Origin of the sequence: Paenibacillus sp. FSL P2-0121, assembly GCF_037975345.1 — a bacterium.
Classification (GTDB): domain Bacteria; phylum Bacillota; class Bacilli; order Paenibacillales; family Paenibacillaceae; genus Paenibacillus_AQ; species Paenibacillus_AQ odorifer.
Window position 1 is genome coordinate 3,227,151 of the sequence record NZ_CP150245.1, and the last position, 230,686, is coordinate 3,457,836.

Genomic DNA, 230,686 nt, shown 5'->3' on the forward strand with positions numbered 1-230,686 from the left:
AGTGATTTAAAGGAGGGGTATGATGTCTACACAAGATTATCTATCAAAAGAAGAATTGAAAGATGCGATTCATATTGCCTATCAGTCTCTTGATCATGAATTTGATGGCATTGAGAACTCCCAAAGAGACAATCGTATGGAAGGGGTTGATCGTACCCCAGCAGAAATCATTGCTTATCAATTGGGCTGGTTGAATCTTGTTATGAAATGGGATAAGGATGAAAAATCAGGGTTAACCGTTATTACACCTTCACCGGATTATAAATGGAATCAACTTGGCGGATTATATCAATCGTTTTATCATACATATGCTGCCTACTCATTAGATGAGTTAAGATCTTTATTTCAAGAGACAGAACATCAGTGGCAGAACTGGATTGATTCTTTAAGTGATGAAGAACTTTTTACGCAAGGCGTGCGGAAATGGACAGGAAACAATCCAAGATGGCCAATGGTCAAATGGATTCATATTAATTCAGTAGCACCGTTTAAGACTTTTCGTTCTAAGATTCGCAAATGGAAAAAGCTTAATGTAACTAAGGAAGTATAAAAGGACGGATGATTTTTGAAGAAGATATCTATTATTGTAAGTACATTTATATTTTTGATTGCATTAAGCTCGATTATATTTGTCGTAGTAAACAACTCTTCTAAACCCATTAAGAGTCCTGAGAACATTGAACTAAAAGAGTTGGCGAATGGAAACAAAATTCAAGTGGACTTTTCGGAGAAACCGACTGTATTCGTATTTTTCACCTCATGGTGTCCATATTGTAATGACGACGCTCCTAAGATTGTCTCATTGTATGAGAAATATAAAAATAGAGTGAACATATACGGAATCAATTTGCTTTATCAAGATGATCTTTCTGAAGTAAAACAATACGTGGCGGATTACAACATTAAGTATCCCGTTCTCCTAGATGAAACAGGTGATCTCCATAAACAATTTGGTGAACAAGCTTTTCCAGCGTTGTTTTTTATAAACTCTGATGGCAAGGTTATGGATCAAATTATTGGCTCGACTGATTTTGACGCAATTGAGAGTTCGTTTAAGATTTTCATTAAAAACTATGATTAAGGAGGTTGAAATGAATACGATCCATTTAGAGGTTTTTGCAGCAAAAGATCAATCGGATGTAGATATATTTTGGGGACTTTTTAATAGTTACATTAATGAATTATCTCTCCACGTATCTATGGGCGATGATTTTGACCTGGATTACTTTTATTCAGACGAGTATAGAGAGATCATTGAAGAGCTAAGAACAAGAGATATAAATCCTTTAAATTTGTTTCTTATACATAAGGACGGTACTGTGCTTGGATTTTTAATGTATGTTACTTATTTTGATGAGGGTGGAAAGTGTTTTTTAATGGAGTATTATATTGAACCTACGTATCGGAATTTAGGGTATGGCGAATTTGCCTATTCAATGGTCGAAAAACATGTTTATGCAGACGGTGCAAAGTATATCGAGTTAACCCCGACTAATGATGCAAATGAAAGGTTTTGGCGCAGTGTGGGGTATATGAAATCATCGGATATGGATGAGGATCATAAATACATTTATCGGAAATCACTTTGTATCTAAACCGTAAGGAGTTAATCCCTATGATCAAAAAAAGAAAGAAACTCATAATCATTACCGCATTTCTTTCATTTTTGCTTCTGATGCTGATTGTAGTCTATATAATAAATCCTCAACCTTTTATGTAGAACCAGATTTTTCAGAGGTCACAACAACGATGCTTTTGAACGATATTGATCCAGACGGATTTAACTTCGATGTGATCGCCCATTCAGAAATTAATAGATGGTTTGGAATCTTTGTCGGGTTTAGTGGAGCTTATTGATGGATTAAATAATGTAAAAGAGTTCAAAACAATCTATAAATCAATCGAATCCCAAAGCTAGGAGGTTGAGATGAAGAAATTCATTATTGTAATTCTAGCCATAATTGCTTTATTGCCATTACATGCGGTCTACGCGGATTGGGCCGGTTCGTTTGTTGTTTATTCAGGTGACATCTACGAAATATCAGACGATGAACTCATCCCCTCCGAAGAAATCGATAAGAAGATAGGGCATGTAACTAAATATTCCGATGAGGAAGGCACGTACAGGGGAAATTTCTCGAATATTTATCCTAAAGGTACGCCCTACTACTCAATTATCAATACCGATCCAAAAGATTACATTGCTATTAAGACCCAAGAGGATATCTTTGTAAAAGCTTATAATAAAGGCCATTATCCCAATGATGAATTGGTTAAAAAAACGATTTGGATATATTTCTTATTGGGGACATCGGTTATCGTCTTATTAATAATTTGGATAATGAAGCGGAAGAAAGCAGTGTTGTAACTAGAACGGCGTGGGGGAAAATTCAAGTTAGAAGGTGAATATAGTGGATGAAGTATCAAATTTAATCAAAAAGTTATCATGGCACACACGCGAAGAGGAAAAGGAAGATGCAATTAATAAGCTACAATATATAAAGGATGAAGCTTTGCATTTATTAGTACAACCTATATCAAAAGACTATTGGGATGGAGCGGCTGAAACAGTCATACGTTTAGGATATCCACGTGTGAAAAGCATATTGCCGGGTTTGCTTGAATGGATACAAGATTTAAATTGGCCAGGTGCGGGGGAAATAGCTGGTTTTTTACTTGAAATAGGGGATCCGATGATTCCATATGTTAAAGATGTACTAAATCAACACAGCGATGATCAAGAATGGGTGTATTGGATTTTCGAAAAATTAATTGATCATTGGAACACGAAACAAGTCCAACAGATACAAGCAGAATTAATTAAGATTTCACAGGAAAAAGCCAATGACCTATCGGCATTAAGAATCTTATTAACTCACGGTATATACGCAAAAGATGTGGTCTGTGAAATAATCCAGCACAAAAAAGATGTCCTTGTATTTGAACTCAAGGAACTTCATGATACTCATCTTGAAATTGATTGTGAAGCTCTTCATAAAGAATTCTTAAATCAGCAGCCTAATGTAATTAAACAGTTTCATGAGCACAATAAAGACCGTTTTTATATATGTAATGCGATATCTAACCGCCAAGAAGTTTTAAGAGAAATAGAAATTTTTACTGCTGAGTTTCTCACTTCGTGAAGTTATCAAGCTTTACTGAAATAAATTGAAAGGAGACTAACCAATGAACAACATAAAAGTACTTCATTATGATGCTTTTTCTCCTTATCCCAACAAAGGAAATCCAGCTGGTGTAGTATTAGATGCGGCTCATTTGAGCGAAAGTGACATGCAAGCGATAGCTCATAAGGTCGGTTTTAACGAAACAGTTTTTGTAGTCTCATCAGATGTAGCTGATTTAAGGCTTAAGTATTTTACGCCAGGCCATGAGATCAATCTTTGTGGACATGCTACAATGGCATCTTTATTTGCTTTAAAAACAAAGGGGATCCTTGGTGAGGCTGGCTCGATAAAGATCGAAACAAACGTGGGGGTGCTACCCATTCAATTCAGTATGGTAACTTCATGATTGAAATTGATTGTCTGGGAGAAATCTGTCCAGTACCAGTAATGATGTTAAAAAAACATCAAAAAGCCATTCAAAATGGCGAACAGGTGATTCTGGTTACTGATCATAGCTGCGCAAAAGTTTCCATCACGGATTACTGTCGTGGTTCAAATTTGAAATGTACCATCCAAGAAGTTATTAATGGGGTATGGGAGATTACGATTGAGATATAAGTTCAACACAATGTATCAATCAATGTCTTTTCTATATAACGAATTAATTGTTTCGTATCATTGTCACAACGCTGATTATGTTTTTTTACCATGTAGACATCGTTATTTACTTGGAACTGATCAATATGAATAATCTTGAGTTGTTTACTATACAACTCTTTTTTTATGGACATATAAGGCAGAAAGGCAACACCATGTCCTCTAATTGCAGCAAGCTTTACCGCCTCAAGGGAGTCCAGATTAAACAGTATGTTTAATTTAAGCTCACCCGCAGATATGTTATTTAAAGCCCTTTGCACACAATGAAGCTGTGAGGACCAGATTAACGGATATTTAGGGAGCTCATTCAGTGTGATTTTATCAGGACAAACGGTCGTACTGCTTGCCACTAGCATAACTTGATCAGAAAACACCATATTGGAGCTTAATTCAGATTTCGGGGAAGGCCCGGAAATAAAGCCAACATCACCTTCTTCAAGAAGCAAACGTTCTTCTACCAGTGACGATGCCCCTTCGTTTAGAGTGATATGGCAATTGGGAAAATGCTTTTTTACCTCATATAAAGTACATGGCAGGGCATAATTACAGACTTCTGGAATCGCATAAATAGACAGCTCATGTTGTGTTGGCTGTAAATGATTGATCTCTGTGACCATATCATCATACAATTTACAGATTTGCTCCGCATACTTCTCTGCTATAATCCCTGCTTCTGTTAGGCTGGCCCCTTTATTACTTCTCACAAAAAGCTCAGAACCCAAGGTATTCTCCCAGGATTTCAACTGCTGACTCAGTGCGGATTGGGTGATATGAGATTTCTGAGCGGCTTTAGATATACTTTTTAACGAAGCAATATCTAAAAATAATTTAAGCGTTTCCATATTCATACTTATTCCTCCTGTTGCCCGCTGTTAGTGCAAACTATAGCATACTTGATTACGCTCCATCTGTGCCATTAGTAACACTTATACAGCATAAAGAAAGCAGATAACCACAGCGCAAATAAGTATGTTACTATTTTCACATAGTCAATTACATAAAACGATGGAGGTGTTAGACTATGGGGCAAACCGTAAGTCCCGAAACGAAATCAACTCGAACCAGAGCTCCTAGAAAACCTAAAAAGAGTCAGTTGCCCATCGCGTTGCTGGTCACAGTTCTCATTATTGGGTTTGGTTTTTTCCTAGACCATTCCCACGATAAAATGGTTGTCTACCTGCTTTTCGGTATTTCGTTTGGCGTTATTTTGCAAAGATCACGTTTCTGTTTTACTGCATCACTTAGAGATCCATGTATTACAGGCAGCACATCGGTAACAAGAGCTGTACTGATAGCATTTTCTCTCGCTACGATCGGATTTACAGCCATAAAGTATCCAGCATTCCTGGAAGGTAAACCGATTCCTGGGATGGATAATGTGGGTCAAATCAGTTTTGCTTTGATAATTGGCGCAGTATTATTCGGAATAGGCATGGTTATTGCAGGGGGTTGCGCTTCGGGTACATTGATGCGTGTAGGTGAAGGATTCACGATGCAGATGTTGTCACTTGTGTTTTTTGTCATTGGGTCACTTTGGGGATCACATGATATGGGTTGGTGGAGAGCTAACGTTATAAAGGATGCACCCACTGTATTTTTACCAGACGTCTTTGGTTGGCTTGGAGCGCTAGTTGTTCAGTTCCTGATCATTCTTCTGTTGTACATCGCTGCAGTTAAATGGCAAGAGAAAAAGATGGGAAGCGCAGATTAGTTTAAGTTATTACGTGAATATTTTCACTATTAGGAATTTTAAAAAATATAAAAGGTGGTTTTTAAGATGGCTGAATTTACACTTGATTGCCTGGGAGAAGCTTGTCCGGTACCGTTAATGAGAACAGAAAAGAAAATGACTGAACTAAATGTTGGAGACGTTCTAGTTGTTGCTATTGATCATAGCTGCGCAATGAAAAACGTACCAGAATGGGCGAGAAAACAGGGACATAATGTGGAAATCGAAGAGGTCGATGATGGCGAGTGGGAAGTTGTTATTGAGAAGGTAAAATAGGATCGCTAAGTAGGAAAGGACGGTGAATGAAACGGTGAACGAATTCTGGTTGAAGATATCGTCTAACCGCTTTTACAAGCAATTGCTCAAAGAACCGTTTACTTATGTAACTGGAGCTGTACTTCTCGCTGTGTTCGCTACAGCACATCTGGCTGTTTTCTCAAAAGGATGGGGAGTAACCAGCGCCTTCGCGGACTGGGGAGCTTGGGCGTATCGACTGGTAGGAGGAAATGTAGATAACTGGGCTTACTTTAGTACGGAGAAAGCTCAAAAAACATTATCTTCCGGATTTTTGAATGATGGTGGGTCCATTCGAAATGTAGGGATTATCTTAGGTGCATTAGCAGCGACATTGTTTGCTTCCGAGTTCAAGCTTAAGAAAATTAAGTCCAAAAAGCAGGTAGTGGCGGCTGTACTTGGTGGGTTGCTCATGGGGTACGGAGCTAGACTGGCTAATGGATGTAATATAGGTGCATTATTTACGGCTATAGCTTCTTTATCGCTTTCAGGCTGGATTTTTGGATTGTTCCTGCTGGTTGGTGCATTTATAGGCAGTAAATTATTAGCCAAATTCTTTATGTAAAAGTGAAATAGGCTGAGCTTATAGTGCTGACGAGAGTCAGCCTATTTTATTGAAATCATAGTCTACACAGGAGGGTCAATTGAAATGGAAAAGAAGACAGAACAGTATGATGTCGTCATTATCGGTGGCGGGGCTGCTGGATTAACAGCAGGGATCTATTGTGGACGAGCAAAATTGAAGACACTTCTTTTGGAAAAATCGCTGGTAGGCGGTCTTGCGACTTATACTAATGAAATAGAAAATTATCCTGGTTTTCCTGAAGGAACGACCGGAACAGATCTTATGGGATTATTTCATAAACAAGCCAAAAAATTTGGTGTGGATTTCAAAATGACAGATGTCAAATCTGTCTCGGCAGCGGAAGGGATTAAAGTAGTGGAAACCTTTCGGGTTCGATATGAATGTAAAGTCATTATCATAGCCAGTGGAGGAAAACCAAGAATTACAGGTGCAGCTAATGAAGATATGTTCTTATATGATAAAGGGATTTCCTTCTGTGCAACCTGTGACGCTGCGGCAAATACGGGGAAAACAGTTATGGTCGTTGGCAGTGGTGATGCAGCTATTGAGGAAGGGATGTTTCTGACTAAGTTTGCAGATAAAGTGATCGTATCTGTCATGCATGATCATGGGAAAATGGATTGTAATGAAATTGCCAAAACGCAGGCACTAGAAAACCCTAAAATGGAATTCATGTGGAATACGGTGGTAAGTTCTTTCGAAGGTGAGGAACGTTTGAATTCCGTCGTCCTGAAAAATTTAAAATCTAATGAACTGCAAAACGTAAAGGTCGATTCATGTTTCTTATTTATTGGATACACCCCTAACACAGAAATTTTATCAGGGGTAGTAGATCTAAATCGTAATGGATATGTACTTATTAATGAGAAAATGGAAACGAATATACCTGGGGTCTTTGCAGCAGGAGATGTGTGCGATAAGTTTCTTAAACAAGTTGCTACCGCTGTTGGCGATGGTGCCATTGCAGGGTATGGTGCAGAGAAGTATATATCTGAATGTGAGGTGTATGAGCATCAAATTCTGAATCAAGGCAAAGCATCTGTTGTTTATTTATGGAATGCCACAGATCCTTCCTGTCGGGAGTTATTGCCTCTAATTGAGGGATTTGAGCAATCCCATTCGGATGTCAGGGTCACAAAGGTAGATGTATATAAGTCACCCGGACTTGCTGCCAAGCTAGGGATAGATTCAGTTCCTTCTATTGTTTATCTGGATAATGGGAAGGTCCAAAAAGTAATTACTGAAAAGATAAATGAAGAAATACTGAGGACTCTTGCTAATTAAGGAGAAAGTCAAAGACACATACAGATGTTATCTCTGTATGTGTCTTTTTTTATTCAAGCTTAAGGAATATGAGACGAGCTAATGCAAGAGAGTGTCAAAGTATCAATAATAGTTGTTTTGTCATATATTTTTGAAAGCGCTTAAACCTTATGATTATTTTATAAATGTTGCAACTATAGCGGAGGGAGAAAGGACATCAATTATCTGTACATATCTTCAAAATCATCACAAGGAGGATTCACCTATGGCGAACGCAAGCGTCGCACCAGACAAGAGATCCGGACCGAATCTCAACAAGCAACGAACTAGCGGGATCAGACGCTTTTTTAAGCAAATAGATCTACAGCTTATGGTATTACCAGCACTTGTTCTAGTTTTTATTTTTGCCTATATCCCCATGTACGGGATTCTAATTGCATTCCAGGATTACAAGTTAGGAAATAGCTTTATTAGCAGTGACTGGGTTGGCTTAAAGCACTTTATTTACTTCTTTAATGCTCCTGAATTTGAAGTGGTTATGAAAAATACAATCATTATCAGCTTACTGAAGTTTTGTTTTGGATTTCCTGCACCGATTATTTTGGCGTTAATGCTGAACGAAGTCCGTAAGATGTTCTTTAAACGGGTGATTCAGACCGTTACTTACTTGCCACACTTCTTATCTTGGGTAGTTATCGGCTCAATGGTTACCTCGATGTTATCCGTAGATAACGGCAGTATAAATATGCTGCTTGAGAAATTGAAATTCATTGATGAACCGATCAACTTCCTTTCCATGACAGAATATTTCTGGGGCATTTTAGTTACAACCAATGTATGGAAAGAAATTGGATTTGCTTCAATCGTGTACTTAGCTGCCATTGCTGGTATTGACCCGCATTTATACGAAGCGGCTTCGATGGATGGTGCAAGTCGGTTTAAACAGATATATTTGATAACGTTGCCTTCAATTATGCCAGTTGTAATCATCTTTATGATTTTGGCAATCGGTAATCTGGTGAATGCAGGATTCGAAGATATTTTGATCCTAGCTTCCAATCCAGCTCTACGAGAAGTGTCAGATTCAGTTGATGTATATGTTGTACGTGTCGGTATAGACAATTTCAGGTACTCCTATGCGACTGCTATCGGATTGTTCAAGGCCGTGATCAGCGTGACATTACTTACCTTTGCCAACTTCATTGCCAGAAGAGCAGGGAACAGCTTGTGGTAATGAATTACTCAATATAGGGGGACCAAACTATGAAACGTATTAATATAGGAGATCGAATATTTATAGGATTCATATATGTATTTTTGACCTTACTGGCATTTTCCGCTTTTTATCCATTTTGGAACTCACTTGTTATTTCCTTTAATGAGGGGATGGATACTTCGAAAGGTGGAGTTACTTTCTGGGTCCGTGAGTTCACGCTTGAGAATTATAAGATCGTTTTTGAAGATTCTCGTCTAATGGGTGGATTCGTCATTGCTACATTGCGGACAGTAATCGGTACAGTAACAGCGATACTGGCCACTTCGATATTCGCTTATGGAATGTCGAAGCGTGAACTGATGGGTCGCAAATACTACATGATTATGTGTATCATTACTATGTATTTCGGTGGGGGACTCATTCCGTCATACATGCTTATCAGAAGTTTAGGTCTCTTCAACTCATTTTGGGTGTTTATAATTCCTGCACTGGTCAGCGTATGGAATATGATCATATTCCGGACCTTCTTTCAAGGTCTTCCACAAGGTTTAGAGGAGTCAGCAAAGATTGACGGTTGCGGATATTGGGGGACTTTTGTCCGCATCGTGCTTCCTTTGTCGGGACCAGTTATAGCAACATTATCTTTGTTCACAGCAGTAAATCACTGGAATGAGTGGTTCGTAGCGAGTATTTACATTACGAAAGAGGAGTTAATGCCGATTCAGACCATCTTAAGACAGATATTGTTCTCTAATATTGCTTCAGAACAGCTGTCTAATGTAGATGCAAGCTCCATTGCTCATATTAACTCGGCAAAGAAAATAACCTCGAAGTCATTAACGATGGCTACGATCATGGTTGCAACCATTCCGATTGTATGTGTGTATCCATTCCTACAAAGATTCTTCGTTAAAGGGGTCTTGGTCGGATCATTGAAAGAGTAGGATGATAGAATGAGATTGGGTTTAGAGCGTATTGCTTTGAACATAGATTACAAATTGAAAGGGGAAAATACATTGAAGACTAAGAGAAAGATGCTTCTCGGTATGATGTCTACCTTGCTATTAACGACTTTGGTGGCGGGTTGTGGTGGCAACAATTCAAGCGCTCCGGCGGCAACTGCTGAACCAGAGAAAGAAGGAGGAACAGCGGTCAACACAGCAACTGAAGCTCCTGCGGCTGATTTGTATGAATTAGGGAAAGAACCGCTTGAAGTCTCATTCTACGGAAATTACGGCTGGTATCAAATGCCGAAATGGGGCAAAGATGCTGCTTCTAAATGGATTTTAGATAATCTGAAGATCAATGTCACAGGAATTAGCTCTGGTGGTAATAACGCTCAAAAGCTGCAAACGATGATCGTTGGTAACGAGCTGCCGGATATTGTGTGGACCGAGAAAGGTGCTGACGTAGAACGTCTTCGCCAAGCGGATATGCTAGTTCCTTTGGATGAATATATTGATAAATATCCAAACTTTAAGAAATACTTAACAGCTGGACATTTGGAATTGCTTCGTTCCCCTGATGGGAAGATCTATCAGCTGCCGAATTATTATACAACTCAACCAAACGGAAACGCCGGTTATGCTATTAATAAAAAGATTTACAAAGAGCTTGGTTCTCCTAAGCTAGAAACGACAGATGATTTGTATGCTTATTTAAATGCTGTTAAGGCAAAGTTCCCTGACGTTATTCCGTTCGAGACGGGTTTAGCGAGAGATGGTAACGGAATTGACCAGTTATTCTCCTCTTTTAAAGAGAGTAATCTGTCGTATACTAGAATATACGCCGTACCTGATGGCGATAAAATGGGTTCGATATACAAGGATGAAGGATTCCGTGAGTCAGTTGTATTTGCTGCTAAATTAATGCGTGAGAAGCTAATGACGCAGGATGCGAATACTCAAACAGAAGATCAAATTAGAGAGAAAGCGATGAATGGCAAGTTTGCTGTTATTGCGACTTTTGATCCAATGAAATTGCTCGCCACTGCTGATGAAGAGATGAAGAAGACGGATCCGGAAGCTGGATATATGTTTATTAAACCGATTTACAAAGCTGGTTTGGATCAAAGTAAGATTACTCCAGGAACGTATAATCAGTTAGGTTGGAACGTTGCTACAATCACTAAAAACGCTAAAAATCCAGAGGCTGTATTCGCTATGCTTGACTGGATGACAGGACCAGAAGGTTCTATGGTTCTTAACTGGGGTCCTCCAGGACCAGAAGGGTATTGGGATGGATTTGAAGCAGATGGACTTACTCCTAAGTTTAATAAAGATAAATATCTGAATGAGCCAGAAGCTCTGTCCGAAATTAACGGAAAAGCCGGTGACTTGGTATGGGTAGGTAATACTGTTTTCTTGGATAATACAAAGAAAATGATGTTGCAAACCCTTCCAGCTGACAAGATTGACTTTAGTAACCGTTGGCAGATGGAAGTAACTTGGGCTTCGCAAGGTGACTTTACGGAGTTCCTGAATTGGGATCCGGCTCCAGACAGTGAAGAAGGGATTATCAGACAAAGTGTCAGAGATATCTGGTTAACAGCAAGAGCAAAATCGATGTATGCGAAGACTGATGCAGAAGCATTAGCAATTCTTGATAAAGCACATGAAGATTCTATCAAGGTTGGCTATGAGAAATTCCTTGATTATGTAACAAAAGTATGGACAGAAAATAAGAAAGCTTTAGGTAAATAATAATTTGTAATACGAAGGTTTGCTATTTAGCAAGCCTTCGTTTTTACGTCCCATTTCTTGTACTCATTGCTTTATAAGCTGTTAGGGAAGAGAATGAATGGTATACTGAAAAAGATTGGTTAGTAGAATTCAGCTGTTTGGATTAAAACATTTCAAAGGGGGATTGTGTTGATGTACAACGTATTATTAGTAGACGATGAGATGCTTGATCTTGAAGGCATGAGACAATTCATTCCTTGGAATGAACTGGGTATGCAGGTCGTGGAGGCAGCGAATAACGCGTTTACGGCATGCGATATTTTAGAACAGCATGTTATTGATATTATTGTTAGTGATGTGAATATGCCGAATATGTCGGGTCTAGAGCTGGCTCGGATTGCCATAGAGAAAAAAAACGATATACGTGTGATTTTTGTAAGCGGTTACCAGGATTTCAGCTATGTGAAACAGGCGCTTTCACTAAAAGCATATAGCTATGTCCTTAAGCCAATGGATGACAAGGAACTTATTGCTGCACTACAGAAAGTAAAGCAGGATTTAGATGATGAAAGTAAACGGCGTGACGTTGAAGAAGCTTATCAGCATATGATTCCTATGGCCAAAAATGATTTGTTGATCCGCTTATTTGAAGGGGAATGGGAGGGGGACACTCAAGCTGGAATGTTAAAGCTTATGAAGTCCTACGGTCTGGATAAGCTGGAATGGCCTATACGTGTGGCGGTTTTGGAGCTGGATTATTTCAACTGGTTGCAAGAACAGGATAATCTAACTAAACATCTAATGTCCAAGGACTTTCTGTATGAAGTGAATACTATTGCTCAGAAGCACGGTATGCCACATTGCTATAAGGTATCTTCTTATCGAATCGCGTTGTTGATTAACGAACAGGAGATGGAGAAGTTTATTGAAGAAATTTATGAGTCAATTCGCACAAAATTTCCTGTCACTATGACCGTAGGGGTAGGGAAGCCTACATTTGCTATGGACCAGGTCCACACCTCCTATCGGCAAGCTATGGAAGCCGTTGACGGAAAGATGTTTCTCGGCAAGGGCAAACTAATTATGTATGAAACGGTTAGCAGCGAACCTGGAATGATTGATGCCCGTACGTTGGATGCCCGTATGGATACACTTTTTAAAGCGATGAAAGAATATGAGTTAGTCCTTATTTATGACGAGATCGATAAGCTGTTTAAATCCGTGAGTAGTTTAAGATCTAAATTCACGATTCATAATCTAGCCATGTATATTATATGGAAGCTGGATCAGCAGTTGAAAGAGGTTAGTGAGGATTTATTTGAAATCTTAGGTATGGAGTTACATAGTTTAGATATTTTGCTTCAATTCGATACGATCAGTGATATACGCTCTTGGCTTGTACTCAAAACGTTTGAAATATCCGAGTATCTACGCAGTAAAACAGAGTCAGTGAACAATAAACTGATTAGAGAAATTATGCAAATGATGAAGGATAAGATGAGCGAGAATTTTACGTTAAAGGATATTGCACAGCAGTTCTCTTTCTCACCCAACTATTTGGGATATCTATTTAAAGAGGAAACTGGGAAAACGTTCAGCGAAGTACTCATTCAGCTGCGAATGGAACAAGCCGGCAAGCTTTTGAAAGATCCGAAGTGTAAAATCTATGAAATCGCGAGCCAGGTAGGTTACCGTTATCTTCCTTACTTCAGCAGACAATTCAAAGAAGCCTATGGTATGACACCTATGGAGTATCGTAAGCGGGAGAAGTGATGGGGGATGATGTTGCATGAAACAACCAAGAAGTAAACATAAGTATGTGCCGATAGGGTATAAATTAATGCTGACGTATATTTTTTTCATTATTATCCCAGTATCTGTGATAGGTTTTGTCTCTCACTCTATGTACAATGATTCATTACGCGAGCATACAAGTTCGAATATTAAAGGTACGTTGTTGCAAATTCGCGATAATATTGATTATAAAATGGGGGAAGTTACCCGGATATCAACGCAATTATATAGTGATTATGATTTCTATCGGAATCTGCGAAGCTATGAAGAAGGCTGGGAGAATTATGACCGGATGTCTATGAAGGTACTTCCAAAGCTGGACGTAGCTATTCAATCAACGGGTATGAGGATTGGGATGTCGCTATTTTTAAAGAATGAATCCATTCCTGAGATCTATTCGAATTCACTAGAGGGCTATCTGGATAATAGTAGCTTCTATCATCTTTACCATATGAACCGGATTGAAGGGAAATCCTGGTATTATGATTTTCCAACCGAGAAATATGCGGAGACTATGAAATGGTGGCAGATTGAGCGCGATGTAGAAAATAATCGTATCTCGTTGCTACGTAGATTAATAGATACATATGATCCTCTCGTACCTAAGGAGATTGGCTTCCTGCGGATTAATGTAGGCATTCCAGATCTGTTCAATAGTGTGAATTATACGAAGATAGGAAAAGGAAGTATTCTAATTTTAAAAAACGAGTTCGGAAGAACGATGTACCAATCGGGAGAACTACCAGAGCACTATTCCAACGAAGCCGAACTTAATAAGGATTACCTGACGATTAGTGAAACAGTTACAGTTTCTAACCAAGCTTGGCAATTAAACGCGCTAGTTCCAATTACGATTCTTGAACAGGATGCAGTGAAGGTACGACTGTTTATTATTTTGATGTGTCTCATCTGTTGTGTAGTTTTTAGTTTTGTCGGCATATTTATATCCCGATATTTTTCAATTCGGATTAATAAGTTCGTGTACGTGCTGAATGCCTATCGGGAAGGTGATCTTCACAAGCGTATTTCCTATCGAGGCAAGGATGAATTCTCTCAGATTGCTACCGCATTAAATGATATGGGCGAAAATATCGATATGTTGATTAAAGAGGTATATTTGACGCAGCTCCAGAAGAAGGAAGCAGAGCTTGAAATTCTGCAATCACAAATCAATCCTCATTTTCTATATAATACGTTGTCATCTATTATTCAATTAGCCAAGTTTGGTCAAAATGAGAAGCTGCAGCAGATGGTGCTGGAATTAGCGAAGTTTTATCGCCTGACGCTTAATGAAGGGCGTACCATGATTCCGGTCCCCACTGAAATTGAGCAGGCAAACGCTTATTTAGAAATTCAGAAAATTAAATACGGTGATCGTCTGGAAGTTATGTTTGATTTTGATACAGAAATCTGGCCTTATGAGACTATAAAGCTCATTCTTCAACCATTTATCGAGAACGTGCTGAAGCACGCCTGGTGTGGTGATCACATTCATTTACGCATTGTTGGGCGTAAAGAGGGGAATAATATTCTGTTCCGCATCATTGATGATGGAATCGGCATGAGACAGGAACGTATTGATCAAATTTTTGATCCAAAGGGTCACACGAATACAGGTTATGGGGTCCGTAATGTGGATCAGCGGATTAAACTGCAATATGGATCTGAGTACGGCGTAACCATTTTTAGCCGTGTTGGAATTGGCACTTCTGTTCAGATACTAATTCCTGCTAATAAGGGCAAGCGTGGCATTCGTTCGAATGTTGTACATGATGAAAAGGGGTCTTAAAGCTAGTTTTTCTAGCCTAAGACCCCTTTAATTTTAATTAGAATCCTTTATATTGAGGCTCTTCGGACTCCAATTCGGTTACCCGGTTCTCTACTTGAGTTACGATTTGTTGTGTTTGCTCGGCTGCGTTCGTGAACAAGGTTTTTGCACTCTCGTTTTGTGTTTCTAGTGCAAATTGTTCAAGACTGGCTTGAGCACCTTTTAAAGAAGATAAACATGTTTTAACTTGTGAGGCTACTGTCATTGAGTTTCTCTCCTCTGTGTTGGATTATTAGCATGACGAATGCTATTGTCCTCAAATGCTTCTAGCGTTATGCAGGAAAAAAATTCATACTTCTAGTAATAGATGATTTTCCATAAATAAGTAGTGAAATTCCGGATTGAATGCGCCTTTATTGACAAATAATGAGTGTTAGTAAACAAGTTTTGATTCAAAAGGAGGGTAATTGTAATGCCGGAGTGGTTAGAGGTTGTAGTTCGAACGCTCTTTGCTGTGGTTGTACTTTTCTTTTTAACAAAATTACTGGGAAAGAGACAAGTATCGCAGCTCTCGTTCTTCGAGTATATTACGGGGATAACCGTCGGCAGCTTAGCCGCTTACATTTCTTTGGATACGGATAAGTTATGGCATTTAGGGCTCATTGCACTGATTGTATGGGTGGCTTGTTCTTTAGGGATCGAATACCTTCAGATGAAGAGTAAAAAAGCAAGAGACTTTATTGATTTCAAGTCCACCGTACTAATTAAGGACGGAAAAATACTCGAAGATCATATGAAAAAAGAACGTTTAACCACAGATGAACTGCTGGAGGAATTACGCAAAAAAGACGTTTTCAATATATCGGAAGTGGAATTTGCGATTATGGAATCTGATGGAGCCATAAATGTTTTACTCAAGAGTGAATATCAGCCGGTAACCCCTAAGCAATTGGGTATAAAGGTTGCCCCGGAGAAAGAGTCGCAAGTTGTCATTATGGATGGTAAAGTGCTCGACAAACCATTAGACACCCTAAACCTGACGCGAAGCTGGCTGGATGGAGCCCTTGAGAAAATGGGTTTTACGGTTGAGAATGTTTTTCTTGGACAAGTTGATTCTTATGGTGAGCTGACTGTCGATTTGTATGCAGATAACTTTAAAGTCCCACAGCCGCAGGATAAGCCTCAATTATATGCTTTGCTGAAAAAGTGTGAAGCTGATTTAGAGATGTTCAGTTTATCAACAGATAACGAAAAAGCTAAAAAAATGTATGAACAATGTTCGGAGCAATTGCAGGCTTCACTGAAGGTTTTGAAACCGTTAATTCAAAGCTAAGGGTAAAGATAAAGGCACTCTCGAGTAAGATCGAGGGTGTTTTTTATATTAATTTAAATAAATGTAATAATATGGGCATAAAGTAGCTGTACAACTTCGAAATATTAATTATAGTTGAGATTAGGCTGGAGTTATAGATGACACAAGATTGGAGGAATGCCTTCGCTTTTTATTTACATCAGAAAACAAGGAGGAAGATGTTCACGTGAAACTAAAAGGAAGATTTTCATTCGGAATTATGGTTGCGCTTACAACTTCGCTGGTTCTAGGTAATTTGGCATGGAGTAACCCTACCGCTCAGGCAGCAAATATCTTCAGTAATGATTTTGAGAATGGAAGTGCCGACAATTGGACGAGTACAACAGGAACTTGGTCTGTAGTTGAAGAAGGTGGCAATCATGTGTATTACCAATCCAGTCAAAACGAAGGACGTTCGTTCTCCGGTAGCAACACGTGGACAGATTACAGCGTTCAAGCTGATGTGAAGATTGATGATTTCAATGGGACTAATCGAACTTATGTGTGCGGGCGCTATGTTGACGGAAATAACTATTATGCTGCATCTCTGTCTAACAGTAATGGTGGGACGCTTGAAATACGAAAAAAAGTGAATGGTTCAAGTTCAACACTGGCTAGTAAAACTGATTTTCCTATAACTACAGGGACTGCCTATACAGTTAGGCTAGAGCTTAGTGGAGATTCGCTTAAAATGTATGTTAATGATGTTTTACAGCTAAATGCACACGATAACATTTTGACAGCAGGAGGTATAGGACTTGTAGCTTATAAGACAGCAGCGAAGTTCGACAATATCAATGTCTCCGATATCACCACGGGCACTCCGACACCAACGCCTACTATAGCTCCAACAATTGCACCAACGGTAGCTCCTACGGCTACTCCAACAGCAAGCGCAACCCCCACTGCGACAGTAGCTCCAACCGTCACACCAACAGCAACACCAGTTGCAGGCTCTATTTATGTAGCTCCAAATGGTCTGGACAGCAACGCAGGAACAATTGGTAGTCCAACCACACTGGCCTCAGCGATTACGAAGGTAGCCCCCGGGGAAACCATCTATATGCGTGGAGGGGTTTACACGTATTCTTCAACAATAATTGTTGGACAAGATAATAGCGGAAGCTCTAACTTACGAAAGAACATCACTGCATATGGGACTGAGAAGCCTATATTGGATTTTTACGCTCAGCCATTTGACCCAGCTCAACGTGGTTTGCAGATATACGGTAACTACTGGAAGGTAAAAGGATTAGAGATAAGAGGCTCAGGAGACAATGGGATCTTTATTGGCGGAAACTATAACATTATTGAGAATGTTGAAACCCACCATAATCGGGATTCGGGACTGCAAATCAGCCGTTATGCTTCATCACTGACCAGCATGAGTCAATGGCCGAGCTATAATCAGATCATTGGAGTGTATTCTCATGATAATTATGATCCGGATAACGGGGAAGACGCTGATGGTTTTGCTGCTAAGCTGACCATAGGTCCTGGTAACGTATTCGATAAATGTATAGCTGCATGGAATACAGATGACGGCTGGGATCTTTACAGTAAATCAGAAACAGGCCCCATCGGAGTGGTGACGATCAAGAATAGTATCTCCTATAAGAACGGACAGACCTCAGATGGAAATTCAACGGCAAACAGTGATGGGAATGGATTTAAACTAGGTGGTGAAAAAATTGCAGTAAACCACATTGTGCTGAATAGCATAGCGTTTCAAAATAAAAAACACGGATTCACTTACAATAGTAATCTAGGTTCCATTCAGTTAACAAATAATACTTCTTGGAGTAACGGACAGAGTAACTTTGCTTTTGATGCCGGTACTCACCAATTTACGAACAACTTGTCTTTTGCTGGAGGATCGAGTGACAAAACAAGTGGAACCGATATTCTAAGTACTAATGTGTGGTGGAAAAGTAATGCAAGTACCAATGCCAAGGGTTTGGTGGCCAGTGCCGCTGATTTTGTAAGTCTTACACCTTCAGTGGTGCGAAATGCAGATGGTTCTTTTAGTCTGGGCAGTTTCCTCAAATTAACTGGGGGTAGCGATCTAATCGGAACTGGAACACCTAGCGGAACTAATATTGGTACAACTTTTCCTTGATTTGAAAGCTAGGGGTTTGAGCTCCTTATTTAATTGACTCTGTAGGATTAGATAGGTCATTTTATTCGATATTTTGATGGGCATGAGTCCGGTACTATACCGGATTTGTGCCTATTTGGTTTGTTTTAAGTATAAACCTTCCATCACGTTGGCAAACTAAGCCAGATTAACAAGTCACAATTTTGGAGGTAGTCTGCAGATGTCTGGAATTATTGAAACAATAAAAGAACAACTGGAAGGATCTAGTGATGCAGTTTTTCAAAACATTCGCCTTCATGGGCATTCCTGTGACTTGATCTATATCCCATTCATCGTAAATTCCCTGAGTCTTCATAAAGATATTGCATTGCCGCTAAAAAATGAAGCAAATTCAGAGCACAAATGGCCGGATTTTTTAGAACGACTGGATCGAGGAGCTGTTTTTCCCATCCCGTATCTTAAGGAGTTTGACATAAACAAGGCTGTGGATTTGATTGTCGCTGGAAAAGTAGTGCTTTATTTTGAAGAGCTTCCTTATGTTTATTATTTTGAGATCACGCAATATCAGAAAAGATCGGTTACGGAATCACAAAATGAACTTGTGGTGATTGGACCACAAGAAGCATTTATTGAAGATATTGAAACAAATCTGTCCCTGCTCCGACACAAAATTAAACATCCGGATCTAAAGACTATTCATTATACGATTGGTAAATATACAAAAACTGATGTGTATGTTGTATATATTGAAGGACTTTATAAAAAAGAAGTTCTTGCTGAAATTGAAAAGCAACTAAATGAAATAGATATTGATGGCATATTGGGCATTAGTTATATATCGGAACAATTACGGAAGGGGAACTTGACACCATTTCCGGTATTTCAATATACAGAACGCCCCGACTCGGTGGCAGCTTCTTTAATGGAAGGCCGGATCGGAATATTACAGGATGGCACACCCACTGCAATGATTGCACCTACCTCTTTTTTTACAATGCTACAATCCTCTGAGGATTATTATCAAAGCTTCTATGCCGCAAGCTGGATTCGAATGGTTCGATTTGTGTTCTCCATCCTATCGATGATTCTTCCATCGCTTTATGTTGCGATTACAACCTTTCATCCTCAGATCATTCCCTCAAACCTGTTAATTACGATAGCATCTGCCAGAGAGAACATTCCTTTCTCAGCATTGACTGAGGCTTTGATTATGGAGCTTACCTTCGAAGCCCTTAGAGAAGCTGGAACCCGAATACCAAAGCCTGTGGGCCAGACCGTTTCTATTATTGGGGGGATAGTCATCGGTCAGGCTGCGGTACAAGCGGGAATTGTATCCGCTCCAATGGTTATTGTTGTTTCCATTACCGGAATTGCCACCTACATTATTCCCCATTATGAGCTCGGTCTGACTTTTCGCTTACTTCGTTTCCCTTTATTGATTATGGGGGGAACAATGGGATTGCTCGGGGTATATATTACAGCTTTTTTGATTTACGGACATTTAGCTAATCTTAGACCGTTAGGCTCACCGTATTTACAACCCGTTGCCCCTTTGGTGTTAGAAGATTGGAAGGACACATTATCTCGCTTTCCCTCTAACTATATGAAGAAACGCAGCAAACTTTATAGCAACAGGAATCTAAGGAGACAGAATCAAAAATGAGAACTCTAAAGATAGGAGTTGTTATACTTCTACTCCTAAATTTAACAGGCTGTTGGTCGTCCAAGGTGGAACTGGACGAATTAACCTTTGTGTACGGCTTATTTATAGATGTAGGCAAAGAAGCAGGCACCGTTGAAATTACGATTAATTCTCCTTTGCCTAATCGTCTCAACTCGGGAAGCCAGCCCTCAAGTGGTGGCGGTGATGGGAATAGTTATTCTACAGTTTCTAAGACCGCAGATACGATCGCAGACGCCATGTTACTAGTTCAAAAAGATCTGACACGTCAACTTAGTCTTTCTCAATTGAAAATAATTGTCTTAGGGAAAGCTTATGCAGAACAAGGGATCGGTGAACTCCTATTATGGATTAGAAGAGAGCCAAGTCTCCCCCTTGGAACCTATGTCATGGCTAGTCCCGGCAGTGCAAAAGAGATGAATACATTAACACCTATCTATGAACAATTGCCTTCTGATGTACTGAGGAGCTTTGGAACAGAAAAATACATGTTTTCGACTACAATTAAGGACTGCATATTCGCTGAGGCTTCGGGCGTTGGATTTGCTATAAATAATCTTTCATTTGGCAAAAAAGAAGAAACTACAAAAGAAGGTAAACCACAATATTGGGCAGGCATTCAAGGAGCTATGTTGTTTCAGAATGAGAAAATGAAGGGAATACTAAAGCTTAAAGAGGGGAGGGCATTGGCATGGGCCGCAGGCAAGCTTAAGCTGTCGGTTTATTCTGTTACCTGGGATGGTGGAGAAAGTGCAGCAAGTGTTGTATTTGTTAGCACCAAATCTTCGAAAAAAGTAAAAATAACGGATAAGGGTCCAGTTTTTACAGTGAAATTAAAGGGAAAAGCTAGTGTGATTTATTTAAGGGATCCTAAGAAAAGAAATCTAGAGGAGATCAGTAATATCATTACAGAGAAACTAAGCGATAAAGTAACTGCTAATCTGACCGAAGCTATACGTTTATCCCAACAAGCAGGTGCGGATGTTCTTCAGCTCGGCATGTTGCTGGAATGGAATGATCCGAAACTTTGGAAGCAATTAAGAGAACGTTGGGATAATTACTACGCTCATGAGGCAGATATTAAGGTGAAGACGGACTTTCGGATTGTGGATTTTGGGACAGCAAAATAAAGAACTGAGGAAGGAGAAGTTATGCGTACAACAAAGTGGCAGCTGTTCCGGTTTATCACCATTTTTTTTAGCTCACAAACCACCATTTTTTTGATACCAGCTATTATTGCTACTTCCTCTTATCAAGGCTGGATTGCATTAATCGTTGGCTCCTTATTAGGATTGATATTATTGTGGTTTACAATCTATGTTGGTAAGCTGCGACCTAATCAAGCTTGGGTTCACTTTGGAAAAGAGATCATTGGCAAATGGCCACATAAATTTATGATTCTGCTCCTACTATGCTGGTGTGTTTATTATGTTTCTTTCGATATAGAGAATTTCGTACTATTTTTCGGCTCGAATTATTTAAGAGGAACTCCACCTCTATTTATCCAGTGTGTCGTTGGTCTCGTAATCATGTACACGGCAAGTCTAGGATTTGCAACAATTACATATATGGCCGATGGATTATTTATTATTTTCTTTATTACCGTGATCATATTATTTAATTTATTCCTTCCAAACGCGGACTTTAATATGGTACCTGCTTTCTTTCATTATCATGATCCTGGAATCGCCCTGAAAGATTCTATTGTGGTCATGTCATGGTTTGGAGAATGGATTGTGCTTTTGTTCATTGCACCTGATTTAAAAATTGAAGCGAAAATGATGAAAAGATTAGTATTTGCGCAGTTCTATGTTTCAATTACGGTCTTAATAGGATGGTTATTGACAATGATGAGTTTTGGTCCACATTTAGGCCAGCAACTCCAATATCCTTTTCTTGAGATGGTGCGTAGTTCAAAAGAAGATAATTTATTAGGTAATACTGACCCGCTTTTGATTGGAATATGGTCGTCTTCGATGTTTATTCACAGCGCTTTCCTTATCTATGTAGCTTCAAAATGTGTAGCAAGTTTGTTTAATACTAATAGTAAAAAATTTTACGTTCCCCTTTTAACACTGGCTTCAGTGACAATAGCATACTTATATTCACGCGACGTCGGCAGATATTACGAACACTACAAAAGCTTTGCCATTGTGATCATTTGGCTAATCGTTGAAAGCATACCCATCTATTATGGAATTGTAGCCTTCTTTCGATATCGGCATAAGACTGCGAAATGAAAATCGAATGGAAGACGGGTGCTGTCTAATTATGGACAGTGCTTTTTTTGTGAATTATAAATCGGGTACGCTTTCTGTTATGATTAAAGCACTTATTACATAATTATCCTCAGATTGGATGGTGTATTCACATGAATCTTCAAGAAGTAACTGAACTTATCAAATCTATTAGGGCCAATCTTGCCAAAGTCATTGTAGGAAAAGAGGAGGGAGTAGACCTGCTGCTGACCGCATTACTTGCGAATGGACATGTCTTGCTGGAAGATGTACCTGGTACGGGTAAAACCTTGCTGGCAAAGGTTCTTGCCAAATCATTGGATTGTTCATTTAAGCGCATACAATTTACGCCAGATTTATTGCCTTCCGATTTAAGCGGGATCAACTATTACAATCAGAAGACGGGAGAGTTTCAGTTCAGACCAGGTCCGGTATTTGCTAATATACTGCTGGCTGACGAAATTAATCGTGCAACACCTAGAACCCAATCCAGCCTACTGGAGTGTATGGAGGAACGGCAAATTACTATCGATGGGGTAACGCACGGATTAGAAGCACCGTTTCTTGTCATTGCTACTCAGAATCCGATAGACAACCAAGGGACCTTCCCACTGCCTGAGGCTCAATTAGATCGATTTTTGATGCGGATTACTACGGGTTATCCTACCTTTGATGAAGGGATACATATTTTGCAGCGTTTTCGTGAGAATAATCCGCTCGAAGAGTCTTTTCCTGTAGCAACGGCACAAGATATTCAAGCCGCACAGCGTTTAGCCGCATCTGTAAGTATCAGTGATGATTTATTAGGTTATATCGTACGGATAACGGAAGCTACCCGCAAATCTACGGCAGTAAAACTGGGTGCGAGTCCACGTGCCAGTGGCGCGTTGCTTAGATCAGCTCAGGGATATGCACTTATTCAAGGCAGATCCTATGTAACACCGGATGATATCAAAGCCGTGGCTGTTTCCGTGCTTGCACATCGTCTGCTGCTTCATCGGGGATTAGGCTCAAGAGAGGGACAAGCCGCGGATATTGTATTGCAAGTGCTTCGTGAAGTTGAGGTGCCTGCTGAACCCGTGACGTCCTTAAGAGGCGGAAAGGTGGAATGACCTATGGCTTTGCCTTGGTTCATTTTCATTACAGTGGCGTTGGTGTTACTTCTTGCTGACATTTATAAACGGAATGGTCTGAAAGCGCTTAGTTATTCTCGCTATTTTTCACATAAAACTGCTTATGAAGGAGAACGTATTGAGATGATCGAGGAGATCATTAATGCGAAGCTTCTTCCTTTGCCGTGGCTCCGATTGGAGTCTAGTATTGCGAGAGGTCTGGAATTTGGAAGTCAGGATAATCTTGGGATTAGTACAGGAGAAATCTCTCAGAATCATATTAGTTTATTCTATTTAAAATCTTATCGTCATATTAAAAGACGGCATCAAGTGACATGTGAACGTCGTGGTTTATATCGTTTAGAATCCGTGACTATGACAACGGGAGATCCATTTGGTTTGACTCGAAAAAACAAAACATATCCACTCGAGTTAGAGTTGTTGATCTATCCCGTTCTGCTGAATCTAGACGAGCTTCCATTGCCCATTCATAGCTGGCTGGGTGAGCTTCCTGTGAAAAGATGGATCGTTGAAGACCCTTTTCTGACTGCTGGCATTCGTGAATATAGCTCAGGAGATTCTATGGGATTGGTAAACTGGAAGGCTACAGCACGTACTGGTGTTATGCAGGTTCATAAAAAAGATTACACGGCTGATTCCCGGCTCGTCATCTGTCTGAATATAGAGGACAGTGATTCCATGTGGAGAACGGTGACTGATGTGGAACGAATCGAGCAAGGAATAAGATATGCAGCGACTATAGCTGAATACGCAATGCAGCATGGAATTGAGACCGGATTAATCTGTAATGGCAGATTGGACGATGCTGGCGAAAGAGATCCAATTGAAGCAGAGCCGATGGCTCAGCTCGAAGATATGTTAGAGCTCCTGGCAAGGCTGAAGCTGGATAGAACACTTCCTATGAGTCGACTATTGGAATTGCAGGTTGAGAGTGGAATTAGTGACACAGACTTTCTAATCATAAGCTGCCATAGGGGAGCAGAATTGCAAAAGGCGACGGATCTCCTAATGCAGCAAGGCAATGGTGTGGAATGGCTGGATATTCCGGAACAAGGGAGAGAGAGCGCATGAAGCTTACGTTGTCTGGCTATGTAAGGGAAACAGTGAAACTCTGGTTGTGGTCTATTATTGAATTGTTGCTATTTCTACCGGTTTGGGTTCTATTTCAGATTTATTTGTTGCCCCAACAAGATGAACAAATATGGTTGATTGCGCTGCCTATACTAGCTTTAGCAGGCATTCTTTTGCGCAATTTTTGCAATGTAAGATGGAAGCAATTACTTGCCGCCTTAATCCTCGGGGCATTATTAGGTGTGGCTTCAGGGAGTTTATCCATCGAAAGCCTTCCCTTAGGTGTGGCTGGAATTATATGTACATTCTTAGGGATGACGGTAGACTCTAGAAATAATAGATTCAGAATGTTTTGGATAGGTATAATAATCTATTTTGTGGCAACTATAGCGTTTCATAGAGTTCCTGAATTGGAGCTAAGTGTGCCGTTATTGACCTGGTGTGGCAGTCTGTATTTAATACTGACTTTACTTATTTCTAATAGCAGCTATATACGATACAGCGCACTTACTGAAGAGAATGAAACGCTGCCCAAAGGGATACAACGGAATAATCGTATATATGTCATTGTAATTGGAGTTATTGCAGCTGTACTAGCGGCAGGTGTCGGTAAAGCTATAGGATCATTGGTATGGAGACTCTTACGCTCATTTTTCAATTTTATTAATCAGTTATTTTCTGGCACAAAAGAACCAGAGCCTCCGCCAGCAGAATTGCCGCCAGCAACTCCGATGTTACCACCAGTTGGCGAGCAAAAGCGTGGCTGGCTAGCTATTATACTAGAATACGGGTTTTATATTTTGGCGGCGGTATTATTGGGATTTGTAGCCTATTATGCACTTCGCTGGTTGTACAGAAATGCTGGAGAAAAGTGGCGGAAAGTCATAGATGCATTGTTATCGATGTTACGTAGGGAACATACCCCTAAGAATAATACAGCATATCTTGACGAGGAGAAAAGCGTCTTTACTTGGGAACAAACCGTTCGAGGGTTAAAAAATTTCTGGAGCTCTCGTCTTCCTTCAAAACATCGTAAGGATCGCTGGGATCAGATGAATGGCGAGCAGGAACGTGTCCGTTGGCTTTATCGGCGGTGGCTTAATATAAAGCGCGATAACGGTTATGAAATGAAAAGTTATCTTACGCCGCAGGAAACAAAAAGGGATGTTTTGCTATGGGGAGATCGTAGCAAGCATAAACGTAAGGGTGATGATGATTCTTTAGCAGCAGATCAATTGATTGAAATATATGAAAAAGTTAGATACGGAGAAGACGAGCCTGCTGCTTCTGATATTGCAGCTTTGAAAAATCAACTGAAATTATAGAATCATTTTCAGAATATATGCAAATTGGAACAAATAGGTTACAAAAGACCTGTAAGAGTTACAACATGGATACAATTGGATCTGTGCTAACCACTATAATAATTCTAGTAAAATACTCGTGGAGGGAAGTCAATGAGAAAGCATAGCAGTACATATGTTGTTTTACTCTTAAGCACCTTTGTCATAAGCCAGTTGACAGGGCATACCGCTTCGGCTGCTGCAGTTAGTTCTGTTCAGCCAAAATCGGCGGTAGCTGCTGCAACTGTAACAGCTCCTAGTAATCTGGGTTCCGTTTCTTTAGGAGCTAATATCAAAGCTACACTGGAAGATGTGAATATTTGGTCACAGCCTGGAGGCAATATTTTAACTTATACAATTAACTATTCGAATGGAAGCAGCAAAAGTGCTAGCCTACTGTATTATTTTTCGAGAGTTATGACCTCTGGCGGCTCTGTTATTCCAGGGAATCCACTAAGTGCGGACGCTACTAAGAAAAAAGTGGGTTCTAACGAAAGCTTGCGCGTTACATATTATGTTAATGTCGGCCAGGTAAATTCGTTAAAAGGTATCAAGATTCCAATGTACGTTTGGGATTCCAAAACCAAGGGGTATCTCAAGCAAGTAGGAACTTTTAATATACCCGCCAACTATTCGCCAACCGCTGTAAACGGAAAAAATGTAAGCACTACAATGAATGACATTCCGGTTATTGCTAAAAGTGAATCCTTGGAGCTCTACAAATACAGCGGAAAGGTTTATGCCAAGGTGGGCATAAGCTTGACCAATAAAGGCAGCAAAGTATTAAGTGATCCTGGTTACGCAGCATATTTGGTCTCGGCAGGGGGAAGCTCGTATGAATTAGCCCTTGACCGTTCTCAGCTTAGTTATAAAATTCAGCCCCAAGAGAAAAAAACCATTTATTATCTTACAGAAATTCCTTCGTATATGAAGACGGAGAATATGAAACTGCAATTCACCCAAAAGGATGAGGCGCTGAAGCTGGAGATTGCCAAATCCTCGTACAAGCTGCCTGCGGCTACTACACCAAATCTGGTAGTTGGCAAAGGTGTAATCAAGAAAATTACCATCAATAACAATACGGTTGAAACCCAATTAAATAACGCAACCGTATACGCAGAGAACAATAAGGGATTCTGGACTTTTCAGCTGCGAGTGAAGAATACAGGAAAGACAGCCGTTACGTTACCTTCTTATGAGCTTGCTGTCAAATCCTCAACGGGGACAACCTTTCCGATCAATTCTAAGGGCTTGAGCGGATTAACCATAAAACCGCTGGAGGAAAAAATCATCCCGCTTACCGCACAGGTACCCCTTGAGGTAGAACAGAATTCACTGCAATTGCAGATGATTGAGGCTGTTTCTGCTCCAGATAATAGTGAAACGGGAACTACTGGAGAAGGTGCAGCAACTGGAAGCACTGGTGGAACCAATGTCGCTACGAGTAACACAGCTAAACTAACGGTTCCGGTTGCTTACTTTACGATCTCCTATACCTTGCGTCCTGAGATACAGAAAGGTATGGAATATAGAGCAACAAATGAATATGGGACGTTTACTTATAGTTTAGTTTCCTTGCAGCGTTTTCCATGGAAAGACGATGATATCGTTGTTGCCAGATTAAATATTACGAATACCCAATCGGTTGCCTTGTCTCTGCCGGAATTAAAGGGAGCTGTTCAGGTAGACAATGAGGACATGTCATCTTCAACGGAATTGTTTATGGATAAGGAAACTTCAACGATTGGGCCCGGTAAAAACGCTGAAATCTATGTGTTTGCCAAAATTCCTTATACACAAGAGTTCGATAAATTAAAATTAAATCTTTATTCTATGGTAAAAGAAGAGAAAAGCTCGTTCCTGTCAGTTACTACGAACAGCATGATGAACGCTGTAGCTTCTATTGAAACTGGAGGAAGTTATGTTATCTCTGGTAAAGGCAAGAACGCAAAAGTGCAAGAGAACAAAACCATTATTTATGAAGGACTTAACTCCAATCTCGTATACACAGAGCTGCTTCTGAGCAGTGAAGAGAAAAGACAAAGCAAAATGGCTCGCCTCCAAGCTTATTACAAAACGGGAGATGGTCAGCTATTCGAAGCTACAGCCAATCAGCCGGATACGTCTGCTACTCCAGGCGGTAAGCAATTAATCACCTTCTGGGCGAAGGTTCCCAAGGCTGTTAATGCTTCTGATGTAAGTCTGTTCCTTGGGCCAGGGATTACTGGGAATAAACTGACGGAACCCGGTCAGGAATCCACTGGATTTATTAATATGGCTTCACTGTCATTAAATCCGGTCACTACACCACCTGAGAAGAACTTGACGAAGGTGGCCATTTATCCGTATACCATGTCCGTTCTAAGTTCGGAAGGGCGCTCACTACAAGGCAGTGACTCTATAAATATAGTTATGAATTACAATCTTCTTCGTGACAGCAGCTATGATATGGGAACCTTCACGCATAAGCTGGTCCTCAAAATGACGGATCCATATGGTCTATCTCAGGAACGAAGCTTGAACATTGGCACCGATATTCTTGAAGGGACCAACAACTCGTATACAGCAAGCTTTAGCAATAATATGTATAAGAATTTGTCAGGAGGAACCTACCGGATCACGCTGTACGATGAATTCCAAGGCGAACGGATCGAGCTGGCTAGTCAAGCTTATAACATCAAGATTGATAGAGCAGTTGTAACTGAGAAATAGCATTTCATATCTATTATTGTACGAAGAGGAGCAGCTCCAATGTTGCGAGTGGAAAATGTAACGCATTCTTATAAAAACGGTAATGAAACTACAGCAGTGCTTCATCAAATTGACTTTTCTGTGAAAGAGGGGGAGATGGTAGCACTGCTGGGGAGCTCGGGTTCCGGTAAGTCAACGATGCTCAATCTGATGGCAGGACTAATGAAACCTACGGAAGGCCATATTTATATTGCCGATCAAGATATCGTGAAGATGAGTGAGAATAAGCTATCGGAATTTCGCAGAAAAAATATCGGGTTTATCTTTCAAGCTTATGAGCTGATTACTAGCATGACAGTCCGTGAAAATGTAGAGCTGCCGCTGGTTTTTCAATCCGTTGCACCCTCTATACGTAAACAAAAAGCTTTAGAATTGTTGGAAGGAGTCGGCATTCCTGATAAAGCCGACTTGTTCCCTTCCCAGCTGTCTGGCGGACAGCAGCAGCGTGTTAGTATTGCACGCTCCTTGATTACGGAACCATCTGTTATCTTTGCAGATGAACCAACCGGAAACCTAGATTCGAAGACAGAAGAAGAAATTATCAATATCCTGCTTAACCTGAACAAGAAGATGAAGACCACCTTCATAGTTGTAACTCACGAGCTAAAAGTCGCGGAGCAAATGCAGCGGATATTCACGCTTCGGGACGGATATATGATTACTGAAAACCAAACTTCTTCGAATACTGAACTCGAAGGGGGTATACTCATTGAGGATTAGTGATATTTCCCGCTTGGCTTGGGAACAGGTCAAACGGCGGAAAGTTGTCACAGGTCTTTGTATGGCTGGCATATCCATTGGATGTGCTGCAATCATAGTTGCATTAAGTATAGGAGACTCCGCACAGAGCTACACGGAGCGGGAAATCAACCGCAATTTCAAAATGGATGAAATTACGGTGTCTCCCAACGGAGGAATACCCTCCCAAGGAGGAGGCAGCGGATCGTCTGCGGCCAATGAAAAGCTTGATCCCGGCAGGCTGACGGCGCAAAAGCTGGAGATTATTAAAGGCTTGCGGCATGTAACTGCAGCAGCTCCCTTTCAAGAGCTAGGGTACATACAGATGTTGACTATCGATAATAAAATAACAGATGTACAGCTTATTGGAACGGACCTACGCTTGTTAACGAAATATGATAAGAAATTCAAACAAGGCGGAGCTTCTGATTTGGTAGGAATGGCTGTACTGAACTATGGTGCAACCGTTGGACTGATTGATAACGAAACTCGGCAGCGTCTTTTTGAACAACTGAGTACAGATCCATATAACAATAAGTTGATGGAACAGTACAACAGCTTAAGCATGCTTCCAACAGATATGTACAAGCAGCAGGTTCAATTACAGTCTTTTGATCCCGCCTCTCAAACCGGAGGGATGTTAGTTAGCTCACCGATTCAAGTGGTGGGAATCCTCGACAACCCGAGTGGAACGAACGAGAATATGGCTATGTACGACAAGAAGATCTATGTGTCACTAGAGACTGGCGAGCGGCTTGTAGAACAAATGAAGCTATCGAGTGGAACCGCTGGGCAAAAGGGTGTCTATAACTCAGCGATTGTAAAGGTAGACAGCACTGAGAATATCGTGGAACTAGAGAAGCTTATTCAGAAACTCACCTTAACAACAAGCACGAATTTGTATCAAAAAGAGGCACTCGCTGATACCTTCAGCATGGTCAAGAAAGCAGCTCTCGGTATAGGTGTGTTTATTCTGATTATTGCTTCGATCTCCATTATCGTTGCGATGACTATGTCCACTCATCAACGACGACGGCAGATCGGTATTATGAAAGTGTTAGGTGCCAATATGGGTCAGATCCGCAATATGTTCATTACAGAAGCGGCATTGCTCGGGATGTTGGGCGGATTGCTCGGCATAGCCTTTTCATACTTGATTGTATTAGGAATTAATAAGCTCATCGGTAACTCTTCAGGAATGGGTGGAGGCGAGCCTTTGGTGATTTATATTCCTCTGATGACTCTTCCGGTAGGGATCGCATTTGCGGTAATGACAGGGGTATTATCGGGTATTTATCCGGCGATCAGTGCATCCAGAACGAATGCACTCACGGCGATTAAACGGGATTAGCTATTTTTAAGTTGAAAGGAAGCCAAAGTGATGAAGAGGAGAATCAAGTGGATTGTATTGGTACTGATTATAATTGCAGCAGGTTATTTTCTATATAGTAAGATGTATAAGCCTGAAGCGCAGTTAGAGCCTGTTGAACCCCCACAAGCCATAACTTTTGAGGTCACACAGGAGACCATTACCAATTCCATACAAGTTAAAGGTAATTCTAATTATGAGAAAGAAACGCTTGTTTATGCTCCATATGCTTCAAAGGTGACAAAGTGGAAGGTTGAGAACGGTGGACAGGTCAAAAAAGGTGATTTACTGTTTACTCTCGATCAGGAAGCCTTGAAGAATGAGATTGCTACACAAGAGGCGACCATCCGTAAAGCAAAGCTGGAAGCAGAGCTGAATGCATTTGTGAGCCAGCAAGACGAGGAGAATGCAGCCCTTGGTGCGACTGAAGCAGAACGCATTAAAGCACTCACAGCCCAAGAAGCAACACGGCTAGGGGACGAGCTTAATCAGGTCAATGCCGAAATACAAGCACGCGAATTAACAGAGAAAAAAGCCAAACTCAAAACAGCACTTTATTATGCTCCGGCAACCGGCATTTTCTTATTTGACAGTGCAAGCGAAATTCCGCAAACAGTGACAGATAATCAATATATCGGAAAAATAGTAGATATGAACAAGCTAGAATTCATTGCTCTTGTAGGTGAACAAGACGTCTTCCGTATAAAGACAGGCATGAAGGTCGACGTAAAAATGACAGCTATAAAAGATTTGAAGTTATCTGGAGAAGTTACGAAGGTAGCGAAATTTGCAAAGACAGCTTCAGGTCAGAATGCTACTGCCAGTTCGGTTCCTCAATTCGAAGTGGTTATCACGCTGCAGCCTGACGAGCATTTGATCGGTGGCTTAAGCTTAAACGGAGAAATTGAAACAGTTCGCAAAGAAAATGCCACCGTTGTATCCAGCATAGCTGTAATGCATGAAGGAGACCTCTCCTACGTTATGCTGGATAAAGGGGACGGGCAATATGAACGAAAAGACATCGAAGTGGGTCTGGAAACTACGGACAAAACAGAGGTTCTCTCTGGGTTGAAGGTTGGAGATGTTGTTGTTCTTCAGTAACAATGACTAACGCTTAGATTTACTTCTCAATCGTTTGACGCCAAACGTTAATCTCTTTATTAAGATCGGTAAGATCAGGAACCGGAATTTGCTCATCGGAAAGGTTATATTTGGCTTTTAAGGCTAAGATCCGATAGACGCTTTCATCAATCCGTGTTTCTTGAATCTTACCGTTTTTTACGTTTTGCAAGAGGGAGTCCATGACCCGTTTTTCATTATCATAGCCGTGAGCGACAAGGAGAATATCACTACCTGCATTCACAGTATCTACTGCTGCTGTAGTCAGATCGTAGTTCTTCATAATGGCTCCCATGGTTAGATCGTCTGTAATTACGATTCCTTGGTAGCCCATTTCATCTCGAAGCTGTTCACCAATAATGGTACGCGATAAGGATGCGGGTTTGTCTGGATCTAATTTTGGAAACAAAATATGAGCGACCATTACGGCGTCCGTCCCCTCTTTAATAGCTGCTTGGAAGGGGAGCCATTCTAAGTCAGCTAGCTGACCGGCTGTTTTGTTCACAATCGGCAGATCCAGATGGGAGTCGACAGAAGTATCTCCGTGTCCTGGGAAATGCTTGACAACAGGAACGACGCCTTCGCTCTCAATTCCCTTCATTTCGGCAATCCCTAGTTGAATGACTTGGTCAGCAGCATTGCCGAACGACCGGTCTCCGATGACTGGATTGTCTGGATTGCTATTGATATCGAGAACGGGAGCAAAGTTCATATTAAATCCGGCTGAACGTACTTCTCTTGCGAGCAGCTTTCCCATTTTCTCGGCAGCAGCAGCGTCATTACTTGCACCCACTGTTCCGTTAGAAGGGAATGTAGCATATTCTTTAGGCATCCTGCTGACTTTTCCACCCTCCTGATCAACACTCATGAATAGTGGGGCAGGGTTGCCAGTGTTACTCTTTTTCATAGAATTGATAAGACTGATCATCCCTTTCAGGCTTTTAATATTGTCCTTATAGAGGATGATTCCACCTATTTTGTCTTCGGTAATCATCTTTTTAGCTTGCTCATCAAGGACAGTTCCATCAATTCCAACTAGGAGCATTTGTCCGATTTTTTCTTCCAAAGTCATCTCAGCAACCTGAAGAGCAATTGGATCGCTGACTGCTGAGGGGGTGGGAGCCAAGCTGGTGGTTGGTGCAGGTGTGGATTGGGAGGTCGGTGAATCGGTAGCTTCGGACGGTGAATTACTGCTGCTATTAGAACAGCCAGCAATGAGGAACAGTGACACCATAGCTGCAATAATGAAGAGTGTACCGGAAGTCTTAGGCTTTAGGCTGTGACGGGTGAATCTAATCATCTGAATAGTCGTCCTTTCGTTAGCTAAATTAGATATTGGGAGAGGAATCCTTGCTGACTTAGAAGCACGGTGATAAGATAAACTTAAATATTTACATATTAAATTTGAATAATGAGGTGACGGTCCAATGAAAGATGGATTAGTACAAGCACTTAATGAACAGATGAATTTCGAGTTTTATTCCGCTCATGTTTATCTAGCGATGGCTGCTTATTGTTCCGGCGAAAGTCTGGATGGATTTGCAAACTTTTTTCTAATTCAAGCCGAAGAAGAACGGTTCCATGCCATGAAGATTTATAAATTCCTTAACGACCGGGATAACCGTGCTACGCTAGAAGCACTGCCAGAGCCGAAGAACGAATATAACTCGATGTTAGATGCTTTTGAACATGCCTTCGCGCATGAACAGCAGAACACTAAACGGTTCTATCATTTGGCTGACCTTGCTCTGGATGAGCGTGAACATGCGACGATTTATTTCTTGAAATGGTTTATAGACGAGCAAGTAGAAGAAGAAGCACTCTTTAGCAACATCATCAGTAAACTGAAACGAATTGAAAAAGATAGCAACGCCTTCTACATGCTGGATGCCGAGTTTGCTGCACGTACTTTTACAGCTCCGGCTGAATAAGTTATTGAAGCCCAAAAGCCTGAGAAATCAGGCTTTTTTATTTTATAGAGGTAGGAAGTTTAATCGCGAGCAGCTTATTATCCGTCCGAATCATCAGCATCCCTCCAGTTTTAAGGGAAGGGGCAAAGTTACGAGAGCCTGTGTTCACAGTGAAAATAGGCTTTAGAGTTAACATGTCATAAGCGTGAAATAGGCCATCAGATTGTCCACTATAAACCACGTTTCCGAACAGATCCGTCTGTACCACTGGATTCTCTCCAATATTGAGGTCGACAAGCTGGCCGGTTCCTAGCTTAAGTGCGGATAAAGTACCTTTATCTTGATTTTGAAATAACATTCTTTGTTGATAAACTTGGTTCAATGGAGAGTCTTTTTCTTTAACCATCGAGGCCCAGGTTTGCACCGGTTTACCCTCTGCAGAATAATTCCAGAAATCATATTTCACAAACTTACTGCCCTGAAAGATGTAAAAGTCCTTTCCATCCAAAAACGCGTTTCCATTCATCCCATTATAACTGTACACACCATCTTTATTCTCGGTATCTGTCCATTTATATAAACGTTCTCCTTTTAATTCACCTGTCTTTATGTTGAACACGGATACTTTGACTTTTCGATTTACCGGGTCATCATCCATCATAAATGTATTCGTGATAGAGTAGAGGAGCCCATCCTTCACTGCTAACGGCATCCACTGCCGGGTCTGGTCCCATAGTTTTTTTCCTGTCAGACTGTCATAAGCGGCGAGTCCAGCAGTTGTTAAGGCCCCTTGAGACAGATAGCTGCGAATAACGACCCCATCTGATTCCATGACCTCTGATAAGCCTGTAAAGTTATTGCTTTTCTCTACAGCCTTCCATTTGATCTTTCCGGTTACGGCGTCAACTGCTGCTAATTGTTCCTCTTGAGTAACATAAATAGTAGATCCTAAACGCTGTATATTTGTAGCTTTGGGGAGTGTTATGGAAGCCGACCATGCTTTTTTACCTGCCTCATTAACGGCATATAGGGAGCCGCTTTGGGTCAGACCGTAGATAAATCCATTGCTGTACGTGAATAGCGGCGCTAATCCACTTCCGAACTCCCATATTTTTTTGCCTGTTGCCGCATTCATTGCGGTTAATTTTTCATTGCGCTGCAACGCAAAGATCTTTCCGTTTTCCGCGAGTGCTGTAATGTCCTGTCCGGTGATTCTGTCTTTTTTTAAAATGGCGAGTTGTGCTGACCAAACAGGTTTTAGGATCGGGGCTGTGACTTCACTGTAATAAGTGTTACTTAGGCTTACAATTGCTTTTTCTGCAGAAATGACTGACATTGATCCACTGTTTGTTATTGGAATTAAAATACTCCCTATAGCTAAACATGTAACAATTTTCTTCGGCAAAGACTGAATCATCACTCCACGCTCCTTTGAATTAGTCATTACTATAATTAGACAATAAAAATAGCAAAAAGTTACTATTCCAGAAGAATGGAAGCAAAGTTGAACGGGGGCAAACTATGTTGCGTCCTGCAAAACAGTTACGACCTTGCAACTCTATTTGACAGAGGGAACTATTGCGCCCCGTAGCAACACTGTTTCTCTAGACCCACCCGATTCTCAAAGTGTAGTATAGAACAATACTATTCTTTGGGGGTTCTTTTTTTGGAAACTTATAACGACATTAAACAAGGCGAAAAAGGAGCTTGGCTAAGCATCGTTGCTTATATCTTTTTATCAGCTATCAAGCTGTTCATAGGTACGGTCTCAGGATCTCAAGCGTTGCTTGCAGATGGATTGAATAACAGTACAGATATTATTGCTTCTATCGCGGTACTAATTGGCCTGAAGATTTCCAGAAGACCGCCGGATTCGAACCACAGCTACGGGCATTTTAGAGCGGAGACCGTGGCTTCATTAATTGCTTCATTCATTATGATTGCGGTAGGGCTTCAAGTTTTGTACCAAGCTGTGAACAAATTTATTCAACCAGCACTGGAAAGTCCTGATCTCATAGCGGCGTGGACGGCAGTGGGCTGTGCTGTAGTTATGATGGCTGTCTATATGTATAATATTAGGCTGGCCCGTGCCATTAACAGTAACGCAATGCGGGCAGTAGCACTGGATAATCGATCAGATGCTATAGTTAGCGTGGGCGCTTTTATCGGAATTGTGGCTTCCTCCTTGGGCGTTCCTTGGCTTGACCCGCTTACAGCCATCATTGTCGGACTAATCATCTGTAAGACGGCATGGGATATCTTTAGCAAAGCTACGCATGATCTGACGGACGGATTTGATGCGGAAGAGCTTGAACATATGAAAGAAACTGTGGCAGAAATTGATGGTGTACAATCCATAAAAGATATCAAAGCCCGTATCCATGGGAATAACGTATTAGTAGACACAACTGTGCTAGTGGATTCTCAGCTAAGTGTAGTGCAGAGTCATGATATTACGGAAGAAATTGAAGAACAGTTAAAAGACCGGCACCAAGTTTCCAATGTACTTGTACATATCGAACCCGTGATGAAGTAGAGATTTATCAGTAGGTGCCATATGTACAGCTAATGGTTGAATATAAGCACCTGTGATGTTGTTAATAGTTCTTTTGTGGAGAAAGGTGGAAAATAAAATTAAAATGTAATTTTCAAGAAACGGAATGGTGATTTCATGATCGCTTGGAAAGATTCATATGATATCGGTGTAGAAAAAATTGACTGCCAGCACAGACAGTTGTTAGCGAAATTGAACGAATTCTTTGAAGCATGCAGTAATCAGCAAGGGAAAGAAAAGATTGAGGAAACACTGAAATTCTTAAAAGAATACACGATTGAACATTTCAGTAATGAAGAGCAGCTGATGGAGGAGATCAACTTCCCTGAACTAGCTGAACATCGTCAGACGCATGCTGATTTCGTGAAGGCAGTTCTCGAATTGGAAGAAACGGTCAAAACAAAGGGAGTATCCGTACTCTCAACCATCAAGCTTAATCGAACGTTAACAGACTGGCTGATAAATCACATCAATAAATGCGATAAGCTGATTGGTCAATGTATGGCCACACGTGATAAAGCGATATAAGATAAACCTCCAAAGAAGATGCCGATGGGCATTTTCTTTTTTTAGTTCCGATGTTTTCCGAACACCGCATTGCAGTTTATACTGGGTTAACGGTTTGTGTTATGATTTGAGATAAGAAGTAGAGAAGTAGTTAGGTAAAGGGGAGAGAAACGATGAAAACATTACGAATGTTAGCTTCAGGATTTGCTATGCTGCTCATTCTGGGTCTTGTTAATTTCTACATTGGCTATCACGGCTGGTTACTTATTCATGAATGGTTTTCAGGTGTTTCGTCAGCAGTATTCTGGACATTATTTATGCTGATCGCTTTTGCGTATGTCATTGGAATGATCCCATGGCCAAAATCGGTTAAACCGATCGCCAGATTCTTTAAAGTGATTGGATCGTATTATTTAGCGTGTATGGAATTTGCAATCATTATGTTACCTTTGGCAGACCTATTATATGTGATACTGGGATGGTCAGGAATCAATCGTACCTATTACATTGCAGAAGCGGGCGGGACAATTCTGATATTACTGGCAGTCTTTCTGGTCTGGGGTTCAATCAACGCCTGGAGTACCGTGATCCGCACACATTCCATACCTATTGATAAATCTATTGGCACCAGCACGCCATTAACGATCGCGGTTGCTTCAGACCTGCACTTAGGGAATATCGTGGGCAATCGTCATCTCAAAAAAATGGTGGCACAAATGAACGCGATGCAACCCGATGTGATTTTGCTGGCTGGAGATGTCTTGGATGACAGCATTGAACCTTTTATCCGCAATAGTATGAGTGAACAGATTAAACAGTTAAAAGCTCGTTATGGTGTCTACGCAGTACTGGGCAATCACGAATATTATGGCGGATCAATTAAGGAATATACCGATTTGATGAGTAGTATTGGGATCAAGGTCCTGCAAGATGAGGTTGAAGAAGTCGCAGGAACGTATATTGTAGGCCGAAAAGACAAGACAGCCGAGACGATGGAAGCTGGTGGCAGACAAAGTGTAAGCACCTTGCTCGAAGGACTTGATCTTACACGTCCTGTGATTATGATGGATCATCAGCCTACAGGCTTCGACGTAGCCGCTCAAGCTGGGGTAGACGTTCTACTCTCGGGTCATACACACCGAGGACAGATTGCTCCTAATCACTGGATCACTAAACGTTTGTTCGAGCTGGACTGGGGATATCTTCGTAAGGACAATTTGCATGTAGTCGTGTCGTCAGGTTATGGAACATGGGGCCCCCCAATTCGTTTAGCAAGCCGGTCGGAGATCATTAAGCTGGAGGTTATGCTGGAGGGTTCTAAAAAATACAGTGAAGAGCCTGTTTCCACAAAAACGGTGTTAATCTAAAGTGAGTTTATTTAGAGGCTGTTTCATCAGCAGATTTATTCTGCTAGGTGAGGCAGCTTCTTTTTTTGACAACTCATGGGGAGTGTAGTATGTTAAAAATAGTTAAGGACTTAACTATATTGGAGCTGAATTATAGAAAATGGATCATTTACAACAGTTTGTGCTGAATCAGCCATTGCATACCAAAGCATTTTTTACATTAGTTGAAGCTACTGCAAATTTAGTTTCTATTTCTGAGAAATATTGGCAGTCGAAAGGATTGAACGGAGCAAGAATTCGTATCTTGGTGGAGATCTCTAAACAGGGAGGTGCGATTCTGCCTTCTACATTGGCTCACATTATTGGAGTTACCAAAGCTAATATAAGCATGCTGTTAACACCATTGGAGCGAGATGGATTAATAACCCGTTCGAATGATACCAAGGATGGCAGAAAAAGCGTCATTTCGATTACGACTGAAGGCCAGCAATTACTTCTGGAGCATCTTCCAGAGAATCGTCAGGCTGTCGCAGAGAGAATGAAGAATCTGAATGATCAGGAGCTTCATCAACTTATCTTTTTATTACAAAAACTGAGTACATTCGAATAACAGAAAGGGTGTTATGTATGTCGATTATGGTTACAGGAGCCACAGGTCAATTAGGCAGCTTAATTATGGAGAAGCTTGAGAAGTACGTTCCGGCTAGTCAAGTTATTGCTTGTGTTCGTCAGCCAGAGAAAGCTGTTAATTTTTTAGAAAAAGGGTTCGAAGTCCGTTTTGGCGATTATGACCAGTTAGATACGCTGATTGAAGCTTTTACTGGGGTCACAACGTTACTTTTAATCTCCAGCTCTCATACCGATGATAAGATCAGATTATATCAGCATGCTCAGGTCATTCATGCAGCAAAAAAGGCCAATGTGAAGCATCTGCTTTATACTGGATTTGCCTTTCCACCCAAAGGTCCGATTCCTTCTTATCATGTTCATTTACTAACTGAGCAGATGATTCTTGAATCAGGGATAGATTATACGTTTCTACGTAACGCTTTGTATATAGATTTTGTGGGTGTGCTTGGGTTGAAGGAAGCGATGGAAAGCGGTGAGCTACCCACTTATCCAGGGAACTGGCAGTTTAATTCAGTCACTCGTGAGGACCTCGCTTTAGCTACGGCAAAGGTTCTTACAACGAATGGACATATGAACCAAGTCTACGAACTAGCTGCACCAAACGTTTGGGACTTCAACGAATTAGTTGATGTATTATCAGAGTTATCAGGGAAAAAAATTACGTTTCGCCAGGATTCAAGTATTCAGCATTGGATTTATTCGTTTCTAGCGAAGATAGATACTGCTTCTACATCAAAAGATCTGGAGAGACTGATGGAGCGGCCGGTTACCACACTTAGAGAGAGTATTAAGCCTTTTGTTTGATCTGACTTTAGTTGTTCTATCGTTATAAAGTTGTTACTATGAGTTCATCCATTATTCAGGGAGTGTAAATGATGAAGAAGATTTTAGTAGCAGATGACGATGTGAATATTCGAACATTATTAAAACATGTACTAACAAGGGAAGGATATCAGGTGATGGAGGCCAGTGATGGCCGAGATGCGATACATAAATTGCAGGACAGTATTGCGGATTTAGCGGTCGTAGATGTAATGATGCCACATGTAGATGGGTTAGAGCTATGTCAGCATATTAGAGAAACGTATGATATTCCGATCATTTTATTGACAGCACGTCAGCAGCTGAGTGATAAAGAGCAAGGTTATTTGCGGGGGACGGATGATTATCTAACGAAACCTTTTGAGCCTGAAGAGTTGCTATTTCGGATCAAAGCGTTATTTCGCCGCTATTCCATTGCTTCAGATGATCGGATTCGATTAAATTCTCTAGTTATTGACCGCAAAAATTATGAAATAACCGATGGTGATGAGGTTCTGCTGCTACCGGTAAAAGAGTTTGAGCTTCTGGCTCAACTCGCACAATATCCAGGCAGGTTATATACACGAAGTGAGTTAATTGAACTGGTATGGGGCATGGATTATGAAGGGGATGAGCGAACAGTCGATGTACATATCAAACGTTTGCGTCAGCGCTTTGTAGATTATCAGGAAGATTTTGTGATCCGAACCGTTCGAGGCATTGGCTATAAATTGGAGATGGTTAACGTATGAGATCCTTGTATGTCCGGATGTGTATTGTCTTCTGTTCAGTAATTGTGGTGAGTAGCCTTCTTGGATTTTTGGTGTCTAATATTTACTATCAAGCCCAGATTAAATCTCAGAACGATGCCAAACTTACCGGAATGGCTATCGAGGTTCAACAATTCGCAGAATCACATCCGGAGACAATGGAGGATTATTTGCGGAGTATAGCCAAGCTGGGTTATAAAATCTATTTAACAGATGCTGAAGGGGAATCAAGATTCTACGGGAAGCCCTTTAGAAAAGAAGATTTGGATGAGCAGCAACTAGAGAAGGTTCTGAATGGGCAAATTTATCATGGGGTTGCGGATTTCCCGGACAGTGCATTTATTACCGGATTTTTTGATAATCAACTGCGTAATTCAATTGGTGTTCCTGTAAAAGTAAACAATGAGACGTATGCTTTGTTTATGCGTCCGGATGCTGAAGTACAATTCGGTGAGCTGCGCGTCTTTTTTGCTGTGATCATTGGGTTCACCGTGTTGTTTAGCTTAGGCTTTGTAATGATTAGCGTACTGCATGTAGTTAGACCTATTACACGTTTGACGACGGCCACTAAACGGATCTCAAAAGGCAGATACGATATCAAATTGAATACGTGGCGGCGTGATGAGATTGGTCAGTTAGCTTCCCATTTTATGATTATGAGCCGGGAGCTGGAACGAACAAATCGGGCACGTCAGGAATTTGTCGCTAATGTATCACATGAAATTGAGTCGCCATTAACATCTATTCAGGGATTTGCCCAAGCGTTACAAGATTCAACCTTACCTGAGGATGAACGGTTACAGTATCTCAATATCATTGACCAAGAAAGCCATCGTCTTTCATTGCTAAGCAAACAGCTGCTTACCTTGTCTTCGCTTGATTATGATCCTAATTCCATACAGAAAAAGTCGACAGACTTACGTGCACAACTAAGACAGGTCGTACAAATCATGGAATGGAGATTAACAGAGAAACAACTGGCCGTGCGTTTGAATCTTGCAGACATCAGCGTTCTAGGTGATCCAAATCTATTGTTCCAGGTATGGATGAACCTGCTCTCCAACGCCATAAAATACACACCTGCTGAGGGTTCCATTATGATTTCCGCGAAGCTTGTGGAACAGAACTGTATTGTTTCTGTGTCTGATACGGGTGAAGGCATTTCAGCTGAGGAGTTGCCGTTAATCTTTGATCGTTTCTATAAAGTAGATCGAGCACGTACGCATGAAACACATAGCAGCGGACTTGGACTTGCGATTTCTCAAAAAATCGTAGAAGCGCATAACGGAACCATTGAAGTAACCAGTACTTTGGGTGAAGGGACTACCTTTACAGTTACACTTCCGCTTTTGTAATTCATTATTCATACTCCGTTCATTTTCATCTTCTAAACTGTGACTATACAGATTAGAAGGAGTGGTAATATGTTTTTAGCCTTAAGGGAAATGCGACATTCTAAAGCCAGATACCTATTAATTATGGTTATCATGTTATTGGTTTCCTTTCTTGTACTTTTCGTCACGGGACTAGCCAGAGGATTAGCTTATGCAAATATCTCTGCAGTAGAGAACATGCCGGCGAATTATTTTGTAGTGCAAGGTGATGCGGATCAGACCTTTAGACGTTCTCAGTTAACAGATACGGAGCTCCAGAATGTACGTGCAGTAGTTGGAGACAATAATGCATCTTCACTTGCAATGCAGATGAGCACTGTCACTGCTAACGAGGCAGACGTAAAAGCAGATATTACTTTTTTTGCAGTAGATATGAATGGGTTATTAGCTCCTAAAGTAGTTGAAGGTGACAAGATTACGAATGAGACAAACGGTAAAGTCCTTGTTGATCGTGACCTGGAACAGTCAGGAATCAAACTTGGCAGTATCATTCGTGATCAGGCAACCGGGATGGAATTTACTGTCGCAGGTTTTGTTGAGGATAGCTCTTACAGCCATACCCCAGTAGTTTATATCAACAATCAGGATTGGCAAGCTATGAAGCAGGGGGTTAACCAAGGAGAAGAAACCTTTTCGTCGGTACCGTTTAATGTGATTGCCCTTAATGCGAATGCTGATCAAGTAAATAAGATTTCAACGAATGTAAAAGATGTAGAGGTCATTACGCAAAAAGTAGCTATTTCCAATATTCCGGGCTACTCGGCAGAGCAGGGTTCACTGCTAATGATGATTGTTTTCCTGTTTGTGATCGCAGCGTTTGTTCTGGCAGTATTCTTCTATGTCATTACGATTCAGAAAACTAGTCAGTTTGGTATTCTGAAGGCGATGGGTACCAAAATGTCTTACTTGGCTTGGAGTGTGGTAGGGCAGGTTATGATTTTAGCTATTTCAAGTCTTTGCATTAGCTTACTGCTTACCTTTGGGATGAATAAGGTTCTGCCTGATTCGATGCCATTCCAACTGGAGCCTTCCACCATTCTTTTAACCAGCTGTTTATTCGTTGGGATGTCTCTTTTAGGATCACTAATTTCTGTCGCTAAAGTGGCAAAAGTAGATGCATTAGAAGCTATTGGGAGGGCTGGAGCATGAGTGCAAAACTAATCATGAAGCAAGTAACCAAAAACTACGGTGATGGCGATACAACGGTGTCTGTGCTGAACAATTTGAATCTGATCGTTAATGAAGGGGAATTCGTTGCTGTCCTTGGACCTTCGGGAACAGGGAAAAGTACATTCCTTTCAGCGGCTGGTGCACTTCTAACACCTACTAGTGGTGAAATTTTTATAGATGGGGAATCACTTACAGATAAAAGTAAAAGTGAGCTGACGGAGCTCCGTTTAGAGAAGATAGGTTTTATGTTCCAAAGCGCTCAGTTGTTGCCTTATTTGAAGGTGGAGGAGCAACTCCTTTTTGTAGCCAAGCAGGCGAAAATGAGTGCTAAGGAAGCGAAGGAACGGGCTGCTGATTTGATGAAGCGGCTGGATATCTGGAAACGGCGTAATCATTATCCGGAACAGCTCTCCGGTGGGGAGAAGCAGCGTGTAGCTATCGCTAGAGCGTGGATGAATAAACCAGCGATTCTCTTTGCAGACGAGCCGACAGCCAGTCTGGACTTCAAACGCGGAAGAGAAGTTGTACGCATGATCGCTGATGAGGTGAAGAGTGAAGGTAAAGCAGCGGTAATGGTCACTCATGATGAACGGATGCTCGAATGGTGTGACCGGGTTCTGCATCTGGAAGACGGGCATTTGGTTGAACATCAAGTATAATTTCATAGTGTGGAAGAAAAAAAGCTACTTGTCTTTTCTAAAGACAAGTAGCTTTTTTATAAAGACATCGGTAGCTAAGGAAGAAGAACATTCTTGATGTCGGATGATTGAGAATTGCCTTTCCAGATGATGTTGCCTGATTGGCAGCTCTTTGATCTCACCGCTTTCTAGTTCCTTCCGTACAATCCATCTGGAGAGCATGGCGATTCCGAGGCCAGAGGCTACAGCTTCTTTAACACCTTGAGAGCTGTTGAAGACATAGGATCTTTTAACAGATATATCTTCCTCCTGTAGGAAATGATCACTGAAAGCTCGTGTACCCGAGCCGTGCTCCCGAAGCACCCAAACCTGATCCTGCAACATGCTCTGCTCCACAGAAATCGCTTTTGACAGAGGGTGGGTAGCAGGAGCGACCATAATCATCTCGTCTTTCATATAAGGAGTGACATTCAGATCATTCTCATGGACCTCACCTTCAATAAACCCTATGTCCAGTTCGTTGGATTTAACGCCTCCAATAATCTCCTCAGTATTGCCTATCGTCACTTGCAGCTTGACCTGCGGATATTGATTGGCAAAATCAGCAAGTCTTGCCGGCAAAATATATTCACCTATAGTAAAACTAGCGCCGATATGTATACTCCCAGTGACTTCGTCCTGAAGCATATGGATTTCCTGACTTGCTTCATCGAAATGAGCCAATATTTGTTTGGCGTGTTTATAAAGAATACTGCCGGCTTCTGTTAATCTAACCTGTTTAGAAGAACGATGCAGGAGTTTAGCACCGAGCTCATTCTCAAGATTCCGGATATGCAGACTGACACCGGGTTGAGATAAATTCAGCGCTTCTCCTGCTTTGGAAAAATGACTCAGTTCAGCTACAGTAACGAATACGCGTAATGGATCTACAATCATTGTAATCCCTCATTAGATTAGTCTATACTCCCGAATAAGCCAAGAATCCACCGTCAACGGGGACGGTAACTCCGGTCACAAAGCTTGACATTGCTTCATCTGCTAACCAGAGTAGTGTGCCAAGCAGATCCTCCGGCTGTCCAAAGCGGCGCATTGGAGTATGAGAGATGATTTTTTGGGAACGGTCTGTAAGCTCGCCATCTTCACGAACCAACAGCTTCTCATTTTGTTTAGTAAGGAAAAAGCCAGGGGCAATGGCATTCACACGTATACCAGACTCAGCGAAATGAACGGAGAGCCACTGGGTGAGATTATTAATTCCTGCTTTGGCAGCGCTGTAGGCAGGTACTTTGGTCATTGGAGAAGGTGCGCTCATGGATGAAATATTAATAACAGATGTGCCCGTTCTGCCGAGCATCTGCTTGGCAAAAACTTGGGTTGGGATCAATGTTCCAATCAGATTAAGGTCCATCACATTGCGAAATCCATCTACACTAAGGTCAAAAAAAGTAAATATGTCCGGGTTCTCCAGATCATCATTTTTGAAAATCTCTTGGGTCGTATTTGCTGAGGAATCATTTCCGCCAGCACCGTTAATTAATAGATCGCAAGGACCCCAGTGATTCTTAACAGCTTCTGCGGCTTTCATAACACTCTGTTGATCTGTAACATCACAGGAAAGTGAAATCGCTTGACCGCCTGCGGCTGTAATTTCAGCGGCAACCAAATCTCCCTTAGCTGCGGTGCGATTTAGAATCGCGACTTTAGCTCCTTGCCGACCTAACTCTAGCGCCATAACCCGGCATAATACACCGGCTCCTCCGGTAATCACAGCGATTTTTCCTTCTAATGCTGGATGCAAAGTTAATTCTATCATAACCATTGAACCTCCCTAAAAGTCCTGAGTGTGATTAAAGTTCCTTATCAAGTACATGCTGTGATTTTTTTGGCGAAAATCCTATATGATTATAGAACCGTACAGCATCTTCTCTGGTTTGATTGGTACGTACTCTAATTTTGCTAAACCCTGTTTGGATTGCCCATCGTTCACAGGTTTCTACAAGCTGTCTGCCAATTCCTTCTCCGCGGCAAGTCTGATCAACAACAAGACCTCCTATTTCAATAAATGAAGGAGATTCAAGTAAGATTCGAACGGTCGCATGTATCCATCCTACCAATTGGTGATCTGATTCAGCTACATATACAGTATGATCTTTGTGTGTTCCGATTTCTTGTAGTCTTTCTCCTAATTGATCGATATTCAAAGGATATCCAAGCTGGCTTGAGAGTCTTGCTATCTCTTGAATGTCGCTTATAGATGCTGTTCTGATAAGAATATCGTTCACCACCTCAAAATTGAAGGTTAGAGCCTTTTTATTATAGTTCATCACATAGATTAAGACATTCCCTAATAAATTTACTTAGTGCTGTTACGATAGGCAGAAGGGGAGATTCCTATTGTCTTTTTGAAATATTTAGAGAAATGGGCTAATTCCATACTGACTTGCTCCGCGATATCTGAAATGCTGAAATTGCTATAAGAAAGCTGTCTTTTAGCATGCTCCATTCTTTTCAATTGTACATAATGCATGGGGGGAACCCCTATAAATTTCTTGAAGTAGGGGATGAAATAGTTCGGATGTAAGTGGACAATTTCTGCTAACTCTTCTATTTCTATGGGTTTATCCAGCCGCTCATCAATATATTGAAGCACATAGGCGAGCTTTCCTTGATCCCCCGTATGTATAAATTCTTGCATAAAGTCTGTTTTGATATTCTCGTTCGATTCAAGACAAGTAGCAATTAGATTGAGGACGTTCGCCTGAGTACGCAGAATGGACAATACATCATCTTTTTGAAACTGTTCGATCATTTCTGTGAAAATAACCCGTACGGAATCTGGGTTGGGCGCATCACAGATAAACAGTTTGTTTGCCGAATGGAATAAGGGCCACTCCCCAATATCAGCATCAAAATGGCAGAAATAGCGTGTATAGGGATCATTCATTGACGTCTCTGTAGTTTGAGTGCTTCCTGCGGGCATGATCATTAGCTGACCTGCTCTCGGATAATAAGTAACACCGTTAATGATAACTTTTCCCTCACCGCGGTCAATAAAATACAGCCGATTAAAGGTTGGAGTTTCCAACGTACGATTCCACCCGCTATATCCGCTTCTAAGTTGGGCATGGGTCACTTTTACGGTAAGATTCTGGAGGAATCTGCCGGTAAGGTTACCTGGATTATTCATCATCTAGCTCCTCTATGACTTGATTATCCTTATTATAACGAATTAATTTAACTAAATCATCTTATTATTGTGCAAATAATGCTTAGTTTCGCTCATGTTCATGTCTATTAATTAAGTATATTCTCATAACATAACCTCAAATAGGGAAGTGATCTGATTGAATAAAGTACGGTATGGCATTATTGGAATTGGGAATATGGGGAGTGCACATGCACAAAGTCTGTTGAATCATATTAAAGATGCTGAGCTTGCAGCTGTATGTGATGTAAGGGAAGAACGTTTGAAATGGGCAGAAGAGCATTTACCGGAAAGTGTACAGAAATTTGCAACACCCCAAGAGTTATATGAGTCTCATCTCATAGATGCAGTATTAATCTGTACTCCACATTATGATCATCCAACTTTAGCTATCGAGGCTTTTCAATATGGATATCATGTATTGGTAGAGAAACCGGCTGGGGTTTATACCAAAGCTGTTAAGCAGATGAACGAAGCTGCAGCAAAGTCTGATCGTAAATTCGGAATCATGTATAACCAGCGGACGAATCCTTTGTATCAAAAGCTTAGAGATCTCATACAGTCTGGTGAACTAGGCGAAATCCGCCGCACAAATTGGATTATCACCAACTGGTACAGATCACAAAGCTACTATAACTCTGGTGGTTGGCGGGCTACATGGGCAGGCGAAGGTGGCGGGGTGCTGCTGAATCAAGATCCTCATCAACTAGATTTATGGCAGTGGACGACAGGTATGATGCCTAAGCGGATCAGAGCATTTTGTCATTTTGGTAAATACCGCAATATTGAGGTTGAAGACGATGTAACCGCTTATGTGGAATATGAAAATGGTGCGACAGGGCTTTTTATCACCACAACAGGTGAAGCACCGGGAACTAACCGTTTCGAAATTACTGGTGATCATGGAAAAATCGTAGTGGAAGACGGGAAATTAACCTTTTGGCGTCTACGCACGGCGGAGCCGCAATTCAATGCAGAGTTTACGGGAGGATTCGGCAGTCCAGAATGTTGGAAATGTGAGATTCCTGTAGAAGAGGGTGGCGGGGAACAGCATAAAGGAATTTTGCGGAACTTTACGAATGCCATTCTACACGATGAGAAATTGTTAGCTCCGGGTGAGGAAGGCATTCACGGTCTAACGCTATCTAATGGGATGTATTTATCGGCTTGGACCGACGATTGGGTGGAGTTACCGATTGATGAAGATTTATTTTATGAGAAGCTCATGGAAAAGGTGGAGAATTCTAACTTCAACAAAGAAACCACAGCCGCCCAAACCTTTGATGTTAAGGGAACTCATTAAATTTTAATCAGAGAGGAAAGATCCTATGAATCGTTCAACCATTGCTGCTCAAATGTACACATTACGTGATTTTACTAAAACTGCGGAGGATTTAAGATCTACTTTTCAAAAGGTCTCTGCTATGGGTTATGAAGCTATTCAGATTTCAGGCATCGGGCCAATCGATCCGAAGCTCGTAAAAGAGTATGCGGATGAAGCAGGTCTGGCAATATGTGCAACCCATGTGTCTTGGGATCGGCTAGTGAGCGATTTGGATGCTTTAGCCGCTGAACATAAGCTGTGGAACTGCAAAAATATTGGACTAGGAAGTTTACCGGAAAAATTCCGTACGGGGCAAGAAGGTTACCGTGAATTCGCCAAGCTGATGTCGGGCATTGCAGTTACACTAAAAGAACAACATGATCTGCAATTTGTTTATCATAATCACGATTTTGAATTTGAACGGTTTGATGGATTGACTGGCATGGAAATTCTGCTCACTGAGTCTGATCCTGCTGTTGGTTTTGAGCTGGATTTATATTGGGTTCAAGCGGGCGGAGGGAGTCCAGCCGAATGGATACGCAAAGTTGCAGGTCGAATGCAGGTAGTGCATTTAAAAGATATGGCGATTGTTAATAGAAAACAGATCTTTGCTGAAATCGGTGAAGGGAATATGGACTATAAAGAAATTATCAATGTCTGTCGCGAAACGGGTGTTGAATGGTTCGTAGTGGAGCAGGATGTTTGCCGCCGTGATCCTTTTGAAAGCTTGGAGATCAGTCTGCGGTATCTTCTTGATACCTTATAGAATGGAGTAATACTAATAGAAGGAGGGTTTCTATGAATCGAAAAAATGGGATGACCTATGCACCAACGTATGAATCCAAACCCGTAGTGAAGCCGGGGGAATTCATCATTGCCGCTATTGCCCTAGATCACGGTCATATTTACGGGATGTGTAACGGACTGGTTGAGGCAGGGGCAGAGCTGAAATGGGTATATGATCCGGACGAGGAAAAGGTCAGAAGTTTTATTAGTAAATATCCCGGTGTCAAAGCTGCCGGATCAATGGAAGAAGTTCTGGAAGATCCCGAAGTACAATTAATTGCAGCGGCCGCAATTCCATCTGAACGAGGACCTTTAGGCAATAGAGTAATGGCTCACGGTAAGGACTATTTTACGGATAAAGCCCCCTTTACGACCCTGGAACAGCTTGAAACCGCTAGAGCAATGGCAGCTGCAACCAATAAGAAATATATGGTCTACTATAGTGAACGCCTTCACGTTGAAAGCGCTATCTATGCGGGGCAGCTGATTCAACAAGGCGCTATTGGCCGTGTCCTGCAAGTCATTGGATTAGGGCCACATCGTCTAAATGCTCCTAACCGGCCGGAATGGTTTTTCCAAAGGGAGAAATATGGTGGGATTCTATGTGACATAGGCAGTCATCAAATAGAACAATTTTTGTATTATGCAGATTGTCAGGATGCTTCGGTTATTCATAGTAAAGTGGCCAATTACAATCATCCGACTTATCCCGAATTAGAGGATTTTGGTGATGCTACTCTTGTAGGGGACAATGGGGCAACACAATATTTTCGCGTGGATTGGTTTACCCCTGATGGGCTGGGCACTTGGGGAGACGGGCGCACGATGATTATGGGGACTGAAGGATACATTGAACTGCGTAAATATACTGATATAAGTCGTTCAAATACACCGGATCATGTGTACTGGGTCAATGGGGAAGGGGAACATTATGAGCATGTAGCAGGAAAGGTTGGTTTTCCTTTCTTTGGTGAGCTAATCCTTGACTGTCTGAATCGGACAGAGCTGGCGATGACACAGACCCATGTGTTCAAAGCTGCCGAGCTATGTCTGAAGGCTCAAGAGCAAGCGATCAATCTAACCCCAGCAATACTCAGATAACGATGGAATGATGAACGGAGGGTAATATAGATGAAAGAACTTGGAGCAGCCATTATTGGATGCGGAGCCATTTTCCCTCTTCATGCAAAAACATTAACAGGCATCGATGGTGTGAGACTACTTGCGGTTGCAGATATTGATGCTGACAAAGCATTGCAGACATCTAATGAATATGACTGCCAAGCCACTAATAATTATAGAGAAATTTTGAAGGATGACCGTATTCATGTTGTACATCTCTGTACGCCTCATTATTTACATGCAGAAATGGCTACGGAGTTGTTACAAGCAGGAAAACATGTCCTCACCGAAAAGCCTATGGCGACAGATCTTCCTTCAGCCAGACGAATACTTGAAGCCGCACAGCAAAGCACAGGTCAGCTTGGTGTGGTGTTTCAGAACCGTTATAATGATGCCTCGATGTATATTAAGCAGGTGATTGACTCAGGAATATATGGGAAGCTGCTCTGTATGAAAGGAATCGTGACCTGGCACCGTAGCGAAAGTTATTATAGCGATAGTAACTGGAGAGGACGCTGGTCTACGGAAGGTGGAGGTCTGCTAATTAACCAAACCATTCATACACTGGATTTACTTCAGTGGTTTGGTGGAGAGGTGGCATCGGTGAAAGGGAGTATTACCACGGATGTGCTAAATGGGGTCATAGAGGTAGAAGATACCGCCCATGCCTGCATCGATTTCACTAGTAATGTCAGAGGGCTTTTTTATGGTACAAATACCTATCTGGAGAATTCTCCAGTGGAGCTGGAGCTAGTTTTTGAAAAGGGTACTATCAACCTCCGCAGAGATCATTTGTATCTTTGGAAGGATGGAAAGGAAACCTTGCTGTGCGAGCCTAGTTTCAGTGCCACGGAAGGTAAATCCTATTGGGGCACCGGGCATAAGAGACTGATTGAGGACTTCTATGAGCATGTCGCCAGGGGCCAAAAGTTTTGGTTGGATGGTGCTGAAGGGATAAAAGCGCTGGAGTTGGTGGCGGGGATTTATAGTTCATCGCAGAAGGCTGAATAATGATAAATAAGCTGTATCAAAAGTAGAGTAATCTACGAATGATACAGCTTATTGTATTTTAATGTAAAACACTTGTACTCAATCCTCCTAAATCAACGAAACTCTAAATAACCTGTAACCTTCCTTGGTAGCTTGTCCATGGGGTTGATTTATGTAATTATGTTCTTGGGTAAGTAATTCGTAGATTTACAATAAATATACACTGATGATTAACGGCAAGTAGGAGGGATTAGAAATGAGTGTTACATGGAAAAGAAGGATTCTGATCAATGATCCCATTTCACTAGATCCAGTTCAGATTCAGCAAGACTTGTACAGCGGCAACCAAGTTATTGTCCAGTTCTCTGATCCATCGACCTATGGTTCGATTCTGGATGAAGTAAATGAGCTTTGCGCGCGTTTTGATGAAAATTTTGGAGTGCGTTTTTATGGCCACTATTCTGTATCCTTTGATTGTGAGACACTCCTGCAGATTCCAAATGTTAAAATGCTGCTGCTGAATTGTCTTCACCAGGCACATAACACGAACGTATTGGCTAAGCTGAATAACCTGTATAGTCTGAGCGTGGGGATATATGAACTTGAAAATCCGGAAATTCTGAGTATAGATACGTTACGGTCTCTAAGTATTTTAAATATTAGCTCGGAGAAAAAGATGCTTAATCTGGAATACCTAAAAGAATTCTCTCGTTTAGAACAGTTGCATGTTATAGGTAAGGTTAAAAACCTTGATGCTATTGGAGATCTGGAGGATCTTACCTATCTCGCGCTGCACTCCATCAGCAACAAACCCTTACATTTTATTAATCGGCTAAAGAAATTGAAAGACCTACGTATTTTACTTGGAGGCAGAGAACATATTCAGGACATCGAAGAAAATGAAATCGAGAGCCTGGAAATTTGTAGAGTCCGTGGCTTTCATGACCTGAGTAATATTTCGGTTTTTCGTGCGTTAAAAAAGCTTGTGATTGAAGATCAAATCCAGTTACGTGAGATTAACTTTGATCAGCAGATGAAGGCACTGGAAGAGCTAACGATTATGAATTGCAAAACATTGGCTCATTTGACGGGAATGGAGCAATTACCTTTTCTGCACAAGCTTCGTATTTTCAAAACGGCGATCGATTTTGATTCATTTATAGAACAAGAGCTTCCAATCGGCTTAACCACAATAGAGTTTGCAACTTTTAAAAGAAAAGTAGATCAGGAAATTCAAAAAACAATAGTGGGGTTGGGCTATCAAAACGGAATTGTCTACAATGAGAACAGGGCATGATAAAGCCTTTTTTTGTTCCATAAATCTTGAGGACTTATTTCTATCTTTTTTACAAGCTTTTAAATATTTTATTTTTTTCATATAATAGTAGATATTAAATTTATAAATAATTGTAATACACCATGATAAGGTTATAATTGATACAGAAAAGGTGTGACGCCTAAGAAGGAGCGCCCACATCCTTTCTGCAAAATTCAGGGGATAAGGATGGTAATAATGGGCAAAAGTGCAACTGATACAGACGTCATTTTAATTGGTGCCGGAATCATGAGTGCGACTTTAGGAACACTTTTGAAGGAATTAGTACCGGAATGGAAAATTAAAGTATTTGAAAAGCTTGAAAAAGCAGGGGAAGAAAGCTCTAATGAATGGAATAATGCAGGAACCGGGCATGCGGCGCTCTGTGAGCTTAATTATACTGTTGAAAAGCCAGACGGATCTATAGACATTAGCAAAGCTATTCAGATTAATGAACAGTTTCAGCTTTCGATGCAGTTTTGGTCTTATCTTGTAAATCGCAAGCTGATACATACTCCCCAGGACTTTATTATGCCGTTACCTCATATGAGTTTGGTGCAAGGGGAGAAGGATATAGCTTTTTTAAAGAAAAGATTTGAAGCGCTCTCAAAAAATCCATTATTCCAAGGGATGGAATTTTCCGCTGACTCTAAAAAACTGATGGAATGGATTCCACTTATTATACAAAATCGTCCTGCGAATGAATCCATTGCGGCTACAAAAATTGACTCTGGAACGGATGTTAACTTTGGTGCTTTAACGCGTATCTTATTTGAGCATTTAAAGAGTAAAAACGTCGATCTTCACTACAAACATAGTGTCAATAGTATGAAACGCAATAGTGCTGGCTTATGGGATCTAAAAATCAGAAATGCCAGCGGTAACATTGAACAACATACAGCGAAATTTGTGTTTATTGGTGGCGGGGGAGGAAGCCTGCACTTACTGCAGAAATCCGGTATTCCTGAAGGAAAACATATTGGAGGATTCCCAGTAAGTGGTATTTTTATGGTGTGTAATAATCCGGAAGTTATTGCGCAGCATCATGCCAAAGTATACGGCAAAGCTAAAGTTGGAGCCCCTCCAATGTCCGTACCGCACTTAGACACAAGATTTATCGACAATAAAAAATCGCTTCTATTTGGGCCATTTGCCGGCTTCTCACCTAAATTCTTAAAAACGGGCTCAATGTTTGATTTAATAACTTCTGTAAAACCGGATAACCTCATAACAATGCTGTCGGCAGGTGCTAAAAACATGTCATTAACAAAATACCTGATCGAACAAGTGCTGTTATCGAAAGAAAAACGTCTGGAAGAACTGAAAGAGTTTATCCCCAATGCCAAAATTGAAGATTGGGATCTTGTTGTAGCTGGTCAGCGTGTGCAAGTTATCAAAGATACAGAAGCTGGCAAAGGCACACTTCAATTTGGTACGGAGGTTATTAGTGCCGCTGATGGTTCGGTCGCAGCATTGTTAGGGGCTTCCCCTGGAGCTTCTACGGCTGTTCACGTGATGCTTGAAGTGCTTAACAAATGTTTCCCTCAATATATAAAAGAATGGGAACCCAAAATAAAAGAAATGATTCCTTCTTATGGCTTGTCACTAATGGATAATCCCGTGCTTCTGCAGAAAATTCACACTACAACAGCAGATACACTGGGTTTAGGTGGAAAAGAACATGTTTTTAATCAAAAGGTGTTTTAGTAATAAAAGAGCTGCCGAGAGGCAGTTTTTTTTTTGCTCAAATCTGAACTATTGACACAAAAGTGTATTACACGTATAGTACATAAATGAGATGTATGAACCACTTAGTACACACACTTAGTATATGGAGTTGGTTGTATGACAGAAGAACAGAAATCAGGCGTCAGCTTTAATATTCGTGAGCCGGTATATATTCAAGTTGTGCGTCATTTCAAGGAACAGATCGCCACAGGGCAAATCGGAGCGGGAGACAAAATTCCTTCACGGCGTGAACTGGCATCAGTAATGAAGATTAATGCGAACACGGCGCAGAAGGCATATAAGGAAATGGAGGAACAGGGTTTGATCGTAACAGAAGGGAATTCCCCGAGCCGAATTACACAGGATCAGCAAATCCTAAACTCGATTCGAGCTGAATTAATCGAAAGTGCAGTGGATATATTCATCAGCTCCATTCAGAATATTCAAATTCCAGTTGAAGAACTGGTAGAGATCATAAAGACAAAATATACATCCGAGCGCAAGTTATCTCCAGAGGGTGGTGACACAAGATGATCCAAGTGAATCAGATGGTAAAGAATTATGGATTCAAGAAGGTACTAAATGGCGTTAGCTTCACTGCTGCCAAGGGAGAGATTACCTGCCTGATCGGAATCAATGGTGCCGGGAAGTCAACAGTGCTGAAGTCCATCATGGGACTGACACCATTCAAAGGGGAAGTCTTAATCGATAACGCATCACTAACGCCTGCGATGTATGAGAAAATCACTTTCATTCCAGATTCGTTAACGATGCCCTCTAATATGCGAATTGCTGATTGCTTGAGCTTTATGGCTGACTTTTATCGGAATTGGAACGCTGAACGTGCAAAGGAAATGCTTAAGTTCTTCCGACTGAGCTCTTCAGATCGCGTATCCTCATTGTCGAAAGGGATGGCTGCGAAGGTGAATTTGTTGCTGGGACTTGCCTTGGATTGTGATTACATCCTAATGGACGAGCCGTTCTCGGGAATTGATATGTTCAGCCGCGAGCAAATTACTGATGTGTTCACGAGTGAATTGATCGAGGATCGTGGTGTGATTATTACAACTCATGAAATTAACGATATTGAGCATTTAATTGATAAAGCGGTCTTGCTACAGCACGGGAAGGTAGAACGTGAATTCTACTGTGAAGAAGTTCGCGAGCAGGAAGGTAAGTCCATTACGGACGTAATGAGAGAGGTGTACTTGAAATGAGAGCTTTTGTGAAGCTATTGAATTTTGAAATGAACCGATTTGCCAAAATATATATTGGACTCATGGTGCTGACAGTTGCCTTGCAGCTTGCAGCAGTCACCATCGGTGCTAATCATTGGCTGGATTCTGCGAATGAGGCAATGAGAGTGAATCAATGGACGCTTGAGCAATATCACAATGTGACTGGATATATTCAGCTAAACAGTATGATGTATGCTCGCTATAATGGACTTCTATATTTCGGACCCATATTTTTGAGCATAACAGTGTTGCTAATATATAGCTGCTTCATCTGGTACCGTGACTGGAGAGGTAAAAATACGATAGTATATCGCCTGCTCACCTTGCCATCCAATCGGGCGAATTTGTATTTTGCCAAGCTGGTTACGATCTTGCTATTCGCATTTGGACTTGTTGCCCTGCAAATTGTGCTTGTGCCACTGGAGCGTTTGATAGCACAGTCGATTCTTCCTGCTGAACTATATCGGAACATCTCGGTATTTGATTATTTGAAGTATCCTACTGTGCTTAAAGTTCTGGTTCCGCCCTACTTTTCTGAGTTTGTTCTATATTATGGACTGGGCATTACGGGCTTGATCGTCTTGTTCACAGCGATTCTAATGGAGCGGAGCTACAGACTGAAAGGGATCGGCTTTATCATATTATACTTAGCGGTTCTGGCTGGATTAGCCTCAATACCCTATCTTATGGGTTATAGCAGATATGATAGCTACTTCTATCCCGGAGAGATCATAGGTGCTTGTCTCGGATTAATAGTGATTATTGCTGGAGGTTCGCTTTGGTACAGCTTATATCTATTGCGTAAGAAAATATCGGTATAATTGAAGGGGTATGGAGGTTAAGGAATGAGAAAATATATGGTTACCGCCGTTCTTGTAGTGTTCTCGGTTGTTACAATCGGGACGTATTATGTACAGGCCTCACAAGAGACACTACCTAATTATAAGCTGACGATGGTTCAAGGGGATGCTTCCCTCGTTGAAGGTATAGCCTTATACGGAAATTATCTGACTAAGGATAGTGTTTTTGGCATCAAACGAGCTAATATCACTACAAATGGTACAGATTATCCAGATGAAAAGTTAACGATCAGCCAAAGCTTAAACCGAAGACCAGTGAACACACAATTGGATAAATGGAGGGATCAGCATCGTCAGTTCATGCGTGGGAAGAAGAACTTAGCTGGGTTCTATGAAAATCAGGATATGCTTGCTTACGTGAATTGGACCGTAGATAAGCAGCAATCAAATGATCCATCAGCGAAGAAAAATGCTAGACTCAGTATTTCTGTGCTTAATAAGCAAAAGGATAATACGCAGGAAATCAGATCCGATATCAATGTGGATCATGATATTTCAGATATCTATGTACAAAATGTACAGCTTGTTGATCAAGAGCTTGTTGCAATGGTGTTTTTGAATCACGGCGCCAAAGGTTATGTAACTGAACCGCAGATTATCCGTGTTAATCTAACAACAAAGGAGATTACGAATGAGCCGCTCGTATTACCAGGAGCTAAATCTGAAGCAGCAAATGGGGATAATCAATTCGTTAGGTTAGCCAATCAAAATCTGGATCACTCGGATCAATGGATTTTAACGGTTAGTAAAGATAATCATAAAAAGGCATATCAAGTAGATGTTGCAACAGGACAAATCTCGCCGCTCGCGTTCCAAGGGCATGAAATGTTATTGAATAATATTATGAATGCGTATGGACAGAAAATTTATTTCCTGCAAAAAGCTGTATCGGGTAAGGAGAATATAGGATTTACTGTGATTTCTTACGATCTCGTGAGTAAAGAATATGAGACTACTCTGAAGAATACAAATATAGATTTAAGTGAAAACATTACCTATGATTTTAAACAAGACTATCTCTATATTGTGGGTTATAAGAATATGGATAATAAGTACTTCAAAGGTAATCGTCTGTATGTATTCAATTTGACAAGCGGTAACCTTGAATACGAAGGAAAAGCAGTATCTACAGAGGCTGCAAATCAGGCTGAAGATGAAGCTAACATGGATTTGAATTTTATCGATCTTGGTCAGTATTAGAATTACTTGTAGAATAGAAAAATAGAGATAAAGAGATATGAAAAGGTGAAATAAGCCGAGCTAGTGACTTCAAAAGTCAATTAGCTCGGCTTTTTAGTCGAAAGTTATAAAACAACCAATAATAACTGTATATCGATTAAAATATATTGTAAAACGATAAATAATATGATAAATTCAATTCACAATAAATCTGTGAGGTGTGTTTATTATGGAAAGAGGATCAACACTTTTTTTAAGGGCAGCGGTTATTCTTATTGGTATCCCGGTGCTTGCCTTGTGCATATTTGTGGTGCCGGAAATAGCGAGTTTCGCAGCAGAACTGTATCCGGATTATAGTTTATTGAAATATCTCATTGCCATTGATTTGTATGCCTCGGCGATACCTTTTTACTTTGCACTGTATCAAGCTTTTAAACTGTTAGGCTATATTGACAAGAACAATGCTTTCTCGGAAATGTCTGTACAGGTTTTAAAGAAAATAAAATATTGTGCAATCATCATCAGTTGCTTGTATGTAGTTGGTATGCCACTCTTTTACCTCATGGCGGAGAAAGATGATGCCCCAGGGATTATAGTCATCGGCTTGATTATCATTTTTGCCTCCATGGTGATTGCCGTTTTTGCTGCAGTTCTACAAAAGCTTTTAAAAGAAGCTATTGATATAAAATCAGAAAATGACTTAACTGTCTGAGGTGAAAACAATGGCGATTATAATTAATATCGACGTGATGCTGGCCAAAAGAAAAATGAGTGTTACTGAGCTTTCGGAGAGAGTTGGAATAACAATGGCTAATCTTTCTATATTGAAAAATGGAAAAGCAAAAGCGGTGCGATTATCAACGTTAGAGGCAATTTGTAAGGCTTTGGAATGTCAGCCTGGAGATCTATTAGAATACAAAAATGATGAGGAAACATAAGAATGAAGTCAATAACACAATTGCTGCATTTCGGATATCATCAGGCGATGAGTTGCATATTTCCAGTTGCGATTTTTGGGACTTTAGCTCTTTCTAACATAATAGAAATGCCTTTTCTTTACCGTTATGATGCCATTCTTCTAATACTGCTTACAGTGCAGTACCTCATGTACCGTACTGGATTAGAGACGCTGGATGAAATAAAAGTAATCTGTGTGTTCCACGTTATTGGTTTATTGCTGGAAATCTATAAGGTAAAGATGGGTTCATGGGCATACCCTGAGCCAGGGTTTACGAAGGTGTTTGGTGTACCCCTCTATAGTGGATTTATGTATGCAAGTGTCGCAAGCTTTATGTGCCAGATATGGCGAAGATTGAAAATGGATATGACCGGTTGGCCGGGGCTTGCTTCAGCGGGATTGTTGGGAGGAGCCATCTATTTAAATTTTTTCACACATCATTTCATTCCTGATTTTCGTTGGTGGCTGACAGCGCTTGTGGTTGTTGTCTTCTGGAAAACATGGATCATTTATAGGGTACGGACGGTTACCTATCGAATGCCCTTGACACTGGCCTTTTTTATTGTAGGATTTTTTATCTGGTTAGCTGAAAATATCGCTACATTTTTTAATGCATGGAAATATCCTGATCAATATCAAACGTGGCAACTGGTTAGTTTCAGTAAGATCAGTTCGTGGTTCCTTCTAGTGATCATTAGCGTCATTATAGTTGCCCAGCTTAAACATGTTAAGGCTAGCCGTAATCCGATAAATTCATAATTGAGCTGAGTTCGGACAATACGGTTGATTTGACGAATAAATCATTCGTTTGTTACAATGACGGCATCAATTAGGAAAAGGATGAGGACGATGGTTCGTCGTTTGAAAAGGTTTAAGAATGTCGCTACTGCATCAAGCTTCTAAGTATAAATGAATTACATTACTTAGAAGCGAGGGAAAGAAAATGAAACAACATCAGTTCAGCCACTGGTCTGAAACTAAGTATTTAAAGGATATTGTCACCAACCCAATGATAGAGGTAGGAGAGTACTCTTACTACTCTGGTTATTACGATAATCTTGATTTTGAAGATGGGTGTGTCAGATACCTTTGGGGTGATGAACAATCAAGAAAGTTGTTTAATCCCAGTGAAGATTATGGTTGGCATTTAGATAAATTGATTATAGGAAATTATGTTTGTATTGCTAGTGGTGTAATTATTCTCATGGGTGGGAATCACAATCATCATCCTGAATGGATTACCGTGTATCCTTTTGTAGACCAGATTGCAAACTCTTACGAATCCAAAGGGGATACAAACATTGCTAGTGATGCCTGGATTGGGATGAATGCAATGGTTATGCCCGGTGTGAAAATAGGCGAAGGTGCTATTGTTGCGGCAGGATCAGTTGTTGTAAAGGATGTCCCACCGTATACGATAGTGGGCGGCAATCCTGCTAAAGTGATCAAGCAACGGTTTACAGATCAAGAAATCGAAAAGTTAAAGGAAATGCGCTGGTTCGATTGGAAACGTGAGAAAATTGAACAAGCCACTTCTATCTTTTCAAGTTCATCTATTGATCAATTATATGACTTTTACCTTAAAGAAATAAAAAAATAACAAAATCAGAACAGGCTGCCGGTATATTCTGCAGCCTGTTCTTTTATCTGACAGGGTAGTTTAACAATAATTGTTTTTTACCAGATTAATCCTAATTAGTATGTTAATATAGGAATGGACTCATTTAATAAGTTAGGAGGAAATTATATTATGGCCTTACCTTTACAAATCCGTCGAATGACACAAAACGATATTGATATTATACATACGGGGTTATCTGAGCATGACGTAAGCCAACCTCTTGATTATGTCCAACGTTGTTGGCAAGAAAATCAAAATGAAAAGCGAGTTACACTTTTAGCCTTTTGTGAAAATGAGTTTGTTGGATGGGGACATGTGGTATACAGGTCGGAATATCCTTATTTTGCAGAGAATAATATACCTGAAATTCAAAACTTTGACGTCATCCCGCCATTTAGGAAACGTGGGGTAGGAAGTGTATTAATTGAAGCTCTTGAAAAAGATGCTTTTACTATATCTAATACTATTGGTATTGGATTTGGATTATACGCTGACTATGGAACCGCACAACGGATGTATATAAAGCGTGGTTTTATCCCTGATGGGCGGGGAATCATGTACGATAATAAGCCTATTGAGCCTGGGGCACATGTTTGTGTCGACGATGATCTCTGCCTTTATCTTATAAAAACTATTGAGCAATAAAAGCAGGCTAATTAGAACTGAAACGGAGTTAGAGGATGGAACGGAATATGAAGAAAAAGGCATAGTGACACCGGTAAAGTTCCGCTCGTTATATTTTAGGATTTGGATTGGCAAAACTGTAATCATTCTAGACTTAAAACAAGGCTTGAAAATATGTAAGAAGAGTCGTAAAACGTTGAAGATTATTTTTGGTATAACAAGTCTTTAGGTTAAGTATGACAAGGTTGCCGTCTAAATGAACAAATGGAGGAGACCTGACACGAGACTTAGTGCTCTACCTGAGAATTATTAAAAACTCAAAATATAACGACAAGCGAGGTTTAAATGGATAATCCAGAGAATTTGACCCAAGCGCTGTCTAAGTTTTATGAAGAACTTGAACGATCTGATTTACCGGTTAATACTTTTATGCTATTGCGTAAGGGAGAAGTTATTACCGAGTTTTATCGTCAACCGTACCGCAAAAACGTTCCCCAGGTTTTATTTTCTCTAAGTAAGAGCTTTACATCTATTGCAGCAGGCATAGCATGGGATAACGGTTATTTTGAATTAACGGATAAAGTGGTTTCTTTTTTCCCGGATCAGCTTCCTAGCTCAATTTCACCTAATTTAGAGAAGATGACGATACATCATCTTCTTTCCATGAATACAGGACATAACAATAGTATCTATGGTGCGATAGCCAAGCAAAATGATTGGGTTCGTGCCTTTTTAGCTTTGGACGTAGAAGATGAATCGGGAAGTTATTACAATTACAATACACACGCCACTTATATGGTTTCGGCTATTATCGAAAAGACGACTGGAGAGAATCTTGTTGATTTTTTAATGCCAAGATTATTTACGCCATTGGACATAGAAAGACCGGATTGGGAGACTTGCCCGTTAGGAATTGTTGCTGGTGGAATGGGACTAAGCATACCAACAGATGCAATTGCGAAATTTGGCCAGATGCTCCTCAATCAAGGGGTTTACAATAGCCGTAGAATTGTTTCTGAAGATTATTTAAAGCTGGCGCTAAATGAACAAAGCGATAATCGCTGGGGACAAAATAAGGCTGACTGGTCAAACGGATATGGTTATCAGTTCTTTATGTGCAGGAATGGATGTAAGATGGGGAATGGAGCTTTTGGTCAATTGTGTTTCATTGATCCGAGTCAAGAGATTGTGATTGCTGCAACTTCAAGTTTTACCGAGATGAAGAAGTTACAGGATTTTTTAGATATCATATATGCAAATTTACTGAACCTTGATTGGCCAAGTGCATCTAACATTATTAAACCTCCTACCTTTAGCTCCTTAGTAGACAGGATAGTTAAAGTAGATTATAGATCGTATAGTGGAACCTATATCTTTGAAGACAATAAGCATAAAATCAAAGAATTAACATTGAAGTTTGAAGATGAGCACCTTAGTTTTTCTTTACTTTACGACGATCATTTAGATGAATTTCCGTTCGATATTTCAAGGCCTACCCATGCAAAAAGTTTATTTATTAAAGACTTATCCCTTAGTGAGCAGGAAGTTTGTACATCTGCAAGCTGGCAATATGATGATTCCAAATTAATCCTCACGGTATATTACATTGAAACCCCTTACGTAGTTGATTACACTTTGAGTTTTAGCGGTAAAAAAATTGAACTGCATATGCATAGGAATCTTTCCTTAGAGGATAGAGAAGACATAACTGTTATTGGTTGGGAGGGATGAAATGACCAAGGGTAAAGGTTGGATAGCTGTTTTATTTTTGCTGTTTTCTTTAGTTTTTGTGGGAATCACACATCAGGGTACTATGTTTGGGGATTACCTCTTCAGAACCATTGGAATTCCGCCTTGGAGCGAACCTGCGACAAACCATGGTTTACATTATTCAGCAATATTCGGGATCATTTTGTTAATTTTCAGTGGGAATTTAACTATAAAGCACTTTAGACAGCGTTATAAAAAATATGTAGGCAGAACCGTTTTGCTTGCTATCATCATCTTCATTACATTGTATCCATTTCTAACAGAACGATTGTATTATCTTGTGAATATGAACAATGATGGAATTGGAGTTGTGGATTTTCTGGAAAAAGATTCGCACTGTATGTACGGTACTCAAGAGGATATTGTGCAGGTTCAATGTACAATCAGGCTAATCAACTATGGCGGGCAAAATGAAACCGTTATGATCCGTCCAATCTTTCGAGAGTACGGTAATCCTCAAGGGATCTGGTCATTCGCAGAGGTTCAGCCGCAAGAGATTACCTTGTTACCAAGATCTAATATTAAACATAACATTCACTTTGAGAGTAAGCCTGACGCTCGGATTGCTGAATTCGGGGCGAACGGTAATACCGATTATTTTGGTGTGGAGTTCGTCAAGGATGGACAGAAAAAGGTAGTCTTTAGGGAATGAATTGATAAAAATAAATATGTGAGTTATTTGCTTTAGTATTATTACAGCTGAGTAGTAACGGAAGGGAAGGTTTCCAGTGACTCAACGCCTGATAACAAAAGTAAATCAGCGCCTCGATAGTGTGCGTGTGCTGGTTCAAGAAATGATCATGTCTATAGGTAGCGAACAACGGAAACAGGAAGCGTGTGTTCACCTGTACGGAGTGTCTAGTTTCGCTTCATTGCTTGCCATGAAAAGAGAACAAAATCAGGAATTGGCAGCCATTATAGGACTGCTTCATAATTATTATTTCTTCAAAACCGGAGTCAAGGAATTTCCAGGTCCCAACAGTGCAGATACCATAAGGCCTTTATTAAGAGACTTGAATATGTTTACCAAAGAAGAGCTGACTCAAATTCTAAAGGCGATCTTCCATCAAGGGGACAGGAATAAAGTTCAGGGTCCCTATGAAGAGATTCTAAAGGATGCTCAAGTTCTACAATCATATTTTCAGAATAGGAATTGTATCTTAATGCCTCAGGACAATACTAGACTTCGGAATGTACTTCGTGAAATGACGATTCCAGAGGATTTTTTGGAAGAGATAGATTACAGTAGCGGGGCTGAAGTTCTCCAGCCTACGGATAAACGAGGTAAGTTAGCTAATATTGCTGAAGCATTTGGAAAAGAAAACATTGTTGGAATACCAGGAAACGAACGATATCGAGAAATCTGTAAATATTGGCCTGACCAAGCGATTTATAAAGTATTACAAAACAATTGGTGCGCAGCATTTGTATATTACTGCTGTATGCTAGCTGGATTTCTGCTGCCGATTCGATATCCGAATGCTGATTTTCGATTAGCTGGCGTAGGGGCATGGTTAGAGTGGGCGCAACTACCTGAGACCGCATTTTTTTATTTTGACGGGCAAGAGGGGTTTACTCCTCAACGTGGTGATATTGTGATTTATGAAAAATTGCTAACTAATGACCCTCACGATCATACAGGTATTGTTTTAGCATGCGATGACAAGGAGATCTTAGTTGCTGAAGGAAATAGGGATAATCAGAATTATTCCAGTGTTTTCTACAGAGATCGCTGGCATTGCGTATATGGCTATATCCGTATCGCTAATGACTATGAATTTGAGTTTAATGGTGAGTATACTCCAATTAGTTGAGGGGAGTTCATTCGGATGATCACAGTTAAGAATATTATGGCTGAGTATTTATTAATGTCTAACCCTAATTTTGAATTGTTTTCAGAACAAGCTCTGGAAAAAAATACGCTGCAACAGCAAAAACATCTATATAAAACTCCGGTTTTTATCGTTACTTTTGAAGCAAAAAATGAGCCAGCTTGGGACAAAGATTCTTGAGCTTCTTCTCTTTTAAAAAGCAAACATACTTGCCTTTTAGCAATGTTAGAGTTATCATAGATTTCTAAAGTCGTTAATGGAGGTACTGAATGAAATATTCCCAAGCGACAGATTATGCACTTCATGCAATGCTCTATATGGTGACGGTGGCGTCTGATAAGCCGGTGGGTGTTCAATTGCTTGCTGAGAAGCTAGGTGTTTCCCAAACCTATCTGTCCAAAATGATGACTAAGCTAGTGAAGGCTGGATTGATTCAATCTGCACCTGGTGCTAATGGTGGTTATCGTCTCAGACGCAAGTCGGAAGAAATCTCTTTTTTGGATATTATCCATGCAATCGAAGGAACGGCTTCCTTTTTTGAATGCAGTCTAGATCACGGAAGTGAATGTCTGATTCAACAGGTTGTGATTGACGCTGAGCGACAGATGGAGCAGTACTTAGAGAACACGAAAATTGCAGATTTGGCAAAAACGATGAAGACGGAGTAAAGATCCGTTCTTTTTTCGGGGTTATTAGAGACAATATAAATCCGTAATGACTTTAATGTGGGTTTTGATACTAAAATATGAAGTTTAAAACAATGGAGGATGATTACAATGACTGAAGAGCAAAAATTAAATGCCAAGAGGGCAACCTATGAAAAAACCACTCATATTTCGATTCCCTCTTATGATTCATTATTTTCGATGATCCAATCTTATTTTCGCTTCGAATTAGGTGACATCCCTGTATCTATGCTCGTGGTCGGTGCGGGGGGAGGAAATGAATTTTCGACATGGGGGCCATCTAACCCAAACTGGACATTTACTGGAGTGGATCCTTCGGAAGATATGCTTAAGATTGCGAGATTAAAGATAGATGAACTGGGCCTAGAGAGCCGTGTCAGTCTGATTCCTGGGACAATCGATGATCTTCCTCAGCAGGACTCAAAGTTCGATGTGGCAAGTTGTATTTTGGTCCTTCATTTCATCCATGATGTTCAAGAAAAATTGAAATTGCTTCGCTCCATAAAGGATAATCTGAAACCGGGTGCTCCATTTGTTCTCGTAAGTGCATATGGAGATTTGGATGATCCTGAACTCCACGACAGAATAAACGTATGGAAAAGCTTTTGGGTTGCAGGGTATGAATCTCCCGAAGCGTTTGATAATGTAAGTAGCAATATTACAAAAATTTCTTTCCTTCCTGAAAAACAAATTGAAGAGTTATTGAAAGAATCAGGCTTCACAAGAATCACTCGATTTTATTCTACTGGAATTATGGCAGGCTGGATGTGTCACGCGGAGTGACTTGAATACTTTCGGACCCAGATGACGTTATTTGTATATATTTAGGCGTTGGAGCATGATTTCGGACTCCAGTGCTGCTATTCCTTAAATAGAGGGTGATATATGGTGATTATCATGCTCATAGCGGCTATGGAGTCCGCGAGCACCCTTAATATAGGAAAAAGTAGCGTATAAGGTCAACTGTGTCCTATAGTGCGATTCAAAAGTGTGATTAGTACTTAATTAAACCAAGTTTAAGGATTAGATCAGCGATCAGGTAGCTTCAAAAGTAGGGGGTGCCCAACAGCCATTGTATGGCTATGGACACCCCATTGTTTTTAACGAAAGTGACTAATCTATACATGAAGCTTGTAACGATTTGCTTTGCTTATCCGCTGAATGTCTGCAAGTTCCTCCGAAGTGAGTGGAGCTACATCAGCAGCCATTACATTGCTTTTTAATTGCTCCAGACTGCTCGCCCCAGGAATAATAACGGCTACAGATGGATTGGCTAGTGGATAATGAAGCGCTGTTTGTGCAAGATTGCGCGAGTCACTAGTTTCCTGCGAAAGCTGATCATGTAAATTCAGAAGTTCCTCACTACTGTAATTTAAGTAATTCTTCTCCGCCTTGCTGCGACCACGCTCTGTCAGTATGCCCCCTGCTAAAGGTCCGCGTGCGATCATGCTAATTCCATGCTTAGCTAGCAGAGGAAGGATTTCTTCCTCAGGACGTCGATCTAAAATGCTATATTGGCTCATAACACTTACAATATTTGATTTTTTCACATATTCTCTAATTACATTAGGACGAATAGAAGAGATCCCATAATAGCGGATAAGACCCTCTTGCTTAAGTTCTTCAAAAGCTTCAATCGTTTCGTCAATTGGATCTTCAATAGTGCCGCCATGCAGCTGGTATAGATCGATGTAATCGGTTTGCAGCCGTTTGAGACTATCTTTGACTGCATTTTTAATATAGGCTTTTGAAGGATCCCAGCTCCAGCCATCTTGGCCGGGAATTCTGCGATTGCCAACTTTTGTGGTCAGGATTACATCCTGTCGACGTTGACGAATGGCTTGGCCAATAATCTCTTCATTACGGCCCTCATCATAAAGATCTGCTGTATCAACAAAATTGATTCCTTGATCGAGTGCTTCATGAACAATGGAAATGGCTTTCGCCTCATCCGTACCCAAAGACATACAGCCAAGTCCTATTTCACTTACATACAAATCGGATTGTCCTAAACGATTTTTTCTCATAGCGCATTCCTTTCTACTTCTGTTGTTGTTATATTATAACGTTTTGGAGAATTGAATTCTAATGGTGCTTCGGACTTCCATTGACTTTATGATCTTTTGGCTTTATCGTCATAGCATATATTATTTATTAGATGAAGATAGATAGGGAGAGATTGGATCATATGGAACAAGCGATGTTTGCAGGCGGATGTTTTTGGTGCATGGTGACACCGTTTGAGGAATTACCAGGCATTCATGGAATTGTATCGGGATATGCGGGAGGGTTAACTGAGAATCCAACCTACGAAGAAGTCAAAACCGGAACAACGGGGCATTACGAGGTTGTGCAGATTACGTTTGATCCAGCGCTTTTTTCATACGAGAAGCTGCTTGAATTATATTGGCCTCAGATTGACCCTACCGATGATGGTGGGCAATTCCAGGATCGAGGAACTCAGTACCGGACAGCGATCTTCTATTATAATGAAGAACAGCGTTTAGCAGCTCTTGCCTCGAAGGAACAGGTTGCGGTCAGTGGCAGATTCTCCGGTCCAGTCGTTACGGAAATTCTTCCGGCGCCAACTTTTTATCGTGCAGAAGAGTATCATCAGGATTATCATCATAAGAATCCCAAGCACTACAAAGAAGATCGGGAGCAATCCGGTCGGGATACTTTTATCGCTAAACACTGGTAAGTGTTGAAAAAACTTTAAACCAAGAGCATCCTGAGTCATTCATGGCTTACGGGATGCTCTTTTTGCATTATATACAAATTTTATTTATTTTAAATTCTACATACTTTCCACACATTTGTAGACTAAACTACTCTAAATCAAGCGAGAACATCACACAGGAGGGTTTAGGATGAAAAAAATCATACCATTTGTTGCCGTTAGTTTGCTTTTGAGTACAGTGTTAACAAGCTGCCAATCAGGCAATAATGTTCCATCTAAGGTTAATTCGCAAGCTAGTTCTGCAACGGTGGAGCAACCATGGATAGCTACGAAGAATACTACTCGTATTAACACTTCAGATCCGATTCAAGCCGCAGTGTTAGTTTCTCAGACTTTATGGACTGCGCAAACAAAGAATAATAGACCTTCAAGTGTAGTTTTGACGGATGTGAGTAATTGGCAGATCGCCGCAGTTAGTGCAGATTTGATTCATCATCCCAGTAATGGGCCTGTACTGTATACCACAAAAGAAGGGGTTCCTGAGGTTACTCTCGCTGAACTTAAGCGACTGAATCCAATAGGTGCTGAAGGCAATAAAGGGGTTCAGGTAGTGCTTGTTGGGCCTATGGCATCCAATGTCGAACAACAATTTAAGGCCATTGATTTAAAAGTAGACCGGATAGAAGGGGATGAGCCAGCGGCAGTAGCTCAGGCTATAGATACTTATTACGCCAAAGTAGCGGATGAACTTCCAAAGTCGGTCATTATTGGTTCTATGGATAGCCCTGAGTACACGTTGCCAGCAGTGAATTGGATCGCACATATGCCTGAACCTCTTCTCTTTGTAACCAAAGACGAAATTCCTAACTCAACGGTCGAGGCTTTAAAAGAACGTGGAGGTAGCGCAACCATTTACATCCTAGGACCAGAAGACATTGTCTCAGCAGATGTAGAAAAGCAATTAAAAGAATACGGAACAGTTCTCCGTATAGCTGGAGAAGATGTTTTTAAGAACGCTATAGCTTTTGCAAGTTTTAAGGATGCCAATAACGGATTCGGCTGGGGAATCAATGCACCCGGTCATAACCTGTCTTTGTTAACCACGGATTCAACGATGCTCGCTATCGCCGCTGCGCCTTTTTCTCATTTGGGGAAACATGCGCCGCTTATTTTTACGGAAAAAGACGGGCTGCCAGATTCAGTAATGGAGTATATGATGGAGCTTCAACCTAAATTTCAAGATTCACCAGCAGAAGGTCCTTACAATCATGCTTGGATAAGTGGGGATAACCTTACAATAAATGAGCGAGCACAAAGTGAAATCGATGACATGCTAGAAATCTCACCTGCTGCAGGAGGCAATCCGCATTCCGGTCACTAACCATCATCAGAGGCTGGCATCATTTAGGGATGATGTCGGCTTGTTCTGTGTTTTTTTTGTATAATGAGAAGAACTAGGTCATAAAGAGGGTGAACGGCTTGAATAAGCTACAGATACTGATCGTAGATGATGAATGGAACATGCGGAATTTATTGCGGATTTATTTAAGTAAAGAAGGGATGTCTACAAAAGAGGCGTCAACGGGTCATGAGGCACTCCAACTGTTGAAACAACACAGCTTTGACCTAATCTTGCTGGATGTGATGATGCCGGATATGGATGGCTGGCAGGTCTGCAAGCTGGTGAGGGAGTCAAGCTCTATCCCAATTCTAATGCTAACCGCACGTTCTGAAACCAAGGATAAGGTACGTGGTCTCGGTATAGGCGCAGATGATTATCTTACTAAACCGTTTGAGCCGGAAGAATTAGTGGCTAGGATTTATTCTCTGCTGCGGCGTTCAACACTTACTTTTGTTCAACAACCTCAGGAAAAGGTGCTCACATACCCTGATTTTAAAATATACCCAGAAGCTAGGGAGGTACATATTCAGGATACATCCATTGAATTCACGCTCAAGGAGTTTGATCTACTGGCCACTTTGGCGCAAAACACTACCCGGGTTTTTACGAGAGAAGAACTGGTGGAGCGATTATGGGGGAATAATTATGAGGGGGAGAATCGTGTTATTGACACTCATATTAAGAATATCCGCGAGAAACTACATAAAGCAGGCCTAGCCTATAATCCGGTTCAGACGGTGTGGGGATTAGGTTATAAATTTCATGCTCCCGGTAATCAGGTATGAAAAATAACATCATCGGACTTAAGCTCGGTTTTGTTATTATGTCTGTTTTTGTGGTTGTTTTGCTTGTTCTTGGAATTACTATAGAGCGGATGTTTACAAGCTTCTATTACAACGAGATGCAAAAAGAGACGGAGGAACTCACCTCACATTTTATTGGAATGGCGGAATCGCAGGATAGTTCAAACGAGCAGATGATGAGTACCTTTGCAGAATTTTCGGATGTCAGTATCTTTAATATCTCAAAGGATGGCAATGTGATACTCCACTCGGGTGTACATGATCGTTTGGATCGTTCATTCATCCATGCTTCGGATGTTAGTAGGATTTTCGCTGGGAAAAGTGTTGATTTTGAGTATAAAGATCCTGCTGGATATTCTTATTTTATCATTGGAAAACCAATAATGGAGGGGGATACAACTCAGTCTGCACTTTATGTAATGTCCTCTACAGAGAGTATGAAGCAATCTTTGGCTTCCATCCGGAACCTCCTGCTGATTGCAGGAATGGGGGCTTTTATATTGGCTTTAGGGATCACTGGTGTGATCGCCATGATTTTGTCTAGACCTCTGATCAAGATGCAAAAGGCAACCCGGAAAATCGCGGCTGGCGAGCTGGAAACGAGACTTTCTATACGTAGTACCGATGAGATTGGTTTTTTGGCTGCGGCCATAAATGATCTGGCTGTCGATCTACAACGATACAGGGATACAAGGCAGGAATTTCTGGCAAATATCTCACATGAGCTGAGAACGCCCATTACATATTTGGAGGGGTACACCAAGGTTATAAAAGATGGGCTTTACGAGACCGAGGGGGAAAGGGATCTATACTTGGATATCATTCATCAGGAAGCACATCGGCTCCAGCATCTGGTGGATGATTTATTTGAACTGGCAAAGATGGAGGAAGGAAAGGTTACACTTACCCAAGAGTGGATCGATCTCAGTCAGCTAACGGAACAAGCCGTGCGCAGAGTTGAACTGAAAGCAAAAGAGAAGGGGTTACAGCTGAAGCTTCAGCTTAGCGGAGATGCGTATATGATCCGTGGAGATCAAAAACGTATGGAACAGATTATAATGAACCTTCTGGAAAATGCAATTCGTTATACGGATGAAGGCGAGATTATTGTTCATGTGGAATTTACAGCGGATGCTGCAACTCTAATAGTTGAAGATACAGGAATAGGTATTCCTGAGGAAGAGCTTCCCTATATCTTCGAACGTTTCTACCGGGTAGAGAAATCACGTTCAAGACAATACGGAGGTTCAGGTCTGGGACTTTCCATTGTTAAAAAGCTGGTGGAATTGCATGGAGGCAAGATTCGAATGATGAGTCAGCCTGGAGCGGGTATTCGTTGCGAGGTGCAACTATTGAATTTATCTAAATCCGAATAAATGTAAGTAAAAAGAGACTTCCGATACAAAATGAGGTCTCTTTTTTGCTTGTTTATAATGTTATTGATTCGACTCAAGCTCTTCAAGTGCCCATTCGCAGAATTGTATAGAGCTCTCCATATCAAGCACACGTTTGCGGATCAGTAAATAACGTCCAAAAGTGGTGGCTTTTAACTCACGAGTCTCACCGCGTTCATCACGCAAGACTTCGTTTGCTTTGAGCAAAACCTTGTATCGCTCCAGCTCACTTTTACAAAACTCTGCACGTTTTAGCAATAGGTCCTTGGCTTCTTCCGGGTTGGATAGCCATAAGCTATACAGCTTAAAATGCAGCTCATCCCGTAGCACCGGAGGCTCTGCAGTAGTTTCCACCCATTGCCGCAATTGCTCCAGTCCTGCTTTCGTAATGGAGTATTCTTTTTTATCCGGTTTATCGGTCTGTTCAATGAGCTTAAAGGTGATATAACCTTGCTGCTCCATGCTCATTAATAGAGGGTAGATTTGACTATGTCCAGCACGCCAGAGCGGCTTGATATTCTGAGTTAATTCATATCCAGACAATGAGTTAGCGCTAAGTAAAGCTAGAAGTCCATAAGACAGTGTATTCATTACTATAAAGCCCTCCAGTTATTATAAATCCGTTTTCATTGAATTTTTCGGGGATATGTCATCATTGACATATTGATCATACGATTATAACATTATTCAAGTCACCTTATATATGTAAAAGTAGACATATAAAAAAAATGAGGAGGGGAAGCATGGAAGAAAATCAAGCAAGCAAAATACATTTTTGGCCGATCATGATTGCCATATTCTTCGGAAATTTCGTCTCTGTCTTAAGTACAACGACGATCAACATTGCTGTTCCTCTTTTAATGGATCATTTCAATACGAGTCTGAACACCATGCAATGGATGGTCACCGGTTTTATGCTGGCGACAGGAGTAACCGCACCACTCGCCGGATATCTCGGAGGAAGATTCAGCTACAAAAGGCTTTATCTTTTCGCCTTGATGGGATTCACCATGTTCTCTTTGCTTTGTGCTTTAGCATGGGATCCAACATCATTAATTGTATTTCGGATGCTACAGGGTTCGTGTAGCGGTCTCATCATGGCTTGTACAATGACCATCATATTTCAAGTAATACCGGGAGAACGCAGACCTTTTGCAGTAAGCCTCTGGTCGTTATCCGCGATGGTCGCGCCAGCCATAGGACCAACGTTTAGCGGGTGGCTGCTCCAATATGCCAGCTGGCATTGGTTATTCTTAATTAACATCCCTATTGGAATCATAGCTGTTATTCTAACCCTAACGTTAATTCCATATTATCGAATGAATATTCCGAAGTCATTTGATATTCCTGGTTTCCTTACCGTTGTCCTCGGTAGTTTATCATTATTAACTGCATTTAGCCAAGGCAATAGCTGGGGATGGACTTCGTGGAAAACCTTATCGTTAATCCTTTTGGGAGTTGTATTGTTAGTTTTGTTTGTTTTGCGCGAGCTGAAGGCGGAGGTACCTCTGCTGAATTTGCGTGTATTCCGTAATCGCCGTTTTACCGCCATGCTTAGTATCTATAGTTTAGTTACGATTGCGATGTATGCCGGAACCTATTTAACCCCTTTGTTCTTACAAACGGTAGAAGGGGCTACAACGCTTAAAACAGGGCTGATTTTATTGCCGTCCTCGATCCTCCTTGCCTTACTGAGTCCAATCGTAGGTAAGCTGTATCCAAAGTTCGGACCTGTGAAGTTGATTTCTGCGGGAATTTTATTTATATTCATCGGTTTATTCATGCTTAGTCGGCTGCAAACGAACATATCTTATAGCTTTATTATGTGGGCGATGGTCGTTCGTAATCTCGGCATTGGACTAGCCAATGTTCCAAGCAGTACAGCCTCAATGGAGGAAATTCCTGTCGAATGGTCTGGGCATGCTACGTCGATCAACAACTGGGTTCGCAATGTGTTAAGCTCACTTGGGATTGCAGTATTCACCTCACTGCTGTCGAGTAGATCCTTACTCCACTCTAAAGAGTTGATCAGCTCCGGTGCAAGTAATACAGATTCGATACGTTTGCTATCGTTCACGATGGGTGTGAATGATGTTTTTGTGGTAGGTTCCATTATTGTGTTGTTTGGATTTCCACTGATGTTTTTATTACGCAAGAAGCGTACTGTGGTAACTGTACAAAACGCAGGATAACCGGTACGATCCAAAAAGCAGATCGAGGTTTTATCCTTGATCTGCTTTTTGTCTTAGATTACGTTTTGTTAATAAACTTTAATGCATCATATCGCCCATTCCACCCATACTCCCTACAATTTCCGGATTAATCATCCCGAATATCATCGCGATATGCGCCACGACCAAGAATCCACTAATAAGCAGAAAATGCAGCTTCATCTTGTGCTCTTCCGATCGTTTACGGGCAATCAGACCAAGATCTAACAAAGCCAGTGGCAATAAGAAGAGTACTCCGCTTAAATAGAAGCCCACGGCTACGATATCAACCCATGTGTGCCATTCCCCATTCACAGACAAAGGAATAAACGCAGTTGGGAACAAGTAGAGGAATACACCTGTGAAATATATCCCTGCGAGTATGCTGCAGACTTTGTTGAAGGATCGTAGTGGGCCTGTTAGATTCTTGGTGAACAAAATAATAAACTCTGTAATGGTAATCGTCTCAGCAAAAATCACGGGGATGGCCATGAATATAATCAAATTCCAAGGCTGGTTGTCCGCTAGCAAAGACATGTAATGCGTCATGTTCATAAGATACTCCTCCGATAATATGTAATAGCTTCAGTTACTTATCGTATTCGAGAAGTATGTGGAAAGTATGTGGAAACGAAGGTATGATAAATATATGCAATAATAACAGTCGAGGGGAGCAAGACAACCGTGGGAAGAGGATTACAAAACATTTTATTTGATTTAGATGGTACTTTAACAGACCCCAAAGAAGGCATCACCAAAAGCGTAGAATACGCTTTGAACAAATTTGATATACAGATCGAGCATTTGGATGAGCTTCTTCCTTACATAGGTCCTCCGTTATATGATTCATTTATCGAGCTGCACCATTTCACTGAGGAACAAGCGCTTCAAGCGGTTGCTTTTTACCGGGAGCGTTACAGTGCCACGGGATTATTTGAGAATAAGGTGATTGAAGGTATACCCCAATTGCTGGAGGGACTTAAGACGAATGGATACTCATTGTATGTAGCAACCTCCAAACCGACTGTTTTTGCAGCACAGATTCTTGAGCATTATAAGCTCGATCATTATTTCAAACATATCGGAGGAAGTAATCTGGACGGTACCCGTTCTAAGAAGCAAGAGGTTATTCAGTACGTGCTTGATGAGAATGACATACATCCAGAGGAAGCGGTAATGATAGGAGATCGTAAGCATGATATCATCGGTGCTATTGGCTGTAGTGTTGCATCCATTGGAGTGACTTTTGGTTATGGTTCCAAGGAAGAGCTTGAACAAGCCGGAGCAGACCATATCGCCTTTCGTGTGGAAGAAATTGCAGATATCATTCAGCATATTTCATTGAGAGAACGGTGTACCAAATGAGTGTTATGAATACTCAAATACTTGACGGGAAATCGATTAAGCTGGTTCCAATAGATGAAAGTCATGCAGAAGGATTGGCGAGAGTGTTAAGAAATCCAGACATCTGGGAATTTACCTGGCGAAAAATAACGTCGGACGAGCAGGTGCAAGGATTAATCTCAACAGCTTTAGCGAATCAAAAGAACGGTTCACAAATTACCTTTACTATCATTGATAAAGCAACGGAGCGAATTATCGGAACCACTCGTATTATGCATCCGGATTTGGTTCATCGTAACGCTGAAATTGGATGTACCTGGATCTCACCAGACTATTGGAGAACTAGTGTGAACACAGAAGGCAAGTCGCTGCTGCTACACTATTGTTTTGAAGAACTAAAGCTGATCCGCGTAGAATTTACAGTGGTCGCGAACAACTTGAGGTCACAAAGAGCAGTAGAACGAATAGGGGCGGTTAAAGAAGGGGTTCTGCGTAAGCATAGAATCAAGTCTGACGGATCGATTCATGATAATGTGGTCTTTAGCATATTGGATACCGAATGGCCTGCTGTAAAAGAGAATCTGCATTATTTGATAAATGATAAATACGCATAAGTATAGATGAATCAGAGTGGCGACGGAAGCAATTTGTTAAAGCAGAGTGAGTGTTTAATTGTATTTTGTACAACTATAATTCCTTAATTGGTCGGGGTATAGATATAACTGTATTTAGTACATCTATATTCCTCATTTAATTCCTTATAGGTGGATTTTCAGGGTTTTAATTGTACAGAATACAATTAAAACAAGAATAGTTACTTTTGCATACGGAATAAGTGTACAGAATGCAGTTATTTCACATTTACCCTATATCACTCTCCATTATCTCATTCGAATCCTTTAATTTCGGTACCAGAAGTGTATACCAAGAGGGAATGCACCGGAAGCTACGTTCTGTCTGAAAGGATTTCTTCAAGGCATCAGACTTGCAACTCCTGCTTAGTGAGGATGAATATACTTGGTGGATCAGCGGATGATTAAGCGAGTTAAGCCAGAGCGTATAAGGATTTGCCCATAAATTTGCTTAAACACCCCCCACAGATCAAAAACACCAGGCAGTGATACTCCAATCCCGGAGAATCGCTGCCTGGTTTTTTTTAATAACAGAGACCGCTACAAATTCTAGAAAGAGCTGCTTGGAGCAGCGCCTTCTTTTATGATTCAGCCAATAGGCTGCTTATGGTTATTGTTTAGGACTTACAAGGATTTTCACTTGATTTTTTTCTTTCAAAAGAGCCTCAAACCCGTGATCAATCACTTCATTCAGTTTAATTCTCTTAGTAACAAGTTTTTCAGCAGGGAAGTACCCTTGTTCCATCAAGCTAATTACAGCTGGGAAAACATCACGGTAACCAATGATACCAGTTAAGTTGCGTTCTTTAAGTACGATATTGTTTGGAGTAATCGTAGCATCTTTTTCGAAAATACTAACGATCATGATTTGTCCACTCAATTTAGTGGAATTAATGGCTTGGGTTAGAACGGGAGGTACACCTGTCACTTCAAACGCAACATCTACGCCACCATCGGTACGTTTTTGAATTTCTTCGACCACATCATATTGTTTAGGATCGATTACAATACCACCAAGCTCTTCAGCTTTACTCTTACGTTCCTCGGAAAGTTCTACTACATAGATTTCAGCTGCGCCGGATGCTTTCAAAGCTTCAATGACCAGCAAACCGATTGGGCCAGCACCGAATACTACAGCTTTATCTCCAACCTTCAGTTGACTGGAACGAACAGCGTGTAGAGCAACGGCAGAAGGTTCCACGAGAGCACCTTGTTCATAGGATAAGCTGTCTGGAATTTTGTGCACCATATGTTGGTCTGCTGCGACGTATTCTGAGAATCCACCGCCACCACCAGCCAAACCTAGGAAGCCCATTTTTTCACAAAGATTATATTTACCTTGTCGACAAGCCACACATTCACCACATGCAAAAACAGGCTCTACGACGACGCGATCACCAACATTAAACTTGCTAACGCCTTGACCTACTTCTACGATTTGTCCAGAGAATTCATGTCCCATTACGACTGGAGCTTTTTCACCAGTAAGGGGATGATCTGTTCCTTGGGGAATGAAAATAGGACCGGCTACATATTCGTGAAGATCGCTGCCACAAATTCCGCACCATTCGATTTTGATTTTCACTTTTCCTTCAAGGGCTGCTGGTTCTTCAATCTTTTCTAACCGTAGATCTTTGACGTTATGCCATCTTAATGCTTGCATATCATTCATCTCCTAGATTAATAATTAAATAATAAATAGTATTTTATTTCTGGAAAAGAGGAAACGTTTCCGAGAACAAATATGTCACATAATTTTCATATTGTCAAATTTAAATATTGAAAATATTAATATTGAAAATTAGTGAAATTTTTCACTAAAATAGAGTTATATCAAGCCTTTAGGCTCACAGTGGCAGCTGAGATAAGTATTCTTCTATGTACTATTATGTTATAATCTATACATTGGAATTTTGATTTTAGATGAGTGGAATAGAGATAAATACGAAAACGATTCCGGAAATAAGGGGACTATCAGAGTGGCTAATAAAAACAAAGTAACCATAGAGGATGTAGCGAAACGGGCGGGGGTAGGTATTGCTACTGTCTCAAGAGCCATTAATAATTCAGAGGGAATTAGTTCCAAGACCAAGGCGCTGGTACTGCAAGTGATTGAGGAGATGGGTTTCACTCCAAATACCTCTGCGCAAAGCCTCAAAATCCGCCAAACGAAGCAAATTGCTCTGGCCGTTCCTGACATTCGCAACGCAATTATTCCGGATATCGCCTGGTCCGTAGAGCAAGCCGCCAAACAACATAGCTATCGGGTAATTCAAATTAATACTTCTGGCAACCCGCGCACTGAGCTCGAAACGATTCGTGAGGTCAAAAAATTACATGTAGATGGACTCATTATCATGCCTCTTGCTTATCCAAAGACCATGGTAGAGTTAATTAATAAATCGAGTGTTCCGGTCTCCATCATTAACTACGGGAAAAGAATCACAGAAAATGTGAAAGCTGACGTCGTTAGTTTGTCACGTTTTGAAGGACAATTAGTGATGGAGCATTTAATTAATATCGGTCGTTCTAGAATTGCATATGCAGGGGCACAAAAAGATCTTATTGAAGATCGTTATCTTGCTTATCAGCAAGCTTTAAATCAAGTGGATATTTCGCTTGTTTATTTTGGCGAAGACTTTTCCTTGCAAACTGGACTACAAGCCGCTGACTATTTCTACAGCCTGACGCATATGCCAGACGCTATTTATGCAGTGAATGACATGGTGGCCATAGGTATTGTGAATCGGTTTAAAGAATTAGGCGTACGTGTTCCTGAAGATGTGGCGGTGGTTGGGGTAGATAATAACGCATGGACAACTATCACAACGCCTCAGATTAGTTCAGTTTCCATCATGGGGAATGAAGTGGCACGATTAGCCACACAGCTTCTTTTGCAACGTATTCAGGATAATATTACCGGGGAGTATCAAAGGGTGCAGCTTGATCCGCGATTAATCGTGCGAGAGTCAAGTGTTTCGGTTAGACGTAGTACGAATTAAAGGCCTCAAGTTTGCGACTACTAAGAATGAATAGGTTGTAAATCCTTTAAATCCTGCTAGACTTAATACAGAGTAATTTGATTGGAAATTAAGAAATGAGGTGCGGATCATTATGGCTAATATTTATAAGAGCTTAACCGATCTGATCGGAAATACACCGTTATTAGAGATTTCAAAGTATAGTAAAACCCAAAACGTAGAAGCAAGGGTTCTTGCCAAGCTGGAATCTTTTAATCCTGCAGGTAGTGTTAAAGATCGTATTGGATATGCAATGATCAAAGATGCGGAAGAGAGAGGTCTCATTAATAAAGATTCTGTCATTATTGAGCCTACTAGTGGAAACACTGGGATAGGACTTGCTTTTGCAGCTGCTAGCTTAGGGTATTCACTGATCATCGTCCTACCAGATACATTTAGTATTGAACGCCGTAAATTAATGCTGGCATTAGGTGCTGAGCTTGTGTTAACACCGGGAACTGAAGGAATGAGCGGAGCTGTAAGAAAGGCAGAACAATTAGCTGCGGAAATTCCAAATTCATTTATTCCCCAACAATTCAGCAATCCTGCGAACCCGGAAATACACAGAACGACTACAGCAGAGGAGATTTGGCGGGATACCGATGGAGATGTTGATATTTTCATAGCGGGTGTTGGTTCTGGAGGCACTATCTCGGGTGTTGGGAAAGCGTTGAAAGAAAAGAACCCCGCAGTCCAAATTGTCGCCATCGAGCCGTTTGACTCTCCTGTTTTATCAGGAGGCCGTCCTAAGGGACATGGGATTCAGGGCATTGGAGCAAACTTTATTCCTGAGAATTACGATAATGAAGTAGTGGATGAGATTTTTCAGGTGAAAAATGATGATGCCTATAGCGTATCACGTGCACTTGCGCGAACAGAAGGATTGCTGGTGGGTATCTCCTCCGGAGCAGCTGTTTACGCAGCTACACAAATCGCTAAGCGTCCTGAGAATAAGGACAAGACCATCGTGGTGATTCTGCCGGATACCGGTGAACGTTACTTAACCACTACGCTGTTTGATTTTTAACGGAACATGAGCGCTAGATCCAAGGAATCGGCTTTAAAAAGCAAGTAAAAGGTTCAGCTATAGGCTGAGCCTTTTTGTTGTTGGAGTATTGGCTGTATATCTCCAGATAACGGGTACCTCAAGTAACTAAGAAGTTTAAGAGGGATTCAAAAACTCCCATTATTTCAAGTAGCTAAGAAGTTTAAGGGGGATTCCAAAACCCCATTTTTCTCAGTAGCTAAGGAAGTTCAGTGTGTTACGGACCGTATTGCAGCTATTTCGCCATTTAATCTCATTTTGCTGCGTTATCGGACTGAATAGCACTTATTGGCCAACATTTGCGGATAAGTGGTGTGGTTTTGAGCAAATAGCTGCAACTGAGTCCGATAGCCTGCCGCAAACGCTCAAATAAACAGAATAACGTCTCCTGAGTCCGATGAATCGGCGAAAAGTGTGTTATCCAGTAGCAGGATTCCAAAACTCCAATGTACCTCAAGTAACTAAGAAGTTTAAGAAGGATCCAAAACTCCCATTATTTCAAGTAACTAAGAGAGTTCAGTGTGTTACGGACCGTATTGCAGCTATTTCAGCATTTCAGCTCATTTTGCCGAGGTATCGGACTGTATAGCACTTATTGGCCAACATTTGCGGATAAGTGGTGTGGTTTTAAGTAAATAGCTGCAACTGAGTCCGATAGCCTGCCGCAAACCCGCAAATGAACAAAATAACGACTCCTGAGTCCGATCCATCGGCGAAAAGTGTGTTATCCAGCAGGGGATTCCAAAACTCCCATTATCTCAAGTAGCTAAGAGAGTTCAGTGTGTTACGGACCGTATTGCAGCTATTTCGCCATTTAATCTCATTTTGCTGCGTTATCGGACTGTATAGCACTTATTGGCCAACATTTGTGGATAAACAGTGTGGTTTTGAGTAAATAGCTGCAACTGAGTCCGATAGTCTGCCGCAAACGCTCAAATAAACAGAATAACGTCTCCTGAGTCCGATGAATCGGCGAAAAGTATGTTATCTCAGTAGGGAATTCCAAATCTCCAATGATCTTGAGTGTGATCCATCAACACAACACGATGATTGCCCCTAAAGCGACTTGCACGCCTCAAATCACCCGCCTCACAAACTCTAAGCGTTTTTTCCTGTTGTGTAATTTCCAGTTTAGAATAAAATGGAACTATTCCGCTAACCGCGCGTAACCGATAAATAAGAGAGATAATGATAGATCAGGAGGTACATATGAACACGAGAACTCTAAAAATACTGCTACATACCACACTTGCTGCCTTATTGTTAAGTGTATTGCTTTTGCCGGCTGTAAGTTTAGCCAAAACTGCTGTACCTAAGCATACAGGGTCATTTTATGTGAATGATTTTGCGAATGTGATTGACGAGAAAGCAGAGAATTACATGGTGAACTACGGCATTCGATTACATCAGGCTACTGGAGCTCAAGTTGTGCTTGTAACTGTGGATTCAACTGAAGGGGTTTCGATGGAAGAGTATGCAAAATCGCTTTTCAATAGCTGGGGTGTGGGGGCTGCGGATAAAAATAATGGTCTCCTGCTGCTGCTCTCTATAAAAGATGATGATTATTGGGCGGTACAAGGTAAAGGTATAGAGGAATCATTGCCTAACAGTAAGATTAAAGAGATTCTTTCACAATATCTTGAGCCGGATTTCGCAGCTAAAACATACAGTAATGGTGCTAGGAAGACGTATGGAGCTTTTATTCAAGCTATGGGTGGCACTTGGGCAGAAAATGTTGGCACCAAAAATTACGTATCCGATAATGCGGGTGTGCTCAAAAAAGTAACTAAAGACTATCTGAACGATTCCAGCAACAGATATAAAACAACAACCGGAAGTGGAATTTATGTGGTCACCGTAAAAAATGCTGGAGATAAAACATTGCAGGACTATACTTATATGAAGTTTGCTTCGGTAGGTGCGGGTCCTAAGGATGTTATGCTGGTATTGGACATAGGCGGAGACAACTATCATGTTCTACAAGGCAAGGATATCGACAAGGTTTTAACCAATGAGGCTATTAGTAATATTTTAAATACCGTGCTTGAACCCCAATTTGTGAAAAAAGATTACGGTACGGGAGCTACAACGACAGTTAATTCGTTCTACAGTTTCTTGTTAGCGAGAGCGGATCATCCGCAAGGAGTTACTGGAAACAACGGAAACAATGTTAATCCTGGAACTACAACGAACTCTGGTTCTTCCTCTACTACAGCTACAAGTGGAGGTGAGGCGGTTAGTAAAAGCAAGGCTTTTCTAATTTTCTCAGCGATTTTTGGTTCGCTTATCTTATTTGGATTTACTGCTTCACGACGCAATAGATATATAGAAATGTATGGTTTGCCATTTAATCCATATAGCCAAAGGAATATACGCCGTTATGGTCCTTGGCATGGTCAAGCGGATTACGGTTATGGCAGACGCTGGCACAGACGTTATTATCATCACCACCATAGGAATACAAACAATTCGCAATCAAGTTTCTGGGGAAACAGTGGTGGCGGAGGCTCTACTAACGGTGGCGGTGCAGGACGGTATTCCTCAAGCAACGAGAACCATGGTGGTGGAGGTTCCAGCAGTGGTGGAGGAGCAGGAAGACATTCTTCAAGCTCATCCAGCCGCAGCTACTCAGATGATGATAGAGGCTCATCAGGTGGTGGCGGTTATTCCGGCGGTGGTGGCTCATCAGGCGGCGGCGGTAGCGCTAGCAGCGGCGGTGGAGTAGGAAGACATTAGATTTTGTTTAGCTTTAGATGAGCAGGTAGCCAAGATATTGGAAACCTGCTCGTTTTTTTGTTTTTGAATGCTGACTATTACTCAAACAGAAACTTTTAACGAAAATCATCGTCTATGATAAGGACGAGTTGTACATATTATCAAATTAGTAATATTTAGGGAGGAATACTCAGAAGTGAGCACTTCATCATTACCTCAACGTTCCAATGCACGCAATAAGAAACCTGTAAAGAAACCAATAAAAAAGCGGAAGAAACGGAGTTTTTTTCGCACCTTATCCAAAGTTTTTTTATTCTGCTTATTCTTAATGATCGCTGCTGGTGGATGGCTTTATTTTGCACCCTCGGCTCAGAACTTACGTTATACAATCGCAGATACGTTAATTACAACACAACATCGCTATATGGCTAAATATATTATAGGTGAAGATCAACTGAAGGACCGGGTAACCGAATATACCGCCCGCTTTGAAGAGATGGGGGACGAAATAGATACACATACGATCGCTCCCGAACCTGAGGTGGTAGAGAAGCCGCTTGTCGAGATTGAGAATGTCTCAGGCAGTGGCTATACCGGATATGTAATGATTGTTAATGATCCAACCAAAGTCCGACTAGGAATACCTAATAAGATTGGTTCAGGTGAAAAAGTAACCAGTATGGTGAAGCGTACAGGCGCTATCGCTGGAGTTAACGGTGGTGGGTTCGCTGATCCGAACTGGAAAGGTAACGGGTTTAAACCCATAGGAATTGTAGTCTCACAAGGTAAGTTATATTACAACGGTCTTGGCGGTAAAAAATCTACACAGATTGTTGGTCTTGATAAACAAGGAAAAATGGTTGCCGGGAATTATACGCTAGATGAGATTAGTAAAATGGGGGTTCAGGAGGCAGTTACTTTTAGCCCGCGGCTAATCGTCAATGGCAAAGGATTGATTAAGAATGCAGCAGAAGGTTGGGGGATTGCACCTAGAACAGCAATGGGTCAGCGGGCAGATGGCGCTATTATTTTTGTGGTAATTGACGGACGACAGCCTACTTATAGTATTGGAGCGAATCTCTATGATGTGCAGCAAATTTTGCTTAAGCATGGAGCTGTGATAGCGGCTAATCTGGATGGTGGATCTTCTACGGTACTAGTAAAAGATAATGAGATTATGAATAAACCCTCATCCCAATATGGTGAGCGGTATTTGCCTACAGCTTTTTTAGTTTTTGAGCATCCAGAACAGGTTGATATGCCAAATATCTGGAAAGGACTAGATCCTGCCAAGATTGATGCTGGGAAAAAGAGAACACAATAAGTACGCGTTATTGGGCACATAATAAGGATTATCTTGGAATGAGATGTGTATTTATGCTACGATATCAGCTAGTATGAAACAGAATGTAGTACGAATAGGTCTGGAACAGGGGGAATAGGAGTGACGTTGCAGCAGCTCCGCTACGCTATCGAAATTGCAAATAGTGGCTCCATGAATGAGGCGGCAAAGAAACTCTTTGTTTCTCAACCGAGCCTGTCCAACGCTATTAAAGAGCTTGAAAATGAACTTGGGATTACCATCTTTGAAAGGACGAACCGTGGAATCAGCATTTCTGTAGAAGGAATGGAATTTCTCGGATATGCCCGTCAAATCATTGAACAAACAGAGCTTATGGAGAATCGTTATACTGGGAAAAAGCGTAGCCCAATCTATTTTTCCATTTCGACTCAGCATTATGCTTTTGTGGTAGATGCTTTTGTGAGTCTCATGAAGCAAAGTGATGTCTCAGAGTACAACTTCAGCTTGAGAGAGACGCAAACCTACGACATCATCGAAGATGTGCGTACTCTCCGTAGCGATTTGGGGATTCTTTATATTAACGAGAGCAACTATAAGCATATGAATAAGCTGTTCAGTGACGGTAATCTGAAATTCACGCCACTCTTTAATACTGACCCACATCTTTATGTTAGAACTGGACATCCGCTTGCCCAGAAGGAAAGGATCTCGCAGGACGATATTTTACCTTTTCCGTATATTACTTTTGAACAGGGTGAGAACAATTCACTTCACTTCTCGGAGGAAATGTTAAGTTTTTCTCAGATTGAGAAGAATATTAAAGTGAATGACCGGGCAACCTTGACCAATTTATTAATGGGCACGGACGGTTATACAGTGGGTACAGGAATCATGGCATCCGATCTGAACGGTAATGGACTGAAGACGATTCCATTTGAGAGTAATGAAGTATTCACGGTTGGTTGGATTGCGCATAAAGATCGTAGACCTAGTGTGATGGCATCCAAGTATATAGAAATCTTAAATGACTTGGTTTCCGGAAGTTATTTTGATCTAAATCATTTTTTACTATAGCTGTAGGAGGATCGGTATGATTAGACCCGTAACTGGCACCCAGAGAAATGCTCCACCCTTTCGCTATGATATCGTCGGCAGCTTCTTGCGTACGGAAGAGATTAAAGCAGCCCGCCTCCAATATGAGAATGGTGAAATTACAGGTAGTGAGCTTTATGAAATAGAGAATATTGAGATTGCTAAACTACTGGAATTAGAAAAGGAAGTAGGATTATTAGCAGTAACAGATGGTGAGTTTCGCCGTTCCTGGTGGCATCTTGATTTCTTTGTCGGAATTAAAGGAACTGAAAAGATTAACTTAAATCAAGGGAATGGAAGAGCGGAAACGGTTCAGCGTGCAGAATCATTCCGAATTGTTGACCGGATTTCCTTTGAAGATCATCCCATGCTACAGCAATTTATAAAGCTCAAGGAAATGGCGGGAGACCGGTTACCCAAAATGACGATCCCTTCACCTGCCCTATTTCACTTTGTGGAGGAGTTTAATGGAAATGAAGTTTACCCTGATAAGGAAACTCTATTTCAAGATATCATCGCGGTTTACCAAACTGCGATTCAAGCCTTTTACGATGCAGGCTGCCGTTATCTTCAGTTAGACGACACAACTTGGGGAACGCTGAGCAGTGGCCGACATCGCGCCCATTTACGAAGTAGAGGTACAGATCCCGATCAGTTAGCAAAGGATTACGTTAGGCTGATCAATGAGAGTATTGCGAATCGTCCGCATGATATGACCATTGCGCTGCACGTTTGCCGAGGTAATTTTCGCTCCACTTGGTTCGCTGCTGGCGGTTATGAGCCTGTTGCCGAGGTGCTTTTTTCCAATACAAAAGTTGATGCCTTTTTCTTGGAATATGATAATGAACGAGCTGGCGATTTCGAGCCCTTACGATTTATTAAAGACCAATTTGTAGTGTTGGGATTAGTGACAACTAAACATGGGGGTCTGGAGAGTAAAGAGCAGCTTAAGGCAAGAATCGAAGAAGCCGCGCAATATGTAGATATTGAGAAGCTGTGCCTAAGCCCTCAGTGTGGATTTGCTTCTACGGAGGAAGGAAATATTCTAACTGAAGAAGAGCAGTGGGATAAAATACGCCTTGTGATCGAAACCGCCCGAGAGGTCTGGTTATAATTAAATAAGCTAATTTGGTGGCCTGCTATAGCGTAAGCTTATGGTAGGCCATAGTTTTTAGGAGTTACCCTGTCCTGATTGTACAGTGCTATAGTGAATTCAACAGAAAAGCACAGACAATAAAGGAGGACGAACCCCTATGAGTACCATCCAAAAAGGAAAACAAAGAACTGAAGTGCCATTCAGAGTAGATATCGTTGGCAGCTTCTTACGTCCGGAAACGATTAAGAGAGCTCGTGTCCAATATCAAAATAATGAAATCTCCGCTGATGAATTGCGCAAGGTAGAAGATACAGAGATTGCCAGAGTTGTGAAAAAACAAAAAGCGATTGGATTAAAAGGTGTAACGGATGGAGAGTTCCGCCGCTCCTGGTGGCATTTAGATTTTATGTGGGGCCTTGAAGGGGTAACAAAGAAAGTCAGCCCAGTGGGCTACCTGTTTAATGGTGTAGAGACCAGAGCGGAAACTGCAGAATTATCCGGTAAAATCCGTGGGACTAACCATCCAATGATCGCTGACTACAAACAATTGGTTAGCATAGCGGGAAATGATGTAGTAGCGCGCCAAACGATTCCTTCGCCAGCGCAGTTCCTTGCTGAACTTCAGCGCAATCAAAAGACTACTGTAGCTGTTTACGACAAGCAGGATGAACTTGTGGCTGATATTGCTGCAGCTTATCGTGAAGTTATTCGCGATTTCTATGAGGCAGGTTGCCGTAATCTGCAATTGGACGACTGCACATGGGGTATGCTCTGTGATAAAGGATATTGGGAAGCCCGTCAAAAAGAGGGTGTAGATGTTAACGAAATCGCTAAGCTATACGCATTTGTAAATAACGAAGCGATTAAAGATCATCCAGCAGATATGGTTATCACGATGCATGTATGCCGTGGGAACTACGCGTCCACTTGGGCAGCATCCGGCGGATACGAGCCTATCGCAGAAGTGTTATTTGGAACGGTAGATGTAGATGGTTTCTATCTGGAGTTCGATACGGATCGGGCCGGAGACTTTGCACCCCTTAGATTTATTAAAGATCAGCAAGTGGTTTTAGGTTTGTTCAGTTCGAAGTCAGGTGAGCTTGAGAATAAAGAAGAAATCATTGGACGGATTAAAGAAGCTTCGCAATATGTGGATATCAATCAGTTGTGCCTGAGCCCACAATGTGGTTTTGCCTCTACGGAAGAAGGAAACCATCTGACAGATCAACAGCAATGGGATAAACTGCAGTTTATTAAAGAGATTGCAGATGAAATTTGGCAGTAATCTATAAAAAATTAGCAGGCTCCTGATTGAATCAGGGGCCTTTTTCTATCTGTATTGTGACAGCTTAGAGGATTAACCTACTACTGCACTTTACTAGAGCTATCGAAGAAGGGTATAATAAGTAACAATTGTTTTTAATTCATGTTGAAAGAGAGCGGGAACAATATGGGTCGTAAGTGGAATAATATTAAAGAAAAGAAAGCTTCCAAAGACGCAAACACTAGTCGTGTTTATGCAAAGTTTGGTGTTGAGATTTATGTAGCAGCAAAGAAGGGTGAACCCGATCCAGAAGCGAACCGGGCCCTGAAAGTTGTATTAGAACGTGCAAAAACTTACAATGTACCAAAAGCGATCATTGACCGTGCGCTTGATAAGGCTAAAGGTAGCGCTGAAGAAAATTATGAAGAGCTTCGTTATGAAGGATTTGGACCTAGCGGTTCAATGATCATCGTTGATGCGCTCACAAATAACGTTAATCGGACAGCTCCATTGATCCGTTCAACCTTCAGTAAGAATGGCGGAAATATGGGTGTCAGCGGATCAGTAGCTTACATGTTTGACTCTACGGCCGTTATAGGTGTGGAAGGTAAAACTGCTGATGAAGTAATTGAAATGATGTTTGATGCAGAACTTGATGTACGCGATGTGCTGGAAGAGGATGATGCAGTTATTGTTTATGCAGAGCCTGATCAGTTCAATGCAGTGCAAGAAGTATTCAAGAATGCAGGCATCACTGAATTTACTGTTGCTGAGTTAAACATGCTTCCACAAAACTATGTGGCACTCCCAGAAGATGCTCAAGCTCAATTCGAGAAATTGATTGATGCTTTGGAAGACCTGGAAGATGTTCAACAAGTGTATCATAACGTAGATTCAGAAGAAGAATAATTTAAGTTTTATAAAGGGCGATGGAGTTCGCCGTAACTGTCTCTCTGAGACTAATGACTCCTACCAGTGCGAGCTTCCCTGGTAGGAGTCTGTTTTATTGTTGAGACTAATTTATTTTGTCCTTAGGAGCTGTCGAGATGAATCCATGGTCTACCCGATGGTTTGAAATCACTAAGAAGCGAAGTTATTTTGCTCTTTGGAGTACATTTATCAAATGGATTGTGCTCGGCAGTGTAGTTGGTATTTTATCCGGCACCGCCTCTGCTTTTTTTCTAAAAAGCTTGGATTACGTAACAGATGTACGTTTAGAGCATCCAGGGCTACTTTATTTGTTGCCTCTTGGGGGAGTATTTGTTAGTTTCCTATATATGCGTTACGGAAAAAACAGCGCTAAAGGAAATAACCTTATTATAGAACAAATTCAGGATGGTAACGAGACCATTCCATTACGGATGGCACCCTTAGTATTGTTCGGGACACTGGTAACCCACTTATTTGGTGGATCCGCTGGGCGTGAAGGGACAGCTGTTCAAATGGGCGGAAGCCTTGCGGAATGGTTCGGAAAGCTGATTAAAATCAGTCCTCTGGATCGTAAGATACTGTTAATGTGCGGGATCAGTGCAGGCTTTGGTTCTATTTTCGGAACACCGCTGGCTGGAACCTTATTTGGTCTAGAGGTAGTAACCATTGGACTTATTAGCCAACAGGCATTACTTCCATGTTTTGTGGCTAGCTTTGTTGGTGATCTGGTCACCACTCGATTGTGGGGTGTTCATCATACACACTATGTAGTGAATGAATTTCCAGCTTTAAGTTTAATGATTATTCTAAAAGTGGTATTGGCCTCTGTAATTTTTGGTCTCGTGAGTATGCTTTTCAGTGAACTGACTCATTTTCTAAAAAGAATCTTCACCGCCAGGATAAGCAATCCAATGATAAAAGGTGCCGTAGGTGGATTAATTATCATTGCCTTAGTATTCCTTGTAGGGTCTCGTGATTACTTAGGCCTCGGAATTCCATTAATCAAGGATTCTTTTGAGGGAGATGTCTCGCCGTTCGCTTTTTTATGGAAGCTGATCTTTACCGCCTTTACCTTAGGAACAGGATTTCAGGGTGGTGAGGTTACTCCGTTATTTACGATTGGTGCCACACTAGGCAATGCTTTGGCTGGAATATTACATTTGTATGGACCCTTTTTAGCTGCCCTCGGTTTTATTGCTGTCTTCTGTGGAGCTACTAGCACGCCTATCGCTTGCTTCTTAATGGGGATCGAGCTGTTTGGTTCGGAAGGAGCCATATACATGTTTATCGCTTGTGTGGTGAGTTATTTATTCTCCGGACATAGTAGTATTTATACTTCACAGCTTATTGGTGTATCGAAGAGCCAGTTCATTACTATTCCTCAAGGGACTAGGATCGGTACGGTCAAACGCGCCCGCAAAAAATAACAGCACCTCTCGGATGGTGGTTGACAAGTGCGGATACACGATTTAAAATGTAGCCAAACGAAGGGATGGTTCAACATGATTCATGTGGAAACTGAAAAATTATATACCAGAAGCTGCTCCGAACAATCGGATACAAACGATGAAACGTTGTCCGGAGCTTAATCAAAAAGCGAATCGCTTTTTATATCATCGAAAGATAGCTAGGTCATTTTAGTGTGATTATTCATGCTTATTTGATTACGCCATCTTCCGATGTTAATGATTAAGAGGCTGTAGACAATTTTCGTCTACAGCCTTTTGTGTTTATAATGTTCAGTTTCCAAACTGACAATTATCTATTTGTGCCGTCTATTTGTGCACTAATAAGCAGAAGGCTTGCGCCCAAGGGCGCGGTGTCTTCTGCTTTTTTTGTGCTTAAAAACAATTATAGAAAAGAGGAAAGCAATTGAGTTTACTCGAGGTTTCTAATGTATCACATGCTTTTGGAGATAAAGTGCTGTATAAACAGGTTTTTTTGGAAGTCTACAAAGGGGAGCATGTAGGTGTAGTGGGTCAGAATGGAACAGGGAAAAGCACATTGATTGGTATTCTGACGGGCGAGGTGATTCCTGATGGTGGAACGATTAAATGGCAGCCCAATATCAAAATAGGTCATCTTGATCAATACGCGGTTATTGATGGGTCAAGTACCGTTCAAAGTTATTTAAGGAGAGCGTTCACTGAATTATACGAAATGGAAGAAAAGATGAATGCACTTTATGCGGAATGTGCTGTTACTGGCAATGAAGTGCTTTTGCAGAAGGCAGCAGACCTTCAGGAACGACTTGAGGCGCTCGACTATTATTCTATCGAGAGCAATATCAGTAAAGTGGTTACGGGGCTAGGATTAAATGCAATGGGGATGGACCGTCCTATTGATCAGCTTAGTGGGGGGCAGCGAACCAAAGTTATATTGGCAAAGCTGTTGCTTGAACAACCTGATGTGTTATTGCTCGACGAGCCCACCAATTATCTCGACACCACGCATATTAACTGGCTTGCTGAATATCTGATAGCGTTCGATCAAGCCTTCATTGTGGTCTCTCATAACTACACTTTTCTCGATAAAATATCAACAAGCATTTGCGATATTGAAGGGGAAACGATTAAAAAATATCATGGCAAATATGCTGATTTTTTGAGACAGAAGGAGCATTTTCGCGAAAGCCATATCCGGCAGTACCATGCACAGCAGAAAAAAATTGAAGCCACTGAGCAATATATCCGGAAAAATGGTGCTGGTGTTAATTCTAGAATTGCCCGTGGCCGTCAGAAGCAGCTGGATCGTATGGAGAGAATCGCTGCACCGACGTTTGTCACTAAAGCATCTATCCGTTTTCAAGAGCTTCCTGTTAATGCACAAGTTGCGCTTAGAGTAGACCATCTTGTGGTTGGTTACGATAAGCCGCTGCTGCCAAAATTAACATTTTCCATTCGAGGAGGACAAAAGATAGTCATAGCAGGCTTTAACGGCATAGGAAAATCAACATTGCTGAAAACATTAGTTGGTCAAATCCCCAGTGTTGACGGGGCATTCCGCTTTGCCGAACAAGTCTCTATTGGTTACTACGAGCAAGATTTAATTTGGGAAAACGATAACATGACACCTATAGAAATCGTCGCATCGTTTTATCCAAAATTGACTATTAAGGAAATACGTCGTCATCTAGCATTATGTGTTGTAAAAGATAGTCACGTTACACAGCCTATCCGTACACTCAGCGGTGGCGAACAATCCAAAGTTAAGCTGTGTCTTTTATTGCTTACAGCATGTAATTTCTTAATCTTAGATGAGCCCACTAATCACTTAGATGCCGAAACAAAAGATGCTTTACAGAATGCTTTAATCCAATTTAAAGGTACAGTGATTCTAGTTTCTCATGAGGAGCAATTTTATCAAGGGTGGGTGGATCGTGTAATCAATATTGTGGATGAAAATAGAAATAGAGAACTAAAGTATAGCCATAGATAAGGTTAACTAGTAACATAAAGTTGTTCCAAATTAATACAATCGTCTTCAAATGGCTTCCTGGTTTAAGTGAATATTAAGGAGGGCTCCAATCAGACATGTACATTAATAAATCTTCGTTAGCTCAGTTTGCTCAGGGCAATAAGACCTCAGATGTGACCATGGATAGATATCTTACACAATATTTAGATCTTTACGATAAGGTAGAACCACACGTGCGTGCTTTTGTGCCAGAGGAGAACCGAGCAGATAGAATAAAAAATGAAGTGGCTAGGGTAAAAGAGAAGTATTCGGAATTTCCTAAACCATCGCTATATGGAATACCTGTTGGAATCAAAGATTTAATTCACTTAGACGGGTTGCCTACCTGTGCAGGGTCGAACCTTCCCCCACAAGCTTTGACGAAGTCTGAGGGCAGTTTTATTCAAAAGCTTCGGCAAAAAGGGGTTTGGTTCACCGGCAAAACAGTGACGGAGGAATTTGCTTATGCCGGACCTATCACAACCCGCAATCCTCATCAGCTGGATCATACGCCTGGCGGCTCTAGTGCAGGCTCTGCTGCTGCGGTTGCCGCGGGTATCTGTCCATTTGCGATAGGTACACAAACCTTGCGTTCTGTTATGGCACCTGCTTCATTTTGCGGAGTGGTCGGCTTTAAACCTAGTTATGCGCGTATCCCTATAGATGGTGTCCAATTGATGTCGCCATCTTTTGATACGTTTGGATTTTTCACTCAGGATATGGAGGGTATGGACTTTCTCGCCGCGGAGCTAGTAACAGAATGGAAACCATTTAATGAAGCTCGTAAACCTGTGCTAGGGATACCCGAAGGTGTATACATGACATTATTGGAGGATGACACCAAGATAACCTTTCAGAAGCAGCTTAAGAAGCTTGAGGAAGCAGGGTTCAGCATAAAAACAGTTGCGATGCCGTGGGAAGATAGCTTTATCTACGGAGATGCCATGGTGCGGTTTGTTCACGGAGAAATGGCGCAAGTCCATCATTCACTATTTGATATTTATAAAGATCTTTATGAGGATACCGTACGGCAGGCTATTTTATCTGGACGAACCATCACTGAGGAAGAACTGGAAGGATATCGTAGCGGACAAATCAAGCTCAGAAATGATCTATTAGATGTGCAGAAGTCACAGGGGATTGATCTGTGGGTTTCGCCGGCTCAGGCAGGAACAGCTCCGCTGTGGGGTTCACGAACCGGATGGACCGGAATGACGGCCATTTGGTCATATGCTGGAGCGCCTGCGGTGAGTATTCCAGCTGCCTCTATAAACAACATGCCATTAGGATTTCAATGTATCGGGGCATATGGTAGGGATGAAGAGTTAATTTATTGGAGTAAAGTGGTTTCTTTAGCGCTTCAGTGATTCTATGGCTTTAGAAATGGATCAATTGTTGTATTTTGTTCTAAAACGTAATCGGTAGATTACACAGTAGGTCTTCGTTTTATTTGAAGATCTACTTTTTTTTGTATAAAGTGAGAGTTTTTTTAATAGGGATCGTCTATATAGTATCGTGCTTCAAGGAGGCTTCAGGGTGAAGGGACATGTACCGAAAGTTGAAAAAGAGGATGAGAGGCTATGGATCCAAAATGTTCTCGATGGACATAAAGAAGACTATTCGTATCTTGTAAATCGATATAAGAATAAAATTTATGGGCTTTTGCGAGGAATGGGAGCCAATCATCAAGATGCACAAGACATAACGCAGGAGACGTTTATTAAAGCTTACCGCAAGTTGGCCTCACATGATTTGGATAAGAATTTTGCGGCGTGGCTATATGCTATCGCGACTAATTTACTGAAGGATTTGTGGAAAAAAGACCGACCGACAGCGAGTTTGCCGGACGACAATGCCGAACATTCTCTTTCGGATAATCCAGAAGAAGAATTAATGCGATCGGAGCATCGCACAGAGCTGCTTCACCTGATGCAGAAGCTCCCGTCTAATTATCGTACGGCTTTACTGCTTCGTTATACCAATGATTTAAGCTATGAAGAAATGTGTATGGTTCTAGATGTTCCATTAAGCAAGATTCAAAATGATTTATACCGGGCTAAACAGCGTTTGAAGCAGCTAATTACACTCCAGGAGGTGAAGACCGATGAGGTGCTTAAATTCCTATGAGATCGAAGAATATATTTTAAGCAAATCTATCTTACGAGATCAATCCGTAGCTGAACATATGGCAACTTGTACGCATTGTAATATGATCTACGAAGCAGAGCTTGAAGAACAAGCTGAATGGTCGCAGGCTATGTATGAAGAGCGCTTACCAGATTCATTTACTGCTCAAGTAATGGCTTCTTTGGAACAAGTAGAGCTTGAGGAATTTACTCCAACACAAAGGAATCGTAAGCATCCGAAGCGCAATAAGTTGCTGAGATTATTTATGGGTGCGGCGTTGTTACTGGTTGTGCTAAGTGCCGTGATCTTATATTCCGTTCCTACACTGGCAGAGACTTTACGTTCTCTTTTTGTAAAAAACAACATGGACATTGGCCTTCTACGAGCACAAGAATTTGGGTTGGTAGAGCATCCTAATATTAAGGTGAAGGATAAGGGCTACACAATCAAAATAGATGAAGCAGTGGCAGATCCTACACGGGTAATTGTTGCGTTACAGTTGTTTGGACCAGATGGAAAGCATGATAAAAAGCGGTTGGCCCTTAATGATGGGAACAGTATTGCGATTAAGGATGATCAAGGGAAGGTTGTTGGGGAGTTATACGATATAGGATTTACCAGTGACTTTTACTATTTGATCGCTAATTTCACTGAACCTCTGCAAACTGATCGAATTACGGTCGAAGGTCATATTACTGAATTGGGAAGTGAACGCAAGAACATCCCTACTCTTAAAGGCGATTGGAATTTCAATTTTTCTATGGATATGACAGAAGCGAATAAACAAACAACCTCCATGCCACTAACGGGTAGCTACACCTCCCCGGACGGTTTAACTGTGACCTTGAAAAAATTAACTCATATGGTGCAAGGTGTTCGTTTTGAGTTTGATACGCAATTGAGTGAACAGGCATTGACCCGTTCTCCTGGCGAACTATGGAAGCAACAGGGCTTGAAATTCCATTTTGAGGATACAGCAGGAGAAGAGATTCACAGTGTTAATGCTAGAAAGTTTCCTAATAAGAATAGCGTTATGTCCTACTCTAACCTTCCCGGGGCAACAAAGGGACTTATGCACTGGAGCTATACGTTTAAATATTTACCTCAGGATACGCCTTATACTTTCGTATTGGATGGATATTTCATCCCAGAGAAGGATGGTTCTAGTGTACGATTTGAGCCTGCCAAGTTGAAAGAACAGCCGATTCCCTTTGTATTTGACGGGGATGAACTGATGTTAAATGATTTTACAGTGGAGTCATCTCCCGATAACAATGTATCAGCGAAGGAAGGTGTATTACATTTTAGAGGAAGATTAAGAAATGAGTTTTTAAATAGTGAATGGATATTTAAGACACTAGATGGCAAGGAGTACAAACTCACTGAACAAGGAGCTTTTACTACTAAAGGGGTAGGATGGAAAGATGGTTATATTGAATTTATCGAGTCTCAGTCAAATAATCAAAAGATATATTTCCAATTCCGTGCCGATGGCCTTACACAAATTCCCGAGCAGCTTCAATTAGTGCGCACGATAAACAATCGAATGTATACTAATGTAGACTGGTCCGTTCCTATCATGGAAGCTAGCAAAAAAGAGTAAATATAGTTATTTGGTTTCCGGATTGTACAAGCAAATAAGGGGGAATAAGCATCTCATATACTATCACAATCGAAAAGAGGTGGTAGTTTATGACTGCTGCAGAGAAGAGAAAAATTCAAAGAGCTTTGAACGCATTGCGTAAGCAAAGAGTGATTCTGAAAGAAAGTCTTAAAAGAATTGAAGCCATTCTTTGCAGGTTGCCTATTGGCAGTCGTGAAAGATTTGAATTGTTAGCAGTAAGAGACTCAATAGTAGAAGCGCTTCGACTAAATGCAATTGCCATTAGAAATTTAAAAGATGCTACTTGTTCTTGTTAATTACCCTAATACCAGTTCTACGCAGTTTTTGCGTGGAGCTGTTTTTTTTGAAATAATAAGATTCAAACTATCCGTTATGATACTATAAACTTAATATGTCGATAACGTAAAAAAGAGAGGAAACCATTTATGACCAACAAACTATACTACAATTCTACATACCAGACTGATTGGCCAACCCGTGTGACTGAAACCATAGAACGAGAAGATGGTCTTTATGTTCTTTTAGAGGAGACGGCTTTTTATCCGCATGGTGGTGGACAACCCTGTGATCTTGGAGCTATTCAGGGAATTCCTGTGCTTGATGTAATCAGTGAGGAAGAGTTTGTACTGCATAAGCTGGAACGTTTACCTAATGAGGAATCGGTAACTTGTCAGATTGATTGGAATAGAAGATTTGACCATATGCAGCAGCATAGTGGCCAGCATTTGCTCTCAGCGGTTTGTCTAGAAAAACATAACTTTATGACCTTAAGCTTTCATTTAGGTGAGGACTATTGCACTATTGATATAGAAGTGCCAGAACTGTCTGCTGATCAACTGTACTCCATAGAGAGAGAAGTTAATCGGCAGATTTACTTAAATCACAATATTCTCAGTTATTTCGTAACAGGGGAAGAGGCTGCACAGCTTAAATTGGTTAAACAGCCAAAAGTGACAGAGAACATCCGGATTGTTGAGATCAAAGATGTTGAATACAACGCTTGTGGGGGGACACATGTGTCCTCAACGGGTGAAATTGGAATGATTAAGCTTTTGAAAGCTGAGAAAATAAAAGCGAACACGCGGATTTATTTTAAATGTGGATATCGTGCTTTAGAGGAATTTAATACTAGTCAGCAAATCCTTGGAACACTGTCTTCCAAATTCAACACAGGTAAAGATGAGATTATTGATCGAATTGAAAAATGGGAAAATGAACAAAAGCTGCTGCAAGCTGAAATTTACCTGCTTAAAGAAAAAAATGACGACTATGTTGTGCAAGAGCTTTTAAATGAGCAAGCGGGAAAGATGATCGCACAAGTATTTGAGGATAAATCTCTAAAAGATCTACAGAGCTTAGCTAAAAAGCTGACTTCGAAATGTGATCTTCCTGTATTATTAGCTACTTCTGCGGAGAATAAGGTTGTTTTTGCGCAGAATGGGAGCACGGAGATTTCCTGTGGAGCTTTTTTCAAAGCTCATCTAGGCAGCTATAATGGTAAAGGCGGGGGCAGCGATAAACTGGCGCAAGCAGGATTCCCAACTTGGGAGGATGCTTTGGCATTTTATGAGTTTGCTAGAGGGTGAGAAGAAACTTTTTCCATTATCTTCCGTCTAATTACATATGATTATAATGTCGAAGGAGACGGATAGATATGAATAAATGGAAGGTAACGCTAGGGATCTTTGCTGTTTTGATTTTAAGTACTGGATATGGATCGGTATCTGCGCAAGCAGACAAGCAAATTCAATTTAACTATAAAGAAATTGGAATCAGCAGTAAACAAGTGATCGCGGAGAATACAACTTTTGTACCCTTGAAATCACTCGCAGATGCTATGGGTTATACGTTATCGTGGGATCAAAAATCCAAAATGGCCAAGCTGGTACGTCCAGAGCGTGAAGTCATCTTCACCGCGGGTACTGCAACGTCAAAAGTGAACGGGGCAGCGATGGCATTAACAAAATCTCCTCGTATCATAAAAGGTTCGTTGTACTTGCCATTGGTCTCTGCAGTCAGTGTACTCGGGGGTAAAACCGCGCTTAATAAAACGGATGGGGTTATCCAAATCGTAGATGAACCTAGATTTGTTGCTGCTTCTGTAGAAGGTAGATCCTATTGGATATCTCAAAAAAACGCTAATTTATATTACCGGGCTACGGCAGCCGGGAAACCAGTAATTATTGGCCAACTACCCCTTAAGGAGTCAGCTTACAATCATGGATTTGAGATTAAAAAACTTGGAAATGGCACGGACTTACTCCAGTTAACGGACAATCACTATGCAATGTTTAATGATTTCAGCAACAGCTATCAGGTATTAGTTCAAGCAGGTACAATAATTAAGCAAATGGATTATCATTATATGATTTCTGCTTATCCACATGCGCCTCAAGTACCTTCCACTCAGGTGTATATGACCGATGGGAAGAATGTTCAGTATATTACTAAGGATGGCGGTTTGGGCAAGTTGTTTGAGATGGAGAAATTAACCGGGGCAACCGGTGATTTCATAGTGGAGTACGCCGCGGAGGATGTGGCACTTGTTCGCTTATTAGATACAACACAATTATATATTGTCTACAGCAGTACAGGAGAAATCGTCAATCTCAGTGAACAACTGATTACTAGTGAGGATCGTAAAGAATGGGATAAAGTAAATGATGACAGAGATCAATACATTCTGAGCAGAATGTTAGGGATGAAAAGCCGTAAGGGGAATGTGCTGACATTCACCTATACGCCAATCCTTGAGGAAAAAGCAAAAACAGTGACATATACACTTCTAGCGAAATAATTCGGAATCACATCAATATAATTAGTACAAAAAAGGAGCGATGTTGAACATCGCTCTTTTTTATGTATTTATGATTATTTCGTTGTCATCATACTTCCACCCTTAATCTGAACGGGTTGATCATTTATAGATACCCAAACATCTATGGCAGAATTGTTGCGGATAATCGTTTTGTCGGCACTTAATTTCAGTGAATACAGGGCAGTGACATAATCATAAATCTCAATATTAGTAGCGTACCAAATATCTGAATGTCCACCTGCTTGTTGGCAAAAAGTTTCGATTAGCTCCCAATTGTTCTGCTGTGCGAACTCATAGCTATGGCCCCAAACATAACAGAGTCTTAGTTTCTGGGAGGGTCCTTCCATTGTGAATCGCTCCCAAACCTGATGCAGATCTTCAATATGGTGGCAGGTTGGATGCCATTCCATGAAATTAAGAGGCATATCAAATTGTTTAGTAGAGTGAACAGTGCGGCTGTATTCAATTCCAACGGACTGAAGTGGTGCAATTATCTCCTGAGAGTATGTACCGTAGGGGTAGGACATGCCTCGCACTGGATAATCCACCAGCTTTTCCAATCGTTTACGGTCTTCGAACAGCTCTTCAATTACCATCGGTAAAGGAAGACGCTCTAGATGTGGGTGAGTAACGGAATGGGCGGACACTTCATGATTCCTGAGCGAATGCTTAACATCAGCGGGCGATAAGAACCCAGGTGCATTGATCATTGCACTATTTAAATGGAAGGTCCCTTTAATTCCATATTGATCAAAAATACCAGCCAAGCGGATATCGTGTTTCTGGCCGTCATCATAGCTCATAGTGAGCGCCTTTGATAATCCGCCTGGGAATAAGTTGAATTGAAGTTTCATGAATTCACACTCCTATAATTTGGTGAGCTTGAAAGTACTTCTTCCAATTATAAACAATTAACGTTATAATCAGATTCCACGTTTGAAAAGGAAAGAGTTTTCAGTGAAAAATATACACTTAAGGAGAGATGCTATCTGCCTGACTTTCTCTACGTTGTAAAGCTACTCTATGTAAAAGACAAAAGAAACTCACTTTTATATTTTATCACTAACCTGCTGAGCCCACCAATTCTATTTGCAGAGCTGTTCATAACGAAATATGTGGTTGACCTCATTCAGAACTTCACGACTAACGCCTACCTACATATCTTACTATTGGTAAGTTCACTGATGTTAATTTTATATCTGGCTGGCATCAATGGTTCTCTTCGAGCCATTTCTGTAACCAATTTAACGGCAACCAGTATTTATGAACTGGAACATAGTATTTTGGCTAAGACCTCTAAATTATCGACGGCTTTATTGGAAGATCCCGCAACAAAAACGATTAGAGAAAAAGCAAAACGGCTTTCCCTGATCGATTTGTTAGATCAATGGACCGGGGTGACAATCCACTTTATAACATTGATCGCACTAATCGTAGTCCTATCCTGTTATGGCTTTTATATCCTGGCAATGTTCATTTTAGTAGTACAAATTCTGCAGCTTTACCTCATCAGATGGATGTCTCGGAAAGTAGAGGCCATTTCAGCGAATCAAACCTCCTCTGTACGAATGATTAATTATATCGTTGATTTGCTGGTTAGTAGAAATACCCTCCCGGAAGTAAGAATGTACGGAATGTCCTCCTACTTGGTTACCACAATGAAAGAGCTCTTTAATGGAAATTTCAAACAAATGCACCGAAAAGTTATTTTATCTGAGACCTTAAGCTTCTCCCAAAGTATAATTATGACTTTATTAAACGGGCTTACGATTGCTATTTTAGCAATTACGCTTGGAGGTAGCGGGCAGAGCGCCGGACTTTTCGTATTATTACTTCAGATATCTAGTCAATTATTTATTGTCATTCCTGCACTAACAAGGATGTATTCTGATCTGACCAAAAGTCGCGTGCGCTTCAATGAGTATAGTGCGTATTTGGAACTTGAAGAGCAAGTTCAAAGAGATCCGGAAGATTCCATAAGGAATACCGATGCGATGCAGATCACAATTCAGCAGTTGAATTATCGTTATGCAACCAATGCACAGGACACGCTTAAAAATATAAACATGACCCTCAAACCTGGTGAACGAGTTGCTTTTGTAGGTGAGAATGGTTCAGGAAAATCCACGCTCATCAAGCTGATAGCAGGGTTATACCATCCAACAGCGGGAAACATCCAATGGTTTAATGGAGAGCAGGAAGTTCTGGCTCATAACGTCACAAAGGGTGTGAGAGTTGTATTTCAGGATTTCACTAAATTACATAGACCAATTCGAGAAAACATAGCCATGGGGAATATTGCTGCCATGTATGACGATTCAAGATTATTAGCTGCGATGAGAAAAGCAGAAGCCGATTCTTATGGTGTTGCGTTGGACACTTTAGTAGGTCCACAGTTTGGGGGGATCGATCTGTCTGGTGGACAATGGCAAAGACTTGCGATTGCACGTGCTTACCTCAACAACGGCTCGCTTACGATTTTTGATGAACCTACTGCAGCCCTTGATCCTTACGCGGAACAGCAGGCGTTTGAAACCTTTATGAAATTAGGAGAGCAGCAGACCTCCATTATTGTGACACATCGGCTATATATGTCCAAATTTGTTGATAGAATTTTTCTGTTTGAGCATGGAGAAATCGTTGAAAGTGGAACACATGAAGAATTAATGATATTGGATGGTAAGTACAGGGGAATGTTTAACCGCCAGTCCTCTTTATATGGCTGAGAAAGGAGAGATTCTGCTGAGAAGAGACCTTAAGAATATTTTAACGATACTGGCACGGATGATTGGAAAAAGTCCAGTAATCTCAACAATAACGATCATAGTTCCTATAATCAGTGGATTATTAACTTTTTACTCGTATTCTGTTCAAGTTCATATCATTAATGCAGTAGCTGCTGGTGCGATAACCTTTATTCCGATTCTATGGTTTGTTTTAATTCATGGAGTACAAGCCTGTTCATTGAGTATAACCAACATAATGAAAAGTCGAATGAATGCGGAACTAACTCTCGCTTTCCAATCCGAGCTGATAGATATTGCAAACCAAGTTGACTTTGAGGATTTTGATGATGAAGAGTTTGGGAACAAGCTGCAAAGAGCTAAAACAATAGTTGGAGAAGATTTAGAGGGAATTACTGGTTTTTTGGTGTCCAGTGTAGGAAATATCTCAGGACTTATAAGTATCATCTGGTTATCGGCTACAAGTGGATATTTTTTAGTCACACTGGTGGTGGGTTTAATGATCGTATCTACTTTATCTTTTCGAATGTTTACTGAGATTAAAGTTAGAAGAACAGGGCGAGAGCTTACTTTTGACGGAAGAATGGGGGATTATCTAGCTGTAACTTTGGAAGATCCTAATGCGATTAGGGAAATGCGAATCTATAACTCTATCTCCTATTTTACGGATCTCTGGGCAAAGCTTATGAAGAAGCAGCATGATAAAAGGTATAGTGCGAGGAAATTCGAAATCAAAACAGGGATGATTGTGGCTATGGTTCAGACGAGTGCTATTTTTATCGTATTGGTCTATCTGTTAAGTAAAATGGGGGAGTCAAATACAGTTACTGTGGGGACAATCTCAGTATTATTTCTGGCTTTGTTAACTTGTGGTGGTAAAATCATGAGTTTGACTTGGCCGCTAAGCAAGCTTTACATCAGCAGCAGTAAATTATATGACTTAAATGAAGTGCTTACCTATAAAAATAGAGATTTCCGAAAAAATAATATCAATAACAGCTCTGAAGCTATGCTTCCTATTACCGTTTCAAATGTCTATTTTAAATACGCCAAATCCAGTAAGTCTGTTTTATCTAACATCAATATGGTCATAAAGCCCGGTGAGAAAATAGCCATCGTTGGAGAAAATGGAGCAGGAAAGTCTACCTTGATCAAATTGTTATTAGGGCAGTACACTGCTAGTTCTGGATCTATTTACTGGAAAGACAGTCCAGAACCTCAAGGTAAAGTATCCGTCGTGTACCAGCATTCTATTAAATTCGAAATGACACTAAGAGAAAACATCCTGTTGGGTGATGCCAAATCTTCGCCGGACGATGTGAAAATACTAAGTATTCTGGAAAAATGTGAGCTGATGGATTTGTTTTACGAATTAGGGGGACTAGATGTAAGGTTAGGTCAAATGCTTGAAGGAAGCAGGCAGCTATCAGGCGGACAGTGGCAAAAGCTGGCGATAGCGCGTGCGTTATATAATGATGCGGATCTTATAGTGTTTGACGAACCTACTTCTGCGATTGATCCGAATGCTGAGATGCAGATCTATACACAATTATTAGATATCTGCCAAGATAAAGCTGCCATCTTCATTTCACATAGACTGGGCTGGGCGAAAAATGTTGATACGATCTATGTTATTGATAATGGAAGTATAGCTGAAGTGGGGCAGCATCAAGACTTAATAAATAATAAAGGGATTTATGCAGATATGTACGTTTTACAATCATCTTGGTATAACTAAAAATGCTTAGCATAGTAGTTTTTACCTTAATTATATTCATGAGGTTTACTAAAAAAATCCACAGCAAATTTCCGGAAATGTATAGCTGCTTGCGATAAAAAGTGCTTTCTGCTCCATGCGATGCCAAAAGAGCGTTGACATAGCGGATCTGTTATTTTTAATTGAACAATTTCTGTATTTTGACTTCTTCTGCCTAAGGAGAGAGGGAGGGTGAAGGTGATTCCTAGTCCCATTTCTACTAGGGTTTGAATGGCGCTTACTTCTTCAAGCTCGAACGTAATTTGAGGTTCAAATCCAGCTTGTCGGCAAAATTCATCTGAAATTTCACGGAAATTATATCTAGAAGATAAAGAAATGAAATTCTCACCTGCAGCTTCTATCAAAGAAATACTCTTTCGATTAGCAAAGCGATGATTCTTGGGCACAGTTAAACATAATTCTTCTTCTGCTAAGGTATGCCACTCGATATCTGGTCCGGTAACAGGTGTAGATGATATGCAAAAATCAATCGCTGCACTCTCTAAATCATTTCTCATTTCTAACGCAGAGCCGAGCTGGCGTTGGATGATCCGTACATGCGGATGAAGGGTAAGAAATTCTTTTAGTAAAGTGGGCAATACATACGGGAGTGTGGCCGCAATGGAAATTACACCATGTTCAAGTCCAGCCATATCTGTGAGCTCACGCTGTCCTTCTTCAAGTTCCATAAAAGCTTGCTCGACACGTTGCAGATAGGTTTTTCCGAATTCGTTCAATTTTATATTTCTGCCTTGTCGCTCGAATAAGGGAACACCTAAGTTTTTCTCTAAACGCTGTATGGAATTACTAAGGGAGGGCTGAGATACATTTAATTCTTTTGCGGCCTTAGTCATGTGTTCATGGCGTGCAACTGCCTGAAAATATTGAAGCTGAAGGAATTCCATAACAAAAACCTCACTTTACTTATAACTCTAATGTGATCTATCGATCATATAATATGTATTTTACTTAATTAATTTTCAGTCCTATACTATTGTAACATATAAAAAGTTATAGGTAGGATGGAGAGAGTCTGTTGTGATTAGAGAGAAAATATGGACCCGGAATTTTATTGTTGTTTGCTTAAGTAGTTTTTTTATGTTTCTGACCTTTTACATTCTGGCAACTGCATTCCCGTTATACGTAAAGGAAAGCTTACACGGGAATCAGCAGCAAATGGGGTTAGCGATTACTATCTATGTAATAGGGGGAGTATTGATCCGTCCTTTTTCGGGACAATGGGTCGATAAATTCGGCAAAAAGAAAATGGCGGTTATTGGGCTAACCATATTTCTAATCGCCTGTATTGGTTACTTCGGATCTAATGGAATTGTATTATTCCTGGTAATTCGTTTCCTTCACGGAATGAGTTATGCTGTTGCATCGACAGCTACTAGTACAATAGCCTCGACGCTAATTCCTTATTCACGTCAAGGAGAAGGCATCGGTTATTTTAGCATGTTTATGAGCATTGCTATGGTCATTGGACCCGCATTGGGTCTTTTTCTCTGGAAAGATGAGAATATTAATGTACTACTGTTAGGCGTGTGTGTGATTGCCGCTCTCTCGCTGTTATTCACGTTAGGTGTTCGGATGCCAAAAGAAGATAAGGCTAACGTTATTGAAGCTGTTAAGGAACCTGCTAAGACGCGAAAAGGGCTTCGCTGGAGAGACGTAATCGAGCCGAAAGCCTTGCCGATATCACTTGTCGGATTTACGCTTGCTTTTTCCTACAGCTCCTTGTCTGGATTTATAGCTTCTTTTACGAAAGAAATTCATCAATCACAGCTAACTGGTTATTTTTTTGTGGCTTTTGCAATTATGATTGTATTGTTTCGCCCGGTTATAGGTAAAGTATTCGATAAATATAATGAGCATATTCTCATCTATCCCGGAATTCTAATCTTCGCCGTTGGATTGCTTAGTTTAAGTCAAGCTCGGTCTGGTTTGATGTTAATGATGTCTGGTGTCATTATGGGAATTGGATATGGTGCACTTATGCCATGTTTCCAGACTCTTGCGCTTAAATTAGCGGCTAAAGATCGTAGAGGTAGTGCGAATGGGACCTTTTTCTTGTTATTTGATTTGGGTTATGGAGCGGGCTCGTATTTCATGGGTTTAATTGCTTCTTATACGGATTACCGAATGATGTATGAGGTTGCGGGGGGAGTAACACTTCTTTCGCTTGCTGCGTACTATTTGCTTCATCATGTACCTCAGGCCAAAGCTAAGCTGCACATACAAAAATCAAATATAGACGTTGTATAAATAGATGGTCTTGGCTGTATGATATAATTATTAGAAAAAAATATGGGGAGAACTGTATGACTACAATCATTGATAAAATTGCATGGATTCATATTCAGAATGGACAAGTTTTGTGTGCGCGTTCCAAAGGGAAAGATACCTATTATTTGCCTGGAGGAAAAAGAGAAGCTGGAGAAACAGACGAGGAGACGCTCGTGCGCGAAATCGAGGAAGAGATCTCTGTTCGTATTAAACTAGAAACCATCTCCTATTTTGGAACCTTTGAAGCGGAAGCTCACGGTAAAGCTGAAGGCGTCATAGTTAAAATGACATGTTATATCGCGGATTTTGAAGGTACACTTAGTCCTGCGTCGGAAATTGAAGAGTTATCCTGGTTATCTTATAAGGATCGAAATCGTGTTTCAGTCGTTACACAGATCATTTTCGATCAATTGCATGAGCATAAATTACTTTCCTAATCCACAATTTAAAGTTCTGAAAGCCCGTTTTAAGCCTAAGAGATGGCTTGAGGCGGTCTTTTTTTTGAAAATATACGAAAGGCTTATAGGGGCAACAACATCGTTTATTTTGCTTTGGGACAGATGTCCTTTTTTAAAGGCCTGAATTGCTTTTTAATATGTAAGAGATCGAAGTTGAGGAGAGAGAGAAATGAGAGGAATTATATTTGCGTTTTTAGCGGGGGCTTGTATCACTCTGCAAGGAGTATCTAATGCTCGAATTAGTCAAGATATTGGGACTTGGCAAGCTGCGACAATTACACAGTTAACAGGATTTATCATGTCGTTACTAATCCTCTTATTTGTTAGAGATGGGAAATGGCAAGGAATAAAAGAAGTAAAACCATTATATCTAATTGGCGGATCTTTTGCCGCAGTCGTTATTTTCAGTGAAGTCACTGCCATTCAACAGATTGGCGTTACTTTTACTATATCGACATTGCTGATTGCACAGCTATGCTTGACCTTCTTAATTGATATTAAAGGCTGGTTTGGGATGGAAAAACGACAAATGAGACTCCCACAGTTTATTGGGATAGGGTTGATGATTGCGGGAGTAGTGATTTTGAAATTCTGAGAATACAATCAACAACTGGAGGAGTTACGTTATGATTTTAGGGTTAATATTAGCGCTTGTCGCGGGTTCATTCGTTAGTTTACAAAATATTTTTAATACGAAGGTTAATCAAAAGGTTGGATCTTGGGCCACAACGACGTTAGTATTAGGGTTGGGTTTTCTGGCTTCCTTTATCATGAGTCTTATCTTTGAAGGCGGCCGAATATTTACTTTGCGAAATATGGAGCCTTGGTACTGGATCAGCGGATTGATCGGGGTGGGTGTAGTAATCTGTCTCGTGCAAGGCACCAAACGTCTTGGGCCAACCTATGCGATCTCGATCGTATTAATCTCTCAGCTTGGGTTTGCTTTATTGTGGGATTCCCTCGGCTGGTTAGGGCTTGAAAAGGTTCCATTCACCTGGAAGCAGTTGGTCGGAGTACTCGTGATTGTTGGCGGTATTCTAGTGTTTAAGCTAGGTGGTGCCCGGGAGACTCAAAAGTCGGCTTAATTTATCCTCAGACTCATGTTTGTCAAAATAGAAGTGATGGCAGTCACACGAGAGTGAAAGCAAATCAATCTATACTTTGGGAAAGTAGTAACTCAATTATAAATAAGGAGCAGATCATCCAATGTTCATACAATTGAACTCTCTAACTACAGAAAAGTTAAATGAAAACCTTGGTGAACGACCAGGTTATTTTAAATTGTTCTTCGATACAGAGGGCTGTGGTTGTAATGGCGTGATCGTAATTCAGATTATTAGTGAACCCCATGCTACAGATATTGAAGTTCAGAAAGAGCCCTTTACTTTTTTTGTGGACCGTCAACAGGAATCTTTATTTGATGAACAGATGCGACTTGAAGCAGATGAGAATTACCCGTCATTCAGATTAAGTAGTGATTCGGGCCTGTTAGGAAGCAATATTCGAGTAAAAGATATTCGCTGAGTAGAGCACTGCTACTAAAAACCAGAGCATTTGAGATCATCTCTCAATGCGCTGGTTTTTTAAATTTCGTTCCTATATATGGCACTTGCAATTCGTTTCTTACCCATTGGGTTTTTTCATAAAAGCTATATGGTCTATTTTGCTGTTCACCAGTGTAATTAACTGTTCTGCCATATAGCTCGCCGAATATTTGAAATTGACTTCAGCCCAGTGCATAATGACACCTACTGTAGCAGACATTTGGTAACTCAACATAATTTCATAATCCACAGGAGCAGCATCAGCTTCTATCTCAATTCGCATATCCTCACGCATGGATTCCCGTAAACGGTCGAACAGTTCAACAGTCATTTTCCCTCGTTCCACTGCGGATAAGGCTAAAAACTCCGCTTTATGCCCCTCAATATATTCGAACAGCTGCAGAATGGAAGGGAAGACCTCCGTTGCCTCAATACGTTCCAATCCCTCATAAGGTTCTAATAGCGCCTCACCTATACCCTGTAGAAATTCATCATGTATTTCCTTAAGCAAAGCCTCTTTACTCTCAAAATGTTTATAAAAAGTCCCTCGATTGTAATCCGCTCGATTAGTCACGTCCAATATCGTAACTGAATCATAGCTATTTTCCAATATTAGCTCAACGAATGCAGATTTCAGAGCTTGGCGTGTTCTTCTGGTTCTTCTGTCTTCATGTTCTTCCTGTATCAAAAAAACTACCTCCAGCTATGATCTTTTTATCGTTCATTTATAGTTCTTACTTTAAAAGTAACAAAAGATCAGCTAATGTTCAAGATTTAGACATAAGTAAACACGTAGAGCAAGTATGTTGGTTAGGTGACATTACTTAAAATTCTGATTATTGAACAGGTTAACTAATGGGGTGTACTCTAGTAATAGAGATAGGTTATCCCATCTCCTAAGACTATAATATATAGCCAATTCATAACAAAGGATGCGAACATACAATGAGTGAATCATATGTAAAAACTGCTGTAATTACTGGAGCTGCAGGTGGAATCGGTAAAGAGCTTGCCCGTCGATTGTCTGATCGTAAACTGAATCTTGTACTTGTCGATCTGAATGAAGAAGCGATAAAAAATGTCATCCAAGATTTAGGCTTAAATGAAACTAACTCTTTAGCTGTAGCTGCGGATGTCTCTAATGAAGAAGACGTTCAGAATTATGTTAATAAAGCGGTAGAAAAATTTGGAACCATTGATTATTTTGCAAACAATGCCGGAATTGAAGGTCCAGCAGGTCAAATCGAAGAGCTTAACGTTAAAGCACTCGATCTTGTATATAACGTCAATGTACGTGGTGTATTTCTTGGACTACATTATGTAATTCCTGTGATGAAAAAACAAAACTCAGGTGCTATTCTGAACACTTCTTCTCTGGCAGGACTCATGGGTGCACCAGGTATGGCCCCTTATATTATGTCTAAGCATGCTGTAATTGGTCTGACTCGCGTAGCTGCAAATGAGCTTGCACCACTTGGTATTCGTGTAAATGCGGTACTCCCAGGAACGATCAATACACAAATGATGCGTAAAATTGAAAATAATTTTGGAAGCGCAGAAGAATACAAGGCAGCTAACGAAGCTGCAACACCTATGGGACGCTACGGAGAACCGCAAGAGGTTGCCGCTGTGATGAACTTCCTTCTTTCGGATGAGGCTTCATTCGTAACGGGTTCTCTATATACAGTCGATGGTGGTATGATAGGTCAATAATGCAAGCTGATTTCGATCATTAAGGATACTTCAAATAAAGGATTGGGCCTGTGCGTCAAGCATTGGGTCCAATTCTTTTTTATTTAGGATACCCGGATCGGATTTTATAATAAGCAATTTGCTGAATTATCTTATAGAATATACAAAGGGGATTTAATCTTTTTAAGTATTGATCAGTGATTTAGATAAATTGTTGGCGAGGAGTGTTCATATGCATGAATTATCTCAACAGGATTTTAATGAAGTGAAACCGTTACTTACAGGTGCTCCTATTCATCCTGAAATTCTCTCCGTTATCGAGGGAAATAATCCGGGCTGGATTTTTGTAGATCAACTTGTAACACCAAAAAGCGCGTTGGTATGGAGTAAGGGGATGCAAGGATTTTATATTATAGGCGATCACACCAATGAGTTATTTATTAAGAGCTTAGATAGTTATATATCCAGTCATATTGCACCGAGGATGAAAAAGCTTGGGCTGGAGTATTTTGAAGTCTCAGGTCAACACAATGAATGGAATCTGGCATTGATGTTTCCTTCTAGGAAGCTATATCCTTTTGAACAAATGGTGTTCAAGTTATTCCACAAGCCCGTTGAGTCCCTTAATAATGCGATTAGAATTATAAATCTTAAAATGCTGGACTGGGAGGACTTAGATCTAAAGAATATAGAATTTGTACATGATAATATTGATTTATTCTGGTCATCGAAAGAAGACTTTAGGGCAAAAGGCTATGGATATGCTGCTGTTGAGGGAACTGAGATTATGGGTGTATGTTATTCTAGTTTCGTTACGGAGGATACACATGCTATCGGAATTGAAACTCTCTCCAAGTATCGGAATAGAGGAGTGGGGACTCATTTAGCGGCCTTAGTAGCGGAGGATATACTTACAAATGGTTTTACGCCTTACTGGGACTGTTCATTAGATAATGAAGCTTCCCGAAAGCTAGCGCTCCGTTTAGGATTTCAGCAAATTCATCAATATAAGTGTAGTGCTTTTTCAATATGACGGTTTCGCAAATTATTAGGTTAGGATGAACATTATGAGAATATTGCTCGTAGAGGACGATAGAACGATTGCTTCAGGACTTGAATATTCCTTGCAGCAGGATCATTTTGAAACTATTTTATGTTATGATGCAACCTCTGCTAGGAGGGTGTTGGCGGAGCGGTTATCTGAAGTAACACTTTGCATTTTTGATCTCTCTCTACCGGATGGCAGCGGATATGATCTGTGTAAGATCGTGAAGGAGCGGAGCGATATTCCGGTCATCTTTTTAACTGCGATTGATGACGAAGTTAATGTAGTGATGGGACTTGATATGGGAGCAGACGATTACATAACTAAGCCATTTCGGATTCGCGAGCTGTTATCACGCATTAAATCGGTGTTAAGGAGATATAACAAGCAGGCTCAAACTCCATCTAATTTTGAACTAGAGAATATACGGATTAATACGCTTGAAGGAAAAGTTTATAAGAACGGCGATGAAGTTCTGCTAACAGCATTAGAATATCGTCTGCTTCTGATATTTGCTAATCATGTGGGACAAGTCCTTTCCAGAAATCAGTTGTTAGAGCGGATTTGGGATGTCGCCGGAGAATTTGTAAATGATAATACATTGTCTGTGTATATTAAACGCTTAAGGGAAAAGTTAGAGGATAACCCGCAAGAACCCACATTGATCAAAACAGTACGCGGTTTAGGGTATAAGGTTGGTGATTAGATGTTACGAAACAGAGAATTTAGATGGTTATTACTAACGATGTCTACGATCAGCCTTCTGGCGATTATAGGAACGGCATTTATTTCATCAGCAGCGATGGGGATCACGGCGGTAACTTCAGTTCTGCTTATAGGTTGTTGTTTATTATTTACCCGCTGGAGATACCGCGAAATTGAGAAGCTTTCAGGGTATCTACGTCAAATTAGCAGCGGTAATTATTCGCTCGATGTTCGTGATAATCAGGAAGGCGAGCTTAGTATCCTGAAAAATGATATTTATAAGGTGACGTTGATGTTATCGGAGCAGCGTTTGCTTTTGCAAGAGGATAAAATAAAGCTTACCAATGCGATCTCCGACATCTCCCATCAGCTCAAAACACCACTTACCTCCATGACCGTGATGGCAGATTTATTAAGTGATCCTGATCTGGACGTTGAGAAAAGAATAGAATTTACGCGGAAAATCAGCCTTCAGCTCGATCGGATTGGCTGGCTGGTTTCTTCATTATTAAAGTTCTCAAAGATCGATGCCGGAACCATTCAATTTAAAAAAGATTCAATAAAAGTAAAGAAGCTTGTTCAGAAATCTATGGAGCCCATACTGATTCCAATGGATATAAAGGAGCAACGGATCCTAATCGAAGGTGAAGACGCTACCTCATTCATAGGCGATTACAATTGGACAACTGAGGCGATGATTAATATTCTGAAAAACTGTGTAGAGCATACACCTGCTGGGGGAGAGATTACGATTTCTTTTGCAGAAAACACGCTGTTCACGGAAATTGTCATTACTGATAATGGCAAAGGAATTCCTAAGGCAGAGATCCCCTATATTTTCAAACGATTCTACAAGGGTACAAATGCAAACGAAGACAGCGTTGGAATCGGACTTGCCTTGGCGCAAAGTATTATCACTGAACAAAACGGCACGATTGATGTGGTGAGTGAAGTAGGAAAGGGGACACAATTTCGGATCAAATTTTACAAGCAAGTGATTTAACACTTATGGCTTAGTGACTAGAATGTCACTTAAGAGTCACTGAAGAGTCATTGTAGACAGATATACTGATCTCATCAACAAATGGGGGTCTAACAATGGATATTTTAAAGATTGAACATCTGTCTAAAACATATGGTAAAGGCGAGACCGCAGTAAAGGCTCTGGATGATGTATCTTTTTCAATTAAAAAAGGTGAATTCGTAGCGATTATTGGACCATCCGGCTCAGGAAAATCAACGATTCTGCATTTATTAGGTGGGGTGGATAGACCGACAAGTGGTAAAGTATTTGTAGATAACACGGATATTTATGATTTGAATGAAACACAGCTGGCGATCTTTAGACGCAGACAAATTGGTCTTATTTATCAGTTCTATAATCTCATACCGGTGCTGACGGTTGAAGAGAATATCACACTTCCGTTGCTGCTCGATCAGCATAAAGTGGATAAGAAGCAATTTGCAGATACCGTGAAGGCGTTAAATTTGGAAAATCGTTTAAACCATCTGCCGAATCAGCTATCAGGCGGACAGCAGCAGCGGGTATCCATAGGCAGAGCATTAATTAGTAACCCTGCAATTATGCTGGCAGATGAGCCAACTGGTAATCTTGACAGCAAGAATAGCAGTGAAATTATTGAATTATTAAAAATGTTTAATAAAACGTATAATCAAACACTGATTGTGATTACTCACGATGAACGTATTGCCTTGCAAGCAGATCGGGTTATTACTATTGAAGATGGAAGGATCGCTAAAGATGAGGTGATTCGTCCGTGAATATCGTAAACAAATTAACTATAAGACATTTGAAACAGAATAAGCGAAGAACATTGGTAACTATCATTGGAGTTATCATTTCAGTAGCTATGGTAACGGCTGTGGCGACGTTAGGTTTTTCTTTTATGGAATTAATGAAGAAGCAAAGTATCTCTACAAATGGAGAATGGCATGTCCAATATAGAAATGTTACTAAAGCTCAGCTCAAAGCGATAGAAACAGATGATGCGACAAAAGCCCTAGTGATCTCCAACGATCGTGGCTACGCCCCTTTAGAGGGTGGGAAGAATGAGAATAAACCCTATTGGTATATCAAGGAATATAATGCAGCTGGTTTTAAACAATTCCCGATTGAACTGCTGGAAGGTAGACTCCCGAAGAAAAACCACGAAGTAGTCATTTCTGAGGAGATTGCAAAGAATGCAAAAGTCTCTTACAAGATTGGTGAAACTTTAACGCTTGATGTGGGTGAACGTGTCACTAGCGATGATGAAAATAGTGGCCAACCCCTATCTCAGAATGAACGATTACGGACTGAAGAGGATACCCTGCTTGAAAAGATTATTCATAAAAAATCAATGAACTATACGATTGTGGGAGTGATAAAACGTCCTACTTGGGAACCAACATGGTCTCCGGGTTATACTGCCATAAGTTATGTGGATGAAAGCATGATTGGAGCAGCTGAAAAAACCACAGCGACGGTTGTATTAAAAAAGGTGGACAGCTCCATATACAAGCATGCAGAGGAATTGGCAAAAGAAAATAAGATCGAGTCGATCTCTTATAATAATAGTCTGCTCCGCTATTATGGTGTGACGAATAACGATGGCTTACGTAACACACTTCTTTTATTGTCAGTAATTATTATGGTTGTGATTATCATTGGTTCCGTTTCTTTAATCTATAATGCTTTTGCAATCTCTGTCTCGGAGCGTGCACGTCATTTAGGGATGCTCTCCAGTGTAGGGGCTACAAAGTGGCAAAAGCAGAATTCAGTGTTTTTTGAAGGAATGATTATCGGTTTAATTAGTATTCCAATTGGGATCATTTGCGGTATAGCAGGCATCGGGATCACTTTTATGTTTATCAATTCGATGATTAAAGATGTATTAGGGATAACTGAGAGATTAATGTTGATTGTTACACCTCTGTCTCTACTAACCGCTTGTTTAGTTTCAATACTGACAATTTTTATATCCACCTATCTTCCAGCCAGAAAGGCTTCAAAGATCTCGGCAATTGATGCGATCAGACAAACAACCGATGTTAAGCTCTCAGGTAAAGCGGTGAAAACATCCAAGTTCGTGCGCAGATTGTTTGGTATTGAAGCAGAAATTGGTTTGAAGAATTTAAAGAGAAATAAACGCAGGTACCAAGCAACCGTGTTCTCACTTGTCATTAGTATTGTTTTATTTTTATCTGTATCAGCGTTCACTTCTAATATGAGAAGATCGGTAGAACTCTCACAGGATGGTTTGAACTATGATATCCAAGTATATATGGGGACTGAGGACGCTCAAAAAGTGGACCGGTTGACGAACTCGATATCCAAATTACCTAATATAACGGAATATAATGTGACTAAGGAACTCAGTGTGAGTTCATGGATTGATGAGAAAAATATGGCAAAAGAATTGCAAGAGATTGTGCAGGCGGATAAGAGTGTTCTAAAGAACGGGAAATATCCTTACTATATTCAGATCTATGCACTAAATGAACAGAGTTTGAAAACCTATGCAGAAACGGTCGGTATAAATTATGAACAACTAACGAAGCTTGATCAGATGACTGCTATTGTGAATGATACGGTTACCTTTGAGGATGAGAAAGCTAAAAAAATTGTTGAGACCAAAGCTTTTCACTCTGAAGTCGGCCAAAAGCTTGAGCTTATTTATACGGATTGGGATACCAAAAAAGAGACGGATTTATCACCAGTAAAAATTGTCGCTTTAACTGATAAACGTCCAATGGGAGTACATTCAGCAATGGTTGGTGGAATAAACATCATCGTCTCTGAACAAGTCTTCGATAAACTAACAAATGATGCGATGAGCAAAGATATTCAAAGCCGGCTTAACTTGAATAGCACAAACCCATTAGCAACACAACAAGCCATAGAGGAAATGAAAGAGCGGAATATCTATGTTCAAAATGTGTATCAAAATAGACAAAATAGTGAGCAGATGATCATGTTAATGTCTATTTTCACCTATGGTTTTATTGCTTTGATTACTTTAATATCAATTGCGAATATTTTTAATACGATATCAACCAGCATATCTCTTCGTAAAAGAGAGTTTGCGATGCTGAAGTCTGTGGGCATGACGCCAAACGGTTTTAATAAAATGATTAATTACGAAAGTGTTTTTTATGGAATAAAGTCACTACTATATGGGCTTCCGATTAGTATAGTTATTATGTACTTGATCTATAGATCAATGATGAGCAGCTTCTCTTATGGATTCACACTTCCGTGGATGAGTATCTTGTGTGTCATATTGGCAGTGTTTATCATCGTTGGTGCAGCCATGTTATATTCAAGCTCAAAAGTGAAAAAAGAGAACATTATCGATGCATTGAAACAGGAAAATATATAACTCTTAGCCCATCATTGCCGCGTTTAACGCGGCTTTTTTGTGTCATATCTGACACGTTGGTATGTAAATTCTTATAAATTCCTATGATATAATGTACACAATTGAATTGAACAGATTATAACCACGAGGTAGGTGTCAACGAATTGAGAACAGTTGTCGTGATTGGCGGGGGAATTACTGGATTGTCTACCGCTTACTATTTACAGAAATCTATAGAGCATAACAAGCTAGATGTAAAAATCATTTTGGTTGAAGCCAGCGATAGACTGGGCGGCAAAATCAGAACACTAAAACAAGAAGACTTCATTATGGAGTCTGGGGCAGATTCTATTGTCACTCGCAAAACGAATGTTGCACCTCTGATTGAAGAGTTGGGTATACAAAATGAGGTTGTATATAACGCGACAGGAATATCCTTTATTTATACAGAAGGTAAACTGAAGCAAATTCCTAAAGATGCAGTCTTTGGCATTCCGCTCAGTATGGAGTCGCTTGCTACAACAGAACTGATCTCAGCTGAAGGAAAGGTTGAAGCACTCAAAGATTTCTACACTCCCAATAATAAGTTTACGAAAAACGATTCCGTGGGTGATTTTCTAGAAGCATTCTTTGGAAAAGAACTTGTCGAGAAGCAAATTTCACCGGTTCTTTCAGGTGTATATTCCGGGAAGCTAAGCGAACTTACAATAGCCTCAACGCTGCCTTATTTGATTGATTATAAGAATGAATACGGCAGTATTATTCAAGGCTTATCCGCAAATAAAGCCAAATTTCAAGGGAATGGTGATAAGAAGTTCATGTCATTCAAGGGAGGTGTATCTGCCTTGATCGACTCTATGGAAGAACATCTTTCTAATTCGGAGATCATCAAAGGGATTCGTGCCGAAAGAATTGAGAAGCATGGAGAGCAGTACCAGGTAACTTTGGCAGATGGACGAATCATAGACTCCGATGTTGTCGTACTTGGAACGATGCATTCTACTGCACAAGCGCTACTTCAAGACGAAGAACTAAATGAAGATTTCAATCAGTTATATAATAGTTCTATGATTAGTGTATATTTAGGATTTGATATCCCCGACAGTCAGCTGCCTGCGAATGGCACAGGGTTCATCACTGCCAACAGCGATGATGTTCTATGTAATGCGTGTACGTGGACAAGTCGCAAGTGGGAGCATACGTCAGGACAACAGCGTCTGCTTGTCAGACTCTTTTATAAAAGCTCAAACCCTCATTATGATTCGTTGATCAAGCTATCTGAAGAGGAACTATTGAAGGTGGCTTTGAAAGATATACAGACCAGTCTCGGGATAACAGGACAGCCAGCTACCTACGATGTGACCAAATGGCATGATGTAATGCCAAATTACCATAAACTTCATCATCAAATTGTAGTATCCTTAGAGAAGAAGATGACAGACAGGTATCCTAATGTTATCCTTGCTGGATGCTCCTATTATGGTGTAGGCATTCCAGATTGTATTGCGAATGGAGAAAAAACAGCAGAGCGTATTTTGGAACAAGTAATTACACATTAAAAAGGAGGGTGTACAATCGTGAGAAGATTAGCGATCAGCTCTATGCAAAGTCTAGACTTATAAACAACGGCGGTTGTTTGTATAGAGCGAAAAATTGATTTTACCGCTAGTGCAGTGTGCATGGGTTGTTTAAAGAATAGACTTTGCTACCTTCAAACTCATAAAAAGTTTAAGGAGCAGAGCGATTATGAAATATGTAAATGCAGATACGATTTTCCCAAAAGAATTATTAGAGGAAATTCAGAAATATATCAACGGGGGTATGGTTTATATCCCTAAGCCTGAAGAATCACATGTAAAATGGGGCGAAAAGTCAGGGAGCAGAAAATACTTAAGATCTAGAAACATCGAAATCTGTCTAAGGTTTGCTGTGGGTGCAACGGTTGACCAGCTTTCAGATGAATATTGCCTATCTAGGGATAGTATTAAGAAAATCATTTATTCAAAAAAATAGCTTATCATCCAAAAAAACCACGTTAGAGGAAACTCTGACGTGGTTTTTGGAATTTAATAATAATTTAATCTGAAATACCATACTTTTTCCGATATTTATTGATCCCATCTACGAACTGTCCTTCATACTTCACGCCTTCATCCATCTTTTTATTTGCCGCATTAATAGCTGTACTAGAAACTTTTGTTTTGTATAGTGCTTCTTTCATCATTGTCATTGCTTTTCGTTCCGCCTGGAAGCTTACATTGTAGAATTAGACCTAGTATTTTCCTTTTAAACGCCCAGATATGTGAAGCTGCACTATGAACTTCCTCATTAAACTTCCATATTACTGCTGGATCAGAATCCACAGTAAATCCGAGTGATTTATTCTCTATGGCTTCGAATGTGGCATAGAAATGGTTTGCTTCATTAATTAGTTGCGTGTCTTCACAACGAAACCCAAGGTTTAAGAAAAAAAGAGTGTTCTTTGATGATTCGTGACCAGAATCTTATTTCATCTAGAGGTCTCGAAACAAAAGGATCCGGCATATCTGAGTACACCCCCCATTTTCATACAATTATAATATGCGTGAGGTTTGTACTATATCCGCAAAAGTTAAGACGAGTATATAGAAGTACAGTAGGTACGCTTAACTTAATTATCAAATATAAATGGTGACATTATATAAAAATTAATTCTAATCGAATATGGCATATAACTAGAGCGAGGTCGTAATTATACTAAAAAAGAAGTGACAATAGACAAGAAATTGTGGAGGTATGATGGAGATTAAGCTTGTTCCAGTAACCATAATATTTGAGTGATCTCCATAAATATATTCAGGAATTCGAACAGAAGGTAAGGAGGGTACGACATGAATTTCACAATTACCTTAACTGACAGTGCCTCGAAGTTTATTATTAACAACCTTTACCCACTATACTTACACGATCTATCAGAAATATGGGGGACGATTCCTAATCGATATGGGATATTCGAGGAGGACGAGACACAGTCACTGCAGGAACAGAATAAAGTCTTCGACATTTGGTGGGAGAAAGCTGGCATTTTGTATCCTTATTTAATAAAAGAAAATGATATTCCAGTAGGGTTTGCATTAGTTGCTACACCACCATACACACCGTCTGCTTGTGAATTCTATTTGAATGAATTTTTTATTCTACGGCCCTTCCGTGGTAAGGGGATCGCTGAATATGCGGCTAAGGAAGTCTTTAAGCTTCATTTGGGTAACTGGGAGCTGCAAACGAATCCCACGGATACAAATAGGAGAGCACAGCATTTTTGGAGGAAAACTTTAAAAGAATACACTGGTGATAGTTATTTAGAGGAATGCGGGAAGTCATATGATGATGAATTAAAGATGATTTTTACATTCAATAACCAAACAAAATTATCGAATCCATAAAAGGGGATTTCGAAGTTATGTTTAAGAATTCATTCCTAAAAGCAAAAGCTTATAAGTACAATTCACTGCAATATTTGGTGGCTTTAGTGCTTGGAATGGATGCTAACACAACCGAATAGGTTTAATAATAAAAGCCGATCTAACTATCGTAGTTAGATCGGCTTTTGTTGATCTTAGCTATTTGATGCGTTTAACTTGCAAATATATGCTTACCAATTTTTAAGTTTTGCGGACGTGACCAAATCCATGCACTAGTTGCTGTATCGGGATTGAAATAATAGATTGAATGGTTTGTCGGGTCCCAACCTCGAACAGCATCAAGAGCAGCTAAATAAGCTGTCTGATTTGGTGTAAGCCAATACTGGCCGTCAGATACGGCTGTGAAAGCTCCTTTTTGGAATACAACTTCTTTGATATTGTCAGGAAATTGACTAGATTGTATACGATTCATGACTACTGCACCCACTGCAACTTGTCCAACATAAGGCTCACCGCGAGACTCACTGTAGATAACTTTAGCCAAAATATCCATTTCATTAATATTAAGCGTGTGTTTTTTTAAAATATTCCAAGTTTTTGTCCCCGAAATCCCATCAGCGCTTATGCCATAGGCCTTTTGAAATTTAGCAACCGCTGCTTTCGTCTGTGATCCGTATACCCCATCTAAGGGCTCAGTATAGAAATCAAGGGTTTTTAATCTATATTGTAGATCCCATACATCTCCTGAAGAACTTCCTATGGTTAATACCGGAGCTGCATTAGCAGAACCGATCATAGTAGCCATGCTCACCAGACCCAAAAGAAGCAACAAAGTGAATATTTTAGTCTTCATTATAGCAGCCTCCTTTCAGAAAACATTATAAATATAGTTTAAGCATTGAGACAATACTCATTTAATGGAAAATAAATTACTGTTTTACAAACTGTGAATCCTTAGTTCCGTTTGTGATTTTCTGAAATGGGTAAAATAATACTTATAGGCAGATAAAATTTCGGAGGTCTTTTATATGAAAAAGCAATTATTTCTACTAGTCGTCGCAGCTGCTTTCAGCTTAAGTGCTTGTAGTAATGACAATAGCTATGGCAATCAGATGTCTTCTAACGATACACAAATGGAACATAACTCACATTCAAGTTCAGGTGAAGTTCCAAAAGATCTGAGGGTAGCGGAGAATCCTACTTACAAAGAAGGAAGTGAAGCTGTGATCCAAACTGACCATATGGAAGGGATGAAGGGAGCCATTGCGACAATTGTGGGAGCTTATGAGACGACAGCATATAATGTTTCCTATAGACCTACTACAGGAGGTCAGCCGGTCACCAATCATAAGTGGATTATTCATGAAGAAATAAAAGAAGCAGAGGATATATCCTATCAACCAGGCTCAGAGGTCATTATGGAATCTGATCATATGAAGGATATGAAGGGTGCAACGGCTCAGATTAACTCAGCAGAAAAAACCACTGTCTATATGATTAATTACAAACCTACTACGGGTGGAGATGAAGTGAAAAATCATAAGTGGGTAACAGAAGATGAGCTTTCACCTGTAAAATAATAGATCAACACAAAAACTGCAACTTACTCAGTTACGCATGAGTACGTTGCAGTTTTGTTGTTTTATAGTCAGTTTCAAAGTAATTTGCGGTTAGGCTTTATCCACTGCAAGTTTTGAAGATTTCATGTTTGACGGGTCCTGTTCAGCTTCTTCAGGAACTGGCATTTGGTTAGAAGTACGAAGTGGAAGCTCCTTCAGGAAGAAGACAAGCACGAAAGCTACAACAAGCACAATGGTCCCGGTTAAGAACACGGATGACAATGTCTGTCCTAAAGCGTCACGGATACCCTCAATCATTTGTAAGAAGACAGGCTGCACATCGGCTGGCAGACTAGCTTGAGTCTGTTCAAGCAATGGTTTGTTCATTAATGCCTGTGGATTAGCGAAGGAGAGCATTTGCTCAGCAAGTTTTGGATCAATCTGTGTGAAATCCGGTGCTGATGACGATTGCAGAGCTTCCTTCAAGTTTTTGGTAAGACTATTGGACATAACGGTACCCATGACTGCGATACCGATCGTACCGCCTAAATTACGGAATAATTGTGAGGAGGCCGTTACTACACCCAGTTCGGTGTGTGAAACCGCATTTTGAGTAGCTAGTGAGAATACTGGCATCCCCAATCCCAACCCAAGACCAAACACAATCATACTTAGGACAGCCATCGGTACATTATTCATAAATACCATAATTGTCATACCAGCAATCATAATGGGTATTCCAATTAATGCGTAACGTTTATACTTCCCTTTTTTCGCCATCTTTTGTCCGGTAAGGGCACTGGCTACAACCATAACGATCGACATTGGCATAGTAACATACCCTGCATATGTCGCGGAGATCCCCAGAACACCTTGTACGAAGAAGGAAAGATAGATCATAGCTCCCATCATACCGAAGTTCATAATAAAACCAATAATATTAGATATGGTAACTACACTATTCTTAAATAGATGAAGCGGAAGGATTGGATTTTTAGCTTTGGATTCGACAAAAATAAAGAGAAGTGCCGAAACGACAGTTCCCGCCAACAGGCCGAGAATTTGCGAAGAACCCCAATCATATTCTGTACCTGCCCAGGTGAAGGCAAGCAGTAGAGGCACGATGGTGGTTGTCATTAGCAAGGAACCTAAATAGTCGATGCTGGTTGACTCCCCGCGTTTGCCTTTAGGAAATAAGGTAAGAATCATGACGAAGGCTACTACACCTAGCGGTAGGAAGATCCAGAACAGCCAATGCCAATCCATATTGTCAATCAAAAAGCCTCCAAGCGTTGGTCCAAGCACACTGGAGAAACCGAATACGGCCATCATCAACCCCATCCATTTACCACGTTCACGCGGAGGGAATAAGTCACCTACGGCAGTAAATGCGGTGGATTGAATAATACCTGCACCTACCCCTTGAATCCCACGATAAATGATAAATTGATAAACATCGGAAGATGTTCCTGTCAGAAAAGCCCCAACCATAAATAATAGAATACCTGCTAATAGAAAGGGTTTACGTCCGAACATATCAGATAACTTACCGACAAGAACGGTCGCTATTGTTGATGTTAATAAATAAATGTTAATAGTCCAAGTATAGTAATCCATGCCATCAAGAATTGCGATTATACGCGGCATAGCAGTACTTGTAATTGTCTGATTAATCGCTGCGAACAGCATTGCAGCCATAATAGCTATCATAATACTAAGTTTTCGTTTGCTGGATAAATGTTCCATTCGATTGTTTCCCCGCCACTTTTTAAATTTTATCTCTTGTCTAAATCAGAAATTATAACTGCGAAAATTCTTCTTAAATGCTCAATATCTTCATCGGGCAGTATCTTAAAGTAAGATTCCATAAGTTCTTGATGGCGTTCCTGCACCTCTTTAATCGTTGCTTCTCCTTTCTGCGTAATGGTGATGTGTACCACTCTTCGATCATCCTTGGCGCGTTCCTTATTTACGTAATCTTCAGCGATTAATTGGTCTGTTACGCCTGTAATTGCTGCTGAGGTAATACCAAGAGCTGCAGCAATCTGTGATACGTTTTGTGGACCGTTCTTAGATAAAGTCCTGAGGGTTTTGAACTGTGTAATATTTAGGGGGTAGTCTTGTTTGTTCCAATCTTGAGAGATTCCTTTTAAAAAGGATTTGAACATAGTAGATATCTGAAGAAAATCTTCATTATTAGCCAAATCACGCCTCCTAAAGTTATGAAATAGGGCGGAATAAGTAATTCCATTAAATTTTAGATAACAACTAAATGATTAACTACTTAATTATTAAAGCGTGAAACAATATATCATCCTTTTTTATATCTCGTCAAGAAAAGGTTTGTTTTTTCGAATGAAATAGAGTGGGTTGATAATATATATAGGGAAAGGATCGGGGGAGTTTATATTGAGAGAATGGGTTAAGCATCAAGATCCAAACAATAAGTACGGTGCAAAGTTCACTTTAGGCGATAGAGCTGTAGAGTTACCCCAAACGGCGATTATCTCAGTAACACGAGGAGAAAATTTCAATATATTCAGAATTATGATTAATGGAACTATTAATAATTTCGTTAAGAAGCAACTTCAGAAAAATGAAAATCTCCTATATGCTGAGCTCTCTGGACAACTTCAGGGAGGTGTCGGGCAGACTATAACGGTGTGGAAAAAAGGAAGCTCCATGAATAATTTCAGGAAAAAAGGTGCACATAAATTTGCTATGAGATTTTTTTCATGGGTTTTTTATGGCGGGAAAGTACAGGCTTACTTTTTAACATGGAAAATCTCAAACTCAATTCCTGAAGATAATGAAATTAAAGAAATAGTGAAAAAATATGGGAAACATTATGACGGTGGGAAATTATTAAAATCTGCGCAACAACCTCCCCTGAAATAAATAGTAACCCTCGACTAGGATGTGGGGTTATTCATCTGTTGTTGAAGTTCGTTCCTGAGCTAATGAATTATTTGTTATACTGTGTATAGTTATCGTTATTATCATTTCATTAAAAAAGGAGCATTTATTTGAATCTAGCAACTCCTGTAACACCTATTCAACTTATGCAAGTACTTCTAAACGTTTCTGTGATTCGGCCTGTTTTTATCTGGGGGGCGCCTGGTATTGGGAAATCTTCGCTAGTAGAAGCTTTTGCTGATCAGGTGGGTCTTCCTTGTGTGTCTCTATTAGGTTCTCAATTAGCACCTGAAGACATCATTGGAGTCCCGCAAATCGTTAACGGTAAGAGCCAATTCTGTCCTCCAAAAATGATTGCTCGGGATGAACCTTATTGTTTGTTCCTGGACGAGCTTAATGCCTGTTCTCAAGAAGTGCAAAAAGCTTTTTATAGTCTCATCCACGAACGCCGCATAGGCGATTATCACCTACCTGAGGGCTCTATAGTAATAGGAGCTGGTAACCGTGCACAAGATAGTGCAATTGTTAAACCTATGTCCTCCGCGCTTATCAATCGGATGTTCCATATACAGTTAAATGTATCGTTTCAAAATTGGATCTCTTGGGCATATGAGCATAACATTCATCCTATGGTTATTGAATATCTGGAATTGCGTCCCGATCATTTGTGGAGTGCACCTCCAAAGACTGAAGAGCCTTTCTCCACGCCACGCTCTTGGCATATGCTTAGTGATGCACTACATGAGTTTGGCGATGATATAAATGCGGATACCGTGGGGATTTTAGCGAATGGTTCACTGACACCTGCTCACGCCACACAATTCAGGGCTTTTTATAAAAATCTAACTGGAAAATATGAACTTAATCAAATTATAGATGGTAAATCCTCATTTCCAACGGCTCCAGAAGATCGGGATCTCCTGTATTTCCTGGCGCAATCCTTGCGTGCCCAGATTATCAAAGAACTCCCTCCGATTAAAGATAACGTACGAGATGGACATCGCCAATTTGCACACACTGTTAAAAAGCTGATTAAAGACTTGTCCGTCATTAGCTTCGAAATTGCACAGCTAGTAGTTGCTAAGCAGGAGCAAAGTGATAATATTCCAGATTGGTTAATGGTTGAAATTGTACGTGATTTACCACGTCTTGCAATAAAAGAGCGGGGGTAAATATGGCTAAAAAAACAACTCCAGATAATCCCGCTTTGAAAAATTTTAATGAAGCATGTTCGTTAATCGCGGATCATCCTATTTTTGCGCCGTTATCTGTTCGAGCTTCGATTATTCATAATGAAAATAGTCCCTATCCTGAAGACGGCTGGGCAATTGTCACTAATAACGGTTATATTTACACTCATCCTAAAAGGCGTGGCGAGGTTGCTGAATGGATGTACGTTTTGGCACATTGTTTTCTTCATTTAGGTCTTGGACATTTAAAGATTAAAGAGAATCAAGTGGCGTGGAACGTTGCATGTGATGTGTACATAGCAAAGTTTTTAAATGACTTGAAGCTTGGGAAAGTACCCGCAGATATGGAGTCGCGAATTGATCTTACAATTAAAGATGAACAACAGCTTTACGAGCAGTTTATGATAAAAGGAATTCCGGACACCTCCAGATATTTTGGGACTGCGGGTGTTTCAAAACTGGATATGAATGTTAGAGAAACCACCAAAAGATACTGGGGAAAAGCACCGGATTGGGAAGCCTATTTTGCTTATGGGTTATCTAATGCTGTGACGAATGCAGTAAGTGTTGCTGGAGGCCATGCTAATACTATTAGTGACCCTGCACTTTCATTAACCGCTCCACAACGTGCAAAACGATGGTTTATGGACAGATATCCTTTATTAGGTGCGCTTGCCGCCGGCTTTGAGATTATAGAAGATTCAGCGATATGTCGGCGATTTGATATTTCCATAGCTGCCATTGACGTTATTGAGCGCAAAATATTTATGAACCCTGCAGCCGGACTAAACGATGAGGAGTGTATTTTCGTGATGGCGCATGAGCTTCTGCACGCGGGGCTTCAGCATCACGAGCGATGTCTTGGCCGGGATCATTATCTTTGGAATGTGGCTTGTGACTACGTAATAAATCTATGGCTAGTAGAAATGAGTGTAGGGGAGTATCCGCGAATTGGACTCTTATTAGATCCTGAGCTTAAAGGTTTATCTGCTGAAACGATTTATGATCGTATGGTCGGAGATATCCGCACTTATAAGAAACTGGCGACCTTGAGAGGGAATGGACTTGGTGACATTTTAGATAACGGTTCATCAAGTTTTTGGGATGCGAGAGAAGGACAGACGTTAGATGATTTCTGTAAAAATGCTATGCAACAAGGACTGATGTATCATGAAGAGCAAAGCCGCGGTCTTTTGCCATCAGGCCTAGTTGAAGAGATTAGAGCGCTAGGCCAGCCACCTATTAAATGGGATGTAGAGCTTGCTCGGTGGTTTGATCATTATTTTTCACCGCTTGAGAAGACCAGATCTTATTCACGAATTAGCAGACGTCAATCTTCTACACCTGATATCCCTCGACCACAGTGGGTTCATAGCGGTGCTGCAGATGATGGCCGTACTTTTGGAGTTATTTTAGATACCTCAGGCTCAATGGATAAAAAGCTTCTGGCCAAAGCATTAGGAGCCATTTCAAGTTATGCGCAGGCTCGTGATGTTCCTTTTGCACGGATTATCTTTTGTGATGCTTGTCCTTATGATGCAGGTTACATGCCCCCGGAGGCTATCGCGGATCGGGTACAAGTGAAGGGAAGAGGGGGAACGATCTTACAACCAGCTATTGATTTGATTCAACAAGCTGAGGATTTTCCGAAAAAAGGACCACTTCTAATTATTACAGATGGTTATTGTGACAAGCTGACCATTAAAAGAGACCATGCTTATATCTTGCCCAAGGGAAATGACTTGCCTTTCTCACCCAAAGGACCTGTATTCAGAATTAATTAGGGCTTAGAATAAATTTAGAGCGAGGTAACAATGGATATGAATCCCCCCAAACATATTCTTTCAGCAGCTACAGTTGTATTCAATGATCAAGAAGAAATCTTATTAATAAAAGGGTCCACGTAGAGGATGGGAGATGCCAGGCGGACAGGTTGAAGAGGAGGAGTCCCTTATCGAAGCAGCAATCAGGGAAGCCAAAGAAGAATCGGGCATTGATATAGAGATTAATAAGTTCTGCGGAGTTTTTCAAAATGTTGATCGATCTATTTGTACTAACCTATTTCTAGGGAAAGCCATCGGCGGCGAACCTGCTACTAGTTCCGAGAGCTTAGAAGTTGGGTTTTTCCCGATAGAACAAGCATTGGAAATGGTCACATGGAAAAACCTCAGACTGCGGCTGGAGTATTGTCTAAATGATAAGGTGCAGCCTTTTTACGTAGAGTTACGGGGTACAGAAGTTGAAAAAATCATATTTAAATTAGAAAACCAGCAAACTTTTTAGAGGTCCTCCTGCGTCCTAGCTAATGAGTGTCATCGGAAGGCACTTATAAATAGAGATGGAGGATGACGAGATATGAACAAAAGAACAAAAAATCTATTTAAAATGAGTGCAGTTGGATGTGTAGCCATTATGGGAGTGAGTGCAGCTTCTTTACCGGTTCATGCTATGGTTTCCACACAAGTAACAGCTAATGCTTCTGCGGCTTTACCGTCCAAGACACCAGCCCTTGCTGGCATTAAAGTACAAGAAAAAGTACTTAACACAACAAGTAAATACCTGATTGCAGATTTAAAAGTACCACAGCTAACAGGAATGCTGGATACTCATTATCAAGATGAACTGAACGATATTATCCTCTCTCATGCTGAAAAGGATCTGGCACAGTGGGAGAAAGACGCCGCAGAAATGGGCAAAAAAGCACAAGCTGATCAAATGGAATTTCATCCTTATACTCTTTACATTACTTATGATCTGAAATCAGATGGAACAGGTTCTCCAGCAGGCGTTATCTCCTTGACTGTTACTACTGAAGGTTCTGAAGGTGGAACAAGCATGCCGCGGATCGATACTTATAATGTGAAAAATATAGCTGAGGCAGAACCTGTTGCACTAACGGATCTACTGGGCGCTAACTACAAAGAGAAGCTCGATGCAGACATTCTGGCAGAGATTAAAAAGGATTCAGATAAGTATTTCTTAGAAGAGTACACAGGAACTTCAACTGAGCAGTCGTTCTATATCGATAAAGGTGACTTAGTAATCGTATTCCCTAAATACAGCATTGCACCAGGTTATGTAGGTTCACCAGAGTTTCGGTTCAGCTTAAATCATAGTTCAACGGATACAACTAAGCTAGATTTGAAAAAAGTAGCTACTTTCACGAATAAGAAAGGCGTGCTCATGGTATCGCTTCGTGATGTGGCCAGTCAACTAAACTATGAATTGAAATGGAATCAGTCTACCAAAACCGCTGAGTTGATGAAAGGAGCGCAGTGGACAAGTGTTACGCTTAACAAAGATTCATACTTCTTCGCAAAAATGACTCCTAAAGCTTTAGGTGCCGCACCTGTTCTGCAAGATAACAAAACCTATGTACCTGTTCAATTCGTATCAGAAATTCTACAGGTTGAAGTTCAGAAATAACCATTTAGAAGTTTGTAAAAGTAGTTAGAATTATTAAAAACATCCAGCAGGGTAATTCTTGCGCGGGTGTTTTTTACTTTTGATAACAGATTAGCCAGTTTAAAGAACTTTTTGAGCTGCTCCTGCGTCCTGCCTATGAACAACAAATTAAGGGTAAGGACTGAAACAGAATGAATGACAACAAGCGTTATATGCCTGGTATTGATGGACTAAGAGCTTTTTCCGTACTCGCTGTCATAGCCTATCATTTGAATTTGAAATGGGCTGGGGGTGGACTGCTGGGAGTGGGAATCTTTTTTGTGATCTCGGGTTATCTCATCACAGACCAAATCATTAACCAATGGGAGCGTCATCGAAGATTGGACCTTCTGGACTTTTGGATACGTAGAGCACGGAGGTTGCTGCCGGCGACGATAGTCATGCTGATCGTTGTCACCATATGGCTCTTAATCATAGATCCCACGAGATTAAATGGGCTGACAGGAGATTTCATGTCATCACTATTTTACGTTAATAACTGGTGGTTAATATTTCATGATGTTTCGTACTTTGAAAGCTTTGGACCTCCTTCACCGATCGGACATTTATGGTCACTTTCTATTGAAGAACAGTTTTATATTCTATGGCCGCTGCTGCTCGTATTAGGACTAAAGATCATACCTCGTCGAAGTAAACTTATCGCCTGGATTCTGGCTTGTGCTGCTGTATCAGCTTTAGCCATGGCTATGTTCTATGTACCGGGCACAGATCCAAGCAGGGTCTATTATGGAACAGATACTCGCATATTTGCACTTCTAATTGGAGCGGCGCTTGCCGTTGCATGGCCTAGTCAGAAACTTAAAAATACAGTCACAGAAAGATCTCGTTATATGTTTGATATCATTGGTGCTCTGGGACTGCTGGTATTAATGGTGTTAGTTTACCGGGTTAACGAGTTTGATGAATCACTATATCGGGGTGGATTTTTGATCATCTCTATCATTACTGCAGTAGTGATTGCTGTGCTTGCTCATCCTGCCAGTTCTCTTGGACGGAAAATGGGTTGGAAACCTATGCGATGGATAGGTGTACGTTCATATAGCTTATATCTTTGGCATTATCCCGTAATTATTCTTACCAGCCCTAATGGGAATCCAGATGAGAGCGGCGTGCTTCGAATTATCCTTCAGTTAGCAGGAAGTTTTCTACTGGCAGCCTTATCATACAAATATGTGGAGGAGCCGCTCCGGCGTGGATCATTAAGAAACATTTGGAACAATTGGAGTGCAAAACAACGCCGCAGCTACCGCCCAGTCTTTCTTATGACCATGATCTTTTTGGTTCTTATTCCGATTGCCTGCAATGGATATTTATCCAATGCTGAATCTGACACACCTACAATCGAAGTTGCAGATAAGCAGAATGTACAGCAAGAGAGAACAGCGCAAGATCCAATAGATCACAATTTATTGGCACCACCCGTAGAAAAAGATACGACTGATGTTGAGAAGCAAAAACCTGACACTGAAGAGCAACAATTTGAACCAGAAGGAAACATAGCGGTAACCGAGAAAAATCAAACCGGAAAGAATATTACGGCCATTGGCGATTCTGTCATTTTGGATGCAGCACCATTTTTGGTAGAAAGTCTCCCTGGTATTGTCATCGATGGAAAGGTCGGCAGACAGATGATGCAGGCACAGGAGGTAATTGATCAGCTTAGAGCACAAGGACGGTTAGGGAAGCGGATGATCATAGAGCTGGGGACGAATGGAGCTTTTAACACCAAGCAATTACGTAAACTACTAAACTCGTTAAGCGATGCGGAGCAGATTATTTTGGTCAATACACGTGTGCCGAGAAAGTGGGAGCAGACTGTGAATTCCACCCTTTCAAAAGTTTCCAGTGAATTCAGGAATACGACCATAGTAGACTGGTACTCAGCTAGTGAAGGAAAAGACGACTACTTCTACAAAGATGGTGTTCATTTGAAACGTGAGGGTGCCAAGTATTATGCATCAATTCTAATTAAAGCTTTGGAAAAAGAAAATAAATAATTTATTTGGAATCTCCAAACTTTTTTATACTCACCAAACGTCTTACTCCTGTTACAACACCAGATCACAAACAGAGAAGGATAATCGACCATGTTGAATAGGAAAACCGAGAAAATATTGACGCGATGTATCAAAGAAAACAAAGAAAATGTATACCGGCTTGCTTACAGTTATGTGAAAAACAAAGAGGATGCCCTCGACATTGTGCAGGATTCTATTTATAAAGCGATGACACGAATGGATTTGCTAAAGGATCACGATGCCGTGAAAAGCTGGTTTTACAGGATTGTCGTGAATACTTCCTTAGACTTTTTGCGCAGAAACAAGAAGGTTCAGACGATGGAGCCAGAGATAATAGAAACCTATAGTCCGGCTGTTGAGGATAGCTATACAGATATGGATTTGAAAAGAACACTGGAAGAGCTGCCGGCGAAATACCGAAGTGTGATTGTGCTTAGATATTTTGAGGATATGAAGATTAATGAAGTGGCTGAAGTTCTTAACGAGAACACCAATACAATAAAGACAAGGCTGTATCAGGCCCTTCAGTTATTGCGGGTGAAGCTGAATGATGAAGCCTTAAAGGAGATAAAGTAAGATGGACGAAAGAATACAAGAATTACATAAAGAGTATACCGATATTCCCATTCCGGAAGAACTTGATTTGATTGTAAACCGCTCTATAAAGCAGTCACTTAAAGCCAATAGAAAAAAACACACGACAACTAAGTGGGTGGCTAGTGTTGGTGCGGCCGCAGTTATTTTTCTAGTAGCCATAAACACTAGTACAACCGTAGCTAGTGCATTATCTTCCATTCCAGGCGTTGATCGGATAATAAAAGTACTAACTATTAAAGAATACGTTGTAGAAGAAGAGAACTACGATGCTAATATCAAGGTTCCAGCCGTTACCGATATGGAAAACAAAGAACTGGAGCTTGGATTGAACAGCAAATATTTAAGTGAGAATAAAGCACTATACGAAAAGTTCCAAGCGGAGATCGAAGCGTTGAAGGAACAAGGTGGGGGCCATTTGGGGCTGGATGTAGGTTATGAAGTGAAAACGGATAATGAGCGCATTTTCTCCATTGGCAGATATGTTGAGGAAACCGCTGGTTCATCTTCAATGGAAGTTACTTTTGATACGATAGACAAAGTGAACCAGATCCTTATTACATTGCCAATGCTATTTAAAGATGATCAATACATTGAACGCATCAGTGAAAATATTAAAGAACAGATGATTGCTCAAATGAAAGCAGACTCTGAGAAAGTTTACTGGATCCCTGAGTATGGCGATGATGTGCCAACGGATCAGTTTACCTCCATTACGAAGGATCAGAGCTTTTATATCAACACCGAAGGTAAGCTTGTGATTGTGTTTAACAAATACGATGTCGCACCTGGTTATATGGGCTCCGTTGAATTTGTGATACCAACCGCGGTGCTTGCTGATGATTTGGTCAGTCAGAAGTATATTCAATAAAAGAATTCTGGGAATAACGTGATCTGAGTCCGAAACTCTGCACAAAAGGTGATAAAAGTGGAAATAAGATCATCTGGGTCCGAAGGTTTAGCCAAAACTCTTCGTCAAAGCCTCAAACATCGTTTGATGTCATTATTTTACGGGGGACGCAGCAGCTAACGGACTCAGCTGACCCTAAACGCAGCATTATCGCACTTTTGCAATTCTATCGGACCGCATAGTCGCTATTGGCACGAAAAACACGCCCCAAGCACACTTTTCTAACGAATAGCTGCACTGGGGTCCGAAACTTTGCACAAAAGGGGATATAAGCGGAAATAAGGTCATCTGGGTCCGATAGTCTAACCAAAACTCTTCGTCAAAGCCACAAACATCGTTTGCTCTCATTATTTTACGGGTGACGCAGTAGCTAACGGACTCAGCTGACCCTAAACGCAGCATTATCGCACTTTTGCAATCATAACGGACCGCATAGTCGCTATTGGCACGAAAAACACGCCCCAAGCACACTTTTCTAACGAATAGCTGCACTGGGGTCCGAACCTCTGTACAAAAGGTGCTAAATGTGTAAATAAGGCCATCTGGGTCCGAAAGTTTAGCCGTAAATAAATCGTTCTACTGCCGCAGCAGTAGCAGTAATATCCGGGTTAGAATTGTCGATCAACACAATATTTTCAGCCGGGAGCGGCCATTCTACCGTACGGTTGCCAAGAGAAGTGCGGAATTCATTCCAATGCTGGAACTTCCATTCATCTAGTGGTGATTGTCTGTCTTGAATTCGTTCCCGGTACAATTCCTCGTTGGCTAACCCTACCAAGACAACCTTGACCTCAACATCATGAAGGGAACGCCCGATCCGAGCTAATTCATGGCTGATCCAGTCAGGATTGGCCGCCTCTTTGGTAAAGGGACCAACTGCAAAAGCATCGACGTCCAAGCCTATATTATCCAGCGCAGCATCCATAGTGATTCGATAACCTAAATCGCGGCATAACCTTTTGTACTCAGCTGAGTCTCTATCTGCCGGATCCAGTCCGTGTAAAGTCATTATCGCGTCAGCAGCAGGCCGTAGTAGAATATCCATATCGAAAAAAGGTATTTTGCGCCGCGAAGCAATCGCTTTAGCTAACGTTGTTTTGCCTGCTCCAGCTGGACCAAGAAAAAATACAAGTTTATTCATTTCTAATTCTCCTTAGTTCTCAAGTCAACTCCAATGTGTATCTATGCATACTATCATATAAAAGATGACGAGCAATCGCCAGCGTAATCCCATTCTCGGCAAATGACGGTTCACAAAACTAAAATTGCTCGCGGATTAGTCCATAAAATGATAATTTTTTGCTTCTCCATTGAGTTTTTAGCTAATCCTGCTTATAATATAGCGAGAAAAATAAGAAAAAGGTGTCCATAAATGAGCATATTAAATGTTGAAGGATTAAGTCATGGCTTTGGAGATCGTGCGATCTTTAAGGATGTTTCATTCCGTCTCCTAAAAGGCGAGCATATCGGATTATTCGGCGCTAACGGCGAAGGAAAATCCACTTTTATGAATATTGTTACAGGCAAACTGCAACCTGATGAAGGTAAAGTCGAATGGTCCAAGCGGGTGCGTGTTGGCTACCTCGATCAGCATGCAGTGTTAACCAAAGGAATGACGATTCAAGATGTACTCAGAAGTGCTTTCCAGTACCTGTTCGATCTTGAGCAAGAGATGAACGATATGTATGGCAGAATGGGTGACGTTTCACCTGAAGAGCTGGAAAAGCTGCTTGAAGAAGTAGGTACCATCCAAGATACACTTACAAATCAAGACTTTTACATGATCGATGCGAAAGTACAAGAAACCGCGCGTGGACTAGGGATTACTGACATTGGATTGGATCGCGATGTAGCCGATCTTAGTGGTGGTCAACGCACCAAAATCTTGCTTGCTAAGCTATTGCTTGAAAAACCAGATATTTTGCTCCTCGATGAGCCTACGAACTATTTGGATGAGCAGCATATTGAATGGCTGAGACGTTACCTTCAAGAGTATGATAATGCTTTTATTCTGATCTCACATGATATGCCATTCTTGAATAGTGTTATCAACCTGATCTACCATATGGAAAATCAAAAGCTGACCCGTTATGTGGGTGATTATGAGCAATTCCAACAAGTCTACGAAATGAGAAAACAACAGCTTGAATCTGCTTATAATCGCCAAAAGCAAGAAATAGCAGAGCTGAAGGATTTCGTAGCTCGTAACAAAGCCAGCGTGGCTACCCGTAACATGGCGATGTCCAGACAGAAGAAGCTCGACAAGATGGAGATCATCGAGATTGCCAAGGAGAAACCGAAACCACAGTTTAACTTTAAAGAAGGTAAAACTGCCGGCAAGATGATTTTCGAAGCAAAAGAATTGGTTATCGGCTACGACTCTCCATTGTCCAGACCGCTTAATTTATTGATGGAGCGTGGACAGAAGATCGCGTTGGTTGGGGCAAACGGAATTGGTAAAACAACATTGCTGCGCAGTATTTTAGGTGAAATCTCTGCATTGTCTGGTTCAGTAGAACGTGGATATCATCAGGAGATTGGCTATTTTGAGCAAGAGATGAAAGAAGGCAATTACAAGACTTGTATTGAGGAAATCTGGGATACATTCCCGTCTCTGTCACAATTCGAAGTACGTGCTGCTCTAGCTAAATGCGGATTAACCACGAAGCATATTGAGAGTAAGATTGCTGTACTAAGTGGTGGGGAAAAAGCTAAAGTGCGTCTATGTAAGCTCATTAATAGCGAAACTAATATTCTCGTATTAGATGAGCCGACGAACCACTTGGATATCGATGCCAAAGATGAACTGAAACGCGCTCTAAAAGCATACAAAGGAAGCATTCTTATGATTTCTCACGAACCCGATTTTTATCAGGACATCGTAACCGATATCTGGAATTGCGAAGATTGGACAACGAAAGTATTCTAATAAGTAAGTCTTTGATGAACAAGCCTATGAGTGATAACGAATCTGTTACGCTTCATAGGCTTTTTTTAGCGGAATAGAATGGGATCTTAACAGAGACAGGGAGGGTCTATGTGCTAGAGAATAAAATGGATCAGCTTAACAGCTGTGTTCAGCGGATTTTTGAAGAATCCGAAGCAAAGATAGTCAATTTTACATGTGAAGATTTAAATTATAAAACACCTAACTTTACAACAGCGGGTATCTTTCGTCTAAGCGGTTTTGCATCTATTAATCATAAGCAGCTTCCATGGTCAATCATATTAAAGATAATCAAGCCAGATAGTGCGGAGAAAGATAATCTTCAGCATCACAATTACTGGCGACGAGAAGCTCTAGTCTTTGAATCCAAGATTCTCGACGAGCTTCCTAGCTCAATCAAGGCACCTAAGTGTTATCTTGTTGAGGAACAAGCAGATGGTACCGTATGGTTATGGATGGAACGAATAGATGGGGAATATGCTTACACAAAGGAACAGTTTGATTACATCGCTGAACAGTTAGGTCGTTTCAATGGAACTTATCTGACAGGAAAGAAAATTCCTGATGAGAAGTGGATTTGCAGAAACTGGCTTAAATCATGGACTACCTCGAGTAAAATCTACGCCCCTAATCCAGCAAAATATATAAATCAATTACACAATGATAATGAACGTAGTATCTGGACATGGTTCCAAGACTTCACAGACCAGATTGACAGAAGGTTGCGTTCTTTGAATAGCTTGCCGCGAGTGCTTGCACACCAAGACCTCAGTCAAATGAATATGCTGCTAACTCAAAGTGATACGGACGGCGAACAGCTGATATTAATTGACTGGCAATTTATGAGTATATCGGGGATAGGTGAAGACCTTGGCAAAATGTTTGGCGTAAATATGAGCTTAGGAGTTTTTCCTAATCATCGCTACGAGGAATATAAAGAGTCTTTATTCCAAAACTATATCGAGGGATTAAAAGATTCAGGATGGCAGGGGGACGAGTCCCTTGCAAGATATGGTTATTGTTTAGGCACTGCTTTACGTTGTATCTGGGAAGTGCCTCAATACTTTTCATTGGCCGCACAGTTAAAAACGGATCCAACTAACCTAAAGCTTCAAGATCGAGTTTCCCAATTGGAGCAAATTATTAATATTCAACGGAATATGGCGACAGAATGTATCAAGATGAATACATGGGCGCAATTTATCTAAAATGTAGTTAAAATCTATCCTCTACAACTGGATACAAAGAGAAAAGGAGCTCCCCACGGGAACTCCTTTTAATTAAACCTCAATGATGATTGGAAGAATCATTGGCCGCCGTTTCGTTTTTTCGTATAGGAACTTACTTAATGATTCTTTGATGGTCTGCTTGATGATATTCCATTGGCCGAGATCCGTTTCGTTCATTTTTTTAAGGGTCGATGTTACATGCTGGTTGATCTCGTCCATTAAATTATCGGAGTTACGGACATAAACGAATCCTCTGGAAATAGTGTCTGGCTCGTTTAATAGACGTCCATCGGTTTGGCTCAGTGTAATCACTGTAATCAGTATGCCGTCTGCTGACAGCTGGCGACGATCGCGAAGCACAACATTTCCAATATCTCCGATCCCAAGGCCATCCACTAGAATTTGCCCAGCGGTCACTCGGCCGGATTGGCGGACAACACCAGACGATGACTCGACGATGTCTCCATTTTTTAGAATAAAGATATTTTCCGGTTTGACGCCTACCGCCTCCGCTAACAAGCTGTGATGATGCAGCATACGGTATTCACCATGAATCGGAATAAAGTATTCAGGTTTCATTAGAGTCAGCATTAGCTTAAGCTCCTCTTGGCTGCCATGTCCTGAGACGTGAAGCTCACTGCGTGAACCATAGATGACTTTAGCGCCCAGCATATATAAATTATCGACAATCCTTGAAACATTCCGTTCATTCCCCGGGATGGGATTGGCTGCGAGCAGCACCGTGTCCCCAGCCTGGATCTCCATCAATCGATGGCTTGAGTTCGCTAAGCGGGATAGTGCGGCCATGGGCTCTCCTTGACTGCCTGTACATAAAACAGTTACCTGTGCCGGAGTGAGCTTAGCAGCTTCTGCAGGTTCGATCAGCATATCGTCCGGAATGTTCAAATAACCGAGTTCTTGGGCCACTCTGACTACATTTACCATACTTCTGCCGAGTAAGGTCAATTTACGTTCAGTTAAGTGAGAAGCATCAATGATCTGCTGTAGACGATGTACATTTGAGGCGAAGGTAGAAATAAAAATTCTACGGTCTGCTTTTAAAAAGGCTTCTTCTATGTGAGCGCCAACAAGCTTTTCAGAAGGGGTGAAGCCAGGACGCTCAGCATTAGTGCTTTCTGACAGCAAGATCTTTACACCGTTTTTCCCAATATCGGCCATTTTATGTATATCTGGATACTGCTTGTTGACAGGCGTCATGTCAAATTTGAAGTCTCCCGTATGAACTACGATACCTTCAGGTGTATCGAATACTACGCCAAGGCAATCTGGAATACTATGATTTGTATTAAAAAATGTTGTAGTAATGGCTCCCAGGGTTAACGTAGATTCTGAATTAATACAATGGAGTTTCGTTTGTCGTAAAATTCCATGTTCCCTAAGTTTATTTTCGATTAATCCTAAGGTTAAACGGGAAGCATATATTGGGATATTCAACTGTTTAAGCAGGTAAGGAATCCCGCCGATATGATCCTCATGTCCGTGAGTCACCACCAACGCTTGTACCTTATCAATATTATTTAATAAATACGAAACATCAGGAATAATTAGGTCAATCCCTAAGAGACTTTCATCTGGGAATTTAGAGCCGCAATCAATGACAACAATATCATCTGCGTATTGCAGGATATACATATTTTTACCAATTTCATGAACCCCGCCTAATGCTGCAATCGAGAGTTGCTTAGCTGCCATTTTCATTGAAGCCCCTCCTAAATAAATTTCTCTATATTATGTTTGAATCCCATTATAATTATCCATTCTGAAGCTTGATACAATATAATAACTGAAGAAAGCTAATCGAAAGATAGGAGAACGTTACTCATGAATATCCGACTATTACAAATGAAAGATAATAGCTCCATTGAAAAGGTCATTAGGGACTGCCTAATTGAGTTTGGCGGGAATCGCTCGGGTCTAGCCTGGGAGGATGACAGCCTGCATCATTTATCAGATTATTATAATCATAGTGAGAATCGGGCTTATTGGGTTGTCGAAGAGGGAGGGGAAGTATTAGGGGGGTGTGGCATTGCTCCTTTCGGGAATGATGACAAGATATGTGAGTTGCAAAAAATGTATTTATCTCAGTCGATTAGAGGTAACGGGATAGCCAACGAACTTTTAAACACAGCGCTGGACTTTGCCAAGCTTCATTACAACCAATGTTATTTGGAGACACTTCAAAACATGCACGCAGCTAACCGTTTCTATATGAAAAATGGATTTGAGCTTTTGGATGAACCGCTTGATGGGTCGGAGCATTTTGCTTGTGATGCTTGGTATATTAAAAAATTAATGTAATTGCTTTAAAATGTTGGAGGCCTGGATTACCAGGCTTTTTTTGATCTAAGGTAATGATTTTTTATTTGACAATAAAACCGTCCAGACGGTATAGTAAATAACAGAGGTGATTATCGTGAACAGTAATTCAAAACGAAGTAGTATTTTATTAGCAGCTTCTATAGTAGTTAAAAATAATGGGGTGGAGAAGCTTACGCTTGAAGCCGTTGCCAAAGAAGCGGGGGTCAGTAAAGGTGGACTGCTGCACCATTTTCCGAATAAGGAAGCTTTAATAAAAAGTATGGTGGAAGAGTTAACAAGTGATTTTTTCAGTAATGTTCAAGAAAGAGTAGCGAATGCATCTAGAGAAACGGGGAAGTGGGGACGAGCGTTTGTTCAGGCGATTGACGACGATCTTAAGGAAGAGCAAGAGATTAGCACCGCGCTTTCGGCTGCTCTTTTTACGAATCCGGATATCCTTAAGAAATTTCAAGATCAATACTCAGTATGGCAAAACAATATAGAGAACGATGGAATAGATCCTGTACGTTCCACAATTGTCAGGCTGGCAGCGGACGGTTTATGGTATTCAGAAATGTTCGGATTAGGAGCTTTAGATAAGGATTTACGAGATAAAGTAATTCAAGAATTAATAAACATGACGGAGTAAGGAGGGGCTATTGTTGAATTCATATATGTTACTGGCAACAGCGATTATCTGCGAGGTATTTGGTAGCTCCATGCTTAAGGTTTCTAACGGGTTTAAAAAGATTTTACCTTCAATAGGAGTCGTACTCGGCATGGGTTCAGCCTTTTATTGTCTTTCTTTAGCGCTTTCAACGATTCCACTAGGGACGGCTTATGCTATTTGGTCGGGGGTAGGTACGGCTTTAACTGCGTTAATTGGAGTCATCATTTATAAAGAAAACTTCAATCTGAAAAAACTACTCGGCCTGATTCTTATCATTGGTGGAGTAGTCATTATGAAACTTTCTGGTGGATCTCATTAGAGCTTGGAGGAAATGTTATGAACAAGAATAAGGGTTTTTGGGTACTTGGGGTAGCTATTATAAGCGAAGTAATAGGTACAACTATGCTGAAAATGTCAGAAGGGTTCACACAAATATTGCCTACTATAGGTGTTATTATTGGTTTTATTATCGCATTTTATAGTTTGTCCATAAGTCTCAGAGTTTTACCTTTAAGCCTAGCTTATGCGATTTGGGCAGGTGTAGGTACAGTTCTAACCGCAATCGTTGGTATCGTAATATGGGGGGATCCATTTAGTATGCTTACACTTGCAGGCATAGTATTAATAGTTGGAGGTGTGGTTTTATTAAACTCTCCAGATTCAGCTAATGAAAAAGAACTTAAAACGACAAGTTAATCTTCATAAAAAACTAGGGCCTGAGAAATCAGGCCTTTATTTGATGGACGTGATGTTAATAGATTCCATATTTAGGGTAGTTTCGCGATATTGGTATCACATATCTTTTCCGTAGAATTACATCTTATAGCTTGATCCGCTCTTTCTCTATAATGAGAGTGTCTCACATTGAAAGGAGGATCGGTTGTTATTTAATGTGCTCTGAGATGAATTTGATTGTAAACGCTATCATTTGAGCACTCCGATAAGGCGACACGTTAGTGAGTATCTACATTAAGAGGAGGATTATAATGCGCAACAAGTATGTCGTATGGTCGCTTGTAGTAACCCTGTTGATTTCAAGTTTATACCTGGCAGCGGGTCCGTTCACATTTGTTAGTGCCTCTGGTGGCGCGAATTTGACGCTGGGCAAAACTGTGACGGCTAGTGGTCAATCACAAACGTATAGTCCAAACAATGTGAAAGACAGCAATCAAGAGACGTATTGGGAAAGCAGCAATAATGCATTTCCGCAATGGATCCAAGTAGATCTCGGTACAGAGACAAGTATTGACCAAATCGTATTGAAGCTGCCAACGGGCTGGGAGACGCGTACGCAAACACTCGCCGTTCAAGGCAGCACAAATGGATCTACATTCACTGACATTGTTGGTTCAGCTGATTATGTGTTCAATCCTTCAGCAGGAGGGAACACCGTTAAGATTGATTTTTCAGCAACCAGCACTCGTTATGTACGCCTGAATGTAACAGGTAATACGGGTTGGCCGGCAGCGCAAGTATCTGAGTTCGAAATTTATGGAGCTAGTACACCAACACCGACGCCAACAGCCACACCAACGCCAACAGTTACACCAACGCCAACAGCCACACCGACGCCTACAGTCACACCAACGCCAACAGCCACACCAACGCCAACAGTCACACCAACGCCAACAGTCACACCAACGCCAACAGCCACACCAACGCCAACAGCGACACCAACGCCAACGGCCACACCTGTTGCGGGCAGTAATATCGCGGTTGGCAAATCGATTACCGCATCCTCTAATACGCAATCATTTGTGGCAGCAAATGCTAATGACAACAACACCAACACATACTGGGAAGGTGGCAGTAATCCTAGTTCATTGATACTTGACCTGGGGTCAAACTACAACGTTTCCTCCATCGTTCTAAAGTTAAATCCAGCCGCTGCATGGGGAGCACGTACCCAAACGATTCAAGTGCTCGGTCACAATCAGAACACAACGACATTTGGGAATCTGGTGTCAGCACAATCGTATTCGTTTAATCCAGCTTCAGGAAATACAGTAACCATTCCTGTTACCGCAACTGTCAAACGTCTACAGCTTAATATTACTGCCAACTCGGGTGCTCCAGCTGGACAGATCGCCGAATTTGAAGTATACGGTACTCCAGCTCCGAATCCGGATTTGGTGATTACTGGCATGTCCTGGTCACCAACGAATCCGGTTGAGTCTAATGCGATTACGCTGAACGCAATCGTAAAGAATATCGGCAATGCCAGCTCTCCAGCTACTACTGTTAATTTCTATTTAAATAATGAGCTTGTAGGCTCAGCTCCGGTAGGTGTACTAGCAACTGGAGCATCGACAACAGCATCGATGACACTTACCGCAGGAGTTAAGCCTGCCGCAACGTATTCAGTTAGTGCCAAAGTTGATGAAGACAACCTAGTTATCGAACAAAATGAAGCGAATAACAGCTACACGAACCCAGCGTCACTTATTATCGCTCCAGTGTCCAGCTCTGACTTAGTGGGAACTGTTACATGGACACCAAGTAATCCTGTTGCTAATAACAATGTAGCGTTTAATGTAAATCTTAAGAATCAAGGAACCATTGCCTCTGCAAGTGGTTCACATGGTATAAGCGTTGTTCTTAAAAACTCTGCGGGTTCCACTATTCAAACCTATAATGGATCTTATAACGGTGCCTTAGCAGCGGGGGCAATAGTTAATGTAGCGATTCCAGGGACTTGGACAGCGATTAATGGTAACTACACAGTCACCACTACTGTTGAAGTGGATGCTAATGAGATAGCTGCCAAGCAAGCGAATAATGTAAGTGTTTCTAATCTCGTTGTCTATGCTGCGCGTGGTGCAAGCATGCCGTATAGTCGATATGATACCGAGGATGCTACACTCGGGGGTGGCGCGACATTGAAATCGGCGCCAACCTTTGATCAAGGATTAATCGCCTCTGAGGCTTCTGGCCAGCGTTATATAGCTCTTCCTTCGAATGGTTCGAACTTAGAGTGGACGGTCAGACAGGGTCAAGGCGGCGCAGGTGTAACTATGAGATTTACAATGCCTGACTCTGCAGATGGGATGGGATTGAATGGTTCACTGGATGTGTATGTGAATGGAGCGAAAGTAAAAACAGTTTCCTTAACCTCATACTACAGCTGGCAGTATTTCTCAGGTGATATGCCTGGCGATACACCTAGTGCTGGACGTCCACTATTCCGTTTTGATGAAGTTCACTGGAAGATGGATACACCCCTCCAACCTGGGGATAAGATTCGAATCCAGAAGAACAATGGAGATAGCTTGGAATATGGTGTGGATTTCCTTGAAATTGAATCTGTTCCAACAGCAATTGCCCGCCCAGCTAACTCCGTATCTGTAACAGATTACGGTGCTGTGGCAAACGACGGACAAGATGATCTGGCAGCTTTTAAAGCTACTGTAAATGCAGCCGTGGCAAGCGGAAAGTCTATTTATATTCCAGCAGGAACCTTTAATCTTAGCAGTATGTGGGAGATTGGTACTGCTAGTAATATGATCAATAACCTCACTATTACTGGTGCTGGTCTCTGGCACACCAATATTCAGTTCACCAATCCTAATGCTGCGGGCGGTGGTATTTCACTCCGTATTTCAGGTAAGCTAGATTTCAGTAATGTATATATGAATTCTAATTTGCGCTCACGTTATGGACAAAATGCAATTTACAAAGGTTTTATGGATAACTTTGGAACCAACTCTATTATCCATGATGTCTGGGTAGAGCATTTTGAATGCGGAATGTGGGTAGGCGACTACGCTCATACACCTGCGATTTATGCTACCGGGCTGGTAGTTGAAAACAGTCGGATTCGGAACAATCTTGCAGACGGCATCAACTTCTCGCAAGGAACTAGCAATTCAATTGTACGCAATAGCAGTGTGCGAAATAATGGTGACGATGGTCTTGCAGTATGGACCAGTAACACAAATGGTGCACCTGCTGGTGTGAATAATACCTTCTCGTATAACACCATTGAGAATAACTGGCGTGCGGCAGCGATTGCTTTCTTTGGAGGAAGTGGTCATAAGGCTGATCATAACTATATCATTGATACAGTTGGTGGTTCCGGCATACGTATGAATACCGTTTTTCCAGGTTATCATTTCCAGAATAATACGGGTGTAGTTTTCTCAGACACAACCATTATTAACAGTGGCACGAGTAAAGATCTTTATGGGGGTGAACGTGGCGCAATTGATCTTGAAGCATCAAATGATGCTATCAAGAACGTTACATTTAATAACATAGACATCATTAATACCCAGCGTGATGCGATTCAATTTGGATATGGTGGTGGATTCGAGAACATCGTGTTCAACAACATCAATATTAACGGTACAGGACTTGATGGAATAACAACTTCACGGTTCTCAGGTCCACATAAAGGTGCAGCTATTTACACCTATACAGGCAATGGTGCTGCAACCTTTAATAACCTGACAACCTCCAACATTGCTTATCCGAATCTGAATTATATTCAGAGCGGTTTTAATCTAACGATTCACTAATTTTATGTACGAGGTTGAGGGAGAAGCTCTTAGGAGCTTTTCCCTTTTTAGCTTGAAACGAGCTGGATATCTCTAAATTGCCAGAAGGATAATGACTACATGAACAAGAAATTAATATAAGGGGAATTTAAACTATTAAATTTTTGAAATTCTTTTGCAGATGTGTTGATTTCATCATCTTATGTTCGTCATAGCAGATGCGTCGGATCTCAAAGGACCTCCTGATTTTGTTAAACAACTTACTGCGCTTATTCAGGCAAACCATTTAATTACTTAAAGGGAGAGATGAAAAATGAATCAGGAAGTAATCGATTTTATTGAAGCGCTAAAAGAATCATGGCAGGTGGAGTTGTCCACCTCACTACGTGAGGTTGTTCATCAGGCTATACCGGATGTGCAGGAACGTATTCAGTATAAGAAACCTCATTTTTTGAAAAATGGAAAATACGCTGCGGCCATCTCGACATCAAAAGACGCAGTCAGCTTTGTAATCTTTAATACAACCGAGCTAACGCTTCCAGAGGGAGTATTTGAGGGACCACCTGAAAGGAAAACCCTGAAGCTTCGAAAAGGAGACACATTTGATTCTGCACAATTGGTCTCTTTAGTTGCTCAAGCTTCAGCTTCTCTTTGATCCATACTTATATTAAAAGGACGATATCTCAAAGTCATTTGACTTCATGGGAGATCGTCCTTTTTGACGATTATACAGTTTTAGTTACTCGTTGTAGTGCTGAGATAGTGAATCTGCTCTTCCAGGATGGTACTTGCTTTGCCTAAAAATGTTGTTATAAGCTCAAGCTCCTGCTCAGTAAAGGAAGACGCCAGTTTAACCATCTTAGTGTGTAAAGGAAGGTAGGCATTTCCAACGTCGTTATTCTCATATAAAGGAACAATGATCACCTTACGACGGTCATTGAGGTCATGTTCTCTGCGAACAAAGCCGTTTTTTTCAAGTCGATCAACTAATGTGGTAATGCTGCCTGTAGTAAGTCCAGTTAATTTGGATAGCTCGCCGGCGGTGATAGGACCTTTTTCATGAAGGATATCTATAGATAGAAAATCGTTATTGTATAACCCTAGAGAAGTTGCTACTTTTTGCTGATACAAAACCGTTCGGCTACCTAGGCCCCGCATGCATAAAGTTAAGTCTTCCTGCTGAATTGTAACTTGATTGTGTCGATCTCTTGACAAAAGAGGACCCTCCTTTTAAAATGTTTGTATCTTGATAGTCAAGATAATCAATGAACAAGATGCTTGATGAACATCTAATTAATTGTCTTGATTTTATCGAATTATTCACTAATTTGCAAAGGGTATAACATCACATGGTTTGGAATGAAGCCTGTGCACAATCCTTTAACAATTAGAGTAGAACTAAACATTTGGGAAAAGTGGAGGAGAAAAAGGAGCATGGAAAAGAAAAATAAAGTTGGGGTTATTATAGTAGCTCTATTGTTGGCTACACTTATGGCATCAATGGATAATACTATACTTGCAACCGCAATGGGAACCATTGTAGGTGACCTTGGCGGCTTTGACAAATTGATGTGGGTTACGTCCGCTTATATGATAGCTGAGATGGCGGGTATGCCGATTTTCGGTAAATTATCGGATATGTATGGACGTAAGCGATTTTTTATTTTCGGTATTATTGTTTTTATGATTGGTTCAGCTTTATGTGGTACGGCAAATTCTATTGTCCAGCTTAGTATTTATCGGGCAATTCAGGGTATTGGTGGAGGGGCACTCGTTCCTATTGCATTCACGATTATGTTCGATGTAGTGGCCCCAGAAAAACGGGGGAAAATCGGTGGGTTATTCGGTGCTGCCTATGGTATTTCCAGTATTTTTGGTCCTCTTATTGGCGCTTATATAGCGGATTATATTCATTGGTCTTGGGTCTTTTATATCAATTTACCCATTGGTGTTATTGCATTCTTTATGATCGCTTTCTTCTACAAAGAATCTGTTGAGCATTCCAAAGAGAAAATTGATTATCTTGGGGCTTTTACACTTGTAGCTTCAATCCTTTGTCTCATGTTTGCGATTGAGCTCGGGGGTAAGAAATATGCTTGGGACTCGACAATGATTCTGGGATTGTTTATGGCTTTTGTTGTGTTTTTAATTGGTTTTATTGTTATCGAACGTCGTGCAGAAGAGCCAATCATTACCTTTGGCATGTTCAAGAATCGTCTCTATTCTACGAGTAATGTTATGGCGATATTTAGCGGAGCGGCATTTATTACAGCCTCGGTGTACATTCCAATTTATATTCAAGGGGTTCTTGGCGGGTCTGCCACAAATTCGGGGCTTGTTCTACTTCCGATGATGATTGGTTCTGTTATCACTGCTGCTGGCGGAGGATTCTTGCTCTCTAAATTTAATTATCGCACGATCATGATTTCTACGTTAGTACTCCTTGTAGCAGGTATGGCTCTACTTACCACACTAACACCAGACTCCTCCCGGTTTATAGTCACTATTTTTATGTTTCTGGTGGGTCTTGGCATAGGTTCATCATTTTCTGTTCTAAGCAATGCAGCGATTCATGGATTTACAGCAAGACAACGGGGTTCTGCAAGTTCGACACTTAGCTTCACACGGGAGCTGGGAATGACACTTGGCATTACGGTATTTGGTATTATTCAAAGTCACATTTTTTCGAATAAACTAGCTTCCATGTTCAGTAAGGGAGGCGCGGCACCAGAAGGTGTTAATCTAAGTGATCCAAGTACAATTTTGACTCCCGACACACGGGCCAAAATCCCCTCTGAGGTTCTTGATAAAATCACCGAAGGATTATCTTCTTCTCTTGTTCATACCTTTGCTTGGGCGATTATTCCATCAGTTATAGCTCTAATGGCAGCATTTGTGATGAGCAGGGAGAAGTTTGATCCTGCTTCTGAGCTGGAAGAATTTACGGCATCGCATTAAGGAAATAAAAGATAAAATAAAAGCCCAAGTCCTTTGTTAATAAAGGCTTGGGCTTTTTTGATAAGAAGCTCGGCGATCCTATTTCTCTGAAATGCTATATCGAGAATGTAAATGCCAGATAAGCTCTCTACGGCTACTGACACCTGCTTTAGCGAAAATGGATTTTAAATGATCCTGAACCGTGTAAGCAGAAATATGTAACTCAGCAGCCAATTCTTTAGTAGATAATCCGCGAATTACTCCTTCAAGTAAATGCTGTTCCCGTTTCGTCAGATCATACGCTTCTGCAATGATAGGAAGCATATCTGCTGGACGTGCAGGCTCGAATGAAATAGCAATTTGCGTCTGACCGTCGTATGCATGAAGCCGGCTAGCCCGGATCACTAGATAAGGTCCGTCTGACATCCGGATACAGGACTTTGCCATCCCCGAAGATTCAGAGGGACTATTGATTGCTTGTGTGCTCACCGCCCGAATTGGTCGTGGCAGGATATGGTGATCAATTTTTTCTAATGAACGAAGTTTCTCTAACCAACGGTCCGCTGTAGGATTAGAGGAGAGGAGCATTAGTTGATCAGAAAGGACGGCAATTCCGGAACCGTAATCTTCTTCCAGCCAAGTCTGATTTCTCTCAGGCAACTCAAGACTGAAAGCCCGCATTCTAGCGGCAATCTCAGGAAGCATTAAGCTTATCCACTCACAATCTTCCAGTGAAAATACAGGCTGACCGGACTTTCTGTAAAGTGTCAGATACCCCCAACACGCATCTCCATGAACAAGTACAGCGCGTAATTCATCCTCAAATCCTGCCGGAGACAGTACTTTTTGATAGCGAGCACTCAAATCTGGCTGCCCTTCGGTTGCTTCATATAAAGTAGCTACGTGCACTTTACTATGAACCATTTGCTCATAGGGATTAATATCGTCTTCACCGTATTCGATCTGGAACAAGTGATGATGAATGGATTCCACGTTATCTTCTGTAACCGCACCTGTCGAGAGTAGTGTCTGTGGATCAACATGGGTACAACAGGCAGCATCAAAGGGTACAGCCTCGCGTAAAATCGACAGTAATGAAGTACGGTAGCTATGTGAAGATTCAGAAACAGCACCTAACCTTATGATTTGTTGTTTAATATGATTAAGTTGTCTTATGGTTTTCATAGGTCAGCCCTCTAGTCATGGAGTATAAAAACAAGTATCCCACATTTATGGGATAGTGAATGTAAACCATATCCGTATAATTGAGAATGGTTCTTAATTATTTCTATTATATAGGATGCGGTGATAAAATGCAGAGAAAAGAAGATATTGTAGTCGTCGGTGGATATGGCCATGTAGGGCGTACCATTTGTGAAATCTTAGAGAAAAAATATCCTGGAAAAGTATATGCTGCAGGGCGAAGCCTTGTAAAAGCAAAGCAATTCAGTCAAGCAACTAATGGGAAAATTAAGCCGATGCAGTTGGATATTAATAAACCTTTACCTACTGATAAGTTAGAACGAGTGAAATTAATCATTATGTGCTTAGATCAAACGGATACGGATTTTATAAGAGCGGTGTTTCGAAGCGGTATTCATTATGTGGATGTATCTGCGAACGGTTTGTTTTTGAATGAAATTGAGAAATACAAGAGAGAAGCTGAAGACAATGGGTCAAGTGCTGTCTTAAGTGTAGGACTTGCTCCCGGCATCACTAATCTCCTGGCCCTTGAAGCAGAGCGGCAGATGGATCAGATTGAGGAGATAGAAATTGCGATTATGCTCGGATTAGGTGATTCTCATGGCAAAGCGGCGCTAGAATGGACAGTTGACAGTTTAGCAGCTAAGTTCGAAGTGAAGCAGGATAATCGCCAGGTTGAGGTGGAGAGCTTTACAGACAGAAGGTTGTATCATTTTGGTGATGAGATGGGTAAGCGATATGCTTACCGTTTTCCATTCTCAGATCAACAGACACTTAGCAGAACACTAAAATCATCGTCTATCTCTACACGATTTTGTCTTGATTCAGCTGTAGTTACTAAAATACTGGCAATAACGAAAAGAACTGGAGCCGTTCGCTTACTGCAAATAGGCTGGCTGAAGAATTCAATTGTTCGTGTTATGGGGCGGCTGCATTTGGGGGATGATGGGTTCGCTATTAAGGTTGAGGCACATGGAAGAAATTCAGAAGGTAAATTACTTCATGCGGATTTTTTATTACAAGGAAAGAATCAATCTATCATTACGGCAAAAGTAACAGCGGCAGTAGCAAAACATCTATATGATTCACCACCCCCAGGTGGAGTTTACCATATTGAGCAGATGACTGATATAGCGTATATACAGAAGGAATTAGGATCAGCCATTTCTCTCAAGACTGCGGTAAACTAGTATAATATTAATCATATAGAAAGGGGCGTCTTAGAATGAATAGAAAAGATTGGGAGCTGTTGAACGGTCATAAAGCGGGCGTGTTTTGGTTCACAGGATTTTCAGGTTCAGGAAAAAGTACACTAGCACAACAAGCTGAAAAAGAATTGTTTAAGCAAGGCATCCGATGTGCTGTGATCGACGGCGACCAGCTAAGGAAAGGTTTGAATATTGATTTAGGCTTTTCAGAAGAGGATCGTAAAGAAAATATGCGTCGCGCAGCCGAAGTAGCATCTATGTTTTTGGATCTAGGCTTTATAGTGCTTGTCCCGATGATTTCACCTTCTTCAGCTGCTAGAGAAGCGATTAGATATCGTTTTCAGTCTGGCGAGTTTGCAGAGATTTATGTGCAATGTTCATTAGAAACCTGCGAACAACGTGATCCTAAAGGGCTGTATAAGAAAGCTAGAAAAGGTGAAATTCGTGAGTTTACAGGTATTGATGCTATTTATGAAGCCCCTGAACATGCCGAATTGACAGTTAACACAGAGATTTACGATATGGAGAGCAGTGTGAATCTGCTAGTTGATTTTGTTACACATAATTACGCTAAAAAGATATAGAGGGAAGTTAACAGAAGCCTGGTCAAGTCGGGCTTCTTTTTTTTGCATTCTCAAATGGAATTATATCGCATAAAAGGGATCAAGGTGCTACAATGTGAATGAATAAAATATAATTCATTCACATTGAAGGTGTTATTCAAAATATGCATATATGGAGGGGTTCAAATGAAAAAAGTTACTGCATTTATTGGGAATCAACAAAAGCATGCGACCTTTGAAGCGGTTTGTGAATTTGGCAATAATTTAAAAGCATATGGTGATATTGAATTTGAGTATGTCTTTTTAAAAGATTATCGGCTTGAATATTGCCGGGGCTGCAAGATATGTTTCAATAAAGGTGAGGAATATTGTCCACTAAAGGATGATCGCGATGTATTGATGGAGAAAATGATCCATTCTGACGGAATTATTTTCGCCACACCTAATTATGCATTTCATGTATCGGCACCGATGAAGAACCTCTTGGACCGGCTTGCTTTTGTGTTTCATAGACCTCGATTCTTCGGGAAAACCTTCACGGCTATTGTCAATCAGGGGATCTTTGGAGGCAGCAAAATTGTGAAATACCTTAGTAATATGGGCGAGAATTTCGGATTTCAAGTTACAAAAGGCTGTGTCTTGACTACTTTGGAGCCAAGAACAGAAGTTGCGCAGAAAAAAATGACGAGAGAAATAAAGAAAGCCTCCGAAAGATTCTATAAGGACCTTATGTCGCCCAAGACTCCAGTTCCTTCTTTTCTCAGATTAATGCTGTTTCGAATGTCACGTACAAGTATAAAAACAATGCTTGATGATCATTCCAAGGATTATCGTTATTACAAAGAACAAGGCTGGTTTGAGTCGGGTTATTATTATCCTGTTTCATTGGGGCCTATAAAAAGGACAGCGGGTCTGATCTTTGACTTTATTGGGAAACGTATGGCGAAGAATTCGTAACCATAAAGACACTTCTCCGTATAAGATATGAACATGACCGACAATTAACCAAAAGAGAAGTTGAGGTAATCCACCTATGAATGTGAATGTAACCGATCATGCCGATTCAGCCTATTCGCTAGCCGAGCAGAGGGCGGCTCAGTATTTTGTTTCACTGCACATGCAGTTCAAAGAAAAAACTTATGTATCTACTCTGACTGAAGACATTCAATTATGGAAAAAACAGCATATTCATCGCCGCTCATGGTTGTCATTTTTCTCTAGAGGGAAAAGGAAACCTGATTCGCAGGATTATCATAGGTATATAGGCTGGCTGAATCTTAACGGTAAATTGGATGATTATTTAGATCGCAGCGTGTCCTATTTATATATGAGGGATCTGGGCAAAGCCTTGGATTCTACTGATACACAAAACAGGATTCAGCGAATGGTTGCTGACATTAGATCTCAATTGATCCCAGACGATTCAACAACGATAAGAGATCAATCGGAATTTATGAGCTTGGCAGGAGTATATCGCTGGGCGCAGAAAGAAGGCGTCGAGACCGCCACCATCTGGGTGATCGACAAGCTAAAGAACGTATCAACCCATATTCCGCAGGAAATGAATGCTGAACAAGCGCAGCGTAAGTTAATTAAGATCATTATCGGGGTCATTCTGCATGTAATGGAGGAAATGGGGGAGAGTAGCCCACCTTTGGAACGTTCTAAGAAGCTTAGTGAAGCCATTAGACTTGGTTATTCTTATGGGCTGACTTACCCTTTTATTGATGATCTTCTCGATTCCAGTGTCTTAACGGTTCAAGAAAAAGAGCAATTTTCCCTCATGATACGCGACGCTGTCCTTACTAGATCTGTGCCTGAGCTTGGAGAATGGTCCGGAGAGAACATGGAATTCATTCGATACGTACATTCGGAGCTTAGTGAAGCTTTCGAATATATTAAAAGCTATCAACGTCCAGAAATGCAGAACATATTTTTCGAGCAATCCTTTGTGTTTTTTCAATCTCAGGAGCTGGACCGTGTTAAGGAACTTTCCAACGCTAATTACACCAATGAAGAGCTTTATATCCCCATTATCTTAAAATCCTCTTCTTCCCGTTTAATTGTCCGATCCGTTATTAGTGCACCTACAGATGATGGATTTGATCAACGCACTTTTTATTATGGTCTTTACAATCAACTGGCTGATGATTTTGCAGATATGTTTGACGATATGAAAGAGGGAGCGGTAACGCCGTATACCTATTTTCTGAAATACCGTGATCAACGTTCAGATTTGATAAACCCTTTTGAATTATACTGGACCGTCATCTCTCATCTAATCCATTCCGTATATCACTCCGATGCCAAAACCCGTGAAGTGATTCTAGATCGAGCAATTAACGGTTTGAAGCGTTGTAAAGTACGTGTGGGTACTGAAAAGTATAAAGAGATTATGGAGATCTTTGCTTCGGGTCAACCCGAATTTAATCGACTCGTGCAGCAAATGGTGTTGAAAGCTGATGATGTGGATTTTTTTGACAAACTACTAAGAGATCAAATGCTTACGAATTTAAAAAACAACAAGCAGGAAAAGGTGGATTTTCACAATACGATTCAAAAGGTTCGTGGTGAAATCAACAATCAATTGCCGATTAATAAACCTGTTGGGACACCAGCTATGAAAGAAATGTTAATTGATGCAGCCAATTATAGTTTAGAGGGTGATGGCAAGCGAATACGACCTATTCTGACTTGGGTTATGGGGGTGAACGAATACGGATTAGACAGCGCGGCAATTGTGCCGCTTTTGAGGTCTTTGGAATATATGCATACTGCATCCTTAATTTTCGATGATCTGCCCTCTCAGGATAATGCCCCCACTCGAAGAGGCCGTTCAACTCTACATGAGGTGTATAATAGCGCAACGGCGGAATTGACAGGACTCTTTCTAATTCAGAAGTCGATTGAGGAACAGGCATCCCTTTCTACATTCGATGCTAAATCCGTAATTGCTTTAATGCAATATTCAGCTCAAAAGGCGGAAGATACCTGCATGGGGCAAGCGATGGATTTGAATTCTAAAGGGAAAGCATTGACGCTAGAGCAATTAAATATGATTTGTTTCTATAAGACGGGCATTGCGTTCGAAGCTTCACTAGTTATGCCAGCGATTCTCGCACAGGTTAAGGAGACAGAAATTGAAGCTTTGAAGAAATTCGCTTATCATGCGGGGATTGCTTTTCAGATTAAAGATGATTTACTCGACTTGGAAGGGGATTTACAATTACTGGGTAAGCCCACAGGGCAGGATGTTGAGAATAACAATGCAACGTTTGTATCCATTCTGGGTTCAGAAGGCGCTAGAAAAGAGATGTGGGAGCACTATTGTCTTGCCATGGAGGCGCTAAAAGAGATCCCCCGCAATATCAATTTTTTAAAACATCTATTGAATTATATGGTTAATCGTGATCGATAAATATGAAAATGGAGTGTTGGCATCTTTGCCAGCACTTTTTTATGAAAAAAATCAATCGTTTTTACGTTCAACTCCGTCTTACTTATAAGAACATCAGAACGATGACTTTATCCTAATACCGACACTGACAAAAAAAGAGGGGGTGTGGTGAGTGGTGGATAGGACGATGGACGAGGTCAGAATGGTTGATTTTGCCCGAATGGATGAGGAAGTTTTCTTTAAACGCCTGTATGTGGAGCATCGGAAAATGTACACCGTCGCTTATAGTTATCTACGGACAGAAGCGGACGCGTTAGAAGTTGTACAAGAGGCTTCATGTCGAGCCTGGATGAAACGTAAGAAGCTTAAAGATGAACAGTCATTTACACCTTGGTTGATTCGAATTACGATCAATTGCTGTATGGATGAACTACGACGAAAAAAACGAGTGATTCCTACGGAGAAGCTGGCAGAGGTTGCAACTCAGGAAATGAAAAGTAACGACCGGATTGATCTGGAACGTGCTCTGAACCGATTAAAGCCCAAATATCGGCATGTGGTACTTCTTAAATATTACAATGACATGACTACAATCGAAATCGCAAAAGTGCTAAAAAAACCTGAAGGTACAATCAAAACCTGGTTACGCGAGGGACTTAAACAGCTTCGTAATGTGCTGAAGTGATATGGGAGGTGAACGGAGTGACAGATAAAGAAGATCGTATTTTGCAGAAAAATGTTGATGAAATGAATCAGAATACTGAAACTTTACAGGAAATGAAAATTTATAACGCGATGCGAAAGGGAATTATGGAAGGAAAAAAACGTGAGAAACGCCGCGTTTATACCGCAGGTTTGGGAGTGATCGCAGCCGCAGCCCTTTTATTTACATACTCTTCAATCGGGTTACCGGCCAAGGAAGTGGCTGAACCTTCAGTTCAAACCGCCAGCCCTAAAAATACAGATGATTTTGCAGCTTATCGTTCATTTTCAAGGTTAGAACCAGCGCTTGCTAGTGCTCTGGAAGAGAATCTCGTGATGCCGGTGGGTCAGAGCGCGGAAAACAAGGGGTACCGAGTGGATGTAACTGGTGCAGTAACAGATGGAAGGAAGGTGTATATTCTATACAGTGTTCAGAACAATACAGACAAAGAAGTTATACATGCGAATTTTGCGCTTCAATATGAAGGCATACAGGAGTCGAATCTACATAAAGGTGCTGCACTAAGTATGCTTGCCAGCGATAACCGAATTCAACCAGGCCAGTCTAAGGATTTTATATACACTACTAGTCTTTCACCAACGGTTAAATATCCAAAGGAAGTAAACTATAATGTCATTCTCACTGAAACTTCAGATAAGGCGCTACAATCCAGTAGTAATAAGTACCGGACTAATCTGGATGTTGCTTTCGAACTTAATCCTGATATGCTCAAAGCACAGGAAAGAATTCTAAAAACGGATAAAACGCTGACAGTTGACGGGCAAAAGATTAAAGTGAATCTAGTGCAATATACACCGCTTAGTACCTATGTAGATTTGGAGTATGATCCGAACAATGATAAACAAATTTTCCAATTGATTAATCCAGTTCTGATTAATACAAATGGTGGAGCTACCGAAAAATTATTTTACCCCGACATCGTCAACTCAGACAATTCTGAAGTCTATTCGGACAACTCCAAGTTTACGCTGGTGTTCAGGAACAGCCAGAGCAGTCTAAACCGTCAGCCAGACACCGTTTCATTAAAAACCTTTGGTATCTCGGCAGTGGAAAAGAATAAAATGAAAATTGTTGTCGATCTCAATAAGCAGCAAATCATTGAAGCACCGGGAAGTGGCCTTGAGCTTGTTGCTCCAACGCAAGAGAATTATGCTGATGAAGGAGAGATCTTGTTGCGGCATACAATTACTGATGCCGAATATTTAAAATACTACACTAGACTTGCTGAGACTTTTACTGATGCGGAAGGAAATGTGCATAAAAGAGCAATCAAAACAACTTCGGCAGGAAACTTCGGTGGTTACATGACTTCAAAGGATGGTACAGCCGTGGATGAAATGCGTTATACTTTTGGAAAGGGAGCGAAAGATTATCCTCAACCCCTAACGATTATGCTAGAGAAATATATCAATCCGATTATGGATACGCAAGCCGTAGAGTTATTTACTAAGTAATAGATTAAGCTTAACGATTAATAATCTTGTATTAGTTGTAATCCTATAGGAGGTAGTTATGCGTAATTATAACACTGTAATCTTTGATGTGGATGGAACCTTAATTGATACAGAAATCGCTGTTTTGAGTTCTCTGCAAAAGATGTTAAAGGTGGATCATAACAGAGAGTATGAATTGTCAGAGCTCTATTTTGTGTTAGGTATTCCCGGTTCAGCTTCATTACCACAACTTGGGATCGAAGATATTCATGAGGGCAATGAGAGATGGAATGTTTTCATGAAAGATTTCTATGATACTATTAACATCTTTGACGGAATTGTAGATGTAATGAGTTCATTACAGTCAAAAGAGATCGTTCAAGGAATTGTGACTTCCAAGACAAGAGATGAGCTAAATGACGATTTCGTTCCATTTGGCTTAACTAAATATTTATCATATACCGTTATCGCAGAAGATACAGCAAAGCATAAGCCACATCCAGACCCCTTGCTAGAATTTATTAGAGTATCAAAAGCAAACCCTGAATCATCTATTTACATAGGAGACACGATCTATGATTATGAATGTGCAAGAGATGCTGGTGTCGATTTTGGATTAGCTTTATGGGGATGCAAGCAGCATGAGCATATTCCCGCGAAATATAAATTTGAAACTCCGCAGGATATTTTAAAGCTGCAATTGTAAAGTGAATAGGGTGAATATATAGCAGAGCGGCATTTTGCCCTCTGTTTTTTTAATGGAAAAACCTTCATTGTATGTTCTTAACATTGACTCTTCTCTATCTTATCGTTAATATTACCTCTGTGCTTCATTGCCCAAAAGCCTAAAAGCTTAAAAGCTTAAAAGTAAGGAAGCACCGCAATCTCCGAATTTTATCCCAATCACAATGTTAAGGAGCACTATCGTTATGGACCGTCAGCTTAGTTTTTCAAAAAGTATGATTATCATCGCTTTTATTTTCGCACTTCTTTTTGTATCTATTTTCCTATTGAAAGCAGAACCTCATATCCCTCTTCTCGCAACCACAGTTGGCACAGCAGTCTTATTGGGTTTATTTGGCGTGTCATGGAAAGATATTGAGGCAGCTATCATTAAAGGCATCCAAACAGCTATAATGCCCATTCTTATCCTCATGCTAATCGGAATATTGATCGCTGTATGGATGATGAGTGGTACGGTGCCTACACTTTTATTTTATGGTATGGATTATATTAATCCGAACTACTTTGCAGTAAGCGCGTTATATGTCACAATTGTCGTCTCTATGTTTACTGGAAGCTCATTCACCACCGTTAGCACGATCGGCGTAGCTTTGATGGGTATTGCTTTGACGACAGGGATTTCTCCCACACTTGCTGCTGGAGCGATCATTTGCGGAGCTTGTTTTGGTGATAAAATGTCACCCTTATCCGATACGACGAATTTTGCACCTGCAGTGGTAGGTATATCCTTGTTCACACATATTCGTAATATGATGTACACAACGATTCCGGCGCTTATAATAACTACTGTCTTTTTCTTGTTCGCACCAAAAGCCGATGCGATTGATTTATCGTCGATTCAGGGGATTAAGTTTGCTCTACAAGATGGATTTCATATCCACTGGTTAACGTTGATCTCACCACTTGCCGTTATTATTTGCTCAATCAAACGAATCCCAATCCTTCCTACACTGATGGTTGGCATTGTCACTGGTCTTCTGGTGACCGCTATTATTCAGCAGCAGGCAGAAATCGGTGTCTGGTTCAGTGTGATGCAGAATGGATACGAAAGTACTATTGCCAATGAAACCGTTGCTTCTATCGTTAACCGAGGTGGAATGCAATCAATGATGAGTTCCGTTTCACTTATCTTGATTGCTTTATCATTAGGCGGGCTAATACAACATTGTGGTGTCATAGAGGCTTTTTTTCGCAAAATCATTCAACCCCTCAAACGTAAAAGCAGTATCGTGCTTATGAGCGGCGCATCATCCATTGCGGTTAATGGGATGACTGGTGAACAGTATCTTTCTATTTTGTTGCCTGGTCAAATGTTCAAAGATGAATATAATCGCCGAGGCATTCCAGCAAAGACACTATCCCGTACGTTAGAGGATTGTGGAACCCTTGTTAATCCTTTAATTCCTTGGGGAGTTAGCGGTGCTTTTTTCGCTGCTACACTAGGTGTGCCGGTAATTGAATATATACCTTATGCCACCCTTCTGTGGTTAAGCCCATTCATCACGTTTGCGTATGCTTTGATCCCGAAGCTGCAAAAGAACTCGTTAGGCTAACCTTCTCTGAAAGAATGTATTTATTGAACGGATATAAAGAATAATAAGAGTGATTTCTGATTTATATCTGGGGAATTCAGCGGGGGTATTGCTAGTGAGTCGCAATAAGTTGCAGGATAGAATCAGGTTAGCAAATGTCGAGACTAAACATGCAGAGCAATTTAATAATTTATTGCGTTATGTATTTCAAGTGACGAATCGTGATTTACAAATCTTTGGTTGGGAAAATCGTGAAATCACCCAAGCGAAGCTGCCAGTTCTAAAGTATGCTGATGTGGTCGGTTGGTTTGATGGTGATAAATTGATTTCACAGTTAGCAGTATACCCATTTCAAGTAAATATTTTTGGGCGAATTTATGAGATGGGTGGCCTGACGGGTGTTGGAACCTATCCCGAATATGCTAATTTAGGTTTAATGAATAAGCTGATGTTGCATGCATTAACTAAAATGCGGGGCCGCAAGCAATCAATTTCTTATCTATTTCCGTATTCTATTCCGTATTATAGGCGGAAAGGCTGGGAGATCATTACCGATAAAATCTCATTTGAAGTTCCGGATACCCAGCTGCCGAAAACTAAAAAAGTTCCTGGGAACGTGGAGCGGGTAACTATTGAACATCCAGATATCAAGGAGATATATGATCAGTTCTCCATGCAGCATCATGGAGCTATGCTTCGAAATAAGTTGGCTTGGGAAGAATATTTACGCTGGGATCTGGATGAAATGACAGTGGGCATCTACTATAACAATGATGATTTGCCCACGGGGTATTTGTTGTATTGGGTTGCTGAGGAGATCTTTTACATCAAAGAAATGGTATATATTAACGAAGAAGCTCGCGTGGGATTATGGAACTTTATAAGTGCACATTTTTCGATGATTACTCTTGTCAAAGGGGATATTTATAAAGGGGAGCCGCTTTCCTTCGTTTTAGATGATGGTGACATCAAGGAAACCATTGCTCCTTATTTTATGGCCAGGATAGTGGATGTGCAATTATTTATCGAACAGTATCCGTTTAAAAAACAGGATAAAGATGGTTGCCTTATCTTCACCTTGAGTGATCCGATGCTGGAATGGAACCGGGGTACATTTACGCTTAATGTGGATAAAGATGGAACAGGTGTTTTGCACGCAGGAGGGACTAACCCTTCCTTGTTGATTGACATTCCTACTTTAACCACGATGTTAATGGGCTATAAGCGACCTACCTATTTGGCTAGGATCGGTCGGATCCAGGCAGATGAAGCTACAGTTCAATTCCTGGAAGGGTTAATCAGGCCAGAACATCCTTATTTCTCTGATTATTTTTAAAAAGCATACTCTAATGAGTGTGCTTTTTTCTTCTTTTATAGTAGAATTGATTCTCGGCAACACTAAATGATATGGGGTGTAAGAATGGCGATTAATTTCACCAAACCAATGATCCAAAGGTTAGAACAAGAAATCATAGAGGTAGAGAGCAAGCTCAAAAACGTGAAGAACAAAAAAGAAAAATCCAAATTCAAAATTAATCAATTAGAACAGGATATGAAATTTAGCAAGTCTCACACAGATTTGAGCAGTAAAATGACGCGAATCAAAAAGCTTAACGATGAAATTAAGAACATGAATCGCCTGCAAGCTGATCTTTCCAAAGAATTAACAGCAAAGAAAAACTCGTTAAAAAAACTCCAGGTAAATGGAACTGCACCTACTACAATTGATTCCACAAAAGGATAGTCGATCATGGCTGCACAGATGAAAAACCGCGTAATTGGCGGTTTTTATTTTTTTACCAGCTCATCTGTTTCTCCCCTTAACAAGGAAATCTCATGCTTATAGGGTGCGTTTACATATTTCTTTTCACCGATGGAGGGAGTCTCTAGGAGTTTGGGAATGGTTGATAGTTGAGGATGGTGGACCACATATCGAAGCGCCTGAAGGCCGATATATCCGTGTCCTATATTTTCGTGCCTGTCTTTATGTGAGCCCATAATATTCTTTGAATCATTGACGTGAATTACCTTTAGTCGCTCTATTCCGATCAATCGATCAAATTTATCCAATATGCCATCAAAATCTTCTTTTACGTTATAACCGGCATCATGGATATGGCAAGTATCCAAACAAATTGATAGACGCTCATTATGGGTGACTCCATCAATAATAGCTGCAAGTTCTTCAAAAGAGACTCCACATTCACTACCTTTTCCAGCCATAGTTTCTAATGAAACCTGAACATTTCGTTTATCTGTTAGCACTTCGTTTAAGCCTTCCACGATCCGAGAGATTCCAGCTTGAGAGCCAGCACCAACATGGGAGCCAGGATGTAGGACGATTTGGGTTGAACCCAAAGCTTCTGTTCTTATGATTTCTGATTGAAGAAACTCTATACTATGCTCAAAGACCTGTGCCGAAAGTGTATTTCCTAAGTTAACAATAAATGGAGCGTGTACAATAATATTAGAAATACCGTTATCTCTCATATGAGCATGTCCTGCTTCAATATTCAAAGCTTCAATGGGTTTGCGGCGTGTATTTTGTGGGGCTCCGGTATAAAAAAGGAAGGTGGTCGCTCCATAAGAGGCTGCCTCTTCACTAGCTCGAAGGAGCATTTTTGTTCCGGTCATAGACACATGAGAGCCTAGGAGTAAAGACATCGGGGTTGACACTTCCTTTCCTCTGAAAAGAGAGCCATATTTAGTCACTATATATCCTATATGTCTATTATTATTTGTGAATTACCCGGATTATATGTATTGGTATTACAAGAAAGTAGGATGTTTTTTAGGGAAGATCAAGGTTGTCTCATCTGATTTATTATTTATGAGAGACAACCTTAGCGACCCGGAATTTAGCGCTAATTAGCGGCGGAAATAGTCTCACCTTGAATTGGTTTTAAATTTTTCTCCCATTTAACTCTGATTGCCCGGGAAGTGAATAGATCAGCTCCATCTGAGATTTGGAAGTGTAGATGGGCCTCGCTCGTATTACCAGAATTACCTGTTAAGCCAATAACTTCACCTTTTTCGACTTTATCCCCCGGTTTTACAGTAACTGACCCTTGTTTGAGATGCGCCAAATGACTATATTCCCCGCCATGATCAATGACAACGATATTTCCGGTAGCTTGATTCGGATTCATGACCCCAACTGGCTCATTGTCTTTAATGTCATTCACAACCGATACAACGGTGCCGTCCGCTGGAGCGAGGATGTTTTTGCCAAAGGCATAATAGCTTTCATTTTTTAGTGGATCTCCTGTATAGGAATAGTTATCTTTGGTTTGGATAAAATCGTAAGCGTAACGCTGGATTTCTAACTCATAATGATAATTCACAAGCACATTCTCACCACCCCAAAATACATACCAATCTCCCTCAAACGGCAGTGCGTATTCATGTTTGCTTAGTACATTGTCGGTTTCAGGAGAAGGGGTAAGCTCTTGAACTTGAATTAATGTAATCGTCCCATCCGGATCAAACATCCCGACAAGCCCCTTATTGCCAGCATCACTAACCCATGTGCGTCGATCAAATCCATTAAGCTGCATGGTCGATGCCTTTTCCAATGTATGGATACCCTTTGTGAATTCTTTTCCTGTCTCTGTTAATTCTGCTTCACTTATTTCATCTTTTAAAGGCTGATTAAAGCGGGCATACAACTCCTTGTACTTCCCGTCCAGTAGAATCTTTGATAGTTCATCTGGAGCAAATCCGCTCAGAATGGCAGCTGTGGCCGGGCTTGTTGTCTGCTCCGCCTTTTCAGTAGTCGGCACATCTGCATTCTCTCCTCCACAGGCAGCCATTAATAAAGACAATGACCCTACAGCCAATGCAGTTCTTGTATTCAAAATAACTTTATGAATGATTTTTTTAGGTTTTTTGTTCATATATATCGCCTCCCAGTATTACGATTGTAGCAGTCTATCCTTAGCTCTTCTGAAATTCTATATTAACACTTACATAATTTACTAGCTATTTAATGAATACGAATTAAGCTTCCGTTAAGATTAGTAAGATTGCTAGCCAAAAAAATCATGCTATGATGTTAAAAACGTCTATTGTGAAAGGGAAAATTTATATGAATGAGGCTTCAATTTTATTGGTTGATGATGAGGTATCACTTTTAGACATTATGGAGACAGTGCTGCGTAAGGAGGGCTACGTCAATATAGATACAGTGCAAACAGGTGAGGAAGCAGTAAGTGCCTGTGAATCCAAAAAATATGATTTAATTGTGCTGGATGTAATGCTGCCCGGACGAAGTGGTATCGAAATCTGCCCTTTTATCCGTCAGACGACGGATGCCCCTATTCTTTTTCTGACTGCTCGAACGTCTGATTTCGATAAATTAACGGGATTTGCTATAGGCGGAGATGATTATATTACCAAGCCCTTTAACCCGCTTGAAGTGGTGGCTCGTATAAGAGCACAACTGCGGAGATATTTTGCTTCTGCTAACCAACAGGCTACTGGCAAGAGTGTAGAAATAGTCCCCAATAAATCTGCAAATGTATATGATTACGGAAGGTTTAAGCTAGATGAGACAGCGGGAGAACTCCTGGTAGAGGGTCAGTCTGTTGCTTGTCCGGCACTTGTATTTCAACTGCTGGTCTTCTTATGCAAACATCCTAATCAGATTTTCAGCAAAAGTGAGTTATATGAGAAAGTATGGGGCGATGAAGCACTGAGCGATGATAATACGGTCATGGTTCATATTCATCGAATTAGAGAACGTATCGAAGCAGACCCGTCCGATCCAAAATTTATTGTTAACGTTAGGGGTCTTGGTTATAAGCTGGTGAAGGTAGACCGCCAGGAGTTGTCCATGCCATGAATATCAAACGTCGGTTAACGTTAAGGTTCGTTCTACAGCTAGCAATTACGGGAATGGTTGTTCTCGCTATTGCAGCAGTAACGTTTACTTGGATGCTGTTGCGTTTTCTCGATATCAGTATTACGCGTGATTTTGCTAATGTTGGCTTAGAGCAACTGGTTGAATCCTCCAAAATCGATGAGAAGGGCATTCAATTTTCCCCGAGCTTGCTGGAGCAAGTGAAGAAGAATAAGGGCTGGCTGCAAAATATCGATGAAAATGGAAAAGTTGAAAGTGCCTACAACACTCCAAAAGATGTCCCAATTCAATATGGACCGGGTGAAGTAGTCGCCTATTGGACAGGGACTCAGCCTTTTCCGTATACTCTGGCTGTATGGATTCAAGAGAAAAATGGGAGACAATTCACGCTTCTTTATGGCGCGCCAAATACACTAGATCCTTTGTTAAAAAAAATGAGCGAAGGTACATTTGATGCAGTAGATGGAGATCTGGTTCTGCCTGATTCGATTGAAAGAGAAATTAAATCATCACAGGCTTTTGTTCAACTCATTGATTCATCGGGTACGGAGCTGCTCTCCTATAATAGGCCAAAGATGATTCCCACCAAGTACTCAGTGCCAGAGCTAGCACTACGCACTCTCTACAGTGAACGTTACGGCTATCATGTCCGATCTTCTTTTGATAAACAAACGGGCCAAACATGGATCGTTGGACAACCGAACGTAAAGGGTGCAGATACAGGACAAAAGGTATGGGTACCTGAAGAGGTTAAAATTGTCATTAAAGGCTCATTAGCAATGCTCGCGGCTTTATTGCTTGCATTTATATTGCTATCTTTATGGCAAGCTCATAGGTTTGGAGCGCCAATGCTGCATATGCTTGTATGGCTCGATTCTATTGGAAATGCCATATATACAGAGCCTTTGGACCGTAAAGGAAATCGTCGTAGTCGAACACACGTAGGTAAATGGAGGCGGAGATACCGGGTTTTTTCTGATGTAATGGTCTCCATAGAGAAATTATCTGCTAATTTGCAGAGAGATCAGGCGTTGCGGCAACAAACAGAGAATTTGAGGGAAGAATGGATCGCAGGTGTTACACATGATTTAAAAACTCCTTTATCTTCTATAACTGGTTATGCTCATTTACTGGCGGAGCCTTCGTATGATTGGTCGAAAGAGGAAGTTCGCATGTTTACAAGGACGATGCTGGATAAATCAGCCCATATGGACATGCTGATCAGTGATCTTGCCATGACCTATCGGCTAAAAACAGGGATCAAGCCACCAGAGCTGATGGAAGTGGAATTGAACTCTTGGTTACATCAAACCCTTGATCAAGCTGCTGCAAATCCCGAATACGGGAAGCAGCGAATTATATTTGTGCCGGCACCAAACGAAGTGAGGGCCCGATTGTATACTCCATGGCTAGAGCGGGTTGTGAACAATTTGACTGCGAATGCTTTACTTCATAACCCCTCGGATACGATTTTAACGGTTTCGCTTACTATGAATGATTTGGACAGTGGATTTACTATTCAATTTTCCGATGATGGCGATGGAATGGATGAAGTCACACTTAACCGATTATTTGAACGTTATTATCGAGGAACGGACACCGTATCTAGCTCCAACGGATCCGGCCTTGGCATGGCGATCTCCAAGGGATTAATCGAATGTATGGAGGGCAGAATTGCTGTTGAGAGTAGCCCTGGACAAGGGACCATTATTAAGTTGAGTTGGAGCTAATCATAGAACCAGCGTTTTTCCTAACGGAAATGACGGTGGTTTTTTTGTTCTGAATATAATTTTTTAATTCTCCTGTTTATTATCCAGCCAGAGTTGGGATCATAAATAAGTTGACATCCAAACTGATTGTAACTACAATAGTTACAGGTAGTGGTTAAAATAAATTTATCATCCTAATTTGAGGAGGAAGTAAAAATGAAAATAGCAATAACAGGAGCAACAGGTCAATTCGGATCATTGGTGATAGAAGCTTTACTTAAAACTGTACCCGCAAGTGATCTTGTAGTTAGTGTGCGGAACCCAGAAAAAGCAAGTGATCTTCAGGCACGTGGAGTGGAAGTCCGTCATGGTGATTTTGATCAACCTGAGACGCTGGAATCAGCATTTGCCAGTGTGGATCGATTATTAATTGTATCTGCAGATGGTGATAATGAAACCCGGATTCGTCAACATAAAGCAGCTGTTGCTGCTGCGGAAAAAGCAGGCGTCGGCTTCATTGCCTACACAAGTGTAGGACAAGCAGACAAGAGTGAACTATTTCTTGCTGAAGTTCACCGCATCACCGAAGAAGCTATTCGCGCAACAGGCATTCCTTACAGCTTCCTCCGTAATAACTGGTATTTGGAGAATGAGATCGGCTCCATTCAAGGTGCTCTAGCAGGTGCCCCATGGGTGACTTCAGCAGGGAATGGTAAAGTTGGCTGGGCTACACGCGGAGATTATGCAGAAGCTGCAGCAAATGTTCTGACAGGTGACGGACATGAGAACACAGTGTATGAATTGTCTGGCAACCCTTTAACACAAGAGGAATTGACTGAGATCATAGGCAGTGTAATCGGTAAAGAAATCAAAGTAATCCAGGTTGACGACGAGGCTTATGCCAAGACCATGTCGGAGGTGGGTGTCCCAGAAGCTGCGCTTCCAATAGTTGTAGCTATACAACGTGGGATTCGTGAAGGTTGGCTTAATATTGAAAGTAGCGATTTAGAGAAACTGCTGAAACGTTCAGCTACTCCTCTTGCGGATGTCATTCGTGTTATGGTCGGTAATTTACAAGCATAATAATATAAAAGATAAAAGGCTTCCTCGAGGTTGAAAAACCAGTGAGGAGGCCTTTTTTTGTGTTGATAGAGGATGAATCAAATACATAACTTTTCACTATTTTGCCTTGTTCATAATTGTGTTAGTTTAGTTTAACTAGTTATACTAAAAGAAATGGAAGATACTTTGAGTGAGTACATAATCTGGCGAATAAGCGAAGGAGATGATTACAAATGAAAAGAAATATCTTGGTGGTATCGGGAGCGGCGGTTGTTGCATTAGGTGCGTATTTGTTATTGGGAGGTATCGATAAGGATACGCCTTCAGCACAAGATACAACCGACATTAAGCAATTAGTGCAAGAATATAGTTCAAGCAGTCTGGAAAACCTGTCCGCGTCTATCACTTCTGAGCAACTTATTGTAACCGATAGTAACAATAAAGAGAAAACTTACGACTTGCCTAAAGATGAGTTTTTTGTTTCTATAGCTCCATATGTGGAGAATACGCATCCTTGCGCAACACATAGCTTGACTGGCTGCCAAGGGGAATTAACGGATGATGAGTTTAAAGTATATATCGAAGACAGCGAAGGCAATGTGATTGTGGATCAAGAAATGAAATCGCTATCTAACGGATTTATTGATCTTTGGTTGCCCCGGGACAAACAATATAACGTAACCATTGAGCAGGACGGAAAAACAGCAAAATCTGAGCTTTCCACTTTTAAGAGTGATAATACATGTGTTACAACTATGCAATTGGCAGAAAGTATCTAAAAAGTTGCAGAGAGAAGACTTGAAAAGCGAATGCTCAGCAGGATGTTTCTTAAGCGATGTCGAAGTCGTTATTGATAATCCAATTAGATCTTCCTTCTGATGTATTCTGTATTGGACTTTCGCCAAATGTCCATCGTATCGGACTCCATTGCAGCTATTTTAGATTTTCGCTGCATTTTTCAAGCTTATCGGACTGCATAGCTCTTATTGGCTTGTAATGGCACAGAATTGGAGTGTATTTAGGGAAATAACTGCATCTGGGTCCGATAACCTGGTGAAATGCTATAAATCTACGAAATAAGTGCACCTCGGTCCGATCTAGCGGAGAGTTAGAAAGTGTTTGGGAAAAGAAATCAAAAGTATCACACGAATGATCAAAAGAAATTGCTTTACAGAAGAGAGGAGAGAGATGAATGGTTAAAGAGCTGATCATTGGGGATGTTTTGCAAGAGCTGGCTGGTACACGTCGGATACTGGAGAAGCTGCCTCAAGAGAATATGACATGGAAACCACACTCTAAGTCAATGAGCCTGGGTGGGCTGGCCACACACCTCGTTAACCTTCTGAGCTGGCAATCTGCAATTCTACTTTACTCGGAGTTTGATTTGGCATCTGTGGCATATCGACGAGAAGCACTGGAGAGTCCCGACGCGGTTCTACAAGAGTTCGACCTGAAAGCTCGTGAGATTGAGGAATTAATTACTGCAAGCAATGTGGAGATGCTCGGCGCGGAGTGGACCTTGCGGAACGGGGAGCAGATCATCCGTCGTCAGACACGGGCAGCTGCGCTTCGTACCATCGGATTGAATCATATGGTTCACCACCGGGCGCAGCTTGGAGTTTATCTGCGGCTGCTTGACGTGCCGGTACCTGGTCTTTACGGACCCTCGGCTGATGATTTAGAATTAGCAAACGGTGAAGGTTGATAAGTGAGGAAGCCCTGCACTGCCAAGTAAGTTCAACATATAGCTCTTACCTGATATATTGGAGTATTAAGTTACCTCCAAACATACGGTAATGGGCTTATTTACTTTTTTCTAGTATTACACTAAATAAAACTCACGGAGGATCGGAAAGTTTGGGTTGACACTTTAGCTAATTTGGAGATATTATAGATTCATTAAGTCTATGATGGAACGAATATTTTTTTGGTTTAATAATAGACAAAAAGAGTCTTTAATATCTGCATATAGGAGATGATTCATATGATTTACGATTGCATTATTGTTGGTGGTGGACCCGCAGGCTTGAACGCAGCCCTTGTTCTTGGTAGGGCAAGAAGAAAAGTAGCTTTAATTGATAATAATCAGCCAAGGAATGCTGTTACCCATGCATCACATGGTTTTATTACAAGAGACGGGGTTACACCAGCCGAGTTTCGTCGTATTGCGTATGAGGAGGTACTACGTTATCCGTCAGTTGAGCATATCCAGACTGAGATTATTTCGATTAACAAAAATGATTCTGGATTTGCGGTACATGATTCGTTTGGTCGTCACATTGAAGCTCGCAGATTGATTTTGGCGACCGGGTTAAAAGAGGTCCTTCCTGAGATAGAGGGCCTACGACCATTATACGGAAAAAGTCTGTTTAATTGCCCGTATTGTGACGGCTGGGAATTACGAGATCAACCCCTTGTCGTTGTTTGCGAAAATCCACATGTTTTTCATATGGCTAAAATGCTGCTCAATTGGAGTAAAGATTTGGTTATCTGCACGAACGGCAAGACATTCCTTTCAGATGAACAGAAAAAAAGTCTTGAGGCTAAGGGAGTTGTAGTCAATGAACAAACAGTTTCCTCTTTTATGGGTCATGACGGGCAACTTCAGGCGGTTCGCTTTGCAGATGGTACTGAGATCTTAAGAACGGGAGGGTTTATTTCTCCGAATTTGATCCAAACGTCATCAATCGTAGACCATTTGACTGTAAAGCGGAATGATTCTGGTGGGTTTAGCACGGATGGTGCGGGGAGAACCTCGATTCCAGGATTATATTCGGCTGGAGATGTTTCTTATTTTATGCCTTCTCAGTTAGTGTTTGCCGCGGCTGACGGGAGTCGGACAGCTATGAGTGTAAATATGGATCTTATAGAAGAAGAATTTGAACTTTTTTAACGAATTATGGGTAGGAAGTTGAAAATAATAAGTATGCATGATAACATAATTACAAATTAATGATCGGAGTTGAAAAGTATAGTGTAGTAATTATTCTTGCGTCCCATGATGAATAAAACAACAACAATGGTTTATTTCGTTTGTTTTATTCTTTGTATGCAAGAAAGTTACTACTTCTTTTCACTCGAAAATATATCCATATCTAACTCCATTTGGGGCTGGATTTGCTGTATTTATTTGAGTCACAAGAAAGTAACTTTCTTGTGGCTTTTATTTTGTTAAAATACAGGAGGATTATTTTATGTCATTAATAAATGTCACAAATCTAACATTTGCCTATGAAGGCAGCTACGATAACATATTTGAGAACGTAAACTTTCAAATCGATACCGATTGGAAATTAGGTTTCACAGGGAGAAATGGTCGAGGAAAGACTACATTTCTTAGCTTATTGCTTGGAAAGCATGAATACAGCGGTAATATTTCTGCTCATGTCAGCTTTGAATATTTCCCCTTTCAGGTGAATAACAAGGAGCTTAACACCATAGATGTGATCAGCGAGATTTTTCCGGATTATATTCATTGGAAGTTAATGCGTGAGCTTTCTTTGCTAAAGGTTTCTGAGGATGTGTTATATCGTCCCTTTGATTCATTGTCTAACGGAGAGCAAACGAAAGTGCTGTTAGCCACATTATTCATTAAGGAAAATAGCTTCCTGTTGATTGATGAACCTACAAATCATTTGGATATGACGGCAAGAAAGCTTGTCAGTGATTACCTCAATACGAAAAGTGGATATATTCTGGTTTCTCACGACAGATCCTTTCTTGATAATTGTGTGGACCACATTTTATCAATCAACAAAACCAATATAGAGATTCAAAAGGGCAATTTTTCTAGCTGGTGGGAGAATAAAGTCAGACAAGATAACTTTGAGATAGCGGAAGACGAAAAACTTAGAAGAGATATCAAACGCTTGTCAGCCTCATCTAAACGAACAGGTAACTGGTCACATGAGGTGGAAAAAACTAAAAATGGAACTAGAAATTCTGGATCTAAGTTAGATAAAGGTTATGTTGGGCACAAGGCCGCTAAAATGATGAAACGCTCTAAAGCCATCGAGCAAAGACAGCAATCTGCTATCAACGAAAAGTCTAAGCTTCTTAAAAACATCGAAAATTCTGAGAACTTAGAGATTACGCAGCTTGCTTATCATAAACGTCATCTTGCGGAGCTGGACAATGTTTCGGTTTTTTACGGAGAGAAAAGGGTATGTTCAGAAGTAAGCTTTACCATTGAGCAAGGGGAGAGAATTGCACTCTCGGGTAAAAATGGTTCCGGCAAATCAAGTATCATCAAATTGATTTCCGGTGAGGAGATAGATTATACCGGCACCTTCACTAAGGATAGCCAGCTTATCATTTCCTACGTATCACAAGACACTTCAGATCTACGGGGCGATTTAACAGATTATGCTAGAGAGAATGGGATAGATGAAAGTCTTTTTAAATCTATTCTGCGAAAGCTTGATTTCTCTAGAATTCAATTTGATAAGGATATATCCACTTACAGTGGCGGCCAAAAGAAAAAAGTCCTGATCGCCAAAAGTCTTAGTGAAAAAGCTCATTTGTATATTTGGGATGAACCGCTTAATTTTATTGATGTTATTTCACGTATGCAAATTGAGGAGCTATTGCTTGAATATACACCAACACTCGTTTTTGTGGAGCATGATCGCGAATTTTGCCATAATGTTGCCACGAAGATCATTGAACTTAGCTGATATTTTTAACATCGATTGAAAATTTCCAACTCTAACAGACCAATATTATTATATTAATAAAGATAATTATTATATATATTACAGTTATCCAATGTACTATAATGGTATAGTTAAACTTTATGATATGTAATTGATGCCTAAAGAAACAACCTATAGAATTGAACAACAGGAGGAAACAAGTTGAGTACACAGAGTGTGGGAATTCCATTAGAAGGTTTTGCAGAATTTAGCCGAACGGTAGCAGCAGAAGGTGCAGTACTGTTGAAGAATGATCATCAGGTGCTTCCGCTTGCTGAAAGTGATAATGTTGCTGTTTTTGGCAGAACTCAAGTGAATTATTATCGCAGTGGTACTGGTTCGGGCGGTAGTGTTCATGTTACTTATACGACCAACCTGCTGGGCGGTCTTCGCAGTAAAAAGAACCTTACGATCAACGAAGATTTGGCAGCAGTATATGAGAAGTGGATTGAGCAAAATCCGTTTGATAATGGTGGCGGCGTTTGGGCTGCAGAGCCATGGAACCAGAAGGAAATGCTTTTATCCGACGAATTGGTAGCTGAGGCTAGAAGTAAATCGAACAAAGCAATCATTGTAATCGGACGTACAGCAGGAGAAGATCAGGATAATGTCGATGGTTCAGGAAGCTACCAACTAACAGCTGATGAAAAGGCGATGCTGAAGCAGGTAACTACATATTTTGAGCAAACGATTGTTGTACTGAACGTCTCTAATATTATTGATATGAGCTGGCTGAACGATGAAAGCTATAAAAATCCGATTTCGTCTGTCATCTACTCTTGGCAGGGGGGAATGGAAGGTGGTAATGCAATTGCGGACGTGCTGGCTGGAGAAGTAACTCCAAGCGGAAAATTAACAGACACGATCGCATATTCCATCAACGATTACCCGTCAACACACAACTACGGTAATGAATTTACAAACCTTTATCAGGAAGATATCTATGTTGGTTATCGTTATTTCGAGACATTTTGCCCAGAAAAGGTTCAATATGAATTTGGTTATGGAATATCGTATACCACGTTTAAGCTCGAGCCAGAAGAAGCTAAACTTATTTACAAAGCTGGCGAACTTAATGTTGAAGTCGGCGTAACCGTAACTAATACAGGAACTACCTTTGCTGGAAAAGAGGTTGTTCAGGTCTATTATGAAGCTCCACAAGGAAAATTGGGACAGCCTGCTAAAGCTTTGGCAGCCTTCGCAAAAACAGAAGTCCTTCAGCCAGGCGAAGCTCAACGTCTTACCGTGAGTTTCCCTGTTCATTCAATGGCTTCCTATGATGATGCTGGTGTGTCAGGGCATGCTTCCGCTTATGTGCTAGAAGAAGGCACGTACCGCATATTTGTGGGAACGAGTGTTAAAAAAGTGGAGGAAGTCAAGGTTGAAGGGAATAGCGGCTATGTCGTGGAAACTCTTCAAGTTGTGGAACAGTTACAAGAAGCTCTTGCACCCACGCAAAGCTTTACAAGAATGCAACCAGGTGTTCAAAAAGCAGACGGTTCATATGAACTTGTTTATGCAGAGGTTCCAACACGCAAGATTTCGTTAGCAGAACGGATCGAGAGCAATCTACCAACAACGATCTCCCAGACAGGCAATCAAGGGCATAAATTAAGAGATGTATTTGAACAAAAAGTTAGTATGGAAGCTTTTATTGCCCAGCTTAGTGACGATGATTTGGCTGCCATTGTACGGGGTGAAGGTATGAGCAGCCCATTGGTTACACCGGGTACAGCTTCTGCATTTGGAGGAGTAAGTGATAGTCTATATAACTTAGGAATCCCTGTTGCATGTACGGCAGATGGTCCTTCAGGAATTCGTATGGATAGTGGAGCGAAAGCGACTCAGGTTGCGATCGGAACGCTTCTTGCAGCTACTTGGAATGCCGCATTAGTCGAAGAGCTGTATGTGTTAGAAGGACAAGAGTTGGTAAGAAACAACATAGACACCTTGCTTGGACCAGGTCTAAATATTCGTCGCAGCCCGCTTAATGGCCGCAACTTTGAGTATTTTTCTGAAGATCCTTTGATCTCTGGGGTGTTTGCCGCTGCATGTACACGTGGGATTATGAAAGGTGGCTCTAATGCCACGCTGAAGCATTTTGCCTGCAATAATCAGGAGAAACATCGCAGTAAAGTGGACGCTGTTGTGTCGGAACGTGCGCTTCGCGAGATTTATTTGAAAGGTTTTGAAATTGCAGTGAAGCAGGGTGGAGCGAATTCAATTATGACCTCCTATAACCCTGTTAATGGACATTGGGCCGCTTCAAATTACGATTTGAACACTACAATTCTCCGCGGAGAATGGGGCTTCAAAGGTATTGTCATGACAGACTGGTGGGCTATCATGAATGATGTCGTTAATGGTGGAGCTGCAGACCGGAAATTTACAAATTGGATGGTCCGTGCACAAAATGACCTGTACATGGTTGTAGCTAACTATGGCGCCGAAATTAATGGATGGAATGACAACACCATTGAATCCTTGGAAAATGGATCTTTGACTAGAGGAGAGCTGCAACGTTCTGCAATGAATATTTGTGAGTTCATCATACATGCTCCAGTATTCTCGAGAAAACAGCAAATTGTTGAAACAGTTGAGTCCTTTAAGGCTAATCCTTCACTTACTGCAGAACAAGTACAATCCTTATCTCAAAATCCACAGGTTAAGCCAGCAGTTGAAGGATCGACTTTCTTTGAAGTTGGCCAAGCTGGACAATATCGGATCCTCGTGCATATCATGTCAACAGAACCTGAGCTGGCTCAAAGTGCATGCAATGTTAATTTGAATGATCAATTGATGACAACCATTCAAACCAACGGGACAGAAGGTCAATGGATTAGACAAAAGCTTGTGAAAGTAGAACTCGAAGCAGGTCTTTATGAAATGAAACTGGAATTCATTAAACCAGGTTTACAGATCGACTGGATCGAATTTAATAAAGTTGACTAAGTAGCTCTAAATATAAGTTAAAGGAAAAACCCTGCGCTAATGCAAATCCTCCAATAAGGATGTTTACGATAAACATAATTGTTTAGGCACACAGCCGAACGATTACTGTTGAATTGTAAATAATCTATATTGGAGGATTTACTTTTTGGTGAAGTTTAAATTTGAATACATAGAAAGCCGTATGTCCACAATTTTGCAGTAAAACCTGATCTTAATATCGGTATTAAAATCAAGCCAAATCATCCCGAAGCGCGTCAATGATATTTTCTTTTTTTATCTTGCTAATGGCATACAACATTGTAATAAACACGATAAAGATTACGCCAAACACGCTAATTGCCATACTGCCCCACGGGAATACAAAATTAAAGTTATCTATCCTTTCTACGGCCACTAACCCTTCATAAATCAGCCACGAGATGATTCCCGCTATTGGAATTCCGAACAGCAACGTCCTCATCCCATAAAAGAAACACTCAAAACTCATCATCTTATTGAAATCGCGGTCGGACATCCCCAACGAGCGGAGCATGGCAAGTTCCCGCCTGCGCAGTCTGATATTTGTGGAAATAGTATTGAATACATTTGCAACCGCAATCAGGGAAATCATAATAACAAAAACATAGGTGAACACATCAATAACAAATATTAAACTGCGGTATTGTTCAACTATTGTATGGACATTGTAAAGGGTATAAGCAGACATCATTCCCGTGTCCTGAATGATCGCTTCCATTTCAGCCACCGATTGCGAGGGATTATTTGAAAGAAAGGCCAGGCCCATTTCCGCATGGGTATCCGGGCTTTTAAAGTTCTCTTTAAGTGAATAGGGAGCTACCACCATAAAAACGTATGGCCGCTGCTCTAAAGATTGCCTTGGAGGCGGATCCACCGGGTACGTATCGACAAACGTAATGTTTATGCTTTGCCCCTGTTCCATCATTTGCTTGTCATTTGTTTGGGGGGCGACACTAAATGTCATGGAATGATTTGCAAACATATTAAACACTTCGCTTGGCCTTTCATTATTATCAATCCGCTTTTTGGCAACGGCAATCATCTTCGCGTCCTGCCCGGTATATTCATCTGCAGACAAACCCAATTCTTTGATAAAACTCAGATATTTGCTGTCCTCAATAAACTGGATGTCCATGGGTAGTTGAACCGTTTCGTCCGGCGTAGTATACCCCGCGTATTCCCGGTAACGGTCTGAAAAATCGCTTGCCTTAATTACGGATGTATACACATAAACGGTTTGGTACGAGCTTTCATAAACCCCGTCAGAGGTTTTAAGTTTGTTGTAAAGCGGGATCATTTCGCTGTCGTCCGTCACCTGAGTGGTAAAAAGAATGTCATAGTCCATGTCCATTATCAACTGTTCTGAAAGTCGTTTTAGAGTTGTTCCAAAAGCACTTCCCGATACAAACAGCACGACGCTTAAAGTGAGCGATAACACAATGCTGCGATAACGTTTTTTGTTTCTTTTAAAGTTTTTTAACGCAAGTGTACCCTCCAAACCGTAAATACGCTGTGCAAATTTTGATGTTTTTACCGCTTTCGATTCGGTTTTGACCTCGTTGGTCTGACGAATATTCTCCATCACGGGAGTATTTGCAGCTTTTCTGGCCGGGATATAGGCTGAAATCAAAATGGTAACTAAACTGACTGCTGTAGCTGCGACAATTGCGGGGACAGACAACGATAGGTTTAAAGGCACGGTGCTGTGGAAAGTTTTCCCGAAATTCTCGGCAACCATAGGAATTACAAGTCCGATACTGCCTATGCCGACCATAATGCCAATAGGTATGCCGACTGCACCAATGCAAAGTCCCTCAAATAGCACAGAATTTCGCAGTTGCCTTGCCGTTGCACCCACCGATGCGAGAATCCCGAACTGGCGTGTGCGTTCGTTCAGCGAGATGTTGAACGAGTTATAAATCAGAAAAATCGAGCCTATCATTATTATGGCAACCAAAATGCCGCCAACTGAGTACAGAAGCGTGTTGAACAGTTTATTGTCCGAAGCGCCCATGAAGCGCAGTACATCATCGTTAAAGACATAAGCTCCTGCTCCGACTGTACTGCTTGCGTAAGCCGTTACACCGTGCGGATTTTTCAGTGTGACAAATATACTGAAGTTGTCCGCTTGGTCTTTAGGATCTGCTTTCGTTATCAAGGTGTATCCCGGTGCGGAATGTTCCTCAAAACTGGGTCTTTCGCAGATACCTACAACCTTGTAGGTTCTCTCTGATTTTGGAACAAGGGTTTCTTTGTCCTCTCCCGATTCACCCCCGGTCTGATAAGGGTCGTGTTGGCCGAGATTCTTGTTTCCATTCAATCGGCTTCCAACAGAAAGTGAAAGTGTGTCGCCCAACTTAAATCTAACACCGCCCTTTGCAGTAACGTGAGACGGGACGAGAATCTCCTTGCTATTTTCAGGAAGCCTGCCGGAAATCAGGCTTGTGGGTAAGGTATCAAAGGCTTCCTCACTGAATCCGGTGATGAAAAGATAGGGCTTTTCAGGGCTTTTCCCGCCTTCAAGCGTTGCATAACCGATATTTTCAAATGCTGCGCTGTTTGCAACTTTACTGTCATGGGTTCTCTCTTGCACGAAAGAGGAATCAACATCCAAAAACTCAACGTGCCAACCGCCGTATTTCGCAATAGAACCGTTTACCAGATAATTTAACAGGGAAGTGCCAAAGGTAGCGACAGCCGTAATCATGGCGGCGGACAGAACAACTCCGATCACCGTGACAATCGTTCGGGAACGGCTTTTTTTCATACTTTGCAGTGTGACTTTGTTAAAAATATTCATGGCCGAACCACCTGTTCATCCCGCGTTACTTTGCCGTCTGTTATACCGATAATACGGTCTGCTTGCAGGGCAATATTTTCGTCATGGGTGACGAGGATCAGGGTCTGCCCATATTTTTTATTGCTTTCTTTGAGCAGCTTGATGATTTCATGTCCATTTCGGCTATCTAAGCTGCCCGTGGGTTCGTCGGCAAGCATGACCGCCGGGGCATTCATCAAAGCGCGTCCTATGGAAACACGCTGTTGCTGACCACCTGAAAGCTGATTGGGTAAATGCGTTTTTCGATCTTGCAACCCAAGCATTTCGAGCAGGTCATTTAGCCTTTCCTCGTTGACCTTGCGCTTGTCCATAAGGATAGGCAAAGTGATATTTTCCACTACATTCAGAGTGGGAATGAGGTTGTGAAATTGGTAAATCAGTCCAACTTGCCGTCTGCGGAAGATGGCGAGTTTTTCATTGCTTTGGCTATATACATCTTGCCCGTTCAAATATACCTTTCCGCTTGTCGGTACGTCTACGCCCCCGACGCTGTGAAGCAATGTAGATTTGCCCGAGCCGGACGAACCGATGATTGCGGTGAATCCTCCCTTTTCAATTGTAAGTGAAACATGGTCAAGCGCAGTAACTTGATTATTTCCCTTACCGTAGACTTTGCATAAATTTTCAATTTTTAAAAACTCCATTATGTGAGTCTCCTTTCTGATGGGTTACCCATATAATAGAACCTTCAACTTACATCTCTGTGACTTTCAGGTGAGAGATCTGTCACTTTGAGAAACGAATGGTAAAGATTGCGCCGCCTTGCGGGTGGTTTTTTGCGGTAATCGTTCCTCCTTGCCGCGTTATAATCATCTTGCAGAGAGCCAATCCAATCCCGTATCCTGTAGCGTTTGGGTTTTTCCCGCGATAAAACCTGTCAAACAAGCAGTGCAAATCTTCTTTCTGAAAACCCGCACCGCTGTCGTGGATGGCAATCTCGGTAAATAACCGGTTATCCGTACAATCAATCTCAATCCTCCCGTGCTCGCCTGCACTTTCTATACAATTTTTGAGGATGTTTTGAATTGCTTGCGAAATCCAACCTGGATCGCCTTGAATAAGTACTACTTTCGGCACGTCTATTTGCAAATCAATATAGCGCAGTTCTATTGGGATTAGGAACGGGCGAAGGGCGGAGCGTATCAAGCTATCTACATCTATCTGCTCGTTTTGGAATACCACAATGCCCGCGTCCAAGCGAGATAATTTTAGTAGAGAAGTAATCAGCCAATCCATCCGCACAAGCAATTCTTCTGTTTCTCGTATAAATGCTTTCCGTTCGTTTTCATTAGGGCTATTCTCTAACAAAGACAGAATGAGGTTGGCTGATGTGAGTGGGGTTCGGAGTTGGTGGGCTATGTCGGCCAGCGAATCGGCAAGATGTTCTTTTTCTTTTTTCAGCGCATCGTTTTGCTCCCGAATGCGCAGTAGCATTTTTGTTATCTCGCTGTGCAGAATAGAAAGCTCGCCCTCGTCCGACTCTTCAATGTACAGAAGGTCAGCATTATGAAGCACAAGGTCGATTTGATGTGAAATCCGTGCAATGCTTATGTATCGGGCTTTGGTAAACACGAAAAACGCTATGCCAAAAGCGGCGGTAGAGGTAGTGGTAAGGATTCCCGCCGCCATATTGATTGCAAATCCCAGCGTCACAGCGGAGGTGGCAATTAAGGAGAACAAAATGACAAAATGTCGAAACTCTCTATTCCGAAGCATACTCGTTCCCCAATCTATATCCCGTCCCACGAACAGTCAGAATAATTTGCGGACTTGCTGGATCGTTCTCTATCTTCTCCCGCAAACGTTTGATGTACACGGTCAGTGTATTGTCATTGACAAACTCGCCTGCAGCGTCCCACAATTCGTCAAGCAGCCTGCCTCTCGTGATAATACTTTTCGAATTGCTAATAAACATCAGCAACAAGCGGTATTCTAATGCTGAAAGAAAGACCTCGCTACCGTTTTTCTCCACAATGCCACTTGCCATATCGACATGAAGCCCGTGAATTTTAAAATCAGATATGGAACGCCCACTTTTTCGCAAGGCGGCTCCAATTCGTGCAATCAATTCACGCGGACGAAAAGGCTTAGTGATATAGTCGTCCGCGCCCATGTTCAGCCCGGTAACAACACTTGACTCATCGCCAGAAGCCGTCAGAAAGATTATGGGAATATCTTGCGTTTTTTTGATTTCCGTGCAAACCGCAAAGCCATTTCCATCAGGCAAAGAAATATCAATCAACGCCAAGTCAAATTTATTTCCGGCAAGCGCGGTAAGGGCTTCACTCCGCGTAGGGACATGAGAGACTGTAAATCCCTCTGAGCGGAGCAGAAGCACAAGGTTTTTAGCGATTGTCTTATCGTCCTCAACCAAAAATATCTGGTTCATTTATTTGCACCGTCCTTTACTTTACTGCAACTATATCGTCCGTTAGCCGGGTTTTTAGCGTCAATTGGAACAAGGCAAGTATTTCCCATTTTTTCGCTGATTCCTTTGTCGTTATATAATCTATGCATAACACCTCCTTAGATCTATTATATTTCTTTTGACAGAAACATACAGTCCGAGGTATAAACAAAAAATATAGGGTGTGTAAACTTATATTAAAGGCAGAAATATGAACGCTAAAATGTAATAGGGTTAAATAGTATGAAGCTAAATGTAACAGGAAGAAATCTCTCGAAAGAAAAGAGTCTGCAAATTAAGGATGAATTTCAAAAGCAATGTCTGATAAAAGGTTTAAAACAAGAAAAAAGCCGTAGGACTTGATAATCCTACGGCAAATCTCAAAAGCCGAAAACATCCTTATTGAACCGTGACAAATGCGCAGGGGATTTGTTCTGTAATAAAGCTATCCATCTAGTTTAAAGTTGAAAATACCTTACTCTGCTTGGAACTGGAACCACTTAAAATCAAACTGGCTCCCCGGTAGAAATATAAAGGTGACGGTTTGCGGACCGGTTATGCGCTCCAATACAAATTCTCTTTCGCAATAATCACTTGACTGTGTAAACTCCACAAGCTGTCTCTTTTCACCCTCTGGTCCGCTAAATAGAATATGCAGAGTATTTTTATCGATAGGCGAATGCCCGCATAAGGTTAGTTTAGTGCTTCCAGTATCACCGAAGTCCATATCTTTAAAGATGAGAGAGACGTTGTTACCAATATTTTTGATTTGTCCATCTGCCAGCGTAAAGGAATCCCCATAAATCTGATTGTATTCTAGAACGTTAAGTTCTTCGTACGCTTTTAAAGGCTTGTTAAACTGAAAGCCCTTGAGATGAATCTTTTTATGAAGAACAAAACAAAGGGTGGTGACACCTTTTATTCGCTCAGGTAATGAGTAGGTTTCCTCTTGATATACATTCCATATGGAAGGTTTTTGATAGGTTACCTGTGTCAGCAGAGCTGCGTTTGGAGCATCCGGAGTACCTTTCCATATATCAATCGTATATTTATCGTTATCTAGCGCGAAGATAGGAAGGGTAAGTTCAGTAGCTCCATAATCACCGAAATCGATGTTGTCGAAACAGATCCAGCTTTCTCCTTCTCTTGCAGTAGCCACTCCGCGTTCATTCCCATTTGTTAAGTTCCGGCTCGTATTGCTATGATAACCAGCGGAAACAAACTCATAAGGATTCAAAAAGGCAGCTCCCATATCTCGAATATGGAATTCCATAAGCGAGTACAGGCGCACTTGATCTGCACCGTTTTTCGTTGCACACCGTACATAGACGTCTCCGTCTCCCAATGCCGATATTACTGCTTCATGCCCATTTGCCTCAAGAACGGCTATATTGGCGTCAATACCGGCAGCATTCGTAACTCGCCATTCAATTTCCTGATAGGTTGCGTTCTCTGGATGAATTTGCACACGAACCGGAAGTGCTCGAGTGTCCTTCGTTAGTTGATTTCCTTGTGGGCATATGATTTCCAGCTTGCGAACGGGAATTTCATCTGATAAATAGTCTTGGGATAACTCGCTCACATCCGATAGTGATTGTGACGAATGCTGATAAAGTATAAGCTCTTCGTCCTTAGAATGATCTAGCTCTCGTGCTTCGGAAGTCAGTGTAAGCTCAGCAGACTGTAAGCCATGGGAAGATGCACGTACAACGATTGTACCTGACTCCAATGAAGAGGCAATGACCGCAAGCAATTTGCCGCTGAACATCCGGCGACTTGTTCCTTTATATGAATCGTAGTCAGTGCTGTCACCATTATCCAAACCAACAAGACGCCCCGGCCCTTCTACAGAGATTTGAATACGATTATTGGCATTCTCCACGGGACGTCCTTCTTGATCGAGAGTCGAGATCTCAACAAATACCAAGTCCGATCCGTCAGCAGTCAACTGAGTTTTATCAGGATTCATGACCACAGTGGCCGAATCTCCGAAAGAAGTTACCGTATCTTCAGCGATCTGCACTCCGTGTTCATCATAAGCGACTGCTCGCAGAGTACCATCGCTATAGGGGAGCTGCCATTCCCCAAGCAGCTTTTTACCATGTTTATGGTCAATGTTAACCGTGCCCATGGATTGATCATTAAAGAACAATTCGATTTGTGGTGCGTTGGAGCATACTCGCACATCAATAAGCTGCCCTTTAGAGAAATCCCAGTACGGAAAAATATGAATCATCGGGGCGACCTTGTAATCCGTCCATTCTGCTTGATAAATATAATAGGAATCCTTTTTGAATCCTGCGGTATCCAGTTGACCGAAATACGAGTTTTTAGTGAAGTACGGGGTTGGCTCCCCGATATAGTCAAATCCAGTCCAAATAAATTGTCCCGGCGAGTAGGTCGCATCACGATCTGCGATGATGCAAGCTTCTGTGTTTTTGGCACCCCAGCTAGTAGAACTGTTCCCTAAGGCTGAGCATTGTTCATCATCGTCAGACAATACAGACTGAGCATAAGGGAAGTGGTAGATGCCTCTGCTCTGTACAGTAGACGAAGTTTCACTACCATAAATAATCCAGTCGGGATGTTCCTCATGATGCTGGTCATAGTATTTTTCAGCATAGTTATATCCTGCGAACTTCACTAGATCTGCGCATTTCTGTGCATTCTCCCATGGCATATAGTTGGAACCGATAGTAACTACTGCATTTCCTTTAGGGTCATGAACCTGCACCAGATCGCGTAATTCTATGGTCAACTCTTGCCCACGTTCATCAGCATGGGTGTCGTATATTTCATTTCCGATACTCCACATGAGCATAGAGGGGCGATTTCTATCCCGGCGTACCCAGCTGGCAATATCTTGTTTCCACCAATCCGGATAAAATCTGGCGTAGTCAAAAGGAGTTTTACTGCGTTCCCACATATCGAATGCTTCGGAAACTATGAGCACGCCCATCTCATCCGCTAGTTCCATCAGTTCAACGGCTGGCATATTGTGGGCCGTACGAATAGCGTTTACGCCCATCTCCTGCAGGAGGAGAATCTGTCTTTTTAGAGCTACCTTATTCACCGCAGCCCCCAAACATCCCAAATCATGATGTTGGCATACGCCATGAATCTTCACCTTTCGGCCATTCAAAAAGAAACCTTGTTGGCTGTCAAACTCCATCGTACGGAATCCGAAGGTTTGGATTTCTTCTTCAATTACCTGATCATTCTCCAGCAGCTCCGTTTTTAGGGAATAGCAGTAAGGCTGGTTAATATCCCAGAGCATTGGATTATTGACGGATAAGAGGGCAGAGCTGGATACAGCAGACCCGACTTGTACTGGACTTTCATTCTCTGCATGAGAGATACAGATACCTGAAGCGTCCAGTATACTGTGACGAATTATGTAGTGATTTGCGGTTTGTAATAGATCATTGCACAATACTTCGGTATCTATCTCAACATTCCAGGAATCCTCTTTTTTATGAGTAGAGATATAAATACCATCAGGCACAATATGTGTCCCTGGATACGTCTTCAGCCATACACTTCGATAGATGCCCGCACCGGAATACCAGCGTGAATTAGGAGACTCATGAACCACTTGAACATAGATTTCGTTGATACCTTCAATAATGTATGGCGTGATATCTAATTCAAAGGTGGAGTATCCATTTTTCCAGACGCCTGCGATATGGCCGTTCACATAGAGAGTGGAGTCCATGTATACGCCTTCAAAACGAAGCGAGACACGACTATTTGGCACTTTCTCATCTATAATTATGCTTTTACGGTACCAGCCTTCTCCGCTTTCATATAGATTATGTGTATCAAAAATTAGCCAGTCATGGGGTAAGGTTACGTAGATCCACTCCAAATCAGCTGCTATCACCGATTCTAAAGTGGACTTAAGCGGCTGTTTGCTGAATAACCAGTCATTATTTAATCTTGTTTTCTGACTCATGAATGAAGTTCTCCTTTATCTTTGGAAAATTTAGAAGTGGTTATTAACGATGTGAATGATTTCCGTAAAGCCTTTTGTATTCTTTTTTATCATATCAAAGATTTTGCAAAAAGACATTCACGAAGAAGAGTAAAAAAACTGTAATAACAAAGCTATTGAAATCGCATTCAAAATGATAACATGCCATTGGTAAATTATCTATTTATTTCTTAATATATCTTTTATTGCGGAGGATGAAATTTATACAAAAACAGTACTAATGAACAATACAGAGAAGTATCTCTGGTCTATGAAAAATGTTATTGCTACAGAAGCTAATGAAAGTGAGGAAAATGCCTGGTATACCGGCTTAGATGTGTCGGGCTTATTGCTGATTAAATACTTTACAAATACTTGTCTGCATGTACTTGCGTTTGTTCGAATAAGTTAGAAAGAAGGACAGGACAAACCATAGGTGGAGATGCGTATAAATGGGGATGCGTAAACAAAGTTTTATTCGTGGCACGTTCATATTAACCGTGTCGTCATTTTTCACAAAAGGGCTTGGTTTTTTGAACGGAGTCTTGCTGGCACGTTTTTTGGGAGCAGAGGGAGTAGGGCTGCTTATGATTGCTCATCCACTGCTTCCCTTATTTATTACGCTAACAGAGCTGGGGCTTCCTGTTGCGATTTCAAAGCTTGTATCGGAAGCTGAGGTTAAGCAGGATGAAGCGCGAGTAAAGCGTATTCTCACAGTATCCTTAAGCATTACGGGTACGTTGAGTATTATATTAACTTTAGTGGCTCTATTTGGCTCCAAATGGATCGCATCGATTTTTTTGGCCGATCAGCGGGCGTATTATGCTATGGTTGCTATTACGCCGATCATTCCAATTATTGCGATGTCTGCTGTACTGAAAGGTTATTTTCGTGGAAAACAGAACATGAACCCACTTGCCTTTTCCGATATTATTGAGAATCTGGCGCAAATCATTGTCATTATCGGTGTTGTCAACGTATTGTTGCCCTACGGTATTGCCTATGCGGCTGCTGGCGCAATGGCTGCCTCCGTTGTTGGGGAAGGTTTTGGTTTGCTCTATTTGTTTGCTGTTTTCAAATGGGCAAATCGAGGTAAGGTCAAAACCTCTCCACCACCTACGTCAAGAATTTCACTTAAAGGAGACAGTACGTTGAGAGATTTGCTGCGCATCGGCTTACCGATGACAGGCAGCGGTTTTATTCATTCGCTCTATCATGCCTTTCTACCACTGCTGATTACGAAAAGTCTAGTACTGTTTGGTGTAGGTGTTGAGATGGCGACCAAGCAATTCGGACTTCTAGCGGGTTATGCTCTTCCCATGTTGTTTCTCCCCAGCTTCTTCACACAATCGTTGTCGACTGCATTAATTCCGGCGATCAGCGAAGCAAGTGTGAGCAACAATAGCAAGCTTATGCATAATCGGATGGATATGGCTATGCGATCCGCGCTTATAGTAGGTTTCCCATGTACAATCATCCTGTACTTATGGGCTGTACCCTTAACAACTATGATCTATCATTCGCCAGAAGCGGGCGAGCTGCTAAGGTTAATTGCACCCTTATTTTTTCTTTATTATTTCGGAGCGCCACTGCAAGCGATTTTGCTTGGTTTGGGGAAAGCATCAACCGTTATGTGGAATCATATTCTTACGAATATTTTTGAAGTGATTGCGATCTTTGTTCTAGGTTCTAATATTGGAATCGAAGGGGTGGCCATGGGATTCGGACTGGGGCTCTTGCTGCTGACATTGTTGAATTTTTTATCTGTGGCAGGAACGATCGGGTTTTATTTTGACTTTCGTATTGTATTCAAGGTGGGAGCAGGAGGAATTGTCATGGCGCTTAGCGGGTTGGCGGCTCACGGAATTCTGGAAAGATTGCACCTGGGGCAGGTCATTGAACTGTTCGGAGCGTTGCTTGTTTCGTTAATCACCTATGCAGCAACATTGCAGGTAACCCATGCGTGGGAAAGGGCACCGAAACCACCAACGATTACACCTGTTTCTTGAAAAGGAATATTTCGGTAGCATGCTCCAAAAAATAATTGAGTAATGATGCAACCCTCTGTGTACCAGTATGGGGGCGGATGAAGGTAACGGATGGGAAGCGGCGAGGTGTTTAACTGTATTTTGTGCAGCTATAATCGTTCAAAACAGTTGTGTATTGAAAATAGCTGTATTTCTTACATCTATTCTCACGAGTTAAAGCCTATTAGGTGATTTCTCTTGATTTTAATTGTATAGAGTGCAGTTAAAGTCGGAGTTATTCCCTAGCAATATCGATTAAGTGTATAAAATGCAGTTATTTCATTAGATTACGTTAAAATCCTGAGCTACAAATATACGGAGTGGGGATATCAGAAGTTACAGTCATAATTTGCTCAGGCAAAACGCCAGTGATCCAAAATATCAGGCAGCGATCCTTGATTATCGGAGATTGCGCCTGATTGACTATGTGTTAACTACGCTCAATTGACTCAATGCAAAAATGGAATCTATCTCATAAGTAATCTAAGTGATTTCTATAGGGCTGCTCCAAATAGCAAATTGGATTGATTAGGTAACATTTTGCGCACACGTATTTGCTATCGGACACAGCTGAGCTTAAGAGCAGATTTAGCTTACATTTGGAATTTTAACGGACCCCATCGCAGTTATTACCATGAAAAAAACCAAAAATGGCTCTCTTTTTGAGGAATAGTTGCACTGGAGTCCGTAACCTAACTAAAAATCCTAAAAACAAGCAAATAGCGTCTTCTGAGTCCGAAAAGCTCTAAACTTGATCAAGACTGGGTGATTTAGAGGTAGGTACAACGGACAAAAGCATTCAACCCCCGGTTCATAACACCAGAGCAATGATTCTTCAATAACGGATGGTCGCTGCTCTGGTGTTTTTAACTAATAGAAAAAGCAGACGGTCTTTATGGAAAGAAAACATGTAGTATAGTTTGAACAGATGAATACGTATTGGAGCAAGTTATTGGAGAGGGTAGGGGAGCTGATATACCAATCCCTATGGCATTTAATGAATGATTTGGTTGCGTTACTGGTTCGTACCCGTTTACGGACTGACTGTAATGGAGATGTAGACTATTAAGTAAGTACTGATAAGGAGAGTTTGTCGTAAAGGACGGCAAATGGTGCGATTCAAGCTTTTACGAGACAGTTAAAAAGTGGAGCAGGACAACGCTAGTTATTACCGAGTATTACCGAGTATTACCGAGTACTAACCTTGACCGTATTTTTTTCTGTAATGACTCAGTGTGAGTAGTGGCCAGATATACCGATAACTATGATAATTGGAATAGAAATTACCGGGGAGACCAGCGCCAGTGGGATAAGAAGTTTTCCAATCCTCTTCATGAATAGACGTGATTAGTCTATGAATTCCTTTATCCACCGCAGCTGTTGGCTCTGGCTGAACGGTGATAATCGCATCAAGTGCCCAGGCGGTTTGTGAAGGTGTGCTTTCTCCTAAAGGAACATATTGTAGAAGCCGGTCGCTGTGACAAGACTCCCCCCAACCACCGTCCGGGTTCTGAATGCTTAGGAGCCACTTCACTCCTTTTTGCAATGTATCATGATTTATAGGGAGCCCAACAGCCTGCAGGCCTGTTAATGATGCCCAAGTGCCATAAATATAACAAACACCCCATCTTCCATACCACGAACCATCCTTCTCCTGATGTTGAATCAGCCATTTTGTACCCCTTTTAATGAACTCGTGTTGTGTATTTAAACCAGCGAAGTTTCCGAGAAACTCCAAAGTTCGTCCGGTAAGATCTGCTTCCGAAGGATCAATGGCTGCAGATTTAGCACCATCGATAGCGAGCCATGTGAGCATTTCTTTATTGGTGTTTTTTTCGAATGCCGGCCAGCCGCCGTCGTTATTTTGCATCGATAGGACCCAATTCAGTCCGCGATTCCATGATTCTAGATATGGAGGGTGAATGGTTGATAAGCTTCGGATGGCTCGCAAGGCTGCCGTTGTATCATCTACGTCCGGATTGATTGTATTAGACTCAGAGAATCCCCATCCGCCGGGAACTATATCCGGATTATGGATGCTCCAATCAGCAGGTTTATGATGCTGTTTATCCAGAAGATAAGTTGCAGCGTGTTTTATTCCTTTGTGATCAACCGGAATTTGAGCCTCTTGTAAAGCATAGGAGATTAACGCTGTATCCCATATTGTAGATGGAGAGTTTTGAATTGTAGTATTACGATTTGATTGGCATTGCAGTGCGGTGAGACCTTGAATGGCCTGTGTAATTATTGGATGCTGCCGATCATAATCGAGAGCAAGCAGGGCAAAAACCATAAGAATCGTACTGCTGGCATAGCTGTAAAAGGTACCGTCGGATTCGATTCGCTGGAGCATATATTGTTCCGCTTTGTTTTTGGCAGCTTCATGTATGTAGTGTGGACTCCCGAGTAATCTGCTCAAACCCATTTGAATAACATCCTGCATTTCCTGATATCCACGGGTAGGCGATTCATCTGTATCCAATCGTGTCTCTATAAGATCTGACAGATCAGGAGCATGGGCTGTAGTGATCGAAAATCGCCGATCGGCCATAATGAGCATAGGAGTGAGGTGTACCCTAGAGTAGCCAGAGAATTCGAAATAGTTAATAGGGAAGTAAGAGGGAAACAAAAGCACCTCCAGTGGAATCGAAGAAATTGCTAAAGGCCACTTGCTTTGACCCGTTGCGGCGAGAATGACTCTAGTTAAGATACTTGTGACCTTGCCTAAACCACCTTTAGACAGTATATAACGCTTAGCCCGAAGTATTGGCTCGTCTGTTATCTTACTGTATTCAGAATAGAGCAGGGCATAATAAGCTTCGACTGATGTGGATAAGTTCCCAGCTTCTTCGTCCTTATATAACTGCCAGCAACCCTCTCGCTGTTGTGCATCAAGAATGCGATCATGTAGCTGCCGAATGAGCGTTTCATTCTGTAGGTTCAACACCCTAAAGAGAATGATCATATAAGCATCGATCACAATCCCGTTCTCAAAACAAAAATGCCATGAGCCGTCATCCTTCTGCTGTTGTAGCAAGAACGTTGACAAACGTTCGATTTCTTCATCTACTTTACTTAGTATATCCGTCATGTTTTGGGTTCCTCCGAAGGGCATCATTTTTAACATTATATGAAGTCGGAGAACAGGACATGAAAAAGAGCTGCTTAGTCGCTTTTACGCAACTTTGCAGCCCTTTTTACATTCCCTCTTAGCATTATTAAACGGTTAATTTTCAATCACAATACGATTTAGCTTGAGATTAACCGGAGCAGCAATGGTGTCACCTACAGGGCATTTGCTCTCCAAAAATTGTACGAACTGTTCGACCTTCTCAGCAGGGGATGGAGTCTTTATGTAGAATGTATACCGAATATCGGAATAGCCAGGACGTACTTCAGAGCGGTTGAAGAATCCGTCGAGATCCAAGTCACCTTCCACATCTACTCTGAAATCTTCAAGCTCCACCTCAAATTTAGAGGCGTAGACCCGAGCTACAATGGATTGGCAGGCACCCAAAGAAGCGAGCAAAGCTTCAACAGGATTCATTCCTGTATCCGTGCCCCCTAGACTTGTCGGTTCATCGATGACCAGCTCGAATTGTCTTGCATTAGTAACGACCTTTACGCCGTCTTGCAAATGAGCAGTTGCTTTGAAAGTTTGAACATTTGGCATGTGTTTACACTCCTTCTTGTGGACAAACTAAGGATGATTTAATGTTTCTTATTTTTTTGTAATTCATAGTATGTTTCTAGGAATTGTATAGATTATAGTTCTATTCTGTATACCCGTCAATACATGATTAAAATTATAGTTAGGAGGCAGCTAGAGTGTCGACCGAAATTGAGGGCTATTTGGACTATCCTATGGTTGCAATTCCAGGGGGAGAAATAGAATTAAGAGACGATCGGATAAAGCGTAGTTGGAAAGCACAATTCAAACCGTTTCTTCTTGCACCCTATCCTGTAACTATGGATCTATCCAATGCTATAATTAATAACTCATCTCAGGGAGATCTAAAGCCGTTTGTGAATATAAAGGTGAAGATGGTATACACATTACTTGGATAAGGAGTCAGACGGCTTCCATCTTACCCGGTCTTATTAATGGGCTATGGTTTTGTAAGTGGAATTAGAGGAGGGAATAATTATGCGCGAAGGGCACATAGATAAGCACGGTTATAACGAGCATCGAGAATACGGAGAGCATGAAGAAATGAATATAAATGGAGTCAAGGAGGGTTCGGAGCATCCTCACAAAAGCGCTCAGACCTTTCGTCGTGCTAGGGCTATCGCATTTTTGGACAAGCTAATGATTAATCGTTCGGCGTTGCAGCAGCAGCTAAACGAGTCAGAGATTGAATCGGCAAAACAAGTCATTAGTGGTGAACTAAAAGCTACGGAAGCGATCATCGATGAGTTCATACATATGTTTCAGATTCATGAGATAACTTCTGATAATAGAGAAGAGAGAAGATAGAACCTAAGCCACTCAGCTATATAGAGGTGTTCATTCCCTAAGTTTTGATATGAATGAAAAAAAGACTTCTGAAGAAATCAGAGGTCTTCTTTATGTGTAGCTAATAAAGAAAAATGTCTAATGTAAAGAGAATACATCATTAAGTAAAACGCTTTCATGTTCACTCGATAAATTGATTTATATAATTAGTCCTGTAAGCAATATAAAAATGGGGGGCGAAAAAGAATGAAAAAAGTCAACAAAAAAAGGATTAGCCTAACTCTAACAGTGTTGATGGCTATGTCCATACTTATCACTGCTTGTGGTGGGAACAACGGGAATAACGTGAATTCTGAGGCTAATGCAAACGCAGGCAAAACGGGAAAAACCCCTGCGGCGGAAGAGAAGCTCAAGATTACTATGTGGTCCCAATTCGCGGATCCAAATTCTAAAGACGGCGGGTTTGTTGGTTTTTATAAAGCACTTGAAGCAACCCAGGCTAAATTTCCTAATGTTGAAATCGAGCATGTGGGTGTTGGGGGCGAATCTTATAAAACAAAAGTGAAAGCGGCTTCAGCCGCCAATGAGCTGCCCGACATTTTTTACACCTGGGGTGGCGGATTCTCTGAGCCATTTATAGCGGGGAACCGGATTTTGTCCATTGATGATCTCGCAAAAGATGGAACGCTGGACCAAATTGTACCAGGTACGACAGACAATTTCATCTTCGATAGCAAGCTTTACGGTCTGCCGATCAATATAGCTACTGCTCAAATGTACGTCAATAAAGAACTATTTGAGCAAGCAGGAGCGAAAATTCCGGAAACATGGGATGAGCTTGTTGCTGCGATTGAAGCACTAAAAGCAAAAGGCATTCAGCCGATTGCACTTGGGGCTAAAGACAGATGGCCAGCAATGCAATGGAACGCGATTCTAGCCATCCGGATGGCAGGCGTGGATGCTGTAAATGCCGCTTTAACGAAAACAGGATCATTCGACACAGCTGAATTCACAGAAGCTGCTGCGAAATACAAACAATTGATTGATGCGGACTCCTTCGGCAAACATTTTGTTGGAACTTCTTATGATGACGCGACAAATATGTTCCTATCAGGCAAAGCAGCTATGATGTTCATGGGCGCTTGGGTCAACGGACAGATTGAAGATGATAACTCTCTGGTCAAAGGTAAAGTGGTACCGATTAAATTTCCAACCATTCCAGGGGGGAAAGGAAATGCTGACGAGTGGTTCGGAGGTTCGGGTGAAACATTCGTGCTCAATGCCGATCTGAAAAACAAGGAAAGAATATGGGAAGTATACAAGTTCTTTATTGAGACCATGTCTAAAGAAGTATTTCTGGCTGGTTCAGGCTCCTCAGCATGGAAAGTTGATGTAGGTGACACTTCTCAAATGAATCCACTGGCTCTGCAAATTGGTGAATTGTCCTCATCAGCAACTGGTTTCTCCTACTGGTGGGATCAACTGCTGAATGGTAATGACACTGAATCTATGTTCGGTTCGCTGATGAAATTCGTCGCCGGAAAAACAACACCTGAAGACTACACGAAAGAACTACAGAGCAAGGTCAATCAAGGACAATAATCTGCGTCAGGCGGCGAGAATTGTTCGCCGCCTGATCGATTTAAGGTGGAGTGAAGCATGCATCAAGTATTCGGAAACAAAAAGGCTATCGCCGTATTTGTTGTTCCTGCTTTGATTTTATACATTCTTGTCGGTTTTTTCCCGATCCTTCAGTCTATGTATTACAGTCTGCTGGACTGGGATGGGATACAACCGGCTAAATTTATTGGTTTAGCTTCTTATAAGGATTTATTTTTTGCAGATACGTACGGCATGGATTTTAATCATTCGATACTTAATACGTTGTATCTGGCAGTTCTTTCTGTTTTCATGCAACTTCCGATAGCTCTGGTGCTCGCTCTGGTTCTTGCCAGAGGGGTGTGGGGTGAAAAGCTGTATCGTACTTTGTATTTCATTCCAGTCTTGGTATCCTCCTCTGTCATCGGGGTTATGTTTCTGAAAATCTATCAGCCTGAATATGGCTTGCTGAATACGATACTCAATCAACTAGGCTTGTCCTCCTGGACACATGATTGGTTAACGGAAAGCGGAACTGCACTAATAAGTGTTATGATTCCAATCGTTTGGCAATATATCGGCTACCATATGCTTCTAATGTACGCTGCCATCAAAGGGATTCCTGAAGATTTGTACGAGGCTGCGAAAATTGACGGAGCATCAAGTATAAGAACCGCCTTCTCTATCACTATTCCACTTATTTCACCGATCCTGAAGGTATGCGTCATATTTGCTGTTTTGGGATCATTGAAGTTTTTCGATTTAGTCTTCATTATGACCAATGGCTACCCTACACCGGAAACTAGTGTTCCAAGTACATTGATGTATTCGTCGATTTTTAATCGCAATATGTATGGGTACGGCAGCGCGATGGCCGTGTTTATGGTTGTGGAATGTCTCTTTTTCTACTTAGTTCTACAAAAACTGATCAGAACCTACGATGATAAGGAGGAGAGCTAATGACAACAACACATAACCGCCGCTGGCCAAAGGTTGTTTTGCAGATTGCGTTTCTAATCTTCGCAGTTATTCAACTGTATCCGCTCGTGTGGCTTGTATTTTCCTCCTTTAAAACAAACATAGAAATTACAGGCTCAAATGTGATGGGCTTGCCTAATGAGTGGCGGTGGGCGAACTACGACTACGCACTTTTTAAGGCGAATATCGCACGTAACTTTTTGAACAGCCTTATGTATACAACGGTAACTGTCATTATTTCTGCTCTGTTATCGGCAATGGTTTCTTTTGCTGTCGCAAGAATGAAGTGGAAGCTTAATAATGTGGTGCTTACTTTCTTCATGCTGGGATTGATGATCCCCGTTCATGCTACGCTGCTACCTGTCTTTCAGATGTTAAAAATGACAAGCTTGCTGAATACGCCTTGGGCCTTAATCATTCCTTATACCGTTAGTGCACTTCCTACTACAATCTTTATCATGATTGGTTTCTTTAGAGCGCTGCCAGGGGAGTTGGAAGAAGCCAGCGTTGTAGACGGCTGTAATATTTATCAGGTTTTTTTCCGTATTATGCTTCCGCTTGTAAAGCCGGCTATCGTAACCACTTCCATCTTTACTTTTTTATCCGCTTGGAACGAACTGATGTTTGCCAATACATTCATTAATGATCCTGACTTAGCAACAATTACCGTCGCCATCAATTCGTTTAAAAGTGCCTATGCCACAGAATTTGGACCTATGTTCGCAGGAATGGTTGTGGCTACACTACCCATGATCATTATCTACTTGTTCCTAAGTAATCAAGTCCAAAAAAGCATTATTGCCGGGGCAGTTAAGGGTTAAAGCAATGGGATAGGAATCTTTCGAAAAATGCTATACTAGTGTCGTATTGAAGAAGCTATAAATAAAAGTCCGTATTCGCTTAATGTCGGCCAGGAGGTTACCGATGAGGTTTGCACGTATCCGATCACAAATCGTTTTTTACTACTTGGCCTTATTAGTGGTTTCCATGATTGCAAGCGGTATTATGTACCAACGAATCAATGAGAAATTCACCGAGGAAAAGGTAGGTGAGGTATCGCTTCAAACCTTGAACGCCATGAATTCCGGAATCGAATCACTTCTTGACAGCACGAATAATTATTCCAAGATGATCGTGTCGAACAATACGGTTCAGGAAATTTTGGGCAGTGATCTGGCGGGTAACGACATCGGAATTTTAACTTACAAGCTAGAGGTTGCTCTGTCAGATTTTATGCTCGCAGAGCCCTCTATCTCTTCTGTCTATCTATTCGATAATGCAGGACGTAAGTTTGCGATTGATTTGCAGTCAGCAAAACCGATCAGAACGGATGGGATCGAGTCAGCGGAATGGTACTCCGAGGCGGTCGCCTTAGACGGAAAAGCAATTTGGAGGAAAAATGCCGGAGGTATCTTCAATTTTGAGACGAAGGAACCCCAGCAGGATCCACAATATATTTCTCTGATTCGCATCGTAAACGACATGAACACTTCTAAGAAAATAGGAGTATTAGTCGTGAACATTACAGTTCAGGAGCTAAAAAAAAGCTATGAACGTTCGATCAACGATAATAAACCTGATTTAATGATCGAAACTGGATATGAGACACTCCTTGATTTTACACGGCCTGAATTATCGACTTATACAAACTCTTCTATGCTTGATGTGCCGCTCGGCAGTAGCAAAATCGTAAAGATCAAAGATCATAATTATCTGATCTCTTCTCTGGTTTCAATGGATCGTGGTTGGAGGTTTACTAGCGCTCAGCCTTTGGGGGAATGGGAAAGCCCCTATCGTCAATTTAATCTGATGCTGTTAATGATTATGTTGTTTAATTTCATTTCTATATTTTTAGGTTCCGTCTGGATTTCTAGATTCATTACTACACCTATTTTACATATGCTGCGATCCATGAAAAAAGTGGAGATTGGAGAGTTCAGTTTGGTTCGGTACGAGGCGAGAACGGATGAGCTGAACCAGTTGAAAGATAGGTATAACAATATGATTATGACCATTGAGCAAGCGCTTAAGCGGGAGAAAGAAGAACAGAAATTGATTCGGAAACTCGAATTGGATATTTTGCAGCAGCAAATTAAACCACATTTTTTATATAACACGTTAGAATCAGCTGGCTATTTAACTTTGTCAGGAAATAATAATGAGGCGTACCAGATTATTTCTGAGCTTGCAGCCTTCTATCGTCAGAGTCTTAGTAAGGGCAGTGATGTAGTAACGTTAAGAGAAGAAGTAGAGATCACTAAAAGTTATCTGAGTATACAAAATATTCGCTATCCAGAAATTTTCATCAGTGAAATTGAGGTGCCGGAAGAAGCTGAGTATGTTCGGATACCCAAATTGACGCTTCAGCCGCTTGTAGAAAATGCGCTTTATCATGGTATTCGCCCTTTAGGGGAGTGTGGTAAGATTCGCATCCTTGCCCGTATTCAGGGGAATCGACTGAAGCTAGTCGTGGAAGATGATGGTGTGGGGATGAATGAAGATAAACGTCGGGAAATGCAAGCTGAGCCCTATGGGCAAAATGAGTCCAGTTTTGGGTTGCGCGGTACTTTGATGCGTTTGAAGCTGTACTATGGGGCGGACATGAATTGTAGTTTGGTCAGTGCACCGGGAGAAGGAACTCGGATTGAATTGGAACTACCGCTTGAGGAGGGGAATAGTCATGGAGCTTGAACTGCTCAGAGCCATTATTGTGGATGATGAAATTAATGCGAGAAAAATTGTTCCCATCATTATAGATTGGCAAGCAGTTGGTTACAGATTCGTAGGTGAGGCCTCGAATGGAAGCGAAGCGTTAGATCTGATCGAAACCATGAAACCGGATGTAGTATTTACAGATATCAGTATGCCTTTTATGGATGGACTGGAATTAAGCCGGTTGATAAAAGAAAGGTATCCGCTAGTCAAAATTGTGATCATCACTGCACATCCCGAATTCGAATATGCAAAAAGAAGCCTGGACATTGGAGTGCAAAATTTTATCTTGAAGCCGCTCCAAGCCGAGGAGGTACGAAGAGTTGCGGTAGATCTTCATGGAAAAATCCGGGAAGAGACAGAGCGGTGGAACGAATATCAGGAGCTGAACCGACAGTTAAATGAAAACGCCGTTCAACTAAAAGAAAAATTTCTAAATGATTTGCTATCAGGCCTCTGGGACCCCGATCAGTTGGATAGCCGATTCCATTACTTTTTTCCTGAATCAGCGAACAGCTTGTTTTCAATCATGCTTATTGAACTTCAAATTCCCTTAGAAGAAGGGGAGGAACAACGAATCCTACAGTCTTTGCGTTGTAAGAGGTTTATTGATTACGCGCTTGAAGAGTATGAGGGAATCGAAGTTTTTTTTGATAACAGTCAACGGATTGTCCTTCTTAATAGAAAAGATAATCAGAATCTTACGAAGATTGGAGAGTGGCTGGCCCAATCGCTCCATGAAAAGCTTGGATGTAAAGCTTGCATTGGCGTAGGTAGTACCTGTACGGATTTCAATAGGATCAAAGAATCCTATAAAGAGGCGCTGGAGGCAGTTAGATATGGTAAGTTAAAGGGCAGTAACGCCATCTATTTTTTTAATGATGAAATTCATTTCGGGGGCCGATCCTGGGAAGCTAAGACGAATGAAATTGAGGAAATTTTGTTTTTTGTAAAAGCTGGTGTCTTAGACAAGGCTGTGCAATCCATTGAGAAAATGTTTCAGGATTTGGAGAAGTCCAAGGCTTTTTCTGTGGAACGAGCTAGGCTGGTTTCGGCCCAATTTGTCTCCACATTAATCAATTCACTCGCTGAAATGGGAGTTATACTAGATAATAATCTTTCTTTCGATATTTCGCCATATAAAAGGATTTTTGAGCTCGATAGCCTGCCAGACATGCAACAGACATTACTTGAACTCACAGAGAAGATAACCTCTCAAGTAACCCGGGCACGAAGCAAAAAAACTAATAATATTATCCATGAAGTTAAAGAATTTATTCAACAGGAGATGCACATTCCGGAGATGTCTTTATCCTATGTATCGAATAAATTCCACATGAATTCCAGTTACTTTAGCCGGATCTTTAAGCAGGACACAGGGATTAGCTTTACGGATTATCTTCTCAAGTGCAGAATGGAAAAAGCGGTGAAGCTTCTGAATGAAACGGATTGGAAAGCTTATCAAATTGCTGAAAAGGTCGGCATTAAAGATCCATTTTACTTCAGTAACTGTTTTAAAAAAGTAATGGGAGTATCCGTTCAGGAGTATAAGAAAAATAGCTTTTCCCTATAAATCACTCCGTTGAATTTGATAATTTTTCTCTTTAAGCCCGCACTTTATGCGGGTTTTTTATTGTTTTTATAGATATAAAGTAAGCAATAATGATGTTACAAAATGGAAAAATGATCTTGACAGAAATGGTTTCTATCGTATACATTTGTATACATGAAGAGCGCGTATACAAATGTATACACCGCAAAAGGAGGAAATAAAATGCGTGAAGGACATGTCGGCAAACGTGGCGGTCATAGGGAACATGGAGAGCACAGAGATCGTGAGGGACGTGGCGAACACAGAGATCGTGGCTTTATGAAACATGGGATGACGGAATCAATGGATCCACATCCTAAAAGTGCTCAAACTTTTCGCCGTGGCAGAGCCATCGCTTTTTTAGATAAGCTTATGGTTAACCGGGCTACATTACAGCGGCAGTTAAATCAGCCTGAGCTTGAATCGATTAAACAAGTGGTTAGCGGTGAATTAAAAGCAACGGAAGCGATCATTGAAGAGTTTAAACAAATCTTTCAGATTCATGAGATCGCTCCAGAAGATACAACATCAAATGTTAATAAAGAGGAGAGTAAAGAAAAAGATGAAAATAACTGAGCTCATTAAAACCCGTAGAAGTACAAAACAATTCAAACAGACTCCAATTCGTGAAGAGGAGTTACATTCATGGCTGGAGGCTGCAAGTTACGCTCCTAATCATCGTATGACCGAACCTTGGGAGCTTCTTTTCATCGGACCCAATACTAGAGCGAAATTAAAGCATAAGACGGATTTTGGCAACGCACCTGTTGTTTTTGCAGTTCTGTCTAAGCCTGCCGCAACTGCGTTTGAATGCGATGAGAATGTTATGGCTGCTGCTTGTTTCGTACAAAATTTCTTATTAGCTGCACATGAAGCAGGTGTAGGTACGTATTGGGCTTCGCTGGGGGCTTTGCCCCATAATCGTGAGATTCTTAGTGTTCAAGAAAATTACGATGTTATTGGGATATTTGGAATGGGGTATCCGGAGGAAGTGCCGAATGCGAAACCCAGAACACCGATTAGTTCTAAAATCACGTATTTATCTTAAACAATTGAAGGTGGCGGAATGTGGAAGCTTAAGCATTATTTGAGGCCATATTGGGTGTGGTGTGTGTTGGCACCATTGCTGATGCTGGTCGAAGTGACTATGGATTTACTGCAGCCCACGCTCATGGCGAGCATTGTGGATAAGGGTGTCATGACAAAAGACTTGTCTCATATTTTCTCGACCGGACTGATTATGCTTGGTGTAGCGTTTATCGGTCTAATTGGTGGGGTGGGCTGCACTATTTTTTCGAGTATTGCTTCTCAAAACTTCGGAAATGATTTGCGGATTAGCTTGTTTGAACATATTCAGAAATTTTCTAATAAGAACCTGGATCAATTGAAGACGGGCTCACTGATTACACGATTAACAAATGATGTGGTACAGCTGCAAACCTTTGTGCAAATGATTTTGCGGAGTATTCGATCTCCCTTGCTATTAGTCGGAAGCTTGGTGATGGCGATTCGGATAAGTCCTATGCTGACCCTCATCCTAGCCGTTGCCGTGCCACTCTTGAGTTTAATTTTGTATGGGTTAATCCGACTTTCTTTTCCTTTGTTTCAGAAAATGCAGGTCAAATTAGACGGTGTGAACACAGTGTTGCAGGAAAATTTATCAGGCATTCGTGTAGTCAAAGCATTCGTCCGCGCTAACCATGAACAGAAACGCTTTAATACAGCTAACAAGGATTATACAGAAATTGCGATAAAAGCGGTACGGTTAATGTCATTAAATATGCCGCTAATGATGCTTGTACTAAATGCCAGTATTGTTGCTGTACTATGGTTTGGGGGAGTGCAAAGCTGGAACGGTGGGCTGCCAGTTGGTCAGCTGATCGCTTTTATTAACTATATAACCCAATTGTTGATGTCAATGCTGATGTTAAGCAATATGTTGACCTTCTTCTCACGAGCCAAGGTTTCTGCCGATCGGGAGAATGAAGTATTTTCCACCATTAGTGAGATTAAAGAAGTTGCCAACGCTAAAAAAGATGCCATACACAACGGTCGGATTGTATTTGACAATGTATCTTTTGCTTATGATCCTTCTGATGAAAATCTAGTGTTAGACGATATTAATTTCACTGCGGAGCCAGGAGAAACAGTGGCCATTCTTGGTGCCACCGGTACTGGTAAATCATCATTGGTCAGCCTCATTCCCCGGTTTTACGAAGTGTCCTCTGGATCCATTACAATTGATGGCTCCGACACTCGTATGATTGCTCTGGAAGATTTGCGTAGCAGAATCGGATATGTTATGCAGCAGGCTATTCTGTTCAGCGGTACTATCCGCGATAATATCCGATACGGCAGACCGGATGCCACAGATGAGGAAGTGGAAGAAGCAGCAATAGCCGCTGAAGCTCACAGTTTCATTTTAGAACTTCCACAGGGTTACGATACAGAGCTCGGCCAGCGTGGCATTAACCTGTCCGGTGGGCAAAAGCAGCGGCTTTCGATTGCACGGGCACTTTTAATTCAGCCAACAATCCTCATTATGGATGACAGCACTAGTGCGCTCGATGCAGCGACAGAGTCACGAATCCGGCAGATGTTAAAAACACGGCTGCGCAGCAGCACGAATATTTTGATAGCTCAGCGTGTCACCTCTGTAATTGATGCTGATCGTATTCTGGTATTAGAAAACGGCCGAATTGCTGTACAAGGTACACATGATGGACTTATGAACAGCAGTGAAATATACAGAGATATCTGGAGATCACAGATGAAGGGAGAGGAGGTGCCTTATGTCAAAGCTTAATAATGGCATGAACACCACTCCTTTTAATCGATCAGGCGGATTCGGACCTGGATCTGGACCGGGATCTGGCCCTGGACGCGGCGGAGCTGTGCCGATCGTACGCGCTAAGAATCAAGCGGGAACACTCAAACGCATCTGGATGTATTTGAACCGCCAGCGGTTCGGGTTAATCATTGTGTATGTATTTACAGTGTTGAATGCAATCCTTTCGTTGATCGGGCCTTATCTAATCGGTAAAGCGATTGATACTGCCGTAATTCCTCACGATTATCAGGGTCTTATTCGCTTTTGTCTACTCCTAATAGGTATTTATGGTCTAAGCAGTGTGGTTGCTTGGGTGCAAGCCTATGTTATGACATCCGTCTCACAGAATACCGTGTTTGAGCTGCGTCGTGATCTGTTCAGCAAATATCAACAGCTACCGATTAAGTTTTTTGACACGCAAGCTAACGGAGAACTAATGAGCCGGGCAACCAACGACATAGAGAGCGTATCCAGTACACTTAATCAGAGTGTGACCCAGTTATTAAACAGTTTGATCACCCTAAGCGGTTCACTAGTGATCATGTTAATGATGAACGTTCCGTTGACCGTAGTTTCACTGATAACGATCCCTCTTGTGTTATTGTCCAGCCGTAAAATCATAGGTTTAAGTCGAACTTATTTTAAAAATCAGCAACGCCATCTAGGTGAGTTGGGTGGATTTATCGAAGAAACCATCAGCGGACAAAAAGTAGTCAAACAATACAGCAGGGAAGAGACAGAAGTGAAACGGTTCCGCAAAATCAGTGGAGAGTTGAATAAAGTCGGCATTAAGGCACAAATTGTTTCCGGATTAGTGGGACCGGTTATGAACATGATTAATAACCTTGGATTTGCGATCATTGCCGGGGTGGGTGGCTGGATGGCTTTTCATAATATGGCTACGGTTGGCGTAATCGTTAGCTTCCTTACGTATTCCAAACAGTTCGGACGACCGATCTCCGATCTTGCTAACCAGTACAATCTAATTCAGTCGGCAATTGCTGGTGCGGAGCGTGTGTTTGAAGTTATGGATATGCCATCCGAATACGGTGACGGTGATGAACAAAGTGACGATCTGCCAAGGTTAAAAGGGAACGTTGTTTTCAAGGACGTTTCATTTGCTTACAAGCCGGATTCACCAATTCTGAGTGGGGTTACGTTTGAAGCAAAACCCGGAGAGAAAATTGCGCTTGTCGGCCCAACGGGTGCTGGAAAAACGACCATTGTCAACTTGCTGATCAGATTCTATGATTTGAGCGGCGGCTCCATATTCATTGATGGCCGCGATATTGGAGAGCTGGATAAAAATGCACTTCGTAGTCAATTGGGAATGGTATTGCAGGACGCGCATGTATTCTCGGGAACGATTCGGGAAAATATTCGCTTTGGCCGTCTTGATGCGACTGACCAAGAGGTAGAGGAAGCGGCAAGATTGGCCAATGCAGACGCCTTTATCAATAGACTGCCGCATGGATATGAGACTATTCTCCATGCGGAAGGCAGTAATTTGAGCCACGGCCAGCGTCAGCTTTTAACGATTGCCCGCGCCATTCTAGCTGATCCAGCTATTTTGATCCTAGATGAGGCAACCAGCAGTGTGGATACGCGTACGGAAATGCATATTCAACAGGCGATGGAAAAGCTAATGAAGGGACGAACAAGCTTTGTGATCGCCCATAGGCTTAGTACCATCCAGGATGCTGATCGTATACTCGTTATTCAGGGTGGCGGAATTGCCGAGCAAGGCAGTCATAAAGAGCTTCTTGCGCTGCAAGGTGTTTATTACGAGCTGTACAATACCCAGTTCAAACGAGCGATTTAAAAGAATCTTTACTTGAACTGATAACATTTGTAAGTAGATGCTTTTATCGGACTCCTCTGACCTTAAAGGCAAGATTTTCTGATTTTCAGAAGATTAAAGGACCCCACTGCAGCTATTGGCATGAAAAACACAAAATATAAGTCACTTTCTAAGGAATAACGTCCTTGAGGTCCGAAGCCCTGTTTCAAGAGCTGAAAACTACCAAATAACGTCATCTGGGTCCGAAGTCCTTAAAAAGATGTGTAATCTATTGCCGTAATTAATGCCCGATAAAAAAGAGCGGCGATTCACCTATTATAGGAGAATCGCCGCTTTTTTTTATAAATTCCTCTCTAATAACGTTCCGAGTTGTTCGGCCAAGACTTGATAGGTCACAGGTCTTTCATTCTTGAACCACCATTCCACTACCCCTGCATAAGCCGATGCAACAAAACTAATAATAACCTCTTCATGTAACCCTTCGTTTATGCCTTCGGTGGTAGTTACTTCATGTCTAAACTCATCGAGAAGAAAGCTTAAGAAACGATTTCGGAAATAAGGAGCACCTTTACAATAACAGCCTTTTTAAGCGCATCTTGAGTTTTGAATTTCAGAAGGAAGTCACAATAGAACAGAGGATCATATCATTGAAGTAATCAATTATTCTCAATCGATGAATTGATGCTGGAGGGTGGGGGCATTTTAAACGGGTCTTTCCTGAATGAAGATTTAATTGATGAGTTGAGCCTGGTTATAGTTCCCATCGCAGATGGTGCCTCTAATTCTGTGACCTTATTTGAAATGGATGCATCTATGAAACAACAGCCCCCAGCAAATTTTAGCTTGAAGAGTGTAGAAAAACTTGCGGATGATGGGCTATGGTTGAAGTATGTAACACGGCGTGATTAAATCTATGTTTCTTAAAAAGCGCAAAGCAAAATATGCTTTGCGCTTTTTGAATTCGAGAAAGTAGTAAGCATTCTTCTCATTCCAAGCCTGCCAGATGCATCGTTTGTTTCAGACGATCTACGTTCACATAGATGTCCTCCAGTCCTGGAAAACGAATCGCAGGATCGGGTACACCTTGCCCGTACACCATATAATATTCGAGATTATTATGGTTGCTGATCATCCAATAGGTTGGAACAACATGCTGGGCATGGAAAATTTCAATGACCTGTGTTCCAGGCTGGCAAAAAGCCAGATTAGCGAGTCCAGCACCATGTGGACCTACGATTACTTTCGCTGAGGCGAATAATTGGATTTGCTGGGCAACCGTCCAGTCCTCTAGACAAATCGGTACGATATTAAAATTCTCAAGGCAGCGGATGACATCATCTTCATTAACCAACCGTCTTGAGCTTGCTTTTTTTCGTGAGATATAAAAACGTTCTGGAGTGACTAGTGTTGTTTCTCTATGCGGCAACAAAAATCTTCGCAGTGTATCCGTGGTCCAAGGAGGATAATGTGAATTCATCATTAAGGAAGGGACAAGTAGCCGGTCAGCCTGAACATATACTTCTGAATTCGTCCGGATCACCAATGACTCGGATATCCCAAGCATGGCCCACGTTTGTTCCACAAAGGGTCCATACGGATTTGGATTCATGATAATAGTGGAGTAAGTGATTCCGCTCGATTGAAGCATCGCTAATCTAGGAAGCACATCATACATCCAATGAAAATAGTTATGGGCTCCGCAAAAGGTTAACACCGCCGCGGTCCCGGCAAAATGTTGAAGCTGCGGATCATTCCACCGGTGAAACACTGGGTGCTCATCTGCTTCAAGCATCCTATATTGCTTGGCGTCATATTCTTGGGAAAGATCAAAGATCAATTTCCCTTCTGGTGTTAGAACAGCACCAGATTCTCCCCATACCTTCCCTCTGGAAATGGTGGCAACGTATCCGCCAAAGGGCTTTAAACAATAAGGTGTTAGTGCTGGAGCAATGCTCGTTTCAATGCTTTTAGGCGCTCTGAACTCAGCCGCCCGTCCGAAGTCAAAAGGAACGACATTCCCCGCTTCCTTTGTACTGTTTTCGTTGTGGGAAGTAAAGTCCCAGATGCTTTGGTAATATCCTTGGGGTGGTACCCCTTGTGCAGAAAATAACATCATGTCACCTCATATTCCCAAGTAGAAGCGCAGAAACCTTATTAAGCTATTTTATGAAATGAACAATCTTCGGACACAGACTTACACGGAAAGAGGCGGATGAACAAGATTTGATTCAAATGCTGTTATTACTTGATTAATAGGCTTGACATGGACCAGGATTGAATATAAATTCAGTTTATTCAAACGCCGTTTAAATCATCGATTAGGTGCAATGTACTGCCGGAAGTGTTAACTATTCCGCAGTTCCTTTTCATCGGTATGCGTTGGAGCTGTTTTATGAATTAATATGTAACCCTTTAAGACAGGGCAATAGGATATTACAATTTAATTGGAAAGTGTGGATTCGAGATAAATGAAGTATACAAAACTTGGAAAAACGGGGCTGGATGTATCCCAACTGTGTTTAGGTTGTATGAGCTTTGGCGTTGCCGAACGTTGGATCCATCAATGGGTGCTTGATGAGAAGCAGAGCCGTGTTATCATAAAAAAAGCGCTTGACCTGGGTATTAATTTTTTTGATACAGCGAATGTATACTCCGATGGAACGAGTGAAGAAATCGTTGGACGAGCGCTTAAGGATTATGCCAATCGAGACGAGATTGTTTTAGCAACTAAGGTCTTTAACCGTATGCATGAAGGTCCGAACGGAGCAGGATTATCCCGGAAAGCAATTATGAGTGAGATTGATAAGAGTCTCAAGAGATTGGGAACAGATTATGTAGATCTATATCAGATTCATCGCTGGGATTATCACACACCTATAGAAGAAACGATGGAAGCTCTTCATGATGTAGTGAAGGCTGGTAAGGCAAGATACATAGGTGCCTCAGCAATGTATGCTTGGCAGTTTCAAAAAGCGTTATATGTAGCGGAGAAAAACGGTTGGACCCGATTTGTATCTATGCAAAATCATCTCAATCTTATCTATCGTGAGGAAGAACGAGAGATGTTGCCGCTTTGTAAGGAAGAGAATATTGGTGTTATTCCCTATAGTCCCCTTGCATCAGGAAGACTTACGCGAGACTGGGCGGTATCAACTCATCGTTCAGAAACTGATCAGATTCAAAAATCTAAATATGATGGAACTGCCGATACCGATCAATTAGTCGTGGAGCGAGTTGCGACAATCGCCGAAAAACACGGTGTTCAACGGATTCATATCGCTCTTGCTTGGTTGCTTCAAAAAGAACCAGTTACAGCACCTATCATCGGGGCTACAAAAACATCGCATCTCGAAGATGCCGTAGGTGCGTTATCCATTACTTTAACCTCTGAAGAAATTGCGTTTTTAGAGGAGCCTTATGTACCACATTCCATCGTTGGTTTTAATTAATAAAAAATCAATGGGGGAGGATAATCCCGTAGAGCCGAAGTCAGCGTTGTTTACCAACGTTTAACTGTATTTTGTACAGCTATATTCCTTCAAATCACTCAGCTCGGGGATATAAGTGTACTTCGTACATCTATTTCCTTGATTTTCTACCCATTAGGTAGGTTTGGTTGTTTTTAGTTGTATAAAGTGCAGTTAAAGTATGAAGGTTCTTTCTGCGTACGGAATAAGTGTATAGAATGCAGTTATTTTCCAGATTCGATTAAGACGTAGAGCTAGAAGAATGCGGAGAGGAACTTCCGATCGCTTCAAGTCCAAGGTTTGTTAAAAGCGATTAGCGACCATTAGTCTGTTTATATTCACTTGCCCATAATCTGATCAGGTAATGCGCATTAATTCAAAAACACCAGGGAGTAATTTTCCAATAATAGGAGAATCGCTGCCTGGTGTTCTTTTTTTACACTCAAAGCTTGTTCCTATAGACCTTGGGTGACATCCCATAGATTTTAGTGAATTGGCGAGTAAAATAATTACTATCACTAAACCCGCATTCATGTGAGATTTGGGTGATACTGAGATTAGAATGCTTTAATAGCCCGCAAGCCCGTTCCAGACGTAAACGATGAAGATAAGCGATCGGGGTTGTCTGATAGTAGGAGCGAAAGATCCGGTTTAAGTGTCTGACTGATATGTCCGAATGTTTGGCGATCTGATCCAGTGTTAACGGCTCAAGATAACGATCTTCCATATATGAGAGCGCATTCGCCAAATGCATCAGATGGTTCCCCTGAATCCCTTTTTCCTGTGGGTCATAATGTCTGGACAAATAGACGACCAGTTCCATAAACTTGGAGCCCAGCATGGTCTGATAACCCTGTAGCTTGTTGTGATATTCTTCAATCATGCCCGCAATGAGAAAAGAGACATACTCCAGGTTAGGAATCGGCAAGCTGAGTTTGCTTGTGTAGGAATGTTTATGACGATACAGGGGTTCCAACACAAATAAGGCTTGAAAGCCGTTGGATGTCCGCAAATCCGCTCCGGCCGTCGATAGCAATTCAGGCTGAAACATAACATTGCAGATCTTGAAATCCTGAGGATCTTTAAAAGCATGCGGGGTCGAACCATTAATTACAAACACATTTCCCTTTTTGATAAAAGACTCCTCAGTATTAACAATATGTGTAGCTGTGCCACTCAATACAATTACGAGCTCTGAAAAGTCCGCATGTCTATGTAGATCGGTGTCTTCGTCGTGATAGCCGTATTGAATAAAAAATGGAAATTGACGATCAGATGTAAACCATTTTAAATAAAATTCACTCAACTCGTTACCCTCCAAAAGCTTGTCTAGATGAATGTCTATACCATGCTATTTTAGGACCGAATAATCAAGGCGTTCTATCCAGTTGAAGCAGTATAATCCTTGACATAGGTTTCAGTGATTAAGATAGAGAAGGAGAATACTACATGAAATATAACAATCCGATTATCCCGGGGTTTTATCCAGATCCAAGCATTTGCAGAGTAGACGAGGATTATTATCTGGTAAACAGTTCATTTGCCTATTCTCCGGGAATACCCATTTGGCACAGCAAGGATTTGGTGCATTGGAAGCAGCTTGGGTACTGTTTGACTCGTGAGAATCAGCTTCAATTTGATGAATCCGTGGTGTCCGGAGGTGTTTGGGCGCCGACTCTTCGTTATTATAACGGTCGTTTTTATATGGTTACGACAAATCAGGATAGCGGAGGTCATTTCTACGTTTGGGCGGATGACCCGGCAGGCGAATGGTCGAATCCACTTTATGTGGAGCAAGAAGGCATTGATCCCTCCTTGTTTTTTGACGATGGAAAGGTTTATTTCACAAGCACAGGCTCCGAGCAAGGGATGGGGATCTACCAATGTGAGATTGATATTGAAACGGGTCAAAAGCTTAGCGATACACGCTTGATCTGGACTGGCAGCGGAGGGAAATTCCCTGAGGGTCCACATCTTTACAAAATAAACGATTACTACTATTTGATGTGTGCGGAAGGTGGGACAGAATATGGACATATGGAGACTATTGCAAGAAGTAGATCGCCATATGGGCCTTATGAATCGTCTCCTCACAATCCCATTTTGACACATCGAAGTTCAGATTACCCCATTCAAGCTACAGGGCATGCCGATTTAGTTGAAGCACAGGATGGTAGCTGGTGGGCGGTATTTCTGGGGATTCGACCAGTAGGTTATCCTTACCATCATCATCTTGGCAGAGAGACATATTTGGCTCCTGTTCAGTGCACGGAGGAGGGGTGGCCAATGATTGGTGATAACGGAGTGGTTGGTTTAGAAATGGAAGCTGACCTGCCTTCACCAATGCCGTGGGAAGAAGAGCCTGAAACCGACGATTTTGATCAATCTGACCTAAGAATGAGCTGGAATTTCATACGTAATGCTAATAAGGTGGATTGGTCATTGCAGGAACGGGGAGGGTGGCTAGCTTTACGTGGATCAGATGTGAGATTAAATGAGAAGGGTACGCCTGCTTTTATTGGCTGTAGACAGCGGCATTTGAATTGTGAAATTACCACCAAAATGGAATTTAGCCCTCTTGAGGGTGACGAAGCTGGTCTTGTAGTTTTTATGGATCAGAAGTATCACTACGCAATTGGACTAACGCAGATGGAAGGTGAAAATGTTATTACGCTGCGCAGACAGGTAGGGAGCATTAGTGATGTGGCATATTCTTCGGCTTTCGAAGGAACAGGGGTAGAATTGAGAATCCAGGTATTACCTGAAAAATATATATTTTACTATCGAGGTGTGGATCAAATATGGCATCTGCTTGGCGAAGCCGAGACACACTTGATATCTACTGAAGTCGCAGGCGGATTTACTGGAGTATTCTTCGGCATGTATAACTACTCTCCTTATGGAACAACTGCTTATTATGATTGGTTTAGCTATCAAAAGAAATAAAAGGCGGTCGGCTACGTGATCGTCAGAAAAAGCAGTGTTAGCTTGTGAAAAACACAAAGCAGCGATTCTCCAAGTATGGATGAATCGCTGCTTTGTGTTTTTTGGTTGTTGTTGTTGTTGTTTGGATATCGTTGTTTTTTTGTCGTCGTTGGTTGTCTCCCTCAGCTTGTATTTATCAACCTCTTGGGCTTAAGGACTCAGAGGACGTTATTTGCGTATTTATCACTTTTTAAGCATAGTTTCGGACCCCAGTGCAGCTATTACTTCGAAATAGATTCATATTGAGTGTTTTTTGAGCAAATAGCGGCTATGCGGTCCTTTAGCATCCCAAATGTGAGATAATACTGCGTTTAAGGTCCCCTGGGTCCGATAGTGATCAGCAGATAGGATAAGCCTGATAGGATAAACCTGATAGGACCAGCCCGATAGAATCAGCGTGTGCGCAAAGGTTACCTATACATGTTGGTCTTTAGCGGATAGTTCCATATTGTGAATGAAGAACACGTTCGCTTTTATCCTATGAGCATATTTTCCTTCAAACGCTTGATGTCTGCTCTAGGGGGTGAACCAAACATCCGAGAATATTCGCGGCTGAATTGTGATGCACTTTCATAGCCAACACGGAACGCGACATCCGCTGCATCCGCTGATTCAGATAATAAAAGGCGGCGAGCTTCCTGTAAGCGCAGATGCTTTTGAAACTGAATAGGACTCATGGCAGTTACCTCTTTGAAGTGTCTATGGAACGAAGAAATACTCATATTGGCTGTTTCAGCAAGCTCTTCAATCCGCAAAGGTTTATCACAGTTCTCGATAATCTGTTCGATGGCCTCCCGAATGCGGTAGGTGCTGCTACCTTCCATCGCAATTTGAGCGAGTGTAACTCCATAGGGTCCCTGCAGAAGCCGGTATAGAATTTCATCAGTATAAATCGGAGCCAAAAACGGAATGTCCTTGGGATCATCCAGCAAACGTACCAATCTCAGGATCGCATCCAATAGTGATAACTCTATCTGCCCGACATACATAGCTCGCTTAGCATTTTCTTTCGGAGCGAGTTTAAATTCGGAATCATTTAGTACTTTCAAAATCTGACTCTGCGTGAATTCTAGCTTAAAGCTTAAATAGGGTGCGTTGGGAGAAGCTTTTATAATCTGACCGATAACGGGTAAATTCATTGATGATATTAGATAATTTGCGGGACCATACTCAAAACGCTCCTTGGCCAATAAGATCTCCTTTGTTCCCTGCGCAATGAAACATAAAGAAGGTTTGTATACTCTGTATACTGGCTCGGTCACATTGGAGTTACGAATCACAAACAATGAGGGGATAGCGGTCTCATATACTCCATCCTGGCTCGAATGATGTTCAATCAATCTGGCGAGTTCTTCTTTCCGCTCTAGTAATTCTTTAGACATGTGCTCCTCCTAATGTTTTGTTCTTATTCAATTATAAAGTAAAAACATCTTTTGTGTTAGTGATAGTGAGAGGAATAGGCAATCATTTAAGATAATTGAGATAACGGCGTCCCCTTCATTTATCGCATAATTAGAACTAAGAAAGGGGGTTTGAAATTGAGTAATGTTTTGATCTTAGGCGCTAATGGCGGAATTGCACGACATGCGATTGATTTGTTTTTGAACGAAACCGATGCCCGGTTAACACTTTATCTCCGTAACTCGGACAGATTAAGCCATATAACATCCAGCCGTGCTCGAGTAGTTGAAGGAGATGTGTTGGATAGTGAGCAATTAAAAGAAGCGATGATCGGGCAAGAGGTTGTTTATGCTAATCTGGCAGGTAATTTGGAGAAAATGTCTAAGACTATCGTTGAAGCAATGAACACCACTGGTCTTAAACGTTTGATTTTTATCAGCTCAATGGGCATTTACGATGAAGTTCCAGGAGAGAAGTACAGCAGTATATTGGATCCATATCGTAAATCTGCAGAAATTATTGAAGCTTCAAATCTTAACTATACAATTTTGAGACCTGGATGGTTTACCTATAAAGACGAGATAGACTACGAAATAACTCAGAAAGGTGAACCTTTTAAAGGGAGAGAAGTGTCGCGAAAAAGTGTGGCTGCATTAGTTGTTAAATTGGCCGAGTCACCAGATATGGAAATTCGCCGCAGTTTAGGAGTAAACAAACCCAAAATCTAAAGGAGACACAAACTGATGGAATATACAAAACTTGGTCGTACTGGTTTGGATGTATCTAGAATTTGTCTTGGTTGTATGAGTTACGGAGTACCTGAACGTGGAATGGCTCCGTGGTCGCTAAATGAGGAGCAGAGCAGACCCTTTATTAAAAGAGCACTGGAGCTTGGCATCAACTTCTTTGATACGGCTAATGTATACTCTGACGGAACAAGCGAAGAAATTGTCGGACGTGCCTTAAAAGAATTCGCTCGCCGCGATGAGGTAGTCATTGCTACAAAGGTGTTTTTCCGGATGCATCAGGGACCAAATGGAGCAGGACTTTCACGCAAAGCGATTATGACCGAAATAGACAACAGTCTAAAACGGCTGGGCACAGATTATGTGGACCTATACCAGATCCATCGTTGGGATAATGACACTCCTATCGAAGAGACCATGGAGGCCCTTCATGACGTAGTAAAGGCAGGTAAAGTTAGATATATTGGAGCGTCCTCTATGTATGCTTGGCAGTTCTTGCAGGCACAGCATGTTGCTGAGCGTAACGGTTGGACTAAATTTGTCTCTATGCAAAATTACTTGAATCTACTCTACAGGGAAGAAGAAAGGGAAATGTTGCCTCTTTGCCGGGAAGAAGGAATCGGTGTGATCCCATGGAGTCCGCTTGCTAAAGGTCGACTAACCCGTGATTGGAATGAACAAACAGCTCGTTCAGAGATAGACGAAGTCGGAAAGGCATTTTATGCAAAAATGGCTGAGGCTGACCGCAAGGTTGTTGAGGTAGTTGCCGAAATTGCGGCAAAGCGCGGGATTCCACGTGCCCAAGTAGCGCTTGCTTGGGTTCTGCAAAAAGAGCAAGTAACATCGCCTATCATTGGTGCAACCAAAGCAAATCATCTGGAGGACGCCGTTGCAGCGGTATCAGTGAAGCTGGAGCTTAGTGAAATAGCGAGTCTGGAAGAGCCTTATGTGCCACACCCAGTTATAGGAAATCTAAGCTAGATTAAAAGCGTGATACCCTTGGGGATCGCGCCTTTTTTTTACCTAAGCTAAACTTTCATCTACCATTTAGTGCCTTTAGAAACTTGTCTTTAGTTTGGCTTAATCGTTGCTCAGCACCATGCGGGTGCAAGGGTTTGCATAAATAGGTGAATAAGAAAACACATTCCAATCGATAAAAATGACATGTTAATTCTTCTTAAGCCAAGGTAATATGTATCCGATATGTGAGAGTGAATATAGAAAAGGAGATGAACTCTTTATTATTAATTCCACATTGAAGCATACGCACATGAATACTGAAATTGGCCAACCAGCCATCCTCAATCCAAGTCAGGTGTACCCGACGGTTTCCTTCACACCGTGTGTTAACGGAAGGGTTGCCGGTGAATTGATTTTTGATAGAACGAAACTGGTGACTGAGTTGCCTGAGACTCCTATGGTTAAAGACTCGTTAATGGAATGGACACCGTTAGGCACGGCTGATCTACTGGGTACTTATGAACTGCGAATGACCCTCAAGCAGGACGGAAAAGCTCCTCAGTATGACTCATATTATTTTACCGTGCTGGATCCAAAGAGCATCCCCGCGGGACAGAGCACAATCGCTTTCCTTGGTAACGATGGAATGATGATGTATATCGGTGATTATCGAGGTAATCGGATCTTGGACTTTTCTAATGCGGGTTATAGGGGTGGTGGTGTTGAGATCCCGAATATTCCCGTTAAGTCGACCGTTCTACCCTTGGACGGAGACGCGACGGACCGTATTCAGGTGGCAATTGACCAGTTGGCTATGCTCCCGCTCGATAAGAACGGATTCCGCGGGGCAGTCCTTTTGAAAAAAGGCAGATATGAAGTCGGAGGCACGTTGTTCATTAAAGCAAGCGGGATCGTCCTTCGCGGTGAAGGTCAGGACAAAGAGGGCACTATTCTCTATGGTACCGGAGCGAAACTGCGAAATCTAATTGAAATTGGTGAAAATGCAGATCTTATGCTGGACAGCAACTCGAAGCAGATGATTTCAGATTTGTATGTGCCCTCAGGCTCGCGTTCTTTCCATGTAGAAGACGGGGGTGCTTACAATGTAGGCGATCAGATCATAGTCCGCAGAATAGGTAATAAAAACTGGATTCACGAAATTGGTATGGATAACATCTATAAGCGCCCGGGTGGAACCGTAACCCAATGGTCACCGTTCAATCTGGATTTTGACCGAGTCATCACTGCTATTGTAGGTAATACGATTACGGTCGATGCCCCATTGGCGAATGCTATCGAACGTCAGTGGGGCGGCGGAGAGATCTATAAATATACAGACCATGCCCGCATTCAGCAGGTGGGGGTAGAGAAAATGAGGGTAGAGTCCGATTTTGACCCAAGCATTATAGATATTAAGATGGATAACGATACAACAGATCCTTATTATGCGGACGAAAAACATGCTGAACGTTTCGTCGTGTTCAACAGTGTGAAGAATGGCTGGGTTCGAGAGGTGAGAGGTTACCATCTGTCCTATTCTCTCGTTCAAATGAAGCGTTATTCCAAATGGGTTACGGTTCAGGACTGTCAAATGTACGATATGATCAGTGTGGTTACTGGGGGTCGCCGTTATGTCATACATCAGATGGGCCAGCTAAATCTCGCTCAACGTATTTATACAGAGACGGCGCGGCATGCGTTCACCGTCGATAGCTGGGTACCGGGGCCGAATGTATTTCTGGATGGAGAAGCTGTTAAAAATTATAACACCAGTGAACCTCATCATCGCTGGTCAGTCGGAGGCCTGTTCGATAATATCAAAGCTCCCATCTCTATTCGGGATAGGGCGTGGTTAGGCAGCGGACATGGCTGGGCAGGTGCGAATTATGTGACTTGGAATACACAAGGAGAGCTCACTTTACAGCGGCCACCAACCGCTCAAAACTACGCCATTGGCCATGTTGGTAGCAAGATACCCGGACTGCTTCCTAACGATTATGATTCCCGGCCCCGTGAAGATGGATATTGGTGCAGTTGCGGTCAACATGTCGTCATTAATAGTCTCTACAAGCAGCAGCTGATGGAACGTTTAGGTCGAAATGCGCTCAATAATATAAAAAAATAATTTACAGTAGGGTGCGGAATTTTCCGCATCCTTTTTAGTTTGGATCATAAAAAAACACAACCCCTAACAATCTATGCCATGGAGAGACATCAGGATCAAGAGTAGCATAGGAAGTGGAGTTACTGACGAATGATATGAACTGAAAATAGGAAAGGCCAGGTGAACAAGAGTTGAGTGAAAGAAGACGAGCGAAACAAGAGGTAGCATTACCGGCAACCAAGCAGGAATCAGAACGTCTTCGATTATGGTATACAAGCCCGGCGTCAAATTGGAATGAGGCTCTTCCCATAGGAAATGGGCGCCTCGGGGCAATGGTGTCCGGTATGATCGGCCAAGATAAAATCCAGCTTAACGAAGATTCAATTTGGTACGGCGGCCCTGGACGTGCAGCTAATCCTGCAGCTCAGCCATATTTAACAGAGATTCGGCAAATGCTGAAAGACGGCAGGCAGGCGGAGGCAGAACATTTGGCACGAATGGCTATGACTGCTTCACCAAAATATGAGCAGCCGTACCAGCCACTTGGAGATTTGATTTTAAAGTTTCTGGATTCCAGTGAGGTTATAGAAAAATACGAGCGGGAGCTCGACTTGGAGCAAGCGGTCGTTACGGTATCGTACCGTTGTGGCGGGGTTCGCTATTACAGGCAATATTTTATAAGTGAACCGGACGGTGTATTGCTAGTCCGATTGACAGCTGACAGACTTGGCAAGATCACGTTGGCTGCGAATCTTATGCGTCGTCCGTTCGATACCGGCTGTAGCACTGGTCCTGCAAACACAGTTTTAATGAATGGGGAATGCGGAGCGGATGGCGTTCGCTTTTGCACAGCACTAAGGGCAGTTCAACAAGGGGGCCGCCAGAGGCTCATCGGGGATTACATCTCTATTGAGGGGGCAGACTCCGTCACCCTTATGCTGGCAGCGCAGAGTACCTTCCGTGTAGATCAACCTGAAAAAGCCTGTCTAGAGCAATTGGATCAAGCTACGGCTCAGTCTTTTGCAACTCTAATAAAGCAGCATAAGGAGGAATACAAGTCCCGGTTTGCTCGATTTTCAATCGATTTAACTAGGGGTGGAGACCTGTACGCTGAGCTTCCTACCGATAAGCGATTACAGCGGTTACAGCAAGCAAAAGATGAAAGAAGCAATCCCAATGAGTCTGGTGATCCGGGACTAGTTGCACTATATGTACAGTATGGGCGCTACTTACTGCTTTCCAGTTCTCGACCAGGTACGTTGCCTGCTAATCTGCAAGGCATATGGAATGATAGCTTTACCCCGCCATGGGAATCAAAATATACAATTAATATTAACCTCCAGATGAATTACTGGCCTGCCGAAGTCCTAAATATGGCTGAATGCCATGAACCGCTGTTTGATTTGATCGAACGGATGCAGTTGAACGGTCAAGAAACGGCAAAAGAAATGTATGGCTGTCGCGGTTTTGTTGCTCATCATAACACTAACTTATGGGCGGAAACCCGACCAGAAGGCATCCTAATTACCTGCACGGTCTGGCCAATGGGTGCTGCTTGGTTATGCCTTCATTTGTGGGAACACTACCGGTTTGGACTGAATCTTTCTTTTCTCAAGGAAAGGGCCTATCCACTGATGAAGGAAGCAGCGATTTTTCTGCTTGATTACATGGTAGAGGAAGGTGGCTTACGAATTACTGGGCCTTCAGTCTCCCCGGAAAACCGCTTCCTTCTTTCGGACGGAAGCAGCGGCAGCCTCTGTATGGGACCATCCATGGATTTGCAAATCGCATATACATTGCTATCCGCCTGTTCGGAAGCGGCATTAATTATTGGAGAAGAAGATACAATGTTTCTCTCTGAACTACATGAGACGCTTGAACACATTCCACAGCCGAGTGTGGGCAGTCATGGACAGATTAAGGAATGGCTGTTTGACTACGAAGAGCAAGACGCAGGTCACCGGCATATTTCTCAGTTGTTCGCATTACATCCGGGGGAACAGATTGACATGAGGCACACCCCTGAGCTTGCCGCAGCAGCCCGGCGAACGCTTGAACGCCGCCTTGACGGAGGTGGAGGTCATACCGGCTGGAGCAGGGCATGGATCGTCAACTTTTATGCCCGTCTCGGTATGGGTGCGGAAGCCTATGAGCATTTAATTAAACTGTTAGCCTCCTCCACGTATTCGAATCTTTTAGACTGCCATCCACCCTTTCAAATAGACGGCAATTTTGGTGGAGCAGCAGGGGTAGCAGAAATGCTGCTGCAATCCCACCGAGCAGAACTTCGACTATTACCTGCCCTTCCTAAGGAGTGGTCTTCAGGCAGCATAAGGGGGATGAGAGCAAGAGGTGGTTTTACCGTTGATCTTTCTTGGAGCCAAGGAAAGCTGGATGAAGCGACGATTCACTCTACGGTTACCGCTGAATATCGAATTTGGTCTGCCGTTCCGCTCGATCTGCCAGAACAATCTCTTATTAGCGATGGTCAGGGATTTGAATATACTTTTTCTTCAGTTGCAGGGAAGTCCCGCAAGATTCGTGCACAATAGTCAATCGTAATAAAACACAGGCAAGCCGAAAAATCTCCATTTTGAAGACCTGGATATTGGATTAACATTAGCCATACAACAAAATCCAAACTGCAACCAAAGGAGCGATAATTATGCCACAACAAGTGCCAGCCGCATTGCCAGCGAGCAGGCCAGATCTTTCCCCATTCCAAAGACGAATGACCAATTTGCGCAAATATAAGGCGCTATATCTCATTTCACTTCCAGGCATTATTTTTTTTATCGTATTTAAATACTTACCCTTGGCGGGTTCCATCATGGCCTTTCAAAACTACAACATATTCAAAGGTTTTACAGGCAGTCCGTGGGTTGGCCTTGATCAGTTCCGGCGGATGTTCACCTATCCAGAGTTTTTGAGAATTCTTGAAAATACTATCCTGATCGGCCTATATGATATGGTCTTTGCGTTTCCGGTTCCCATAATATTCGCCCTCCTTCTTAATGAAGTGAGAAAAGCTTTCTATAAACGGATTTTGCAGACCGTCGTTTATTTGCCCCATTTTCTCTCATGGGTCATTATTGGGGGGATTATGATTGGCATTTTGTCCCCAACGACAGGTATCGTGAACCAGATCTTAAATACTTTTGGGCTCGACTCCGTTTATTTTCTGGGCGAGGACTCGTATATTCGTACCATCCTGGTTGGAACAGGCATATGGAAAGACAGTGGATGGGGAACTATTGTTTATTTAGCCGCACTCGCTGCTGTGAATCCTGAGCTGTACGAAGCGGCCCGGATTGACGGAGCAAATCGTTGGAAACAAACCTTATCTATAACGATCCCGACGATCTTGCCCACTATCATGATTATGTTCCTGCTTCATATCGGTAACTTCCTTGATTTTGGCTTTGAGCGAGTGTTTGTATTTATCAATTCGCTTAATGAGACCAATGGAGATATTCTCGATACGTATATATACCGAGTGGGTCTTATTGATCAGCAATACAGCTATACAACAGCTATAGGACTCTTTAAATCGGTCGTCGGACTGTTGCTAGTCATGATCGGGAATACGCTTAGCAAAAAAGCATCAGGGGATGGACTTTACTAGAAAGGAGTCGAAGAGTAAATGAAAAATAAAGGTCGCCTGTTTGACGTTTTTAACTATATATTTCTGATGCTGGTCGGGTGCTTGATGGTCTTCCCTCTGCTGCATGTGCTCGCCAAATCATTTAGCAGCACTCATGCCATTAATGCAGGCGAGGTTAAGCTATTCCCTGTAGATTGGACGCTTATGAATTATCAAGTTATTCTTGGGGATACCTCCATCTGGAGAGCTTTCATGGTAAGTATATTTATTACCGTTGTCGGAACGCTTATTAATCTGATTTTAACTGCATCACTGGCCTATCCTTTATCCAGATCCGAATATTCGATGCGCAAAGGAGTTCTGATTTTAATCCTTATTACGATGATATTTCACGCTCCGCTCATACCGAACTATATGGTCATCAAAAACTTGCACTTGATCGACTCTTTATGGGTATTAATCATCCCATCGGCCATCAGTGCATATAACCTGTTCATCATGCGTTCTTTTTTCTCAGCCCTGCCTACTGAGCTGATAGACAGCGCGCGAATGGATGGAGCGGGAGAGCTGTGCACGATGTGGAGCGTCATCCTTCCTTTGTCCAAACCTGTTATGGCAACTATGGGCTTGTTCTACGCGGTATCCCATTGGAATTCTTATTCATCGGCGTTGTATTTTATCAATACACGAGCGCTTTATCCACTTCAGCTGCGGCTTCGGGAAATCGTACTGAGTAACGACCTTGGGCAAGCGGGCAGCTTATTAGAAAACGTAAATGAAGTATCTCCGGCAGGTGTGCAAATGGCAGTTATTGTCGTCTCCGTCATACCGATTATTATCGTGTATCCGTTTCTGCAAAAGTATTTTATCAAAGGGATGTTAATCGGATCTATTAAGTCTTAAATCAATCAGCTTGCATCATCCTTTAAAAGAAACAGCCATCTGCTTATCAAAATATGGTAAGATATAATCCAAACTCAAAATGGAAGCGTTGCCAAATATCGCAACTTCAAATCAATTTCATACCACAAGACAACTGATTCTGATTCCATTCCGGAAGGGATTTGATACAAGTGCGAGTATTGATTGTAGAAGATGAGCCTGTCATTCAAAAAGGATTGGTGAAGATGGTCCAGCGTTATCCGGTCTCATTCACCGCGATTTATACAGCCGACGACGGCGAAGCAGCCTTAGAAACTATCCAAAAGCTAGAACCGCATTTAGTGCTGACAGATTTGCGCATGAAGCGGATGGATGGCCTTGATTTATGTGAACGAATTCACCGTGATTACAGTCATGTCCAGGTGGCAGTCATTTCCGGGTACAATGACTTTCAATATGCACAACGAGCAATGGCCTATGGCGTTAAACGGTATTTACTGAAGCCGGTTCTCCAGCAGGATGTGCATGATATGCTGAGAGAACTGATATCCGGCATGACAGGCAGCATTATTCCTGTTCATAAATACGTGGATTGGGCCGAACAGCTGGAACAACACATCTGGCTGCTGCAACGTGATGAGACAAACCGTCTGCTTGATGAAAGAGAAACATCGGGTTTATTTGAAGGATTGAACGTCTTTAGCATGGATGCAGTGCTGAATGATTGTCTGCAAATGATCGTAGATCGCTTGGAACGCCGAGGCTGGAAGCCTCCGTCCTGGTGCTGTGGAGGGGTAAAAGCCCCCAATACGAAAAAAGAAACGATGTTAGCATTTGTCGCGATAATAAACGGTATACTTGCGGAGCTGCAGCTTACTCGCAAAGGCAACTATAAGGACCCGGTTGAAGAAGCAAAAGCTTTCATTGATAAACATCTGGCTGAGGATGTGTCGTTAGAAGAAGTAGCCAAACGGGTGGGACTTGCCCGCACCTACTTCAGCGCATTATTCAAAAAAATGACGGGGGAAACCTTCGTACACTATCGGATCCGGAGACGAATGGAGGAAGCGCGCAGACTTCTTGCCGTACCCACCATGACAATCAGTGACATCTCGATTCATGTAGGTTACGAGGATTATCCTCATTTTACGAAGACATTTAAAAATCTCGTGGGTGTGTCACCTTCGGAATACCGTGCTTCGTTTGGCATTGAATAATGAGAGCAACCCTCAGCCGGAAGCTGCTATTTTATTTTACCATTGTCATCTTACTTTCCCTGTCAGCGCTGGGGATTTCCTTTTACAGCATTTCTGCCAAGCAATTGCAGTCAAGCACTGAAAACCAAATGATTCAGATCGTAAATAATGCAGTTCATCATACCAATCTCTATATTTCATCCTATCAACGGTCGACCGTGGCGCTACTAACGGATTTGAGAGTTAAAAGATATATTGATCTATCAGCAGATCGTGAGGAATATGAAAATTACCGCTACACGACCGATATTCGCGATGCTATTGTTGAACCAGTATGGATTCGCAATCCCGAGATTGAAGCCCTATATATTATCGGGTATTCCGGGAATGCGCTTTATTATTATAATGGCGGTTCAGCGCCATCTTTTACACAGGAAGACACCGCTAGACAGATCCGGTATTTCAAAGAACATACAGATGTCAGTGGACAGTTGAATGTAATCAATTACAGTATCCGTGGGGATCAAACGCCGATGTTGACCTTAATCCGCAGCATTCGCGGTCTTCAGTCACCAGAGATGAAAGGATTTGTAGGCATCGAAGTCAAAGCAGAGGAGCTCTCTACGTTATGGAAAGGAATCGATCTTGGTCCCGAAAGCTATTTTTTTATTGTAGATGGCGAAGGCAGGATTCAATATCATAACGATCAAAACAAAGTAGGGACGTTGATTCCCGATAGTCTTGGCAAGCAAATTGAGCAAGCAGGAGAGGCGATGTTCCGCAGTTCGGCAGAGGGCGTGGAAAAATCTTATATCAGCCGTAATGCGGAATATTCCGGTTGGCATCTGGTTGTATCCATCCCAGACACTCAGCTGCAAAAGCCGCTAATTACCATCCGGAATTATATTATTGTTGTCGCGATTTTGACATTTATGATAGCGCTGTTTCTGGCAAGCCGATTTGGTAAGTCCGTTACTACACCCATCCGTATACTGATGAAAGGAATGAGCCAGACCGAAAAAGGAAATTGGGAATTAATCTCCCTTCCGAAAAGCCAGGATGAGGTCACTGGGCTTATCGTTCGTTACAATCTGATGGTAACCCGCCTGTCAGAGCTTGTGGACACCGTGTATCAGTCAGAACTGAAGAACAAGGAAATGGAAGCTGAGCGGCAGAAGGCCGAATTCCAATCCTTACAGCTGCAAATCAACCCTCATTTTTTATACAATACGCTCGAAACGGTGGTCTGCTATGCAGTAATTCAGGATTCAGATGAAATATCAGAAATTGTCGGAGCCCTGTCCTACATGCTGCATTATTCGGTGCGCACCAATCTTGAAGAGATAACCGTAGCAAATGAGCTGAAGCATGTCATCCATTATATGGTCATTCTCAATCACCGGATCGGAAGGCCGTTTGAAATCGATGTGCGGATAAAGCCTGAAATGCTTCTGCGCAAAATGGTTCGCTTGACCTTACAGCCACTTGTGGAAAATGTGTTCCAGCACGCCTTTCGTTATGGTGTTGAAGATTATCACACAATTACGATTGATGCTGGAGAGGATGGCGATATCTTCTGGGTCAGCATTACGGATAATGGCAGCGGGATGACCCCGGAGCGGCTTGAAGAACTTCGCCTCAAACTGAGCGAAAATCGACTCGCCGATGTGGAGGAAGGGAAAGGAAGCCCAGGCGGCATCGGTGTGCAAAATGTTCATCGCCGGATTCAGCTTGTCTTCGGAGAAGAATTCGGCGTTGACGTAGAAAGCAGTCCAGAATGCGGAACACGCATGATCATGAGAATGCCGATTTCCGGAAGGAAGGAACATCAAGTGCTTAACGCATAGGCGTTACTCGCCGAAGAGAACGAGGATCAAAAGGCTGTCCTGAGGTCCGAGCCGCGGACTTTTGGGGATGGCCTTTTTTTAAAACGATAACCGATCACAAAAAAACACATCCCACAATAATCCACCCCATGGGAGTGCTGTTGATACAGCTTTATGATGGGTACAGGTAAACCAAATACCTTTTTATACTAATAAGGGGGATTATCCAGATGAAAAAATGGGTTAGTCTGATCCTATCCACGGCGCTTGTCTCAAGTCTCGTCGCAGGATGCGGAAGCAATGAAACATCGGACGGTAACGTCGATGCAGCAGGCGAATCAAAACCGCTTAAATTTAGTATTTCGTTAAACACAAGCGGAAACGCTTACACGGAAAGTTCTAAAGACATTAACACCGATAAGTGGGTCAAGGAGTTAGAGAAACGGGCGAATGTCGATTTAGACATTAAGTTAATTCCTTTGAAGGACTTTGATTCCAAAATGGCTGTTATGTTTGCCGGCGGTGATATCCCGGATGTGGTTCAAAATGTCGGAGGGGCTACGGATAAATCGATGGCTGGGTCGGTTCAGGCTGGTGTTTTTATGCCGCTGGATGATCTGCTGAAGGAGAATGCACCCAACCTGATGAAGGTTGTCCCGCAGGAAGCATGGGATGAAGTCAGCTACGACGGAAAAATATATGGCATTCCGACTTGGCTCAGCAATCCGTCTCGACGTGCTACCTTTATCCGAACTGATTTATTGGAGAAAACTGGCCTTCCGGTACCTGTAACGATTGAGGATTTCTTGAATGTGCTGCGCGCTTTTAAGAAACTCGGTGTGAGCGCTCCTTATCAGATGCGTGAGAACTTCAAGTATGCAGATATCGCATTTGGTGCATATGACGCGCTTGGCTATCAGTTTACAGAGGACAATGGAGAGATCGTACCCAAATTTTATAATTCCGAGAATATGGAAAAAGCACTGAACGTATACAAAACGATGTATGACGAAGGCCTCATTCAGAAGGATTTTGCGACAATCCAAACGGCACAGTATGGTGAAAATATTGCTGCAGGCAATGCAGGGATCTGGACAGCTAATGCGCAGAATCTCCTGGATTTCCGGACCCAGATCGCCGCGTCCAATCCGGAAGCGAAAGTGGATATTATCTCGTCGCCAACCGGTGACCATGGACAAAAAGGATACGGCTTGTATAGTTCGGTCAATACCTCACTGTATATCAACAATAAAGTCAGTAAAGAAAAGGCTGCCCGGATTATCCAAATGTTTGAATGGATGCAGACCCCGGAAGCCAGTAATTTCTATAGCTTTGGGATTGAAGGCGAGAATTACACGGTAAAAGACGGAAAAGTTGATTATAAGCTGCCAGAGAACAAGGCTGCCCAAGATGAAGAGAAATTCCGCACACAGCTGCGCTGGGTAGGGGACGGAACAATCAACCGCGAACGAACTGAGCTGCTTACGGGTGGTAAAGATGTTTTGAAAGCATTGGATGAAACTCTGAGTAAAGAAGGCTTAGGGGGCATCGGATTTGTACCTGATCTGGAGTCTTTCAGCAAATTCCCTGATCTTGCCTCCAAACGTCCCGATCAGGCACCAAAACTGATCATAGACCATATGGTCAAAATGATTTATGGCAAAGAACCGATTAGCGATTTCCCAAAAGTCATCGAGGAATATAAGCAAAAGGGCGGCGAAGAAATCTTAAAAGAAGCAACAGAACGCTACAAAAATAATGAGGGAATCCTTAATCAGCAAAGCCGGAAATAGATAGATTCTCAGGAAGCCTCTTCATTCGAAGGGCTTCCTGCCAGTTAGGAGGGAGAACAATGAGTCAAACTGCTCTGTGTGATGAAATCATGCGTCTGCCTGTAATCGATACACATACCCATCTCGTCGGCGATAAGCTAAACGCGGCTGATTTCTGGGAAATAGCCGATTATTTCTGGTTGAACCAAGAGCTTCAGTCAGCAGGATATCCGGCGGATGCGGACCAACTTTCGAAAGAGAAGCGGACTGACTCTTTTGTTAGAGCTTACCACGCTTCCCGTAATACGATGATGAATCGTGCTTTTACAGCAATCATGAAAGATTTGTACGGTATCTCCATCACTGATTCAGAGTCGGTGTTCAAAGCGGATATAACGGTTAAACAGCAAAGTAACGATCCCGGCTGGGCGCAAAACGTAGCTGACCGTCTGCATGTGCAGCGGTTTATTGTAAACCGTCCGGAGCATGCCAACTTTGCACACATGAGAGAAAATACTCTACTGATTCCTCGAATTGACTCCTGGCTGCCTGAGCTGGCAAAGGATATTACAGATGCCTCTGATCCCAGCCGGGAAGCGGCTTATACTCAAGCGAAAAAGTTTATTAGCGAGCAGTTGCACTCATATCAGACGATGGGCTGTCCGGGAATCATGACTACGTTGCCAGCCTTTGAAGCCAATGCTCATGATGTTTACAATCTTAGCAGCGTAACTGAACCGGATGAAATCATGATGCTGCTCCTTCATCATATCTGTTCGGAACTGCAAGTAAGAGGAATGTTCTTGCAGCTGTTTCTCGGCGTCGAACGGAGATGGTGTAATACATCGGCTGCGCCAGTTAACGATCCGCTACGGATTGTTAAACTGTATGGTTTGTTTGAACGGTATTCCATTCCGTTTGAGCTGGTGGTGGCTTCAGAATTAAATAACCTGGATATTGTGCAGGCTGCATGGAATTTCCCTAACGTTCATGTAGGTGGGATGTGGTGGTATAACTTCAGACCCAGTACTTATTTGCAGAGCATGCAGTATCGGTTGGAGGCACTCGCCCCGCTCAAGTGTTCGCTCATTGTCTCGGATGCGCGCTGTATCGAATGGACATATGGCAAGCTGCTGATCGTTAAAAAAATACTTGCGCGCTTTTTGGAAAGTCAAATAGCAGAAGGCTGGATCAGCCGGGAGGAGGCGCTGAATATTGCGGCGGAATGGCTACATGGCAGTGCTGCTAAACGTTATGGACTAACAGATGTAAAGCAATAAGCCGTGGAGGGAGAAAATGACTTTTTCATTGATGGACCGAATGTTGCCTGCTCCTTTGAACGGAGGGTTCCGCATGGAGGATTGGTGGGTGTGGTGCGGATCAGCTGTGCGTGGCGAGGATGGGCGTTTTCATTTATTTGCATCCCGTTGGCCGAAGTGGCTGCCGATGCATCCGGGATGGTTACTCCGCTCAGAAATTGTCCGCGCATCTGCCGATAACGCGGAAGGACCTTATACGTACGAAGAAACCGTACTACCCGCAAGGGGAGCGGAATACTGGGACGGACGAAGCACCCATAATCCGCATATCCTTCGTTATGGTGATAAGTATCTGTTGTATTATATGGGTTCCACTCATCCATTCGCTGAGCCGCAGCCTAATGAAACAGTGGAACTTGACGACTATCGGGTGATTGCCGCTCGTGCCAACAAACGTGTTGGCTTAGCTATAGCCGACAGTGTATTCGGACCATGGATAAGGATGGACGCACCTATTCTGCCTACACGTCCGGGCAGGTTCGACAGCTTTCTCACATCCAATCCGGCTCCTTGTATCCGCGAAGATGGCTCCTTGCTATTGGTATATAAAGCCCGCAAATACGAGGGCAATTCCTATGGACAGATGACGCTTGGCATTGCCGGTTCATCTAAGGACGAAGGGCCATATAAAGTAATTAACAACGCACCGCTGTTTCCACCAGAGCGGTCTCATATTGAAGATCCATTTATCTGGCGGACCACGGACGGGTACCAAATGATCGCCAAGGATATGGATGACCGGATATGTGGAGAAAAGCACGGTGGGATATTTGCATCATCTACGGATGGAACCGACTGGCAGCTGGCTGATTCAACGCAATCGTATTCCCGGCGGGTACTCTGGGAGGACGGCACAGAGCAGTGGATGGGCAGCTTTGAACGTCCGTTCCTATTATTTCAAGAAGGGGTCCCTACCCATTTATTCGCTGCAGTAGCAGATGGACCGGGAGGGTTTCGAAATGCGAAGCACACTTGGAATATGGTCATTCCACTACGGACAACGCTTTAAGAAATTAAATTTCATAAATATCATCAGTGTTTACAGGAGGAACTAAAATGAGTGAAGTTATACCAACTCAACAAACTCGCGGACTGGTAATTTCGGAGTCTACTCTGGAATGGGAGGATGGCGCTTGGCAACAAATTGTAAATAAAGTGGAAAAGACTAGTAAGCGAATTGGTGTTAGTTTTCCGCATGCTTCCGTGAGCGGAGTATACGACAACATGCGTCCATCGTGGTGGACAGCAGGGTTCTGGCCGGGTATTTTGTGGCAGATTGCCGCAGAAGGTAATCATCCGGCGCTGCAAGAAATCGCCGAGCAAATTGAAGAGAAATTGGATGAACCTCTTTATGCCCTTACCGTACATCATGATGCTGGTTTTATATGGACACTCTCAGCTTTGGCCAATTACCGAGTGACTGGTAATGAACGCTCCAAGCAGCGCGGGTTGATGGCTGCTGCTCAACTGGCCAGCCGCTTTAACCTGAAAGGGTCATTTATCAGAGCCTGGCATGACACGGAGAAGATAAACCGGGCGGGATGGTCCATCATTGATACTGTAATGAATCTGCCCTTACTATACTGGGCATCGGAAGTTACAGAGGATCCGCGTTTCCGGCATATCGCCGCTGCGCATGCGGAAACGGTAGTTGAGCATTTTTTACGTCCGGATGGATCAAGTTATCATATTCTGGAGTTCAACCCGGAATCAGGCGAAAAAATCGGCGCTATGGCCGGCCAAGGTTATGCGGAAGAATCCGCTTGGGCACGGGGCAGCGCATGGATGATTTACGGTCTTACTTTGTCTTTTCACTATACCGGAGAGAATAAGTTTCTAACGGGAGCTAAAAGAGCTGCGCACTTCTTCTTAGCTAATCTTCCGGAGGATCATGTACCTCACTGGGATTTCAGGGCACCTGATGCAGGCGAAAAGCCGCGTGATACCTCTGCTGGTGCATGTGCGGCATGTGGCTTGATTGAGCTGGCAAAGATCGTACCACAGGCGGAAGCCTCTTTTTACCTGCGAGCCGCAGAACAAATCGTTCGCTCACTTTATGAGAATTATGGGACTTGGGACATTCCGGAAGAGGAGGGTTTGATTCTTTCTGGAACATCCAATCTTCCAGGGGGTGTGCACATTGATACGCCACTGATCTATGGCGATTATTTCTTCGTCGAGGCTGTATCTAAACTCCGCGGAGCCGTTCTTCAGTTATGGTAAGGAACGGAAAAACAACAGAAAACCTTCTCGATGATCCGTATAGTATACAGTCGGTCGAAACTCCGATAGATAATGAGCAGGCTCGGCGTATGGAATGGTGGCAGGAAGCCAGGCTCGGCTTGTTTATTCACTGGGGCCCTTATGCCCTGCCTGCGGGTGAATGGAAGGGAAAAGAAATACAAGCTTCTTACAGTGAGCATATTATGCTACGCGCGAAGATCCCAGTGGCTGAATATGAGGAAATGGCCGCAGCGTTCAATCCATCAGCTTTTGATGCAATGAAGTGGGTACGGACTGCCAAGCGTGCTGGCCTAAAATATATCATCTTTACAGCTAAACATCACGACGGCTTCGCGATGTATGACTCAAGTGTATCCGAATATTCGATCGTCAAGCACACCTCATTGGGCCGTGATCCCCTTCGGGAACTAATGGAGGCATGTCGTGCGGAAAAAATGGTACTCGGAATTTACTACTCTCATGCGATGGATTGGCATGATCCAGACTCTCAAGGGAATACCTGGGATTATCCACTGAATATCGGCGCTTACGATGACGTTCAAACGTGGATAAATGATACCGATAAACGAACCCGCTTTGAACGATATTTGCACAGCAAATCAATCCCTCAAGTCCGTGAGCTGCTGACGGACTACGGCAAAGTTGGTTTAATGTGGTTTGATTGCGGAGGCAAACTGACCCGTGAGCAAGGAGAAGCGTTTTTGGCGGCGGTTCATGCAATTCAGCCAGAATGTTTGGTCAATAGCAGAGTATGGAAAGCACCACTTGGAGATTATTCAAATACATCTGATAATCAACTTACGACTCGTAACCTTGGTAAGTACTGGGAGAATATTATTACGTTAAACGACTCATGGGGGTATAAGAGATCCGATCACCATTGGAAATCCCCTGTAACTATCATCCGCCAGATCATCGATGTTGTAAGTAAAAATGGAAATCTGGTAATCAATATCGGCCCAACAGCAACAGGGGAATGGGATTCGGTATCCGAATCCATTTTGCTTGATGTAGGAGATTGGTTAAATACCAATGGGGATAGCATTTACGGTGCTGGAGAATCGCCCACAGCCAAACCGTCATGGGGCAGATGCACTCTGAAAGGAAACACATTATATCTGCATGTTTTCGATCTTAAGAAGAGAAATAAGCTAATCGTCCCCGGTCTGAAGACCGCTGTTCAAAAGGTATTTGCTTTAGATGGAGGGGAGGAGCTGATTTTCACAAAGTTATCTGAGCAGGATCTGGAAGTCGAACTCCCCAGCTTACCGAACTTTGCCGAAAATTCTAACAACTTGCCGCTGGTCATCGCAATTGTCTGTGCAGAACCTGTAGAAGGTAATCCAGTCCGATTATTGGACTTTGGAGAAGATACCTTACAAGAATTAGGGGTATTTGAAAGTGAGATCGTTGGTCCAACCCTCCGTTACGATACAGGAAAAAAAGACCATGATAATCTGTTGGACTGGAAGGATAGAGAGGATACCGCAATTTGGCATGTCCGGACATTAGGTCCGGTAAGATTTCAGGTTAGTATCGAATATCGCAGCGAAGAAGGAGAGAATGGTGGTGGCGGAGACTACCTCATCAAGGCAGCGGATCAAATTTTACAAGCTAAAGTTCATTCTACTGATGGGGTTAGTAATTTTCAAAGCTTTCAAGTAGGTGAGCTGTATTTCCCCACGGCAGGAGAATATACGATTCAATTGCAGGCAGAGCGTATTACAGGGGGGTATTTGATGCAGCCTAGATGTTTAAAACTACTGCAACTATGAGATTTTTATATTGAAATAATGCAAAAGAACTCAAATCACTTGGGTTCTTTTTTTTTGTTGATTTAAGGAATGTTGTTGACATATTGCCCTCGGGTAAATATATTGTATATAAGAATAAAAGTTTACCTAGGGAAACAAATTGGATCATAGGAATCATTGTTTCTATTGGGAAATAAATTAACAGGATGAACAGAACAGTGCTACATATGAACTTAACAGAGATAAGGAGTTTTTTTATGATTGAAATCAGAAACCTAAACGTAGATTATTTCGGTAATTCTGCACTAGAAAATGTAAATATTGATATCCCCTTTGGGTATACAATCGGAATTATCGGACCAAATGGTGCGGGAAAATCTACATTCATCAAGTCATTGTTAGAGGTGATAAAGAAGAGAACAGGATCAGTTATGGTGGAGGGAAAAGATGTTTCTGAGTACAAACGGAAGATCGCATATGTGCCGCAAAAGAATGACATTGATCTTTCTTTTCCAATCACGGTAAGGGATACAGTGCTGACTGGAACTTACCCTAATTTGCGAATCTTCCAGCGTCCCGGAAAAACAGAGCGGCAAAGAGTCGAGGAATGTATGGCGATGGTGGATATAAGTGATCTTGCGAATAAACAAATCAGCAATCTGTCCGGGGGACAACTCCAAAGAGTTTTTATCGCCAGGGCACTTGCACAACAAGCAAATGTATTTTTTTTAGATGAACCTTTTGTAGGCATAGATTTAGTCAGTGAGAAAATCATTGTAAAGCTGCTAAAACAACTTCGCGAAGAAGGAAAAACCATACTCATCGTTCATCACGATTTGCATGAGGTCGAAGAATATTTTGACAAAGTCATCATTCTCAATAAGAAATTAATTGCTTTTGGTGACGTTAAAGACACCTTTACGCCAGAGAATATCCTCAGCGCCTATGGTGCCTCCTTAGGTAATCTGGTGATCAAAGGGATGGGGGCGACAGATCATGATTGATTATTTCTCAGGAGTATTAAACATTCCGATATATGCACTTAACGCGGGATTATCTGCTATCATTCTTGGAATTGTATCAGGGGTTTTAGGAAGCTTTATTGTACTTAGAAAGATGTCATTAATGGGAGATGCGTTATCACATGCGGTGTTACCCGGGGTGGCGTTATCTTATATCTTAGGAATCAACATTCTTCTTGGAGCTTCACTATTTGGACTATTAGCAGCGGTTCTCATTCAATTTATTACAAGTCGCAGCAATATTAAAAGTGACACCTCTATCGGCATTATTCTCAGCTCATTTTTTGCGCTAGGTATCGTCCTAATTACTTTTGCCAAAAGCGGGCTTGATCTAACTCACATTCTGTTTGGTAATATTCTGGCCGTCCCACAGTCGGAGTTAATGCAATCCTTTATTATTATGATTGTTGTTATTGCCATCATTTCATTGCTGTATAAAGAGCTTTTAATGAGTTCGTTTGATCCGGTTGTTTCCAAAGCCTATGGGTTAAAAACAGGGTTCTATCATTATTTATTGATGATGCTCCTATCTGTGGTTACCGTATCTTCGTTATCTCAAGTAGGAATTGTGCTTGTGATTGCAATGCTGGTTATACCGGCTGCTACATCCTATCTCTGGACGAATAAGCTGTTCCACATGATTATCCTGGCTTCTACAATCGGCGCTGTATCCGGGATTATAGGTGTAATTGTAAGCTTTAAATTCAATTTACCTACAAGTGCCACTATTGTTCTGGTCGGCGTAAGCATGTTCGGAATTTCATTTATAATCTCACCCAAAAATAATTTTTTCAGGAAAGGGTTGAAACAAGGATGAAGACCATAAAAATACTCTCTTTGACAATGTTTATCGTACTTCTTACCGCATGCTCAAAGATTAGTGAAGGAGATGCAGACCATGATAAGCTGCAGATTGTTGCAACATACTCCATTATCGCTGATATGACCGAAAACATTGTAGGGGAGAAAGCTGAAGTTTACAGTATGGTACCCATCGGAACAGATCCGCATATGTACGATCCATTACCCAAGGATACAAGTAAGGTTTCTAGCGCAGATTTAGTGTTTTATAACGGTTTGAACCTAGAAACAGGTAAGGGGTGGTTTCAAGATCTTCTAGATGTGACTAATAAAAAGGATGTTGCTTTTGCGGTCTCAGATGAAGTATCTCCAATGTACCTAACAGAAAAAGGAAAAGAAACACAGATAGATCCTCATGCCTGGCTGGATATTCAGAATTCAATAAAATATGTAGATATCATCACAAAACGTGTAATCGAAAAGGATCCCGACAACAAAGAATTTTATCTTAATAATCAATCGGAATATGTTAAGAAACTGAATGAATTGGATCAATATGCAAAAGAAGCAGTCGAAAAAATTCCACAAGAGAAACGTATCCTTGTTACCAGCGAAGGAGCATTCAAATATTTTTCCAAAGCTTACGGATTTGAATCAGCTTTTATCTGGGAGATCAATACGGATAGTCAAGGAACGCCTGAACAAATGAAAAACATAATTAAGATCATTGATGAAAATCAAGTGCCTGCATTATTTCTGGAAACTAGCGTAAATCCAAAAACAATGGAAACTATCGCAAATGAAACGGGAGTACCGATACACTCTAAGATTTTCACCGATTCTTTAGCTAAGAAAGGCGAAGAGGGCGACACATACATTAAGATGATCAAATGGAATATTGATAAAGTTATAGAAGGTTTATCACAATCCTAAATGCCGGCTCCAAGCCTATATTAACCGACCTAAGATTCAGTTTTTTAGCTGATGATTATGTCGGTTTTTTATTGAATAAAATCTACATTCGAGCCTCGAAATAATACGTTTACGCCTTGGGATAACCTGCTACAGGAAATATCTTCTTGTCTACTTTTCAAAAAAATCTTGGTAAGGTAGAGGCTAACACTTAATAAGAGGTGAAGAGTTGTCATGATTAAGAAACACTGTTTGTTCTGTGATGAGATTGTTTCCATTGAACCAGAAGGCGATAACGATAGATATATAGGCTGTTCTTGTTCACCAGGCGGGTTTTATAGTCTACGTAGAGACAGCTACGAACCCATTAATTCGCTCCCGCATCAAAAGAAACGCGACATGCTTCATGTAGTATCTGCTTACATACGTGAGCTGACTGATTGTGATGAAAAGATCACTATATCTGCTGATGATTTAGAGTCCATTGTAAATTCACCCAAAATACCTGTGAGCATTGAAGATAAAGGAAACCGTCTACTGCAATATTTATATAGACATTCTGAAGGCCCGGGGGAAGCGGTTGTCATTCAACCCCTCTCTAGCAGCTATAACTTGACGTATTCTCCCAATCTGCAAGAGCTGGTATACATCATAGACAAGTTGATAAGTGATCAGCTTCTGATCAGGGAAGGCATGACCTTTAAGCTTACTGAAACCGGCTGGAATGAAGCTGCGGAAAGCGCTGGAGGTAAAAAACTAAAACCTTGTCTCGTGCTCGTGTCGGATGAAGAAAATTTGTCTACAACATGGTTGGAGAAGTTATTGCCCAAAATAGAGCAGTGTGGTTTCCTGCCGCGCTTATTAACACATACGAAAACTCAAAACGGCGAAAAATACGAGTTGGATCAAATCGCAGAAAGCAAACTGATTATCGCAGATTTAACGGGGCAATCCCCAGAGGTGTATTTTTCAGCGGGATATGCACTTGGTTTAAACATACCCGTATTATGGACCGTAAACAGTATTGAGGTGGATAAACTTTTTGTACAGCTTAAGGATATTCGTCCTATTGTGTGGGATTCAGCGGAAGAGCTAGCAATTATACTGCAGCAGAAGTTGAGTTAACCCGCAAATTTCTTGTCATGACTCGTCAAACGAAGCTGAAATTTAAACAGGTGTCTTCTTAAATGAGGACGCCTGTTTCGTATGTTACTGTAAGAACACTATCAAATTTTCTTAGGAAGTGATATTGTAACCGATATAAAAAAATGAGCAAATGTATGTAAATGTATGCTTCAGTTAATATTAGCTCATATTCATACTCTGGTTAAGAAAGAGGGATACAATTGTTTTCAAAACGGCAAAAAGAAATACTTTTATACTTAATTAATTCCAATCAACCTGTCACAGCTGCATGGATTGCTAAAGAACTGAATGTTAGCGATCGAACGATCCGTAATGATTTGAAAGAGTTACAAAATATATCCGCCATAGTAGGACTAAAAATAGAGTTAATTCGTGGGAAGGGCTTCGTTGTAAGAGTCTTCGATAAAGATATATTTTCTCAAAAATTAAATGAGTTAACTAATGATAAAATCAATCCTTCTACAGTAGACTTTTCTGAACAAGATAATAGGGTTCTTTATTTGTTGAGTCGGTTTTTATTAGAAAATAAGTATATCAAGTTGGCCACTATTGAAGATGAGATGTTTGTATCTAAATCGACAATCCAAAACGATCTAAAAGAAGTGCGTAAGATACTGGAAAAATACAACCTGAATTTAGTTAATCGGCCTCATTATGGCCTGTTTATAGAGGGCGATGAATTTAAGAAACGAATATGTTTGTCTAATTTTTTATACAAAAGAGAAGAAAACTCCGATCCAACTTTCGATAACTTTACTTTGTTTGACAAAGAGGTATACACGAAAATCAAAGAAATAATCATCGGCAAAGTAAATAAATACAAAATTGAGATTTCAGATATTTCCTTGGAAAACCTCGCTATTCACTTAATAATAGCTTGTAAACGTATCGAAGAGGGATTTTTAATCGAACAACCGTCGGTAAATCTTATGGAAGAGTATCCTTTTGAAAAAATTGTTGCCCATGAAATTGTTAAAGACATTGAAGATTTCACAGATCTGCTCTTTTCCGATTCAGAGATTAATTATATTATCATCCATTTGGTTGGAACAAAATTGCTGCCGAAAGAAAATCTAACGGAGTACAGTAAGTTCGATGAAGTGGACTCCATTGTCAGCTGTATTTTAAAAAGTTTACAAACTGAGTTGAATTGGGATTTTGGCCATGACCATGAATTTATTCAAGCCCTGACCCTTCACATTAGGCCTGCGATGAATAGATTAAGATACAACATGAATTTTAGAAATCCTCTGTTAAATGATATTAAGACGAGTTTTCCAGCCGCATTCGAAGGAGCACTTATTGCGAGTAAATGTATTAACTACTATTTGGATTCAGAAGTTGGAGAACATGAGGTTGCTTACATTGCTTTGCACATTGGGGTTGCTTTAGAAAGAATGAAAAATAAAAACAAAAAAATAAAACGAGTTATTCTTGTATGTGCGTCTGGTGTTGGAAGTGCCAAATTACTTTATTACCGATTGATCAATTCATTTGAGAATCTATTGCAGATTGTAGACACAATTAGTTTTTACAAATTAGCAGAAACGGACCTCTCCTCGATTGATTTTATTATCAGTACAGTTCCGATCAATGAAGATATAGGTATTCCCGTCTATGTTGTAAATACCTTTCTAGAAGCTAAAGACCTCAAAAGAATCAAGGACGTCTTACTGTCTTCAGAACAGGTGGCAGAAACTCATTCTTACCTTGACGCATCTAGAGTATTCGTGAAAAAAGAATTTACCACAAAGGAAAGTGTGATTCATTTTTTAAGCAATGAGCTAACAAAACAAGGACTTGTACCAGAGCATTATGAATCCTTAGTAGTTGAAAGAGAGTCCTATGCACCCACTAGTTTTGGAAATCTTGTCGCTGTTCCACATCCTTCAATTCCTGTTACCTCGGAAACCTTTTGGACAATCTGTACGTTAAAACGTCCTATTCGTTGGAATGATAAGCAAATGGTGCAATTAATTTGTTTATTAAACATTAAAGAAGGAAACAATGTCGACCTAGATAAAATGTATAAAAAGCTAGGATCATTGATAGAGGATAAAGAGATTGTTG

General features: G+C 41.4%; 201 protein-coding genes, 5 pseudogenes and 1 riboswitch (1 of these 207 running past the window's edge). Of the genes and pseudogenes, 169 read left to right on the forward strand and 37 right to left on the reverse strand.

Annotated elements, in window-relative coordinates:
- Nucleotides 1–22 precede the first annotated feature (22 nt).
- From MKY54_RS14340 to MKY54_RS14370, 7 genes and pseudogenes are all read left to right on the forward strand, one after another.
- Nucleotides 23–550 carry a ClbS/DfsB family four-helix bundle protein gene (locus MKY54_RS14340; RefSeq protein ID WP_076275707.1) on the forward strand — a complete coding sequence of 176 codons (528 nt, stop codon included), beginning with the start codon at nt 23–25 and terminating at the stop codon, nt 548–550.
- A gap of 15 nt (nt 551–565) precedes the next feature.
- Nucleotides 566–1,081 carry a TlpA disulfide reductase family protein gene (locus tag MKY54_RS14345; protein ID WP_076194316.1) on the forward strand — a complete coding sequence of 172 codons (516 nt, stop codon included), beginning with the start codon at nt 566–568 and terminating at the stop codon, nt 1,079–1,081.
- Nucleotides 1,082–1,091: 10 nt separating this feature from the next.
- Entirely contained in the window at nt 1,092–1,595 is a 504-nt protein-coding gene (locus tag MKY54_RS14350) for a GNAT family N-acetyltransferase (RefSeq protein WP_339190893.1), read from the forward strand.
- Nucleotides 1,596–1,927: 332 nt separating this feature from the next.
- Nucleotides 1,928–2,368: a hypothetical protein gene (locus MKY54_RS14355; protein WP_339190895.1), complete on the forward strand. Its 441-nt coding sequence runs from the start codon at nt 1,928–1,930 to the stop codon at nt 2,366–2,368.
- A 43-nt stretch (nt 2,369–2,411) separates the two neighbouring features.
- Nucleotides 2,412–3,143, forward strand: a complete 732-nt coding sequence (locus MKY54_RS14360) for a DUF5071 domain-containing protein (protein ID WP_339190898.1) — start codon at nt 2,412–2,414, stop codon at nt 3,141–3,143.
- 43 nt (nt 3,144–3,186) lie between these two features.
- Nucleotides 3,187–3,513: pseudogene (locus tag MKY54_RS14365) on the forward strand (PhzF family phenazine biosynthesis isomerase); the annotation flags it as partial.
- 14 nt (nt 3,514–3,527) lie between these two features.
- Nucleotides 3,528–3,743 (forward strand): sulfurtransferase TusA family protein, encoded by a 216-nt coding sequence (locus tag MKY54_RS14370; RefSeq protein WP_339173995.1) that lies wholly within the window; start codon nt 3,528–3,530, stop codon nt 3,741–3,743.
- 2 nt (nt 3,744–3,745) lie between these two features.
- Here MKY54_RS14370 and MKY54_RS14375 read toward each other — a convergent pair whose 3' ends face one another.
- The gene (locus MKY54_RS14375) at nt 3,746–4,630 is read right to left on the reverse strand and encodes a LysR family transcriptional regulator (RefSeq protein ID WP_076135116.1); all 885 of its coding nucleotides are present in this window, start codon (nt 4,628–4,630) and stop codon (nt 3,746–3,748) included.
- A 173-nt stretch (nt 4,631–4,803) separates the two neighbouring features.
- On the opposite strand from MKY54_RS14375, the gene MKY54_RS14380 reads away from it, so the two are divergent.
- From MKY54_RS14380 to MKY54_RS14420, 9 genes are all read left to right on the forward strand, one after another.
- Nucleotides 4,804–5,493 (forward strand): YeeE/YedE thiosulfate transporter family protein, encoded by a 690-nt coding sequence (locus MKY54_RS14380; protein WP_076135115.1) that lies wholly within the window; start codon nt 4,804–4,806, stop codon nt 5,491–5,493.
- Between the two features lie 66 nt (nt 5,494–5,559).
- Nucleotides 5,560–5,787 (forward strand): sulfurtransferase TusA family protein, encoded by a 228-nt coding sequence (locus MKY54_RS14385; RefSeq protein WP_076129313.1) that lies wholly within the window; start codon nt 5,560–5,562, stop codon nt 5,785–5,787.
- Nucleotides 5,788–5,809: 22 nt separating this feature from the next.
- A complete protein-coding gene (locus tag MKY54_RS14390) occupies nt 5,810–6,370 on the forward strand; it encodes a YeeE/YedE thiosulfate transporter family protein (protein ID WP_232061338.1) in 561 nt (186 codons plus the stop codon).
- An 84-nt stretch (nt 6,371–6,454) separates the two neighbouring features.
- Nucleotides 6,455–7,675, forward strand: a complete 1,221-nt coding sequence (locus tag MKY54_RS14395; protein WP_339190900.1) for an FAD-dependent oxidoreductase — start codon at nt 6,455–6,457, stop codon at nt 7,673–7,675.
- 244 nt (nt 7,676–7,919) lie between these two features.
- The gene (locus MKY54_RS14400) at nt 7,920–8,888 is read left to right on the forward strand and encodes an ABC transporter permease subunit (protein WP_076129315.1); all 969 of its coding nucleotides are present in this window, start codon (nt 7,920–7,922) and stop codon (nt 8,886–8,888) included.
- Nucleotides 8,889–8,917: 29 nt separating this feature from the next.
- Nucleotides 8,918–9,814 (forward strand): carbohydrate ABC transporter permease, encoded by an 897-nt coding sequence (locus MKY54_RS14405; protein WP_036678249.1) that lies wholly within the window; start codon nt 8,918–8,920, stop codon nt 9,812–9,814.
- A 72-nt stretch (nt 9,815–9,886) separates the two neighbouring features.
- Nucleotides 9,887–11,572, forward strand: a complete 1,686-nt coding sequence (locus tag MKY54_RS14410) for an extracellular solute-binding protein (RefSeq protein ID WP_175617374.1) — start codon at nt 9,887–9,889, stop codon at nt 11,570–11,572.
- 171 nt (nt 11,573–11,743) lie between these two features.
- On the forward strand, nt 11,744–13,324 hold the full coding sequence (locus tag MKY54_RS14415) for a response regulator (protein ID WP_076185961.1): 1,581 nt from the start codon (nt 11,744–11,746) through the stop codon (nt 13,322–13,324).
- Between the two features lie 16 nt (nt 13,325–13,340).
- Entirely contained in the window at nt 13,341–15,134 is a 1,794-nt protein-coding gene (locus MKY54_RS14420) for a sensor histidine kinase (protein ID WP_339174007.1), read from the forward strand.
- A 37-nt stretch (nt 15,135–15,171) separates the two neighbouring features.
- Here MKY54_RS14420 and MKY54_RS14425 read toward each other — a convergent pair whose 3' ends face one another.
- Nucleotides 15,172–15,378 carry a DUF1657 domain-containing protein gene (locus MKY54_RS14425; RefSeq protein WP_036678243.1) on the reverse strand — a complete coding sequence of 69 codons (207 nt, stop codon included), beginning with the start codon at nt 15,376–15,378 and terminating at the stop codon, nt 15,172–15,174.
- A 207-nt stretch (nt 15,379–15,585) separates the two neighbouring features.
- On the opposite strand from MKY54_RS14425, the gene MKY54_RS14430 reads away from it, so the two are divergent.
- From MKY54_RS14430 to MKY54_RS14485, 12 genes are all read left to right on the forward strand, one after another.
- A complete protein-coding gene (locus MKY54_RS14430) occupies nt 15,586–16,446 on the forward strand; it encodes a DUF421 domain-containing protein (RefSeq protein ID WP_076129318.1) in 861 nt (286 codons plus the stop codon).
- A gap of 859 nt (nt 16,447–17,305) precedes the next feature.
- Nucleotides 17,306–18,583, forward strand: coding sequence for a right-handed parallel beta-helix repeat-containing protein (locus tag MKY54_RS14435; RefSeq protein ID WP_339191197.1), 1,278 nt, complete (start codon nt 17,306–17,308; stop codon nt 18,581–18,583).
- A 199-nt stretch (nt 18,584–18,782) separates the two neighbouring features.
- The gene (locus MKY54_RS14440; RefSeq protein ID WP_076185956.1) at nt 18,783–20,225 is read left to right on the forward strand and encodes a spore germination protein; all 1,443 of its coding nucleotides are present in this window, start codon (nt 18,783–18,785) and stop codon (nt 20,223–20,225) included.
- On the forward strand, nt 20,222–21,373 hold the full coding sequence (locus MKY54_RS14445) for a Ger(x)C family spore germination protein (RefSeq protein WP_076301985.1): 1,152 nt from the start codon (nt 20,222–20,224) through the stop codon (nt 21,371–21,373). Before MKY54_RS14440 ends, MKY54_RS14445 begins: the two co-directional genes overlap by 4 nt.
- A gap of 21 nt (nt 21,374–21,394) precedes the next feature.
- Nucleotides 21,395–22,483: a GerAB/ArcD/ProY family transporter gene (locus tag MKY54_RS14450; protein ID WP_076185951.1), complete on the forward strand. Its 1,089-nt coding sequence runs from the start codon at nt 21,395–21,397 to the stop codon at nt 22,481–22,483.
- A gap of 131 nt (nt 22,484–22,614) precedes the next feature.
- A complete protein-coding gene (locus MKY54_RS14455; RefSeq protein WP_076217909.1) occupies nt 22,615–23,592 on the forward strand; it encodes a MoxR family ATPase in 978 nt (325 codons plus the stop codon).
- Between the two features lie 3 nt (nt 23,593–23,595).
- Nucleotides 23,596–24,684, forward strand: coding sequence for a DUF58 domain-containing protein (locus MKY54_RS14460; RefSeq protein WP_076278984.1), 1,089 nt, complete (start codon nt 23,596–23,598; stop codon nt 24,682–24,684).
- Nucleotides 24,681–26,009 (forward strand): hypothetical protein, encoded by a 1,329-nt coding sequence (locus MKY54_RS14465; protein WP_076222635.1) that lies wholly within the window; start codon nt 24,681–24,683, stop codon nt 26,007–26,009. Before MKY54_RS14460 ends, MKY54_RS14465 begins: the two co-directional genes overlap by 4 nt.
- Before the next feature lie 132 nt (nt 26,010–26,141).
- Complete coding sequence (locus MKY54_RS14470) at nt 26,142–28,739, forward strand: hypothetical protein (protein ID WP_081386836.1); 2,598 nt, start codon at nt 26,142–26,144, stop codon at nt 28,737–28,739.
- 39 nt (nt 28,740–28,778) lie between these two features.
- Nucleotides 28,779–29,498, forward strand: coding sequence for an ABC transporter ATP-binding protein (locus MKY54_RS14475; RefSeq protein ID WP_076129325.1), 720 nt, complete (start codon nt 28,779–28,781; stop codon nt 29,496–29,498).
- Entirely contained in the window at nt 29,488–30,867 is a 1,380-nt protein-coding gene (locus tag MKY54_RS14480) for an ABC transporter permease (protein WP_179087724.1), read from the forward strand. Before MKY54_RS14475 ends, MKY54_RS14480 begins: the two co-directional genes overlap by 11 nt.
- A 30-nt stretch (nt 30,868–30,897) precedes the next feature.
- Nucleotides 30,898–31,986: an efflux RND transporter periplasmic adaptor subunit gene (locus tag MKY54_RS14485; protein WP_076129326.1), complete on the forward strand. Its 1,089-nt coding sequence runs from the start codon at nt 30,898–30,900 to the stop codon at nt 31,984–31,986.
- Nucleotides 31,987–32,005: 19 nt separating this feature from the next.
- Here MKY54_RS14485 and nagZ read toward each other — a convergent pair whose 3' ends face one another.
- Nucleotides 32,006–33,304 (reverse strand): beta-N-acetylhexosaminidase, encoded by a 1,299-nt coding sequence (nagZ, locus tag MKY54_RS14490; protein ID WP_339190907.1) that lies wholly within the window; start codon nt 33,302–33,304, stop codon nt 32,006–32,008.
- A gap of 127 nt (nt 33,305–33,431) precedes the next feature.
- On the opposite strand from nagZ, the gene MKY54_RS14495 reads away from it, so the two are divergent.
- Nucleotides 33,432–33,935, forward strand: a complete 504-nt coding sequence (locus tag MKY54_RS14495; protein ID WP_076129328.1) for a ferritin — start codon at nt 33,432–33,434, stop codon at nt 33,933–33,935.
- A gap of 37 nt (nt 33,936–33,972) precedes the next feature.
- Here the strand turns inward: MKY54_RS14495 and MKY54_RS14500 are convergent, their stop codons facing one another.
- Nucleotides 33,973–35,358, reverse strand: a complete 1,386-nt coding sequence (locus tag MKY54_RS14500; protein ID WP_280775679.1) for a PQQ-binding-like beta-propeller repeat protein — start codon at nt 35,356–35,358, stop codon at nt 33,973–33,975.
- A 222-nt stretch (nt 35,359–35,580) separates the two neighbouring features.
- Here MKY54_RS14500 and MKY54_RS14505 point away from each other — a divergent pair, with 222 nt between their 5' ends.
- The 9 genes from MKY54_RS14505 (at nt 35,581) to MKY54_RS14545 (ending at nt 43,745) form a co-directional block, all read left to right on the forward strand.
- Nucleotides 35,581–36,450 carry a cation diffusion facilitator family transporter gene (locus tag MKY54_RS14505; protein WP_076129330.1) on the forward strand — a complete coding sequence of 290 codons (870 nt, stop codon included), beginning with the start codon at nt 35,581–35,583 and terminating at the stop codon, nt 36,448–36,450.
- Between the two features lie 135 nt (nt 36,451–36,585).
- Nucleotides 36,586–36,996: a bacteriohemerythrin gene (locus MKY54_RS14510; protein WP_051491008.1), complete on the forward strand. Its 411-nt coding sequence runs from the start codon at nt 36,586–36,588 to the stop codon at nt 36,994–36,996.
- A 152-nt stretch (nt 36,997–37,148) separates the two neighbouring features.
- Nucleotides 37,149–38,342, forward strand: a complete 1,194-nt coding sequence (locus tag MKY54_RS14515) for a metallophosphoesterase (protein WP_076129331.1) — start codon at nt 37,149–37,151, stop codon at nt 38,340–38,342.
- Between the two features lie 139 nt (nt 38,343–38,481).
- A complete protein-coding gene (locus MKY54_RS14520) occupies nt 38,482–38,931 on the forward strand; it encodes a MarR family transcriptional regulator (protein ID WP_076308563.1) in 450 nt (149 codons plus the stop codon).
- Between the two features lie 17 nt (nt 38,932–38,948).
- Nucleotides 38,949–39,755 carry an NmrA family NAD(P)-binding protein gene (locus tag MKY54_RS14525; RefSeq protein WP_076185932.1) on the forward strand — a complete coding sequence of 269 codons (807 nt, stop codon included), beginning with the start codon at nt 38,949–38,951 and terminating at the stop codon, nt 39,753–39,755.
- A gap of 71 nt (nt 39,756–39,826) precedes the next feature.
- Nucleotides 39,827–40,504 carry a response regulator transcription factor gene (locus MKY54_RS14530; RefSeq protein ID WP_076129334.1) on the forward strand — a complete coding sequence of 226 codons (678 nt, stop codon included), beginning with the start codon at nt 39,827–39,829 and terminating at the stop codon, nt 40,502–40,504.
- On the forward strand, nt 40,501–41,877 hold the full coding sequence (locus MKY54_RS14535) for a HAMP domain-containing sensor histidine kinase (RefSeq protein WP_076194281.1): 1,377 nt from the start codon (nt 40,501–40,503) through the stop codon (nt 41,875–41,877). Before MKY54_RS14530 ends, MKY54_RS14535 begins: the two co-directional genes overlap by 4 nt.
- Before the next feature lie 90 nt (nt 41,878–41,967).
- A complete protein-coding gene (locus tag MKY54_RS14540; protein ID WP_339190911.1) occupies nt 41,968–43,065 on the forward strand; it encodes an ABC transporter permease in 1,098 nt (365 codons plus the stop codon).
- A complete protein-coding gene (locus MKY54_RS14545) occupies nt 43,062–43,745 on the forward strand; it encodes an ABC transporter ATP-binding protein (protein ID WP_076129337.1) in 684 nt (227 codons plus the stop codon). The genes MKY54_RS14540 and MKY54_RS14545 overlap by 4 nt, the downstream gene beginning before the upstream one ends.
- Before the next feature lie 24 nt (nt 43,746–43,769).
- Here the strand turns inward: MKY54_RS14545 and MKY54_RS14550 are convergent, their stop codons facing one another.
- From MKY54_RS14550 to MKY54_RS14565, 4 genes are read right to left on the reverse strand one after another with little or no spacing between them, the layout of a single operon-like run.
- Nucleotides 43,770–44,660 (reverse strand): LysR family transcriptional regulator, encoded by an 891-nt coding sequence (locus MKY54_RS14550; protein ID WP_036678189.1) that lies wholly within the window; start codon nt 44,658–44,660, stop codon nt 43,770–43,772.
- Between the two features lie 22 nt (nt 44,661–44,682).
- Nucleotides 44,683–45,537, reverse strand: coding sequence for an SDR family oxidoreductase (locus tag MKY54_RS14555; RefSeq protein ID WP_076280711.1), 855 nt, complete (start codon nt 45,535–45,537; stop codon nt 44,683–44,685).
- Nucleotides 45,538–45,571: 34 nt separating this feature from the next.
- Nucleotides 45,572–46,048, reverse strand: coding sequence for a GNAT family N-acetyltransferase (locus MKY54_RS14560; RefSeq protein WP_280753001.1), 477 nt, complete (start codon nt 46,046–46,048; stop codon nt 45,572–45,574).
- A gap of 29 nt (nt 46,049–46,077) precedes the next feature.
- On the reverse strand, nt 46,078–46,911 hold the full coding sequence (locus tag MKY54_RS14565) for an AraC family transcriptional regulator (RefSeq protein ID WP_076129339.1): 834 nt from the start codon (nt 46,909–46,911) through the stop codon (nt 46,078–46,080).
- A gap of 157 nt (nt 46,912–47,068) precedes the next feature.
- Here MKY54_RS14565 and MKY54_RS14570 point away from each other — a divergent pair, with 157 nt between their 5' ends.
- From MKY54_RS14570 to MKY54_RS14675, 22 genes are all read left to right on the forward strand, one after another.
- A complete protein-coding gene (locus tag MKY54_RS14570) occupies nt 47,069–48,232 on the forward strand; it encodes a Gfo/Idh/MocA family oxidoreductase (protein ID WP_076280710.1) in 1,164 nt (387 codons plus the stop codon).
- A 25-nt stretch (nt 48,233–48,257) separates the two neighbouring features.
- Nucleotides 48,258–49,019 carry a sugar phosphate isomerase/epimerase gene (locus tag MKY54_RS14575; RefSeq protein ID WP_339190915.1) on the forward strand — a complete coding sequence of 254 codons (762 nt, stop codon included), beginning with the start codon at nt 48,258–48,260 and terminating at the stop codon, nt 49,017–49,019.
- Between the two features lie 32 nt (nt 49,020–49,051).
- Complete coding sequence (locus tag MKY54_RS14580) at nt 49,052–50,140, forward strand: Gfo/Idh/MocA family oxidoreductase (RefSeq protein WP_312148057.1); 1,089 nt, start codon at nt 49,052–49,054, stop codon at nt 50,138–50,140.
- 30 nt (nt 50,141–50,170) lie between these two features.
- Nucleotides 50,171–51,172, forward strand: coding sequence for a Gfo/Idh/MocA family oxidoreductase (locus MKY54_RS14585; protein ID WP_076301996.1), 1,002 nt, complete (start codon nt 50,171–50,173; stop codon nt 51,170–51,172).
- A gap of 235 nt (nt 51,173–51,407) precedes the next feature.
- A complete protein-coding gene (locus tag MKY54_RS14590) occupies nt 51,408–52,448 on the forward strand; it encodes a hypothetical protein (protein ID WP_076129344.1) in 1,041 nt (346 codons plus the stop codon).
- 216 nt (nt 52,449–52,664) lie between these two features.
- The gene (locus MKY54_RS14595; protein ID WP_076129345.1) at nt 52,665–54,173 is read left to right on the forward strand and encodes a malate:quinone oxidoreductase; all 1,509 of its coding nucleotides are present in this window, start codon (nt 52,665–52,667) and stop codon (nt 54,171–54,173) included.
- A 138-nt stretch (nt 54,174–54,311) separates the two neighbouring features.
- Complete coding sequence (locus MKY54_RS14600; RefSeq protein WP_076129346.1) at nt 54,312–54,728, forward strand: GntR family transcriptional regulator; 417 nt, start codon at nt 54,312–54,314, stop codon at nt 54,726–54,728.
- Nucleotides 54,725–55,411: an ABC transporter ATP-binding protein gene (locus tag MKY54_RS14605; protein WP_339190920.1), complete on the forward strand. Its 687-nt coding sequence runs from the start codon at nt 54,725–54,727 to the stop codon at nt 55,409–55,411. The genes MKY54_RS14600 and MKY54_RS14605 overlap by 4 nt, the downstream gene beginning before the upstream one ends.
- On the forward strand, nt 55,408–56,253 hold the full coding sequence (locus MKY54_RS14610; protein WP_248548200.1) for a hypothetical protein: 846 nt from the start codon (nt 55,408–55,410) through the stop codon (nt 56,251–56,253). Before MKY54_RS14605 ends, MKY54_RS14610 begins: the two co-directional genes overlap by 4 nt.
- A 24-nt stretch (nt 56,254–56,277) precedes the next feature.
- Nucleotides 56,278–57,492 (forward strand): hypothetical protein, encoded by a 1,215-nt coding sequence (locus tag MKY54_RS14615; protein WP_076194266.1) that lies wholly within the window; start codon nt 56,278–56,280, stop codon nt 57,490–57,492.
- Nucleotides 57,493–57,700: 208 nt separating this feature from the next.
- Entirely contained in the window at nt 57,701–58,183 is a 483-nt protein-coding gene (locus MKY54_RS14620) for a DUF2975 domain-containing protein (protein ID WP_038570783.1), read from the forward strand.
- Nucleotides 58,184–58,193: 10 nt separating this feature from the next.
- Complete coding sequence (locus MKY54_RS14625; protein WP_076129351.1) at nt 58,194–58,409, forward strand: helix-turn-helix transcriptional regulator; 216 nt, start codon at nt 58,194–58,196, stop codon at nt 58,407–58,409.
- Nucleotides 58,410–58,411: 2 nt separating this feature from the next.
- Entirely contained in the window at nt 58,412–59,188 is a 777-nt protein-coding gene (locus MKY54_RS14630) for a DUF817 domain-containing protein (protein ID WP_076135041.1), read from the forward strand.
- Between the two features lie 184 nt (nt 59,189–59,372).
- Nucleotides 59,373–60,029, forward strand: a complete 657-nt coding sequence (locus MKY54_RS14635; protein ID WP_339190924.1) for a CatB-related O-acetyltransferase — start codon at nt 59,373–59,375, stop codon at nt 60,027–60,029.
- A gap of 150 nt (nt 60,030–60,179) precedes the next feature.
- Complete coding sequence (locus tag MKY54_RS14640) at nt 60,180–60,695, forward strand: GNAT family N-acetyltransferase (protein ID WP_076302000.1); 516 nt, start codon at nt 60,180–60,182, stop codon at nt 60,693–60,695.
- Nucleotides 60,685–60,903: a DUF3977 family protein gene (locus tag MKY54_RS14645; protein WP_076185892.1), complete on the forward strand. Its 219-nt coding sequence runs from the start codon at nt 60,685–60,687 to the stop codon at nt 60,901–60,903. Before MKY54_RS14640 ends, MKY54_RS14645 begins: the two co-directional genes overlap by 11 nt.
- A gap of 116 nt (nt 60,904–61,019) precedes the next feature.
- On the forward strand, nt 61,020–62,405 hold the full coding sequence (locus MKY54_RS14650) for a serine hydrolase (RefSeq protein ID WP_339190926.1): 1,386 nt from the start codon (nt 61,020–61,022) through the stop codon (nt 62,403–62,405).
- A gap of 1 nt (nt 62,406) precedes the next feature.
- Nucleotides 62,407–63,096, forward strand: coding sequence for a hypothetical protein (locus MKY54_RS14655; protein ID WP_339190928.1), 690 nt, complete (start codon nt 62,407–62,409; stop codon nt 63,094–63,096).
- Between the two features lie 76 nt (nt 63,097–63,172).
- Nucleotides 63,173–64,258, forward strand: coding sequence for a CHAP domain-containing protein (locus MKY54_RS14660; RefSeq protein WP_339190930.1), 1,086 nt, complete (start codon nt 63,173–63,175; stop codon nt 64,256–64,258).
- A 15-nt stretch (nt 64,259–64,273) separates the two neighbouring features.
- Nucleotides 64,274–64,456 carry a hypothetical protein gene (locus MKY54_RS14665; RefSeq protein WP_076194255.1) on the forward strand — a complete coding sequence of 61 codons (183 nt, stop codon included), beginning with the start codon at nt 64,274–64,276 and terminating at the stop codon, nt 64,454–64,456.
- Nucleotides 64,457–64,545: 89 nt separating this feature from the next.
- A complete protein-coding gene (locus tag MKY54_RS14670; RefSeq protein ID WP_036678138.1) occupies nt 64,546–64,944 on the forward strand; it encodes an Rrf2 family transcriptional regulator in 399 nt (132 codons plus the stop codon).
- Between the two features lie 108 nt (nt 64,945–65,052).
- A complete protein-coding gene (locus tag MKY54_RS14675) occupies nt 65,053–65,745 on the forward strand; it encodes a class I SAM-dependent methyltransferase (protein WP_076309377.1) in 693 nt (230 codons plus the stop codon).
- Nucleotides 65,746–66,080: 335 nt separating this feature from the next.
- On the opposite strand, the gene MKY54_RS14680 is transcribed toward MKY54_RS14675, so the two are convergent.
- Nucleotides 66,081–66,989: an aldo/keto reductase gene (locus tag MKY54_RS14680; RefSeq protein WP_076308550.1), complete on the reverse strand. Its 909-nt coding sequence runs from the start codon at nt 66,987–66,989 to the stop codon at nt 66,081–66,083.
- Between the two features lie 161 nt (nt 66,990–67,150).
- On the opposite strand from MKY54_RS14680, the gene msrA reads away from it, so the two are divergent.
- The 4 genes from msrA to MKY54_RS14700 all read left to right on the forward strand — a co-directional run bounded on the left by msrA (nt 67,151) and on the right by MKY54_RS14700 (nt 71,223).
- The gene (gene msrA / locus MKY54_RS14685; protein ID WP_076185882.1) at nt 67,151–67,663 is read left to right on the forward strand and encodes a peptide-methionine (S)-S-oxide reductase MsrA; all 513 of its coding nucleotides are present in this window, start codon (nt 67,151–67,153) and stop codon (nt 67,661–67,663) included.
- A gap of 169 nt (nt 67,664–67,832) precedes the next feature.
- A complete protein-coding gene (locus MKY54_RS14690; protein ID WP_339190932.1) occupies nt 67,833–69,023 on the forward strand; it encodes a cell wall-binding repeat-containing protein in 1,191 nt (396 codons plus the stop codon).
- 98 nt (nt 69,024–69,121) lie between these two features.
- The gene (locus MKY54_RS14695) at nt 69,122–69,829 is read left to right on the forward strand and encodes a response regulator transcription factor (RefSeq protein ID WP_175620041.1); all 708 of its coding nucleotides are present in this window, start codon (nt 69,122–69,124) and stop codon (nt 69,827–69,829) included.
- Nucleotides 69,826–71,223: a HAMP domain-containing sensor histidine kinase gene (locus MKY54_RS14700; RefSeq protein WP_076308548.1), complete on the forward strand. Its 1,398-nt coding sequence runs from the start codon at nt 69,826–69,828 to the stop codon at nt 71,221–71,223. Before MKY54_RS14695 ends, MKY54_RS14700 begins: the two co-directional genes overlap by 4 nt.
- Nucleotides 71,224–71,283: 60 nt before the next feature.
- Here the strand turns inward: MKY54_RS14700 and MKY54_RS14705 are convergent, their stop codons facing one another.
- Nucleotides 71,284–71,832 (reverse strand): PadR family transcriptional regulator, encoded by a 549-nt coding sequence (locus MKY54_RS14705; RefSeq protein ID WP_076308547.1) that lies wholly within the window; start codon nt 71,830–71,832, stop codon nt 71,284–71,286.
- Nucleotides 71,833–71,984: 152 nt separating this feature from the next.
- Here MKY54_RS14705 and MKY54_RS14710 point away from each other — a divergent pair, with 152 nt between their 5' ends.
- Entirely contained in the window at nt 71,985–73,433 is a 1,449-nt protein-coding gene (locus MKY54_RS14710) for an MDR family MFS transporter (RefSeq protein WP_076302010.1), read from the forward strand.
- Nucleotides 73,434–73,511: 78 nt separating this feature from the next.
- Here MKY54_RS14710 and MKY54_RS14715 read toward each other — a convergent pair whose 3' ends face one another.
- Nucleotides 73,512–74,006, reverse strand: a complete 495-nt coding sequence (locus MKY54_RS14715; protein WP_076129365.1) for a DUF6803 family protein — start codon at nt 74,004–74,006, stop codon at nt 73,512–73,514.
- A 129-nt stretch (nt 74,007–74,135) separates the two neighbouring features.
- Between MKY54_RS14715 and MKY54_RS14720 the strand changes: the two genes are divergently transcribed.
- A complete protein-coding gene (locus MKY54_RS14720; RefSeq protein WP_076308546.1) occupies nt 74,136–74,816 on the forward strand; it encodes an HAD family hydrolase in 681 nt (226 codons plus the stop codon).
- Nucleotides 74,817–74,821: 5 nt separating this feature from the next.
- Nucleotides 74,822–75,409 carry a GNAT family N-acetyltransferase gene (locus MKY54_RS14725; RefSeq protein ID WP_256716089.1) on the forward strand — a complete coding sequence of 196 codons (588 nt, stop codon included), beginning with the start codon at nt 74,822–74,824 and terminating at the stop codon, nt 75,407–75,409.
- 628 nt (nt 75,410–76,037) lie between these two features.
- Here the strand turns inward: MKY54_RS14725 and MKY54_RS14730 are convergent.
- A complete protein-coding gene (locus MKY54_RS14730) occupies nt 76,038–77,090 on the reverse strand; it encodes a 2,3-butanediol dehydrogenase (RefSeq protein WP_076308544.1) in 1,053 nt (350 codons plus the stop codon).
- A 316-nt stretch (nt 77,091–77,406) separates the two neighbouring features.
- Here MKY54_RS14730 and MKY54_RS14735 point away from each other — a divergent pair, with 316 nt between their 5' ends.
- From MKY54_RS14735 to MKY54_RS14810, 16 genes are all read left to right on the forward strand, one after another.
- Entirely contained in the window at nt 77,407–78,429 is a 1,023-nt protein-coding gene (locus tag MKY54_RS14735) for a LacI family DNA-binding transcriptional regulator (protein ID WP_076185862.1), read from the forward strand.
- 112 nt (nt 78,430–78,541) lie between these two features.
- Nucleotides 78,542–79,474, forward strand: coding sequence for a cysteine synthase A (gene cysK / locus MKY54_RS14740; protein ID WP_076129370.1), 933 nt, complete (start codon nt 78,542–78,544; stop codon nt 79,472–79,474).
- 1,227 nt (nt 79,475–80,701) lie between these two features.
- Nucleotides 80,702–82,228: a TPM domain-containing protein gene (locus MKY54_RS14745; protein WP_339190939.1), complete on the forward strand. Its 1,527-nt coding sequence runs from the start codon at nt 80,702–80,704 to the stop codon at nt 82,226–82,228.
- Nucleotides 82,229–82,403: 175 nt separating this feature from the next.
- Nucleotides 82,404–83,531 (forward strand): phosphodiester glycosidase family protein, encoded by a 1,128-nt coding sequence (locus tag MKY54_RS14750; protein WP_076125850.1) that lies wholly within the window; start codon nt 82,404–82,406, stop codon nt 83,529–83,531.
- Nucleotides 83,532–83,651: 120 nt separating this feature from the next.
- Nucleotides 83,652–84,584 carry a LysR family transcriptional regulator gene (locus MKY54_RS14755; protein WP_076105621.1) on the forward strand — a complete coding sequence of 311 codons (933 nt, stop codon included), beginning with the start codon at nt 83,652–83,654 and terminating at the stop codon, nt 84,582–84,584.
- A 16-nt stretch (nt 84,585–84,600) separates the two neighbouring features.
- Nucleotides 84,601–85,716 (forward strand): 5-methyltetrahydropteroyltriglutamate--homocysteine S-methyltransferase, encoded by a 1,116-nt coding sequence (locus tag MKY54_RS14760; RefSeq protein WP_076184511.1) that lies wholly within the window; start codon nt 84,601–84,603, stop codon nt 85,714–85,716.
- A gap of 139 nt (nt 85,717–85,855) precedes the next feature.
- A complete protein-coding gene (locus tag MKY54_RS14765) occupies nt 85,856–86,983 on the forward strand; it encodes a 5-methyltetrahydropteroyltriglutamate--homocysteine S-methyltransferase (protein WP_339190943.1) in 1,128 nt (375 codons plus the stop codon).
- Nucleotides 86,984–87,148: 165 nt separating this feature from the next.
- A complete protein-coding gene (locus MKY54_RS14770) occupies nt 87,149–87,871 on the forward strand; it encodes a YebC/PmpR family DNA-binding transcriptional regulator (RefSeq protein WP_036678376.1) in 723 nt (240 codons plus the stop codon).
- A gap of 7 nt (nt 87,872–87,878) precedes the next feature.
- Nucleotides 87,879–87,941, forward strand: a riboswitch (Fluoride riboswitch).
- Nucleotides 87,942–88,008: 67 nt separating this feature from the next.
- A complete protein-coding gene (locus MKY54_RS14775) occupies nt 88,009–89,319 on the forward strand; it encodes a voltage-gated chloride channel family protein (RefSeq protein WP_339190946.1) in 1,311 nt (436 codons plus the stop codon).
- A 445-nt stretch (nt 89,320–89,764) separates the two neighbouring features.
- Nucleotides 89,765–91,330 (forward strand): ABC-F family ATP-binding cassette domain-containing protein, encoded by a 1,566-nt coding sequence (locus tag MKY54_RS14780; protein ID WP_339190949.1) that lies wholly within the window; start codon nt 89,765–89,767, stop codon nt 91,328–91,330.
- A gap of 95 nt (nt 91,331–91,425) precedes the next feature.
- The gene (locus MKY54_RS14785) at nt 91,426–92,715 is read left to right on the forward strand and encodes an amidase (protein ID WP_339190952.1); all 1,290 of its coding nucleotides are present in this window, start codon (nt 91,426–91,428) and stop codon (nt 92,713–92,715) included.
- Between the two features lie 169 nt (nt 92,716–92,884).
- Nucleotides 92,885–93,475, forward strand: coding sequence for a sigma-70 family RNA polymerase sigma factor (locus MKY54_RS14790; RefSeq protein ID WP_076125840.1), 591 nt, complete (start codon nt 92,885–92,887; stop codon nt 93,473–93,475).
- A complete protein-coding gene (locus tag MKY54_RS14795; protein ID WP_339190956.1) occupies nt 93,453–95,078 on the forward strand; it encodes a DUF4179 domain-containing protein in 1,626 nt (541 codons plus the stop codon). The genes MKY54_RS14790 and MKY54_RS14795 overlap by 23 nt, the downstream gene beginning before the upstream one ends.
- Nucleotides 95,079–95,167: 89 nt before the next feature.
- A complete protein-coding gene (locus tag MKY54_RS14800; protein WP_036678084.1) occupies nt 95,168–95,395 on the forward strand; it encodes a hypothetical protein in 228 nt (75 codons plus the stop codon).
- Between the two features lie 129 nt (nt 95,396–95,524).
- Nucleotides 95,525–96,685, forward strand: a complete 1,161-nt coding sequence (locus MKY54_RS14805; RefSeq protein WP_339190958.1) for a DHHA1 domain-containing protein — start codon at nt 95,525–95,527, stop codon at nt 96,683–96,685.
- A 68-nt stretch (nt 96,686–96,753) separates the two neighbouring features.
- A complete protein-coding gene (locus MKY54_RS14810; RefSeq protein WP_339190960.1) occupies nt 96,754–97,896 on the forward strand; it encodes a copper amine oxidase N-terminal domain-containing protein in 1,143 nt (380 codons plus the stop codon).
- A 74-nt stretch (nt 97,897–97,970) separates the two neighbouring features.
- Here MKY54_RS14810 and MKY54_RS14815 read toward each other — a convergent pair whose 3' ends face one another.
- Nucleotides 97,971–98,771 (reverse strand): polysaccharide deacetylase family protein, encoded by an 801-nt coding sequence (locus MKY54_RS14815; protein ID WP_076125834.1) that lies wholly within the window; start codon nt 98,769–98,771, stop codon nt 97,971–97,973.
- A 330-nt stretch (nt 98,772–99,101) separates the two neighbouring features.
- On the opposite strand from MKY54_RS14815, the gene MKY54_RS14820 reads away from it, so the two are divergent.
- Together MKY54_RS14820 and MKY54_RS14825 are read left to right on the forward strand one after the other, a co-directional pair.
- A complete protein-coding gene (locus MKY54_RS14820) occupies nt 99,102–100,643 on the forward strand; it encodes an ABC transporter ATP-binding protein (protein ID WP_339190963.1) in 1,542 nt (513 codons plus the stop codon).
- Nucleotides 100,636–102,399, forward strand: a complete 1,764-nt coding sequence (locus MKY54_RS14825) for an ABC transporter ATP-binding protein (protein WP_339190965.1) — start codon at nt 100,636–100,638, stop codon at nt 102,397–102,399. Before MKY54_RS14820 ends, MKY54_RS14825 begins: the two co-directional genes overlap by 8 nt.
- Nucleotides 102,400–102,425: 26 nt before the next feature.
- Here the strand turns inward: MKY54_RS14825 and MKY54_RS14830 are convergent, their stop codons facing one another.
- Nucleotides 102,426–103,322, reverse strand: coding sequence for a LysR family transcriptional regulator (locus MKY54_RS14830; RefSeq protein ID WP_076274443.1), 897 nt, complete (start codon nt 103,320–103,322; stop codon nt 102,426–102,428).
- 133 nt (nt 103,323–103,455) lie between these two features.
- Here MKY54_RS14830 and MKY54_RS14835 point away from each other — a divergent pair, with 133 nt between their 5' ends.
- The 5 genes from MKY54_RS14835 (at nt 103,456) to MKY54_RS14855 (ending at nt 106,688) form a co-directional block, all read left to right on the forward strand.
- A complete protein-coding gene (locus MKY54_RS14835) occupies nt 103,456–104,685 on the forward strand; it encodes an MFS transporter (protein ID WP_036678069.1) in 1,230 nt (409 codons plus the stop codon).
- A gap of 56 nt (nt 104,686–104,741) precedes the next feature.
- Nucleotides 104,742–105,143, forward strand: a complete 402-nt coding sequence (locus MKY54_RS14840) for an NUDIX domain-containing protein (RefSeq protein WP_076184523.1) — start codon at nt 104,742–104,744, stop codon at nt 105,141–105,143.
- Nucleotides 105,144–105,333: 190 nt separating this feature from the next.
- Nucleotides 105,334–105,759 carry a DMT family transporter gene (locus MKY54_RS14845; protein ID WP_076280686.1) on the forward strand — a complete coding sequence of 142 codons (426 nt, stop codon included), beginning with the start codon at nt 105,334–105,336 and terminating at the stop codon, nt 105,757–105,759.
- 31 nt (nt 105,760–105,790) lie between these two features.
- Complete coding sequence (locus MKY54_RS14850) at nt 105,791–106,249, forward strand: DMT family transporter (RefSeq protein WP_076125820.1); 459 nt, start codon at nt 105,791–105,793, stop codon at nt 106,247–106,249.
- Between the two features lie 121 nt (nt 106,250–106,370).
- Nucleotides 106,371–106,688, forward strand: coding sequence for an iron-sulfur cluster biosynthesis family protein (locus tag MKY54_RS14855; protein WP_076125818.1), 318 nt, complete (start codon nt 106,371–106,373; stop codon nt 106,686–106,688).
- Between the two features lie 99 nt (nt 106,689–106,787).
- On the opposite strand, the gene MKY54_RS14860 is transcribed toward MKY54_RS14855, so the two are convergent.
- Nucleotides 106,788–107,396, reverse strand: a complete 609-nt coding sequence (locus MKY54_RS14860; RefSeq protein WP_339190968.1) for a TetR/AcrR family transcriptional regulator — start codon at nt 107,394–107,396, stop codon at nt 106,788–106,790.
- Between the two features lie 257 nt (nt 107,397–107,653).
- On the opposite strand from MKY54_RS14860, the gene MKY54_RS14865 reads away from it, so the two are divergent.
- The 8 genes from MKY54_RS14865 (at nt 107,654) to MKY54_RS14900 (ending at nt 116,524) form a co-directional block, all read left to right on the forward strand.
- A complete protein-coding gene (locus MKY54_RS14865; RefSeq protein ID WP_076280383.1) occupies nt 107,654–108,421 on the forward strand; it encodes an SDR family NAD(P)-dependent oxidoreductase in 768 nt (255 codons plus the stop codon).
- Nucleotides 108,422–108,632: 211 nt separating this feature from the next.
- A complete protein-coding gene (locus MKY54_RS14870; protein WP_339190970.1) occupies nt 108,633–109,433 on the forward strand; it encodes a GNAT family N-acetyltransferase in 801 nt (266 codons plus the stop codon).
- 34 nt (nt 109,434–109,467) lie between these two features.
- Nucleotides 109,468–110,151: a response regulator transcription factor gene (locus MKY54_RS14875; protein ID WP_076125811.1), complete on the forward strand. Its 684-nt coding sequence runs from the start codon at nt 109,468–109,470 to the stop codon at nt 110,149–110,151.
- A complete protein-coding gene (locus tag MKY54_RS14880; RefSeq protein WP_339190974.1) occupies nt 110,152–111,153 on the forward strand; it encodes a HAMP domain-containing sensor histidine kinase in 1,002 nt (333 codons plus the stop codon). It abuts the gene before it with no gap.
- A gap of 95 nt (nt 111,154–111,248) precedes the next feature.
- A complete protein-coding gene (locus tag MKY54_RS14885; RefSeq protein ID WP_076125806.1) occupies nt 111,249–111,932 on the forward strand; it encodes an ABC transporter ATP-binding protein in 684 nt (227 codons plus the stop codon).
- Nucleotides 111,929–114,532 (forward strand): FtsX-like permease family protein, encoded by a 2,604-nt coding sequence (locus MKY54_RS14890; protein WP_339190977.1) that lies wholly within the window; start codon nt 111,929–111,931, stop codon nt 114,530–114,532. The genes MKY54_RS14885 and MKY54_RS14890 overlap by 4 nt, the downstream gene beginning before the upstream one ends.
- Before the next feature lie 143 nt (nt 114,533–114,675).
- Entirely contained in the window at nt 114,676–116,070 is a 1,395-nt protein-coding gene (locus MKY54_RS14895; protein WP_339190981.1) for a protoporphyrinogen oxidase, read from the forward strand.
- A gap of 187 nt (nt 116,071–116,257) precedes the next feature.
- Nucleotides 116,258–116,524 (forward strand): CD3324 family protein, encoded by a 267-nt coding sequence (locus MKY54_RS14900; protein ID WP_076184530.1) that lies wholly within the window; start codon nt 116,258–116,260, stop codon nt 116,522–116,524.
- Between the two features lie 64 nt (nt 116,525–116,588).
- Here the strand turns inward: MKY54_RS14900 and MKY54_RS14905 are convergent, their stop codons facing one another.
- Entirely contained in the window at nt 116,589–116,741 is a 153-nt protein-coding gene (locus tag MKY54_RS14905) for a hypothetical protein (protein ID WP_339191324.1), read from the reverse strand.
- A gap of 7 nt (nt 116,742–116,748) precedes the next feature.
- Nucleotides 116,749–117,055, reverse strand: a pseudogene (locus tag MKY54_RS14910) (DUF2935 domain-containing protein); the annotation flags it as partial.
- A gap of 326 nt (nt 117,056–117,381) precedes the next feature.
- On the opposite strand from MKY54_RS14910, the gene MKY54_RS14915 reads away from it, so the two are divergent.
- Entirely contained in the window at nt 117,382–117,933 is a 552-nt protein-coding gene (locus tag MKY54_RS14915; protein ID WP_339190984.1) for a GNAT family N-acetyltransferase, read from the forward strand.
- A gap of 190 nt (nt 117,934–118,123) precedes the next feature.
- On the opposite strand, the gene sleB is transcribed toward MKY54_RS14915, so the two are convergent.
- The gene (sleB, locus tag MKY54_RS14920) at nt 118,124–118,717 is read right to left on the reverse strand and encodes a spore cortex-lytic enzyme (protein ID WP_248548334.1); all 594 of its coding nucleotides are present in this window, start codon (nt 118,715–118,717) and stop codon (nt 118,124–118,126) included.
- Nucleotides 118,718–118,940: 223 nt separating this feature from the next.
- Here sleB and MKY54_RS14925 point away from each other — a divergent pair, with 223 nt between their 5' ends.
- A complete protein-coding gene (locus MKY54_RS14925; protein ID WP_076184534.1) occupies nt 118,941–119,492 on the forward strand; it encodes a YdhK family protein in 552 nt (183 codons plus the stop codon).
- A 90-nt stretch (nt 119,493–119,582) separates the two neighbouring features.
- Here the strand turns inward: MKY54_RS14925 and MKY54_RS14930 are convergent, their stop codons facing one another.
- Entirely contained in the window at nt 119,583–121,217 is a 1,635-nt protein-coding gene (locus tag MKY54_RS14930) for an MDR family MFS transporter (RefSeq protein WP_076184535.1), read from the reverse strand.
- Nucleotides 121,218–121,246: 29 nt separating this feature from the next.
- A complete protein-coding gene (locus MKY54_RS14935) occupies nt 121,247–121,675 on the reverse strand; it encodes a MarR family transcriptional regulator (RefSeq protein WP_036678010.1) in 429 nt (142 codons plus the stop codon).
- Nucleotides 121,676–121,880: 205 nt separating this feature from the next.
- Between MKY54_RS14935 and MKY54_RS14940 the strand changes: the two genes are divergently transcribed.
- The 8 genes and pseudogenes from MKY54_RS14940 (at nt 121,881) to MKY54_RS14975 (ending at nt 130,525) form a co-directional block, all read left to right on the forward strand.
- The gene (locus tag MKY54_RS14940; RefSeq protein WP_339174142.1) at nt 121,881–122,369 is read left to right on the forward strand and encodes a hypothetical protein; all 489 of its coding nucleotides are present in this window, start codon (nt 121,881–121,883) and stop codon (nt 122,367–122,369) included.
- Between the two features lie 128 nt (nt 122,370–122,497).
- Complete coding sequence (locus MKY54_RS14945; RefSeq protein WP_076190418.1) at nt 122,498–123,559, forward strand: MoxR family ATPase; 1,062 nt, start codon at nt 122,498–122,500, stop codon at nt 123,557–123,559.
- A gap of 2 nt (nt 123,560–123,561) precedes the next feature.
- Nucleotides 123,562–125,361 carry a peptidase gene (locus tag MKY54_RS14950; protein WP_339190987.1) on the forward strand — a complete coding sequence of 600 codons (1,800 nt, stop codon included), beginning with the start codon at nt 123,562–123,564 and terminating at the stop codon, nt 125,359–125,361.
- 36 nt (nt 125,362–125,397) lie between these two features.
- Nucleotides 125,398–125,860 (forward strand): annotated as a pseudogene (locus tag MKY54_RS14955) (NUDIX hydrolase).
- 72 nt (nt 125,861–125,932) lie between these two features.
- Nucleotides 125,933–127,003: a stalk domain-containing protein gene (locus MKY54_RS14960; protein WP_339190989.1), complete on the forward strand. Its 1,071-nt coding sequence runs from the start codon at nt 125,933–125,935 to the stop codon at nt 127,001–127,003.
- A gap of 170 nt (nt 127,004–127,173) precedes the next feature.
- On the forward strand, nt 127,174–129,039 hold the full coding sequence (locus tag MKY54_RS14965) for an acyltransferase family protein (RefSeq protein ID WP_339190992.1): 1,866 nt from the start codon (nt 127,174–127,176) through the stop codon (nt 129,037–129,039).
- Between the two features lie 90 nt (nt 129,040–129,129).
- Nucleotides 129,130–129,636, forward strand: coding sequence for a sigma-70 family RNA polymerase sigma factor (locus MKY54_RS14970; protein WP_076125785.1), 507 nt, complete (start codon nt 129,130–129,132; stop codon nt 129,634–129,636).
- A gap of 1 nt (nt 129,637) precedes the next feature.
- Nucleotides 129,638–130,525 carry an RsiV family protein gene (locus tag MKY54_RS14975; protein WP_076134938.1) on the forward strand — a complete coding sequence of 296 codons (888 nt, stop codon included), beginning with the start codon at nt 129,638–129,640 and terminating at the stop codon, nt 130,523–130,525.
- A 595-nt stretch (nt 130,526–131,120) separates the two neighbouring features.
- On the opposite strand, the gene MKY54_RS14980 is transcribed toward MKY54_RS14975, so the two are convergent.
- Nucleotides 131,121–131,705, reverse strand: coding sequence for an AAA family ATPase (locus MKY54_RS14980; protein WP_339190995.1), 585 nt, complete (start codon nt 131,703–131,705; stop codon nt 131,121–131,123).
- 231 nt (nt 131,706–131,936) lie between these two features.
- Between MKY54_RS14980 and MKY54_RS14985 the strand changes: the two genes are divergently transcribed.
- Nucleotides 131,937–133,493: an ABC-F family ATP-binding cassette domain-containing protein gene (locus MKY54_RS14985; RefSeq protein WP_036677991.1), complete on the forward strand. Its 1,557-nt coding sequence runs from the start codon at nt 131,937–131,939 to the stop codon at nt 133,491–133,493.
- 110 nt (nt 133,494–133,603) lie between these two features.
- Complete coding sequence (locus MKY54_RS14990; protein ID WP_339190998.1) at nt 133,604–134,719, forward strand: phosphotransferase; 1,116 nt, start codon at nt 133,604–133,606, stop codon at nt 134,717–134,719.
- Between the two features lie 72 nt (nt 134,720–134,791).
- Here the strand turns inward: MKY54_RS14990 and MKY54_RS14995 are convergent, their stop codons facing one another.
- A complete protein-coding gene (locus MKY54_RS14995) occupies nt 134,792–136,453 on the reverse strand; it encodes a ribonuclease J (RefSeq protein ID WP_076302129.1) in 1,662 nt (553 codons plus the stop codon).
- A 129-nt stretch (nt 136,454–136,582) separates the two neighbouring features.
- Between MKY54_RS14995 and MKY54_RS15000 the strand changes: the two genes are divergently transcribed.
- The 6 genes from MKY54_RS15000 to MKY54_RS15025 all read left to right on the forward strand — a co-directional run bounded on the left by MKY54_RS15000 (nt 136,583) and on the right by MKY54_RS15025 (nt 142,880).
- Complete coding sequence (locus tag MKY54_RS15000; RefSeq protein WP_339191001.1) at nt 136,583–137,059, forward strand: GNAT family N-acetyltransferase; 477 nt, start codon at nt 136,583–136,585, stop codon at nt 137,057–137,059.
- A gap of 115 nt (nt 137,060–137,174) precedes the next feature.
- Nucleotides 137,175–137,708, forward strand: coding sequence for a TetR/AcrR family transcriptional regulator (locus MKY54_RS15005; protein WP_076125775.1), 534 nt, complete (start codon nt 137,175–137,177; stop codon nt 137,706–137,708).
- A 13-nt stretch (nt 137,709–137,721) separates the two neighbouring features.
- On the forward strand, nt 137,722–138,048 hold the full coding sequence (locus MKY54_RS15010) for a multidrug efflux SMR transporter (RefSeq protein ID WP_339174161.1): 327 nt from the start codon (nt 137,722–137,724) through the stop codon (nt 138,046–138,048).
- A 17-nt stretch (nt 138,049–138,065) separates the two neighbouring features.
- Entirely contained in the window at nt 138,066–138,425 is a 360-nt protein-coding gene (locus tag MKY54_RS15015; RefSeq protein WP_076217536.1) for a multidrug efflux SMR transporter, read from the forward strand.
- Between the two features lie 290 nt (nt 138,426–138,715).
- Complete coding sequence (locus tag MKY54_RS15020; protein ID WP_339191004.1) at nt 138,716–142,246, forward strand: discoidin domain-containing protein; 3,531 nt, start codon at nt 138,716–138,718, stop codon at nt 142,244–142,246.
- A gap of 292 nt (nt 142,247–142,538) precedes the next feature.
- On the forward strand, nt 142,539–142,880 hold the full coding sequence (locus MKY54_RS15025) for a DUF1801 domain-containing protein (RefSeq protein ID WP_076125767.1): 342 nt from the start codon (nt 142,539–142,541) through the stop codon (nt 142,878–142,880).
- Nucleotides 142,881–142,960: 80 nt separating this feature from the next.
- On the opposite strand, the gene MKY54_RS15030 is transcribed toward MKY54_RS15025, so the two are convergent.
- Entirely contained in the window at nt 142,961–143,383 is a 423-nt protein-coding gene (locus MKY54_RS15030) for a MarR family transcriptional regulator (RefSeq protein WP_256721010.1), read from the reverse strand.
- A gap of 276 nt (nt 143,384–143,659) precedes the next feature.
- Between MKY54_RS15030 and MKY54_RS15035 the strand changes: the two genes are divergently transcribed.
- Complete coding sequence (locus MKY54_RS15035; RefSeq protein WP_076184547.1) at nt 143,660–145,183, forward strand: MDR family MFS transporter; 1,524 nt, start codon at nt 143,660–143,662, stop codon at nt 145,181–145,183.
- Nucleotides 145,184–145,261: 78 nt separating this feature from the next.
- Here MKY54_RS15035 and MKY54_RS15040 read toward each other — a convergent pair whose 3' ends face one another.
- Nucleotides 145,262–146,347: a helix-turn-helix transcriptional regulator gene (locus MKY54_RS15040; protein WP_339191007.1), complete on the reverse strand. Its 1,086-nt coding sequence runs from the start codon at nt 146,345–146,347 to the stop codon at nt 145,262–145,264.
- 128 nt (nt 146,348–146,475) lie between these two features.
- Here MKY54_RS15040 and MKY54_RS15045 point away from each other — a divergent pair, with 128 nt between their 5' ends.
- The 10 genes from MKY54_RS15045 to MKY54_RS15090 all read left to right on the forward strand — a co-directional run bounded on the left by MKY54_RS15045 (nt 146,476) and on the right by MKY54_RS15090 (nt 157,710).
- Nucleotides 146,476–147,555, forward strand: a complete 1,080-nt coding sequence (locus MKY54_RS15045; protein ID WP_076184549.1) for a saccharopine dehydrogenase NADP-binding domain-containing protein — start codon at nt 146,476–146,478, stop codon at nt 147,553–147,555.
- A 35-nt stretch (nt 147,556–147,590) separates the two neighbouring features.
- A complete protein-coding gene (gene cysC, locus MKY54_RS15050; RefSeq protein ID WP_076302047.1) occupies nt 147,591–148,157 on the forward strand; it encodes an adenylyl-sulfate kinase in 567 nt (188 codons plus the stop codon).
- Between the two features lie 165 nt (nt 148,158–148,322).
- Nucleotides 148,323–149,093 (forward strand): flavodoxin family protein, encoded by a 771-nt coding sequence (locus tag MKY54_RS15055; protein WP_076184551.1) that lies wholly within the window; start codon nt 148,323–148,325, stop codon nt 149,091–149,093.
- Nucleotides 149,094–149,169: 76 nt separating this feature from the next.
- A complete protein-coding gene (locus tag MKY54_RS15060; RefSeq protein WP_339191009.1) occupies nt 149,170–151,554 on the forward strand; it encodes a polyprenyl synthetase family protein in 2,385 nt (794 codons plus the stop codon).
- Nucleotides 151,555–151,720: 166 nt separating this feature from the next.
- A complete protein-coding gene (locus MKY54_RS15065) occupies nt 151,721–152,218 on the forward strand; it encodes an RNA polymerase sigma factor (RefSeq protein WP_076125874.1) in 498 nt (165 codons plus the stop codon).
- A gap of 17 nt (nt 152,219–152,235) precedes the next feature.
- Nucleotides 152,236–153,711: a DUF4179 domain-containing protein gene (locus tag MKY54_RS15070; RefSeq protein ID WP_339191012.1), complete on the forward strand. Its 1,476-nt coding sequence runs from the start codon at nt 152,236–152,238 to the stop codon at nt 153,709–153,711.
- 58 nt (nt 153,712–153,769) lie between these two features.
- Entirely contained in the window at nt 153,770–154,396 is a 627-nt protein-coding gene (locus MKY54_RS15075) for an HAD family hydrolase (protein ID WP_076278432.1), read from the forward strand.
- Nucleotides 154,397–154,619: 223 nt separating this feature from the next.
- Nucleotides 154,620–155,987, forward strand: coding sequence for a Na+/H+ antiporter NhaC (gene nhaC, locus MKY54_RS15080; protein WP_076278433.1), 1,368 nt, complete (start codon nt 154,620–154,622; stop codon nt 155,985–155,987).
- Between the two features lie 94 nt (nt 155,988–156,081).
- Complete coding sequence (locus MKY54_RS15085) at nt 156,082–157,302, forward strand: GNAT family N-acetyltransferase (RefSeq protein ID WP_076184556.1); 1,221 nt, start codon at nt 156,082–156,084, stop codon at nt 157,300–157,302.
- 84 nt (nt 157,303–157,386) lie between these two features.
- On the forward strand, nt 157,387–157,710 hold the full coding sequence (locus MKY54_RS15090; protein WP_036677934.1) for a hypothetical protein: 324 nt from the start codon (nt 157,387–157,389) through the stop codon (nt 157,708–157,710).
- 44 nt (nt 157,711–157,754) lie between these two features.
- Here the strand turns inward: MKY54_RS15090 and MKY54_RS15095 are convergent, their stop codons facing one another.
- Entirely contained in the window at nt 157,755–158,630 is an 876-nt protein-coding gene (locus tag MKY54_RS15095; RefSeq protein ID WP_076303784.1) for a deoxyribonuclease IV, read from the reverse strand.
- A gap of 200 nt (nt 158,631–158,830) precedes the next feature.
- The gene (locus MKY54_RS15100; RefSeq protein ID WP_076184558.1) at nt 158,831–159,862 is read right to left on the reverse strand and encodes a M23 family metallopeptidase; all 1,032 of its coding nucleotides are present in this window, start codon (nt 159,860–159,862) and stop codon (nt 158,831–158,833) included.
- A 191-nt stretch (nt 159,863–160,053) separates the two neighbouring features.
- Between MKY54_RS15100 and MKY54_RS15105 the strand changes: the two genes are divergently transcribed.
- From MKY54_RS15105 to MKY54_RS15140, 8 genes are all read left to right on the forward strand, one after another.
- A complete protein-coding gene (locus MKY54_RS15105; protein ID WP_339191016.1) occupies nt 160,054–160,809 on the forward strand; it encodes a response regulator transcription factor in 756 nt (251 codons plus the stop codon).
- The gene (locus MKY54_RS15110) at nt 160,806–162,557 is read left to right on the forward strand and encodes a HAMP domain-containing sensor histidine kinase (protein WP_339191019.1); all 1,752 of its coding nucleotides are present in this window, start codon (nt 160,806–160,808) and stop codon (nt 162,555–162,557) included. The genes MKY54_RS15105 and MKY54_RS15110 overlap by 4 nt, the downstream gene beginning before the upstream one ends.
- Before the next feature lie 195 nt (nt 162,558–162,752).
- A complete protein-coding gene (locus MKY54_RS15115) occupies nt 162,753–163,619 on the forward strand; it encodes an SDR family oxidoreductase (protein ID WP_339174188.1) in 867 nt (288 codons plus the stop codon).
- 212 nt (nt 163,620–163,831) lie between these two features.
- The gene (locus tag MKY54_RS15120) at nt 163,832–164,377 is read left to right on the forward strand and encodes a CueP family metal-binding protein (RefSeq protein WP_076278438.1); all 546 of its coding nucleotides are present in this window, start codon (nt 163,832–163,834) and stop codon (nt 164,375–164,377) included.
- A gap of 413 nt (nt 164,378–164,790) precedes the next feature.
- Nucleotides 164,791–165,303: a DinB family protein gene (locus MKY54_RS15125; RefSeq protein ID WP_076125721.1), complete on the forward strand. Its 513-nt coding sequence runs from the start codon at nt 164,791–164,793 to the stop codon at nt 165,301–165,303.
- Between the two features lie 279 nt (nt 165,304–165,582).
- A complete protein-coding gene (locus MKY54_RS15130; RefSeq protein ID WP_339191021.1) occupies nt 165,583–166,491 on the forward strand; it encodes an NAD(P)/FAD-dependent oxidoreductase in 909 nt (302 codons plus the stop codon).
- Between the two features lie 301 nt (nt 166,492–166,792).
- A complete protein-coding gene (locus MKY54_RS15135) occupies nt 166,793–168,274 on the forward strand; it encodes an Lsa family ABC-F type ribosomal protection protein (protein WP_339191023.1) in 1,482 nt (493 codons plus the stop codon).
- Nucleotides 168,275–168,454: 180 nt separating this feature from the next.
- Nucleotides 168,455–171,244 (forward strand): glycoside hydrolase family 3 C-terminal domain-containing protein, encoded by a 2,790-nt coding sequence (locus MKY54_RS15140; RefSeq protein WP_339191026.1) that lies wholly within the window; start codon nt 168,455–168,457, stop codon nt 171,242–171,244.
- A gap of 229 nt (nt 171,245–171,473) precedes the next feature.
- Here MKY54_RS15140 and MKY54_RS15145 read toward each other — a convergent pair whose 3' ends face one another.
- The 5 genes from MKY54_RS15145 to MKY54_RS15165 all read right to left on the reverse strand — a co-directional run bounded on the left by MKY54_RS15145 (nt 171,474) and on the right by MKY54_RS15165 (nt 180,463).
- The gene (locus MKY54_RS15145) at nt 171,474–174,062 is read right to left on the reverse strand and encodes an FtsX-like permease family protein (RefSeq protein WP_339191029.1); all 2,589 of its coding nucleotides are present in this window, start codon (nt 174,060–174,062) and stop codon (nt 171,474–171,476) included.
- Nucleotides 174,059–174,745, reverse strand: coding sequence for an ABC transporter ATP-binding protein (locus MKY54_RS15150; RefSeq protein WP_076125710.1), 687 nt, complete (start codon nt 174,743–174,745; stop codon nt 174,059–174,061). The genes MKY54_RS15145 and MKY54_RS15150 overlap by 4 nt, the downstream gene beginning before the upstream one ends.
- 82 nt (nt 174,746–174,827) lie before the next feature.
- The gene (locus tag MKY54_RS15155; protein WP_076280659.1) at nt 174,828–175,817 is read right to left on the reverse strand and encodes a HAMP domain-containing sensor histidine kinase; all 990 of its coding nucleotides are present in this window, start codon (nt 175,815–175,817) and stop codon (nt 174,828–174,830) included.
- Entirely contained in the window at nt 175,804–176,490 is a 687-nt protein-coding gene (locus MKY54_RS15160; RefSeq protein ID WP_076278442.1) for a response regulator transcription factor, read from the reverse strand. Before MKY54_RS15160 ends, MKY54_RS15155 begins: the two co-directional genes overlap by 14 nt.
- 493 nt (nt 176,491–176,983) lie before the next feature.
- On the reverse strand, nt 176,984–180,463 hold the full coding sequence (locus MKY54_RS15165) for a sugar-binding domain-containing protein (RefSeq protein ID WP_339191033.1): 3,480 nt from the start codon (nt 180,461–180,463) through the stop codon (nt 176,984–176,986).
- Between the two features lie 259 nt (nt 180,464–180,722).
- Here MKY54_RS15165 and MKY54_RS15170 point away from each other — a divergent pair, with 259 nt between their 5' ends.
- Nucleotides 180,723–180,893, forward strand: coding sequence for a hypothetical protein (locus MKY54_RS15170; RefSeq protein ID WP_339191035.1), 171 nt, complete (start codon nt 180,723–180,725; stop codon nt 180,891–180,893).
- Between the two features lie 40 nt (nt 180,894–180,933).
- A complete protein-coding gene (gene spoVB, locus MKY54_RS15175) occupies nt 180,934–182,490 on the forward strand; it encodes a stage V sporulation protein B (protein WP_248548247.1) in 1,557 nt (518 codons plus the stop codon).
- A gap of 1,216 nt (nt 182,491–183,706) precedes the next feature.
- Here the strand turns inward: spoVB and shc are convergent.
- Together shc and MKY54_RS15185 are read right to left on the reverse strand one after the other, a co-directional pair.
- Nucleotides 183,707–185,599 (reverse strand): squalene--hopene cyclase, encoded by a 1,893-nt coding sequence (gene shc / locus MKY54_RS15180; RefSeq protein ID WP_339191037.1) that lies wholly within the window; start codon nt 185,597–185,599, stop codon nt 183,707–183,709.
- 135 nt (nt 185,600–185,734) lie between these two features.
- Nucleotides 185,735–186,181, reverse strand: a complete 447-nt coding sequence (locus tag MKY54_RS15185) for an OsmC family protein (RefSeq protein WP_076125698.1) — start codon at nt 186,179–186,181, stop codon at nt 185,735–185,737.
- Between the two features lie 191 nt (nt 186,182–186,372).
- On the opposite strand from MKY54_RS15185, the pseudogene MKY54_RS15190 reads away from it, so the two are divergent.
- From MKY54_RS15190 to MKY54_RS15240, 11 genes and pseudogenes are all read left to right on the forward strand, one after another.
- A pseudogene (locus tag MKY54_RS15190) lies at nt 186,373–186,540 on the forward strand (formylglycine-generating enzyme family protein); the annotation flags it as partial.
- 115 nt (nt 186,541–186,655) lie between these two features.
- Complete coding sequence (locus MKY54_RS15195; RefSeq protein ID WP_256717452.1) at nt 186,656–186,985, forward strand: hypothetical protein; 330 nt, start codon at nt 186,656–186,658, stop codon at nt 186,983–186,985.
- A gap of 225 nt (nt 186,986–187,210) precedes the next feature.
- Nucleotides 187,211–188,566, forward strand: coding sequence for an extracellular solute-binding protein (locus MKY54_RS15200; RefSeq protein WP_339191038.1), 1,356 nt, complete (start codon nt 187,211–187,213; stop codon nt 188,564–188,566).
- A 57-nt stretch (nt 188,567–188,623) separates the two neighbouring features.
- Complete coding sequence (locus MKY54_RS15205) at nt 188,624–189,523, forward strand: sugar ABC transporter permease (protein ID WP_076125692.1); 900 nt, start codon at nt 188,624–188,626, stop codon at nt 189,521–189,523.
- A complete protein-coding gene (locus MKY54_RS15210; protein WP_076125690.1) occupies nt 189,523–190,362 on the forward strand; it encodes a carbohydrate ABC transporter permease in 840 nt (279 codons plus the stop codon). Before MKY54_RS15205 ends, MKY54_RS15210 begins: the two co-directional genes overlap by 1 nt.
- A gap of 103 nt (nt 190,363–190,465) precedes the next feature.
- Nucleotides 190,466–192,232: a sensor histidine kinase gene (locus MKY54_RS15215; RefSeq protein WP_076125688.1), complete on the forward strand. Its 1,767-nt coding sequence runs from the start codon at nt 190,466–190,468 to the stop codon at nt 192,230–192,232.
- Nucleotides 192,222–193,826, forward strand: coding sequence for a response regulator (locus MKY54_RS15220; protein ID WP_339191040.1), 1,605 nt, complete (start codon nt 192,222–192,224; stop codon nt 193,824–193,826). Before MKY54_RS15215 ends, MKY54_RS15220 begins: the two co-directional genes overlap by 11 nt.
- Before the next feature lie 201 nt (nt 193,827–194,027).
- Entirely contained in the window at nt 194,028–194,420 is a 393-nt protein-coding gene (locus MKY54_RS15225; RefSeq protein ID WP_076217567.1) for a hypothetical protein, read from the forward strand.
- A complete protein-coding gene (locus MKY54_RS15230; RefSeq protein WP_339191043.1) occupies nt 194,407–194,892 on the forward strand; it encodes a nitroreductase in 486 nt (161 codons plus the stop codon). Before MKY54_RS15225 ends, MKY54_RS15230 begins: the two co-directional genes overlap by 14 nt.
- 18 nt (nt 194,893–194,910) lie before the next feature.
- Entirely contained in the window at nt 194,911–196,650 is a 1,740-nt protein-coding gene (locus MKY54_RS15235) for an ABC transporter ATP-binding protein (protein ID WP_076125680.1), read from the forward strand.
- Nucleotides 196,637–198,496 carry an ABC transporter ATP-binding protein gene (locus MKY54_RS15240; protein WP_076125678.1) on the forward strand — a complete coding sequence of 620 codons (1,860 nt, stop codon included), beginning with the start codon at nt 196,637–196,639 and terminating at the stop codon, nt 198,494–198,496. Before MKY54_RS15235 ends, MKY54_RS15240 begins: the two co-directional genes overlap by 14 nt.
- Nucleotides 198,497–198,814: 318 nt before the next feature.
- Here MKY54_RS15240 and MKY54_RS15245 read toward each other — a convergent pair.
- A pseudogene (locus MKY54_RS15245) lies at nt 198,815–199,036 on the reverse strand (TetR-like C-terminal domain-containing protein); the annotation flags it as partial.
- A gap of 120 nt (nt 199,037–199,156) precedes the next feature.
- On the opposite strand from MKY54_RS15245, the gene MKY54_RS15250 reads away from it, so the two are divergent.
- Entirely contained in the window at nt 199,157–199,384 is a 228-nt protein-coding gene (locus tag MKY54_RS15250; protein WP_051490997.1) for a dihydrofolate reductase family protein, read from the forward strand.
- 76 nt (nt 199,385–199,460) lie between these two features.
- Here the strand turns inward: MKY54_RS15250 and MKY54_RS15255 are convergent, their stop codons facing one another.
- Nucleotides 199,461–200,588 (reverse strand): glycosyltransferase family 61 protein, encoded by a 1,128-nt coding sequence (locus MKY54_RS15255; protein ID WP_076190386.1) that lies wholly within the window; start codon nt 200,586–200,588, stop codon nt 199,461–199,463.
- A gap of 355 nt (nt 200,589–200,943) precedes the next feature.
- On the opposite strand from MKY54_RS15255, the gene MKY54_RS15260 reads away from it, so the two are divergent.
- Nucleotides 200,944–201,924 carry an aldo/keto reductase gene (locus MKY54_RS15260; RefSeq protein WP_076125870.1) on the forward strand — a complete coding sequence of 327 codons (981 nt, stop codon included), beginning with the start codon at nt 200,944–200,946 and terminating at the stop codon, nt 201,922–201,924.
- A gap of 460 nt (nt 201,925–202,384) precedes the next feature.
- Here MKY54_RS15260 and MKY54_RS15265 read toward each other — a convergent pair whose 3' ends face one another.
- Complete coding sequence (locus MKY54_RS15265; protein WP_076125669.1) at nt 202,385–203,248, reverse strand: AraC family transcriptional regulator; 864 nt, start codon at nt 203,246–203,248, stop codon at nt 202,385–202,387.
- A 143-nt stretch (nt 203,249–203,391) separates the two neighbouring features.
- Here MKY54_RS15265 and MKY54_RS15270 point away from each other — a divergent pair, with 143 nt between their 5' ends.
- Complete coding sequence (locus MKY54_RS15270; protein ID WP_339191047.1) at nt 203,392–204,888, forward strand: glycoside hydrolase family 43 protein; 1,497 nt, start codon at nt 203,392–203,394, stop codon at nt 204,886–204,888.
- A 512-nt stretch (nt 204,889–205,400) separates the two neighbouring features.
- Here MKY54_RS15270 and MKY54_RS15275 read toward each other — a convergent pair.
- Nucleotides 205,401–206,309, reverse strand: a complete 909-nt coding sequence (locus tag MKY54_RS15275; RefSeq protein WP_076190385.1) for an AraC family transcriptional regulator — start codon at nt 206,307–206,309, stop codon at nt 205,401–205,403.
- 156 nt (nt 206,310–206,465) lie between these two features.
- Between MKY54_RS15275 and MKY54_RS15280 the strand changes: the two genes are divergently transcribed.
- The 18 genes from MKY54_RS15280 to MKY54_RS15365 form a co-directional block, all read left to right on the forward strand.
- Nucleotides 206,466–207,056, forward strand: coding sequence for an SDR family oxidoreductase (locus MKY54_RS15280; RefSeq protein WP_339191050.1), 591 nt, complete (start codon nt 206,466–206,468; stop codon nt 207,054–207,056).
- 15 nt (nt 207,057–207,071) lie between these two features.
- Nucleotides 207,072–208,055 carry an aldo/keto reductase gene (locus MKY54_RS15285; protein ID WP_339191053.1) on the forward strand — a complete coding sequence of 328 codons (984 nt, stop codon included), beginning with the start codon at nt 207,072–207,074 and terminating at the stop codon, nt 208,053–208,055.
- A 289-nt stretch (nt 208,056–208,344) separates the two neighbouring features.
- On the forward strand, nt 208,345–210,159 hold the full coding sequence (locus tag MKY54_RS15290) for a hypothetical protein (RefSeq protein ID WP_143762371.1): 1,815 nt from the start codon (nt 208,345–208,347) through the stop codon (nt 210,157–210,159).
- A gap of 170 nt (nt 210,160–210,329) precedes the next feature.
- On the forward strand, nt 210,330–212,690 hold the full coding sequence (locus MKY54_RS15295) for a glycoside hydrolase family 95 protein (protein ID WP_339191056.1): 2,361 nt from the start codon (nt 210,330–210,332) through the stop codon (nt 212,688–212,690).
- 179 nt (nt 212,691–212,869) lie between these two features.
- Nucleotides 212,870–213,763, forward strand: coding sequence for an ABC transporter permease subunit (locus MKY54_RS15300; protein WP_076190487.1), 894 nt, complete (start codon nt 212,870–212,872; stop codon nt 213,761–213,763).
- Nucleotides 213,764–213,781: 18 nt separating this feature from the next.
- Nucleotides 213,782–214,645 carry a carbohydrate ABC transporter permease gene (locus tag MKY54_RS15305; protein ID WP_339191058.1) on the forward strand — a complete coding sequence of 288 codons (864 nt, stop codon included), beginning with the start codon at nt 213,782–213,784 and terminating at the stop codon, nt 214,643–214,645.
- Between the two features lie 170 nt (nt 214,646–214,815).
- Nucleotides 214,816–215,841 (forward strand): response regulator, encoded by a 1,026-nt coding sequence (locus MKY54_RS15310; RefSeq protein WP_339174243.1) that lies wholly within the window; start codon nt 214,816–214,818, stop codon nt 215,839–215,841.
- A complete protein-coding gene (locus MKY54_RS15315; RefSeq protein WP_339191061.1) occupies nt 215,841–217,667 on the forward strand; it encodes a histidine kinase in 1,827 nt (608 codons plus the stop codon). The genes MKY54_RS15310 and MKY54_RS15315 overlap by 1 nt, the downstream gene beginning before the upstream one ends.
- Nucleotides 217,668–217,876: 209 nt before the next feature.
- On the forward strand, nt 217,877–219,439 hold the full coding sequence (locus MKY54_RS15320) for an extracellular solute-binding protein (protein WP_076190380.1): 1,563 nt from the start codon (nt 217,877–217,879) through the stop codon (nt 219,437–219,439).
- Nucleotides 219,440–219,498: 59 nt separating this feature from the next.
- Nucleotides 219,499–220,698 carry a glucuronate isomerase gene (locus MKY54_RS15325; RefSeq protein ID WP_339191064.1) on the forward strand — a complete coding sequence of 400 codons (1,200 nt, stop codon included), beginning with the start codon at nt 219,499–219,501 and terminating at the stop codon, nt 220,696–220,698.
- Between the two features lie 16 nt (nt 220,699–220,714).
- Nucleotides 220,715–221,746, forward strand: coding sequence for a glycoside hydrolase family protein (locus tag MKY54_RS15330; protein ID WP_339191066.1), 1,032 nt, complete (start codon nt 220,715–220,717; stop codon nt 221,744–221,746).
- Nucleotides 221,747–221,793: 47 nt separating this feature from the next.
- Nucleotides 221,794–222,960, forward strand: coding sequence for a glycoside hydrolase family 88 protein (locus tag MKY54_RS15335; protein WP_339191067.1), 1,167 nt, complete (start codon nt 221,794–221,796; stop codon nt 222,958–222,960).
- The gene (locus MKY54_RS15340; protein ID WP_312148504.1) at nt 222,954–224,756 is read left to right on the forward strand and encodes an alpha-L-fucosidase; all 1,803 of its coding nucleotides are present in this window, start codon (nt 222,954–222,956) and stop codon (nt 224,754–224,756) included. Before MKY54_RS15335 ends, MKY54_RS15340 begins: the two co-directional genes overlap by 7 nt.
- Before the next feature lie 239 nt (nt 224,757–224,995).
- The gene (locus MKY54_RS15345) at nt 224,996–225,739 is read left to right on the forward strand and encodes a metal ABC transporter ATP-binding protein (protein WP_303047199.1); all 744 of its coding nucleotides are present in this window, start codon (nt 224,996–224,998) and stop codon (nt 225,737–225,739) included.
- Nucleotides 225,732–226,574 carry a metal ABC transporter permease gene (locus tag MKY54_RS15350; protein WP_036677866.1) on the forward strand — a complete coding sequence of 281 codons (843 nt, stop codon included), beginning with the start codon at nt 225,732–225,734 and terminating at the stop codon, nt 226,572–226,574. Before MKY54_RS15345 ends, MKY54_RS15350 begins: the two co-directional genes overlap by 8 nt.
- Nucleotides 226,571–227,491, forward strand: a complete 921-nt coding sequence (locus tag MKY54_RS15355) for a zinc ABC transporter substrate-binding protein (protein ID WP_076306448.1) — start codon at nt 226,571–226,573, stop codon at nt 227,489–227,491. Before MKY54_RS15350 ends, MKY54_RS15355 begins: the two co-directional genes overlap by 4 nt.
- A 213-nt stretch (nt 227,492–227,704) precedes the next feature.
- On the forward strand, nt 227,705–228,595 hold the full coding sequence (locus MKY54_RS15360) for a hypothetical protein (protein WP_339191071.1): 891 nt from the start codon (nt 227,705–227,707) through the stop codon (nt 228,593–228,595).
- 221 nt (nt 228,596–228,816) lie between these two features.
- Nucleotides 228,817–230,686: the 5' portion of a BglG family transcription antiterminator gene (locus MKY54_RS15365; RefSeq protein WP_339191072.1), read on the forward strand. 53 nt of this gene lie beyond the right edge of the window; only the first 1,870 of its 1,923 coding nucleotides appear in the window; the start codon lies at nt 228,817–228,819; its stop codon lies beyond the right edge, outside the window.

Excerpts from the sequence above, each read along its gene's own strand:
- MKY54_RS15150 (WP_076125710.1), bottom strand. The coding sequence starts at position 174,745 with ATGGAGTTTTTAAAAATTGAAAATTTATGCAAAGTCTACGGTAAGGGA.
- MKY54_RS14995 (WP_076302129.1), bottom strand. The coding sequence starts at position 136,453 with ATGGCAGCTAAGCAACTCTCGATTGCAGCATTAGGCGGGGTTCATGAA.
- MKY54_RS14425 (WP_036678243.1), bottom strand. The coding sequence starts at position 15,378 with ATGACAGTAGCCTCACAAGTTAAAACATGTTTATCTTCTTTAAAAGGT.
- MKY54_RS14430 (WP_076129318.1), top strand. The coding sequence starts at position 15,586 with ATGCCGGAGTGGTTAGAGGTTGTAGTTCGAACGCTCTTTGCTGTGGTT.
- MKY54_RS14985 (WP_036677991.1), top strand. The coding sequence starts at position 131,937 with ATGAGCATATTAAATGTTGAAGGATTAAGTCATGGCTTTGGAGATCGT.
- MKY54_RS15360 (WP_339191071.1), top strand. The coding sequence starts at position 227,705 with ATGATTAAGAAACACTGTTTGTTCTGTGATGAGATTGTTTCCATTGAA.
- MKY54_RS14445 (WP_076301985.1), top strand. The coding sequence starts at position 20,222 with ATGAGAACTCTAAAGATAGGAGTTGTTATACTTCTACTCCTAAATTTA.
- MKY54_RS14885 (WP_076125806.1), top strand. The coding sequence starts at position 111,249 with ATGGATATTTTAAAGATTGAACATCTGTCTAAAACATATGGTAAAGGC.
- MKY54_RS14370 (WP_339173995.1), top strand. The coding sequence starts at position 3,528 with ATGATTGAAATTGATTGTCTGGGAGAAATCTGTCCAGTACCAGTAATG.
- MKY54_RS15090 (WP_036677934.1), top strand. The coding sequence starts at position 157,387 with ATGGCGATTAATTTCACCAAACCAATGATCCAAAGGTTAGAACAAGAA.
- MKY54_RS14575 (WP_339190915.1), top strand. The coding sequence starts at position 48,258 with ATGAATCGTTCAACCATTGCTGCTCAAATGTACACATTACGTGATTTT.
- MKY54_RS15200 (WP_339191038.1), top strand. The coding sequence starts at position 187,211 with ATGAAAAAAGTCAACAAAAAAAGGATTAGCCTAACTCTAACAGTGTTG.
- MKY54_RS14510 (WP_051491008.1), top strand. The coding sequence starts at position 36,586 with ATGATCGCTTGGAAAGATTCATATGATATCGGTGTAGAAAAAATTGAC.
- MKY54_RS15055 (WP_076184551.1), top strand. The coding sequence starts at position 148,323 with ATGAAAAAAGTTACTGCATTTATTGGGAATCAACAAAAGCATGCGACC.
- MKY54_RS14350 (WP_339190893.1), top strand. The coding sequence starts at position 1,092 with ATGAATACGATCCATTTAGAGGTTTTTGCAGCAAAAGATCAATCGGAT.
- MKY54_RS14925 (WP_076184534.1), top strand. The coding sequence starts at position 118,941 with ATGAAAAAGCAATTATTTCTACTAGTCGTCGCAGCTGCTTTCAGCTTA.
- MKY54_RS15305 (WP_339191058.1), top strand. The coding sequence starts at position 213,782 with ATGAAAAATAAAGGTCGCCTGTTTGACGTTTTTAACTATATATTTCTG.
- MKY54_RS14560 (WP_280753001.1), bottom strand. The coding sequence starts at position 46,048 with ATGAACTATAATAAAAAGGCTCTAACCTTCAATTTTGAGGTGGTGAAC.
- MKY54_RS15225 (WP_076217567.1), top strand. The coding sequence starts at position 194,028 with ATGCGTGAAGGACATGTCGGCAAACGTGGCGGTCATAGGGAACATGGA.
- MKY54_RS15215 (WP_076125688.1), top strand. The coding sequence starts at position 190,466 with ATGAGGTTTGCACGTATCCGATCACAAATCGTTTTTTACTACTTGGCC.
- nhaC (WP_076278433.1), top strand. The coding sequence starts at position 154,620 with ATGGACCGTCAGCTTAGTTTTTCAAAAAGTATGATTATCATCGCTTTT.
- MKY54_RS15330 (WP_339191066.1), top strand. The coding sequence starts at position 220,715 with ATGACTTTTTCATTGATGGACCGAATGTTGCCTGCTCCTTTGAACGGA.
- MKY54_RS14690 (WP_339190932.1), top strand. The coding sequence starts at position 67,833 with ATGAAAAAAATCATACCATTTGTTGCCGTTAGTTTGCTTTTGAGTACA.
- MKY54_RS14610 (WP_248548200.1), top strand. The coding sequence starts at position 55,408 with ATGAGAGCTTTTGTGAAGCTATTGAATTTTGAAATGAACCGATTTGCC.
- MKY54_RS14820 (WP_339190963.1), top strand. The coding sequence starts at position 99,102 with ATGTTAATTTTATATCTGGCTGGCATCAATGGTTCTCTTCGAGCCATT.
- MKY54_RS14870 (WP_339190970.1), top strand. The coding sequence starts at position 108,633 with ATGCATGAATTATCTCAACAGGATTTTAATGAAGTGAAACCGTTACTT.
- MKY54_RS14565 (WP_076129339.1), bottom strand. The coding sequence starts at position 46,911 with ATGAATAATCCAGGTAACCTTACCGGCAGATTCCTCCAGAATCTTACC.
- MKY54_RS14730 (WP_076308544.1), bottom strand. The coding sequence starts at position 77,090 with ATGCAAGCATTAAGATGGCATAACGTCAAAGATCTACGGTTAGAAAAG.
- MKY54_RS15250 (WP_051490997.1), top strand. The coding sequence starts at position 199,157 with ATGCTGGAGGGTGGGGGCATTTTAAACGGGTCTTTCCTGAATGAAGAT.
- MKY54_RS15115 (WP_339174188.1), top strand. The coding sequence starts at position 162,753 with ATGAAAATAGCAATAACAGGAGCAACAGGTCAATTCGGATCATTGGTG.
- MKY54_RS14785 (WP_339190952.1), top strand. The coding sequence starts at position 91,426 with ATGTACATTAATAAATCTTCGTTAGCTCAGTTTGCTCAGGGCAATAAG.
- MKY54_RS14395 (WP_339190900.1), top strand. The coding sequence starts at position 6,455 with ATGGAAAAGAAGACAGAACAGTATGATGTCGTCATTATCGGTGGCGGG.
- MKY54_RS15120 (WP_076278438.1), top strand. The coding sequence starts at position 163,832 with ATGAAAAGAAATATCTTGGTGGTATCGGGAGCGGCGGTTGTTGCATTA.
- MKY54_RS14415 (WP_076185961.1), top strand. The coding sequence starts at position 11,744 with ATGTACAACGTATTATTAGTAGACGATGAGATGCTTGATCTTGAAGGC.
- MKY54_RS15320 (WP_076190380.1), top strand. The coding sequence starts at position 217,877 with ATGAAAAAATGGGTTAGTCTGATCCTATCCACGGCGCTTGTCTCAAGT.
- MKY54_RS14500 (WP_280775679.1), bottom strand. The coding sequence starts at position 35,358 with ATGACTAATTCAAAGGAGCGTGGAGTGATGATTCAGTCTTTGCCGAAG.
- shc (WP_339191037.1), bottom strand. The coding sequence starts at position 185,599 with ATGACGGATATACTAAGTAAAGTAGATGAAGAAATCGAACGTTTGTCA.
- nagZ (WP_339190907.1), bottom strand. The coding sequence starts at position 33,304 with ATGATTAGATTCACCCGTCACAGCCTAAAGCCTAAGACTTCCGGTACA.
- MKY54_RS15130 (WP_339191021.1), top strand. The coding sequence starts at position 165,583 with ATGATTTACGATTGCATTATTGTTGGTGGTGGACCCGCAGGCTTGAAC.
- MKY54_RS15315 (WP_339191061.1), top strand. The coding sequence starts at position 215,841 with ATGAGAGCAACCCTCAGCCGGAAGCTGCTATTTTATTTTACCATTGTC.
- MKY54_RS14460 (WP_076278984.1), top strand. The coding sequence starts at position 23,596 with ATGGCTTTGCCTTGGTTCATTTTCATTACAGTGGCGTTGGTGTTACTT.
- MKY54_RS14960 (WP_339190989.1), top strand. The coding sequence starts at position 125,933 with ATGAACAAAAGAACAAAAAATCTATTTAAAATGAGTGCAGTTGGATGT.
- MKY54_RS14675 (WP_076309377.1), top strand. The coding sequence starts at position 65,053 with ATGACTGAAGAGCAAAAATTAAATGCCAAGAGGGCAACCTATGAAAAA.
- MKY54_RS15095 (WP_076303784.1), bottom strand. The coding sequence starts at position 158,630 with ATGTCTTTACTCCTAGGCTCTCATGTGTCTATGACCGGAACAAAAATG.
- MKY54_RS14525 (WP_076185932.1), top strand. The coding sequence starts at position 38,949 with ATGTCGATTATGGTTACAGGAGCCACAGGTCAATTAGGCAGCTTAATT.
- MKY54_RS15075 (WP_076278432.1), top strand. The coding sequence starts at position 153,770 with ATGCGTAATTATAACACTGTAATCTTTGATGTGGATGGAACCTTAATT.
- MKY54_RS15255 (WP_076190386.1), bottom strand. The coding sequence starts at position 200,588 with ATGTTATTTTCTGCACAAGGGGTACCACCCCAAGGATATTACCAAAGC.
- MKY54_RS15060 (WP_339191009.1), top strand. The coding sequence starts at position 149,170 with ATGAATGTGAATGTAACCGATCATGCCGATTCAGCCTATTCGCTAGCC.
- MKY54_RS15035 (WP_076184547.1), top strand. The coding sequence starts at position 143,660 with ATGGAAAAGAAAAATAAAGTTGGGGTTATTATAGTAGCTCTATTGTTG.
- MKY54_RS14810 (WP_339190960.1), top strand. The coding sequence starts at position 96,754 with ATGAATAAATGGAAGGTAACGCTAGGGATCTTTGCTGTTTTGATTTTA.
- MKY54_RS14620 (WP_038570783.1), top strand. The coding sequence starts at position 57,701 with ATGGAAAGAGGATCAACACTTTTTTTAAGGGCAGCGGTTATTCTTATT.
- MKY54_RS14765 (WP_339190943.1), top strand. The coding sequence starts at position 85,856 with ATGAGTACCATCCAAAAAGGAAAACAAAGAACTGAAGTGCCATTCAGA.
- MKY54_RS14485 (WP_076129326.1), top strand. The coding sequence starts at position 30,898 with ATGAAGAGGAGAATCAAGTGGATTGTATTGGTACTGATTATAATTGCA.
- MKY54_RS14915 (WP_339190984.1), top strand. The coding sequence starts at position 117,382 with ATGAATTTCACAATTACCTTAACTGACAGTGCCTCGAAGTTTATTATT.
- MKY54_RS15210 (WP_076125690.1), top strand. The coding sequence starts at position 189,523 with ATGACAACAACACATAACCGCCGCTGGCCAAAGGTTGTTTTGCAGATT.
- MKY54_RS14900 (WP_076184530.1), top strand. The coding sequence starts at position 116,258 with ATGAAATATGTAAATGCAGATACGATTTTCCCAAAAGAATTATTAGAG.
- MKY54_RS14865 (WP_076280383.1), top strand. The coding sequence starts at position 107,654 with ATGAGTGAATCATATGTAAAAACTGCTGTAATTACTGGAGCTGCAGGT.
- MKY54_RS14600 (WP_076129346.1), top strand. The coding sequence starts at position 54,312 with ATGACAGAAGAACAGAAATCAGGCGTCAGCTTTAATATTCGTGAGCCG.
- MKY54_RS14840 (WP_076184523.1), top strand. The coding sequence starts at position 104,742 with ATGACTACAATCATTGATAAAATTGCATGGATTCATATTCAGAATGGA.
- MKY54_RS14715 (WP_076129365.1), bottom strand. The coding sequence starts at position 74,006 with ATGAACATGACGCATTACATGTCTTTGCTAGCGGACAACCAGCCTTGG.
- MKY54_RS14700 (WP_076308548.1), top strand. The coding sequence starts at position 69,826 with ATGAAAAATAACATCATCGGACTTAAGCTCGGTTTTGTTATTATGTCT.
- MKY54_RS14880 (WP_339190974.1), top strand. The coding sequence starts at position 110,152 with ATGTTACGAAACAGAGAATTTAGATGGTTATTACTAACGATGTCTACG.
- MKY54_RS14640 (WP_076302000.1), top strand. The coding sequence starts at position 60,180 with ATGGCCTTACCTTTACAAATCCGTCGAATGACACAAAACGATATTGAT.
- MKY54_RS14655 (WP_339190928.1), top strand. The coding sequence starts at position 62,407 with ATGACCAAGGGTAAAGGTTGGATAGCTGTTTTATTTTTGCTGTTTTCT.
- msrA (WP_076185882.1), top strand. The coding sequence starts at position 67,151 with ATGGAACAAGCGATGTTTGCAGGCGGATGTTTTTGGTGCATGGTGACA.
- MKY54_RS14760 (WP_076184511.1), top strand. The coding sequence starts at position 84,601 with ATGATTAGACCCGTAACTGGCACCCAGAGAAATGCTCCACCCTTTCGC.
- MKY54_RS15195 (WP_256717452.1), top strand. The coding sequence starts at position 186,656 with ATGCGCGAAGGGCACATAGATAAGCACGGTTATAACGAGCATCGAGAA.
- MKY54_RS15110 (WP_339191019.1), top strand. The coding sequence starts at position 160,806 with ATGAATATCAAACGTCGGTTAACGTTAAGGTTCGTTCTACAGCTAGCA.
- cysC (WP_076302047.1), top strand. The coding sequence starts at position 147,591 with ATGAATAGAAAAGATTGGGAGCTGTTGAACGGTCATAAAGCGGGCGTG.
- MKY54_RS15230 (WP_339191043.1), top strand. The coding sequence starts at position 194,407 with ATGAAAATAACTGAGCTCATTAAAACCCGTAGAAGTACAAAACAATTC.
- MKY54_RS14815 (WP_076125834.1), bottom strand. The coding sequence starts at position 98,771 with ATGAAACTTCAATTCAACTTATTCCCAGGCGGATTATCAAAGGCGCTC.
- MKY54_RS15260 (WP_076125870.1), top strand. The coding sequence starts at position 200,944 with ATGAAGTATACAAAACTTGGAAAAACGGGGCTGGATGTATCCCAACTG.
- MKY54_RS15350 (WP_036677866.1), top strand. The coding sequence starts at position 225,732 with ATGATTGATTATTTCTCAGGAGTATTAAACATTCCGATATATGCACTT.
- MKY54_RS15170 (WP_339191035.1), top strand. The coding sequence starts at position 180,723 with ATGAACAATACAGAGAAGTATCTCTGGTCTATGAAAAATGTTATTGCT.
- MKY54_RS15240 (WP_076125678.1), top strand. The coding sequence starts at position 196,637 with ATGTCAAAGCTTAATAATGGCATGAACACCACTCCTTTTAATCGATCA.
- MKY54_RS15270 (WP_339191047.1), top strand. The coding sequence starts at position 203,392 with ATGAAATATAACAATCCGATTATCCCGGGGTTTTATCCAGATCCAAGC.
- MKY54_RS14550 (WP_036678189.1), bottom strand. The coding sequence starts at position 44,660 with ATGATTGTAGATCCATTACGCGTATTCGTTACTGTAGCTGAACTGAGT.
- MKY54_RS15155 (WP_076280659.1), bottom strand. The coding sequence starts at position 175,817 with ATGCTTCGGAATAGAGAGTTTCGACATTTTGTCATTTTGTTCTCCTTA.
- MKY54_RS14455 (WP_076217909.1), top strand. The coding sequence starts at position 22,615 with ATGAATCTTCAAGAAGTAACTGAACTTATCAAATCTATTAGGGCCAAT.
- MKY54_RS14665 (WP_076194255.1), top strand. The coding sequence starts at position 64,274 with ATGATCACAGTTAAGAATATTATGGCTGAGTATTTATTAATGTCTAAC.
- MKY54_RS14725 (WP_256716089.1), top strand. The coding sequence starts at position 74,822 with ATGAATACTCAAATACTTGACGGGAAATCGATTAAGCTGGTTCCAATA.
- MKY54_RS15025 (WP_076125767.1), top strand. The coding sequence starts at position 142,539 with ATGAATCAGGAAGTAATCGATTTTATTGAAGCGCTAAAAGAATCATGG.
- MKY54_RS14680 (WP_076308550.1), bottom strand. The coding sequence starts at position 66,989 with ATGAGAAAAAATCGTTTAGGACAATCCGATTTGTATGTAAGTGAAATA.
- MKY54_RS14585 (WP_076301996.1), top strand. The coding sequence starts at position 50,171 with ATGAAAGAACTTGGAGCAGCCATTATTGGATGCGGAGCCATTTTCCCT.
- MKY54_RS14770 (WP_036678376.1), top strand. The coding sequence starts at position 87,149 with ATGGGTCGTAAGTGGAATAATATTAAAGAAAAGAAAGCTTCCAAAGAC.
- MKY54_RS14670 (WP_036678138.1), top strand. The coding sequence starts at position 64,546 with ATGAAATATTCCCAAGCGACAGATTATGCACTTCATGCAATGCTCTAT.
- MKY54_RS14650 (WP_339190926.1), top strand. The coding sequence starts at position 61,020 with ATGGATAATCCAGAGAATTTGACCCAAGCGCTGTCTAAGTTTTATGAA.
- MKY54_RS14595 (WP_076129345.1), top strand. The coding sequence starts at position 52,665 with ATGGGCAAAAGTGCAACTGATACAGACGTCATTTTAATTGGTGCCGGA.
- MKY54_RS14545 (WP_076129337.1), top strand. The coding sequence starts at position 43,062 with ATGAGTGCAAAACTAATCATGAAGCAAGTAACCAAAAACTACGGTGAT.
- MKY54_RS15040 (WP_339191007.1), bottom strand. The coding sequence starts at position 146,347 with ATGAAAACCATAAGACAACTTAATCATATTAAACAACAAATCATAAGG.
- MKY54_RS14515 (WP_076129331.1), top strand. The coding sequence starts at position 37,149 with ATGAAAACATTACGAATGTTAGCTTCAGGATTTGCTATGCTGCTCATT.
- MKY54_RS14520 (WP_076308563.1), top strand. The coding sequence starts at position 38,482 with ATGGATCATTTACAACAGTTTGTGCTGAATCAGCCATTGCATACCAAA.
- MKY54_RS14745 (WP_339190939.1), top strand. The coding sequence starts at position 80,702 with ATGAACACGAGAACTCTAAAAATACTGCTACATACCACACTTGCTGCC.
- MKY54_RS15275 (WP_076190385.1), bottom strand. The coding sequence starts at position 206,309 with ATGTCTAAAGAATTACTAGAGCGGAAAGAAGAACTCGCCAGATTGATT.
- MKY54_RS14975 (WP_076134938.1), top strand. The coding sequence starts at position 129,638 with ATGGACGAAAGAATACAAGAATTACATAAAGAGTATACCGATATTCCC.
- MKY54_RS14400 (WP_076129315.1), top strand. The coding sequence starts at position 7,920 with ATGGCGAACGCAAGCGTCGCACCAGACAAGAGATCCGGACCGAATCTC.
- MKY54_RS14535 (WP_076194281.1), top strand. The coding sequence starts at position 40,501 with ATGAGATCCTTGTATGTCCGGATGTGTATTGTCTTCTGTTCAGTAATT.
- MKY54_RS14630 (WP_076135041.1), top strand. The coding sequence starts at position 58,412 with ATGAAGTCAATAACACAATTGCTGCATTTCGGATATCATCAGGCGATG.
- MKY54_RS15100 (WP_076184558.1), bottom strand. The coding sequence starts at position 159,862 with ATGAACAAAAAACCTAAAAAAATCATTCATAAAGTTATTTTGAATACA.
- MKY54_RS14710 (WP_076302010.1), top strand. The coding sequence starts at position 71,985 with ATGGAAGAAAATCAAGCAAGCAAAATACATTTTTGGCCGATCATGATT.
- MKY54_RS14530 (WP_076129334.1), top strand. The coding sequence starts at position 39,827 with ATGAAGAAGATTTTAGTAGCAGATGACGATGTGAATATTCGAACATTA.
- MKY54_RS15160 (WP_076278442.1), bottom strand. The coding sequence starts at position 176,490 with ATGAACCAGATATTTTTGGTTGAGGACGATAAGACAATCGCTAAAAAC.
- MKY54_RS15185 (WP_076125698.1), bottom strand. The coding sequence starts at position 186,181 with ATGCCAAATGTTCAAACTTTCAAAGCAACTGCTCATTTGCAAGACGGC.
- MKY54_RS15300 (WP_076190487.1), top strand. The coding sequence starts at position 212,870 with ATGACCAATTTGCGCAAATATAAGGCGCTATATCTCATTTCACTTCCA.
- MKY54_RS14800 (WP_036678084.1), top strand. The coding sequence starts at position 95,168 with ATGACTGCTGCAGAGAAGAGAAAAATTCAAAGAGCTTTGAACGCATTG.
- MKY54_RS14625 (WP_076129351.1), top strand. The coding sequence starts at position 58,194 with ATGGCGATTATAATTAATATCGACGTGATGCTGGCCAAAAGAAAAATG.
- MKY54_RS14495 (WP_076129328.1), top strand. The coding sequence starts at position 33,432 with ATGAAAGATGGATTAGTACAAGCACTTAATGAACAGATGAATTTCGAG.
- MKY54_RS15340 (WP_312148504.1), top strand. The coding sequence starts at position 222,954 with ATGGTAAGGAACGGAAAAACAACAGAAAACCTTCTCGATGATCCGTAT.
- MKY54_RS15235 (WP_076125680.1), top strand. The coding sequence starts at position 194,911 with ATGTGGAAGCTTAAGCATTATTTGAGGCCATATTGGGTGTGGTGTGTG.
- MKY54_RS14605 (WP_339190920.1), top strand. The coding sequence starts at position 54,725 with ATGATCCAAGTGAATCAGATGGTAAAGAATTATGGATTCAAGAAGGTA.
- MKY54_RS14555 (WP_076280711.1), bottom strand. The coding sequence starts at position 45,537 with ATGATAGAATTAACTTTGCATCCAGCATTAGAAGGAAAAATCGCTGTG.
- MKY54_RS14450 (WP_076185951.1), top strand. The coding sequence starts at position 21,395 with ATGCGTACAACAAAGTGGCAGCTGTTCCGGTTTATCACCATTTTTTTT.
- spoVB (WP_248548247.1), top strand. The coding sequence starts at position 180,934 with ATGGGGATGCGTAAACAAAGTTTTATTCGTGGCACGTTCATATTAACC.
- MKY54_RS15125 (WP_076125721.1), top strand. The coding sequence starts at position 164,791 with ATGGTTAAAGAGCTGATCATTGGGGATGTTTTGCAAGAGCTGGCTGGT.
- MKY54_RS14475 (WP_076129325.1), top strand. The coding sequence starts at position 28,779 with ATGTTGCGAGTGGAAAATGTAACGCATTCTTATAAAAACGGTAATGAA.
- MKY54_RS15145 (WP_339191029.1), bottom strand. The coding sequence starts at position 174,062 with ATGAATATTTTTAACAAAGTCACACTGCAAAGTATGAAAAAAAGCCGT.
- MKY54_RS15335 (WP_339191067.1), top strand. The coding sequence starts at position 221,794 with ATGAGTGAAGTTATACCAACTCAACAAACTCGCGGACTGGTAATTTCG.
- MKY54_RS14340 (WP_076275707.1), top strand. The coding sequence starts at position 23 with ATGTCTACACAAGATTATCTATCAAAAGAAGAATTGAAAGATGCGATT.
- MKY54_RS15015 (WP_076217536.1), top strand. The coding sequence starts at position 138,066 with ATGAACAAGAATAAGGGTTTTTGGGTACTTGGGGTAGCTATTATAAGC.
- MKY54_RS14355 (WP_339190895.1), top strand. The coding sequence starts at position 1,928 with ATGAAGAAATTCATTATTGTAATTCTAGCCATAATTGCTTTATTGCCA.
- MKY54_RS14965 (WP_339190992.1), top strand. The coding sequence starts at position 127,174 with ATGAATGACAACAAGCGTTATATGCCTGGTATTGATGGACTAAGAGCT.
- MKY54_RS15165 (WP_339191033.1), bottom strand. The coding sequence starts at position 180,463 with ATGAGTCAGAAAACAAGATTAAATAATGACTGGTTATTCAGCAAACAG.
- MKY54_RS14845 (WP_076280686.1), top strand. The coding sequence starts at position 105,334 with ATGAGAGGAATTATATTTGCGTTTTTAGCGGGGGCTTGTATCACTCTG.
- MKY54_RS15045 (WP_076184549.1), top strand. The coding sequence starts at position 146,476 with ATGCAGAGAAAAGAAGATATTGTAGTCGTCGGTGGATATGGCCATGTA.
- MKY54_RS14615 (WP_076194266.1), top strand. The coding sequence starts at position 56,278 with ATGAGAAAATATATGGTTACCGCCGTTCTTGTAGTGTTCTCGGTTGTT.
- MKY54_RS14950 (WP_339190987.1), top strand. The coding sequence starts at position 123,562 with ATGGCTAAAAAAACAACTCCAGATAATCCCGCTTTGAAAAATTTTAAT.
- MKY54_RS14580 (WP_312148057.1), top strand. The coding sequence starts at position 49,052 with ATGAATCGAAAAAATGGGATGACCTATGCACCAACGTATGAATCCAAA.
- MKY54_RS14930 (WP_076184535.1), bottom strand. The coding sequence starts at position 121,217 with ATGGAACATTTATCCAGCAAACGAAAACTTAGTATTATGATAGCTATT.
- MKY54_RS14405 (WP_036678249.1), top strand. The coding sequence starts at position 8,918 with ATGAAACGTATTAATATAGGAGATCGAATATTTATAGGATTCATATAT.
- MKY54_RS15325 (WP_339191064.1), top strand. The coding sequence starts at position 219,499 with ATGAGTCAAACTGCTCTGTGTGATGAAATCATGCGTCTGCCTGTAATC.
- MKY54_RS14775 (WP_339190946.1), top strand. The coding sequence starts at position 88,009 with ATGAATCCATGGTCTACCCGATGGTTTGAAATCACTAAGAAGCGAAGT.
- MKY54_RS14875 (WP_076125811.1), top strand. The coding sequence starts at position 109,468 with ATGAGAATATTGCTCGTAGAGGACGATAGAACGATTGCTTCAGGACTT.
- MKY54_RS15000 (WP_339191001.1), top strand. The coding sequence starts at position 136,583 with ATGAATATCCGACTATTACAAATGAAAGATAATAGCTCCATTGAAAAG.
- MKY54_RS15285 (WP_339191053.1), top strand. The coding sequence starts at position 207,072 with ATGGAATATACAAAACTTGGTCGTACTGGTTTGGATGTATCTAGAATT.
- MKY54_RS14705 (WP_076308547.1), bottom strand. The coding sequence starts at position 71,832 with ATGAATACACTGTCTTATGGACTTCTAGCTTTACTTAGCGCTAACTCA.
- MKY54_RS14805 (WP_339190958.1), top strand. The coding sequence starts at position 95,525 with ATGACCAACAAACTATACTACAATTCTACATACCAGACTGATTGGCCA.
- MKY54_RS14420 (WP_339174007.1), top strand. The coding sequence starts at position 13,341 with ATGAAACAACCAAGAAGTAAACATAAGTATGTGCCGATAGGGTATAAA.
- MKY54_RS14385 (WP_076129313.1), top strand. The coding sequence starts at position 5,560 with ATGGCTGAATTTACACTTGATTGCCTGGGAGAAGCTTGTCCGGTACCG.
- MKY54_RS14855 (WP_076125818.1), top strand. The coding sequence starts at position 106,371 with ATGTTCATACAATTGAACTCTCTAACTACAGAAAAGTTAAATGAAAAC.
- MKY54_RS15020 (WP_339191004.1), top strand. The coding sequence starts at position 138,716 with ATGCGCAACAAGTATGTCGTATGGTCGCTTGTAGTAACCCTGTTGATT.
- MKY54_RS14980 (WP_339190995.1), bottom strand. The coding sequence starts at position 131,705 with ATGAATAAACTTGTATTTTTTCTTGGTCCAGCTGGAGCAGGCAAAACA.
- MKY54_RS14905 (WP_339191324.1), bottom strand. The coding sequence starts at position 116,741 with ATGACAATGATGAAAGAAGCACTATACAAAACAAAAGTTTCTAGTACA.
- MKY54_RS15030 (WP_256721010.1), bottom strand. The coding sequence starts at position 143,383 with ATGCGGGGCCTAGGTAGCCGAACGGTTTTGTATCAGCAAAAAGTAGCA.
- MKY54_RS14970 (WP_076125785.1), top strand. The coding sequence starts at position 129,130 with ATGTTGAATAGGAAAACCGAGAAAATATTGACGCGATGTATCAAAGAA.
- MKY54_RS14470 (WP_081386836.1), top strand. The coding sequence starts at position 26,142 with ATGAGAAAGCATAGCAGTACATATGTTGTTTTACTCTTAAGCACCTTT.
- MKY54_RS14375 (WP_076135116.1), bottom strand. The coding sequence starts at position 4,630 with ATGAATATGGAAACGCTTAAATTATTTTTAGATATTGCTTCGTTAAAA.
- MKY54_RS14635 (WP_339190924.1), top strand. The coding sequence starts at position 59,373 with ATGAAACAACATCAGTTCAGCCACTGGTCTGAAACTAAGTATTTAAAG.
- MKY54_RS14440 (WP_076185956.1), top strand. The coding sequence starts at position 18,783 with ATGTCTGGAATTATTGAAACAATAAAAGAACAACTGGAAGGATCTAGT.
- MKY54_RS14540 (WP_339190911.1), top strand. The coding sequence starts at position 41,968 with ATGCGACATTCTAAAGCCAGATACCTATTAATTATGGTTATCATGTTA.
- MKY54_RS15220 (WP_339191040.1), top strand. The coding sequence starts at position 192,222 with ATGGAGCTTGAACTGCTCAGAGCCATTATTGTGGATGATGAAATTAAT.
- MKY54_RS15290 (WP_143762371.1), top strand. The coding sequence starts at position 208,345 with ATGAATACTGAAATTGGCCAACCAGCCATCCTCAATCCAAGTCAGGTG.
- MKY54_RS15135 (WP_339191023.1), top strand. The coding sequence starts at position 166,793 with ATGTCATTAATAAATGTCACAAATCTAACATTTGCCTATGAAGGCAGC.
- MKY54_RS14830 (WP_076274443.1), bottom strand. The coding sequence starts at position 103,322 with ATGGAATTCCTTCAGCTTCAATATTTTCAGGCAGTTGCACGCCATGAA.
- MKY54_RS15205 (WP_076125692.1), top strand. The coding sequence starts at position 188,624 with ATGCATCAAGTATTCGGAAACAAAAAGGCTATCGCCGTATTTGTTGTT.
- MKY54_RS14825 (WP_339190965.1), top strand. The coding sequence starts at position 100,636 with ATGGCTGAGAAAGGAGAGATTCTGCTGAGAAGAGACCTTAAGAATATT.
- MKY54_RS14465 (WP_076222635.1), top strand. The coding sequence starts at position 24,681 with ATGAAGCTTACGTTGTCTGGCTATGTAAGGGAAACAGTGAAACTCTGG.
- MKY54_RS14850 (WP_076125820.1), top strand. The coding sequence starts at position 105,791 with ATGATTTTAGGGTTAATATTAGCGCTTGTCGCGGGTTCATTCGTTAGT.
- cysK (WP_076129370.1), top strand. The coding sequence starts at position 78,542 with ATGGCTAATATTTATAAGAGCTTAACCGATCTGATCGGAAATACACCG.
- MKY54_RS15355 (WP_076306448.1), top strand. The coding sequence starts at position 226,571 with ATGAAGACCATAAAAATACTCTCTTTGACAATGTTTATCGTACTTCTT.
- MKY54_RS14590 (WP_076129344.1), top strand. The coding sequence starts at position 51,408 with ATGAGTGTTACATGGAAAAGAAGGATTCTGATCAATGATCCCATTTCA.
- MKY54_RS14795 (WP_339190956.1), top strand. The coding sequence starts at position 93,453 with ATGAGGTGCTTAAATTCCTATGAGATCGAAGAATATATTTTAAGCAAA.
- MKY54_RS15105 (WP_339191016.1), top strand. The coding sequence starts at position 160,054 with ATGAATGAGGCTTCAATTTTATTGGTTGATGATGAGGTATCACTTTTA.
- MKY54_RS14380 (WP_076135115.1), top strand. The coding sequence starts at position 4,804 with ATGGGGCAAACCGTAAGTCCCGAAACGAAATCAACTCGAACCAGAGCT.
- sleB (WP_248548334.1), bottom strand. The coding sequence starts at position 118,717 with ATGGCTACTATGATCGGTTCTGCTAATGCAGCTCCGGTATTAACCATA.
- MKY54_RS15065 (WP_076125874.1), top strand. The coding sequence starts at position 151,721 with ATGGACGAGGTCAGAATGGTTGATTTTGCCCGAATGGATGAGGAAGTT.